Annotated in this window: 194 protein-coding genes, 1 tRNA gene, 7 pseudogenes and 1 riboswitch (2 of these 203 running past the window's edge); of the genes and pseudogenes, 75 read left to right on the top strand and 127 right to left on the bottom strand. The window is 71.4% G+C overall.

The genetic code is table 11. The features are described 5' to 3' along the window. The 4 genes in view from OG782_RS32395 to OG782_RS32380 are tightly spaced (at most 44 nt apart) and all read left to right on the top strand, a layout consistent with a single transcriptional unit that may run on beyond the window. Positions 1–744, top strand: the end of a protein-coding gene (locus OG782_RS32395) for a WD40/YVTN/BNR-like repeat-containing protein (protein ID WP_406457101.1). Its footprint begins 1,503 nt before the window's first position; only the last 744 of its 2,247 coding nucleotides appear in the window; the start codon falls outside the window, past its left edge; its stop codon occupies positions 742–744. Positions 745–759: 15 nt separating this feature from the next. Further along, positions 760–2,736 (top strand): beta-galactosidase, encoded by a 1,977-nt coding sequence (locus OG782_RS32390; RefSeq protein ID WP_406457099.1) that lies wholly within the window; start codon positions 760–762, stop codon positions 2,734–2,736. Next, positions 2,733–4,979 (top strand): glycosyl hydrolase family 95 catalytic domain-containing protein, encoded by a 2,247-nt coding sequence (locus tag OG782_RS32385; protein ID WP_406457097.1) that lies wholly within the window; start codon positions 2,733–2,735, stop codon positions 4,977–4,979. The genes OG782_RS32390 and OG782_RS32385 overlap by 4 nt, the downstream gene beginning before the upstream one ends. A 44-nt stretch (positions 4,980–5,023) precedes the next feature. Further along, positions 5,024–5,737: a GH12 family glycosyl hydrolase domain-containing protein gene (locus OG782_RS32380; RefSeq protein ID WP_406457095.1), complete on the top strand. Its 714-nt coding sequence runs from the start codon at positions 5,024–5,026 to the stop codon at positions 5,735–5,737. Positions 5,738–5,803: 66 nt separating this feature from the next. On the opposite strand, the gene OG782_RS32375 is transcribed toward OG782_RS32380, so the two are convergent. From OG782_RS32375 to OG782_RS32360, 4 genes and pseudogenes are all read right to left on the bottom strand, one after another. Further along, positions 5,804–6,811: a LacI family DNA-binding transcriptional regulator gene (locus OG782_RS32375; protein WP_406457093.1), complete on the bottom strand. Its 1,008-nt coding sequence runs from the start codon at positions 6,809–6,811 to the stop codon at positions 5,804–5,806. Between the two features lie 508 nt (positions 6,812–7,319). Further along, positions 7,320–7,715, bottom strand: coding sequence for a hypothetical protein (locus OG782_RS32370; RefSeq protein ID WP_406457091.1), 396 nt, complete (start codon positions 7,713–7,715; stop codon positions 7,320–7,322). Positions 7,716–7,762: 47 nt separating this feature from the next. After that, positions 7,763–7,872: riboswitch (SAM riboswitch) on the bottom strand. A 119-nt stretch (positions 7,873–7,991) separates the two neighbouring features. After that, positions 7,992–10,058 carry a phosphocholine-specific phospholipase C gene (locus OG782_RS32365; protein WP_406457089.1) on the bottom strand — a complete coding sequence of 689 codons (2,067 nt, stop codon included), beginning with the start codon at positions 10,056–10,058 and terminating at the stop codon, positions 7,992–7,994. Positions 10,059–10,236: 178 nt separating this feature from the next. Beyond that, a pseudogene (locus tag OG782_RS32360) lies at positions 10,237–10,980 on the bottom strand (SAM-dependent methyltransferase); the annotation flags it as partial. 40 nt (positions 10,981–11,020) lie between these two features. On the opposite strand from OG782_RS32360, the gene OG782_RS32355 reads away from it, so the two are divergent. The 3 genes from OG782_RS32355 (at position 11,021) to OG782_RS32345 (ending at position 14,969) form a co-directional block, all read left to right on the top strand. Further along, positions 11,021–11,485 (top strand): hypothetical protein, encoded by a 465-nt coding sequence (locus OG782_RS32355; protein WP_406457087.1) that lies wholly within the window; start codon positions 11,021–11,023, stop codon positions 11,483–11,485. Continuing rightward, positions 11,437–11,853 carry a hypothetical protein gene (locus OG782_RS32350; RefSeq protein ID WP_406457085.1) on the top strand — a complete coding sequence of 139 codons (417 nt, stop codon included), beginning with the start codon at positions 11,437–11,439 and terminating at the stop codon, positions 11,851–11,853. Before OG782_RS32355 ends, OG782_RS32350 begins: the two co-directional genes overlap by 49 nt. 215 nt (positions 11,854–12,068) lie before the next feature. Continuing rightward, complete coding sequence (locus OG782_RS32345; RefSeq protein ID WP_406457083.1) at positions 12,069–14,969, top strand: tetratricopeptide repeat protein; 2,901 nt, start codon at positions 12,069–12,071, stop codon at positions 14,967–14,969. 364 nt (positions 14,970–15,333) lie between these two features. On the opposite strand, the gene OG782_RS32340 is transcribed toward OG782_RS32345, so the two are convergent. Further along, entirely contained in the window at positions 15,334–16,350 is a 1,017-nt protein-coding gene (locus OG782_RS32340; RefSeq protein WP_406459390.1) for an alpha/beta fold hydrolase, read from the bottom strand. Between the two features lie 336 nt (positions 16,351–16,686). Here OG782_RS32340 and OG782_RS32335 point away from each other — a divergent pair, with 336 nt between their 5' ends. Together OG782_RS32335 and OG782_RS32330 are read left to right on the top strand one after the other, a co-directional pair. Then, positions 16,687–17,124 carry a hypothetical protein gene (locus OG782_RS32335; RefSeq protein WP_406457081.1) on the top strand — a complete coding sequence of 146 codons (438 nt, stop codon included), beginning with the start codon at positions 16,687–16,689 and terminating at the stop codon, positions 17,122–17,124. A 210-nt stretch (positions 17,125–17,334) separates the two neighbouring features. After that, entirely contained in the window at positions 17,335–19,143 is a 1,809-nt protein-coding gene (locus OG782_RS32330) for an AAA family ATPase (RefSeq protein ID WP_406457079.1), read from the top strand. A gap of 59 nt (positions 19,144–19,202) precedes the next feature. On the opposite strand, the gene OG782_RS32325 is transcribed toward OG782_RS32330, so the two are convergent. Next, positions 19,203–20,036, bottom strand: coding sequence for a maleylpyruvate isomerase family mycothiol-dependent enzyme (locus OG782_RS32325; RefSeq protein ID WP_406457077.1), 834 nt, complete (start codon positions 20,034–20,036; stop codon positions 19,203–19,205). 181 nt (positions 20,037–20,217) lie between these two features. Between OG782_RS32325 and OG782_RS32320 the strand changes: the two genes are divergently transcribed. From OG782_RS32320 to OG782_RS32295, 6 genes are all read left to right on the top strand, one after another. Further along, on the top strand, positions 20,218–20,943 hold the full coding sequence (locus tag OG782_RS32320) for a response regulator transcription factor (protein WP_406457075.1): 726 nt from the start codon (positions 20,218–20,220) through the stop codon (positions 20,941–20,943). Further along, positions 20,930–23,137 (top strand): sensor histidine kinase, encoded by a 2,208-nt coding sequence (locus tag OG782_RS32315; protein WP_406457073.1) that lies wholly within the window; start codon positions 20,930–20,932, stop codon positions 23,135–23,137. Before OG782_RS32320 ends, OG782_RS32315 begins: the two co-directional genes overlap by 14 nt. A gap of 103 nt (positions 23,138–23,240) precedes the next feature. Beyond that, positions 23,241–23,681 (top strand): LPXTG cell wall anchor domain-containing protein, encoded by a 441-nt coding sequence (locus OG782_RS32310; RefSeq protein ID WP_406457071.1) that lies wholly within the window; start codon positions 23,241–23,243, stop codon positions 23,679–23,681. A 92-nt stretch (positions 23,682–23,773) separates the two neighbouring features. Continuing rightward, positions 23,774–24,418: a class F sortase gene (locus OG782_RS32305; RefSeq protein WP_406457069.1), complete on the top strand. Its 645-nt coding sequence runs from the start codon at positions 23,774–23,776 to the stop codon at positions 24,416–24,418. A gap of 167 nt (positions 24,419–24,585) precedes the next feature. Next, positions 24,586–25,575: a sphingomyelin phosphodiesterase gene (gene sph / locus OG782_RS32300; RefSeq protein ID WP_406457067.1), complete on the top strand. Its 990-nt coding sequence runs from the start codon at positions 24,586–24,588 to the stop codon at positions 25,573–25,575. A gap of 193 nt (positions 25,576–25,768) precedes the next feature. Next, complete coding sequence (locus OG782_RS32295) at positions 25,769–27,415, top strand: FAD-dependent monooxygenase (protein WP_406457065.1); 1,647 nt, start codon at positions 25,769–25,771, stop codon at positions 27,413–27,415. Positions 27,416–27,423: 8 nt separating this feature from the next. Here the strand turns inward: OG782_RS32295 and OG782_RS32290 are convergent, their stop codons facing one another. Together OG782_RS32290 and OG782_RS32285 are read right to left on the bottom strand one after the other, a co-directional pair. Further along, positions 27,424–28,293 (bottom strand): RNA methyltransferase, encoded by an 870-nt coding sequence (locus OG782_RS32290; protein WP_406457063.1) that lies wholly within the window; start codon positions 28,291–28,293, stop codon positions 27,424–27,426. Positions 28,294–28,416: 123 nt separating this feature from the next. Next, a tRNA-Leu gene (locus OG782_RS32285) sits at positions 28,417–28,501 on the bottom strand. A gap of 246 nt (positions 28,502–28,747) precedes the next feature. On the opposite strand from OG782_RS32285, the gene OG782_RS32280 reads away from it, so the two are divergent. Continuing rightward, positions 28,748–30,052, top strand: a complete 1,305-nt coding sequence (locus OG782_RS32280; RefSeq protein ID WP_406457061.1) for a DUF2254 domain-containing protein — start codon at positions 28,748–28,750, stop codon at positions 30,050–30,052. 23 nt (positions 30,053–30,075) lie between these two features. Here the strand turns inward: OG782_RS32280 and OG782_RS32275 are convergent, their stop codons facing one another. From OG782_RS32275 to OG782_RS32195, 17 genes are all read right to left on the bottom strand, one after another. Further along, on the bottom strand, positions 30,076–31,653 hold the full coding sequence (locus OG782_RS32275; protein WP_406457059.1) for an aldehyde dehydrogenase family protein: 1,578 nt from the start codon (positions 31,651–31,653) through the stop codon (positions 30,076–30,078). Between the two features lie 398 nt (positions 31,654–32,051). Further along, positions 32,052–33,221 (bottom strand): sugar phosphate isomerase/epimerase family protein, encoded by a 1,170-nt coding sequence (locus tag OG782_RS32270; RefSeq protein WP_406457057.1) that lies wholly within the window; start codon positions 33,219–33,221, stop codon positions 32,052–32,054. Between the two features lie 49 nt (positions 33,222–33,270). Next, positions 33,271–34,668, bottom strand: coding sequence for a nucleotide pyrophosphatase/phosphodiesterase family protein (locus OG782_RS32265; protein WP_406457055.1), 1,398 nt, complete (start codon positions 34,666–34,668; stop codon positions 33,271–33,273). Then, complete coding sequence (gene eboE, locus OG782_RS32260; RefSeq protein ID WP_406457053.1) at positions 34,665–35,840, bottom strand: metabolite traffic protein EboE; 1,176 nt, start codon at positions 35,838–35,840, stop codon at positions 34,665–34,667. Before eboE ends, OG782_RS32265 begins: the two co-directional genes overlap by 4 nt. Before the next feature lie 4 nt (positions 35,841–35,844). Next, the gene (locus tag OG782_RS32255) at positions 35,845–36,693 is read right to left on the bottom strand and encodes a TatD family hydrolase (RefSeq protein WP_406457051.1); all 849 of its coding nucleotides are present in this window, start codon (positions 36,691–36,693) and stop codon (positions 35,845–35,847) included. Continuing rightward, positions 36,693–37,388: an EboA domain-containing protein gene (locus OG782_RS32250; RefSeq protein WP_406457049.1), complete on the bottom strand. Its 696-nt coding sequence runs from the start codon at positions 37,386–37,388 to the stop codon at positions 36,693–36,695. Before OG782_RS32250 ends, OG782_RS32255 begins: the two co-directional genes overlap by 1 nt. Then, positions 37,367–38,263, bottom strand: a complete 897-nt coding sequence (locus OG782_RS32245; RefSeq protein ID WP_406457047.1) for a sugar phosphate isomerase/epimerase family protein — start codon at positions 38,261–38,263, stop codon at positions 37,367–37,369. Before OG782_RS32245 ends, OG782_RS32250 begins: the two co-directional genes overlap by 22 nt. Beyond that, on the bottom strand, positions 38,260–39,159 hold the full coding sequence (locus tag OG782_RS32240) for an SCO3242 family prenyltransferase (RefSeq protein ID WP_406457045.1): 900 nt from the start codon (positions 39,157–39,159) through the stop codon (positions 38,260–38,262). Before OG782_RS32240 ends, OG782_RS32245 begins: the two co-directional genes overlap by 4 nt. Next, positions 39,156–40,274: an inositol-3-phosphate synthase gene (locus OG782_RS32235; protein ID WP_406457043.1), complete on the bottom strand. Its 1,119-nt coding sequence runs from the start codon at positions 40,272–40,274 to the stop codon at positions 39,156–39,158. The genes OG782_RS32240 and OG782_RS32235 overlap by 4 nt, the downstream gene beginning before the upstream one ends. Before the next feature lie 118 nt (positions 40,275–40,392). Beyond that, a complete protein-coding gene (locus tag OG782_RS32230; RefSeq protein WP_406457041.1) occupies positions 40,393–44,109 on the bottom strand; it encodes a ThuA domain-containing protein in 3,717 nt (1,238 codons plus the stop codon). 319 nt (positions 44,110–44,428) lie between these two features. Further along, positions 44,429–45,433 carry a sugar phosphate isomerase/epimerase family protein gene (locus OG782_RS32225; protein WP_406457039.1) on the bottom strand — a complete coding sequence of 335 codons (1,005 nt, stop codon included), beginning with the start codon at positions 45,431–45,433 and terminating at the stop codon, positions 44,429–44,431. A gap of 12 nt (positions 45,434–45,445) precedes the next feature. After that, on the bottom strand, positions 45,446–46,684 hold the full coding sequence (locus OG782_RS32220; RefSeq protein ID WP_406457037.1) for a Gfo/Idh/MocA family protein: 1,239 nt from the start codon (positions 46,682–46,684) through the stop codon (positions 45,446–45,448). 68 nt (positions 46,685–46,752) lie between these two features. Continuing rightward, positions 46,753–47,793 carry a substrate-binding domain-containing protein gene (locus OG782_RS32215; protein WP_406457035.1) on the bottom strand — a complete coding sequence of 347 codons (1,041 nt, stop codon included), beginning with the start codon at positions 47,791–47,793 and terminating at the stop codon, positions 46,753–46,755. A 74-nt stretch (positions 47,794–47,867) separates the two neighbouring features. Further along, entirely contained in the window at positions 47,868–48,917 is a 1,050-nt protein-coding gene (locus tag OG782_RS32210) for an ABC transporter permease (protein WP_406457033.1), read from the bottom strand. After that, positions 48,914–50,446, bottom strand: a complete 1,533-nt coding sequence (locus OG782_RS32205; protein ID WP_406457031.1) for a sugar ABC transporter ATP-binding protein — start codon at positions 50,444–50,446, stop codon at positions 48,914–48,916. Before OG782_RS32205 ends, OG782_RS32210 begins: the two co-directional genes overlap by 4 nt. 331 nt (positions 50,447–50,777) lie before the next feature. Next, positions 50,778–51,959: an ROK family protein gene (locus OG782_RS32200; RefSeq protein WP_406457029.1), complete on the bottom strand. Its 1,182-nt coding sequence runs from the start codon at positions 51,957–51,959 to the stop codon at positions 50,778–50,780. Between the two features lie 372 nt (positions 51,960–52,331). Then, the gene (locus tag OG782_RS32195; RefSeq protein ID WP_406457027.1) at positions 52,332–53,282 is read right to left on the bottom strand and encodes a beta-ketoacyl-ACP synthase III; all 951 of its coding nucleotides are present in this window, start codon (positions 53,280–53,282) and stop codon (positions 52,332–52,334) included. A 223-nt stretch (positions 53,283–53,505) separates the two neighbouring features. Between OG782_RS32195 and OG782_RS32190 the strand changes: the two are divergent. Beyond that, positions 53,506–53,647: pseudogene (locus OG782_RS32190) on the top strand (Fe-S-binding domain-containing protein); the annotation flags it as partial. A gap of 5 nt (positions 53,648–53,652) precedes the next feature. After that, a complete protein-coding gene (gene fdhD / locus OG782_RS32185) occupies positions 53,653–54,501 on the top strand; it encodes a formate dehydrogenase accessory sulfurtransferase FdhD (protein ID WP_406457025.1) in 849 nt (282 codons plus the stop codon). Between the two features lie 24 nt (positions 54,502–54,525). Here fdhD and OG782_RS32180 read toward each other — a convergent pair whose 3' ends face one another. Next, positions 54,526–55,554: a bile acid:sodium symporter family protein gene (locus OG782_RS32180; RefSeq protein WP_406459388.1), complete on the bottom strand. Its 1,029-nt coding sequence runs from the start codon at positions 55,552–55,554 to the stop codon at positions 54,526–54,528. 117 nt (positions 55,555–55,671) lie between these two features. On the opposite strand from OG782_RS32180, the gene OG782_RS32175 reads away from it, so the two are divergent. The 4 genes from OG782_RS32175 (at position 55,672) to OG782_RS32160 (ending at position 60,285) form a co-directional block, all read left to right on the top strand. Continuing rightward, positions 55,672–56,574: a LysR substrate-binding domain-containing protein gene (locus tag OG782_RS32175; protein ID WP_406457023.1), complete on the top strand. Its 903-nt coding sequence runs from the start codon at positions 55,672–55,674 to the stop codon at positions 56,572–56,574. Positions 56,575–56,919: 345 nt separating this feature from the next. After that, entirely contained in the window at positions 56,920–58,719 is a 1,800-nt protein-coding gene (locus tag OG782_RS32170) for an AMP-dependent synthetase/ligase (protein ID WP_406457021.1), read from the top strand. Between the two features lie 158 nt (positions 58,720–58,877). Continuing rightward, entirely contained in the window at positions 58,878–59,714 is an 837-nt protein-coding gene (locus tag OG782_RS32165) for an aldo/keto reductase (RefSeq protein WP_406457019.1), read from the top strand. Positions 59,715–59,799: 85 nt separating this feature from the next. Further along, a complete protein-coding gene (locus OG782_RS32160; RefSeq protein WP_406457017.1) occupies positions 59,800–60,285 on the top strand; it encodes an RICIN domain-containing protein in 486 nt (161 codons plus the stop codon). 3 nt (positions 60,286–60,288) lie between these two features. On the opposite strand, the gene OG782_RS32155 is transcribed toward OG782_RS32160, so the two are convergent. Then, a complete protein-coding gene (locus OG782_RS32155; RefSeq protein ID WP_406457015.1) occupies positions 60,289–61,221 on the bottom strand; it encodes a class I SAM-dependent methyltransferase in 933 nt (310 codons plus the stop codon). A 142-nt stretch (positions 61,222–61,363) separates the two neighbouring features. Next, positions 61,364–62,113, bottom strand: coding sequence for a class I SAM-dependent methyltransferase (locus tag OG782_RS32150; protein ID WP_406457013.1), 750 nt, complete (start codon positions 62,111–62,113; stop codon positions 61,364–61,366). A gap of 91 nt (positions 62,114–62,204) precedes the next feature. On the opposite strand from OG782_RS32150, the gene OG782_RS32145 reads away from it, so the two are divergent. Further along, the gene (locus OG782_RS32145; protein WP_406457011.1) at positions 62,205–63,167 is read left to right on the top strand and encodes a LysR family transcriptional regulator; all 963 of its coding nucleotides are present in this window, start codon (positions 62,205–62,207) and stop codon (positions 63,165–63,167) included. Between the two features lie 88 nt (positions 63,168–63,255). On the opposite strand, the gene OG782_RS32140 is transcribed toward OG782_RS32145, so the two are convergent. After that, a complete protein-coding gene (locus tag OG782_RS32140; RefSeq protein ID WP_406457009.1) occupies positions 63,256–63,561 on the bottom strand; it encodes a 4a-hydroxytetrahydrobiopterin dehydratase in 306 nt (101 codons plus the stop codon). Between the two features lie 60 nt (positions 63,562–63,621). On the opposite strand from OG782_RS32140, the gene OG782_RS32135 reads away from it, so the two are divergent. Continuing rightward, positions 63,622–64,431: a helix-turn-helix domain-containing protein gene (locus tag OG782_RS32135; RefSeq protein ID WP_406457007.1), complete on the top strand. Its 810-nt coding sequence runs from the start codon at positions 63,622–63,624 to the stop codon at positions 64,429–64,431. On the opposite strand, the gene OG782_RS32130 is transcribed toward OG782_RS32135, so the two are convergent. The 5 genes from OG782_RS32130 to ligA all read right to left on the bottom strand — a co-directional run bounded on the left by OG782_RS32130 (position 64,421) and on the right by ligA (position 71,532). Beyond that, positions 64,421–65,164, bottom strand: coding sequence for a YoaK family protein (locus OG782_RS32130; RefSeq protein ID WP_406459386.1), 744 nt, complete (start codon positions 65,162–65,164; stop codon positions 64,421–64,423). The two genes, OG782_RS32135 and OG782_RS32130, sit on opposite strands and share 11 nt — an antisense overlap. A gap of 121 nt (positions 65,165–65,285) precedes the next feature. Then, positions 65,286–67,583 carry a protein translocase subunit SecD gene (gene secD, locus OG782_RS32125; RefSeq protein ID WP_406457005.1) on the bottom strand — a complete coding sequence of 766 codons (2,298 nt, stop codon included), beginning with the start codon at positions 67,581–67,583 and terminating at the stop codon, positions 65,286–65,288. A 106-nt stretch (positions 67,584–67,689) separates the two neighbouring features. Further along, entirely contained in the window at positions 67,690–68,412 is a 723-nt protein-coding gene (locus tag OG782_RS32120) for a hypothetical protein (RefSeq protein WP_406457003.1), read from the bottom strand. Then, positions 68,409–69,227 carry a rod shape-determining protein gene (locus OG782_RS32115; protein WP_406457001.1) on the bottom strand — a complete coding sequence of 273 codons (819 nt, stop codon included), beginning with the start codon at positions 69,225–69,227 and terminating at the stop codon, positions 68,409–68,411. Before OG782_RS32115 ends, OG782_RS32120 begins: the two co-directional genes overlap by 4 nt. A gap of 208 nt (positions 69,228–69,435) precedes the next feature. Next, positions 69,436–71,532 carry an NAD-dependent DNA ligase LigA gene (gene ligA / locus OG782_RS32110; RefSeq protein WP_406456999.1) on the bottom strand — a complete coding sequence of 699 codons (2,097 nt, stop codon included), beginning with the start codon at positions 71,530–71,532 and terminating at the stop codon, positions 69,436–69,438. 198 nt (positions 71,533–71,730) lie between these two features. Here ligA and OG782_RS32105 point away from each other — a divergent pair, with 198 nt between their 5' ends. Next, positions 71,731–72,783, top strand: a complete 1,053-nt coding sequence (locus tag OG782_RS32105; RefSeq protein WP_406456997.1) for a LacI family DNA-binding transcriptional regulator — start codon at positions 71,731–71,733, stop codon at positions 72,781–72,783. A 21-nt stretch (positions 72,784–72,804) separates the two neighbouring features. Here OG782_RS32105 and OG782_RS32100 read toward each other — a convergent pair whose 3' ends face one another. The 5 genes from OG782_RS32100 to OG782_RS32080 form a co-directional block, all read right to left on the bottom strand. After that, positions 72,805–74,943, bottom strand: coding sequence for an alkaline phosphatase family protein (locus tag OG782_RS32100; RefSeq protein WP_406456995.1), 2,139 nt, complete (start codon positions 74,941–74,943; stop codon positions 72,805–72,807). Positions 74,944–75,047: 104 nt separating this feature from the next. Further along, the gene (locus tag OG782_RS32095; RefSeq protein ID WP_406456993.1) at positions 75,048–75,452 is read right to left on the bottom strand and encodes a hypothetical protein; all 405 of its coding nucleotides are present in this window, start codon (positions 75,450–75,452) and stop codon (positions 75,048–75,050) included. Between the two features lie 137 nt (positions 75,453–75,589). Continuing rightward, the gene (locus OG782_RS32090) at positions 75,590–77,035 is read right to left on the bottom strand and encodes a gamma-aminobutyraldehyde dehydrogenase (RefSeq protein WP_406456991.1); all 1,446 of its coding nucleotides are present in this window, start codon (positions 77,033–77,035) and stop codon (positions 75,590–75,592) included. Positions 77,036–77,117: 82 nt separating this feature from the next. Continuing rightward, positions 77,118–77,525 carry a YybH family protein gene (locus OG782_RS32085; protein WP_406456989.1) on the bottom strand — a complete coding sequence of 136 codons (408 nt, stop codon included), beginning with the start codon at positions 77,523–77,525 and terminating at the stop codon, positions 77,118–77,120. Positions 77,526–77,569: 44 nt separating this feature from the next. Next, positions 77,570–79,105 (bottom strand): purine-cytosine permease family protein, encoded by a 1,536-nt coding sequence (locus OG782_RS32080; RefSeq protein WP_406456987.1) that lies wholly within the window; start codon positions 79,103–79,105, stop codon positions 77,570–77,572. Between the two features lie 110 nt (positions 79,106–79,215). Here OG782_RS32080 and OG782_RS32075 point away from each other — a divergent pair, with 110 nt between their 5' ends. From OG782_RS32075 to OG782_RS32065, 3 genes are all read left to right on the top strand, one after another. Next, entirely contained in the window at positions 79,216–80,667 is a 1,452-nt protein-coding gene (locus tag OG782_RS32075) for a PucR family transcriptional regulator (protein WP_406456985.1), read from the top strand. Positions 80,668–80,770: 103 nt separating this feature from the next. Beyond that, entirely contained in the window at positions 80,771–81,553 is a 783-nt protein-coding gene (locus OG782_RS32070; RefSeq protein ID WP_406456983.1) for an MBL fold metallo-hydrolase, read from the top strand. Beyond that, the gene (locus tag OG782_RS32065) at positions 81,550–82,179 is read left to right on the top strand and encodes a DedA family protein (RefSeq protein WP_406456981.1); all 630 of its coding nucleotides are present in this window, start codon (positions 81,550–81,552) and stop codon (positions 82,177–82,179) included. The genes OG782_RS32070 and OG782_RS32065 overlap by 4 nt, the downstream gene beginning before the upstream one ends. 4 nt (positions 82,180–82,183) lie before the next feature. On the opposite strand, the gene OG782_RS32060 is transcribed toward OG782_RS32065, so the two are convergent. After that, a complete protein-coding gene (locus OG782_RS32060; protein ID WP_406456979.1) occupies positions 82,184–83,320 on the bottom strand; it encodes an MBL fold metallo-hydrolase in 1,137 nt (378 codons plus the stop codon). Between the two features lie 37 nt (positions 83,321–83,357). Beyond that, the gene (locus OG782_RS32055; RefSeq protein WP_406456977.1) at positions 83,358–84,608 is read right to left on the bottom strand and encodes an aminotransferase class I/II-fold pyridoxal phosphate-dependent enzyme; all 1,251 of its coding nucleotides are present in this window, start codon (positions 84,606–84,608) and stop codon (positions 83,358–83,360) included. Between the two features lie 257 nt (positions 84,609–84,865). Between OG782_RS32055 and OG782_RS32050 the strand changes: the two genes are divergently transcribed. The 3 genes from OG782_RS32050 (at position 84,866) to OG782_RS32040 (ending at position 88,164) form a co-directional block, all read left to right on the top strand. Continuing rightward, positions 84,866–86,020 (top strand): mandelate racemase/muconate lactonizing enzyme family protein, encoded by a 1,155-nt coding sequence (locus OG782_RS32050; RefSeq protein WP_406456975.1) that lies wholly within the window; start codon positions 84,866–84,868, stop codon positions 86,018–86,020. Beyond that, the gene (locus OG782_RS32045; RefSeq protein ID WP_406456973.1) at positions 86,017–87,045 is read left to right on the top strand and encodes a zinc-binding dehydrogenase; all 1,029 of its coding nucleotides are present in this window, start codon (positions 86,017–86,019) and stop codon (positions 87,043–87,045) included. The genes OG782_RS32050 and OG782_RS32045 overlap by 4 nt, the downstream gene beginning before the upstream one ends. Positions 87,046–87,180: 135 nt before the next feature. Then, on the top strand, positions 87,181–88,164 hold the full coding sequence (locus OG782_RS32040; protein WP_406456971.1) for a hypothetical protein: 984 nt from the start codon (positions 87,181–87,183) through the stop codon (positions 88,162–88,164). A 51-nt stretch (positions 88,165–88,215) separates the two neighbouring features. Here the strand turns inward: OG782_RS32040 and OG782_RS32035 are convergent, their stop codons facing one another. Both OG782_RS32035 and OG782_RS32030 read right to left on the bottom strand, forming a co-directional pair. Next, positions 88,216–89,067 carry an SMP-30/gluconolactonase/LRE family protein gene (locus tag OG782_RS32035; RefSeq protein ID WP_406456969.1) on the bottom strand — a complete coding sequence of 284 codons (852 nt, stop codon included), beginning with the start codon at positions 89,065–89,067 and terminating at the stop codon, positions 88,216–88,218. After that, on the bottom strand, positions 89,064–89,837 hold the full coding sequence (locus OG782_RS32030) for an IclR family transcriptional regulator (RefSeq protein ID WP_406456967.1): 774 nt from the start codon (positions 89,835–89,837) through the stop codon (positions 89,064–89,066). Before OG782_RS32030 ends, OG782_RS32035 begins: the two co-directional genes overlap by 4 nt. A 278-nt stretch (positions 89,838–90,115) precedes the next feature. On the opposite strand from OG782_RS32030, the gene OG782_RS32025 reads away from it, so the two are divergent. The 3 genes from OG782_RS32025 (at position 90,116) to OG782_RS32015 (ending at position 93,081) form a co-directional block, all read left to right on the top strand. Beyond that, positions 90,116–91,621, top strand: a complete 1,506-nt coding sequence (locus OG782_RS32025) for a bifunctional phosphatase PAP2/diacylglycerol kinase family protein (RefSeq protein ID WP_406456965.1) — start codon at positions 90,116–90,118, stop codon at positions 91,619–91,621. A 187-nt stretch (positions 91,622–91,808) separates the two neighbouring features. Then, positions 91,809–92,618 (top strand): methyltransferase domain-containing protein, encoded by an 810-nt coding sequence (locus OG782_RS32020; RefSeq protein WP_406456963.1) that lies wholly within the window; start codon positions 91,809–91,811, stop codon positions 92,616–92,618. A 109-nt stretch (positions 92,619–92,727) separates the two neighbouring features. Next, on the top strand, positions 92,728–93,081 hold the full coding sequence (locus tag OG782_RS32015; protein WP_406456961.1) for a VOC family protein: 354 nt from the start codon (positions 92,728–92,730) through the stop codon (positions 93,079–93,081). 88 nt (positions 93,082–93,169) lie between these two features. On the opposite strand, the gene OG782_RS32010 is transcribed toward OG782_RS32015, so the two are convergent. Beyond that, the gene (locus tag OG782_RS32010) at positions 93,170–95,140 is read right to left on the bottom strand and encodes a DUF5107 domain-containing protein (protein WP_406456959.1); all 1,971 of its coding nucleotides are present in this window, start codon (positions 95,138–95,140) and stop codon (positions 93,170–93,172) included. Positions 95,141–95,360: 220 nt separating this feature from the next. Here OG782_RS32010 and OG782_RS32005 point away from each other — a divergent pair, with 220 nt between their 5' ends. Next, on the top strand, positions 95,361–95,714 hold the full coding sequence (locus OG782_RS32005; protein WP_406456957.1) for a DUF6204 family protein: 354 nt from the start codon (positions 95,361–95,363) through the stop codon (positions 95,712–95,714). Positions 95,715–95,723: 9 nt separating this feature from the next. On the opposite strand, the gene OG782_RS32000 is transcribed toward OG782_RS32005, so the two are convergent. From OG782_RS32000 to OG782_RS31965, 8 genes are all read right to left on the bottom strand, one after another. Further along, positions 95,724–96,752, bottom strand: coding sequence for a LacI family DNA-binding transcriptional regulator (locus OG782_RS32000; protein WP_406456955.1), 1,029 nt, complete (start codon positions 96,750–96,752; stop codon positions 95,724–95,726). A 58-nt stretch (positions 96,753–96,810) separates the two neighbouring features. After that, positions 96,811–98,664 (bottom strand): glycoside hydrolase family 36 protein, encoded by a 1,854-nt coding sequence (locus OG782_RS31995; RefSeq protein ID WP_406456953.1) that lies wholly within the window; start codon positions 98,662–98,664, stop codon positions 96,811–96,813. Positions 98,665–98,669: 5 nt separating this feature from the next. Beyond that, positions 98,670–99,485, bottom strand: coding sequence for a carbohydrate ABC transporter permease (locus OG782_RS31990; RefSeq protein WP_406456951.1), 816 nt, complete (start codon positions 99,483–99,485; stop codon positions 98,670–98,672). Then, complete coding sequence (locus OG782_RS31985; RefSeq protein WP_406456949.1) at positions 99,482–100,438, bottom strand: carbohydrate ABC transporter permease; 957 nt, start codon at positions 100,436–100,438, stop codon at positions 99,482–99,484. The genes OG782_RS31990 and OG782_RS31985 overlap by 4 nt, the downstream gene beginning before the upstream one ends. Positions 100,439–100,443: 5 nt before the next feature. After that, entirely contained in the window at positions 100,444–101,772 is a 1,329-nt protein-coding gene (locus OG782_RS31980; protein WP_406456947.1) for an ABC transporter substrate-binding protein, read from the bottom strand. Beyond that, positions 101,757–102,905 carry an aminotransferase class V-fold PLP-dependent enzyme gene (locus tag OG782_RS31975; protein ID WP_406456945.1) on the bottom strand — a complete coding sequence of 383 codons (1,149 nt, stop codon included), beginning with the start codon at positions 102,903–102,905 and terminating at the stop codon, positions 101,757–101,759. Before OG782_RS31975 ends, OG782_RS31980 begins: the two co-directional genes overlap by 16 nt. Before the next feature lie 621 nt (positions 102,906–103,526). Then, positions 103,527–104,129 carry an LURP-one-related/scramblase family protein gene (locus tag OG782_RS31970; RefSeq protein WP_406456943.1) on the bottom strand — a complete coding sequence of 201 codons (603 nt, stop codon included), beginning with the start codon at positions 104,127–104,129 and terminating at the stop codon, positions 103,527–103,529. A 132-nt stretch (positions 104,130–104,261) separates the two neighbouring features. Next, a complete protein-coding gene (locus OG782_RS31965) occupies positions 104,262–105,782 on the bottom strand; it encodes an alpha/beta fold hydrolase (protein ID WP_406456941.1) in 1,521 nt (506 codons plus the stop codon). Between the two features lie 94 nt (positions 105,783–105,876). On the opposite strand from OG782_RS31965, the gene OG782_RS31960 reads away from it, so the two are divergent. Further along, positions 105,877–106,824 (top strand): MerR family transcriptional regulator, encoded by a 948-nt coding sequence (locus OG782_RS31960; protein WP_406456939.1) that lies wholly within the window; start codon positions 105,877–105,879, stop codon positions 106,822–106,824. Between the two features lie 78 nt (positions 106,825–106,902). On the opposite strand, the gene OG782_RS31955 is transcribed toward OG782_RS31960, so the two are convergent. From OG782_RS31955 to OG782_RS31915, 9 genes are all read right to left on the bottom strand, one after another. Then, positions 106,903–107,457 carry a GNAT family N-acetyltransferase gene (locus OG782_RS31955; protein WP_406456937.1) on the bottom strand — a complete coding sequence of 185 codons (555 nt, stop codon included), beginning with the start codon at positions 107,455–107,457 and terminating at the stop codon, positions 106,903–106,905. A gap of 120 nt (positions 107,458–107,577) precedes the next feature. Beyond that, positions 107,578–107,817, bottom strand: coding sequence for a DUF1049 domain-containing protein (locus OG782_RS31950; protein WP_406456935.1), 240 nt, complete (start codon positions 107,815–107,817; stop codon positions 107,578–107,580). Between the two features lie 120 nt (positions 107,818–107,937). Further along, complete coding sequence (locus OG782_RS31945; RefSeq protein ID WP_406459384.1) at positions 107,938–109,770, bottom strand: CocE/NonD family hydrolase; 1,833 nt, start codon at positions 109,768–109,770, stop codon at positions 107,938–107,940. Positions 109,771–109,938: 168 nt separating this feature from the next. Continuing rightward, positions 109,939–110,883, bottom strand: a complete 945-nt coding sequence (locus OG782_RS31940; RefSeq protein WP_406456934.1) for an LD-carboxypeptidase — start codon at positions 110,881–110,883, stop codon at positions 109,939–109,941. Beyond that, complete coding sequence (locus OG782_RS31935) at positions 110,880–112,865, bottom strand: prolyl oligopeptidase family serine peptidase (protein WP_406456932.1); 1,986 nt, start codon at positions 112,863–112,865, stop codon at positions 110,880–110,882. Before OG782_RS31935 ends, OG782_RS31940 begins: the two co-directional genes overlap by 4 nt. 21 nt (positions 112,866–112,886) lie before the next feature. Further along, positions 112,887–114,230 (bottom strand): M20/M25/M40 family metallo-hydrolase, encoded by a 1,344-nt coding sequence (locus tag OG782_RS31930; protein WP_406456930.1) that lies wholly within the window; start codon positions 114,228–114,230, stop codon positions 112,887–112,889. Continuing rightward, on the bottom strand, positions 114,223–115,056 hold the full coding sequence (locus OG782_RS31925; RefSeq protein WP_406456928.1) for a M55 family metallopeptidase: 834 nt from the start codon (positions 115,054–115,056) through the stop codon (positions 114,223–114,225). Before OG782_RS31925 ends, OG782_RS31930 begins: the two co-directional genes overlap by 8 nt. Positions 115,057–115,143: 87 nt before the next feature. After that, the gene (locus tag OG782_RS31920) at positions 115,144–115,695 is read right to left on the bottom strand and encodes a DinB family protein (RefSeq protein WP_406456926.1); all 552 of its coding nucleotides are present in this window, start codon (positions 115,693–115,695) and stop codon (positions 115,144–115,146) included. 133 nt (positions 115,696–115,828) lie between these two features. Next, complete coding sequence (locus OG782_RS31915; protein WP_406459382.1) at positions 115,829–116,830, bottom strand: aldo/keto reductase; 1,002 nt, start codon at positions 116,828–116,830, stop codon at positions 115,829–115,831. 151 nt (positions 116,831–116,981) lie between these two features. Here OG782_RS31915 and OG782_RS31910 point away from each other — a divergent pair, with 151 nt between their 5' ends. After that, positions 116,982–117,872, top strand: coding sequence for a LysR family transcriptional regulator (locus OG782_RS31910; RefSeq protein WP_406456924.1), 891 nt, complete (start codon positions 116,982–116,984; stop codon positions 117,870–117,872). An 81-nt stretch (positions 117,873–117,953) separates the two neighbouring features. Here the strand turns inward: OG782_RS31910 and OG782_RS31905 are convergent, their stop codons facing one another. From OG782_RS31905 to OG782_RS31890, 4 genes are all read right to left on the bottom strand, one after another. After that, positions 117,954–118,673: a class I SAM-dependent methyltransferase gene (locus OG782_RS31905; RefSeq protein ID WP_406456922.1), complete on the bottom strand. Its 720-nt coding sequence runs from the start codon at positions 118,671–118,673 to the stop codon at positions 117,954–117,956. Between the two features lie 112 nt (positions 118,674–118,785). Continuing rightward, positions 118,786–121,233, bottom strand: coding sequence for a SpoIIE family protein phosphatase (locus OG782_RS31900; protein WP_406456920.1), 2,448 nt, complete (start codon positions 121,231–121,233; stop codon positions 118,786–118,788). Positions 121,234–121,396: 163 nt separating this feature from the next. Continuing rightward, positions 121,397–123,844 (bottom strand): MFS transporter, encoded by a 2,448-nt coding sequence (locus tag OG782_RS31895; protein ID WP_406456918.1) that lies wholly within the window; start codon positions 123,842–123,844, stop codon positions 121,397–121,399. A gap of 187 nt (positions 123,845–124,031) precedes the next feature. Further along, positions 124,032–124,475 carry an SRPBCC family protein gene (locus tag OG782_RS31890; protein WP_406456916.1) on the bottom strand — a complete coding sequence of 148 codons (444 nt, stop codon included), beginning with the start codon at positions 124,473–124,475 and terminating at the stop codon, positions 124,032–124,034. A gap of 148 nt (positions 124,476–124,623) precedes the next feature. On the opposite strand from OG782_RS31890, the gene OG782_RS31885 reads away from it, so the two are divergent. Together OG782_RS31885 and OG782_RS31880 are read left to right on the top strand one after the other, a co-directional pair. Continuing rightward, positions 124,624–125,673 (top strand): Rv2578c family radical SAM protein, encoded by a 1,050-nt coding sequence (locus tag OG782_RS31885; protein ID WP_406456914.1) that lies wholly within the window; start codon positions 124,624–124,626, stop codon positions 125,671–125,673. A 131-nt stretch (positions 125,674–125,804) separates the two neighbouring features. After that, positions 125,805–127,400, top strand: coding sequence for an alpha/beta hydrolase (locus OG782_RS31880; RefSeq protein ID WP_406456912.1), 1,596 nt, complete (start codon positions 125,805–125,807; stop codon positions 127,398–127,400). Between the two features lie 110 nt (positions 127,401–127,510). Here OG782_RS31880 and OG782_RS31875 read toward each other — a convergent pair whose 3' ends face one another. Next, the gene (locus tag OG782_RS31875; protein ID WP_406456910.1) at positions 127,511–128,083 is read right to left on the bottom strand and encodes an adenylosuccinate lyase; all 573 of its coding nucleotides are present in this window, start codon (positions 128,081–128,083) and stop codon (positions 127,511–127,513) included. A gap of 374 nt (positions 128,084–128,457) precedes the next feature. Between OG782_RS31875 and OG782_RS31870 the strand changes: the two genes are divergently transcribed. From OG782_RS31870 to pssA, 10 genes are all read left to right on the top strand, one after another. After that, complete coding sequence (locus OG782_RS31870; RefSeq protein WP_406456908.1) at positions 128,458–130,239, top strand: 3-hydroxyacyl-CoA dehydrogenase family protein; 1,782 nt, start codon at positions 128,458–128,460, stop codon at positions 130,237–130,239. A gap of 91 nt (positions 130,240–130,330) precedes the next feature. Then, positions 130,331–131,146: a TetR family transcriptional regulator gene (locus OG782_RS31865; RefSeq protein ID WP_406456906.1), complete on the top strand. Its 816-nt coding sequence runs from the start codon at positions 130,331–130,333 to the stop codon at positions 131,144–131,146. A 57-nt stretch (positions 131,147–131,203) separates the two neighbouring features. Continuing rightward, positions 131,204–132,016 carry a GNAT family N-acetyltransferase gene (locus OG782_RS31860; protein ID WP_406456904.1) on the top strand — a complete coding sequence of 271 codons (813 nt, stop codon included), beginning with the start codon at positions 131,204–131,206 and terminating at the stop codon, positions 132,014–132,016. A gap of 382 nt (positions 132,017–132,398) precedes the next feature. Next, the gene (gene ccrA, locus OG782_RS31855) at positions 132,399–133,736 is read left to right on the top strand and encodes a crotonyl-CoA carboxylase/reductase (protein ID WP_406456902.1); all 1,338 of its coding nucleotides are present in this window, start codon (positions 132,399–132,401) and stop codon (positions 133,734–133,736) included. Position 133,737: 1 nt separating this feature from the next. Next, on the top strand, positions 133,738–135,750 hold the full coding sequence (locus tag OG782_RS31850) for a protein meaA (RefSeq protein ID WP_406456899.1): 2,013 nt from the start codon (positions 133,738–133,740) through the stop codon (positions 135,748–135,750). Beyond that, positions 135,747–136,718 (top strand): HpcH/HpaI aldolase/citrate lyase family protein, encoded by a 972-nt coding sequence (locus OG782_RS31845; RefSeq protein WP_406456897.1) that lies wholly within the window; start codon positions 135,747–135,749, stop codon positions 136,716–136,718. The genes OG782_RS31850 and OG782_RS31845 overlap by 4 nt, the downstream gene beginning before the upstream one ends. A gap of 2 nt (positions 136,719–136,720) precedes the next feature. After that, positions 136,721–137,254 (top strand): MaoC family dehydratase, encoded by a 534-nt coding sequence (locus OG782_RS31840; protein ID WP_406456895.1) that lies wholly within the window; start codon positions 136,721–136,723, stop codon positions 137,252–137,254. Then, complete coding sequence (locus OG782_RS31835; protein WP_406456893.1) at positions 137,251–138,456, top strand: acyl-CoA dehydrogenase family protein; 1,206 nt, start codon at positions 137,251–137,253, stop codon at positions 138,454–138,456. Before OG782_RS31840 ends, OG782_RS31835 begins: the two co-directional genes overlap by 4 nt. 181 nt (positions 138,457–138,637) lie before the next feature. Beyond that, positions 138,638–139,285 (top strand): phosphatidylserine decarboxylase, encoded by a 648-nt coding sequence (locus tag OG782_RS31830; protein WP_406456891.1) that lies wholly within the window; start codon positions 138,638–138,640, stop codon positions 139,283–139,285. Positions 139,286–139,307: 22 nt separating this feature from the next. Further along, positions 139,308–140,126: a CDP-diacylglycerol--serine O-phosphatidyltransferase gene (gene pssA / locus OG782_RS31825; RefSeq protein WP_406459380.1), complete on the top strand. Its 819-nt coding sequence runs from the start codon at positions 139,308–139,310 to the stop codon at positions 140,124–140,126. Between the two features lie 98 nt (positions 140,127–140,224). On the opposite strand, the gene OG782_RS31820 is transcribed toward pssA, so the two are convergent. Continuing rightward, positions 140,225–141,280 (bottom strand): PP2C family protein-serine/threonine phosphatase, encoded by a 1,056-nt coding sequence (locus OG782_RS31820; RefSeq protein WP_406456889.1) that lies wholly within the window; start codon positions 141,278–141,280, stop codon positions 140,225–140,227. Positions 141,281–141,685: 405 nt separating this feature from the next. Between OG782_RS31820 and OG782_RS31815 the strand changes: the two genes are divergently transcribed. Continuing rightward, positions 141,686–144,046: a discoidin domain-containing protein gene (locus OG782_RS31815; RefSeq protein ID WP_406456887.1), complete on the top strand. Its 2,361-nt coding sequence runs from the start codon at positions 141,686–141,688 to the stop codon at positions 144,044–144,046. Between the two features lie 72 nt (positions 144,047–144,118). Here OG782_RS31815 and OG782_RS31810 read toward each other — a convergent pair whose 3' ends face one another. From OG782_RS31810 to OG782_RS31790, 5 genes are read right to left on the bottom strand one after another with little or no spacing between them, the layout of a single operon-like run. Beyond that, on the bottom strand, positions 144,119–145,369 hold the full coding sequence (locus OG782_RS31810) for an ABC transporter substrate-binding protein (RefSeq protein ID WP_406456885.1): 1,251 nt from the start codon (positions 145,367–145,369) through the stop codon (positions 144,119–144,121). Then, complete coding sequence (locus tag OG782_RS31805; RefSeq protein WP_406456883.1) at positions 145,366–146,490, bottom strand: branched-chain amino acid ABC transporter permease; 1,125 nt, start codon at positions 146,488–146,490, stop codon at positions 145,366–145,368. Before OG782_RS31805 ends, OG782_RS31810 begins: the two co-directional genes overlap by 4 nt. Beyond that, a complete protein-coding gene (locus OG782_RS31800) occupies positions 146,483–147,373 on the bottom strand; it encodes a branched-chain amino acid ABC transporter permease (protein ID WP_406456881.1) in 891 nt (296 codons plus the stop codon). Before OG782_RS31800 ends, OG782_RS31805 begins: the two co-directional genes overlap by 8 nt. After that, positions 147,370–148,173, bottom strand: a complete 804-nt coding sequence (locus OG782_RS31795) for an ABC transporter ATP-binding protein (protein ID WP_406456879.1) — start codon at positions 148,171–148,173, stop codon at positions 147,370–147,372. The genes OG782_RS31800 and OG782_RS31795 overlap by 4 nt, the downstream gene beginning before the upstream one ends. Then, entirely contained in the window at positions 148,170–148,967 is a 798-nt protein-coding gene (locus OG782_RS31790) for an ABC transporter ATP-binding protein (RefSeq protein WP_406456877.1), read from the bottom strand. The genes OG782_RS31795 and OG782_RS31790 overlap by 4 nt, the downstream gene beginning before the upstream one ends. Before the next feature lie 368 nt (positions 148,968–149,335). Here OG782_RS31790 and OG782_RS31785 point away from each other — a divergent pair, with 368 nt between their 5' ends. After that, positions 149,336–150,073 (top strand): PucR family transcriptional regulator, encoded by a 738-nt coding sequence (locus OG782_RS31785; protein WP_406456875.1) that lies wholly within the window; start codon positions 149,336–149,338, stop codon positions 150,071–150,073. Between the two features lie 52 nt (positions 150,074–150,125). On the opposite strand, the gene OG782_RS31780 is transcribed toward OG782_RS31785, so the two are convergent. Beyond that, positions 150,126–151,241 (bottom strand): glycerate kinase, encoded by a 1,116-nt coding sequence (locus OG782_RS31780; RefSeq protein WP_406459379.1) that lies wholly within the window; start codon positions 151,239–151,241, stop codon positions 150,126–150,128. 139 nt (positions 151,242–151,380) lie between these two features. On the opposite strand from OG782_RS31780, the gene OG782_RS31775 reads away from it, so the two are divergent. Together OG782_RS31775 and OG782_RS31770 are read left to right on the top strand one after the other, a co-directional pair. Beyond that, positions 151,381–151,872, top strand: a complete 492-nt coding sequence (locus OG782_RS31775; protein WP_406456873.1) for an NUDIX domain-containing protein — start codon at positions 151,381–151,383, stop codon at positions 151,870–151,872. A gap of 21 nt (positions 151,873–151,893) precedes the next feature. Next, entirely contained in the window at positions 151,894–152,643 is a 750-nt protein-coding gene (locus OG782_RS31770; protein WP_406456871.1) for a class I SAM-dependent DNA methyltransferase, read from the top strand. Positions 152,644–152,804: 161 nt separating this feature from the next. Here the strand turns inward: OG782_RS31770 and OG782_RS31765 are convergent, their stop codons facing one another. Then, positions 152,805–153,422 (bottom strand): CGNR zinc finger domain-containing protein, encoded by a 618-nt coding sequence (locus tag OG782_RS31765; protein WP_406456869.1) that lies wholly within the window; start codon positions 153,420–153,422, stop codon positions 152,805–152,807. Positions 153,423–153,508: 86 nt separating this feature from the next. Between OG782_RS31765 and OG782_RS31760 the strand changes: the two genes are divergently transcribed. Both OG782_RS31760 and OG782_RS31755 read left to right on the top strand, forming a co-directional pair. Next, a complete protein-coding gene (locus OG782_RS31760) occupies positions 153,509–154,426 on the top strand; it encodes an alpha/beta fold hydrolase (RefSeq protein WP_406456867.1) in 918 nt (305 codons plus the stop codon). Between the two features lie 237 nt (positions 154,427–154,663). Further along, on the top strand, positions 154,664–155,248 hold the full coding sequence (locus tag OG782_RS31755; RefSeq protein WP_406456865.1) for a TMEM165/GDT1 family protein: 585 nt from the start codon (positions 154,664–154,666) through the stop codon (positions 155,246–155,248). Between the two features lie 68 nt (positions 155,249–155,316). On the opposite strand, the gene OG782_RS31750 is transcribed toward OG782_RS31755, so the two are convergent. Together OG782_RS31750 and OG782_RS31745 are read right to left on the bottom strand one after the other, a co-directional pair. Beyond that, positions 155,317–155,841, bottom strand: coding sequence for a methylated-DNA--[protein]-cysteine S-methyltransferase (locus OG782_RS31750; protein ID WP_406456863.1), 525 nt, complete (start codon positions 155,839–155,841; stop codon positions 155,317–155,319). Continuing rightward, positions 155,838–157,325, bottom strand: coding sequence for an AlkA N-terminal domain-containing protein (locus OG782_RS31745; RefSeq protein ID WP_406456862.1), 1,488 nt, complete (start codon positions 157,323–157,325; stop codon positions 155,838–155,840). The genes OG782_RS31750 and OG782_RS31745 overlap by 4 nt, the downstream gene beginning before the upstream one ends. 288 nt (positions 157,326–157,613) lie before the next feature. On the opposite strand from OG782_RS31745, the gene OG782_RS31740 reads away from it, so the two are divergent. Continuing rightward, positions 157,614–157,922 carry a UBP-type zinc finger domain-containing protein gene (locus OG782_RS31740; protein ID WP_406456860.1) on the top strand — a complete coding sequence of 103 codons (309 nt, stop codon included), beginning with the start codon at positions 157,614–157,616 and terminating at the stop codon, positions 157,920–157,922. Positions 157,923–157,957: 35 nt separating this feature from the next. Here OG782_RS31740 and OG782_RS31735 read toward each other — a convergent pair whose 3' ends face one another. Together OG782_RS31735 and OG782_RS31730 are read right to left on the bottom strand one after the other, a co-directional pair. Next, positions 157,958–158,494, bottom strand: coding sequence for an O-acetyl-ADP-ribose deacetylase (locus OG782_RS31735; RefSeq protein ID WP_406456859.1), 537 nt, complete (start codon positions 158,492–158,494; stop codon positions 157,958–157,960). A gap of 56 nt (positions 158,495–158,550) precedes the next feature. Next, positions 158,551–159,984 carry a phytoene desaturase family protein gene (locus OG782_RS31730; protein ID WP_406456857.1) on the bottom strand — a complete coding sequence of 478 codons (1,434 nt, stop codon included), beginning with the start codon at positions 159,982–159,984 and terminating at the stop codon, positions 158,551–158,553. A gap of 184 nt (positions 159,985–160,168) precedes the next feature. On the opposite strand from OG782_RS31730, the gene OG782_RS31725 reads away from it, so the two are divergent. Further along, on the top strand, positions 160,169–160,954 hold the full coding sequence (locus OG782_RS31725) for a nucleotidyltransferase domain-containing protein (RefSeq protein ID WP_406459377.1): 786 nt from the start codon (positions 160,169–160,171) through the stop codon (positions 160,952–160,954). A gap of 72 nt (positions 160,955–161,026) precedes the next feature. After that, positions 161,027–161,422, top strand: coding sequence for a VOC family protein (locus OG782_RS31720; RefSeq protein WP_406456855.1), 396 nt, complete (start codon positions 161,027–161,029; stop codon positions 161,420–161,422). A 6-nt stretch (positions 161,423–161,428) separates the two neighbouring features. Here the strand turns inward: OG782_RS31720 and OG782_RS31715 are convergent, their stop codons facing one another. Continuing rightward, the gene (locus OG782_RS31715; protein ID WP_406456853.1) at positions 161,429–161,860 is read right to left on the bottom strand and encodes a MarR family winged helix-turn-helix transcriptional regulator; all 432 of its coding nucleotides are present in this window, start codon (positions 161,858–161,860) and stop codon (positions 161,429–161,431) included. Between the two features lie 90 nt (positions 161,861–161,950). Between OG782_RS31715 and OG782_RS31710 the strand changes: the two genes are divergently transcribed. Next, positions 161,951–162,808: an SDR family NAD(P)-dependent oxidoreductase gene (locus OG782_RS31710; RefSeq protein ID WP_406456851.1), complete on the top strand. Its 858-nt coding sequence runs from the start codon at positions 161,951–161,953 to the stop codon at positions 162,806–162,808. A 12-nt stretch (positions 162,809–162,820) separates the two neighbouring features. Here the strand turns inward: OG782_RS31710 and OG782_RS31705 are convergent, their stop codons facing one another. From OG782_RS31705 to OG782_RS31660, 10 genes are all read right to left on the bottom strand, one after another. Continuing rightward, positions 162,821–163,648 carry an inositol monophosphatase family protein gene (locus tag OG782_RS31705; RefSeq protein ID WP_406456849.1) on the bottom strand — a complete coding sequence of 276 codons (828 nt, stop codon included), beginning with the start codon at positions 163,646–163,648 and terminating at the stop codon, positions 162,821–162,823. A 74-nt stretch (positions 163,649–163,722) separates the two neighbouring features. Beyond that, positions 163,723–165,570 carry a gamma-glutamyltransferase family protein gene (locus OG782_RS31700; RefSeq protein WP_406456847.1) on the bottom strand — a complete coding sequence of 616 codons (1,848 nt, stop codon included), beginning with the start codon at positions 165,568–165,570 and terminating at the stop codon, positions 163,723–163,725. 237 nt (positions 165,571–165,807) lie between these two features. Further along, entirely contained in the window at positions 165,808–167,121 is a 1,314-nt protein-coding gene (locus OG782_RS31695; RefSeq protein WP_406456845.1) for a ThuA domain-containing protein, read from the bottom strand. A gap of 91 nt (positions 167,122–167,212) precedes the next feature. Further along, entirely contained in the window at positions 167,213–169,459 is a 2,247-nt protein-coding gene (locus OG782_RS31690) for an RICIN domain-containing protein (protein ID WP_406456843.1), read from the bottom strand. 44 nt (positions 169,460–169,503) lie between these two features. Then, positions 169,504–170,901, bottom strand: a complete 1,398-nt coding sequence (locus tag OG782_RS31685) for a ricin-type beta-trefoil lectin domain protein (RefSeq protein WP_406456841.1) — start codon at positions 170,899–170,901, stop codon at positions 169,504–169,506. Further along, positions 170,901–172,178 carry a ricin-type beta-trefoil lectin domain protein gene (locus OG782_RS31680; RefSeq protein ID WP_406456839.1) on the bottom strand — a complete coding sequence of 426 codons (1,278 nt, stop codon included), beginning with the start codon at positions 172,176–172,178 and terminating at the stop codon, positions 170,901–170,903. Before OG782_RS31680 ends, OG782_RS31685 begins: the two co-directional genes overlap by 1 nt. 423 nt (positions 172,179–172,601) lie before the next feature. Then, complete coding sequence (locus tag OG782_RS31675; protein ID WP_406456837.1) at positions 172,602–174,284, bottom strand: ABC transporter family substrate-binding protein; 1,683 nt, start codon at positions 174,282–174,284, stop codon at positions 172,602–172,604. A gap of 104 nt (positions 174,285–174,388) precedes the next feature. Further along, on the bottom strand, positions 174,389–176,476 hold the full coding sequence (locus OG782_RS31670; protein WP_406456835.1) for a dipeptide ABC transporter ATP-binding protein: 2,088 nt from the start codon (positions 176,474–176,476) through the stop codon (positions 174,389–174,391). Next, positions 176,473–177,414: an ABC transporter permease gene (locus OG782_RS31665; RefSeq protein WP_406456833.1), complete on the bottom strand. Its 942-nt coding sequence runs from the start codon at positions 177,412–177,414 to the stop codon at positions 176,473–176,475. Before OG782_RS31665 ends, OG782_RS31670 begins: the two co-directional genes overlap by 4 nt. Before the next feature lies 1 nt (position 177,415). Further along, on the bottom strand, positions 177,416–178,399 hold the full coding sequence (locus tag OG782_RS31660) for an ABC transporter permease (RefSeq protein ID WP_406456831.1): 984 nt from the start codon (positions 178,397–178,399) through the stop codon (positions 177,416–177,418). Positions 178,400–178,751: 352 nt separating this feature from the next. Between OG782_RS31660 and OG782_RS31655 the strand changes: the two genes are divergently transcribed. Then, positions 178,752–179,816 (top strand): biotin/lipoate A/B protein ligase family protein, encoded by a 1,065-nt coding sequence (locus OG782_RS31655; protein WP_406459375.1) that lies wholly within the window; start codon positions 178,752–178,754, stop codon positions 179,814–179,816. A gap of 88 nt (positions 179,817–179,904) precedes the next feature. Here the strand turns inward: OG782_RS31655 and OG782_RS31650 are convergent, their stop codons facing one another. Together OG782_RS31650 and OG782_RS31645 are read right to left on the bottom strand one after the other, a co-directional pair. Continuing rightward, positions 179,905–180,588 (bottom strand): response regulator, encoded by a 684-nt coding sequence (locus OG782_RS31650; protein ID WP_406456829.1) that lies wholly within the window; start codon positions 180,586–180,588, stop codon positions 179,905–179,907. After that, complete coding sequence (locus tag OG782_RS31645) at positions 180,585–181,733, bottom strand: sensor histidine kinase (protein ID WP_406456827.1); 1,149 nt, start codon at positions 181,731–181,733, stop codon at positions 180,585–180,587. The genes OG782_RS31650 and OG782_RS31645 overlap by 4 nt, the downstream gene beginning before the upstream one ends. Before the next feature lie 169 nt (positions 181,734–181,902). Between OG782_RS31645 and OG782_RS31640 the strand changes: the two genes are divergently transcribed. Both OG782_RS31640 and OG782_RS31635 read left to right on the top strand, forming a co-directional pair. Then, the gene (locus tag OG782_RS31640; RefSeq protein ID WP_406456825.1) at positions 181,903–182,886 is read left to right on the top strand and encodes a carboxymuconolactone decarboxylase family protein; all 984 of its coding nucleotides are present in this window, start codon (positions 181,903–181,905) and stop codon (positions 182,884–182,886) included. Further along, entirely contained in the window at positions 182,883–183,872 is a 990-nt protein-coding gene (locus OG782_RS31635) for a class I SAM-dependent methyltransferase (protein ID WP_406456823.1), read from the top strand. Before OG782_RS31640 ends, OG782_RS31635 begins: the two co-directional genes overlap by 4 nt. 38 nt (positions 183,873–183,910) lie before the next feature. Here OG782_RS31635 and OG782_RS31630 read toward each other — a convergent pair whose 3' ends face one another. Together OG782_RS31630 and OG782_RS31625 are read right to left on the bottom strand one after the other, a co-directional pair. Further along, positions 183,911–185,362 (bottom strand): amidase, encoded by a 1,452-nt coding sequence (locus tag OG782_RS31630; RefSeq protein ID WP_406456821.1) that lies wholly within the window; start codon positions 185,360–185,362, stop codon positions 183,911–183,913. Between the two features lie 193 nt (positions 185,363–185,555). Continuing rightward, complete coding sequence (locus OG782_RS31625) at positions 185,556–185,927, bottom strand: hypothetical protein (protein WP_406456819.1); 372 nt, start codon at positions 185,925–185,927, stop codon at positions 185,556–185,558. 219 nt (positions 185,928–186,146) lie between these two features. Here OG782_RS31625 and OG782_RS31620 point away from each other — a divergent pair, with 219 nt between their 5' ends. Then, complete coding sequence (locus tag OG782_RS31620) at positions 186,147–186,917, top strand: hypothetical protein (RefSeq protein WP_406456817.1); 771 nt, start codon at positions 186,147–186,149, stop codon at positions 186,915–186,917. Here OG782_RS31620 and OG782_RS31615 read toward each other — a convergent pair. From OG782_RS31615 to hydA, 3 genes are all read right to left on the bottom strand, one after another. Further along, on the bottom strand, positions 186,880–188,430 hold the full coding sequence (locus OG782_RS31615) for an NCS1 family nucleobase:cation symporter-1 (RefSeq protein ID WP_406456815.1): 1,551 nt from the start codon (positions 188,428–188,430) through the stop codon (positions 186,880–186,882). The genes OG782_RS31620 and OG782_RS31615 overlap by 38 nt on opposite strands. Positions 188,431–188,516: 86 nt before the next feature. Next, positions 188,517–189,518, bottom strand: a complete 1,002-nt coding sequence (locus OG782_RS31610) for a TIGR03842 family LLM class F420-dependent oxidoreductase (protein ID WP_406456813.1) — start codon at positions 189,516–189,518, stop codon at positions 188,517–188,519. A gap of 176 nt (positions 189,519–189,694) precedes the next feature. Continuing rightward, positions 189,695–191,095: a dihydropyrimidinase gene (gene hydA / locus OG782_RS31605; RefSeq protein ID WP_406456811.1), complete on the bottom strand. Its 1,401-nt coding sequence runs from the start codon at positions 191,093–191,095 to the stop codon at positions 189,695–189,697. A gap of 371 nt (positions 191,096–191,466) precedes the next feature. Here hydA and OG782_RS31600 point away from each other — a divergent pair, with 371 nt between their 5' ends. Beyond that, positions 191,467–192,417 (top strand): hypothetical protein, encoded by a 951-nt coding sequence (locus tag OG782_RS31600; RefSeq protein ID WP_406456809.1) that lies wholly within the window; start codon positions 191,467–191,469, stop codon positions 192,415–192,417. Between the two features lie 77 nt (positions 192,418–192,494). Here the strand turns inward: OG782_RS31600 and OG782_RS31595 are convergent, their stop codons facing one another. From OG782_RS31595 to OG782_RS31575, 5 genes are all read right to left on the bottom strand, one after another. Further along, the gene (locus tag OG782_RS31595; protein ID WP_406456807.1) at positions 192,495–193,778 is read right to left on the bottom strand and encodes an aspartate aminotransferase family protein; all 1,284 of its coding nucleotides are present in this window, start codon (positions 193,776–193,778) and stop codon (positions 192,495–192,497) included. Continuing rightward, positions 193,775–194,617 (bottom strand): nitrilase-related carbon-nitrogen hydrolase, encoded by an 843-nt coding sequence (locus OG782_RS31590; RefSeq protein ID WP_406456805.1) that lies wholly within the window; start codon positions 194,615–194,617, stop codon positions 193,775–193,777. Before OG782_RS31590 ends, OG782_RS31595 begins: the two co-directional genes overlap by 4 nt. A 301-nt stretch (positions 194,618–194,918) precedes the next feature. Next, entirely contained in the window at positions 194,919–196,364 is a 1,446-nt protein-coding gene (locus OG782_RS31585) for a hypothetical protein (RefSeq protein WP_406456803.1), read from the bottom strand. Between the two features lie 154 nt (positions 196,365–196,518). Next, positions 196,519–196,899 carry a PPOX class F420-dependent oxidoreductase gene (locus OG782_RS31580; RefSeq protein WP_406456802.1) on the bottom strand — a complete coding sequence of 127 codons (381 nt, stop codon included), beginning with the start codon at positions 196,897–196,899 and terminating at the stop codon, positions 196,519–196,521. Positions 196,900–196,937: 38 nt separating this feature from the next. Continuing rightward, entirely contained in the window at positions 196,938–197,207 is a 270-nt protein-coding gene (locus tag OG782_RS31575; protein ID WP_406456800.1) for a helix-turn-helix domain-containing protein, read from the bottom strand. A 41-nt stretch (positions 197,208–197,248) separates the two neighbouring features. On the opposite strand from OG782_RS31575, the gene map reads away from it, so the two are divergent. Then, a complete protein-coding gene (gene map / locus OG782_RS31570; RefSeq protein ID WP_406456798.1) occupies positions 197,249–198,016 on the top strand; it encodes a type I methionyl aminopeptidase in 768 nt (255 codons plus the stop codon). Between the two features lie 18 nt (positions 198,017–198,034). Here the strand turns inward: map and OG782_RS31565 are convergent, their stop codons facing one another. Continuing rightward, positions 198,035–198,916 carry a glycoside hydrolase family 75 protein gene (locus tag OG782_RS31565; RefSeq protein WP_406456796.1) on the bottom strand — a complete coding sequence of 294 codons (882 nt, stop codon included), beginning with the start codon at positions 198,914–198,916 and terminating at the stop codon, positions 198,035–198,037. A 156-nt stretch (positions 198,917–199,072) separates the two neighbouring features. After that, positions 199,073–200,875, bottom strand: coding sequence for a gamma-glutamyltransferase (gene ggt, locus OG782_RS31560; RefSeq protein WP_406456794.1), 1,803 nt, complete (start codon positions 200,873–200,875; stop codon positions 199,073–199,075). 104 nt (positions 200,876–200,979) lie between these two features. On the opposite strand from ggt, the pseudogene OG782_RS31555 reads away from it, so the two are divergent. Next, positions 200,980–201,330, top strand: a pseudogene (locus OG782_RS31555) (hypothetical protein); the annotation flags it as partial. A 930-nt stretch (positions 201,331–202,260) separates the two neighbouring features. On the opposite strand, the gene OG782_RS31550 reads toward OG782_RS31555, so the two are convergent. Continuing rightward, a complete protein-coding gene (locus tag OG782_RS31550) occupies positions 202,261–202,896 on the bottom strand; it encodes a ScbR family autoregulator-binding transcription factor (protein ID WP_406456792.1) in 636 nt (211 codons plus the stop codon). Between the two features lie 572 nt (positions 202,897–203,468). Between OG782_RS31550 and OG782_RS31545 the strand changes: the two genes are divergently transcribed. Further along, positions 203,469–204,149 (top strand): HAD family hydrolase, encoded by a 681-nt coding sequence (locus OG782_RS31545; RefSeq protein ID WP_406456790.1) that lies wholly within the window; start codon positions 203,469–203,471, stop codon positions 204,147–204,149. Positions 204,150–204,185: 36 nt separating this feature from the next. On the opposite strand, the gene dhaL is transcribed toward OG782_RS31545, so the two are convergent. Together dhaL and OG782_RS31535 are read right to left on the bottom strand one after the other, a co-directional pair. Then, a complete protein-coding gene (gene dhaL / locus OG782_RS31540; RefSeq protein WP_406456788.1) occupies positions 204,186–204,854 on the bottom strand; it encodes a dihydroxyacetone kinase subunit DhaL in 669 nt (222 codons plus the stop codon). 58 nt (positions 204,855–204,912) lie between these two features. Continuing rightward, entirely contained in the window at positions 204,913–205,911 is a 999-nt protein-coding gene (locus tag OG782_RS31535) for a dihydroxyacetone kinase subunit DhaK (RefSeq protein ID WP_406456786.1), read from the bottom strand. A 1,536-nt stretch (positions 205,912–207,447) separates the two neighbouring features. On the opposite strand from OG782_RS31535, the pseudogene OG782_RS31530 reads away from it, so the two are divergent. After that, positions 207,448–207,864: pseudogene (locus tag OG782_RS31530) on the top strand (hypothetical protein); the annotation flags it as partial. 22 nt (positions 207,865–207,886) lie between these two features. Here OG782_RS31530 and OG782_RS31525 read toward each other — a convergent pair. The 5 genes from OG782_RS31525 to OG782_RS31505 are packed head-to-tail and all read right to left on the bottom strand — an operon-like array spanning position 207,887 to position 213,439. Beyond that, entirely contained in the window at positions 207,887–208,414 is a 528-nt protein-coding gene (locus tag OG782_RS31525) for a hypothetical protein (protein ID WP_406456784.1), read from the bottom strand. After that, positions 208,411–209,847, bottom strand: a complete 1,437-nt coding sequence (locus tag OG782_RS31520; protein WP_406456782.1) for an ATP-binding protein — start codon at positions 209,845–209,847, stop codon at positions 208,411–208,413. Before OG782_RS31520 ends, OG782_RS31525 begins: the two co-directional genes overlap by 4 nt. Continuing rightward, entirely contained in the window at positions 209,844–210,527 is a 684-nt protein-coding gene (locus OG782_RS31515) for a response regulator (protein WP_406456780.1), read from the bottom strand. Before OG782_RS31515 ends, OG782_RS31520 begins: the two co-directional genes overlap by 4 nt. A 60-nt stretch (positions 210,528–210,587) precedes the next feature. Further along, complete coding sequence (gene murJ / locus OG782_RS31510; RefSeq protein ID WP_406456778.1) at positions 210,588–212,279, bottom strand: murein biosynthesis integral membrane protein MurJ; 1,692 nt, start codon at positions 212,277–212,279, stop codon at positions 210,588–210,590. Then, entirely contained in the window at positions 212,276–213,439 is a 1,164-nt protein-coding gene (locus OG782_RS31505) for a lipid II:glycine glycyltransferase FemX (protein ID WP_406456776.1), read from the bottom strand. The genes murJ and OG782_RS31505 overlap by 4 nt, the downstream gene beginning before the upstream one ends. A gap of 223 nt (positions 213,440–213,662) precedes the next feature. Between OG782_RS31505 and OG782_RS31500 the strand changes: the two genes are divergently transcribed. After that, positions 213,663–214,904, top strand: a complete 1,242-nt coding sequence (locus OG782_RS31500) for an Ig-like domain-containing protein (protein ID WP_406456774.1) — start codon at positions 213,663–213,665, stop codon at positions 214,902–214,904. A 117-nt stretch (positions 214,905–215,021) separates the two neighbouring features. On the opposite strand, the gene OG782_RS31495 is transcribed toward OG782_RS31500, so the two are convergent. The 5 genes from OG782_RS31495 to OG782_RS31475 form a co-directional block, all read right to left on the bottom strand. Next, positions 215,022–215,894 (bottom strand): amino acid ABC transporter permease, encoded by an 873-nt coding sequence (locus OG782_RS31495; protein ID WP_406456772.1) that lies wholly within the window; start codon positions 215,892–215,894, stop codon positions 215,022–215,024. Beyond that, complete coding sequence (locus OG782_RS31490) at positions 215,891–216,535, bottom strand: amino acid ABC transporter permease (RefSeq protein ID WP_406456770.1); 645 nt, start codon at positions 216,533–216,535, stop codon at positions 215,891–215,893. Before OG782_RS31490 ends, OG782_RS31495 begins: the two co-directional genes overlap by 4 nt. 17 nt (positions 216,536–216,552) lie before the next feature. Further along, positions 216,553–217,464 (bottom strand): glutamate ABC transporter substrate-binding protein, encoded by a 912-nt coding sequence (locus OG782_RS31485; protein ID WP_406456768.1) that lies wholly within the window; start codon positions 217,462–217,464, stop codon positions 216,553–216,555. 14 nt (positions 217,465–217,478) lie between these two features. Next, positions 217,479–218,222 carry an amino acid ABC transporter ATP-binding protein gene (locus tag OG782_RS31480; protein WP_406456766.1) on the bottom strand — a complete coding sequence of 248 codons (744 nt, stop codon included), beginning with the start codon at positions 218,220–218,222 and terminating at the stop codon, positions 217,479–217,481. 182 nt (positions 218,223–218,404) lie between these two features. Beyond that, positions 218,405–218,845 carry a DUF6278 family protein gene (locus OG782_RS31475; protein WP_406456764.1) on the bottom strand — a complete coding sequence of 147 codons (441 nt, stop codon included), beginning with the start codon at positions 218,843–218,845 and terminating at the stop codon, positions 218,405–218,407. Between the two features lie 536 nt (positions 218,846–219,381). Between OG782_RS31475 and OG782_RS31470 the strand changes: the two genes are divergently transcribed. Continuing rightward, positions 219,382–220,578 (top strand): Cmx/CmrA family chloramphenicol efflux MFS transporter, encoded by a 1,197-nt coding sequence (locus OG782_RS31470; RefSeq protein WP_406456762.1) that lies wholly within the window; start codon positions 219,382–219,384, stop codon positions 220,576–220,578. Further along, positions 220,571–220,840, top strand: a complete 270-nt coding sequence (locus OG782_RS31465) for a glutaredoxin domain-containing protein (protein WP_406456760.1) — start codon at positions 220,571–220,573, stop codon at positions 220,838–220,840. The genes OG782_RS31470 and OG782_RS31465 overlap by 8 nt, the downstream gene beginning before the upstream one ends. Positions 220,841–220,853: 13 nt before the next feature. Here OG782_RS31465 and OG782_RS31460 read toward each other — a convergent pair whose 3' ends face one another. The 6 genes from OG782_RS31460 to OG782_RS31435 form a co-directional block, all read right to left on the bottom strand. Continuing rightward, positions 220,854–221,633 carry an exodeoxyribonuclease III gene (locus tag OG782_RS31460; protein WP_406456758.1) on the bottom strand — a complete coding sequence of 260 codons (780 nt, stop codon included), beginning with the start codon at positions 221,631–221,633 and terminating at the stop codon, positions 220,854–220,856. 49 nt (positions 221,634–221,682) lie between these two features. After that, complete coding sequence (locus tag OG782_RS31455; RefSeq protein WP_406456756.1) at positions 221,683–222,345, bottom strand: MBL fold metallo-hydrolase; 663 nt, start codon at positions 222,343–222,345, stop codon at positions 221,683–221,685. A gap of 13 nt (positions 222,346–222,358) precedes the next feature. Next, positions 222,359–223,639, bottom strand: coding sequence for an alpha/beta fold hydrolase (locus OG782_RS31450; protein ID WP_406456754.1), 1,281 nt, complete (start codon positions 223,637–223,639; stop codon positions 222,359–222,361). A 30-nt stretch (positions 223,640–223,669) separates the two neighbouring features. Then, positions 223,670–224,080 (bottom strand): tyrosine-type recombinase/integrase, encoded by a 411-nt coding sequence (locus OG782_RS31445; RefSeq protein WP_406456752.1) that lies wholly within the window; start codon positions 224,078–224,080, stop codon positions 223,670–223,672. Beyond that, entirely contained in the window at positions 224,041–224,853 is an 813-nt protein-coding gene (gene xerC / locus OG782_RS31440) for a tyrosine recombinase XerC (protein WP_406456750.1), read from the bottom strand. Before xerC ends, OG782_RS31445 begins: the two co-directional genes overlap by 40 nt. 267 nt (positions 224,854–225,120) lie before the next feature. Continuing rightward, positions 225,121–225,819 carry a winged helix-turn-helix domain-containing protein gene (locus tag OG782_RS31435; RefSeq protein WP_326694980.1) on the bottom strand — a complete coding sequence of 233 codons (699 nt, stop codon included), beginning with the start codon at positions 225,817–225,819 and terminating at the stop codon, positions 225,121–225,123. A gap of 62 nt (positions 225,820–225,881) precedes the next feature. On the opposite strand from OG782_RS31435, the gene OG782_RS31430 reads away from it, so the two are divergent. Together OG782_RS31430 and OG782_RS31425 are read left to right on the top strand one after the other, a co-directional pair. Then, a complete protein-coding gene (locus tag OG782_RS31430; protein WP_406456748.1) occupies positions 225,882–226,340 on the top strand; it encodes an OsmC family protein in 459 nt (152 codons plus the stop codon). Next, positions 226,337–226,741, top strand: a complete 405-nt coding sequence (locus OG782_RS31425) for a hypothetical protein (protein WP_326694978.1) — start codon at positions 226,337–226,339, stop codon at positions 226,739–226,741. Before OG782_RS31430 ends, OG782_RS31425 begins: the two co-directional genes overlap by 4 nt. Positions 226,742–226,912: 171 nt before the next feature. Here OG782_RS31425 and OG782_RS31420 read toward each other — a convergent pair whose 3' ends face one another. Further along, positions 226,913–227,440 (bottom strand): transposase, encoded by a 528-nt coding sequence (locus OG782_RS31420; protein WP_406459373.1) that lies wholly within the window; start codon positions 227,438–227,440, stop codon positions 226,913–226,915. A 41-nt stretch (positions 227,441–227,481) separates the two neighbouring features. Continuing rightward, positions 227,482–227,976: a winged helix-turn-helix domain-containing protein gene (locus OG782_RS31415; protein ID WP_406456745.1), complete on the bottom strand. Its 495-nt coding sequence runs from the start codon at positions 227,974–227,976 to the stop codon at positions 227,482–227,484. Positions 227,977–228,064: 88 nt separating this feature from the next. On the opposite strand from OG782_RS31415, the pseudogene OG782_RS31410 reads away from it, so the two are divergent. Then, a pseudogene (locus tag OG782_RS31410) lies at positions 228,065–228,316 on the top strand (IS5/IS1182 family transposase); the annotation flags it as partial. On the opposite strand, the pseudogene OG782_RS31405 reads toward OG782_RS31410, so the two are convergent. The 3 genes and pseudogenes from OG782_RS31405 to OG782_RS31395 all read right to left on the bottom strand — a co-directional run. Further along, positions 228,313–228,442, bottom strand: a pseudogene (locus OG782_RS31405) (barstar family protein); the annotation flags it as partial. The pseudogenes OG782_RS31410 and OG782_RS31405 overlap by 4 nt on opposite strands. A gap of 150 nt (positions 228,443–228,592) precedes the next feature. Continuing rightward, the gene (locus tag OG782_RS31400; RefSeq protein WP_124284583.1) at positions 228,593–229,000 is read right to left on the bottom strand and encodes a DUF3592 domain-containing protein; all 408 of its coding nucleotides are present in this window, start codon (positions 228,998–229,000) and stop codon (positions 228,593–228,595) included. A 225-nt stretch (positions 229,001–229,225) separates the two neighbouring features. Continuing rightward, positions 229,226–229,811: pseudogene (locus OG782_RS31395) on the bottom strand (transposase). Positions 229,812–230,255: 444 nt separating this feature from the next. On the opposite strand from OG782_RS31395, the gene OG782_RS31390 reads away from it, so the two are divergent. Continuing rightward, a protein-coding gene (locus OG782_RS31390; protein WP_406459371.1) for a PP2C family protein-serine/threonine phosphatase crosses the window boundary here: on the top strand, positions 230,256–230,686 show its 5' portion. It continues 763 nt past the right edge of the window; only the first 431 of its 1,194 coding nucleotides appear in the window; it begins with the start codon at positions 230,256–230,258; its stop codon lies off the right edge, out of view.

Raw genomic sequence — 230,686 nt, 5'->3', positions numbered from 1 at the left:
GCGTTCTCGGACGACGGCGGCCGGAGCTGGCAGCCGTTCGCCGCCCAGCCGGAGATCGCGCCCTCGGCACCCGGACCTGTCGCGGTCTCGGCGGACGGGTCGGTCCTGCTCTGGTCGTTCATCCACTGGGACGGCACCAAGTACCCCGCGCACCGTTCCACCGACGGCGGTGCGAGCTGGACCGAGGTCGCCACGTTCCCCAAGGGCGGTACCCCGGTCGCCGATCCGCTCGACCCCCGGCGCTTCTACGTCTACGACACCGACACCGGGGCGGTCTTCTGCTCGACGGACGACGGTGCGACCTTCACCCGTGGTGCGACCGGACTCCCCTCCGGTGACGTGCAGTTCAAGGTGGCGGCGGCACCCGGACGCAGCGGCGACCTGTGGCTCTCCGCGAAGGACAACGGACTGTTCCGTTCGACGGACGGCGGGACGACGTTCACCGCGGTGGCCGGCTGCCAGGCCTCGCACGCACTGGGATTCGGCCGGGCGGCCCCCGTGAAGGACCGCGGGCGGCCCGGCGCCGGCTACCCGGCCGTCTTCCAGACCGGCAGGGTCTCCGCCACGTCTCCCGGCGTGGCGGTGCTGCGTTCCGACGACGCGGGCGCCACCTGGGTCCGGATCAACGACGACTCGCACCAGTGGGGCTGGACCGGCGAAGTGATCACCGGCGACCCCCGCGTCCACGGCCTCGCCTATCTGGGCACCAATGGCCGCGGCATCCAGTACGCACAACCCCAGTAAGGAACGAGATCCGCCATGCCGTCCCTGCGCGACGCAGCCCGTGGCCGCATCCTCTTCGGAGGCGACTACAACCCCGAGCAGTGGCCCGAGGAGGTGTGGGAGGACGACGCCCGGCTGATGTGGGAGGCCGGGGTCAACTCCGTCACCCTCGGCGTCTTCTCCTGGGCGAGACTCGAACCACGCCCAGGAGCCCGGGAGTTCGGCTGGCTGGACCGGCTGATGGACCTGATGCACGCGCACGGGATCGGCGTCGTGCTCGCCACCCCGACGGCATCACCGCCGCCGTGGATGGGGGCGCGGCACCCGGAGACCCTGCCGCGCACCGAGGACGGCTCGGTCGTCTGGTACGGCTCTCGCCAGCAGTTCTGTGCCAGTTCTCCCGTCTACCGGCGCTACGCCGCCGCCCTCACCGAGGACCTCGCGGCGCGGTACGCGGACCACCCCGCGCTCACGGTGTGGCACATCAACAACGAGTACTGCACCCACTGCTGGTGCGACGAGACCGCAGCCCACTTCCGCCGGTGGCTGCGCAGCCGGTACGGCACGCTCGACGCGCTCAACGAGGCGTGGGGCACGGCGTTCTGGAGCCAGCGCTACGACTCCTGGACCGAGATCCTGCCGCCGCGCAAGGCGCAGTACATGAAGAACCCGGCGCAGGTGCTGGACTTCAAGCGGTTCACCTCGGACGCGCTGATGGAGTGCTACGTCGCCGAGCGTGACATCGTGGCCCGGCACACCCCGCACATCCCTGTGACGACGAACTTCATGCCGCTGTGGTCGGGGCAGGACGCCTGGGCCTGGTCGGCGCAGGAGGACATCGTCTCCGTCGACATCTACCCCGACCCCCGGGATCCGCAGGGCGGCCAGTACAACGCGATGCTCGCCGACATGACGCGCTCGCAGGCCGCCGGTCCGTGGATGCTGATGGAGCAGGCCGCGGGACCGGTCAACTGGCGGGGCGTCAACCACCCCAAGCCGGCCGGCCTCAACAGGCTCTGGTCGCTCCAGTCGGTGGCACGCGGCGCGGACGCCGTCTGCTACTTCCAGTGGCGCCAGTCCCGGCAGGGATCGGAGAAGTTCCACTCCGGGATGCTCACCCATGCCGGCGAACAGGGCCGCACCTTCCGCGAGGTGAAGCGGCTCGGCGCGGAACTCGCCACGATCGGCCCGGCCGTCGGCGGCAGCGACGTACCGGCCGACGTCGCGATCCTGCACGACTGGGACTCATGGTGGGCGGGTGCGCAGGAGGGCAGGCCGTCCTCGCTGCTGGACTACACCGAGGTCGTGCAGCGCTGGCACCGGGCGCTGTGGGAGAACGGCGTCGTCACGGAGTTCGCGCGCCCCGAGGCGGATCTGAGCGGGTTCAAGGCCGTCGCCGTACCGCATCTCTATCTCCTCACCGACGCGGCGATCGACAATCTCGTGGCCTATGTGCACGGGGGCGGCAGGCTGGTCTGCGGCTTCTTCAGCGGGATCGCCGATGTCGACGACCGGATCAGGCCGGGCGGGATTGACGCGCGGCTGCGCGAGCTGTTCGGGATCCGGACGCTCCACGAATGGTGGCCGCTCGACGCGGGCACGACCGTGGAGTGCGACGGCTTCCGGGGCGGTCTGTGGTCGGAGGAGCTGGAGGCGGAGGCCGGCACCGAGGTGGTGGCCTCCTACCGAGAAGGCGAACTGTCCGGGCTGCCCGCGGTGTTGCGCCGGGGCCGCGCCGTGTACGTGTCGACGCTGCCGGAACCGGCGGCGCTGCGCACCCTGCTCGGGGACGTGGTGCGGGAGGCCGGCGTGGAGCCCGTCCTGGCCGGGCTGCCCGACGGCGTGGAGGCGGTCCGCCGCGGCGAGCTGCTCTTCCTGCTCCACCACGGGCGGGAGACGGTCACCGTGACCGTGCCGGGTGTGTACGAGGACCTGCTGACCGGCCGGACGGCCGACGGCCGGGTGGAGCTGGGCCGCTACGGTGTGGCCGTGCTGCGCAGAGCCGCGCCATGACCGGCCGCACGCACATCGACGGGACGTGGGAGCCGCGTCCCGCCACCCGCTGGGAGGACGCCTTCCTCGGCGGCAACGGCCGGCACGGCGCCATGGTGTACGGGGATCCGGCCGACGACCGGGTCATCGTCAACCACCACACACTGGTCCGCCCCAACGGCAGCGAGCACGTCCGCCCGCCCGAGCTCGCGGACCGGCTGGACGGGCTGCGAAACGCCTTGCTCGCCGGGGACACCACGGCCGCCGAGCGGTTCGGCGCGGGCCGGCCGCTGGTGTGGGTGCAGCCCTTCCATCCCGCGTTCCAGACCCGTATCCGCCCCACCCCCGATGGCGGTACGCCGACGGCGGACCTCCCCGCGGGCTACCGCCGCACAGTCGACTTCGCCACGGGTGAGATCTCGGCGGTGTGCGAGGGCCGCCGCAGCCAGGTCTTCGTCTCGCGCGCGGACGACGTGATCGTCCAGTGCGTCACCGGCCCCGGGCTCGCGGTGGACCTGACGCTGGACCATGCCCTGCCGGGGGCTCCGCCGCACCTGGCCATCGGGCGCAGCACCGTACTGACGCCGGGTGGCGGACGGCTGGCGCTGCGGGTGGGCTACCCGGACAGCGAGCTCGCGTACACCGGGGTGGCCGTGGTCCGGGCGGACGGCGGCAAGGTGTCGGTCGCGGGCGAGGGCATCCGGATCGAGGGCGCGCGGAGCCTGCTGCTGCTCACCCGGGTGCGGCGCCATGCGGGGAGCCTCGACCTCGCGGCGGAGTGTGCCGCGCTGCCGCACGACGACTACCCTGCCCTCCTCGCCCGGCACCGCCCGCTGCACCGCCCGGCCTTCGAGCGGGCCTCTCTGACCCTGGACGCGGATCCGGCCGAACGCGCCCTGCCCGGCAGCGAACTGGTGCGGCGGCCAGGCAGCCCTGCCCTGCTGGAGCGGCTGTTCGCGGCGGGGCGGTACCACCTGTTCTCCTCCTCCGGCATCCTGCCGCCCCGGCTGACCGGCCTGTGGACGGGCGACTGGGACACCGCCTGGTCGGGGGCGTTCACGACCAACGCCAACCTCAACCTCCAGGTCGCCTCGGCGGCAGCCGCGGCGCTGCCCGAGGTGTCCGAGGCGCATGCCGCCCTGGTGTACGGGCAGCTGGCCGACTGGCGGGACAACGCCCGGGCGATCTTCGGGGCGCGCGGCATCGTGGCCCCGTCCCACACCGACGGCGAGTCCGGCCACACCCGCCATTTCCAGCGCGCGTATCCGCTGCACCTGTGGACGGCGGGCGCGGACTGGCTCCTGGAGCCGCTGATCGAGCATGCCGAGACGAACGGGGTGACGGACCCGCGGCTGATCGGCGCGCTGCACGAGGCCGCCCTGTTCTACGAGGACTTCCTGACGCGGACCGCCCCCGACGGGACCGTGGCCGTCGTGCCCTCGTACTCGCCGGAGAACCGTCCTGCCAACGCCGGCTGGGGAACGGTGAACGCGACGATGGACCTCGCGGCGGCCCGCCACGCGCTCACCGCATCGGCCGGCCTCTCCCCCGCCGATCCGGCCTCGGCCCGGCGGCGGGCGCTCGCGGACAGGCTCCCGGACTACCGGGTCAACGAGGACGGAGCGCTGGCCGAGTGGGCGTGGCCGGGCCTGGAGGAGAACTACGACCACCGCCATCTCAGCCACCTCTACCCGGTGTGGCCGCTGGACGCGATCAATCCGTACGACGCTCCTGATCTGTCGGCCGCCGCGCACCGCGCACTGGAACTGCGCGGATCGGAGAACGACTCCGCCCACGGCCATCTGCACCACGCGCTGGTCGCCGCACGGCTGCGGGACGCTCCCCGCGCCTCGGCCGCGCTGAACGCCGTGCTGGCGGGCGACTTCTTCCACGACTCGCTGATGAGTGCGCACTATCCGTCCCGCAACGTCTACAACGCGGACGCCGCCCATGCGCTGCCCGCGGCGGTCATCGAGTCGCTCGTCCAGTCGACACCCGGCCGACTGGTCCTGATTCCCGCACCGCTGGCCGGCTGCCCGAGCGGTGAACTGCGCGGCGTGCGGACCAGGTTCGGCGCCGGACTGGATCTGCGCTGGCGCGCCGACGGCACCGCGACCGCGGTGCTGCGCCCCACCCGTGACGCCCGGATCGATGTCCGTACGGGCGACGGGAGCACCCTCACCGAATCCTCCGCCGGAACCCCCTCGGCCCTGCTGGAGCTGACGGCCGGCGTGGACCGCGTTCTCGACCTGAGACCGCGGTAGCACTCCCCCCACCCCATCCCCCCCCCACCATGGAAGGGACAACCATGGCACGACGTACCCGCACGCTCAGCAGGTTCGCGACGGCCTCGGCGACGGCAGTGGCGGCCCTCATCGGCTTCGCCGCCGCCCCCGCTCAGGCCGCGATCTGGTCCTCCTCGGACCAGTGGGGCAACTACACCACGTCCGACGGATACACCCTCTACAACAACATCTGGGGTTCCGGCGCAGGTTCGCAGTCCATCTGGGCCAACTCCTCCAGCAACTGGGGTGTTCGGGCCGACCACCCGAACACGGGCGGCATCAAGTCGTACCCCAACGCGAAGAAGGTGGTCGGCAAGTCCATCACCTCGCTGTCGTCGCTCACCAGCAACTACAACGTCACCGTCCCGTCGTCCGGCGCGTACAACACCTCGTACGACATCTGGGACAGCGACTACGACTACGAGGTCATGCTCTGGGTCAACTACAACGGCGCCGTGGGCCCGCTCGGCACCTCGCAGGGAACGCTGACGCTCGGCGGTCACACCTGGACCGTCTACAAGGGCGACAACGGGGCCAACCAGGTCTTCTCGTTCCTGCGCACCTCGGACTCCACGTCGGGATCGGTGGACATCCTGCCGATCCTGAAGTGGATCAAGGACACCAAGGGCTGGTGGGGCAACGAGACCATCGGTGACGTCCAGTTCGGCTACGAGATCACCTCGTCGCCGGGCGGACTGGACTTCACCACGAACGGATTCGGTGTCTCCTCGAGCTGATCCGTACGCACAAGGAGCCGGCCCCCGCACGGGGGCCGGCTCGCGCGCTCGGGTGGGGCGCCAGGACTACTTCGGGGCGGGGCCGGTACTCTCCCGCACCGTCAGTTCCGGCGCCAGCAGCTCGACTTCGTCCGTGCCGCGGCCGGAGAGCTTGGCGACGACCTGCTCGACCGAGCGGCGCCCCATCTCCTGCGCGGGGATGGCCACCGAGGTGAGCCGTACCGAGGCCTGCGAGGCCACCTGCTCGGGACAGATCGCGACCACCGACACGTCCTCGGGGACGGCCCGGCCCTGCTGCCTCAGCAGGTTGAGCAGCGGCTCCACCGCCGACTCGTTCTGCACGATGAACCCGGTGGTGCCGGGACGCTCGTCGAATATCCGCGACAGGGTCTGGGCCATCGCCGGGTAGCCGCCCTCGCAGGGCCGGTGCAGCACCCGCACGCCGGTCTCCTGCGCCTTGGCACGCACTCCGTCGACGGTCCGCTCGGCGAAGCCGGTGTGCCGCTCGTATACGGCGGCCGCCTCGCCGATCACGGCGACCTCGCGATGACCGAGGCCGGCGAGGTGCTCCACGCAGAGCGCTCCGGTCGCCTCGAAGTCGAGATCCACACAGGTCAGCCCGTCGGTGTCGGCGGGCAGTCCGATGAGCACGGCCGCGCGGTCGGTCTCGCGCAGCAACGGCAGCCGCTCGTCGTGCAGTTCGACGTCCATCAGGATCATCGCGTCGGCGAGCGAGCTGCCCGCGATGCGCCGCACCGCCGCGGGGCCCTCCTCCCCGGTGAGGAGCAGGACGTCGTAGCCGTGGGTACGGGCCGTGGTGGCAACCGCGATGGCGATCTCCATCATCACGGGGACGTACATGTCGGTACGCAGGGGGACCATCAGCGCGATGATGTTCGACCGGCTGCTCGCCAGCGCCCGCGCACCGGCGTTGGGGTGGTAGCCGAGCTGCTGGATGCTCTGCTCCACGCGCTGCCTGGTGGGCACCGAGATGGAGCGTTTCCCACTGAGGACGTAGCTCACCGTGCTCGCCGAGACTCCGGCATGCTGCGCGACCTCGGCCAGGGTGACCATTCAGCTCTCCATCACGTGACGACGTCGGACACCGGCACGCATACCGGCCTGCTGCGACAGTTCGGCCAGATGAGGCGAAGCGCTTCGACTGGCCACCCTCCGCCTGCGACATGCGCAGATGATGCGAGACTAGACCCGCACACACAGCGTGTCCATAGCAGCGTCGAAGCGCTTCGACTCATCGCCTCCCGCTCGTTCCGGCCATGGCAGCAGCCATGGGGCTACCGCCACGATATGCCGGACACCCGGTTCGGAACATCAGCGGGACCGGGTGACTGCGCGCCTCGGGCCGCCGGCGGTGTCCAGTCGCCCAGTCAGTCGGCGATCTCCTGACCGGCCGCACCGGCATCGGTGAGCTGCGGCCGGTCGCCGCTGCCCGCACCGGAGCCCGGTCCGTCGTTGCGGTACTCCGCGAACCGGTCGTCCTTCCAGGAGAACCCGCTCCCCCGCTCGGTGTGCGGTGACCCGATTGCGACCCCTCGCTCTGCGGCCCGGTCCAGCCGTGGATCTACGCCTGTCCGCCGCCGCGCGCGGCGTCGCACAGGACCCCGCCCTCGAACCCGACGTTGACCAGTCCCTCCACCTTGCCGCCGGCGTCGACGAGCTTCAGCGCATGCCACAGCTCCAGCCAGTACACGCGTCCGCGGTGACCGGCGAGCCTCGTCCGCAGCACGTCCGGCGCATGGGTCCACACCTCGGGGAGGTGTCCCGCGTAGTCGAAGGCGGGCCGCAGTTCGACCCATCCGTCGTCACGGACGTCGCCCGCGGTGAGCAGGATCTCGACGGCCTGCCCGGGCTCCTGCCGGCACTTCTTGGCGTGGATCCAGTGCACATGGTGGCCCGCGGCGTACCGTGCGCAGCCGTCGTTCAGGACGGAGTCGTTCTGGGGGAGATGACGCAGCATGACGGGCTCGCCTTCCGGGTTGTGGGACCCCGAGTGCCCTGCACCGCGGTCCGCTGTTCCCCGTGCCCTGCGCACGGGGCAGGTCGTCACCCGGAGCACCCGCAGCGGAGCGGGGTGCCGTCCAGCAAGCCGGGGCTGTGCGCTGGAACTCATGACCCGAGGAAACTCTAACCCACACGAACAGCACGACCCGACGGGTGGTCAGGAACGTACGGGAGCGCCCGTACCCGGGCGCCACCCCCACGTGTCCCGTCCGGTCCGCCGGGTCCGCCGCACTCAGCCGGTGATGAGACCCGGGTCGCTCGAACCGGATTCGCCCGTCTCGACGTGCCCGGCGAAACGGCGCAGGAAGCCCGCGTCCGCGTCGGAGGTGACGGTGACGTCGTACCAGCGCTTGCTGCTTCGCAGGTCAAGGGTGTGCTTCACGGTCGCCCCGGCACCGACGGTGAAGGTCTGCGCCGCTCCCCCGTATCCGACCGCGCTGCGGACGGTGAGGTGGACGGCGCCGGAGCCTGCGTTGGACAGGGTGAGCTCAAGCTTTCCACCGACGGCTGTATGACGTGCCGTCACCTCGGGGCCGGCTGTCTTGCCGGGGGCCCGGAAGGCACGCAGGAAGCCGTTCGGGCCGTGGACGGTGAGGTCGGTCACCCCCTGCGAGTAGGCGGTGTTCCAGGCGTCCGACAGCGACTTCCCCGCCTCGGTGGTGTACGTCCAGGGCCCGTCGATCCGGTTGGCGGACGTCACCAGGAACTGCGCACCGGCGTCCGCACCGCCGCTGAAGGTGAGACGGAACTTCCCGGTGGCCGGGTCGGCGGCGCCGTCGACGAAGGGCGCGTAGCGCAGCGGCCGGGTGGGACGGGACCCCTTCTCCTGCTTGGGCACACTGCCGGTGGCGGGCGGCGCGGGTTTGTAGTCGGGGTGCCGGTCGCCGTCCGGGGGCTCGTAGGCGGCGGTCGACGGCAACGAGGGCGACGAGGTGTCGGTACGGCGGAAGTCGAAGGCGGAGGTGAGGTCGCCGCAGATGGCGCGCCGCCAGGGCGAGATGTTGGGCTCGCGCACACCGAAGCGCTCCTCCATGAACCGGATGACGGAGGTGTGGTCGAAGACCTCCGAGCACGCGTACCCGCCGGTGCTCCACGGGGACACGACCATCATGGGTACGCGCTGGCCGAGCCCGTACGGCCCTGCCACGTACCGGATGTCGCCGGGGAAGTAGTCGGCGGAGGTGTCCACGGTGGACAGGCCCTGGGAGGCGCCGGACGGCACGAACGGCGGCACCACGTGATCGAAGAAGCCGTCGTTCTCGTCGTAGGTGATGAAGAGAGCCGTCCTGCCCCAGACCTCGGGATCGGCGGTCAGTGCGTCCAGCACCTGCGCGATGTACCAGGCGCCGTAATTCGCGGGCCAGTTGGGGTGCTCACTGAAGGCCTCGGGGGCGACGATCCACGACACCTTCGGAAGCGTCCCGGCCTGGATGTCGGCCTTCAGGTCGTCGAGGAGCCCGCCGCCGTTCTTGATGTCCGTTCCCGTGCGCGCCTTGTCGTGGAGCGGATCCCCGGGTGCGGCATTGCGATAATTGTTGAAGTAGAGGAGCGAGTTGTCGCCGTACGTCCCTCGGTAGGCATCATCGATCCACCCCCAGGACCCGTCGGCGTCGAGCCCGTCGCCGATGTCCTGGTAGACCTTCCACGACACCCCGGCCTGCTCCAGGCGCTCGGGGTAGGTGGTCCAGCCGTACCCGGACTCGTCGTTGCCGAGCACGGGACCGCCACCGGTGCGGTCGTTCCCGGTGTATCCGCTCCACAGGTAGTAGCGGTTCGGGTCGGTCGACCCGATGAACGAGCAGTGGTAGGCATCGCAGACGGTGAACGCGTCGGCGAGGGCGTAGTGGAACGGGATGTCCTCACGGGTGAGGTGGGCCATCGTGGTCGCCGTCTTGGCAGGCACCCACTTGTCGTACGCGCCCTTGTTGAACGCCCAGTGACCGCCCGCCCAGTCGTGGTTCAGGTCCTGGAGGAACTGCATCCCGAGATCGTCGGCCGGCGGCCGGAAGGGCAGCACCTCCCTGCCGAGAAGATCCTTCTGGTGCCAGACCGGCTTTCCGCTGGGAAGCGTGACCGGCCGCGGGTCACCGTATCCGCGTACACCCTTCATCGTGCCGAAGTAGTGGTCGAAGGAACGGTTCTCCTGCATGAGTACGACGATGTGCTCGACGTCCTGGAGCGTTCCGGTACGCCCCCGCGCGGGAAGGGAGGCGGCGCGGGCGATGCTGGACGACAACGCGGTGAAGGCTGCGGTGCCTCCGGCGAGTTGCAGGAGCCGGCGACGGTTCAGTTCAGCCATGGGTGGGGGCCTCTGCGGGGTGAGGGGACGTGGGGCGAAAGCGACTGGAGTTTTCCAGAATCGGCACGCCTACGGAAGGCCCGTGCAGTGTGCACGCGGTGGCTTTCGGCCGAACAGACGGCAACGGACCGGAACGGAACGGATCCAATCGGAACAGCCGGCCAATGTTCCCCTGCCCCTACGGTTTCCGGGCCACAGCCCCGTAGACCGAAACGGGCTGAGTCTCCACCGGGAGCTCGCGGAGGTTGAGCTCCGGGTGCCAGTCGACCACCTGGACGACGCCCGGTTCGACCCATTCCAGCCCTTCGAAGAACCTGCGCACACGCGCGCGCGACCGGGGCACGAGTGTCACCCCGCCCGCGGCGTAGGAGGCCACGCCCTGCTCGACGTTCTCCGGGTCGAAGTCACTGGTGAGCTGGGACAGCACGAGGTAGCTGCCGGGAGCGAGCCGCGCGACGAGCCGCTCCACCAGCTCGTGCGCACCGTCGGCGCCGTCCTCACCATCGGCGACGAAGTGCATCAACGCGATCAACGACAGCGCGACGGGGCGCTCGAAGTCGAGGATCTCGCCCGCCGGCTCCAGAATCCGCTCCGGCTCCCGCACATCGGCATCGAGGTAGGCCGTCACCCCTTCCGCCGTGCCCTGCAACAGGACTTCGGCGTGGGCCCGCACGATGGGATCGTTGTCCACGTACACCACCCGCGTATCGGGGACGACGCCCTGAACGATCTGGTGCAGGTTCGGCTCGGTGGGAATCCCGGACCCGATATCGAGGAACTGCCGGACCCCCGCCTCCCCGGCGAGCCACCGCACGGCACGGTGCATGAACCACCGGCTGTGCCGGGCGATGCGCTTCGTGTCGGGCGAAAGCCCGGCGATCCGCCGGCCGAGCTCCTCGTCGACGGGGTAGTTGTTCTTCCCCCAGGTACTTCAGCAATACACGGATGCGGAGCGGATGGGAATGATCAAGAGCGTGGGTACCCCTGAGCAGGTCGAAGACGTGATCACGAAGCCGTATGACGGGTGCGGCAAGTGCATGGTCGCCGTGCGTCGTCTGTCGAGGAAGACGGAGAAGACCAACAGCCCGGCGAAGCAGGCCGTCCAGGTGGCTCAGGCTGTGGCGGCCTTTGGTGGCCACATCGTCGGTTGGGCCGATGACTGGGAGGTGTCGGGCGCTACGGACCCGTTGACTCGTCCGTGGTTCGGTCCGTGGTTGCGCGGAGAGATGGGACCGTACGACGGCATCGCAGGCGCTGCGGTTCATCGGGCGTTCTCGGTAGAGCAACTTGACTGCTGTCCCTCATTCCATGTTCGGGCGGCAGGGCAGTGGGCCACACTGAGTTCGCACAAGGCCAGAAGAAGAACGGGGACGCGGGCGTGGATGCTGAAATCGTTGCCTTGGTGGATCAAGCCGGTCCGTATCTGACGGCGGCTTTGACTGCCTACGGGGTTGGTGTGTTAGGCCGGGCAGAGGACGCCGCCGTTGATGCCACGGCGAACGTGGGGCGAAGGCTCCTGGACTCGGTCTGGCGTCGGAGGGGCGGCCCGGGGCGCGCAGAGCTGGAGGCGGCCGTAGGTGAAGCAGCGGAAGCACCGGCCGATGCGGATGCCGCGGCGGCCTTGCGTCAGCAGATCAAGCGTGCGTTGCGCGAAGACAGGGAACTCCTGGCGGAGTTGGTAGCCCTGCTGCCCGCCGGATCAGCAGTTTCGGTGACGGCATCGGGTGAGCGGGCCATCGCGGCACAGCGCATCACCACCGCGATTACCGGCGACAACGCCACCCTGAGGCCGTGACCATGCCCAGTTTAGAAGCGTCAGGTGATCGGTCGGTGGCCGCCCAGTCGATCGGGGCTGCGCTTACGGGTGACCATGCTCGCGTCGTCATCCTTCCACCTGAAGCGGTGAGGTGGGCAAAGGAGGTAGAGGCAGCGCCTGGTACGGCCAATCTTCCTGGCTCGCCTTCCGGGGTTTTCGTCGGCCGGGATGAAGCGTTGGATCAGTTGCGCAGCATGCTGACCAGCAACGGCGACGCGGCGGTGACGCAGGCAGGCGCGGTTCACGGCCTGGGAGGCATCGGCAAGAGCGCCTTGGCCCTGCACTACGCGATCCGATACCGGGACGCCTACAGGCTGACGTGGTGGATCAACGCCGAGTCTCCGGTATCGATCGAGGCGAGCCTTGCTGCGCTGACCTTCCGACTATGTCCGAACTGGTCCCACAGCGTCACACTCGAGGAGCGCGCAGCGTGGGCGATGGCCTGGTTGCAGTGGCATCCGGGCTGGCTGCTGATCTTCGACAACGTCGAACACCCCAAACATCTGCTCCCCTATCTCGGTTCCCTGCCGGACGGGCATCATCTGGCGACCAGCCGTAAGGCCACTGGCTGGCACGCGATCCGCCACACTCTGGCTCTGGATCTCCTCGACGCCGAGGCTTCTGCTGATCTGTTGTGCTCGCTTGCCTACGACCGCCAGGCGCCTACTCCGGAGCAGCGCAAGGAAGCCGAACATCTTGCTGCGGAACTCGGATACCTTCCGCTGGCGCTGGAACAAGCCGGCGCCTACCTTCACCAGACGGGAAAGGGAATCGGCGCCTACCGGCGAGCGCTGCCACGGATGCTCCCCAAGCACTCCGAGGGCATCGACCCCGAACGCACAGTGGCTCGCGTCTGGAACCAGTCCATCCAGGCCATCCGCGAACGTGGTCCCCTCGCCGTGACACTCCTCAACGCCGCAGCCTGGCTCGCCCCAGACGACATCCCCCGCGCTCTCCTGGCCCCCCTCGCGCCCACCGTGGATGAAGCTGACGACGAGATTGACGACGCTCTCGGTGTCCTGCGCGCCTACAACATGATCACGCTCTCCGGTCCGAACTTCAGCATGCACCGACTCGTCCAAGCCGTACTGCGAACACCCCCCGCAGCAGACAGTGACCACCTCTCAGCAGGGAGGGGCAACGCCGAACTAGCCCTTCACGCAGCCGTGTTCGATGGCGACGACGCCTTGCCAACCGCTACTGCATGGCAGTTGGGGGCACTGGTACCCCACATCACCGCCCTCGCCATCAACCTCCCACCTGCCAGCGCTACCGTAAGCACCTTCGATATCTTCGACAGGGCTACCGAGAATGCCCAACAGGCAGGGCAGACAGCGCGGGCGATCCCGCTCTACGAGGCCACTGTCGCCCAGCGTGAGGAGGTTCTCGGCGACACCCACCCCGACACCCTGACCAGTCGCAACGACCTCGCCGTCGCCTACGAGAGTGCCGGGCAGACAGCGCGGGCGATCCCGCTCTTCGAGGCCACTCTCGCCCAGTGCGAGGAGGTTCTCGGCGACACCCACCCCGACACCCTGACCAGTCGCAGCAACCTCGCCTACGCCTACCGGAGTGCCGGGGATCTCACGCGGGCGATCCCGCTCTTCGAGGCCACCCTCGCCCAGCGTGAGGAGGTTCTCGGCGACACCCACCCCAACACCCTGACCAGTCGCATCAACCTCGCGGGCGCCTACGAGAGTGCCGGGCAGACAGCGCAGGCGATCCCGCTCTTCGAGGCCACTCTCGCCCAGCGTGAGGAGGTTCTCGGCGACACCCACCCCAACACTCTGACCAGTCGCAGCAACCTCGCCTACGCCTACGAGAGTGCCGGGGATCTCACGCGGGCGATCCCGCTCTTCGAGGCCACTCTCGCCCAGCGTGAGGAGGTTCTCGGCGACACCCACCCCGACACCCTGACCAGTCGCAGCAACCTCGCCTACGCCTACCGGAGTGCCGGGGATCTCACGCGGGCGATCCCGCTCTTCGAGGCCACCCTCGCCCAGCGTGAGGAGGTTCTCGGCGACACCCACCCCAACACCCTGACCAGTCGCATCAACCTCGCGGGCGCCTACGAGAGTGCCGGGCAGACAGCGCAGGCGATCCCGCTCTTCGAGGCCACTCTCGCCCAGTGCGAGGAGGTTCTCGGCGACACCCACCCCAACACTCTGACCAGTCGCAGCAACCTCGCCTACGCCTACGAGAGTGCCAGGGATCTCACGCGGGCGATCCCGCTCTTCGAGGCCACCCTCGCCCAGCGTGAAGAGGTTCTCGGCGACACCCACCCCGACACCCTGACCAGTCGCAGCAACCTCGCCTACGCCTACCGGAGCGCCGGGGATCTCACACGGGCGATCCCGCTCTTCGAGGCCACCCTCGCCCAGCGTGAAGAGGTTCTCGGCGACACCCACCCCAACACCCTGACCAGTCGCAACAACCTCGCGGGCGCCTACGAGAGTGCCGGGCAGACAGCGCAGGCGATCCCGCTCTTCGAGGCCACCCTCGCCCAGTGCGAGGAGGTTCTCGGCGACACCCACCCCGACACCCTGACCAGTCGCAACGACCTCGCCTACGCCTACCGGAGCGCCGGGGATCTCACGCGGGCGATCCCGCTCTTCGAGGCCACCCTCGCCCAGCGTGAGGAGGTCCTCGGCGACACCCACCCCAACACCCTGACCAGTCGCAACAACCTCGCGGGCGCCTACGAGAGTGCCGGGGATCTCGCGCGGGCGATCCCGCTCTACGAGGCCACCCTCGCCCAGAGCGAAGAGATCCTCGGCGACACCCACCCCAACACCATGAACAGTCGCAACAACCTCGCCGTCGCCTACGAGAGTGCCGGGCAGACAGCGCAGGCGATCCCGCTCTTCGAGGCCACCCTCGCCCAGTGCGAGGAGGTTCTCGGCGACACCCACCACGACACCCTGAACAGTCGCAACAACCTCGCCTACGCCTACGAGAGTGCCGGGGATCTTACACGGGCGATCCCGCTCTACGAGGCCACCCTCGCCCAGAGCGAAGAGATCCTCGGCGACACCCACCCCATCACCCTGGCCAGTCACAACAACCTAGCTCGGGCTAAAGCGGCAGAACAGTAGTTGACCACTTCATCTGGCGCACTCAGCGGTGCAGCCAACCGCAGAGTGCCGTCTGATCACCACCGAGATCCCACCCGGGAAGACACCTCTGTGTGATGGCTCGAGTACTCTATGAATAGAGGAAGTGTCTGCCGAGAAACCAGTCGTACACCCGGGCGGGATGCGGCCTGCCGGTATCGATTCGCTCGACGGCGAAATCGCTGCGGGCTCCGGTCATGCGGCGGGCCTCCTGGCACTGGATCGGCGTGCGTCCACAAGATGCCTATCCAGTCTGCCAGTTCGGCCGCGGCGTGGCGCGAGCCCCTGAATCCCGAGGGCACCATGGGTCCCCCGGCCCGGATGATCCGCCTCCCCCGCTCCCGCCTCACGTGGCGCTGCGCTCGCTCCTCTCGCGCAGGTTGCGCTCCACCGCGCGGTGGAGGGCGGCGCCGATCACGCCGGGGGTTCTGCCGGGGCGGCCCTTGCGCAGGACCACGCGCCAGCGTTCGGGGCTCCAGTCCGCCGGGGTCGTGGTGCTGATGAAGTCGTCGATCAGGGCGCAGAAGCGGACCGGGTCGGCGTGGAAGGGGAAGTGGCCGGCGCCGTCGAAGATCTCCAGGCGGCTGCCCGGCATCGCCGCGTGGGCGCGGTAGGCGTGGCGTACCGGCAGGACGCTGTCGCGGGTCCCCCAGAGCAGCATCGTGGGCATGCCGGCGGCCAGGTAACAGCGGTCCAGCATGGTGATCAACTGGCCCCGCCAGTCGACCACCGAGCGCAGGGTGCTGATGAAGGCGGCGCGGGACGTGGCGTCGGGCAGGGCGTCCACGACGTTCAGGAGTTCCGCGGCGTCCTGGCCCAGGTCGGTGTCCAGGAGCTTCATCAGGCGGGTCAGGAGGCCGACCTGGGTACGCATTCCGGGGAGGCTCAGGGTCGAGAGCAGGAGGTCCGCGCCGGGCAGGGACACCGCGCGCAGGACCGGGGTGACCTCTCTCCCCACGCCGCCCGCGCTGACGAGGATGAGCCGGTCCGTCCGCTCGGGGAACTGGTAGGCGAACTGCATGGCGACGCCGCCGCCCAGGGAGTGGCCGATCAGCGTGGCTCGTTCGATGCCGAGGACGCCGAGGAGGTCACGGATCCCGTTCGCGTACCCGGCGACCGAGTAGTCGGCGCGCGGTTTGTCGGAGGCCCCGTGGCCGAGCAGGTCGGGGGCGATGACAGTGTGGTTGCGGGCCAGTTCGGGGATCAGGTTCTTCCAGGTGGCCGAGGAGCCGCCGATGCCGTGGATCAGGAGGATCGCCGGACCCTCGCCGGCGATCCGGTAGGCGCGGCGGTATCCGTGCACCGTGTGATACCTGAGGCGTACCGGCTCCCCGGTCACCGACTGCAGCGGGTTCGTGTGCATGGGCAGGTACGGTGCGAGTTCTGCGGAGCTGGGCACGAGATCGCCTCCCGTCTTCACTGGCTCATCGACTGAGAGAGTAGAACCTCCTCCAGCCCAGGACATTTCCGCTAGGTTCCGGACTGAGCGCGGAGTTCCGGCAGGTCGGGAGGGTGCGGCCGAGGGGCTGTGGCCATCCCCTGGGGGACAACCCCCAGGAAGGTAGGGGGAATACCGGGTCGTCCGGAGGACGCCGGGTCCGTAGGTTCTGGGGTGGAATCGATCCACCCGCTCCTCACTCCCCTACGGAGGCATCCCGTGACCGCCCCTGCACCCCGGCCGACGCGCACACTTCACCCGATGGTCGCGGCCTTCGTGCGCTTTGTGGTGTGCGGTGGCGGGGTCGGGGTCGCCTCCAGCGGAGTGCTGGTCCTGCTCCACGACCGGATGCCGCTGGCCGTGGCCAACGCGCTGGTGACCGTGGTCTCGACGGTGATCGCGACCGAGCTGCACAGCCGGGTCTCGTTCCGGAGTGAGCGCCGGGGGTGGGGTGTTCACCTTCAGTCGGGACTGACCGTCGCCGTGAGCTACGCCTTCACGACAGGGGCGCTGCTCTGTCTGTACGCGGTTCGGTCAGAGCCGTCGGCGCTCGTTCAGCAGAGCGTCTACCTGTCGGCATCGGCACTCGCCGGCATCGGGCGGTTCGCCCTGCTGCGCATGGTGGTCTTCCGCGAGCGCACGGCGGGCGGGGCTCGCGGGGCGGTGCTCGGCAAGGCGTCCGTCGCCATGGCCGCGTGACCCCGGGGCCGGCTCATCCCGTATTGCGTCCGCCGCCCGGCGACAGCCGGCCGCCCCGGCCACCCGGTACGAGCGGGGGCACGGGCCCACGCCGTCCCGTGCGCCCCGCAGGCGCCGGACCACGTTGGATATCCTGAGCACCGTTCCAGGTGAATCCGGTGGCCCGTCGGCCGCCGGCGCGGGCTGCGCGCCCGTCGAGGGGAGAGTCACGTGCAGGGTGCAGCCGCGAGCCGTGGGTCGGTCAGGAAGGCCGAGCAGGCGTGGAGCCAGGCGATGCTGCTCAGGCAGCAGGGGGACACCGCGGGTGCTGCCGCACAGTTCGCGCTCGCCGCGCACCACGACCCCTCCGCCGCCGACGCCTGGCTGGGGCTTCACGCGACCGGGGCGAATCAGCAGGAGGCTCTGGACGCCATGCTCCGGAACTCCGGGAGCTTCGGTGCGCTGCGCACGAAGTTCGGGATGCCGCTCCGGTCCACGTTCCAGATCGGCCACTACGTCACCTTCCGCCTGGAGAACGCCCGCGATCTGTGGCTGGCGGCCATGTCCTCGCTGCTGGACAAGGGGCAGCCGGACGAGGCGTGGGCGGGGCTCTCGACCGCTCAACTGGACTGCGACGAGACCCGGTTCGTCTGTACGCGGTATGCGTTCGTCAAGGAGGACTGGGCCCTCGTGCTGAGGTTCGCCACCGGAATCGGCGACGCCTTCCTGTATGACGAGTCCCAGTTGTACGTCGGTGCGGCGCTCTTCGCGCAGGGCGTCTACCACGAGGCCGTGAACGTGCTGTCGCCCCTGCCGCGGAAGCTGGGGGCCGGCAGCCGGTTCGACGCCGAGGCCAAGTACTTCATGGGCCGGTCGCTGGAGGAACTGGGGCAGCAGCAGGAGGCGTTGAAGCGCTACCAGTACGCCTTCCGGTGCGCGCCGGGGCTCTTCGACGTGGACGTCCGCGCCCAGGCCCGCCCGACATCCGCACCGGCCGCTCCGGCTGCCCCGCCCGCCCCTGCGCCGGCTCCGAAAGCTGCTCCGCCGAGGCGGCCCGACGCACCGAAGCCCACCGTCGCGGCACCGGCCGGGGGCCCGCCCCAGGGCGGAACCGGGGGCCCGGCACCCGATGCCGGCGGACCGTCCGCCGAGGAGCGGGCCCAGCTGCTCGCCGAGGCGCAGAAGTCGCTCGACGAGATGATCGGCCTCGAGCCGGTGAAGCGCCAAGTGCTCACCCTCATAGCCCAGTTGCGCATGTCCGCGCTCCGCGAGGAGCAGGGCCTTCCCGGTGGGGCGCGGCCGCGCCACTTCGTCTTCGCGGGGCCGCCCGGCACCGGGAAGACGACCGTGGCCCGCATCATCGGCAAGGTCTTCGCCGGGCTCGGGCTGCTGAGCTCGGGGCATGTCATCGAGGCCCAGCGGGTCGACCTCGTCGGACAGCACCTCGGGTCCACGGCCATCAAGACGAGCGGGGTCATCGACTCGGCGCTGAACGGGGTGCTGTTCATCGACGAGGCGTACGCCCTGTCCAACAGCGGGTACAGCGGCGGCGACGCGTTCGGGGACGAGGCCCTGCAAGTGCTGCTGAAGCGGGCCGAGGACGACCGGGACCGGCTCGTCGTCGTACTCGCCGGGTATCGCGACGAGATGGCCGGTCTGCTCGCGGCCAACCCCGGCCTGGTCTCCCGTTTCACCACACGTGTCGACTTCCCGTCGTACTCCGCGCAGGAGCTGGTCCTGATCGCCCGCTCGGTCCTCGCCTCCCAGGGTGACGAGCCGGATGCCGGGGCCGTCGAGGTCCTCGGCTCGTTCTGTACGGCGATCGTGGACGGCGGAATGGCCGACACCGTGGGCAATGCCCGGTTCGCGCGCGAGCTCTGCCAGAAGGCCGCCGCCCAGCGGGATCTGCGGCTGTACGCGCTGCACGCCACCAGTACCCCCACCCGGGAGGAGATGGTGACGGTGCTCGCAGAGGACCTGGTGGCCGCGCACGACGAACTCATGGAGTCCCACAACAACGGCGACCGGAACGGCGGCTAGGACGGGAAGCAGGGGCGAGGCCGTGCGACCGGTTCCGAACGCCCGGCCCGCCCCAGCTGTCACGGCGCCTTGAAGTACGCCGGGAAGCGCGGACCGATCCACGGCTTGCGGCCCCACGCGAGGACCCGCCCCCTGGCCATGGCGCCCACCGGGGCGCAGCGGCCGAGTGCCATCAGCAGGAACGTGACGGGCTCGATGGAGATCGTGCAGTCGGGGCGGTCCGGCAGTTCGTGCCCCACGCTCGCCGCGCCGTCCGTGAACGTCACTCCGAAGTGACCGCCGCCCCAGAGCCGGACCGCGTAGCGGGCGTTCAGCCCTGCCGTGGTGGCGGCGTCGGTCACCCGTGGCATGGCCTCGATCATGAACGGGAGCGCCAGCGCGACCCTGGCCCGGTCGACCATGTGCGGGCGCTTCAGTGCGCGGGCCAGGTCGACGCCGTGGCCCAGCATGTGCGTCAGGAGGTAGGAGCCGAGCACCGCGCGGTTCATCGGGCCCATCGGCGTCATCAGCGTCTCGTCCGCCGGGCGCCCGGCCACCGCGTCCAGGTACGCGGCGGCCTGCGTCACGATCATCTCGGCCAGGGGTTCCGCGGCGCGCTCGCCGAAAGCCGCGAGGGCCTGTTCGTTGGCGGCGGCGATGCCCTGCGGGGTGCCGTCGCCGTAGCTGTGGGTCCGCCCCGCCGCCACCTCGGCCATCAGCACGTTGGCCTGCGCCAGGTGCGCGGCCACCTCGCCCACGGTCCATTCCAGACCCGGCACGCGGGCGCCGGTGCCGGGAGCGTGGCGCAGGAGTCCGGCGATCTCCTCGGCCGTCGTACGTATGGCTTCCGCCAGCCCCTCGGGCAGGCCTTCGGGCAGCGTGCCCCGCGTGTCCTGCCCCGTCACTGGCTCCACTGCGCTACCACCCTCGTGAACGCCGCGTCCCGGTGCCCGGGCCTGTTGCCCGTGCCCGGTGTCGCGGCTGCCCGTCCTGCTTGCCGACATCCCTGTTACCTGCGGGTACACAAGAGCAGGTCGCCCCGCCTCCCGGCAAGAGGTCGGCACCCACCGTTCGAACCCCTCTACGATCGAGCACGTGTGCGCAAACGTGATCATCGCCGAAGACGACGAGAAACAGGCCGAACTCCTCCGCCGCTACCTCGAACGGGAAGGTCACCGTGTGACCGTCACCGTCGACGGTCTCGCGGCCCTCGACGCGGTCCGGCACCGGGAGCCCGACCTGCTGGTCCTCGATGTGATGATGCCCCGGGCCGACGGCCTCGACGTCGTACGGGTCCTGCGCGCCGAGCACCGGGAACTTCCGGTGCTGATGCTGACGGCCCGCACCACCGAGGACGATCTGCTGCTCGGCCTCGATCTCGGTGCCGACGACTACGTGACCAAGCCGTACAGCCCGCGTGAGCTGATGGCCCGGGTACGTACGCTGCTGCGCCGCAACCGGCGCGCCTCGGACGCCGGCCCGTCCGATCCCGCCGTGCTGACGGTGGGGGCGCTGGTGGTCGATCCCACCCGGCACGTGGTGTCGGTCGCGGGCGAGGCCGTGGAGTGCACGCCGGGTGAGTTCAGGATCCTCTCCGCGCTCGCGGCAGAGCCCGACCGGGTCTTCTCCCGGCAGCAGCTCCTCGCCGAACTCCACGGTTTCGACCGCTACATCAGCGACCGCACCGTGGACGTGCACGTCATGAACCTGCGCAAGAAGATCGAGCCCGCCCCGCGCCGGCCGGCCCGGCTGCTCACCGTGTTCGGTATCGGATACAAGCTGACGGACCCTGCGAAGGCGGCAGAACGTGCCTCTTCGTAGGGAGCGGCGTCCGCGCGGCCGGACACGCCGCACGCCCCTGGAAGCCGGGCGGCGGGTACGACTGCCGTTGCGCAGAAGCCTGTTCGCCCGGCTGCTGGCCGTCTCGGCACTTGTGGCGGCGTGTTCCGTGGCTGCCACGGCCTGGCTCGCCGTGCAGACGACATCCGGCGCGATTCTGCAGGAGCAGGGTCAGAATCTCACCGCCGATGCCCGGATCTACCAGAGCCTGCTCGGTTACGCGGCGGCTCATCCCACCTGGGACGGCGTCGAGAAGACGGTGCGCGACCTGGCCGAGCACTCCGGCCGGCGGATCACGCTGACGACGCAGCAGCGCGCTCCTCTCGCCGATTCGGCACCGCCGGAGTCGTCGGCGGCGTTGCCGGCCCAGGCGTCGGCGATCGTCGACCCGCTGTCCGTGGACACCGCGCTGGCCGCCGAGAGCGCGGGGGCGTCCGGTGCCCCTGCCGACCGGGTCGATCCGCGTGCGGTCGGGCCGTTCCGGCTGCCGGCATCGGAGCGTACCGAGTTGCAACAGGTCGCCGACCGGGGCGTGGCCTGCCTCAGCCGGTCCGGGATCGCCGCGGACGTGCTCCGCAGCGCGAGCGGGCGCCCCCTGATCCAGGTGGTGGGCAACGACCCGGAACGGGTTCAGGGCACCCGCTGCGCCATCGATGCGCTGGACAGTCCGACGCGGACCGAGAAGAAGGCCCTGAAGTCCCTCAACCAGCTGGCAGACGCCTGTCTGAAGCGCCAGGACCGTTCCGGCGTACATCTGAAGCTCGACCTGTCCTGGGGACAGGCGGCGCAGGAGCCCGGGCCCGCTGGGGAAAGCCCCACGACGGCGCCGAGCACCGCACCCAGCACCTCGCCCGGCCCCACACCGACTTCCATGCCCGCCGTCGTTCCCCGCGCGGCGCCCACGGCGACACCGACGGCCACGCCGAGTGTCGTTCCGGGTGACGGCGCCTCGTCGGCGGCCGGCACCAGCGAGGACGACCGGGCCGTCGCCTCGTGCGTGGGAACGGCACGGCGTGAACAGCTCGGCTCGTACGTCGCCTCGCCCGCACTGCTGTTCATCAGCGACACCGGCGGCGCCACGGTGCCGGGCTTCGACCTCTCCCCGGCGAACACCGCGAGGATCGCGGGCGCGGCGGCTCTCGTCCTGGCTCTCACCGTCGGCGCGTCGGTGCTCGTCGGCGCCCGGCTGGTACGCCCGCTGCGCGCCCTGACGGGTGCCGCACAGCGGATGCGGGACGGTGAGGACAACGTGCCCGTGCTGGTGACGGCGGACAACGAGATCGGGCGCCTCGCCGCCACGTTCAACGACATGTCCGCCCACCGCGCCCGGCTGGAGGCCCAGCGCAAGGCCCTGGTCAGCGATGTCGCCCATGAGCTGCGCACACCGCTCAGCAACATCCGCGGCTGGCTCGAGGCGGCGCAGGACGGGGTCGCCGAACCGGACCCCGCGTTCATCGCCTCCCTGCACGAGGAGGCGGTGCAGTTGCAGCACATCATCGACGACCTCCAGGACCTGGCCCAGGCCGATGCGGGCGCGCTGCGGCTGCACACCGGACCGGTACGCGTCGCCGAGCTGCTGGGTCAGGTCGCCGCGGCGCACCAGGCCCGCGCGGACACGGCCGGCGTCGCGCTGACCGTGCTCCCGTCGCCGCCGGACCGCCCCGTCCCGGAGCTGACGGCCGACCCGGTCCGGCTGCGCCAGGCCATCGGCAACCTGGTGTCGAACGCGGTACGCCACACTCCGCCGGGCGGAAGGGTCACGCTGCGGCCGTACGGCTCCGAGCACGGGGACGCGGTGCTGGTGGACGTCACCGACACCGGCAACGGCATCCCGCCCGAGGACCTCGGCCATGTCTTCGACCGCTTCTGGCGCGGCGAGAAGTCCCGCAGCCGTCGCACGGGAGGCAGCGGGCTCGGCCTCGCGATCGTACGGAAGCTCACGGAGGCGCACGGCGGCACGGCCACGGCGGTGAGCGTGCCGGGGCAGGGTTCGGTCTTCACACTCCGCCTCCCGGCCGACGGCCCGGACATCTCGGGGCCGGGCGCGGTGCCGGGGCCCGAGGGAGGCTCCCTCCCGGGCGCCGGGTCCGGCTCCGCAAAGGAACCCGGGGCAGGCTCCGCGGTGGGTCCGGCTGACAGTTCGGATGAGCCTGATGCGATGACCACAGCGATCTGACAGCTTCTTCACAACTTCGCGCCAGCCTGTCGGCACGCCTCGCGCCGCGGTGCGCACCAGCACCGCGGCGCCGTCGAGGCCGACCTGGAACGGAGCCATCCCCATGCCCCTGCGTACGTCTCTGCGTACCGCTGTCCTCGCCGCTGTCGCGGCCGGCGCGGTATGCGTACCGGCGGCCTCGGCCTTCGCCGACGCCTCCCCCACCCCGACATCCGCGCCGACGTCACCGCGCACCGCCCAGCCCTCCGTATCCGCCTCCTCCGCGGCGTCCGCCGCCCCCAGCGTCGTGCCGTCCGGGGCACCGCGGGGCGGTGTGGCCGCGGGCGACAGCCCCACCGCCACCCCTGCGCCTTCCTCCTCGGGCACCCCGACGGCCACCCCGTCGGCGGCGCCGTCGGTCGTTCCGCGCGGCGGAGTCGCGGCGGGTGAGCACCCGGCCGGCACGTCGGACGACAACACGGCCACCGTGGCGGGCTCCGCCCTGGCGGCTCTCCTGGTCGCCGGCGCCGGCACGTTCGTACTGCGCCGCCGCCGCAACGGCTGACCCACCCCGCAGCCGACGGGACGGAGGTGGCACCGCCCTTCAACGGGCGGTGCCACCGCCGTCTTTCGATCCCTTCTGGAGCCATTCTCCCCATGCCCCGTACACCCCAGCCCCTTCGGCGCACCGCACCGCCGGTGTACGCCTGCCTCGCCCTGGCCGCACTCATGGCGCTGACGGGCTGCTCCGGCCCCGCACCGTCGAAGTCCCCGGCCGCCGGCGCGCACGCGCCCGCCACGGCCGACACCCCCGACGCCGGCGCCCCGGCCGGTGCCACAGCCCCGGCGAAAGACGGTGCCCGGCCGCCCGTCCATGTCTCCATCCCCTCCCTCGGGGTGGACAGCGCGGTCATGCGCCTCGGCCTCAACGCCGACCGCACGGTCGAGGTACCGCCGGCCGACAAGGGCATGACCGTCGGCTGGTACACCGGCGGCTCCGTACCCGGCGATCCTGGCGCCGCCGTACTGATCGGCCACAACGACACCCGTTACGGCCGGGCCGTCTTCCACGACCTGAAGAAGATCGCCAAGGGTGCGGACATCGTCGTGCGCGACGACCGCGGCACGGAGGTCCACTTCGAGGTCACCGGCCGCGAGACGGCGAGCAAGAAGGCCTTCCCGACCGCGCGGGTCTACGGCCGCACCGACGCACGCGCCCTGCGCCTGATCACCTGCGACGGCGCGTTCGACGCGGCCGGGCATCCGGTCGACAACCTCATCGTCTACGCGACGAGGAAGTGACAGAACCGGCGCGAGCGCGGCAGGACCGGCGCACGTGACGACACCGGATGGACGGCAGCGGGCAGGACTCCCGGCACCTCACGTCTACCCACGGGTAACTCCCCCTGCTTTCATGGGCTTCAGGACTTGTCCACCCCCCAACTGCAGCAGCAGAACCAGGAGCCCCCGTGCCGCACTCCGTACTACGCCGTACCTCCGGTGTGACCCTGTCCGCCGCGCTCGCCGCCGTCACCCTGACCGCCGGCGCACCGTACGCCTCGGCCGCACCGGCCGCCACGACACCGGCGCTGCGGGTGCTCACGTACAACACGTTCCTGATGAGCACGAGCCTGTATCCGAACTGGGGTCAGGCACATCGGGCGGCGGAGATCCCGAAGGCCGCCTTCTTCCGGGGCAATGACGTCGTCGTACTGCAGGAGGCATTCGACAACTCCGCGTCGGACGCCCTGACGAGCAACGCGTCCGGCCAGTACCCGTACCACACACCGGTGGTCGGCCGGAGCAAGGACGGCTGGGACGCCACCGGCGGGGCGTACTCCGCCACCACTCCGGAGGACGGCGGGGTCACCGTGCTGAGCAAGTGGCCGATCGTCCGGCAGGAGCAGCACATCTACAAGGACGCCTGCGGTAGCGACTGGTGGTCCAACAAGGGCTTCGCCTATGCCGAGTTGAACGTGAACGGCGCACGGGTCCACATCGTGGGCACGCACACCCAGTCGACGGATCCGGGGTGTGGCGCGGGTGAGGCGGCCTCGATACGCGGCAGGCAGTTCCGGCAGATCGACGCGTTCCTCGACGCCAAGAACATCCCCGCGTCGGAGCAGGTCATCGTGGCCGGTGACCTCAACGTCGACTCCCGCTCCCCCGAGTACGCGTCGATGCTCGCGGACGGCGGACTGAGCGGGGCGGACGCCCGCACCGGGTACCCCTACTCGTTCGACACACAGGCCAACTCGATCGCCTCCGACCGCTACCCCGACGACCCCCGCGAGGACCTCGATCACGTGCTGCACCGCACCGGCCACACGCGGCCGGCGGGGTGGACGAACGAGGTGGTCAAGGAGGAGAGCACGCCCTGGACCGTGTCGAGTTGGGGCACGGACTACACGTACACGAATCTCTCCGATCACTACCCGGTCGTCGCCTCGGGAAGGTAGCCGGGCAGGCCGCCTGGGCAGGCCGCCTGGGCAGGCCGCCGGGCAGTCGCTCCGGCCCGCCCCGGCGCCGCCCGGTTCCCCGCCCTGTTTCCCCGCCCTGTTTCCCCGGCCCGGTCCCCGGCTCGCCTCCCGCGTCCCGGCGGGCGACCATGGTGTGAGGGACCGGCCGGGGGCCAGGCACCGGGAGGCGGCCGTGACGCACGCCCAGACCATCACCGACGTTCTGATCGCGGGCGCCGGTCCGGTGGGGCTGACCGCGGCCGCCGAACTGCGCCGCCGCAACGTGGCATGCCGGCTCGTCGACCGGCTGCCGGCCCGTCTCCCCTATGCCAAGGCCGTCGGCATCCAGCCACGCACACTGGAGCTCTGGGACCGGATGGGCCTGGCTCCCACCGTGCTGGAGGCCGCAGCCCCGATGCGCGGCCAGCTGATCCACGTCAACGGGAGCGAGGTGGCGCGGATCGACCTCGTGCTGCCGCCCGAGGTTCCGTACGGCTTCGCCGCGCTTCCGCAGTACGAGACCGAGCGCATCCTCGAGGAGTACGTGGCGGGCCTCGGCACAGCCATCGAGCGCGGCACCGAACTGCTGTCGTTCACCCAGGACGCGAACGGGGTCACGGCCCTGCTCACCACCGCGTCCGGCGCCGCCGAAGAGGTCCGTGCCCGCTTCCTGATCGGCTGCGACGGTGCGCACAGCGTCGTACGCAAGGGGCTGGGGCTGGCGTTCGAGGGCGGGGCGTTCGCCGAGGAGTACATGCTGGCCGATGTCGAGGCCGACTGGGACCTGCCGTACGGATACGGGGTGCGCTCCACCCACACCGCGGACGACGGCGCGACCGACGACCTGCTGGTCTGCATTCCGCTTCCCGGCACGGGCCGCTACCGGATGTCCATGCTCGTCCCGCCCGCCCTCTCCACCCGCCCGGCGGACGGCACTCCGGCCGGCGAGGTTCCGGCGCGGCGGGACCAGGTGGTGCACGGTCTGGAGGGCGGACGTACACCACAGCTCTCCGACATCCAGGCCGTCGTCGACCGCCTGGCTCCTGTACCGGCCGCACTGTCCCGGATGCGCTGGTCCTCCGTCTTCCGGATCAGCCACCGGATCGTCGACCGCTACGGCGACGGCCGGGTGTTCGTCGCGGGCGACGCCGCCCACATCCACCCGCCCACCGGGGCCCAGGGCATGAACACCGGCATCCAGGACGCCTGCAACCTGGCCTGGAAACTCGCCCTGGTCATTCACGGGAAGGCCGGTCCGGCCCTGCTCACCAGCTACGACGCGGAACGCCGCCCGGTCGGCGAGGAGGTCGTCGGCCGGACCGTCCGGCACGCCACGCAGGGCATGGGGAGCGACGCCGACGACATGCGGACCGTGATGCTCCGCGAGGCACAGTTGCTCGTCGGATACCGGGACGGCCCGCTCTCCGGCACCCCGTACGGCCCGGCCGACGCACCCCAGCCCGGCGACCGGGCCCCCGACTGCGAGGGCCTGACGACCCCGGTCGCCGTCTATCCGCTGCGCCTGCTCGACGTCCTGCGCGGCCATACGGGACACGTGCTGCTCCGGTACGCGGAGAAGAGCACCGGCCCGGCGGACGCGACCGCCGACGGCGCATTCACCGTGGGCGGCCTGCACACGGTCACCTTGGTGTCCGCCGAGGCCCCGGCGGACACCCCCGGCTACCGCGACGGGGCCGGGGAGTTCGCCCGGCTCTACCGCCCGGAGGGTCCGACCGGCTTCGTCATACGCCCGGACGGACAACTAGGCGCCCGCTTCCCGCTCTCCGGCACCGCCGAGGCCGTGTCGGACTACCTCGCGGCACTGTCAGCCGGGCGATGACGACGGTTCTACGCGGCGCGCTGCTTGGCCAGACGCTGGCGACGCGCCTCGTAGAGCACGATCGAGGCGGCGTTGGACGCGTTGAGGGAGCTCGCCGCCCCCGTCATCGGAATACTGATCACGTGGTCGCAGCTCTCACGCCAGGCCGCGCTGAGCCCCGCCGTCTCGTTCCCGATGAGCAGCAGGACCGGCTGGGTCAGGTCGAACTCCGATGCCTCGGAGTCCCCTTGCTCATCCGTGCCCACCACTGCCACCGGCCGCCCCTGGGCGCGCTCCTTCTCCAGCCATTCCAGGACCTCGTGGTGCGACTGGCTGCGGACCACCGGCAGCGCGAAGAACGAGCCCGTCGTGGCGCGTACGGCCTTGGGGTCGTACGCGTCCGCCGCGTGCCCCGTGACGATGAGCCCGTCGGCGCCGAAGGCGTCGGCCGAGCGCACGATGCTCCCGATGTTCCCGGGCTGGGTGGGCCGGTCGAAGACGAGCCCGAGGAAGTCGTCGCGGACCGCGATCCGCGACAGATCGTCCGGTGCCATCGCGACCACGGCCAGAACCTCCGGGGCGCCCTCGGTCCTCTCGCTGAGCTCCGCGAGGAGCTCCGGCTCCATCGCGATGCGCTCTGCCGTCACGCCGCGCATCAGCTCCTCGGCCCACCGTGACAGCGGACGGCTCGCGTCGTACAGCAGGGAGCGGACGGTCCAGCCGTGCTCCACGGCCATGGTGATCGGCCGCACGCCCTGTACGAGGAACTCCTTCGCACGGCCGCGCTTGGTCCGGTTGGTGAGCAGCGTCTGGAACTGCTGAAAGCGGGCATTCCGAGTCGAGATCCGCTGCACAGCCACCGGTGGTCCCCCACGTGAAGATCGTCGTTGAGAGACCATTGTCCCAGCCGAGGAGCGGTGCCGGGCACACCGGCGGTTCACCGGGAGGGCCTGGCGCGGTGACCCGCCCTGCCGACAACCAAAAATCCCCACGGCTCATAAGAGCCATGGGGACTGGATGAGTGTCCGAGGGGGGACTTGAACCCCCACGCCCGATAAAGGGCACTAGCACCTCAAGCTAGCGCGTCTGCCATTCCGCCACCCGGACCAGGTGGTCGGCCGCGGTTTCCCGTGGCGACAAAGAAAACAATACCAGGGGTTTGGGGTGCCTCTCACCTGCATTTCCGGTGGTCATCGCCCTGGCCGGTGCGGTGCGGGGGTATCCGCGAGACGTCCTGGGCACCGCGTCCGGCATTCATGTACGTTCCGTCGCGACCCGCGTACAGACAGTGCCTCCGGAGGGTCGGCGGCGGCTTCCGACGGTGGACGGGCGGGGCGGGTTACGTTCGCCGGCATGAGTGATCGCGGCTCCCGCCCGCCCCGCGCGCTGTCGCCGTTGCGTGAGCATCTGCGCGAGACCTTCTGGTTCGCCCCGACCGTGACGCTGGTGTGCGCCGTCGTGCTCTGGTTCATCGCCTCGGCGCTCGACGAGCAGCTCGTCTCCTACCTCCACGACGAGCAGGCGTACGACGAGATCCAGGACCTGGTGTCGATCGCCGAGGACACCAAGACGATCGTCGTCACGATCAGCTCGGCGATGATGACCTTCATCGGTGTCGTCTTCAGCATCTCGCTGGTGGCCGTGCAGATGGCGAGCGGCCAGCTCACGCCCCGGGTGGTGCGGATCTTCGTACGGAGCCGGATCAGCAAGCTCACGCTGTCGGTCTTCCTCGCGACGTTCGTGTTCTCGCTGCTGGTCCTGACCTCGTACGAGAGCGAGCTGAATCCGCGCCGGGTCACGACCGTGCCGTTTCTGCAAGGCATGCTGACCGGCGCACTCGTCGGACTCAGCCTGCTGCTCTTCATCGCCTATGTGAGCTCCACCCTCCGCCTCATGCAGGTCGGGCCCGTCGTCGACCGCATCACCCGGGACTCCTTCCACGTGCTGGGCCGGATGCCCGCAGGCCGGCCCCAGGAGGAACCACTCGCGGCCGAGAGCGCGGAGATCGTCCACGAGGGGCGGGCCGGGGTGCTGCGGGACGTGAATGTGTCCCGGCTCGTGCGGGCCGCGCGGCACCAGGGTGTCGTGCTGCGGCTGATCCCCCGGCTCGGGGACTTCGTGGTGCCGGGGACGGCCGTGCTGGCGGTGCACGGCGGGGCCGCACCGCCCCGGCGCGCGTTGCGGTACACCGTGTCCGTCGGGGTCGAGCGCACGCTCCACCAGGACCTGGCGTTCGGGCTGCGCCAGCTGTCGGACATCGCGCTGCGGGCGCTCTCCCCGGCGGTGAACGATCCGACCACCGCCGTCCAGTGCCTGGACCGGATCGTGCAGTTCCTCGCGGCCGTCGCGGACCTGCCCCTCGGCGCGGTGCACCACCGGGACCGCAAGGGTGTGGTGCGGCTCGTTCAGGACGTGCCGGGGTGGGCGGACCTGGTGGATCTCGGATTCGAGGAGATCCGGCGGTGCGCGACGGACAGCCCGCAGGTCACCCGGAGGCTGCTGGCCGGGATCGACGACCTGGTGCTGCTCGCAGGGCCGGAGCGGCAGAAGCCGCTGCTCCGGCACCGTGCGCTGCTGGTGCAGGCGGTGGAGCGCACGGTGCCGGACGCGGCCGAGCGGGAGTTCGCGCTGCTTCCCGACCGCCAGGGGATCGGGTGAACCGGTAAACCGGCCCCGGCCGGTTACGGCATCAGGTGGTGGTCCGGGAAGTTGCCCGGCAGGCGCTCCCCCGCCGGGCCTTCGGTCACCGCCCGGACGAGCAGTTCACCGCCCACGAACGCCCCGCGCCAGGAGGCCCCGAAGCCGCCGAACAGCTCCTCGCGGTCGCCCCGGGACCTGGGCTTGCCGTGGCCGACCTTGAACGCGCGGATCTGGGGGGCCAGCCGCTCGTACGTCGCGGGGTCGTCGGTGGAGAGGGTGGCGACCAGGGCCCCGTTCGACGCGTTCATCGCCGCCAGGAGCTCCGCCTCCGTGTCGACGAGGACGATCGTGTCGACCGGGCCGAAGGGTTCCGCGTGGTGCAGCGGCGAGGACGGGGGCGGGTTGAGGAGCGTGACCGGCTGGAGGTACGCGGAGGTGTCCTGGCCCGGGAGGAAGTGGCCCTCCGACGCGGATGCGTCGGCGCGGTGCAGCGGGACTGCGCCGCGGTCGATCGCCTCGGCCACGTGATCCGCCAGCTCCTTGGCCTTGGCCGCGTTGATCAGCGGGCCGAAGTCCAGGGTGGGGAGCGGATCGGACGGGTCCGCCACGGCCAGCGGGTGGCCCACCCGCAGGGAGCGGACCGCCGGAAGGTAGGCCGACAGGAACGCGTCGAACGCGCTGCGCTGCACGACGAAGCGGGGGTAGGCGGTGCAGCGCTGCTTGCCGTAGTCGAAGAGCTTCGGGATCACGGCGGTGAGCGCGTCCCAGTCCGTGTGGTTCCAGATGCCCCAGGTGTTGAGCCCCTCCTGCTCCAGGATGTGCCGCTTGCCGAGGTCCGCCACCGCCGTGGCGATGCGGGCACCGGTGTCGCGGCCGCCGACGAACGAGACACAGCCGATCTCCGGCGAGCGGACCAGGGCCTCGGAGAGCTCGCCCCCGCTGCCGCTCACGAGCGTGAGCGGGACGCCCTCGCGTACCGCCAGCGCGCAGGCCAGCGTCAGGCACGCCACGCCGCCGTCGGTGGGGGTCTTCGCGATCACCGCGTTGCCGGCCAACGCCTGCACGAGCATCGCGTGGACCAGCACGGACATGGGGTAGTTCCAGCTGGCGATGTTGGAGACCGGGCCGGGGAGCGGGCTGCGGTCCGTGAGCATCCGGTCGATGTTGTCGACGTACCACCGCACGCCGTCGATCGCCCGGTCGACGTCCGCCAGCGCCAGACGCCACGGCTTGCCGATCTCCCACACCAGGAGGAGGGCGAGCAGTTCCCGGTGTTCGGTCAGGGAGTCGAGGGTGGCGGCCACGCGGGCGCTGCGCTCGGGGAGAGGGATGTGGCGCCAGGCGCGGTGCTGGTCGAGGGAGGCGCGCACCGCGCGGGTGGCGGTCCGGGCGTCGAGGCGGGGCGGGCCCGCGATGGGAGTGCCGTCGACGGGGGTCGTCGCGGGGAGTGCGCGGCCGTCGCGCTGCCAGGTGGAGTCCCAGAGATTCAGGACGCGGTCGTCCTGGAATGCCTCGGGGGCGACGGTCAGGCAGCGGCGCCATGCGTCGGACCACGCGGTGCCCGGTTTGAGGGTGAGGCGGCGTGTGGTGTCCGGGGTGAGGGTTGCGTTGGGGGCCATGAGGGTCTCCGCTCTCGGTGCACGGTCGGGGCGGGGGTTGGGGTGGGGTGGGGGTGGGGTCTGGGTGGTGCCGGGGGTGGGGCGGACTCCGGTGCGGCGGTGTGGCGGCGGCGCGGGTGGTGCGGGTGTGCGGGTGGTGCGCCTGCGGCGGGCCTTGTCCCCTCCCCGCCCCTTCCCGTAACCGGGGCTCCGCCCCGGACCCCGCTCCTCAAACGCCGGAGGGGCTGAATATTGCCGCGGCGGGACTGGGATTCGCTGCAGCGAGGCTGGAACGGCAGGGCAGCCGGGAGGTCGTACAGGTCTCTCAGTGCGGCCGAACCACGACGACGGGCCGCCCCGCGCAATTGCGGGGCGGCCCGTCGTACGAGGCACACCGGGGGCCGGGGCCTCCGAGGGTTCTACTTGCGCAGGGCCGCCAGGTTGTCGTAGCCGGTTCGCGCGTGCTTCAGGGACTGCGCGAGGTCGGTCGAGCTCGGGGCGTTGTCCTGCTCGACCATCGGGTTGCGGTAGTTCGCCGCCCCGACGCGACGGAAGAACGTCCGGTAGTCGATGGCCCCGGTGCCGAAGGGGACCATGTCGTATCCGTCTCCGCTGGTCGTGTTGAGGACACCGTCCTTGGCGTGGAACAGCGGGTAGCGCTTGTTGTGGCAGCGCACCAGTGCCGCGGGGTCGAAGGTGTTCTCCTGCTGCGATCCGTCGTGCGCGGTGTAGGTGTGGAACTTGTACTGGGCGACGTGCGCCCAGAAGATGTCCATCTCCAGCCAGACGGTCTTCGGGTCGGTGACCCCGAGGAAGTACTCCAGCTTGCGGATGCCGGAGCTGCGGGTGGGCCGGCCCTGGGCGTCCAGCGGACCGCCGTCGAGCAGGAAGCCGTAGGCCGCGTCGTGGTTGTGGGTGTACAGCTTGATGCCCTCACGGCGGGCGATCTGTCCCAGCGCGTTCCACTTGTCGGCGGCCACGTCCCAGTCGGCGCGGTAGGCGCTGCCGGTGGGGTCGCCGCCGGTGCCCATGTGGTCCATGCCGAGGATGTTCGCTATTTCGAGGTGCCGCTTGAACTGGTCCAGGTCGCTCTGGCTCAGCGGCCAGGACCCCGGGATGAAGCCGTGGTTGCCCTGGGCGCGCAGACCGTACTCGTCGAGCCACGAGCGCAGCAGCTTCGCACCCTCCACCGTTTCGAGGTTGCCGCCGCCGGGTGCGTTGGCGTGCTGGCCGTACCCGGCGAACTCGACCTGCTTGTAGCCGTAGCGGGCCAGCTCCTTGAAGACCTCGCGGAAGCCCGAGGGAAGGCCGGTGCTGAGCGGGTCCCGGCCCGTGGCGTCGCGCACGGTGTACAGGATGATTCCCCGCTTCGCCGCCGGGACCAGCGCCTGACCGTTGCCATGGCCGTGGCCTTGGCCGTGCCCCTCGTGGGGGGCGGGCTGGGCGAAGGCCGGCGGTGCGGCGAGGACGGGCGCGGCGATCGCCCCTGCCGCCGCGGCGGTGCAGGTGCTGAGGAAGCTGCGGCGGCTGACGCCGAGGCTGCGGCGCAGGGCGCCGTCCGTTCCGGATGCGTCGTTGTACACGGTCACGGTCTCTCTCTTTCTCGAAGATGTTCGCAACGCTGCACACGGACCGGTCTCATGCGAGGCCGGCGAGCGTGAGGAGCAGGGACTTCACTTCGGTGGCCCGGACGGGGCCGGTGAACGCGTGGGGGGTGGAGCAGAGGATGAGCGGACCTTCTTCGTCGCTCAGGGGGAGGCGGCCATGGCTGCCGCGGATGGGTGACGGATCCAGTGGCACGACCGCCATGCGGTAGCGCATGCCGAGTTTCTTGCGGGCGACGGCCGTGACCGCCTTGACCCGTACGTACGGGTCCTCCGGGTCCATGAAGAGTTCGACGGGGTCGTAGCCGGGTTTGCGGTGGATCTCGACGAGTTGCGCGAAGTCCGGCGCCCGGTCGTCGTCGAGCCAGTAGTAGTACGTGAACCAGGCGTCCGGTTCGGCGACGGCGACCAGTTCGCCGGAGCGGGGGTGGTCCAGGCCGTGGGCCTTCTTGCCCTCGTCGTCGAGGAGCTGCTCGATGCCCGGCAGGTCCGCCAGGGCCTCGCGGGCCGCTTCGAGGTCCTCGGGGCGGCGTACGTAGATGTGGGCGATCTGGTGGTCGGCGACGGCGAAGGCCCGGGAGGCCATCGGGTCCAGGTACTCCATGCCGTCCTGGGTGTGGACCTCCAGGAGTCCGGCGCGGCGCAGGGCGCGGTTGATGTCGACGGGCCTCTCGACGCGGGTGATGCCGTACTCGGAGAGGGCGACGACGGTACGTCCCTCACGGCGGGCGTCGTCCAGGAGCGGGGCCACGGCCCGGTCGAGGTCGGCCGCGGCCTTGAAGGCGCGCGGGTCGTCGGGGCCGTAGCGCTGGAGGTCGTAGTCGAGGTGCGGGAGGTAGCACAGGGCGAGGTCGGGGTGGCGGGTGTCGAGGATGTGGCGGGTCGCGTCGATGATCCACTGCGAGGAGACGAGGTCGGCGCCCGGTCCCCAGAAGTGGAAGAGGGGGAAGGTGCCGAGCTTGTCGGTGAGTTCGTCGTGCAGGGCGGGCGGGCGGGTGTAGCAGTCGGGTTCCTTGCGGCCGTCGGCGTAGTAGACGGGGCGCGGGGTGACGGTGAAGTCGGTGTCGGCCCCCATGGCGTACCACCAGCAGATGTTGGCGACGGTGTAGCCGGGGTGGGTGCGGCGGGCGGCGTCCCAGAGCTTGTCGCCCTCGACGAGTCCGTTGTGCTGGCGCCACAGGAGGACGTCGCCGAGTTCGCGGAAGTACCAGCCGTTGGCGACGATGCCGTGCTCGGCGGGGGTGGTTCCGGTGAGGAAGGTGGACTGGGCGGCGCAGGTGACGGCGGGCAGCACGGTGCCGAGCGGGGCATGGGTGCCGGACTGTCCGAGGGCCTTGAGGTGGGGCATGTGGTCCAGGAGGCGGGGGGTGAGCCCGACGACGTCGAGGACGAGCAGGGGGGTGGGGGCGGGCGTCGTCCCGGCGGTGGTCATGGCAGCTCCTTGAGGCCGAGGTCGACCAGGAGGTCGCGGGCGAGGGTGAGTTCGGCGGCGATGCCGTCGGCGAGCTGGGCGCGGGTACGGGGGCGCAGCTCGGCCGGGAGCGCCTGCCAGGTGTACGTCTCGACCTCCAGGTGCCGGGTGAGCGGCCGGGCTCCGCCGACCAGCCGGGTCAGCGTGGCGCGGAGCACGGGGAGGGTGGAGGTCAGCGGGGGCGCGGGTGGTGCGTGCAGCGGTACGTGGAAGTGGGCGCGCCACGGGGCGCTGTCGGGCAGTGCCCGGCCGGTGACGGCTGCACCGAGGTCGTCCGTTCCGCGCAGTCCCGCGGCGGTCGCGATGCGGGTCTGGTGGAGGAATCGGGGTTCGGCGAAGGCGGCCAGCGCGGTGCGCACTTCGGGGAGGTGGGGGTGCTCGGCGTGCAGGGCGGCGGAGAGCTGTGCCTTGACGGCGGGGATACCGGCTGCGGTGAGGGCGTCGAGCGCGGTGTCCGGGTCCTCGAAGGAGGTGGCGAGGTGGCAGGTGTCGATGCAGATGCCGATGCGTTCGTGGCCGACGGCGGTGAGGGGGGCGATGGCGTCGGCGGTGGTTTCGACGGTGCATCCCGGCTCGGGTTCGAGGCCGATCCGGATGGACTTCCCCGTCAGTTCGGCGAGCGCGTCGAGGCGCTCGCCGAGGGTGGTGAGCGCGGCGAGTGCGGTGCGGGCCGCTTCGGGGTCGCCCGCGTACGGGGTGCGCCAGGCGAGGGGGAGGGTGGAGATGGTGCCGTCGGTGACATCGTCGGGCAGGAGGGTGGCGAGGAGCCGGGCGAGGTCGGTGGTGTGGGCGAGGCGTTCGGGGTCCGTCCAGTCCGGCTTGTAGACCCGGTACTTGACCTCCTCGGCGCCGAAGCCCTCGTACGGGAAGCCGTTGAGGGTGACGACCTCGAGGCCGCGGTGGTCGAGTTCGGTGCGCAGGGCGCGCAGCTGTGCGGGGTCGTTGATGAGGGTGCGGGCGGCGTCCCTGGCGAGCCAGAGGCCGATGCCGAGGCGGTCGCGGCCGAGCCGTTTGCGTACGGGTTCGCAGTGGTCACGCAGCTGGGTGCGGACGCCTTCGAGGGTTTCGGCGGGGTGGACGTTGGTGCAGTAGGCGAGGTGGACGACGGTGCCGTCGGGGTGGCGGAAGCGCATGGCCTCACTCCCCGCCGCGCAGGATGGAGTTGCCCTCGTGCAGTGGTTCGGGGGCGGTGGTGTCGAGGTGGAGGCGGCCGCTCTGTCCGTAGAAGGCGACGGGGTTGCGCCAGAGCACCTGGTCGACGTCGTCCTCGGTGAATCCGGCGGCGAGCATGGCGTCGCCGACGTGTCGGGTCTTCAGCGGGTCGCTCCTGCCCCAGTCGGCGGCTGAGTTGACGAGGATCTTCCCGGTGCCGTGGAGCTTGAGGACGGCGACCATGCGGTCCTCGTCCATCTTGGTGTCGGGGTAGATGGAGAAGCCGGCCCAGCAGCCGCTCTCCAGGGCGTCCTTCACGGTCGTCTCGTTGAGGTGGTCGAGCAGCACCAGTTCCGGTGCGAGGTCGGACTCGCGTACGACGTCGATCGTGCGGCGCAGACCCGCGAGTTTGTCGCGGTGCGGGGTGTGGACGAGCGCGGGCAGTCCGTGGTCGGCGGCGAGCTGGAGCTGGACGGCCAGCGCGTGGTCCTCGGCAGGGGTCATCGAGTCGTAGCCGATCTCGCCGACGGCGACGACGGAGTCCTTGACGAGGTAACGGGGCAGGGCGTCCAGGACGGGGGTGCAGCGGGGGTCGTTCGCCTCCTTGGGGTTGAGGGCGAGCGTGCAGTGGTGGGCGATGCCGTACTGGGCGGCGCGGAAGGGCTCCCAGCCGAGCAGGGCGTCGAAGTAGTCGAAGAAGCTGGCCGGCGAGGTGCGGGGCTGGCCGAGCCAGAAGGAGGGTTCGACGAGCGCGCGGACCCCGGCGTCGTACATCGCCTGATAGTCGTCCGTGGTGCGGGAGGTCATGTGGATGTGGGGGTCGAAGATGCGCATCAGGACTCCTCCGTGGGGACCGTGGGGGCGGCGGGACCGGTGGCGGGTGCTGCGGGGCCGGGGGCGTTCGTGCCGGGTGCGGTGAGGGCGAGTACGTGGTGCAGGTCCGCCGAGAGGGGTCTGCCTGCGGCGATCCGCTCGGCCGCGTGGTCGCCGAGCATCCGGGCGAGTTCCGCGTCGCCGCGCGCACGCCGGGCCAGCTGGTCGACGGCCGCGACGGGAACGCCGGTGAACAGGCACTTGAGGACGGCGTGGCGCCAGTTGTGCGCGTCGAGGTGGACGCCGGCGTACGGGCCGACGGCGGCGGCGACCAGCGTGGTGTCGTTGGTGCGCAGGGCGTCCTCGACGAGCGGCAGGGCGGTGGCACCGAGGTCCAGTGCGGGCAGGGTGAGCAGGACGGCGCGGCGTTCGGCGGCGGTGCCCTGTTCGTAGAGCCGGGTCAGGGCGGGCAGTGCGGCGCGGGCCTCGACGAGCAGCAGGGCGCGTACGGAGTCGGCGTGCTCGAGTCCGCAGTGCCGGCCGGCTGCGGCGTAGCGCAGCTCCCACGGTGGTACGGCGTAGCTGTCCGCGGGTGTGGTGTCCGGGTGGGCGGCGGCGTGGGCGGCCTCGGCGAGGGCTTCGTCGAGCCAGGCACGCGCGGCTCCGCCGAGCAGGGTGTCGAGTTCCTTGCGGGTCAGGAGTGGGGTGGGCGGCATGGTGTGCTCCCTTCGGCGGTCTCGGTCGACGGGCGGTTCCTGGTGAGGAAGTCGAGGGAGGTGCGGGCGAGTTCGGGGCCCGCGTGGGAGTGGCGGGGCAGCTCGACGACGGTGAGCCCGGCGTATCCGTTGTTCCCGAGCGCGTCGAGTGCGGCCAGGACGGGCGGGAAGTCGATCTCGCCGTCGCCGAAGGGGAGGTGTTCGTGGACGCCGCGGCGCATGTCCTCGATCTGGACGTGGCGCAGCCAGGGGGCGGCGTCGCGTACGCAGTCGACGGGCAGGGCGGGCTCCAGGCACTGGCAGTGCCCGATGTCGAGGGTGAGTCCGAGCGGTGCCGGGTCCCCGGACAGGACGCGCAGGTGGTGGAAGTCGGAGAGGTTGGCGAGGAGGTGTCCGGGCTCGGGCTCGATCGCGAGGGGCACCCCGGCCCGGTCCGCCGCGTCGAGGACCGGGGCGAGGGCTTCGGTGAGCCGCTGCCACGCGGTGTCGGGGTCGGTGTCGGGGGGCCTGATGCCGCTGAAGCAGTGCACGGCGTGGGCGCCCAGTTCGGCGGCGACGTCGACCGCCCGGACGAGCAGCGCGGTCCTGGCCGCGCGGGCCCCGGGGTCCGGGTCGAGGAGCGAGGGGCCGTGTTTGCGGCGCGGGTCCAGGACGTAGCGGGCCCCGGTCTCCACGGTGACGCCGAGTCCCAGTTCCTGGAGCCGGGCCGCGACCCGCCGGGTGCGGGCGGCGAGGTCCGGGGCCATCGGGTCGAGGTGCATGTGGTCGAGGGTCAGGCCGACGCCGTCGTAGCCGAGGTCGGCGAGGAGAGCGAGGGCGTCGTCCAGGCGCAGGTCGGTGAGCCCGTTGGTGCCGTAGCCGAGGCGGAGTGTCATGTGGGGCTCACCTTCCGGGAGAGGGCGCGGGCGAGCGGGACGAGGCCCATGACCGCGAGCCCCGTACCGGTGGCTCCCGCGCGCGAGGCGAGGGCCGCCTGGAGCGGGATCATCGCCCGGATGCCACTGCCGACGGCGCGCTGGGTGAGGGGCGGTGAGGGGTTGAGCGCGGCGTGCGCGAGGGGGCGGGCGGCGGTGTGCAGGTAGGCGCCGCTGAACGCGGCGAGGAGGAGCCGGGCGGAGGCGGGCCGGGCCGCGCCCCGGGAGGTCTGCCGCCCGCGCACCACGGCGCCGCCGATCCCGGCGACGGCCGCGAGAGCGGTGAGGGGTGCGGTGGTGGACCCGCCCTGGGTTTCGTGGCGCGAGACGGTGGTGACCGCGTAGGTGTGGGCGCTCAGCAGGGCGGCGGCCGTCAGGGCCCTTCCCGGCGTCGGAGCGGTCCGCGCCCCCGCCCCCGTGGCCACCGCTCCCAGCAGCAGGTCCAGGCCCCGCGCCGCCGCCATCGCGGCCGGGCCCGCCGGGGTGTGCTTCAGACGGAGGTCGTACGCCCAGACCGTGGCGGCGAGGCCGGTGGCGACGCCCAGCGCCGGGCGGCCCGCACGCGCGGCGAGGGCCAGGCCCGCCGCGGTCAGGCCGCCGGCCGCAGTGAGCGCGGCGCGGGGCGTGATCCGGCCCGAGGGGATCGGGCGGTGCGGCCGGTCGACGGCGTCCTCCTCGCGGTCGGCCCAGTCGTTGAGGGCCATGCCCGCCTCGTACAGACAGAGTGAGGCGCCCACCGCCAGCGCGGTGGAGCGGTCGGGGCGCCTGCCCACGGCCGCCGCGCCCGCGAGGGCGTCGCCCGGGACGGTGAAGAGCGCGGAGACCCTGAGCAGTTCCGCCCAGGCGCGTACCGTCACTTCTCCCCCCGCAGCCGCTCGGCGAAGGCGAGCAGCGCCAGGTACTGCTCGGACAGTGCGGCCGGTCCGCCGTCCGGGTCCTTGAAGTAGAAGCCGAGTTCGGGCCTCGGGCCGGTCAGGCCCGCCTCGTGGGCGCGGGCCAGCAGCCGGGCCAGGTCGAGCACCAGGGGTGCGGCGAGGGCGGAGTCGCAGCCCTGCCAGGTCGTCTGGAGGACCATGCGCGCCCCGAGGAACCCGTCGAAGGCGATGTGGTCCCAGGCGGTCTTCCAGTCGCCGAGCGCCGGGACGTCGTCGATGTGGACCTCGCCCTCGGGTGCGGCGCCGAGGGTGTCGGCGAGGACGCGTTCCTTGCCGGCGTTCTTCGCGGCGGCGGCGGCCGGGTCGGCGAGGGCCGCCCCGTCCCCGCCGCCCAGCAGATTGGTGCCGGACCAGGCCCGTACGGGCAGGGCGCGCTGCACGAACATCGGGGCGAGGACCGAGCGGAGCAGGGTCTGGCCCGTCTTGCCGTCGCGGCCGGCGTGAGGAAGTCCGCAGGCCGCGACGGCGTCCTGGAGGGCGGGGGCGCGCAGCCCGGTGGAGGGGGTGAAGTTGACGTACGGACAGCCGGCCCGGAGCGCGGCGGCGGCGTAGAGCGAGCTGGTGGGAAGCCGTTCGGCGCCGTCGGCGGGTGCCGGTTCGGTGGAGGAGACGTTGACGACGACGGTCCTGGCCAGAGCGTTGCGGCGGCCGAAGTCGGTGAGGTCGGCGGCGAACGCGGTGATGAGTTCCCCGTCCGTACGGGTGTCGCCCGGCAGGGGGCCGCCGGGGCGTATCTCCGCGTCGGCGGCGGCGAGTTCGGCGCGTACGGCCGACGGGAGTCCGTGCGGCAGCACTCCCCCGGCGGCCAGCGCCTCGGCCCGTTTGGGAAGCGGACAGTCCAGGATGTCGTGGCCGCCGAAGACGAGGGAGGCCACGGGTGGCAGGCCGCTGTCGGTGAACGGGGCGGTCTCGGTGACCATGCCGGCGGCCGGGTGGAGGCCTGCCGCGACCGCTGCGCACCCCGCCGTGGCGGTGGTGGCGACGGAGCCGCGTGCTCCGATGAACCAGACTCCGGTACGAACGGCGTGTGCTGACACGGGCTGCCTCCCTGGCTGGGGGTCCTGGCTGGGCAGAGCGGGTGGCGCTGTGCTGGAGGGGCCGGGGGGTGGCGGGCGGGGCGTGACGCCCCGCCCGCCGCCGGCCGGGTGGGCTGCCCTACGCCGAGGGCAGTTCCTTGAGCTGGATGTTGCGGAAGGACACCTGGTCGTCGGCCCCGTGGTTCTGGAGGCCGATGTAGCCGTCCTTGAGGCTGCGGACCGGGTCGGTGTTGGTGAAGTCGTTGATCTTCACTCCGTTGAGGAAGATCTGGAGCCGTTCACCCTGCACCTTGATCTCGTAGCTGTTCCACTGCCCCGGCGGGCGCAGCACCTGGTCGCGGGCCTTGATGTCGGCCGCCTTGAAGGTGTAGACGGAGCCGGTGGTGCGGTCGACGGCGTCGGAGGCGTCGATCTGGACCTCGTAGCCGTTGTTCACCGCGGACCAGGGGTCGTCGGACTCGGGGAAGCCGACGAAGACGCCGGAGTTGTCGTCGCCCGACAGCTTCCAGTCGAGCTTCAGGGAGTACGACTTCAGCTCCTTGGCCTGGTAGGTCAGCAGGCCCATGCCGCCCTGGGAGCGCAGTTCGCCGTCGACGACGTCGAACTTCCCGGGGCCTGCCTGCTTCCAGCCTTCGAGGGTCTTGCCGTTGAAGATCGACCGGTAGCCGGTGCCGGGCTTGCAGTCGCCCTTGACCTGGCCGGCCGCGTACCGTACCCCGCCGAGCAGGAGCTTGCGGAAGTCCGCGTCGGCGTACGACTCCTTGGTGTGGCCGAGGCCGGTGTAGAAGGAGCGGCCGCCCTGGTAGGTCTGGCACCAGGTGATGGGGTGGTCACCCTTCATGGTGCCGCCGGTGTAGGTCGTCTCGTCGAGCGTGGCGAGGACCTTCACCTTGTCGCGCGGGTTGGTGCGGTAGTTGTACAGCTCGTCGGTCCGCTCCCAGGCGTCGCCCAGGTGGGCGGTGGCCGGGTGCTTGTGGTCCTCGACGCGGACCGTGACGGGCTGGATGGCGGGGTGGCCGGAGAAGTACGCGCCGACGAGTCCGCCGTAGAAGGACCAGTCGTACTCGGTGTCGGCGGCGGCGTGGATGCCCATGTAGCCGCCACCGGAGGCGATGTAGTTCTCGAAGGCCTTCTGCTGGTCGGCGCCCAGTACGTCACCGGTCGTCGACATGAAGACGACGGCGTCGTAGCGGGCCAGGTTGGCGGTGGTGAACTGGCCGGCCTCCTCGGTGGCGTCGACCGTGATGTTGCTGTCCTTGCCGAGTTCCTTCAGTGCGGCGATGCCCTCGGGGATCGCGTCGTGGCGGAAGCCGGCGGTCTTGGAGAAGACCAGGACGCGCTTGGCGGTCTTGTCGGGCGGGGTGTTGGAGAGCTCGAAGTCGTCGATGTCGTAGAGCGCGCCTTCGCCGCCCTTGAACACCAGGAAGAGTTCGGTGGCCTTCTTCGGGACGCCGCGCAGGGGGACGTCGATGTCCTGGAAGGTCTCCCAGCCGCCGGTCACCGGTACGGGTGCGGAGCCGAGGATCGTCCCGGTCGCGGAGCCGGACCGTACTTCGAGGAAGCCGCCCGCTCCGCCGGAGGAGACCCGGGCGGTGAGCTTGGTGGAGTCCCCCAGGATGTACGGCTTGAAGGAGATCCAGTCGTCGTTGTTGATGTCACCGACGGTCTTGCCGCCCTCGGCGTTCGCCTTGTCGTACGTCTTGATGCCGGACGAGGCGTTGAAGTGCTCGGCCTGCCGGTGGCGCGGCTGGAGCTGCGACTGGTCATGGCCGGTCAGTGCGGCCTGGCCGCCGCCCCCGCCGTCGGTGTACGAGGCGTTGATGACCCCGAAGATGTTGGCGTTGGGGTCGTGCCCGCCGTCCATCTTGGTCGTGATGGTGCCGGTGCAGCCGTGCTCCGTGGTGATCGGGTGGCCGTGGCTGTCGTGGCCGAGGACGAAGCTGACCTCGATCCTGGAGCAGTCGATCGTGCCGTCCTCGGGATCGGTGACGGTCACCTTGAACGGGATCTCGTCGCCGAAGGTGAACAGCTGCCCGTCACCGGGGAGTTCCAGGTTCACCTTGGGCGCCGTGTTGCCGACGGTCACATGGACGCTGGCCGAACCGGTGCGCCCGGAGGGGTCCTTCGCGGTCACGGTCGCGGTGTAGGTGCCGTTCTTCTTGTACGTGTACGAGGGGTTCGCGGCCGTGGAGGTTCCTCCGTCGCCGAAGTCCCAGGCGTAGGTGAGGGCGTCGCCGTCACCGTCGGCCGTTCCTGCCGAGGAGAACTGCGCCTTCAGCGGCGCCGTGCCCGAGGTCTTGTTGACCGCGGCCACCGCGATCGGTGAGCGCCCCCCGGTGGCGTTCTCGATGCGGTAGAGGGCGGAGTTCTCGTCGCCGCCGAACCAGGAGAGGCCGTAGTCCAGGACGTACAGGGCACCGTCGGGGCCGAACGCCATGTCCATGATCTGGGTGCCCGACCACGGGATGTCGTTGATGGACTGCACCTTGCCGTCGGCGTCCTGCTCGATCCGCTTGATCCACTGCCGGCCGAACTCACCGGCGAAGAAGTCGCCGTCGTAGGCCTCGGGGAACTTCACGGGCGAGTCGAGGTCCGCGTCGTAGTGGTAGACCGGACCGCCCATCGGGGACTCGGAGCCGGTGCCGAACTCCGGTACGGACGCGCCGTCGTACGGGATCCAGGCGGGCTGGGCAGGCGGCAGGTCGACGAGACCGGTGTTGTGGGGCGAGGTGTTCTTCGGGGCCGCGCAGTCGAAGGCGGCGCCGGAGGTCTTGGTGGCGAAGTCGTAGTCGACGAACGGGTCGTTGTTGCCGGTGCAGTACGGCCAGCCGAAGTTCCCGGCCTTGGTGACCCGGGCGAACTCGACCTGTCCGGCCGGTCCGCGCTTGGGGTCGGCCGCGCCGGCGTCCGGCCCGTAGTCACCGACGTAGACGATGCCGGTGGGCTTGTCGACGGTGAAGCGGAACGGGTTGCGGAAGCCCATCGCGTAGATCTCGGGGCGGGTCTTGTCCGTCCCCGGCGCGAAGAGGTTGCCGTCCGGGACGGTGTACGTGCCGTCGTCGGCGACCTTGATCCGCAGGATCTTGCCGCGCAGGTCGTTGGTGCTGCCCGCGGAGCGGCGGGCGTCGAACGCCGGGTTGCGGTCGGGGCGCTCGTCGATGGGGGTGAAGCCGTCGGAGGCGAAGGGGTTGGAGTCGTCGCCGGTCGACAGGTACAGATTGCCCTCGGCGTCGAAGTCGATGTCGCCGCCGACGTGGCAGCACATGCCCCGGGACGTCTGGACGTCGAGGACCTTCTTCTCGCTGCCGAGGTCGAGGGTGCCGTCTTCGTTGAGGACGAAGCGGGAGAGCCGGTTGACTCCGTCGAACTTGGCGAAGTCGGCGGCGGTGCCGGTCTCGGGGGCGTCGCCGGCGGGGGTGTCCAGCGGGGGTGCGTAGTAGAGGTAGATCGCCCGGTTCTCGCTGAACTCCGGGTCGACCCCGATCCCCTGGAGGCCTTCCTCGTCGTGCGAGTAGACGGGGATGACACCGGAGATGCGGGTGTTGCCCGCGCTGTCGGTGATGCGCAGCTCGCCGCTGCGCGAGGTGTGCAGGACGCTGCGGTCGGGGAGCACGGCCAGCGACATGGGTTCGCCGGTCTCGGCGGCGCCCTTGGCGAGGGTGACCTGCTGGAAGTCCTCGGCCGCGGATGGCGGCGCGGGTTCCGTGTGGGCGGCGGCCGTGCCCGAGGTGGCACTCAGGCTGAGGGTGGCGGCGGCGAGGAGGCCGCCGGTGAACAGGGCGAGGGATTTACGGACGCGGAGCCTGGTTCTGCTCCTGCTGCGGGTTCTGTGCACGAGTGTCCTCCGGAGAGTGCCGGTGGTACGGGCGGGTGCTGCCGAGCCGTGAAGCGCGGGGACTGCCGCGCAGGTCAGCCGGGGCCTGTGCGGCTCCGGTGACGGGGGTCATGTCATGTACACGATTTGGACGGTAGACCTGTTCGTCCTGGACGGAAAGCCCTTGTGCGGCGGTGGTGTTGAACTTTTTCCCCGGCCAGGACAAAGGGGGTTCTGGGCAGGGGGGACCGGCCCGGCGGCGTCTGCGGGTGCCGCCGGGCACGTCCATGCCCCTCCGGCGCTTGAGGAGCGGGGGTCCGGGGGCGGAGCCCCCGGTGCCTCAGTCCTTGCCGCCGAACGCCGCGTCGAACGACGCGCTCGGCGGGTCGAAATCGAACCGCTTCAGCGACGTCAGCGCCTCCGGCGCGCCCTCCAGCCGGTCCATGCCGGCGTCCTCCCACTCCACGGAGACCGGCCCGTCGTACCCGATGGACCGCAGCATCCGGAACACGTCCTCCCAGGGCACGTCCCCGTGCCCCGCCGAGACGAAGTCCCAGCCGCGGCGCGGATCGCCCCAGGGCAGGTGGGAGCCGAGCCGGCCGTTGCGGCCGTCCAGGCGCTTGCGGGCCTCCTTGCAGTCCACGTGGTAGATCCGGTCCCGGAAGTCGTACAGGAAGCCGACCGGGTCGAGGTCCTGCCAGACGAAGTGGCTCGGGTCGAAGTTCAGCCCGAACGCCGGCCGGTGGTCCACCGCCTCCAGCGCGCGGTGCGTGGTCCAGTAGTCGTACGCGATCTCACTGGGATGGACTTCGTGGGCGAACCGCACCCCCTGCGCGTCGAAGACGTCCAGGATCGGGTTCCAGCGCTCCGCGAAGTCCTCGTACCCCCGCTCGATCATGTGCGGCGGGACGGGCGGGAACATCGCGACCAGGTGCCAGATCGACGAGCCGGTGAAGCCGATGACCGTGTCCACGCCGAAGGCCGCCGCGGCCCGTGCGGTGTCCTTGATCTCTTCGGCGGCCCGCCGGCGTACCCCCTCGGGCTCCCCGTCGCCCCAGATCCGGGCGGGCAGGATGCCCTGGTGGCGCTCGTCGATCGGGTTGTCGCAGACGGCCTGGCCGACCAGGTGGTTGGAGACCGCCCAGCATTTGAGCCCGTACTTGTCGAGCAGCTGGTGACGGCCCTCCAGGTAGCCGGGGTCGGCCAGGGCCTTGTCCACCTCGAAGTGGTCGCCCCAGCAGGCCAGTTCGAGGCCGTCGTAGCCGAAGTCACGGGCGTACCGGCAGACCTCCTCCAGCGGCAGATCGGCCCACTGGCCGGTGAAGAGGGTGAAGGGACGGGGCATGCGCAGGACCTCCTAGGACTGTACGGGCGTGAGTACGGAGTTCATCTCGGCGCTCTCCTCCACCGCCGCCAGCACCCGCTGCACCTGGAGCCCGTCGGCGAACGACGGTACGGGCGGCGCCCCTTCGGCGATCGTCCGCACCACGTCCCGGGCCTGGTGGATGAACGTGTGCTCGTAGCCGAGCGCGTGCCCCGGCGGCCACCAGGCCTCCAGGTACGGATGCTCGGGCTCGGTGACCAGGATGCGCCGGAAGCCGGCCGTGGTGGCGGGCTCGGTGTGGTCGTGGAAGGACAGTTCGTTGAGCCGCTCGAGGTCGAAGGCGAGCGAGCCGCGCTCACCGTTGATCTCCAGCCGCAGCGCGTTCTTGCGTCCGGCCGCCATCCGGGTCGCCTCGAAGGAGGCCAGGGCCCCGGAGGCGAGCCGGCCGGTGAACAGCGCCGCGTCGTCCACCGTCACCGCGCCGTACTCCCCGGCGGCCGCGACGCCGCCGAGGCCCCCCGAAGGGCCGGCGAGCAGCGGGCGTTCGCGCACGAAGGTCTCGCTCACCGCCGAGACCCCCACCAGCAGCTCCCCCGCCAGGTACTGGGCGAGGTCCACGATGTGCGCCCCGAGGTCGCCGAGCGCGCCGGAGCCCGCGTGCTCCTTCTTCAGCCGCCAGGTGAGCGGCGAGACGGGGTCGACCAGCCAGTCCTGGAGATAGGTGGCCCGGACGTGCCGCAGGGTGCCGAGCCGGCCCTCGGCGATGAGCTTGCGGGCGTAGGTGATGGCGGGCACCTTGCGGTAGTTGAACCCGACCATCGCGATCTGACCGCGGGCGGCGGCGCGCGCCGCCGCCTCGGTCATGGCCTCCGCCTCCGCGACCGTGTTGGCGAGCGGCTTCTCGCACAGCACGTGCTTGCCCGCCTCCAGCGCCGCGATGGCGATCTCCGCATGGCTGTCGCCGGGGGTACAGATGTCGACGAGCTGGACGTCGTCCCGGGCGATCAGGGCGCGCCAGTCGGTCTCGGCCGCCGCCCAGCCGAGCCGGCCGGCGGCGGCGTCGACCGCCGCTCGATCGCGTCCGCAGATCGCGGCGAGAGCCGGCCTCATCGGCAGCTCGAAGACGTGGCCCGCGGTGCGCCACCCCTGCGAGTGGGCGGCGCCCATGAACGCGTATCCGACCATGCCGACCCCGAGCGTCGGTGCGCTCGCCATCGGCCGGTACGTCGGCGGCGCGGCCGCCTCCTGCTCCGTCTCTTCCCTACGGGCCATCCGGGCTTCCTCCTCATCGGTGGTTCGGTGGGTGCGGCGGGAGGGTCAGCACCCTCCCGCGGGGCGGCTCAGTTGAAGCCCGTCGGCAGGTACTGGTCGATGTTCTCCTTGGTGACCACGGCCGAGTACAGGGTGAGGTTGGTCGGGATCTCCAGTTCGGCGAGCCCGGACACCCCCTTGGCCTGGCCGAGCGCGCGGGCCAGGTCGATGGCCGTCGCCGCCATGGTCGGCGGGTAGAGAACGGTGGCCTTGAGCACGCTGTTGCCGGCCTTGATGGCGTCCATCGCGGACTTGGCCCCGGCGCCGCCGACCATCAGGAACTCGTCCCGGCCGGCCTGCTGGATCGCGCGGAGCGCGCCCACACCCTGGTCGTCGTCGTGGTTCCACAGGGCGTCGAACTGCTTCTGGGCCTGGAGCAGCTGGGCCATCTTCGCCTGGCCGGACTCCACGGTGAAGTCGGCTGCCTGACGGGCCACCAGCTTGATGTTGGAGTAGTTCTTCAGCGCGTCGGCGAAGCCCTGGCTGCGCTGCTTGGTGAGCTCCAGGTTGTCGATGCCGGCGAGCTCGACGACCTTGGCGTTCGGCTTGTCCTTGAGCTGTTCGCCGATGTAAGTGCCGGCGTTGAGGCCCATGCCGTAGTTGTCGCCGCCGACCCAGCAGCGGTAGGCCTGCGGGGAGGCGAAGATGCGGTCCAGGTTGATGACGGGGATGCCCGCCCGCATGGCCTCCAGGCCGACCTGGGTGAGCGCCTTGCCGTCGGCCGGGAGGATGACGAGGACGTCGACCTTCTTGTTGATGAGGGTCTTGACCTGGCCGATCTGGGCGGCGGTGTCGTTGGAGCCCTCGGTGGTCTCCAGGGTCACCTCCGAGTACTTCTTCGCCCGCGACCTGGCGTTCTCGTTGATGGCGTTGAGCCAGCCGTGGTCGGCCTGCGGGCCCGCGAAGCCGATGGTGACGGGCTTGCCCGGCTTGTCGTCGGCCGCGGGGGCGTTGCTCTGCGCGGCGGTGTCCTTCTCCTTGGGCTCGTTACTGGTGCAGGCGGTCAGGAAGGCACCTGCGGAGACTGCTGCGGTACCGAGGAGCAGTCCTCTGCGGCTGGTTTCTGGCATGGCTGTCAAACCCTTCATCCGGTGCGGCGTGAGGAGGCGGAACAGACGGGTGTTCAGGGGGAGAAGACGGAGTGTCAGGTCTCTCCGTGGGCCGACGTCCGGCGCTGGACGAGGACGGCGACGACGATGATCGCTCCCTTGGCGATCTGCTGGACATCGCTCTGCAGGTTGTTGAGCGCGAAGATGTTGGTGATCGTGGTGAAGACGAGGACGCCCAGGACGGAGCCGACGATGGTGCCGCGGCCGCCGGTGAGCAGGGTGCCGCCGATGATCGCGGCGGCGATGGCGTCGAGCTCGTACAGGTTGCCGTTGGTGTTCTGGCCCGAGCCGGACAGGATGATCAGCATGAAGGCGGCGATGCCGCAGCACAGTCCGGACAGCAGGTAGAGGTAGAGCCGCTGGCGGCGTACGTCGATGCCGGCCAGCCGGGCCGCTTCGGCGTTGCCGCCGACGGCGACCGTGCGGCGGCCGAAGGTCGTACGGTTCAGCACCAGCCAGCCGACGACGGTGACCGCGGCGAACATCATCACCAGCGGCGGGACGCCGAGGACGTAGGCGTCCGGCAGGCCCAGGTCCAGGACCGACTTCACGGTGACCATCTGGGTCTTGCCGTCGGTGAGATGGAGCGCCAGCCCGCGGGCGGAGGCGAGCATCGCCAGCGTCGCGATGAACGGCACCAGCCGGCCGTACGCGATGAGCACACCGTTGACGAGCCCGGCGCCGAGCCCGACCAGGACGGCGGTGAAGAGGATGCCCGCGAAGCCGAAGTCCTGGGTGGCGAGCGTCGTCGCCCAGACGGAGGCCAGGGCGACCATCGCGCCGACGGAGAGATCGATGCCGCCGCTGATGATGACGAAGGTCATGCCGACGGTGACGACACCGATGACGGACGACTGCGTCAGGACCAGCTGGAGGTTCCCGGTGTCCAGGAAGGCGTCGGGCTCGGTGATCCCGCCGACGACTATGAGCGCGGCCAGAACGCCGAGCAGAGACAGGTTGCGGACATCCGCGCGCAGCCCGAAGGCGCGCGGGGATCCGTCCTTCTTCGGGGACACGGGGACGGACACGGGCGCGGCGCCCTTGTCCGGCCCGCTCTGCTGCGCCGATGAGACGGGCTGTGTCATGACGTCGGGCTCCCTTCCATCACGAGGTCGAGTACGCGGTGCTCGTCGAGCTCCCTGGCGTCCGCCGTATGGACGACGCGCCCTTCGCGGAGGACCAGCACCCGGTCGGCGAGGCCCAGGACTTCGGGCACTTCGCTGGAGACGAGCAGAACGGCGAGGCCTTCGTCGGCCAGCCGGCGGATCACGGCATAGAGCTCGGCGCGGGCGCCGACGTCCACCCCGCGGGTCGGTTCGTCGAGCAGCAGCACCCGGCAGCCGCGCAGCAGCCAGCGGGCGAGGACCGCCTTCTGCTGGTTGCCGCCGGAGAGGGTGCGGACGGGGGTGTCCGGGTTGTCGGGCCGCAGGGAGAGTTCGCGGGTGGCGCCGCGGGCCGCCTTCCGCTCGGCGCCCCGGTCGAGCCAACCGGCCCTGGAGAAGCGGGACATGGAGGAGACGGAGACGTTGCGGGTGACGGATTCGAGCATCAGCAGGGCCTGCGCCTTGCGTTCCTCGGGAGCGAGGCCGATACCGGCGGCGACGGCGGCGCGCACGCTGCCGGGCCGCAGCGGGCTGCCCGCGACCGTGACCCGGCCGGCGGTGGCCTTGCGGGCACCGTAGATCGTCTCCAGGATCTCGGATCGCCCGGAGCCGACGAGTCCGGCGAGACCGACGATCTCGCCGGGCCTGAGCTCCAGGTCGACCGGGTCGAACTCGCCCTTCCTGGTGAGGCCTTGGACCGTGAGGACCGGAGCAGTGGCGGGCCGGGCGTCCTCGGGAGCTGCTTCGGGCCGGGGCGGGAAGACGTACTCGACGTTGCGGCCGGTCATCATGGCAACGATGTCGCGCGTCGGCGTGGACTCGGCGGGAAGCCCGACCGCGACGGCCCGTCCGTCCTTGAGCACGGTCACCCGGTCGCCGATCCGGCGGATCTCCTCCAGGCGGTGCGAGATGTAGACGACGGCTACGCCGTCGGCGGTCAGGGAGGCGACGATCCGGAAGAGGTTGTCGACCTCGTCGGGGTCGAGGGCGGCGGACGGCTCGTCCATCACGATCAGGCGCACGTCGTGGGAGAGCGCCCGCGCCATCGAGACGATCTGCTGCTGGGCCGCGGAGAGTTCACCGACCGCGCGGGCGGGATCGATCTCAGGGTGGCCGAGCCGCTTCAGCAGCGCGGCGGCCGCACTGCGGCCCTCGCGGATGCGGACCACGAAGCCGGCACTGGTGGGTTCATGACCCAGGAACACGTTCTCGGCGACCGACAGGCCCTCCACCAGGTCGAGTTCCTGGTAGATGGTGGCGATCCCGAGCCGCATCGCGGTGATCGGCGACTTGAGCACGGCCGGTGCGCCGCGCCAGGTGATCTCGCCGTCGTCGGGCTGGTGGGCCCCGGCGAGCACCTTGATGAGGGTGGACTTGCCGGCGCCGTTCTGACCGAGGAGGCAGTGGACCTCTCCGGCCTGGACCTCCAGGTCCACGCCGTCGAGGGCGCGCACACCGGGGAAGGACTTGGTGATGCCGGACATGGTGAGCAGCGGTGGTTCTGGAGCCATGACAAATCCCCTCGGCGGATGGGGTCTTCCCTGCCCGGACGGTGCCGGGAGCGCGGGAAGGGCCGGTGAGCGGGCAGGGCGGAGTACGGTCCCGGGGCGGTGCCCCGGACCCCGGCCCGGGGCGCGGGGGCGGTGCCTGTGGTGCGGGCCGGTGGGAGGCCTTCGGTGCGGGCCGGTGGGTGGGCGAGGGTGCGGGTGACCTTCGGTGCGCGTGCGGCCCGGTGCGCTGTCCGCCGGGCGTGATCGGGTCGGCTCAGGCGTGATCGGTTCGGCTCAGGCGGGTGGGACGAGCTCAGGCGTGATCGGTTCGGCTCAGGCGGGTGGGACGAGCTCAGGCGGGTGAGAAGAGGTGGTCGCTGATGAGCCTGGCCGCGCCGATGACTCCGGCGGCGGGTCCGAGCTCGCCCAGCACGATCGGGAGGTTGCCGGTGGCCAGCGGCAGGGACTGCCGGTAGACCTGGGTCCGGATGCTGGCCAGCAGCGTGTGGCCCAGTCCGGTCACCCCGCCGCCGATCACCACCAGACCGGGGTTGAAGAAGCTGACGAGTCCCGCGATGACCTGTCCGACCCGGTTGCCGCCTTCGCGGATCAGGTCGAGCGAGACGGGGTCGCCGGCGGCCGCGGCGGCGGCCACGTCGACGGCGGTGAGTTTCCCGGACGCCTCCAGCCGGGCCGCGAGCTCCGGGGACCGGCCGGCGCGTGCCGCGTCCTCGGCGTCGCGGGCCAGTGCGGCGCCGCTGAAGTGTGCTTCCAGGCAGCCCCGGTTGCCACAGGCGCAGGGGCGGCCGTCGGGTTCGACCTGGATGTGGCCGATGTCGCCGGCGCTGCCCGTCGTACCGCGGTGGACCTCTCCGCCGACGACGATGCCGCAGCCGATACCCGTACCGATCTTGACGCACAGGAAGTCGCCCACGGAACGGGCCACGCCCGCGTGCTGCTCCCCCATCGCCATCAGGTTCACGTCGTTGTCGACCATGACGGGGCAGCCCAGTTCCTGGCTGAGTGCCTCGCGGACCGGGAAGCCGTCCCAGCCGGGCATGATCGGCGGCGCGACGGGGATGCCCTCGGGGAAGCGGACGGGTCCCGGTACACCGATACCCGCGCCGTCGAACCCTTCGGCGAGCCCGGAGGCCCGGAGCTTGGCCGCCATGGACAGCACCTGCTCGAAGATGGCGACGGGGCCTTCGCGTACGTCCATGGGGTGGTTGAGGTGGCCCAGGACCTCCAGCTCCGCGTTGATGACCGCCACATCGACCGAGGTGGCGCCGATGTCGACGCCGAGGAAGCGCAGTGCCGGGGCGAGCCGGATGTTGTGCGAGCGACGCCCGCCGCGGGATGCGGCGAGTCCGTCGGCCACGACAAGGCCGGTCTCCAGCAGTCTGTCCACCTCGACGGCGAGCTTGGAGCGGGAGAGATCGACCTGATCCCCCAGCTGTGCCCGTGAGTTGGGCCCGCCGTCGCGCAACAGCCGAAGCAGTCGCGCCTGATGCGCATTCGCGGGTCGTGCCGTCATTCGTCTCACGCGCCCCTCCCCGCCACATCGGCCTGTCCGTCGGGCTTTGGAGGGGAACGTAGCAGCGCTTGCCGGGAGTGGGAAGAAGTTGAGCAGGAATCCGCCGCAACTTTCTCCACCCTGAGGACAAAGGGCCTCTCCGTCGCGAGCGCGGAGGGGTTACCGAGAGCCTCCCGGCCGGGCCGGAACGCGGAAACGCCCCCGGTCGCCGGCGCTGCTGCGCCGGCCGGTGGCCGAGGGCGTGGGCGGCGAAGGGTTATGCCCCTTCGCGCCGGAGGCAGGTCTGCCGGGCGTGCCCCGTGTGGGTCTGCATGATCGCCGTCGCCTGCGAGCACACCCCCCTCAGGCACGGCGGCCCCAGGGAACGCGGCCTCAGGGACAGCGGATCACCTGACCCGCGTAACTGAGATTCCCGCCGAAGCCGAACAGCAGCGCCGGAGCACCGGTGGCGACCTCGCCGCGCTCCACCAGCTTGGACAGGGCCATCGGGATCGAGGCCGCGGACGTATTGCCGGAATCCACCACATCCCTGGCGATGACCGCGTTGACCGCGCCGATCTTCCTGGCGACCGGTTCGATGATCCTCAGGTTGGCCTGATGCAGCACCACCGCGGCGAGATCCTCGGGGGCGATGCCCGCCTTCTCGCACACCTTGCGCGCGATGGGCGGCAGCTGGGTGGTGGCCCAGCGGTAGACGGACTGCCCCTCCTGGGCGAAGCGCGGCGGTGTTCCCTCGATCCGGACCGCGTCACCCATCCCCGGCACGGAACCCCACAGCACCGGCCCGATTCCGGGCGCCTCGCTCACGCCCGAGTCGGCGACCACGACCGCCGCACCGGCGCCGTCCCCCATCAGCACACAGTTCGAGCGGTCGGTCCAGTCGACGATGTCGCCCATCTTGTCGGCGCCGATCACGAGGGCGCGGGTGGCGGCTCCCGCACGGACGGCGTGGTCGGCGGTGGCGAGGGCGTGGGTGAAACCGGAACAGACCACGTTGATGTCCATCACCGCGGGCGAGGTCATGCCGAGGCGGGCGGCCACGCGGGCCGACATGCTCGGCGACCGGTCGATCGCGGTGGAGGTGGCGACCAGCACCAGGTCGATGTCGGCCGGCTGCAGTCCGGCGGCGGCGAGCGCCTTGGCCGCCGCATGCGCGGCCAGCTCGTCCACCGGCTCGTCGGGGCCGCCGAGGTGGCGGGTCTTGATGCCGACACGGCTGGTGATCCACTCGTCGCTGGTGTCGACCATGGCCGCCAGATCATGGTTGGTGAGCACCTTGGCGGGCTGATAGTGGCCGAGCGCCACGACACGTGAGCCGGTCATATTCAGGTTCCCCTCGCTACATATGGCAGGAACCATCCAGTCTTGGTCGCTACCGACCGGTACAGGGGCACGTGATCCCACAGGATTACCGCCCGAGGCTTGGAGGCTTGACAACAGCCTTGATCACCTGAACCCGACATTACGGACAATTTTCAGTCGACCTGACGGTGCCCGTCGCTCCTCCCGCACGTCCCGGGCCGCTCCCCCGCACCCACCTCACGGCGGAGCCGGCTGCACCATCACGCCCCATGTGCAGGACAATGAGACCGTCCAGGTCACCTCGACGCACGACAGCCCCGGTGACCCACGGCAACCTCCGCACCAAGGGCCGTTTCGGCTTCCAACACGTACAGAATCGGGTCTGACTGGCATGGGACGGGTCACCGAGCGCCGCCGCACCATCCGCATCCGCGACGGGGTCGTCTCCACCCGCCCCGACACCCTCGTGGCCGAGGAGCCCCTGGAGATCCGGCTGAACGGGAAGCCGCTCGCCATCACGATGCGCACCCCGGGCGACGACTTCGCGCTGGCGGCCGGCTTCCTGGTGAGCGAGGGCGTCCTCGGCGAGGGCTGCGAGGTGCAGTCGATCGTGTACTGCGCCGGGGCGGGCGCCGACGGCGTCAACACGTACAACGTGGTGGACGTGAGGCTCGCACCCGGTGTCGTGGTCCCGGACATCACGCTGGAACGCAACGTCTACACGACGTCCTCGTGCGGCCTGTGCGGCAAGGCGAGCCTGGACGCGGTGCGCACCACGACCCGGCACCCCATCGCCGACGCTCCCCCGGTCCGGGTCGGGCCCGGACTGCTGGCCGCCCTCCCCGACCGGCTGCGCGCCTCGCAGCAGGTCTTCGACCGGACGGGGGGTCTGCACGCGGCGGCCCTGTTCTCCGAGACGGGCGAGCTGATCGACATCCGGGAGGACGTCGGCCGGCACAACGCGGTCGACAAGCTCGTCGGACGGGCCCTGACCGACAACCGGCTGCCGCTGTCCCGGTCGATCCTGCTGGTCTCGGGGCGGGCCTCGTTCGAGCTGGCGCAGAAGGCGGTGATGGCCGGAATCCCGATGCTGGCCGCCGTCTCGGCGCCGTCGTCCCTCGCGGTCGACCTGGCGGCGGAGACCGGCCTGACCCTGGTCGGCTTCCTGCGCGGACCTTCCATGAACGTGTACGCGGGCGAGCACCGCATCGCCCTGGAGGCGCCGGCCGTCCAGAACTGAGGCGCCCCCTGAGGGCAGCCGGCCTCAGCCCACCGTGACGGGCTCCCGCGCCGCGCCGGCGCCGTCCGTGCCGGTGTCCTGCGGGTCGCGGGCGCGTCGCTTCGCGATCACCGCGCACACCATGAGCTGCATCTGGTGGAACAGCATCAGCGGGAGCACCGCGAGGCTCGCCTGCGCGCCGAAGAGCACCGTCGCCATCGGCAGCCCCGAGGCCAGGCTCTTCTTGGAGCCCGCGAACTGGATGGCGATGCGGTCCTCGCGGCCGAACCCGAGCCGCTTCGCCCCGTACCAGCTCAGCGCGAGCATGAGGGCGAGCAGGACCGCCTCGGCGCCGAGCAGCGCCCCGAGCCGGCCCGGGGTGATCCGGTGCCAGATGCCGTTGACCATGCCCTCACTGAACGCGGTGTAGACGACGAGCAGGATCGAGCCACGGTCGACATGGCCCAGTACCTTCCTGTGCCGGGCGATGAAGCCGCCGATCCAGCGGCGCAGGAGCTGTCCCGCGATGAACGGCAGCAGCAGTTGTACGCCGATCCTGAGCAGTGCACCGGCGGAGAAGCCGCCGCCGCTGTTGCCGAGGAGCGCCGCAGCGAGGAGCGGGGTGATGAAGATGCCGGCGATCGAGGAGAAGGAGCCCGCGCAGATCGCGGCGGGCACGTTGCCGCGGGCGATCGAGGTGAAGGCGATCGACGACTGGATGGTCGAGGGGACGAGGCAGAGGAAGAGGAAGCCGCTCTGCAGCTCGGGCGTCAGGACGTACGGCACCAGCCCCCTGCTCGCCAGGCCCAGCAGCGGGAAGGCGATGAACGTGCAGGCCAGGACGGTGAGGTGGAGCCGCCAGTGCTTGAGTCCGCCGAGGGCTTCGGCGGTGGAGAGCCGTGCGCCGTAGAGGAAGAAGAGGAACGCGACCGCCCCCGTCGAGGCTCCGCCCGCCACATCGGCGGCCGCCCCGGAGGCAGGCAGCAGCGCCGCCAGTACGACGGTGCCAATCAGGGCCAGTATGTACGCGTCGATCGGCAGCCAGGACGGCAACTGCGGGGTGCGGCGGTTCATGTGCTCCACGTGTCTCTCGTTCGGGGTCGCGCCCTGTTCATCCTGCTCCTGATCAGCTACATCGGGAATCCGGTATACCGCTCTGACTGTGATCACGGTTCGCGATAACGTGTCGCCATGTACGACCCCGTGCAGCTGCGCACCTTCCTGGCCGTCGCCCAGACGCTGAGCTTCACCGCGGCCGCCCGCCGGCTCGGCGTGCGGCAGTCCACGGTGAGCCAGCACGTGCGCCGGCTGGAGGACGCGACCGGGCGCCGGCTGTTCGTCCGGGACACGCACCGGGTCGGTCTCACCGTGGACGGCGAGGCGATGCTCGGTTTCGCCCGGACGATCCTGGAGGCCCACGAACGGGCGTCGGCGTTCTTCACCGGGACCCGGCTGCGCGGGCGGCTGCGGTTCGGGGCGTCGGAGGACTTCGTGCTGACCCGGCTGCCCGAGATCCTCCAGTCCTTCCGCCGCGACCATCCGGAGGTCGAACTGGAGCTGACCGTGGAGCTGTCGGGGACGCTGCACCAGCGGCTGGCCGCGGGCCGGCTCGATCTGGTGCTCGCCAAGCGGCGCGCCGGGGACACCCACGGGGAGCTGGTCCGGCAGGACGCGCTGACCTGGATCGGTGCGCCGGGGCTGCGGATCGACCCGGACCGCCCGGTGCCGCTGATCCTCTTCCCGCCGCCGGGCATCACCCGGGCCCGCGCGCTGGAGGTCCTGGAGGAACAGGGCCGGTCCTGGCGGGTGGCGTGTACGAGCGGCAGCCTCAGCGGGCTGATCGCGGCCGCCCGTGCGGGGCTCGGCGTGATGGCGCACAGCCGCGGCCTGATCCCGCCCGGGCTGGCCCCGGTCGCGGCCAGGGCGGGGCTGCCGGACCTCGGTGACGTGGACTTCGTCCTGCTGCACGGCCGCCGCCGGGACGGCGCGCAGCAGGCGGCGGACGCGCTGGCGGCGGCGATCCTGGCGGGCGGGGACCGGCTGATCCGGCCGCCCGGCGGGGTCGGTACGGTCCGCGGGCAGGGCGATGCATGACCTGGGACGCGGAGGGGGAGAATGGCCGGTACGCGACGGTCCGGTGCCGGGCGGACAACCCTCGACGGCCCGGCGGATGGGGATCATCCACCCGTACCCGCCCACAACGGCAGTGATCGCGACGTACAGATTCGGTGGAGATTCCCGCGCGAGCCACTTACTCCTTGGTCGGATGAGCGCCCGAGCCTTGCCCATCTGGCCGGATTTCGGCCCCTGACCAGTGCAGATGCCACGTTGTACGGACAGTTCCCTGCTCTCCCGCCGCAGCGCCCGGTGGGGTAGCGTCACGGCGCTGTGCGGAGCGCCACAAGGAGCAGGTCATTGCGCGAGTTCACTGTCCCACCCATGGCGGCCGCGCCCTGCGCAGGCGGGCTCGCGGATGTCGTGTTCGACTACGCCGAGGAGGATCCGCACCGGATCGCGCTCGGCCGAAAAGATGCGGGCGGCCGCTGGCGGGACGTCACCTCGGCGACGTTCCGCGACGAGGTGCTGGCGCTGGCCAAGGGGCTGATCGCGCACGGGGTGCGGTTCGGCGACCGGGTCGCCCTCATGTCCCGCACCCGCTACGAGTGGACGCTCTTCGACTTCGCCCTGTGGGCGGTCGGCGCGCAGTCCGTACCGGTCTATCCGACGTCCTCCGCCGAGCAGGTCCTGTGGATGCTGCACGACGCGGAGGTGTCGGCGGTGCTGGTCGAGCACGAGGACCACGCGATGACGATCGCCTCGGTGATCGACCGGCTGCCGCAGCTGAAGCGGCTCTGGCAGCTGGACGCCGACGCGGTGGCGGAACTGGTCGAGGCCGGCGCGCACGTCGAGGACGAGGTGGTGCACCGGCACCGGCGTGCGGTGACGCCCGAGTCCGTGGCGACCATCATCTACACCTCGGGCACGACGGGACGCCCCAAGGGCTGTGTGATCACGCACGCCAACTTCATGTTCGAGACGGACACCATGGTCTCGCGCTGGGAGTCGGTGTTCCACTCCAAGCCGGGCGACGAGGCGGCGACGCTGCTCTTCCTGCCGCTGGCGCATGTCTTCGGGCGGATGGTGGAGATCGCCGCGATCCGCGGCCGGGTGAAGCTGGGCCATCAGCCGGAGCTGTCGGCGAGGGCGCTGATGCCCGATCTGGTCTCGTTCCGTCCCACGTTCATCCTGGCGGTGCCGTACATCTTCGAGAAGGTCTTCAACGGTGCCCGCCGCAAGGCCGAGGCGGAGGGCCGGGCCGGGCCGTTCGACAAGGCCGTCGACATCGCGGTGAAGTACGCGGAGGCGATGGAGGCACGGGCCTTCGGCACGGGCCCCGGTCCGTCCGCCGGGCTGCGGATGCAGCACCAGTTCTTCGAGAAGGTCGTGTACAGGAAGGTGCGCGAGGCGATGGGCGGCCGGATCCGGCACGCCATGTCGGGCGGCTCCGGGATGGAGCGCCAGCTCGGGCTGTTCTTCGCGGGCGCGGGTGTCACGGTGTACGAGGGGTACGGACTGACCGAGTCGACGGCCGCGGCCACCGCCAACCCCCCGGAGCGCACCCGCTACGGCACGGTCGGGCAGCCGATCCCCGGCACCACCGTGCACATCGCCGACGACGGCGAGGTGTGGGTGTACGGCGCCAATGTGTTCGGCGGATACCTCGGCGACCCGAAGTCCACCGACGCGGTGCTCAACGACGGCTGGCTGGCCACCGGCGACCTCGGTGCGCTGGACGAGGACGGCTATCTCACGATCACCGGGCGGAAGAAGGAGATCCTGGTGACGTCCGGCGGCAAGAGCGTCGCGCCCACCGGCCTGGAGGAACGGGTGCGGGCGCATCCGCTGGTGGCCCAGTGCATCGTGGTGGGCAACGACCGGCCGTACATCGCGGCCCTGGTCACCGTGGACCAGGAGTCCGTCGAGCACTGGCTGGCCATGCAGGGCCGCCGGCCGCTCTCCCCCGGCGAGCTGGTGCGGGACCCGGACCTGGAGATGGAGGTCCGCCGGGCCGTGGTGGCCGCGAACACGGCGGTCTCGCAGGCCGAGTCCATCCGTACGTTCAGGATCCTGGCGCACCAGTTCAGCGAGGAGCACGGTCTGCTGACGCCGTCGCTGAAGCTCAAGCGCAAGGCGATCGAGACGGCGTACGCGGCCGAGGTGGACGCGCTGTACCGCTGATCGGAGCCGCCCGGTGCGCGCCCCGGCCGGAGTACCGCTCCGGCGGGACGCGCCGGAGGTAGCGTTCCTTCGGAATCCGGCGCGCGGACGGGAATGTGCGGGCCGTTCCGTTCGTTCACCCTGGGAGTCCCACCCCACAACGTTAGGATCGACCGCTCGTGAGCCAGGTCCCCTCCCTCACCCTCAACAACGGCGTCGAGATGCCCCAGCTCGGTTTCGGAGTCTGGCAGGTGCCGGACGACGAGGCCGCGCAGGCGGTCACCACAGCCATCGAGTCCGGTTACCGGAGCATCGACACCGCCGCGATCTACCAGAACGAGGTGGGCACCGGAAAGGCCATCGCCGCCTCGGACGTCGCCCGCGACGAGCTCTTCGTGACCACGAAGCTGTGGAACACCGAGCAGGGTTACGACGCGACGCTGCGCGCCTTCGACGCCTCGCTCGACAAGCTGGGTCTCGACTACGTCGACCTGTACCTGATCCACTGGCCGGTGCCGGCGAAGGACGCGTACGTCGACACCTACCGGGCGTTCGAGAAGATCTACGCCGACGGCCGTGCGAAGGCCATCGGGGTGTCGAACTTCCTCCCCGAGCACCTGGAGCGCCTCCTGGGCGAGACCTCCGTGGTGCCGGCGCTCAACCAGATCGAGCTGCACCCGCAGCTCCAGCAGGCCGAGTTGCGTGCCCTGCACGCCGAGCACGGCATCGCGACCGAGGCGTGGTCGCCGCTGGGCTCGGGCAAGGGCCTCCTGGAGGTCCCGACGGTCGTCGCGGTCGCCCAGAAGCACGGCCGCACCCCGGCCCAGGCGGTGCTCCGCTGGCACCTTCAGACGGGCAACGTGGTGATCCCCAAGTCCGTGACGCCGTCGCGGATCGCGGAGAACATCGATGTGTTCGGCTTCGAGCTGGACGCCGACGACCTCGCCGCGTTCGCGGCGCTGGACGAGGGCAAGCGGCTCGGCCCGAACCCGGGCGAGTTCAACCTCGGCGCCTGAGGCCTGCCGTAACGCCGCAGCTCCACCCGTGACCGCCGCCCGGCCGAGAGCCGGGCGGCGGTTTCGCCGTACGAAGGGACCGGACATGACCGGGGACACCGCGCCCGTCGTCGGGGCGGGTCTTTACCGGCTGCGCAATGTGGGCAGCGGCCTGGTGCTCGAGGTGCGGGACGCCGCGAAGGGCGGCGGCGCACCGGTGCAGCAGAACGAGCAGGACGGGACGGCGACCCAGCACTGGGAGTTCGTCCCCGTCCACGAGGGTGCGGCCCTCCACCACGTGGTCAACGCGCACAGCGGCAAGCGTCTGGACGTGCGCGGCGCGTCCACGGAGAACGGCGCCCTGATCCAGCAGTGGCGGGCCAACAACTTCGGTGCCCAGGAGTGGCTGATCGAACGGCATCTGGAGGCGCCGGGCACGGTGACACTGGTCAGCTTCGTCAGCGGACTGGTCCTGGAGGTCGCCGACGGCAGCAAGGAGAAGGGCGCCGGCGTCCAGCAGTGGGAGGACACCGACTCCCCCGGCCAGTGGTGGCGGCTGGAGCCGGTGTCCGGCACGCCCCGGCGCGACTGAGGTTCAGGCGCGGCGGCCCAGATGGACCGTGCGGGCCATCAGCAGATACGTGTCGGGGCGCCGGTGCAGTCCGGCCGGGTCCTCGGGGTCGAGCAGCCGGTCGAGCACCGCGGTGTCCTCGGCGTCCAGGCGGTCTCCCAGCCCGTCGCGGCGGCGGGTGAACTCGGCGATGACGTGGTCGCGCGCCACGTCGGTGAGCGGCGCGGGCAGGTCGAGCAGGAAGCTGCGGGTGCCCTGCGGGGCGAGGCCCACGGCGGTGAACAGGGCGGCCCAGTCCTCGTTCTCGCGCCGGGCGTCGGGCAGGTCCGCGCGCATCTCCTCGAAGAGCTCGGCCTGCACCGCCTCCATCCTGGCCTCCAGGCCGGGCCGGCCGAAGCCGAGGTCGCGCGGGAGCTGACGCGGCTGGAGTCCGCCCTCGACCAGCGCGACGGTGCCGCCGGGGTGCAGCAGCCCGGCGAATCCGGCCAGGACGGCGCGCTGGTCGCCCATGTGGTGCAGGGCGTTGCCGGCCCAGATCAGGTCCGCCTGTCCCAGGGCCGCGAGGTCGCCGGGGATGTCGGCGTGCAGGGTCGTGACCCGGTCGCCGAGCCCCAGGCGCGCGGCGCGGTCGCGGGTGCGCTCCAGCAGGGCGGGGGTGCCGTCCACCGCGACGACCTCAGCCTCCGGGAACGTCTCGGCGAGCAGGCAGGAGATCACGCCCGGTCCGCTGCCGATGTCCAGGACGCGCCGGACCTTCGGTGCGGTGGGCAGGCCGCCGATCCAGCGGGCGGCCTCGGTGTACTGCTCGCTGCTGAGTTCGGCGTTCTGCTCCAGCAGCGGTCCCATGACGTCCCAGTCGAAGTCCCCGGCATCGTGGTGGTTGCCGTGCGTGCTCTCGTGCCGGTGTCCGTGGCTGCCCTCGTGATGACCGTGCCCGTGTCCGGTGTGGTTGCTCATGGGAACAGCGTCGATGTGCGTCCGGCGGACAGGCAAACATTCTTGCCGGATCGGCAAGTCGCCGGTGGCCGGGTACGGCAGCCCGGCCGGGCTGGGCAGGGGAACCGGGACCGCGGTGCTGCGGGCTGGGGGCCGCCGCGCCTCACGCCTCCGGCCGGCGGCGGAACGCCAGCAGCCGGTACTCCGGATCGGGGCGCCGGCGGTCGGGCCCGGGCAGCGCGGCCAGGACCTGGGCGAGCTGGTCGGCGGCCGTCCCGGGCAGGGCCAGGCGGGAGGCGAAATAGCCGCGCCGCACCGCGTGTGCCGCGCTCAGCGGGGTCCGCCCCTGCCCGTGCCCGCGAAAGACGGCGCTGCCCACCGCGTCGAGGCCGCACGCGGCGCCGTACTCGATGATCCGCTCCGTCGCGTCGGACGGACTGGGCGCCAGATACGGTGCGAAGGCCTCGTCGATGTCGCTGCCCACGTCGTGCGCCGCGTCCTTGTCGACGGTGGTCACGAACACGCCGCCCGGCCTCAGCACCCGCGCCGCCTGTGCCACCACCGCGCGCACGGCCCCCTCCTCGCGCAGCAGGTGCAGCAGCCAGACCGCGGTCACCGCATCGACCGCCGCCTCGCGCAGGGGCAGCCGGCGTGCGTCGGCGAGCGCAACGGCTGCGATGCGCCGGCGGGCCACACGGGCCATGCCGTCGGCGGCGTCGGAGCCGAACACCCGCATACCGGGTCGGCCGCCGGCGATCCGCTCAGTGACGAGTCCCGTGCCGCAGCCGATGTCCAGCAGCGTGCGGGCGGTGGGCGGAATCAGGCCGAGCACCGCGGCCGCAGCCGCCTCGGCGCGGGGCACGCCGCCGCGCGTGGCGTCGTAGGCGGCCGCTTCTTCGTTGTAGTCCAGCATCCGGCCGACTGTAGGACACGGTTGCGGCATCGGACGACGCAACGGCAACGCCCGTATTGCCGCTGGGCCACGGGGGCCATAACTTGCCGTTATGGAGCTGGAGTTGCGCCATCTGCGAACCGTACGTGCCATCGCCGACACCGGAAGCCTCACCAAGGCGGCCGCCGCTCTCGGGCTTGCCCAGCCCGCTCTGAGCGCGCAGCTGCGACGGATCGAGAAGGCGCTGGGCGGCCCCTTGTTCGAACGGGACCACACGGGTGCCCGGCCGACGCTCCTGGGCGAGCTGGTGCTGGAGCGGGCGCGAGTGGTGCTGCCGGCCGTCAGCGAGCTCCAGGAGGAGGCGGTGCGGTTCGCCAACGCGTGGGGGACGATGGAGCGGTTCCGGCTGGGCGGTACGCACGGCCCGTTGCTGGGCGGCCTCGTCGACCGGCTGGCAGCGGCGCACCCGACCGCACCGGTGTCCACGTACACCTCCTGGTCGGTGACGGAGATCGCCGCCCAACTGGTGGACGGACGGCTTGACTTCGCGCTGATCGGGGCCTGCGGCGAGAGCCCGCCGCCGGCTGCGGACCGGCTGGAGTGGGAGGTCGTCGGGATCGATCCGGTCTTCGTGATGCTGCCGGAGAGCCATGCGCTGGCCGGGGAGACCGAGCTGGAGCTCTCCGCGCTGGCGGACGAATGCTGGGCCGATGTGCCCGGCGACGGCTGTTTCGCGGACTGCTTCGTGGCCGCCTGCGCACGGGCCGGCTTCAGTCCGGTGTCGGTGTACGAGACCGACACCGCTTCCGTCGTCCATCTGGTGCAGGTGGGGCGTGCGGTCGGGCTGTGCCGGGCGACCTTCCCGCCGACGCCGGGCATCGTGACGCGGCCGGTCACCGGTTCGCCGCTCAGCTGGCGCCATCTGCTGGGCCGCAACCCCCGGTCGGCGGCCGCTTCGGCGGCGGCCAAAGCGGTGAGCGGGCACACCCGGGCCGCGTACACCCAGGCGGTGGAGCGCAGCGACAGCTACACGCGCTGGCTCGCCGCGCATCCCCGCTTCGGCGCCGCGCCCTGACGGACCGTCGGGGCCGTCCCTCGGCCACCCCGCTCCGCGTCCGGGGGCATGGTCGCGACCCCGGCGGACCGCCTGGGCCGCCCCTCGGCTACTCCGCTCCGTGTCCGGGGGCCACGGCCGCGATCCTGGCGGCCAGGCCCAGGTCCTTCTCGGTGACCTTTCCGCCCGCGTCGTGGGAGTTCACGGAGATCGCGACGGTGTTGTAGCCGAGCGTCAGGTCGGAGTGGTGGTTGAGCTCGTCCTGGATCCGGGCGATGTGCACGGTGAGACCGGCGGCGGCGAAATGTGTCGGGAGCCGGTAGGTGCGGGTGATCCGGTCCCCCTCCAGCGTCCAGCCGGGCAGATCGCGCAGCCGGTCCTCGATCTCGTTCTGCGGCAGCGGTGCGGCGGGCATGCGGTGACTCCCTCGGTAGGGACTGCTGGTCGGCGGTTCCCGTGACGTTACGGTCTCGGTATGACAACTGTCGCGCATGACACGGGGGTAGGGCCGCTGCTGCGCAGCTGGCGGGAGCGGCGCCGGATCAGTCAGCTGGAACTGGCGCTGCGGGCCGACTCCTCGGCCCGGCACATCTCCTTCATCGAGACGGGCCGCTCCCGCCCCAGCGAGGAGATGGTCCTGCGGCTCGCCGAGCGGCTGGACGTACCCGTACGGGAGCGCAACGCCCTTCTGGTGGTGGCCGGTTACGCACCGCGCTACACGGAGACCGCGCTCGACGACCCCGCGATGGGTGCGCTGCGCGAGGGCATGGACCGGCTGCTCCGGGGATACGACCCGTATCCGGCGTTCGTCGTCGACGGCCTCTACACGGTGGTGGCCGCCAATCAGGGGATGGCCCGGCTGCTGGACGGAGTGTCGGAGCACCTGCTCGTCCCGCCGCTGAACGCGATGCGGCTCACCCTGCACCCGGAGGGAATGGCCCCGCGGATCCGCAATCTGCGGGAGTGGCGGGCCGATCTGCTGGCGCAGATGGAGCGTCAGATCGCTCTGGTCCGCTCGGCGGAGCTGCGTGAGCTGTACGAGGAGGTCGCCGGCTATCCGGTGGCGTCGGAGCACGGCGGGGACCAGGAGTGGGCCGGGCCCTCGGCCTCCGTACCGTTCGCCCTGCCCCTGCTGGTCGAGCACGACGGGCGGCTGCTCTCCTTCGTGGCGTCCATCGCGACGTTCAACACCCCGATGGATGTGACGGTGGCTGAGCTGGCCATCGAGACGCTGTTGCCGGCCGATCAGGCCACCGCCGCATATCTGCGGTCGCTCAGTTCTTGACGACCGGCCGGGCCCACGGGGCGTCCGCGCGGGCCAGGACATGGGCGGCCAGACACACCGCCCCGAGGATCACCACGGCCAGGAGCAGCGGCAGGGTCGCATGCCCGTGCAGCACGGCCACGGCGCCCACGAGGGCGCCGGCCAGCATGGCGGCGGCCGAGAGGATCCGGCGGCCCGCCCTGCTGCCGCCTCCCCCGGCGAGCCTGCCGTCGGAGGCGATGCCGGTGATGGTCAGGGTCAGGACGGTGGTGGTGAGGTCGGGGACGGCGAGCGCGCGCGAGACGGCGTTCTGTACGCCGAGCCCCAGGGCGAGCAGCACGATGAGGGCGAAGCGGACGCCGCCGTCGTACGGGCTGCCCGAGACGAGGGTGACGACGAGGGCGGCCAGGACGCACAGCGTCTCCACCCCTACGGCGTGCAGCAGCATGCGGCCCCGGTGGGCGTGGGAGTGATGGATGATCAGCCCGCCGGACAGCGCCCCGGCCGCGAACGCGCCGAGCGCGACCAGGGAGGCGGCCAGGGAGAATCCGGGGGCTCCGGCGAACGCGAAGCCGGCGAAGACCACATTGCCCGTCATGTTGGCGACGAAGACCCGGCCCAGTTCCAGATAGCTGACGGCGTCGACCAGTCCGGTGACGACGGTCAGGGCGAGCATGAGCGGCGGCAGCGGCCCGTGCCGGTCGTTCATGTCCGGTACGAGGGTGCTCCATGCCTCACGCAGGACGACGGGCACGGGCACGCTCCGATCACGGGGTGGGGTGCTCCGGATTGTGCCGCTGTGCCCGGGCCGAATGACAGACCGACGCGCGTCGCCCCTGTGCCGCCCGAACGGCGCAGGGGCGAGCGCGTCCTCGCTACACGCGCGCCCCGTTGTCGGCCGGGTCGCGGTGCCCGGCCCCGGACCTGCCGCGCGGGACGCGGGTGCGGGCGGGCGGCGGGGCCTTGCTGCTGCGTTCCAGCAGGACCGCGGCCGGTACGGCCGTCATGACCGAGGAGTACGTACCGACGACGATGCCGATCAGCAGGGCGAGGGCGAAGTCCGCGAGGGAGTCGCCGCCCAGCACGGCCAGTGCGGTGAGGATGAACAGGGCGCCCATCCCGGTGTTGACCGTTCTGGGGACGGTCTGCAGGACGGCCCGGTTCGCCACGTCCGCCAGTGGCTGCCTGCGGGCCTTCGCCCAGAGTTCCCTGACCCGGTCGAAGACCACGACGGAGTCGTTGACGGAGTATCCGATGACGGTGAGGAGCGCCGCCAGGAAGATGCCGTCGACGGTGCGTCCCAGCCAGGCGAAGGCCCCGACGAGAATGATCACGTCATGGACGAGCGCCCCGACCGAGGCCACGGCGAAGGTCCAGCGGAACCGGATCGCCAGATAGGCCAGCTGGACGAGGACGGCGATGGCCAGGGCGATCAGGGCGTTGCGCCGCAGTTCGTCACCCAGGCTGGGGCCGATGAGTTCGTCGCGGACCTTGGTGGTCTCGCCGCCCTCCTCGGCGAGGGCGGTGCGCAGCGCGTGTTCGCCGTCGTTGTCGAGGTTGCCGGTCCGCACCGAGATGTCACCGGCACCCGCCGTGGTGACCTCGGCGTCGGCGAAGCCCGCACCGGCCAGCGCGGTGCGCGCGGTCTCCACGTCGACGGGCCGGCTGGTCGCGTACTCCACGAGCCGGCCGCCGGTGAACTCGACGCCCAGGTTGACGCCGCGCACCACGATGCCCGCCACCGCCACCGCGATCAGGGCCGTGGAGATCAGCAGCCAGCGGCGGGGCGAGCGCATCAGCTGCGGGTCGCGGCGGGCGATCCAGGTCCGGACCCGGCCGGGGCTCGCGATGCCGTTGACGCCCCGGTAGTCGCTGACGAACCGGGAGCGGGCGGCCGTCTCGGTGAGCGCGCGGGCGATGACGAGCGCGGAGAACATCGACGCCAGAACACCGATGCCGAGCGTGACACCGAAGCCCTTGACCGGCCCGGAGCCGAGGAAGAAGAGCAGTCCCGCCGCGATGAGCGTCGTCACGTTGGAGTCGGCGACGGCGCTCCAGGCGTGCCGGAACCCGGCGGTGAGCGAGGTGCGCAGGGGCTGGCCCGGGCGCAGGGCGTGTTCCTCCCTGGCCCGTTCGAAGACGAGCACGTTCGCGTCGACGGCCATTCCGATGGCCAGGACGAACCCGGCGAGTCCCGGCAGGGTGAGGGTGACACCGAGCGCGACGAGTGCCGCGTACGAGATCACTCCGTAGGCGGCGAGGGCCACGGCGGCGAGGGCGCCGAAGAGGCGGTAGACGACGGTGATGAACAGGGCCGTGGCCGCCGCGCCGATGAGGGCGGCGCGGGCGCTGGCGTCGATGGCGTCGGCGCCGAGCGTCGGGCCGACCGTCCGCTGCTCGACGATCTCGACGGGCACGGGCAGCGCGCCGCCCTGGATCAGCAGGGCGAGTTCGCGTGCCTCGTCCGCGCTGAACGATCCGGTGATCTGGGTGGAGCCGGAGGGCAGGCCGGTGCCGCAGGCGACACCCGGGGAGACCTGCGGCGAGGAGATCACCTGCTTGTCGAGGACGATGGCGACCCGGCGCCGCTCGTCCTGGACCGGGTGGCAGGCCGCTTCCCCGGTCAGCCGGGTCCAGTCCCGGCCGGCGTCCTTGTGGAAGTCGAGTGAGACGGTCCAGCCGGCGCCCTGCTGGGCGTCGAACGCGGCGGAGGCCTCCTTGACGCCCGCGCCGGAGAGTGCGGCGGGGCCGAGTGCGAGGGCGGCGCCCTGTTCGTCGGGCAGCGTCAGCCCGTCACCTTCGTTCCCGGCGTCCGGTGTGCCGGGACCCTGTACGGCGTGGAAGGTGAGCTGTGCGGTTCTGCCGATGACATCGGCGGCCTTGCGGGGGTCCTGGACGTCCGGCAGTTCGACGATGATCCGGTCCTCACCGGAACGGGTCAGGGTCGGCTCCGTGACACCGAGCGAGTCGATGCGCAGGCGCAGTACCTCCAGCGTGCGGTCGGTGCTCTCCCGGTCGGCCTTCGCGGTCTCGGAATCCTTGGCCTGCAGCACCATTCTGGTGCCGCCCTTGAGGTCGAGGCCGAGTCTGGGGGACATGGTCAGCGTGATGAACACGGAGACGAGCAGTACGGCCGCAGCCAGAACCGCCCGCACCGTGGTGGCACGGGTCATGGGTGTTTCCTCCGAGGGGGCGCCGGACGGCCCTCGCCCCGGTTGCCCGAAGGGCACGGCGCCGTGCCGTCGGACCGCGCGGCGGGCGGCGGTTCGACGGCTCGGCTCAGGACGGCGGGAGCGGTCCGGCAGTGGTGTGGGTCGGGACCGGTGACAGGTCCCCCGGCCGGTGTGCGGCGGCCCTCGGAGGCCCGCGCACGCCGGGAAGCGCGGCACGGAAGCGGTCGGCGGCGGCCGATGGTGCGGCGGGTGCGGACCCGGGGACGGGGGGCGGGAGCGGGATGCCGGGCGCGCGCGGCGGCAGGGTGCCGGGGCCGGGCGGCGGCAGGTGCTGAGGGGTACGGGGATGCTCGGCCGCCGCCCATGGCTGGGGTGCGGCCGCCGGTCCCGAGCGGTGGGTTCCGACGGCGGTGACGGAGCCGGTACTTCGGGGGGTCCGGCTGTCGCGGACCGCCGGGGTGCGCTCGGCCCGGTGGGTCCGCACGGACCGGTCCGTGCGCGGGGAGCGGAGGCAACGGTCGGTGTGCTGGGACCGGACTGTCTGCTGGGCGGAGCGGTCCGTGCGCAGGGAACGGCCCGCGTCCGGGGAACGGTCGGTGTGCTGGGCGGCCGGCCGGGTTCCGGCCGGGGCGGCTGCGAAGGGTGCCGGGGCGGCCGCGGCGGGGAGTCCGGCCCCCGCGGCTGCGGGTGCACCGCCGGCGACGGCGAGGACGGCAAGGATCAGCGCGGCCAGGAACTGCCGGGCGGCCGCCCGGCGCCCGTGGAGCGCCGGGCCGTCCGGCCGGCGGGAAGGCGCGTTCCCCCGGGGCGCCCCCGGGAGGGGGGTCACCCGGACCGGCCGGGCAGGTCCGGTGCGACCGTGGCGTGGCGGAGCACCGAGCTGAGGAGCAGCCCGGCACCGCGCACCACCGTGGTCGCGGGGTCGTCCGACAGCCGGACCGGGACGCCGAGGCGGACCGCGATGCGGTTGGTGACGTCCGGGCGCAGCGCGCCGCCTCCGGCGAGCAACGGGCCCCTGCGCAGGGCTCCGAGGAGCGCACCGTGCCGGTCCTGCTGCCACATCGCCATGATCATGTCCAGGACGGTACGGACGACGGCCGTGGGCGGTTCACCGGGGGCCAGGTCGCTGAGGCCGGTCTCGGCCAGACGGGCGTCACGGACCATGCCGTCGACGAGGAGGGTGACCTCGGTCAGTTCGGCACCGATGTCGACGACGATCAGCGGGCCGCCGTCCTGCGGTCCGGCGCAGGCGGCCGCGGCCCTGGCACTGTCCAGGACGATGACGCTCGACGGGCCGAGTGCGCGGAGGATGTCCCGTGCGGCCGTACGGTGTTCGGCCCCGGCCAGGACGGGGTGGCTGAGCACGATCACCGTGTCGCTGCGGTCGGCGCCCAGGGCCGTATCGGCGATACGGGCCAGCATCCGGCCGCACGACTCGGTGTCGACGATGCGTCCGCGCCGCACCGGACGGCCGTGCCCGTCCGCACCGCCCGTCTCGGTTCCGGTGTCGGCGACGACGCCCTGCCCGGGGATCCAGGCGCGGGTCCGGGAGCTGCCGAGGTCGAGCGCGAGCCCGCGGGTGGCGCCCCGGTGCTGCCGGTGGGCCGGCCGCCCGGATCGCTGTCCGTCGCGCAGAGAACGCATCGCCCCTCACCCCCGGCCTGCTTCCGCCGCCGTTCACACACCCGTTGACCCGCTGATAGCGAGGCAAGACCGAACCATCACTATGCAATAGGGAGGCAAAGAAAGCCACTCCCGTGCAAAATCAAAGGGGTGCGACGCTTCGCGCCGAACGGGCTCCGCGCCGCCGGACGCCCGGGGCCGTTGCGCCCGTACGTCCGGCGGCCGCCGGTCACACCCCGGACGGCAGGAACTCCGCGATCAGTTCCGCGAACTCCTCGGGGGCGGCGATCCGGACCCCCAGGTCCTCCGCCTTCGTCCGCTTGGACCCGGCCTTCTCACCGGCCACCAGCAACGTGGTGCGCTTGGAGACGCTGGAGGAGGACTTTCCGCCGGCCCGCTCGATCAGCTCGTTCATCTGGTTGCGCGAGAGCTTCTCCAGCGCGCCCGTCATGGCCCCGGTCACCACCACGGTCATCCCGTCGAGCGGCCGGCCGTCCGCAGCCCCCTCGGTGTCCGCCGCCGCGGCGCCCTCCTCGCCCGGCTCCGGCGGCGGGGTCGCACCCGGTTCCGTCATCGTGAGCCCGGCGGCGACCAGCTTCTCGATCAGCGGGGCGAGCTCCACCAGCTCCGCGACGACCCCCGCCGCCTTCTCCTTGCCGATGCCGTCGACGAGCTGGAGCGTCTCCACGTCGGCGGCTCTGATCCGGTCCATGTCCGCGAAGTACCGGGCGATCCGCCGCGACATCGAGCGCCCGGTGCCCCGCACACCCAGGGCGCAGAAGACCCGGGAGAGCGGCTGGGCGCGTGCCGCGTCGATCGCGGCGAGCAGATTGTCGGTGCTCGTCTCGCCCATCCGTTCCAGCCCGAGCAGCTGCTCGCGCTCCAGGGTGAACAGGTCGGCGAAGTCAGCGACCAGGCCGGCGTCGACGAGCTGGACGACCCGCGTCGCGCCGAGGCCCTCGATGTCGAGCTGGTCGCGCCCCGCCGCGTACGAGATGGAGGCCACGAGGCGGCAGTCGCGGCCGCGGACACAGCGCCAGCGCTGCTCGCTGGTGTCGATCTCGGAACCGCACTGGGGGCAGGACTCGGGGAAGACGACCGGCTGCTCGTCACCGGTCCGCAGGTGGGCGACGGGGGCCTCGATGCGGGGAATGATGTCGCCGGCCTTGTAGACCATCACGTGGTCGCCGATCCGCAGGTCGCGGCGGGTGATGTCGGCGGGGTTGTGCAGGGTGGCGTAGCTGACGGTCGATCCGTCGATCTCCACCGGCTCCAGCACGGCGCGCGGCGCGATGATGCCGGTCCGCCCCACATTCCACTCGACGCCGAGGAGCCGGGTGACCTTCTCGACGGCCGGCAGCTTGTACGCGATGGCCCAGCGCGGCGCCCGGGTGCCGGAGCCGGCGTCGCGCTGGTCGGCGGCGAGGTCCGCCTTGATGACGATGCCGTCGATACCGAAGGGCAACGAGGCGCGCAGCGAGGCGACTTCCTCCACCCGTGACTGGACGTCCTCGACAGTGGTGACGGTGCGCGGCGCCACCGCCGTGTCCGCCGCGGTGTGCACACCGAGCCCCGCCGCGTACGCGAGGGTCTCGCTGTGGGGCAGCCCGGCCAGCGTGTCGGTGAGCTCCCCCGAGTCGGGCAGCGCGAGGACGCCGTACGCGAAGAACGTCATCTCCACCGTGTACGGGCGGTCCTTGGCACGCAGGGTGCCCGCCGCGCCGTTGCGCGCGTTGGCGAAGGGTGCGCCGCCGTGTTCGGTGCGGACCGTGTTGGCCTGCTCGAACTGCTCGGCCGTCATGAGGATCTCGCCGCGCATCTCGATCGTGACCGGTTCGGCGAGCTGCCCGGGCAGGCCCACCACGGTGCCGATCGCATGCGAGACGTCCTCGCCCGCGGTGCCGTCGCCGCGGGTGATCAGCTGTTCCAGCCGGCCCGCGCGGTAGCGGGCGGCGACGGCGAGGCCGTCGAGCTTCGGCTCGACGCTCCAGGCGGTGACCGGCCGGCCGATCCGGCGCTCCAGCGAGGCGGTCCAGGTGACGAACTGCTCGGCCGAGAACACATTGTCCAGGGAGAGCATCGGCACGGTGTGCGGCACGTCCCCGACCGCCGCACCGCCGGCCACCTTGCCGGTCGGCGATCCGGCCAGCACGTCCTGCGGGTGGTCCTGTTCGTATGCGGCGATCCCGCGCGCCAGCCGGTCGTAGGCATCGTCGTCGAGCGTGCTCTCGCCCGTGGCGTAGTACGCGGCGGCGGCCTGCGACGCCTCTTCGACCGCGGCGGCGTAGGCGGCGGCATCGGCGAGCACAACAGCTGAGTTCGTCATGCCCCCATCCTGCCGCCCACCACTGACAACGCCCCGGACGCGAGCGGCGGAGTCCGCCGCACCGGTGCCGGCCCGCCGGGCCGGACTGGACCGGCTTCCCGGCTTGTCCGGGAACACCGGCTGATGCCCCGTTCCACGTGTTCCCCGGGCCTGATCAACCGTTTCCGCGCCGGTCGTACCACCCGGTATAAAGACTGCATGACTGCCGATGTGCCGCTGCCCGCCCGTCCCGCCACCCTGGAGGACGTCGCCGGGGTGGCCGGGGTGTCACGGGCGACGGTGTCCCGGGTGATCAACGGGGCGACCACCGTGGACCCGGCGCTGCGGCGGATGGTCGAGGAGGCCGTGGACGCCACCGGCTACGTGCCCAACCGGGCGGCCCGCTCGCTGGTGACCCGGCGCACCGACTCGATCGCGCTCGTCGTCTCGGAGCGGGAGCGGCGCACCGTGTCCGAGCCCTTCGTCGGCCGGATGTTCTCCGATCCGTACTTCGGACGGGTGGTCAGCGGACTGCTCGAGGTCCTGCGTCCGGCGGGCATCCAACTGGTGCTGATGCTGGCCGACGACCAGGAGTCCCGCGACCAGTTGCTGTCCTATCTGCGCCACGGGCATGTCGACGGCGTGGTGCTGATCTCGTCGCACGCGGACGATCCGCTCCCGGGGCAGCTGCACGACACCCGGCTGCCCGCCGTGCTCGCGGGACAGCCCCGCAGGCCGGCCCCGATCACGTACGTCGAGGCGGACCAGATGGCCGGTGCCCAGCTGGCCGCCGACCATCTGGTCTCACTGGGCCGCCGCCGGATCGGCACCGTGACGGGCCCGCAGGACATGCCGGCCGGTCAGGCGCGGCTCACGGGCTTCGTGGACGCGCTCGCCCTGCACGGCATCGTGGATGTGGCGGCCGCCGAGGGCGACTTCACCCATGCGGGCGGCGCGACGGCCATGAGGCGGCTGCTCGCCGAGCGTCCGGACCTGGACGCGGTGTTCATCGCGTCGGACCTGATGGCTCTGGGCGCCATTCCGGTGCTGCTGCGGGCCGGCAGGGACGTCCCCGGGGACGTGGCCCTCGTCGGGTTCGACGACAGCAGTGCGGCCCTGGCCTGTGATCCGCCGCTGACGACGGTCCGGCAGCCGGTCGAGGAGATGTCCGCGGAGATGGCCCGGCTGCTGCTGAGGCAGATCGGTGAGCCCGGCGTGCGGGCGCCCTCTGTGATCTTCCATCCGACCCTGGTACGGCGGCAGTCGGCCTGACCGGAGCTCCCGGGGCAGCCCTCAGCCCAGTGCGCCGGTGCCGGCGTCCTTCTCCCCGCCGGGGAGGCCTTCGGCAGCGGGACGCACGGTTCCCCCCATCGGCACCTGCGGTCCCGAGACCTCGCCCAGCCAGCGTCTCAGGACCCGGTGCACCGCCTCCGCTCCGACGAGTTCGCCGACCCGCTCCCCGCCCTCGCCGGTGGCCGCTTCCAGTGGGTCCGTCATCCCGCGCGGCCACAGCAGGAACGGGCGCGACTGCTCGCCGCCCAGACCGCCGTGCGAGCCGATCTGCTCCTCGAAGGCGTGCACGGTGCCGGTCCCGGGGTCGTGCATCGAGTTGACCATCACGTCGGCGACGTGCGGGAAGGTGTCCGTGCGCCGGACCGCGTCGGCCGCGCCCGGACCGAAGGGGGCCAGCGGCCCCTGTCCGTCCGCCAGTTCCGCAACGGGAATCTGCGTGCCGTCGCGTCCCAGCACCACCGAGCCGTGGCGCTCGCTGCGGACGAGCAGGAAGCCGATGCCGGGGTGGCTGGCGAGCGTGCCGAGCAGGGCGGGGTGGCGGCGCCCGATCTGCTCCAGCGAGGCGCGTCCCGCGATGTCGGGGAAGGAGATCAGCCCGAGGTTGCCGGAGGCGAGGACGACCGGGTCGGAGGGCTTGGCGACGCGTTCCTCCTGTCCCTCGGCCACCGGCCGGTGGAGGGCGATCCGGACCGCGTCACGCGCCTCGGAGCCGCTGCGGGTGCGCTGGGCCCGGCGGGGCACCGGCAGTCCGCTGCCCGCCCGCACCAGGTCCTTGAGCGTCAGCCCGTACACCCCGGCGAAGGTCTCCCCCGGGCTCTGGCCGTGGTCGGACAGGAGCACGATGCGGTAGGTGCGCGGGGTGTGCTCGGCGACCTTGACGATCAGGGCGAGCGAGCGGTCCAGCCGGGCGAGGACCTTCTCGGCGTCCCGGCTGTGCGGCCCCGAGTGGTGGGCCACCTCGTCGTAGGCCACCAGGTCGGCGTAGACGGCGGTCCGTCCGGCGAACATGTCGCCCATGACGGCGGCGACCACCACATCGCGTTCCACGACGGTCGCGAAGGCCCGGATGAAGGGGTAGAGCCCGCCGCGTTTGATCCGGGGCGTCTCCTTGCGGATCCGGGCCCTGGTCGACTGTCCGATCTCACGGCCGACCTCGGCGACGAACGAGAGGGCGGTACGGACCGCGTTGGCCGGATCGGAGAAGTAGGCGAAGTACCCGGCCCGGGAGCGCCGTCCCTTGCCCCGCCGGGCGGCCATCGACAGTACGAGTGCGAGCTGGTCGGCGCCGCCGCTGAAGAGGTTGCCGCGGCTGGCTCCGTCGAGGGTGAGCAGTCCGCCGTCCTTGGTGCGCACGATGGCGCGGCGCTGCAGTTCGAGAGCGCTCGCCGGTCTGCTGGAGACCATGATGTCGCCGGTCTCCTTCTCGTACCAGCGGAAGGCCGGGACGTCGTGGTTGCTGCCGTGCAGGATGCCGAGCTGGCTGGCGCCGGTCTGGCTGGACCAGTCGGTGCGCCACGGGGTGAGGCGGTGGCCCTCCGCGTCGGCCAGCCAGTGCGCGACGGTCGGCATGAGTCCGTCGGCCGCCGCCTGTGCGAGGACGTCGTGGCCGACGCCGTCGAGCTGGATGAAGACGGTGCCGGGCGCTCCCTCATCGCCCGCGCCGGCCGTACCGCTGCGGCGGCGGCGCAGTTCGGCCAGGCGCGAGAGTCTTCGGCGGTAGGCGTTGTCGTCCCGGACGGCCAGAGCGGTGGAGGTCGCGGAGGCGACGGCGGACATCACGGCCGCGACGACGACAGCCGTCTCCGGGGCGGCGGCGCCGCGCCCGTCCGGGATGAGGCGCAGCGCGATCAGCAGCAGCGAGCCGTTGAGGAAGAAGACGAGCATGCCGAGGACCAGGGCCGGCACGATGAGCAGCGCCCGTACGAGCACCGGCCAGACCAGCGCCGAGAGCAGACCGAACGCGCCCGCGCCCCACGCCGCGGTGAACGCGGTCTTGGTGACGCTGTCGCCGTCGTCCGACTGGAGCTGGAAGTCCGGCAGAATCCCGGCGAGCACCAGCATGGTGAGCGTCGAGACCGCCCACACCGCGATCACTCGCATCAGGGCGCTGCCGGCTGCTCGCCATCGCCCGTCACCCACGCCGCTGCCACCTCACGTCCGGGCCCCGCCGTTCCGGGCCCTGCCCAAGCCTTTCACAACAGGGGCGTCGCGCCGCGGAACCGGGAGCCGGGCGGCCGCAGTGGTCAGCAGCCGTCGTAGCCGGCGGTCGGCATGGAGAGCCTGCGGTGCACGCTGGCCTTCGTACGGGCGCTGTACTGCGGTTCGTCGAGACCGGCGATCTCCAGGCGTACGCCGCGCCGCTCGCACTCCGCCGCGAACTGCGGCACCGAGGCGACGGCCCGTGCGAGCACCCGGTCGTGGGCCGCGACGAAGACCTCGACCTCGCCCCCCTCGACATCGGCCCAGAGCGCGTGGTGGTCGGCGCGCAGTCCGTAGAGGCGCAGCTGCCGGGTGACCACGTAGCCCCGGTCGGCGGCCCAGCGGGCGCACATGGCGTGCTGGCTCCGGGTGTCCACGAGGAACGGATCGCTGTCGAGTTCCTCGAGCGGCGTGAGACTGGCGATGGCCGCCACCCGTACGTCCCCCATGGCCGTCCCCCCGTGCTAGGCGTGCCCCGACCCTACCCGCCTGATTCCCGCGCAAGAAGGCGCGCGGCGGGGCGGGACGGGGGCGTACGGGGAGCGGGCGCGGGTCACGGGGACCGGCGCCCGCTCCCGCACACGGGTCAGCCGTCGAGCGAGGTCATGACGTGCTTGATGCGGGTGTAGTCCTCGAAGCCGTAGGCGGAGAGGTCCTTGCCGTAGCCGGACTTCTTGAATCCGCCGTGCGGCATCTCCGCGACGAGCGCCATGTGGGTGTTGATCCACACACAGCCGAAGTCGAGGTTCCTGGACATCCGCATGGCGCGGGCGTGGTCCTTGGTCCACACCGAGGAGGCCAGCGCGTAGTCGACGCCGTTGGCGTAGGCGACGGCCTGGGCCTCGTCGGTGAACGACTGGACGGTGATGACCGGGCCGAAGACCTCGTTCTGGATGATCTCGTCGTCCTGCTTGAGCCCGGAGACGACGGTCGGGGCGTAGAAGTAGCCCTGGTCGCCGACCCGGTGGCCGCCGGCCTCGACCCTGGCGTGCTCGGGGAGCCTCGCGATGAAGCCGCTGACCTGGGCGAGCTGTCCGGCGTTGTTGAGCGGGCCGTAGAGCACGTCCTCGTCGTCCGCCGGGCCGGTCTTCGTGTCGGCGGCGGCCTCGGCGAGCGCGGTGACGAACTCGTCGTGGACGGACTCGTGGACCAGGACGCGGGTCGCGGCCGTGCAGTCCTGTCCGGCGTTGAAGAAGCCGCCGACGATCAGGTCGTCGACCGCCTTCGACAGGTCCGCGTCCTCGAAGATCACCGCGGGCGCCTTGCCGCCGAGCTCCAGGTGGACGCGCTTGACGTCGATGGCCGCGCTCTGGGCGACCTGGATGCCGGCCCGGACCGAACCGGTGATGGAGGCCATCGCCGGGGTCCGGTGCTCGACCATCAGCCGGCCGGTCTCCCGGTCGCCGCAGACGACGTTGAAGATTCCGCGGGGCAGCTCCAGCGACTCCAGCACCCCGCCGATGATCTCGGCGAGCAGGACGGTGGACGCGGGGGTGGTGTCCGAGGGCTTGAGGACCACGGCGTTGCCCGCGGCGAGTGCCGGGGCGAACTTCCAGACGGCCATCATCAGCGGGTAGTTCCACGGCGCGACCTGCGCGCAGACACCGACCGGCTCACGGCGGATGATCGAGGTCATGCCGTCCATGTACTCGCCGGCCGAGCGGCCCTCCAGCAGCCGGGCGGCGCCCGCGAAGAAGCGGACCTGGTCGATGGCGGGGGCCAGCTCCTCGCTGCGGGTCAGGTGCAGCGGCTTGCCGGTGTCGCGGCTCTCGGCCGCCACCAGCTCGTCGGCCCGGGCCTCCATCGCGTCCGCGATCCGCAGCAGGGCCAGCTGGCGGACGGACGGCGTGCTGTCGCGCCAGACGGGGAACGCGGCAGCGGCGGCCGCCATGGCCGCGTCGACGTCGGCCTCGCCGGAGAGCGGGGAGGTCGCGTAGACCTCGCCGGTGGCCGGGTCCACGACGTCGAGGGTGCGGCCGTCCGAGGCGTCCGCGGGGACACCGTCGATGAAGTTGCGGAACGTGAGGGGCATACGGGGAGAACCGGTTTCTCTCGTGATCGGTCGGCGGTACGGGCCGGGCGGGCGGTGCGGCGGAGGCGGCCGCCCGCGCGGGTCAGGCGGCCGTGCGGGCGGACAGGTGCTCGTGGACGGCGGGCCAGCTGCCGTCCTCGGCGCGTGCGAAGACGATCGTCTCGCGCTCGTGGACCGTCTCCTGCCCGGCCCGGGTGGAGACGGTCGTCTCCACGTCGTGGCTGAAGACGGCGGTGGAACCGAAGTGCTGGATCAGCTGCCCGGTCGAGGTGCAGCCGAGGACGCGGAAGCCGTCCTGGTCCACCCACTCCTGCCACAGGGCGCGGTACTCGGCGGTGGAGCCGAGCCGCTGCGGGGTGGAGTGGAAGACGAAGGTCGCGTCGGGGGCGAAGGCGCCGAAGTAGTCGTCGAGGCGACCCTCGGCGAAGGCGGCGACGAGCGCCGCGGCAGCGGCCCGGATCGCTTCGGTGTCCCGGTCGGGCGTGCTCATGGACGGCTCCTGGATGAACGGGGGTGGAGGCGGGGAAGGGGGGGTCAGAGGGCCGCGGCCGGCTGGGCGGCGGGCTCGTCGTCGGCGCCGGTGATCGGCGGGACGGGGGTGTCCGAGGCCCGGACGAAGCGCGGCCCGTCCGGCCCGTACACGCCGCGGGGCTCGGGGAAGAGCGTCAGCAGGACGAGGTAGAGGACGGCGGCGAGGCCGAGACCGACCGGCAGCGAGATGTCCGTGCCGTTGGCGAGGTCGCCGAGCGGGCCGACGAACTGGCCGGGCAGGTTGGTGAACAGGAGCGCCACCCCGGCGGAGACCAGCCAGGTAGCCAGGCCGCGCCAGTTCCAGCCGTGGTTGAACCAGTAGCGGCCACCGGTCTGCCGGCGGTTGAAGACCTGGAGCGCCTCGGCGTCGTACCAGCCGCGCCGGGTCACGTAGCCCAGCGCCATGACGATCATCCACGGCGCGGTGCAGGTGATGATCAGGGTGGCGAAGGTGGAGATGGACTGCGCGAGGTTGAGCGCGAAGCGGCCGACGAAGATGAAGGCGATCGACAGGGCGCCGATGAAGAACGTCGACTGCACGCGGCTGAAGCGGGTGAAGACGCTGGAGACGTCGAGCCCGGTGCCGTACAGCGCGGTCGTGCCGGTGGAGAGTCCGCCGATGAGGGCGATCAGGCAGAGCGGCAGGAAGTACCAGCCGGGCGAGATGGCGAGCAGTCCGCCGACGTAGTTGGGGGCGGCCGGATCGACGTACTTCGCGGCCTTGGTGGCGATGATCGACGCGGTGGCGAGGCCGAAGACGAAGGGCAGCAGCGTGGCGATCTGGGCGAGGAAGGCGGCGCCCATGACCCGGCGGCGCGGGGTGTCGGCCGGGATGTAGCGGGACCAGTCGCCGAGGAAGGCTCCGAACGAGACCGGGTTGGACAGCACGATCAGCGCGGCGCCGACGAAGGACGGCCAGAACAGCGGGTCGGAGGTCGAGGCGAAGGAGCCCGCGTATCCGGCGTCGAAGTCTCCGGCGAAGGCGAAGGCGCCGAGGACGAACAGGGCCGAGGCCGCCACCACCGCGATCTTGTTGACGAGCAGCATGAAGCGGAAGCCGTAGACGCAGACCACGAGGACGAGCCCGGCGAAGATCGCGTAGGCGATGGCGTACGAGAGATCGGACTCGGGAACGTCCACGAGCCGGTGGGCGCCGCCGACCAGGGCGTCGCCGGAGGACCACACCGAGATCGAGAAGAACGCGACCGCGGTGAGCAGCGAGAGGAACGAGCCGACGACCCGGCCGTGCACACCGAGGTGGGCGGAGGAGGAGACGGCGTTGTTGGTGCCGTTGCGCGGGCCGAACAGCGACATGGGCGCGAGCAGCAGCGCCCCGGCGACGAGGCCGAGGACGGTCGCGGCGAGGCCCTGCCAGAAGGAGAGGCCGAACAGGATCGGGAAGGCGCCCAGCACACAGGTCGCGAAGGTGTTGGCGCCGCCGAATGCGAGCCGGAAGAGGTCGACGGGACGGGCGGTGCGGTCCGCGTCGGGGATCCGCTCCACACCGTTGGTCTCGACTTCGGTGATCGAGGTCGTCACGGGCGTTCCACCTACTGTTCGTGCAGTTCATCCAGGGGCTGGCCCCTCAGTGTGTGCGGCGCGGACACCGTGGGCAATTGTGAAAGTCACAGACGGATACCCTCATATATGTGGCCACCAACAAACTCACTGTCGAGGACCTGCTCTCCTTCCCCGCGCTCCAGCTCACCGTGCGGGCGGGCAGCGGCGGCCTGGGGCGGTCCGTCTCCTGGGCGCACGCGAGCGAGCTGGCCGATCCGACGCCGTGGCTGCTCGGCGCCGAGGTGATCATGACGGCGGGCCTGGCGGTGCCGCGCACGGCCGCCGGGCAGCGCGCGTATCTGGAGCGGCTGGACGACGCCGGGGTCTCCGCCCTGGCGCTCTCGGCGCAGCTGCACATGCCGCCGCTGCACGACGCGTTCTTCCGGGCGGCCGAGGAGCGGGGCTTCCCGGTGCTGGAGGTGCCGCTCGCCGTGCCCTTCATCGCGGTGTCCCAGGAGGTGGCCGCCTCGGTTCAGGAGGACGCCCGGTACCGGCTGGGCGCCCAGCTCCAGGTCTTCGGTTCGCTTCGGTGGCTGGTGGCCGAGGATCTGGACACGCCGACGCTGCTGCGCCGCCTGGAGCGCCTGTCGGGGTACGACGTGTATCTCTGCACCCCGCAGGGGCGCCCGCTGCTGCCCGGGGTGCCGGTACCCGAACCGGGGGTGCTGCCCGCCTCCGCGGACGCGCCGCCGACCATTCCGGGCGGTTTCGTGCTGCCGGTACCGGCGCCGGGCGGTCCGGCGGGATTCCTGGTGGCGTACGAGCGCGAGGGCGCCCAGCCCGCGGGGCTCGCCGTCGTCCAGCACATCGCCACGGTGGCGGCGCTGCGCGTCGCGATGGTGCGCAACGAGCGCGAGACGCTGCGCCGCGAGGGTGCGGAGACCCTGGCCGAACTGCTCCAGGAGGTCCTCGACCCGGAGACGGCGCGGCGCAGGCTCGCGCGGCACGCGATCGAGGGCGACACCGTGCTGATCGTGATCCGCCGTGCGACGGAGGAGGCGCTGCTGCGCTGCCTCCAGGACCACCCGCATCTGCTGCTGACGTGGGGTGAGGACCGCTATGTGCTGGGCTCCCCCGAGCTGGCCGGGGAGATCGGCGGCCTGCCCGACGTGGCTGCGGGGATGAGCCGCCCGTTCCTGCCGGGCGACGCGCTGCGGGTGGCGCAGCGGGAGGCGCTCTGGGCGGTGTCGAAGGCCGTCGAGTCGGGCCGGCCGGTGGTCCGCTACGGCGACGACTCGACGGGCCGCTGGCTGCCCGAGGACCCGGCGGTGCTGACGGCGCTGGTCGAGCATGTGCTCGGTGAGGTGCTGCGCTACGACGCGGCCCATGACTCGCAGCTGCTGGTCTCGGTCCGCACCTGGATGGAGCGCGACCGCCGTACGGAGACGGCCGCGGCCGCCCTGCACATCCATCCCAACACCCTCGCCTACCGGCTGCGGCGCTTCGGTGCGCTGACCGGCCGGGACCTGGGGGCGACGGGCGCCCTGGCGGAGGTCTGGCTGGCCATTCAGGCGGCGGGCACGCTGGGGCTCACCGACTGAAGGGACCGGCTGCCCCCAGGACCGGAAGGACCGCCCGCCCGTAGGACTGGAGGACCGGCTGCCCGTAGGCTCGTCGGCAGGCCCGGTGAACAGGAGGCGGCGCGTGCCGGTGGAGATCACCTGGTGGGGACATGCCACCTGCACGATCGAGGACTCCGGGGTCCGGGTCCTGACCGACCCCCTTTTCGTACGGCGCTTCGCGCATCTGCGGCGGCGCCGCGGGGCACTGCCCGGTCCGGCGGCCGCACTCGCCGATGTGGTCCTCATCTCGCATCTGCACTCCGACCATCTGCATCTGCCGTCGCTTGCCCGGGTCGCCCCGGGCGCACGGCTGGTCGTTCCGCTGGGCGCGGTCCGGGCCGTGCCGGCGCTGCGGCTGCTGCGCAAGGTGCGCGGGCTGCGGATCACCGAGGTGGCGGCGGGCGACGAGGTACGCGTGGGCGGGGTCCGCATCCGGGCCGTGCCGGCGCTGCACGACGGCCGGCGGCTTCCGATGGGCCCGCACCGCTCCCCCGCCCTGGGGTACGTGGTGGAGGGCGGGGCGCGCACCTACTTCGCCGGGGACACCGGGCTCTTCGACGGCATGGCGCAGGCGGTCGGCCCGGTGGATGTGGCCCTGCTGCCGGTCGGCGGCTGGGGGCCGTTCCTCGGCCACAGCCACCTCGACGCGGAGCGCGCCGCACAGGCGCTGGTCCGGCTGGCACCGCGCTCGGCCGTGCCGGTGCACTACGGCACGTACTGGCCGGTCGGGATGGACGCGATCCGGCCCCACGAGTTCCATTCGCCGGGCGACGAGTTCGTCCGCCGGGCGGCGCTGCTGGCACCCCGGGTGAGCGTGCACCGGCTGGAGCACGGCGAGCACGTGCGGCCGGAGGCCGACGGGTGATCCAGGAGTTCCTGCGGCAGTCCACGCAGCTGCCCCCGGAGTCGACGCAGCAGGCGGTCGGCTATCCGTCCCTGTTCCTGCTGGTGGCGCTGGGCGCCCTGGTACCGGTGGTGCCGACGGGTGCGCTGGTGAGCTCGGCGGCCGTGGTGGCGTTCCACCAGTCGGCGCCGTTCGCGCTGCTGGTGGTCTTCGCGGTGGCGTCGTCCGCGGCGTTCCTCGGCGACATCTGCCTGTACTGGCTGGGGCAGCGCGGGATGCGGTCGAAGAACGGTTCCAAGTGGCTGCGGGCGATCACCGACCGGGCCGCGCCGGAGCGGCTGGCGCAGGCGCAGCGGAAGCTGGACGAGCACGGGGCGATGGTTCTGGTGCTGTCCCGGCTGGTGCCGGCGGGACGGATCCCGGTGATGCTGGCGTGTCTGCTGGGCAGGATGGAGCTGCGGCGCTTCGCCCGGGGCGATGTGCCGGCCTGCCTGGCGTGGGCCGCCACGTATCAGCTGATCGGGATCCTCGGCGGTTCGCTGTTCCCGGAGCCGTGGCAGGGTGTGGTGGCGGCGGTGGGCCTGACGCTGCTGATCAGCGCGGCCCCGGCGGTGTGGCGCCGGCTGCGGAGGGCGTTCGGCGGGTGACGGCTCAGGGCTCCGGTGCGGTTCGGCCGGTGCCGGTATCGGCGCGCGGCGGCTCAGGACTCCGGCACGGCCCGGCCCGGCCGGTGACGGTACGCGGTTCGCTCACGGTGCCGAGCATCCGCGAGCCGCCGATCGGAAGGTCCCAGAGCCGCTCGCGCGGGTGACCCGCGCGTTGCCAGGCGGTGCGCAGCCGGGTGAGCGGCTCGAGTACGGGCTCCGCGGAGAGCAGGAACGTCGCCCAGTGCATCGGGGCCATCGCGCGGGCGCCGAGATCCTCGTACGCCTGCACGGCCTCCTCCGGGTCGGTGTGCACGTCGGCGAGCCACCAGCGTGGTTCGTACGCGCCGATCGGCAGCAGGGCGAGATCGATGCCGGGGTGGCGGCGGCCGATCTCGGTGAACCAGTGGCCGTATCCGGTGTCCCCTGCGAAGTAGATCCGCTGTCCGGGGCCGGAGCCGGCGGTGTCCCGGATCACCCAGCCGCCCCACAGCGAGCGGCAGGTGTCGGTGAGGGTGCGCCTGGACCAGTGGTGCGAGGGCACGAAGTCGAAGCGGACGCCGTTCAGCTGCGCCGACTCCCACCAGTCGAGTTCCGTGACGCAGCCGAAGCCCCGGCGGCGGCACCAGTGGCCCATCCCGGCGGGGACGAACAGCGGGGTGTGCCGGGGCAGTCTGCGCAGGGTGGGGGCGTCGAGGTGGTCGTAGTGGTTGTGGCTGATGACGACGGCGTCGACGACCGGCAGGTCCTCCCAGCGGACGCCGACGGGGGTGATCCTGGCCGGGGTGCCGAGGATGCGGCGGGACCAGACGGGGTCGGCGAGCACGGTCAGTCCCCCCGTGCGGATGATCCAGCTGGCGTGCCCCACCCAGGTGACGGAGGTGGTGCCGGCCGGGGTGGCGGGCAGCGGTTCGGGGGCGTACGGCAGCCGGTGGATGCCACGCAGCCCCTCCGCGTTGGGCCGGATGGCGTGCTCGCGGGCCAGCCGGGACACGCCCATGACTCCGGGCAGCGGCGCGGTGAGCCGGTCGGCGAAGCTGCTGGGCCACGACCGCACCTCTCCCAGGGGGCGCTGTTCGACGACCTCACCGCAGGACACCCGGTGTGTGTCCTGGGCGAGGGAGCGCTCGGTCTGGTCCGTCATCGAGGGGCTCCCGTCCCGGGTGTGCCGGCGCGGCGCGTCAGCGGAGTTCGTCGAGGGCTGCTCGGAGAATGCTCAGGGCTGCCGCGACGTGCGGCAATTCGAGGGGCTCCGCGGCGGTGAGGGACTCCGTCTGCTGCTCCGGGGTCGACCCGAGCAGCGATCCGGTGCCCAGCCGCACCCGCAGCGCCCCGAGTTCGTCGCCGAACCGGTGGCCGCCGGGGACCGGCGCCCCGAGTCGCTGTGTGAGGTACTCCTCCAGCTCCAGCGAGTCCGTGACCCCCCGGGCACCGAGCCGGGAGCGGAGGGGGCCGAGGTCCGCGTAGAGGTGGCGGCCCGCCTGCGGGGGCCGGGCCAGCGCACCGGAGGCGAGCACCGCCCGGTGGGCCGCGGCGGCGACCTGTGCCTGCATCGCGGCCGCCCGGCGGACGCGTTCGGTGACGGCGGCCGGTTCGCGCAGGGCGTGGGCGGCGGCGGCCGCCACCGGGCCGGCGACGAAGGCGCCGAGCGCGGTGAGGATGTCGAGCGTACGGGCGTGACGCACCGCCGCCCGCGCGGTGTCCGGGAACCGGGCGACCGCGACCGGCCAGGCCGACGGGGTCAGCGCACCGGACAGATCGGAGACGACCGTGACGTCGTCGGGGCACATCTCCGCCGGGCTGAGCAGCACGGTGTCGTGCGGCCGGTGCAGGGTGTCGCGCCAGGTATCGTCGCTGACGATGTGCAGCCCCTCGGCGACGGCGGCCTCGCAGGCCTCGCGCACGAGCTCGGGCGGGGCGACGGTGGCGGTGGGGTCGTCGACCACCGAGATCAGCAGCAGGCGCGGTCTGCCGCCCTCGGCGCGCACCCTGCGTACGGTCTCCAGCAGGGCGTACGGGTCGGGCACGCCGCCGCACTCGGCGGGCGTGGGCACGTGGTAGGCGGGTCTGCCGAGCAGCCGGGCCTGCGGGATCCAGGAGGCGGGGCAGGGGCGCGGCATCAGTACGTCGCCGCCGTGCGCGGCGATCAGGGCGAGCAGGAGCGCGGAGGTGCCGGGCGCGGCGGCGACGTGCTCGGGGCCGCCGCGCAGTCCGCGCCGCTCCCAGTAGGCGCAGGCGGCCTCGCGCAGGGCCGCCGACCCGCCGGCCGGTTCGGGTGCGCCGTCGCCGGCGGCGGCCGCGAGCACTTCGGCCAGTTCGGGCAGAACCGGCAGCCCGGGTCCGGGCGCGGGGGGTCCGTACCGTACGGGCCCGCGGTCCTCCCGGATCCTGTCCGCGCCGTGCTCCTGACGCCCGGTCCGCTCCCGGCCCATCCGGGCCTCCTTCGCCGCCGCTCGGTCACCTGACCCCGCCGTCTCGCCCTGGGGCCCTTTATACGAGGGAACGGGCCCGGGCGCCTGCTCTACCGCGAAGCCGCCCGGGGGCCTTAGCACGGCCCGGCCAGGTGTGCGCGGCGTCCGCGATCCCGCCCGCGGTGCGCCCCATTGACACTCGCCCCGCCGCGTCACTACGGTCACGCCAAGATTTCGAACGAGTGACGAAATATCGAACAAACCGAGGGGCAACTCCCGTGCGCATCACCGGAATCAGCACCCATGTGGTCGGAACACCCTGGCGCAACCTCACCTATGTGCAGGTCCACACCGACGAGGGGCTCACCGGTGTGGGCGAGACCCGGATGCTCGGCCGCACCGACGCCCTGATCGGCTATCTGCGCGAGGCGGAGGCCAACCACATCGCCGGTTCGGACCCGTTCGCCGTCGAGGACCTGGTACGCCGGATGAAGTACGGCGACTACGGGCGGGCCGGTGAGATCGTGATGTCCGGCATCGCGGTCGTCGAGACGGCCTGCTGGGACATCAAGGGCAAGGCGCTGGGCGTGCCGGTCTGGCAGCTGCTCGGCGGGAAGGTCACCGACCGCGTCAAGGCGTACGCCAATGGCTGGTACACCACCGAGCGCACCCCGGAGGCGTACCACAAGGCCGCCTCCGCGGTCGTCGCGCGCGGCTACCGGGCACTGAAGATCGACCCGTTCGGGACGGGCCACTTCGAGCTGGGCCAGGAGGAGACCCGGTACGCGGTGTCGCTGATCGAGGCGGTCCGGGACGCGATCGGCCCTGACACCGAGTTGATGCTGGAGATGCACGGCAGGTTCAGTCCCTCGGCCGCGGTGCGGATCGCGCACGAGATGGCGCCCTTCCGGCCCGCCTGGCTGGAGGAGCCGGTGCCGCCGGAGAACCTCAAGGCGCTCGCCAAGGTGGCGGGCAGGGTCGATGTGCCGATCGCCACCGGTGAGCGCATCCACGACCGGATCGAGTTCCGCGAGCTGTTCGAGTCGCAGGCCGCCGACATCATCCAGCCGGACGTCGGACACATCGGCGGCATCCTGGAGACGCGCAAGCTGGCCGCGACCGCCGAGACCCACTACACGCTGATCGCTCCGCACAACGTGGGCGGCTCGGTGCTGACCGCGGCAAGCCTCCAGGTGGCAGGCTGCACACCCAACTTCAAGATCCTGGAGCACTTCAACGACTTCGCGGACGCCGGAATCAAGAAGGTCGTACGGGGCGCCCCCGAGGTCGACCCCGCGACCGGCTGCTTCGAGCTCTCGGACGCCCCCGGTCTGGGCGTGGAGCTCGATGTGGACGCCGCGGCCGAATTCCCGCAGCAGCAGGCCCGGTTCGATCTGTGGGCCGAGGGCTGGGAGAAGAGGCAGCCCGAGTGAGCGCCGCACCCGCCCGCTCGCGGGCGATCACGATCGACCGGCCGGGCGGGCACCGGCTGACGGACGGACCGGTTCCGGAGCCGGGCCCGGGCGAGGTCCGGGTACGGGTGGCGGCCGCCGGGATCTGCATGAGCGACCGGGAGGTGTACGACGGCCATCGCGATCCGGCCTATGTGCGCTACCCGGTGGTGCCCGGTCACGAGTGGTCCGGCACGGTCGAGGCCGTCGGCACGGGCGTCGATCCGGCCCTGACCGGCCGGCGCACGGTCGCCGAGGGGTTCCGCTCCTGCGGCAGCTGCGAGCGCTGCCGCAGTGGTGAGACCTCGCTCTGCACCACGGGGTACGACGAGACGGGGTTCACCCGGCCGGGCGCCTTCGCCGACCATGTCGTGGTGCCCGCACGGCTGTTGCACCCGCTGGCCGACGACGCGGACCTGCGCGCCGCCGCGCTGCTGGAGCCCGCCTCCGTGGTCGCGGGGGCGGTGCGCGCCGGGATGCCGGAACCGGGCGAGCGGATCGCGGTCGTGGGCGCGGGAACGCTCGGACTCCTCGCGGTCCAGCTGCTGGCCGCGGTGTCGCCCGGGGAGCTGACGGTGATCGACCCGCGGGACCAACGGGCGTTCCAGGCCCTTTCGTTCGGGGCCGGCGAGGCGCTGACACCTCAGGAGGCCGCGGAGGTGCGCGGCCGGTACGACCTGGTCGTGGAGACCGCGGGGGCGCCGAGCACCGCCGCCGATGCCTGCCTGCTGGCGCGGCGCGGCGGCCGGGTGGTGCTCACGGGGATGTTCGCCCCCGGGGCCACCGGCATCGATCCCGTGCATCTGTCACTGAGCCAGCTCACCGTGCGCAGCGTGTTCGGGGCGTCCTCGGCGTCCTGGTCGTACGCGGTACGGGCGTTCGGCGCCGGGCTGCTCGATCCGGCGGCGCTGATCACGCACGAGTTCCCGCTGGAGAGGTTCGCGGACGCGGTGGCCCTGGTCGGGGGCGGCGGCGCGGGGACGGGCAAGGTGCTGATGCGTCCCTGAGGGCAGCCCGTGGGCGGGCCGAAGGCCCGGCGCCCATCCGTCCCTGAGGGCAGCCCGCGGGCGGGCAGCCGACCCGGCGCCCGCGCCCCCATTTGCCCGAACCCCGTCCGACCCACCGAACAAGAAAGGCCGCTCATGACCGCCACCTCCCCGGCCCCGTCCGGCTCCCCCTCCACCGTCCGGCGCCCCGGTGAGCCCGCGCTCGGCGTGCTCGGGCTCGGCGCACCCGCGGCCGATCCGGCCGACGCCTCCCCGCACACCTTCCCCGACGGCGGCACCTGGCGGACCGAGATCCCGTCCGTCGAGGGGCCGGAGGCGCTCCGTGTCGTACTGGAGGAGAGTGCCCGGCTGGACGTACCCGTCCACCGGATCAGCCAGGGCAGCGGCATCTGGATGCTCAGCGACTCCGAGATCACCGACATGGCCGAGGGCTGCGCCGAACGCGGCGTCGAGCTCTGCCTGTTCACCGGTCCGCGCGGCAGCTGGGACACCGGGGCCTCGTTCCGCAGCGGCTCCGGCGGGGCCGGACTGCGCGCCCGGGGCCATGACGCCCTGGCCGGCTGCGTCGAGGACGCCCTGCGCGCATCGGAACTGGGTGTCGGATGCCTGCTCGTGGCGGACGAGGGGGTGCTCTGGACGCTGCACCGGCTGCGCGCCCGGGGCGTGCTGCCCGCCGGCACGACGTTCAAGGTGTCGGCGCTGATCGGCCCGGTGAACCCCGCTTCCTACTCCGTCTTCGAACAGCTCGGCGCGGACTCGGTGAACGTTCCGTCCGATCTGACGCTCACTCACCTCACCGAGATCCGAAGGGTGTCGGCCGCTCCGATGGACCTCTACATCGAGGCTCCGGACGACCTCGGCGGATATGTGCGGATGTACGAGGCAGCCGAGCTGATCCGGCGCGGCGCCCCGCTCTATCTCAAGTTCGGCCTGTCCAGGGCCCCGGGCATCTACCCGTACGGCGCCCATCTGCGCGACGTCGCCCTGGAGACGGCGCGCGAGCGGGTGCGGCGCGGCCGGCTCGTCCTGGACCTGCTGGCCCGGCACGGCGCAGCCGGGAACATGTCACCCCTTGGCTCCCGGCTGCCGGGCACGCTGCGCCGCTTCCCGGCCCAGTGACCGCCGCCGGGCGGGTCCGTTCACGCGGACCCGCCCGGCACCCCGGGCCCTTCAGCCCGCGAAGGGCGTGCCGGGCATTCCCCGGCCTGCGTCCGGCAGGACCAGCAGCGACCCGGAGAGCGGGTGCGGGGCCCCGAGGCCGGTGCGGGCCGTGGAGATGTACAGGTCGCGCAGGTCCGGGCCGCCGAAGGCGCACGCCGTCGGACGCCGTACGGGCAGTTCGACCGTGCGCTCCAGCGTCCCGTCGGGGGTGTAGCGGTGCAGGGCGGCCCCGTCCCAGAGGGCGACCCAGACGGCCCCCTCCGCGTCGACGGTCAGCCCGTCGGGGTAGCCGGCACCCTCCGGAACGAAGGCGAACGGGCGCCGTCCCACGACCTGTTCGCCGTCGACGTCGAAGACATCGATCCGGCGGGTCGGTGTGTCGATGTAGTACATGAGCCTGCCGTCCGGGCTCCACCCGGTGCCGTTGCTGCACGCGACCAGCGGCAGCACCCGGGAGGCCGTGCCGTCGGGCGCGATCCGGGTGAGGCTGCCGCCGGTCTCCGAATCGTCGTAGCGCATGGTCCCGGCCCACAGCGCGCCGTCCGGTGCCACCGCCGCGTCGTTGCCGCGCCGGCCCGGCTCGGGGTCGTGGACCAGCCAGCGGAAGGCTCCGTCGGCGTCGTACAGGCCGATGCCGTCGCGCAGATTGACGACCAGCCCGCCGCCCGCCCGCGGCTTGGCCGCTCCGACGTGCTGTTCGGTGGCCATGACGGTCCGCCGGCCGGTCGCCGGGTCGTAGGTGTGGATGCGTGCGGAGAGGATGTCGACCCAGATCAGCCGCCCGGTGGCGGGGTCCCAGGTCGGCCCCTCGCCGAGCTCGGCGTGCTCGCGTACGGCGATGTCGACGTGCCGGCGGCTCACTTCCGACCCCCGTGGTGTCCGAGCCGGCCGGAGAGCGCGTCGGCGCCCTCGACCGCGAGGGAGGCCAGCTCCTCCTCGCGCTCCTCGCTCCAGCGGATCATGGGCACGGAGATGGAGAGCGCGGCGACGACATGTCCGGAGCGGTCGCGCACAGGCGCGGCGACACAGCTCACATCGGGGTTGGACTCCCGGTGCTCCACCGCGACGCCCCGCTCCCGCGCCGAGGCGAGCACGGCGCGCAGCTCCCCTTCGCCGGTGATGCTGTGAGGGGTCATGCCGGTCAGTTCGAGCCCTTCGAGGCGGGCATCGAGCTCCCGGGCGGGCAGCGAGGCGAGCAGCATCTTGCCGACGGAGGTGCAGTGGGCGGGCAGCTTCCGGCCGGCCGCCGACACCATCCGGACCGCGTGGGTGGAGTCCACCTTGGCGATGTAGATGACGTCGGCCTCCTCCAGGATCGCCACGTGAACGGTCTCCCCGCAGGTCTCGGCCACCTGCCGGGCCACCTGCCGGCCCTCGGCGGCGAGGTCGAGCTGCTCGGCGTACCGGCTGCCCAGCTGGTAGGTGCGGACACCGAGGCGGTACCGGCCGGGCTGGTCCGGGAGCGTGACCAGGTACGAGCGGGCGGCGAGCGTGGTGAGCAGCTCGTGCACGGTGGTGCGCGGGAGCTGAAGCCTGCGGGTGACCTCGGGCGCGGAGAGCGTCCCGTCGCCCTGGAGGAAGAGTTCGAGTACGTCCAGCGCCCGGGTCACCGCGGGGACGAGTCGCCCCATGGTCGTGCACCACCCTCTCGTGTTCGACATTCCGGCGTGTTCGACATTCCGGTCAGTGACCGGCATCACGAACGCAGGCTAAGCGTGGGGCACATGCCGGTGCAATGACGAAGTGACGTCGGGCACTCGACACCCGTACCGAATGATCGTGTTTCGGCGAGTATGCGACTGAATATCCAGTGAGTGGGGCAGCCCGATGGCTCCGGTCGGCGGTCCCGGCCGCGCCGTCGGGGCGCGCCTGCCGGTTCGGGGCGGCCGGGCAGGGTATTCGCTGTTCCATGTCGTCACCGAGCACCTCTTCACCTCTGCCGCGGTCCACCGGACTGCCGAGCCTGCTGCACCGCGGCGATCTGGCCGTGTTCCACCACCTGGCCCAGCGGCACTGGCCGGCGGCCGGTCCCGTACTGCCGCGGCTCAGCCGCAGCGCCAACCACGGGCTGCTCTGGCTCGGCGCCGCGGCGGGTATGGCCGCCTTCGGCGGCAGCGCCAGGGCCCGGCGGGCGGCGCTGCGCGGGATCGCCTCCCTGGCGGTGGCCTCGGCCGCGATCAACACGGTCGGCAAGGGCGCGGTCCGCCGGGAGCGGCCGCTCCTGGAGGCCGTACCGGTGATCCGGCGGCTGAAGCGCCAGCCGGTGACGACGTCGTTCCCATCCGGGCACGCCGCGTCGGCTGCCGCCTTCGCCACCGGGGTGGCGCTCGAGTCGAAGGGCTGGGGAGCGGTCGTCGCGCCCGTCGCCCTGTCCGTGGCCGCGTCCCGCATCTACACCGGGGTGCACTACCCGAGCGATGTGCTGGCCGGGGCGGCACTGGGCATAGGGGCGGCGTTCGCCCTGCGCGGGGTCGTACCGACCAGGGGGCAGCTGCCCGCACCGGGCAGACCGCCCGCCCACGCCCCGGCCCTGCCGGGCGGCCGGGAGCTGGTCGTCGTCGTCAACCGGGAGTCGGGAACCGCGACCGCCACCGCCGCCCTGGTGCGCGAGGCACTCCCCGACGCCGAAGTGGTCGAGTGTCCGCCCGAGGAGCTGTCCGCCGAGCTGGAGAAGGCGGCGGGCCGCGGCCGGGCGCTGGGCGTCTGCGGCGGCGACGGCACCGTCAACCGCGCGGCGGCGGTGGCCGCCGTGCACGGCCTGCCGCTCGCCGTGTTCCCCGGCGGGACGCTGAACCACTTCGCGTACGACCTGGGGATCGAGACCGTGGCCGACGCCTGCGCCGCGCTCACCGGGGGAAACGCGGTCCGGGTGGACCTGGGCCGCTTCCGGCCCGGACCGGACGGGCCCGGCGGCGCCCCCGGCTACTTCCTCAACGCCTTCAGCCTGGGCGCCTACCCGGAACTGGTACGGACACGCGAGCGATGGTCCCCGCGCATCGGCGGCTGGCCGGCCGGCGTCCTCGCGGCCTTCCAGGTGCTGCGCGGCCAGCGTCCGCTGGAGGCCGAACTGCAGGGCCGGCGGCGGCCGCTGTGGCTGCTGTTCGTCGGCAACGGCCTGTTCCAGCGGGTCGGTCCCGCGCCGGGCCGGCGGCACAATCTCGCGGACGGCCTGCTGGACGTACGGGTCGTGCACGGCGGCCGGACGCCCGGACTGAGGCTGCTGGCGACCGCCGTGGCGGGCCCTCTGACCCGCTCCCCCATGCACGCCGCCGTCCGCAGGCAGCGGGTGCGCGTCGCCGGGCTGAAGCCCGGGACTCCGTACGCGTACGACGGTGAAGTGGCACACAGCGAAAGCGAGTTGATGATCGACAAGCTGCCGGAGGCGCTGACGGTCTACTGCCCGATGCCGGTGTGAGACCGCCCCGGGCGGGCGCATGCGAAGGGGCGGCCGACGCCAAGCCGGCCGCCCCTTCGCATGCGCCCGCCCCCTCTCACGGATGTCCACATCGCAAGATACCCATCTCATCATTCGGCATGAGGGCATACGGTGGCCGTACCGATCAGCGCTTCGCGGTTCGCGTTTCGAGAGAGGAAGCACGGTCATGTCCAAGGAGACCGCCGTCTACACCCACGGCCATCACGAGTCGGTACTGCGCTCGCACCGCTGGCGCACCGCCGCAAATTCCGCGGCCTACCTCATCGGCGAACTCCGTTCCGGCATGAGCGTGCTGGACGTCGGCTGCGGTCCCGGCACCATCACCGCGGACCTGGCCCGACTGGTCGCACCCGGCCGGGTGACCGCCGTCGACACCACGCAGGAGATCCTGGACCAGGCAGCCGGAGCGGCCGCCGAACACGGCCTGGGAAACGTCGGGTTCGCCATCGCCGACGTGCACGCCCTGGACTTCCCCGACGACTCCTTCGACGTGGTCCACGCGCACCAGGTACTCCAGCACGTCGGCGACCCGGTACAGGCGCTGCGCGAGATGCGACGGGTCTGCCGCCCCGGCGGCATCGTCGCCGCCCGCGACAGCGACTACGCGGCGATGACCTGGTTCCCCGAGTCGCCGGTCATGAACGACTGGCAGCAGTTGTACGGCCGGGTGGCACGCGCCAACGGCGGTGAGCCGGACGCGGGCCGCCGGCTGCTCTCCTGGGCCCGGCAGGCGGGCTTCACCGACATCACACCGACGGCCGCCTCCTGGTGTTTCGCCACCCCCGAGAGCCGGGACTGGTGGAGCGGCCTGTGGGCGGACCGGACGACCGGCTCGGTCTACGCGAAGCTGGCGGTCGAGGGCGGCCACGCGACGCCCGAAGAGCTGACGGCGATCTCGGAGGCCTGGCGCACCTGGGGCGAGCAGGGTGACGGCTGGTTCATGGTCCCGCACGGCGAGGTGCTCTGCCGCGCCTGAGCGCGCCGCCCCGGGCCCGGCGAAACCCGGAGGCCCGGGGCGTTACGACCCCGCTCGCCCTCACCCGAATCGATCACACGCCGATGACCGGCCAACTACGCTGTTCCGCATGGAAATCCTGGGAACCACGCTGCGCATCTGCGTCGACGACCTGGAGGCCGCGGCGGCCTTCTACGAGGACCTCACGGGCAGCCCGGCACAGCGCTTCGAGCGCGGCGGGGTCTCGGTCGCCGCGATCAGCTGCTTCCTGCTGATGAGCGGACCCGAGTCCGAACTGGAGATCCTGCGCAGGGTGACGGCGACGGTCGCGGTCAAGGACGTCGAAGAGGCGCACGCCTCCCTGACCCGGGCCGGCGCGCGCGTCCTCGTGGGCCCGGTGCCGACTCCGGTCGGCCGCAACCTGATCGCCGTACACCCGGACGGATCGGTCTTCGAGTACGTCGACCGCAACCCCGCAGCCTGAGCCCGGGCCGCCCCGTCCGTCCGGGCGGCGCTGCGGGAAGTCGTAGGGCCGCCCACCGGAACCGGCGGCGCCACAACTTCCCGCACCGTCAATTCCTCGGACGCATCCGGTAGTTGTACGCATCGGGCAGCGGTTCGTCCGTGAGCTCGGCCCACACCTCGTCCAGGACCTCCGCCCCCTCACGCAGGTCGGAGACCTCGAAGCCCTCGTCGAACAGGGCGCGGGCCGCGGCGCGGTCGCCCTCCGCGATCAGCAGGCGGGCCTCCAGGAGGCGGAAGCGGCCGCGGTGGCGGATCTCCGGGAGCAGACCGGTCCAGACCGTGCGCGCCGCAGCGGCCCGGCCCGCCGTCAGCAGGGCCTCGATCGCCTCCCGGCCGAGTGCCGCGGTGGCTGCCGCCCAGCTCTCGCCCTCGTCGCGGCGCTCCGCGCACAGGTCGCCGAACGCCTCCGTGTAGTGGTCGGCCGCCCGGCCGGGCTGCCCGCTCTCCTGGGCTGCGACGGCCAGGCAGCGCAGCAGTGGCCAGCGTGACGGGGCAAGGGCCAGTCCGCGCTCCCAGCTGCGGACGGCCTGGGCGCGGTCGTCCGCGTGCCACTGTGCGATGCCCAGGTGGTACTCGGTGAGCGGTTCGGCGGACGCCGTCTCCAGCATGTCGCGCCAGTGCGGGGAGACCAGCGAAGGACCGGGCGGGGCCACCCCGCCCGGTTCCGGGAAGGCGCCCTGCTCCAGCAACTCCAGCCAGGGGGCCTGCTGTTCGCCCAGAGTGGACGCGGCGAACGGGGTGCCGGGCAACTTGTACCCCGCGCGCCGTACCTCCAGGGCGCCCCAGCCCGAGCCGGTGGCCAGCACCTCGCCCGGCTCGGTGTCGGCGCAGCCGCGCCATGCCTCGTACGCGGCGTCCACATCGGCGCGCGGCAGCGCCTCGGCGAGCCGCTGCTCGGTCTCGGCGCGGGCCGCCGCCCAGTCGTCGCCGTGCACGGCGGCCGGGTCCGCGGCCAGGGGTCCGTACGACTCCAGCCAGCTGAACTCGCCGCCGGGCTCCAGCGGTACGTGTTCCAGCTGGGTGCGGGCGAGACCGGCCTGGATCTCGGCATATCCCACCGTGCCGGGCTCGGTGAGCCACTCCTGCCAGCGCCGGCCACCGGGCCCGCTGCCCCAGAGGAAGAGCTTGCGGCCGCGCAGCTGGTCGGTGGAGGTCTGGACGAGTCCGCGGCCGTCCCCGTCGAGGGAGGCGATCCAGCGGCGGGCGCCGTCGGGCACGTCGTAGAAGTAGTCGGCGGGGAAGTCGCTGCGCAGCGGGTACGTACGGTCGGCCCCGCCCGTCTCGGGGACCGGGACCCGGGTCAGCGTCCGCTCGTAGCCGAAGTGCCAGGCCTCCTCGGCGGGGGCCAGCACCCGGGTGCGCTCGCCCTCCGGCACGGCGATGTTGGACCACCAGTAGACGGGTGCGGGGTGTTCGTGCGGATTGCGGATCCGTACGCCGACGTGGAGGAAGTCGGAGTCCTCGGGCAGCCAGAGATCCACCTGGAAGGGCAGGTCGCGCAGCCGCTCCCACTCCCAGAGCCGGACCATCTCGCCGCCGTCGGGCGCCGGGACGAGGGCGGCGTGCACGGGGGCGCAGGACAGGGTGGTGTGGCCGGTCGCGCCGATGTTCCATTCGATCCCGCCGGAGAACCAGGCCCCGTTGAGCGCGAAGTCGGCGGGTTGCAGCACGGGGTTGGTGTAGACGAGATCGCGACCGGTCGGCTTGTGGAAGAGGGAGTGGATGCGGCCGCCGAGTCCGGGCAGCACCGTGGCCCGCAGCCGGTCGTTCTCGATGATGACGGCGTCGAGGTCCGTGGGGGTGCGCTCGCGTCCGTAACCGTCGAGGATGCGCACGGGCAGGACGGTGGCGAGCGGCTCGTGGCCGATCTGACGGGCCATGTCGCGGGGCAGGCCGGCCCGGTCCCGGTCGTCGACGACATGCATCTCGTCCAGGGGCCGCAGCGCGGGCAGCGGATTCTCCGGCCCCGTCGCCGCAGCGGGCAGGGTCAGTACGGCACGTCGTACGGTGGTGGCCAAGGCAACCTCGCTCCCTCACGCGGGCCGCCGCAGGTCCGGGCGCCCCCCGATGACCATGGAACACGCTGGACGCCGCCCGGACCAGGGGCCCAGCCGTCAGACTTCGGCAAAAGCCGCAATCGCCCTGACGTACCCGATATTCCGTTTGCGCCCCGCTCCGGGCGCCGTAGGCTCCCTGCGCACGCGGTGTGCAGGACGCGACAGAGAACGGCGGAACACGATGAGCACGCAGCACACGTACCGAGTGATCGTGCGCGGCACGTGGGAGGGGCTGACGGACGAGGCGCGCGAACGGCTGCTGGCCGGGGTGGAGCAGCACGGTCTGGCCGCGATGCAGTTCAGCGAGGAGGGCTCGCTGACCTACGACCGTGTGCTCAAGCACTTCAGTTTCAGGTACGTGGTCGTGTCGGACGCCGAGGACGGCCCCGAGATGGCGTCCGCGATCGCCGAGGACCGGGCGGAGACGGAACTGCGGAAGTCGGGTTACGGACACGGCGCGCTGCGGTCCACCGCGACGGACATGGACACGATGAAGATCAATTACAAGGGACGGCGGGGGCCCGGGGCGGGCTGACGGACCCCGCTACCGTCCCGGCGTGCTGCCGCGCACGACCGGTTCCGCGGGAAGAAGCAGTCCGCTCGCCGGGACGGCGGCGGGGTCCTCGACTGCGCTGATCAGCCGGCCGACGAGGACGTGGGCGATGGCGGCCAGAGGCAGGCGCGCGCTGGTGAGGGCGGGCTGGAGCAGTGTGCAGAGCGGGATGTCGTTGAAGCCGGTGACGGCGACGTCGTCGCCGACGGCGAGGCCTGCGGCGCGGACGGCCTCGTAGGCGGTCAGGGCGAGCCAGTCGTTCGCGCAGACCAGCGCGGTCGGGCGGTCGGGTCCGGTGAGCAGGCGCTGCACGGCGTGGGACAGTGCGGCCGGGTCGTCGTCGGGGACGCTGACCTCGAAGGCACCGTCGGGGGCGGCGGCCGCGGCTTGCAGGAAGCCGGCCCTTCGGTCCACGAGCCAGGGCATGGACGCTGCGGAGTTGAGGTAGCAGATGCGGCGGTGGCCCTGCTCGAGCAGGAGGCCGGCCAGGGCGGCGGTGGCGGCGGTGGAGTCGATGTCCACCCAGTTCTGCGGGCGGCCGGGGGCGGTGCGGCCGAAGGCGGCGAACGGGAAGCCGGCCTCGGCGAGCACATCGACGCGGGGGTCGTCGTGGACGACGTCGGAGAGGATGAATCCATCGACCTGGCGTGCCGCGATCAGGCCGCTGAAGGCCCTGGCGACCGCCTCGGCGCCCTGCTGGGGATCGGAGCGGAACACCAGGATTCGGTGGCCCACGGCGTCGGCCGCGGTCACCAGGGCCTGGAGGAAGCCGCCCATGAGGGGGTTGGGGTCGGCGGGATTGTCGGCGGGGGCGGGATAGCCGATGACCTTGCGGGTGCCGGTGCGCAGGCTGCGGGCGGACTGGTCGGGCTGGTATCCGAGTTCGTCGATGGCGGCGGTGACCCGGGCCAGGGTGGTGGCGCGCAGCCGGTGGGGCGCGTTGAGGGCGTTCGAGACGGTCTGGCGGGAGACTCCTGCCGCCTGCGCGACGTCCTCGATGGTCACCTGTCGAGCGGTCATCGTTCCTCTGTGGTCGGCGGGCTGGGAGCGGCAGGCGGCCGCCCCCGGCCCCCGGACGTCAGTGCTCGAGGGTCAGGGTGAGCAGGCCACCTGTCGGCACGGTCACCGCGTTCACGCCGGCGACGAGGTCGAGCACGGTCTCGGACAGGATCTCACCCCGGCAGTCCTGGACGCGGGCCAGGGCCTGTTCCGGCCGGGTGGCGGTCAGGAGCACCACGGGGTCGCCGTCCGCGTTGGCGACGAGCAGCGTCCGCGGGCCGTCCGCGGCGTTCCGGTCCGGGAGGGCGACAGGCAGCGGCGCGTAGCGTGCGACCACGGTGGTGTGCTGGTCGTGGGCGCGGACCAAGGGGTAGCCGAGCTCCGGTCGCGCGGGTCGCAGGACGCCGAGTTGCAGGACATCGGCGTGGTCGCGGAAGACGCCGAGCCAGAAGCGCAGGGTGGCGAGCTGGTCGGGGCTCTGGGCGCCCAGGTCGACGGAGACCTGCGGCACGGAGAACAGGGCGTTGATGAGATGGACCGCGACGGACTCGGGCCCCTCGGCGGAGTGCCAGGTGATCATGTCGGCGTGGACGGCGAGCGGGCCCGCGGTGAGCCGGCAGTCGACGGTGCGCTGTCGGTTCTCGGCGGGGCTGAGCGGGCAGTCCGTGGCGCGGACCATGGTGGCGTACGGCCACAGCCCCGGGCTGACGTAGGGCTGGCGGTGCTCGACGATGACGTCGGGGCGGGTTCGGCGCAGCCGCGCGTCGAGGTCGGCGAGCAGGTGGTGCACGCCCTCGTGGACGGTGGTGTGGTCCGCGCCGGCCGGGGCCGGCGGCGGGTCGGCGACGGCGAAGCGGTCGATGAAGTCGAGCTTCACCCCGTCCATGCCCCACTCCTCGACGGCGCGGGAGATCTTCTCGGTCAGGTACGCGCGTACGTCGGGGTGGCGGGGGTCGAGCACGGCCGCGTCCAGGTGGGGCTCCTCACGCAGGATCATGCCCTTGAAGCGGTCCCAGGCGTCGTTGTGCCGGCCGATGAACGGCACCGCGTACCAGAGGAGGTAGGCGACGCCGAGCCGGTGGACCTCGGCGACATGGGCCGCCGGGTCGGGGAAGGCCGCCGCGTTGGGCTCCCAGTCGCCGCAGTGGCCGTAGCCACGGGCGCGGTCGGTGGTCTGCCAGCCGTCGTCGACGATGATGCTCTCGCAGCCGATGGCCGCGGCGAGGGCGGCCTGGCGCTCGACGACGGCGGCGTCGACGTTCTGGTGGAGGCTGTACCAGGTCGAGTAGGCGGGCATCCGGGCGGCGGGCGCGATGCCGGGGTGGTCCAGGCCCTCGGCCCACCAGTCGGTGACGGCCTTCAGGGTGGCGGCGAAGTGGCGGCCGCCGATGTCGATCCGCAGCCGCAGCGGCGGCCCGTCCGGGGTGAGGTCCTGCTCCACGGTGAAGGCGAACTCGCCGCTCTCCTCCACCACACCGGCGCCGAAGCGCACGGGGGCGGAGGTCTCGCCGACGGCGGCGGTGCACAGGGCGCGGTCACCGGCGCCGACCAGGCTGGCGACGGGTGCGCCCAGGGCGAGCGAGACGGTCCGGGGGGCGACCCAGGACGGCGGAAGCCAGCGGGAGGCGTTGGTGTCCGGGGTCCAGTAGGCGGTGGCCCCGACGCAGGGGATCCGCCATTCGGCGCGGACGGTGGCCGCGATCGGCGCCGTGACCTCGATCAGGGCCACGCCGTCGCCGTCCGGGGTGACGGCGGCCTGGAGGCGGTCGCAGCCGAGGCCGGTGAGATGGACGGTCAGCGGGGCGTCGGCGCCGTGGCGCAGCCCGGTGGCGATCTGCTGGTGGACGACGGTGTCGGGAATCGCGTCGGCCGGCGTGTTGGGGCGCCAGACGGCAACGGGCGCCTGCGGAACCTCTTGCGCTTCGGTGGTCACGGTGGTCACTCCTTGGTGGCGCCGGCCAGCAGGCCGGAGATGAACTGGCGTTGCAGGACGAGGAAGAGGGCCATGACGGGGATGGCGGCGATGGCGGCGGCGAGCAGGATCTGCGCGTAGTTGGTGGTCGCGAGGCCCTGCAGGGTGGCGGTGGCCACGGGCAGTGTGTACATGTCGGGGCTGCGGAGCGCGATGAGCGGCCAGACGAACTGGTTCCAGCCGCCGAGGAAGACGAACAGTGCGAGCGCCGCGATGACCGGACGGTTGACCGGGATGACGATCCGCCACAGCACCCGCAGTTCGCCCGCGCCGTCGACCCGGGCCGCGTCCAGGAGTTCGTCGGGCATGGACCGCAGCGCCTGGCGCATGAGGAAGATGCCGAACGGGGTGACCAGGCCGGGCAGGATGACGGACTGGTAGGAGTCGATCAGGCCCAGCTTCATCATCATCTCGAAGATCGGGATGAGCATCACCGTGTCGGGCAGCACGAGCGTGCTGAGCAGCAGGACGAAGAACAGATTGCGCCCGCGGAACTCGAACTTGGCGAAGGCGTAGCCCGCGAGGACCGAGACGACGACCGCGCCGGCCGTCTGAACGCCCGCCACCACCACGGTGTTGAACAGGACGCGGGTGAGCCCGATGGAATCCTGGAGGCCCTGGAGGTTCTCCATGAGGTGGCCGCCGGGCAGCAGCTTCGGCGGCCAGGAGAACACATCGCTGTTCTCCTGCGTGGCGGCCATGGCGAGCCAGTAGAAGGGACCGACGCAGAGCCCGAAGGCGCCCGCGAGGAGCAGGGTGAGGACGAGGCTGCGGCGCTTCACTTGCGCTCCCCCATCAGGCGGAACTGCAGGAGTCCGAGCACCGCCACGATCAGCGCGAGCGCGTAGGCGAGGGCCGAGGCGTACCCGAAGTCGAAGTATTTGAAGCCGTTGTTGTAGAGGTACATGGTGACCGTCAGGGTGGAGTTGTCGGGGCCGCCGCCGGTGAGGACGTACGGCTCGTCGAAGAGCTGGAGGGTGCCGATGGTGGAGAGCACCACGGTGAGGAGCAGGATCGGGCGCAGCTGGGGAAGGGTGATGGAGACGAAGCGGCGGATCGGTCCCGCGCCGTCGACCTTCGCGGCCTCGTACAGCTCCTGGGGAATGCCTTGCAGGCCGGCGAGGTAGATCACCGCGTTGTAGCCGGTGTAGTGCCAGGTGATGACGAGGACGACGCCGACGCGGGCCCAGAAGGGGCTGCCGAGCCAGTTCACCCGGTCGACTCCGAACCAGGAGAGGACCCAGTTCAGCAGTCCGGCGTCGCGGTTGAGGATCACGGAGAACATCACGCCCGCGGCGACCAGACCGGTCAGCGAGGGCACGAAGACGCCGAGCCGCCAGAGCGGGCGCAGCCAGACCTTCGTGGAGTTGAGGCCGAGGGCGACGAGCAGGGCGAGGCCGAGCATCAGCGGCACCTGGACGACCAGGATCAGCGCGGTGTTCTTCAACGCGGTCCAGAACAGCGGGTCGTGCAGCAGGCGCCGGTAGTTGTCGAGCCCGGTGAAGTGCCGTCCGGTGCCGTTGCCGGTGGTGAGGCTGATCCAGAGCGAGGCGACGATGGGGTACGCCTTGAAGATCGCGAAGCCCAGGACGGCGGGCATGATCAGCAGGTACGGGAAGGTGGCGGGGGTCAGCAGCCGGCGGCGCCCCGTGCGGGCGCGTCCTGGTCGCTTGAGGGGGCCGCGGACGGCCGCGGCGGCGGTGTCGGGAGCCCGTTCGGGCGAGGCGAGGGACATGGTGGTCAGGCCGCCTGCTGCCGACCGGTCTGCTGGGCCAGCTGTTCGGCGGCGTCCTTGAGGGCTTCGGCCGGGTCGGCGCCCTTGATCAGCACCTTGGTCTGGGCGTCGCTGGCGAACTTGAGGGCGCGGGCGTAGTCACCGGTGAAGTTCGTGGCCCGGGCGTCGGCGGCGAGCGATTCGACGAAGGGCTTCAGCACCTTCTGGCCGCCGTAGAAGGGGGCCGGCGCGCTGAACTTCGGGTCGTCGTACGCCGCCGTGAGGGCGGGGAAGACGCCGCCGGTGCTGAACATCCGGTTGACCTGTGCGGGCTTGGTGAGCGCGTACTCGATGAACCGCCAGGCGGCCTTGCGACGCGTGCTGGAGCCGGAGACGGCCAGGTAGGTGGAGTTGACGATGGCGTTGCGCTTGCCCCCGGCCACGGCCGCGGGCGGCTGCATGGTCCGCCACATCCCCTTTTGCTCGGGGTACGTCGAGGCCAGGTACTCCACGGCCCAGGCGGCCTCCGCGTAGGTGGCGAGCTTCCCCTGGCTGAGCAGGCGCTTCTCGGTGCCCTGGCCCGCGGTGTCGGCGAGCAGCCCGGCGTCGTCGAGCCGCTTGATGATGGTGAGGGCCTCGACGGCGGCCGGGGACGCCAGCGTGATCTTCCCGTCCTGGTCGAAGTAGAAGGCGTCCTGGAGCAGCAGCAGGTTCTGGAAGAAGTCCATGTCCTGGGTGGCGCCGGTCTTGTCGATCCCGAGCAGCCGGACACCGGTGGCGTCGAGGATCTTCGACCCGGCGGCGGTCATGTCGTTCCAGTCGCTGATGCCGGCGGGGTCGACACCGGCCTTCTCGAAGTGGTCGTGGCGGTAGAAGAGACCGAGCGGATTGACCTCCCACGGGAGGGCGTGGGCGGCCTTGTCCTTGCCTATGACGGTCGGCCACAGACCCTTGGCGAAGGCGTCCTTGTGCTGGTCGGCGCCGAGCCTGGACAGGTCGGCGAGACCGTCGGGGAACTTGTCCAGGTAGCCGGGCAGGTAGTCGACGCCGATGTGCAGGACGTCCGCGAGGCCCTTTCCGCCCGAGGCGAGGCCGACGGTGATCTTGTCCCAGATGGCCGGGTTGCCGACGTCCTGGACGTCGACCTTGATTCCGGGGTTGTCCCGCTCGAAGGAAGGAACGACGCTGCGCAGGCCCTTGGCCGCGGTGGTCCAGCTCCAGACGGTGATCGTGCCGCTGTCGCCGTCACCTCCGGCGCTGCCCGATCCGTTGTCGCCGCAGGCCGTGAGGCCGAGCCCGACGGCGGATGCGGTGGCGAGCTGAAGCAGGCGGCGGCGGCTCAGTTGGTGGGACATGCGGGCTCCTGGGAGTGGGATGTGGAGTGGGTTGCTGGGTGGGACGTGGGGTGGGCGAAGGGACGCAGCGCTTCGGCGAGCAGGTCCGCCGCGTCGTCGGGGGTCGAAGCGTGGGGAGACAGACGGATCCACTCGTCACGGCGGGTGGTGATGACTCCCCCTGTCTCAAGGGCGCGGTGGACGGCGGCGGGATCATGACCGGGCAGCCGGAAGGCGCCGATACCGCCACGCTCCTGGGCCCCGAGCCCGTCCAGCAGGACCTCGGCACCGGCCCGGCGTGCACGGTCGAGCAGTTCGCCGAGGACGGCGCGGATCCGACCGCCGACGACGGCCGGTCCGCCCTGGCCGGCCAGGTCGTCGATCGCCGCGCCGAGGGCCGCGGCGGCGGAGAAGTCCGGGTTGGTGGCGAGGTGGGCGGCCGCCCCGGCCAGCGACGGCGCCGGATGGCGCGGTGCGAAGGGGTCCGTGACACCGGCCCAGCCGCCGAGCCCGGGAACCAGGCGCTCGGCGCACCGGTCGCGGATCAGCAGCAGCGCGGCTCCCCAGCCGGCCCGCAGCCACTTCTGGCCGCCGCTGACGAGGACATCGGCGGCATCCGCTTCGAGCGGGACCGAGCCCAGGCCCTGGATGGCGTCGACGATCAGGAGCCGCCCGGGCCCGAGAACCTCCTTGAGGGCGGCGAGCGGTGCCAGGTGTCCGGTGAGCGAGTCGACGGCGCTGACAGCGAGGGCGGTGACGTCGGGAGTGAGGTGGCGGCGCAGCAGATCGGGCGTGATGTGCCGCTCCCCTGCCGGATCGACGAGCCGGACGGCGGGGCCGCCGCGCCCGGCGAAGCGGAGCCAGGGGTAGAGGTTGGCGGGGAACTCGCCGCGGGGCACCAGGACGGTCCCGGAGCCGGGGAGCGCGGCGGCCACGGTGAACAGGCCGTTGCTGGTGGACGGGGCGAGGGTGATTTCGTGCGGACGGGCGTCGAGCAGCGCCGCCGCCGAGTTCAGGGCGGCGTCGCTGAGGGCGAACAGCCGGGCCAGGTCGGCGGGGTCCAGGCGCCCCGCGAGCGCGCTCACTTCGGCGAGCGCTGCGGCGGCCGGGCGGGAGAGCGGGCCGATCCTGGCGTAGTCGAGGTAGCCCGGCATCGGGCCGCGGGCGGGAACCGGACCCGGGTGCGTGGAGGTGACGGCTTCCGGGTTCGCAGAGATGGCGACCTCAGGGTCCTCAGAGGTAGCGGCCGTGATCTCTCGATTAATTTGATCGTTCAAAAAATTGCCTAACAAGAGCGTGCTGCGTGTGCGTTTCCGGAATTTGAAGGTTCATATTAGGGAGCTCGACTCGGCCCGGCAAGAGGTTGGGCGCAACTGTCTTCCGACGAGCCGGCAAGCCGCGTTCGGGCGTCAGGCGGGACGGCGGGCGGGCGGGCGGCAGGAGAGCGGCAGGAGGTTCGCCGGCCCGGGCACGAGAGACGCCCCTTTGGCGACGCAGCCGTGTGCGCACCGCTCGCGTCCGGCCGCCCACACCTTCAAGGGCGCTGCGCGGCTCCGCCTGATCGCGCGTACGCCAAAAGGTGGCCTGCCACGCGGTCAGGCCACCGGGCGTGAGGGGATGGCTCCAGATCCGCCGGTCCGCTCACTCCCCCGGTCCGCTCACTCCCCCGGCCGGCTCATGTGCCTGGCCTGCTCACACCCCCGGCCCTGCTCATGTGCCTGGCCGGCTCACACCCCCGGGCGGTACCTGCCCTGCCCCGCCCCGCCCCGCCGCCCTCAGTCCCCGGGGTGGGCCATCGCGTCGATGGCAACGGCCGCGGCAAGAACGGTGGCGGGGTCGGCGCCCGGCCCGACGTCGAGTCCGTAGGTGTCCCGGAGACGGAACCACTTCTTCGACACCTCGGCCACTTTGTACCCGTCCCGCTCGATCGTGTACTCGTGGTCGACGATGTTGCCTTGCACCGTCAGGTCGTCGCCGTTCTCCTGCTTGATCCGCCACCGGTCGCGCAGCGGTCCGATGACGGCCTTCTTGACGATGGCCACGCGCTGTCCGTCGGCGTCCTCGATCGCCATCGAGTCCTTGATCCGCAGCGGCCTGCTCTGCACCGTCGCGACACAGCGGCCGTCGCGGTCCTCGATGTGGTAGGTCCGGCGTGCCCGGAGCACCTTGCCGTTGACCTTGTACCGGTGGTCGCCGGACTCGTCGTCGATCCAGTAGTCGTCGCCGATGGAGAGCGCCTTCTGCCGCATCCGAAAGCGCGTCACGCCCTCGCCGTGGTCGAACGCGCGATTGGCGTGACGTCGGTCCTTGCGCTCCTGGAACATCGCGCGTCCTTCCCGCCGTCCGTCGAGGGGATCGGACTCCGTGCTCGAGGGCATCGGACTCCGCGACGGCAGTCCACCTTTCCTATCCCGCTCACGGCGGGCACGCACCTTTTGGCGGTACTCAGCGACCCGTGGCGCCCCGGGGAACCGCCCCAGAGGCGCCACCCCGGCCCCTCGGATCCCGGCTCAGACCGACAGGTGCCCCAGCACCGAGCGCATCGCGCGGCGCACGGCCTCGCGGGACTCCTCCGTCGGGTCGACGGTCTCGAAGGAGTGGTGACCGTTCGGTACGTCGACCACCTCGACGTCCACCCCGTGCTTCGTGGACGCGTCCAGGAACTCCTCGACGGTGGCGGCGATCCCGGGCGTCTCGCGTCCCACCCGCGTGAGCACCACGGGCAGGGTGCCCGCGCCGGCCACCGCGTCCACCGGGCGGAACCGGCTGTCGACCGGCCCCCAGGCGGGAATCGGCGCCATGACCGGATAGGAGCCCGCGAGGCAGCGCAGCCAGGCCGGCGGCCGGCCGAGCCAGTCCGCCGCCATCAGGCCGCCACCCGAGAAGAACCACAGCGCGATCCGGTCCGCGTCCACCCGGGGGTCGGCCCTGACCTGCTCCACCGCGGCCGCCACGTCCGCCGCCGCACGCGGGTAGCCGGCCGTGTCGTGCAGCCGGTGATCGAAGGTCACACCGACCGCCCCTTCCGCGGCCGCGTACCGCGCGTACCCCTGGAGGACCGGCCAGTCCCGCGGGGTCGGCAGGACTCCGGCGGGCACCGGGCCGCCGTGCACGAACAGGACCGCCGGCCGGGGACCCTCGGCGTCCGGAAGGTACAGATCGACGTTGCCGGTCCGCTCGCCCCGGAGCTCCGGCACGTCCAGCGGAAACGGCCGCAGATGCGTGGGCGGCTCCGCGGAGCCGGGTGCGGACAGACGGTGTCCTTCGCCTGCCGCGGCCCGCAGCAGGACCTCGGCCAGCCCGTCCGGGAGGGACAGCATCGGCCAGTGCCCGGTGGGGAGTTCGAAGAACGAGATACGGGGATCGGCCAGGGGCAGGAGGGCGGGGTTGCCGAAGTCCACCTGCTGCTGGACCAGCTCGATGCTGGAGCCGTTCGCGTTGCACAGCACCCCGGTGACGGGCAGCGAGCCCGCCTCGCCGGTCAGCCGCAAGGGCTGGAGCAGGGTGCGCAGCGGCTGCGGAGAGGCAAGGGCGGTGAGCCGGTCGAGCGCGGCTTCGGGGATGCCCGCGGTGCTGCCCCAGCGCTGCCACGCGTCGCGGGCCGGGGCGGCGAGGTCTGGGCCGTTGCCTTCCGCTGCGGCGCGTGTGGCCAGTTCCTCGCGCAGCGCCGGGTCCGTAACGGTGGCCAGGGCCGGCATTCCGTCCTGGCCGGGCGCTGTGTCCAGGCTGATGATCCGGGCGATGCGCTCCGCGCGCCGGCCGGCCGCGCCCAGCACGGGGTAGGTGCCGTAGCCGTGGCCGACCAGGACGATCTCGCGATCCCGGCCGGTTCCGGCCGAGTCGATCAGTGCGAGCACATCCGCGATGTGCGTCTCAAGGTCGATGGTGTCCGTCGCCGCGCCGGGGGCCCCGTCGAGACCGGTGAGGGCCGCCGTGTGCACGCCGGCGCCCGCCGACGCCAGGTGCGCGGCGGTGTCCTCCCAGACGTGTGCGCCGGTGAACATGCCTGGCACCAGGATGAATTCGGTCATGGTCGTCTCCTCCGCGATCCGTTGCCGGCGGACCGGCCACGGTCTCCGGCCGCCCTCGCCGGTACGGTAGAAGCTCCCTCTGGGGGAGGTTCAAGTGTTCATGTCGCACGACGGTCTGTGCAGCATCGGCGAGCTCGCCGAGAGCGCCGGCGTCACGGTGAAGGCCGTCCGCTTCTACTCCGACAACGGCTTGCTGCCGGAGGCCGCACGCAGCGCGGGCGGGCACCGCCGGTACGGCCCCGACGCGCTCGGCCGGCTGCGCCTGCTCCGCTCCCTGCGCGCCCTGGGCCTGCCGGTGCGCGAGGTGCGCCGCGTCCTCGACGAGGAGGACGCGGCGGACAGTGTGCTGGAGGACGCCGTCGCGGGGCACTTGAGCGAACTCGGCTCGCAGCTCACGGCCCTGCGCTGGCGGGAGGCGGGGCTGCGACTGGTGCTGGAGTGCCCGCCCGGGGAACGGGCCGACCGGCTGCGCCTGATCGGGGCGGTGACCGCCCCGCCGAGCACCGCCCCGCTGGCCCGGTTCTGGCGTGCCTGGCTGCCGCCGCGGATGCCGGCCCGGGCGACGGCCGCGTTCCTGGAGGCGGCGGTGCCTCAGCCGCCCGCCGACCCGGAGCCGGAACAGGTCCTCGCCTTCGCCCGGCTGTACGCCATGGTGACCCGCCCGTGCACGGACGCCGAGCAGGGCCGGCCCGAGGCGCACAAGGCCTCGGGGGCGCACGGCCCCGATGTGCTGTACGCGGGCCTCGCCCGGGCGTACGACCTGGCAGGCACCCAGTTGCGCCGGGGCCGGGACCCGTACGCGGGCGAGGAGCTGGACAGTTTCGTGGACGCGTACGCGAGCGTGTACGGCAGCCGGGACACCCCGGCCTTCCGCCGCGTGCTCGCCGGTCATCTCGCCACCGACCCGCGGATCGACCGGTACTGGGAGCTGGTGGCCGAGGTGATCACCCCGCCCGGCGCCGCGCCGGAGCCGACCCCCGGGTCCGCCCACGACTGGCTGTTCGCGGCCCTGGACGCGCAGACGGCCGCTGAGGCGGCCTGAGGCACGTCCTCGGACCTGGACGCGCAGACGGGCGCCGCGGCCTGACGCAGGCCCTCCGACCTCGACGCGTGCCGGGAGTCAGTACATGTCCGCCGTGATCGCCCACCGCTCGTGATCCCGCCAGGCCCCGTCGACGAGGAGGAAGTCCGGCGAGAAGCCCTCCAGCCGGAATCCAGCCCGGCGTACCAGGCCGACCGAGCCCTCGTTGGCCGGCTGGATGTTGGCCTCGAGCCGGTGCAGGCCGAGCGGTCCGAAGGCGTGCGCCAGGACGAGGCCGAGCCCCTCGCTCATCAGTCCGCGCCCCGCCGCGTGGGCGAAGGCCCCGTATCCGAGCGCGCCGCTGCAGAATCCGCCGAGCACGATGTTGTTGATGTTGATGAAGCCGGCGATCGCTCCGTCGGCCTGCCGACCGTCGCCGTGCCGCTCGCACACGAGGAAGCCCGCCCTGGCGGGATCCTTGATGAGCACACCCGCGTATGCGGCGTAGGCGTCGAGGTCGGCGGGCGGGAACAGCCAGGGCCGGTGCAGTTCCCGGCTCTCCCGGGCCCTGGTGGTGAACTCCTCGCCGTCCGCGTACGTAAAAGGGCGGATCGCCGCGCGCGGGCCCTCGGCCAGGTAGGTGGTGTCGGACATCGGACCAGCGTAGATCGTCGCCGCCCGGTCCACGGGGGCCGGGCGGCGCCAGGGGTCTTCCGTTTGGATCATGCCGGGCTCGCGGGGTCCGGCCTGATCCGAACGAGAGACCCCAGGCGTCTACCTGGGCCGCCTGCGGAAGAAGTACGCACCGCACGCCATCCCGGCGGCGAACATCACGATCAGCCACACGTAGAGCGGCATGGTCACCAGCGGGATGATGAGGCGGACCTCGACGTCCTTGGTGTTCTCCGCGATGAACACGATCGACAGGACCGCGATGACGAGGACCACGATGCGCGCCGGTGTGAACGCAGCCGACTTGCCCTTACTGCCGCTCGACACATCCTTCGGGCTCATGATGCGGCCCCTTCCCTGCCTGTGGTGTGCCACCGCCCCCGGAAACCCAGCATGACTCCGTCCGGATGCCGGGGGGCGGCGCTGTACGGCCATTCGGGTGACGGCCGCAGGCTCGGCGCTTCAGTTCACGGTGCCGCCGACCACCGGCAGCTCCAGCACCCCGGTGTCCCCCGGCGCGCTGACGACCGTGACCGGCTTGATGCCGCGGTTGCCGAAGTACGCGGAGTCGCTGGCCGCGATCACGAATTCCAGCCGGTGCCCGGCCTCGTACCGGTGGACGATGCCGGGCAGCCGCACGGTGAAGGAACGGGTCACGTCCGGCACCCGCACCGGTGAGACGAGCCGGTTGACCAGGGTCTTGGAGCCGTCGGGCGCCACGTCGTACACCTTGGCGAACAGGACGAGTTTGTCGGCGGCGTCACCGCTGTTCTGCACGCGCTCCGTCTTCGGCGAGACGACCTTCAGCGTCGCCTTCGGGGCGCCGACCACATCGACGGCGGAGCTCAGCGGGGCGCTGGTCCAGCCGAGGTAGGTGCCCTTGGTGTCGTACGGGGCCGGGTCCGGCAGACCGATGACGCCGGCGAGAGAGCTCTCCGAATGGCTGGTGGGAATCAGCCAGTTGCTGTACTGGCGGCTTCCGCGCGCGACCTTCGTGCGGTTGTCGACGAGCTTGCCGTCGCCGGAGAGGTACATCTTCCGGGTCGCGCCCGGGACGGCGGCCGCGGTGCCGTAACCGCTCTGCCAGTCGCGGTAGTAGGCGAACTCGGGTCCGGTGCCGGTCTGCGCCTCGTGCCGGAGGTAGCGGTCGAACCAGGCGAGGATGCGTCCGCCGACGTAACTGGTCTCCAGATTGCCCTGGCCGAGGTCGAGTTCGCCGGCCGTCTGGCCGCCGCTGTGTCCCCAGGCCTGCCAGATCATCTTGGCCGTGGTGCCCTGCGCCTTGAGCGCCTTGTACGTGGCGGTGGCCTCGTTGAGGTTGAACAGGCTGTCCTTCTGACCCTGGATCAGGAGTGTGGGCGCCTTGACGCGGTTCAGGTAGGAGACCGGTGAGACGCTGCGCGCGTAGTCGAGCATGGCGGCCGACCGGTCGGCCGGGTAGCGGCCGGAGTTGAGCAGCCGGATGGTGTCGCAGGCCCGGGCCGCGAAGTGGAGGCAGTCGAGGCTGCCGAAGCGGGACGGGTCGAGACTGGCGTTGAGAATCGTCTGCCCCTCCCCGATCAGGTAGAAGCCGTTGGTCCACTGCCATTTGAAGACCCCGGGGGTGTCGGACGAAACGCCCTTGGCCGCACCGGTGTTGTTGGGGGCGAGGGAGTACGCGAGGTCGTTCCAGGTGATGAGCGGGACCAGGGCGTCGACGCGGCGGTCGACGGCCGCGGCAGCCAGCTGGATGGCTCCGCCGTACGATCCGCCGATCATGCCGACCCGGGGGTCGCCCGGACCGTCCTGGGTGACGAAGCCGGCCTCGGTGCCGTCGTCCGCCGCGCGCCTGCCGCCGAGGAAGTCGATGAGTGCGGCGGCCGCCGCACCGTCGGCATCCGGGGCGTCGAGGGTGATGAGGCAGCCCGACTTGCCGAAGCCGAGGCCGGAGTAGACGAGTCCGGCGTAGCCGCGTGCGGCGAAGGCCTTCCCGATGCCGTCGGTCGAGCCGTCCGACTTGCTGCCGCCGAAGCCGTTGGTGGCGAGCACGGCCGGCACCGGATGCTGTGCGTCGGCCCCGTCGGGGCGGTAGAGGTCGGCATCCACGGTGCAGGTGCGGCCGCCCGCGGACACGGTGAACTTCAGCGGGGTGACGGTGTAGGCGGAGCCTGCGGCCGCCGTCCCCGCGTGTGCGGTGCCGGCGAGCGCGAGGGGCACGGCGAGCGCGGCCCCGGCGGCGAGGGCGAGCGGTTTGCGGGACAGCGACTTCGACCGGGAACGGGAACCGGAAACAGCACGCGACACGAGGACCTCCACGCCGAGGAACACCTTACCGACCGGTAAGTACTGGGCCGCGCTCATGCTGTGACACAGGTCATCACGGTGTCAACGTTCAAGACCGCGTTTCCTGAAGGATGCTCACTTTCCCCACATCGAGGCCGTGTTCGGCCGCCCCGCTCCTCATTCCCGCCCCTCGCCCCCCGGTCAGACCAGCGCCGGCACCTCGACCGTGAGCGTGGCGGGGCCGCCGTCGGCGGGCGCGTCCAGCACGGCCGGCACGCCGAGGGGAATCGTCAGCGAAGTGGAGCAGTGCCCGAACCCGAGCTCCTCGACGACGGGGACGCCCAGCGGCCCGAGCCGGTCGGCGAGCACGGCCCGCACCTCCTCGTACGGCTCGCAGCCGGCCCAGGACCCGCACGCCACACCGGCGACGCCGTCCAGCGCCCCGGCCCGCAGCAACTGGGTGAGGATGCGGTCGAGCCGGTACGGATCCTCGGCGGTGTCCTCGATGACCAGCAGCCCGCCGCGGGCGTGCGTACGGGCATGCGGCGTGGCGAGGTCGGCGGCCAGCAGACTCACACAGCCGCCGTACGTGACACCCCGCGCCCTCCCCGGCACCATCGCCCGCGCCGTGTCGAGCCCCAGCGTCATCACGGTCTCCGGCTCGAACAGGGTGGACCGCAGGGACTCCTGGGTCGCCGCGTCCTTCAGGAACGCCTCTGTGCCGGCCATGGGGCCGTGCAGGGTGGCGGTCCCGGTCCGCAGCGCGAACGCCTCGTGGAGCACGGTGATGTCGCTGTAGCCGACGAAGACCTTGGGCCCGGCGGCCCGCATCGCCGCCCAGTCGACCAGATCGACCATGCGGTGCGCACCGTATCCGCCGCGGGCGCAGATCACCGCGTCGACGGACGGATCGCACCAGGCGTCCTGGAGATCGCGGGCCCGCATCCCGTCCGCGCCGGCCAGGTAGTCCAGTCGCTGATGCACGTCCAGGACATGCGGCATCGTCACGGGGTCGAGGCCCCAGCCGCGCAGGATGTCCAGGCCGGGCTCCAGGCGTTCGGCGGGCACGGGTCCGCTCGGGGACACGACGGCGATCCTGGCACCCGGGCGCAGCCGGGCGGGACGGTTCAGCGGGGCAAGGGTCACTTCTTGAGCTCCAGCCGCGGCACGTCGGTGCGGTCGATCCCGAACGTCTGGGCGTACAGGGAGAGTTCGGCCTCCAGCGCACTGATCATGGTGTCGGCGCGCCGGAACCCGTGCCCTTCGCCCGGGTAGGTGAGGTACGCGTGCGGGATACCGCGTCCCTCGACAGCGGCCAGGAACCGCTCGCACTGCACGGGCGGGCAGATCGGGTCGTCCTCCCCCTGGAGCAGCAGGAAGGGGGTGGCGAGCCGGCCGGTGCGGCTGACCGGCGAACGTTCGCGGTAGCGCTCGGGGACCTCGGCGAGCGGGCCGACCAGTGACTCCAGGTACCGCGACTCGAAGTCGTGGGTCTCGTCGGTGCCCCAGCCGGTCAGGTCGAGGATGGGGTAGATGATCGTGCCGCAGGCGTAGAGGTCGGTGCCGGTGAGCGAGGCGGCCGTGGTCCAGCCCCCGGCGCTGCCGCCGCGGATGGCGAGCCGCCTGCCGTCGGCCGTGCCTTCGTCGGCGAGCGCCCGGGCGACGGCCTCGCAGTCCTCCACGTCGACGACGCCCCACTGTTCGCGCAGCCGGTTGCGGTAGGCGCGGCCGTATCCGGTGGAGCCGCCGTAGTTGACCTCGGCGACGCCGATGCCGCGCGAGGTGAAGTAGGCGATCTCCAGGTCGAGCACGAGCGAGGCGTGGCCGGTGGGGCCGCCGTGGGCCCACACCACGAAGGGCGGCAGTTCGCCGTCCGGGCCGGTCCGGTCGGGGCTGCGCGGCGGGTAGACCTGGGCATGGATCTCGCGGCCGCCGGGCCCGGTGAAGGTGCGGACGGCGGGCTCGGGGTAGTACGCGGGGTCGACCGCGTCCTTGTGCGGTGCGCCGATGACACGGGTGTGCCCGGTCGCCGTGTCCAGCTCCACGATCTCGTACGCGCTGTGCGGGCTCGCGGCGATGCCGATGACCCGGCTGCCCTGCACGGCGAGCGTCTCGGCCCATTCGGTCCAGGGTCCGGCGATGTCGACGAGGTCACCCGTCTCCGGGTCGAGGATGCCGAGCGTGGTGGAGCCCTTGCCGTGCAGGGTGGCGATCAGCCCGTTCTCCAGCGGGCGGAACCAGTTGAGGCCGATCTTCCACAGCGGTCCGGCGAACTCCTCCTCACCGGGGCGCAGGCCGACGGCGTCCCCGTGCGCATCGGCGCGGTACAGGTTCCACCATCCGCTGCGGTCACTGGCGAACAGCAGCCGCCCGTCGGCGCTCCACCGGACCTGCGGTACGGACTCCTCCGGGCCGCCCGCCACGCTCCGGGCGTCGTGGAACGTGCCGTCCGCGCCGATGTCCGCGAGCATCACCTCGGTGCCGTCCCACGGCATGCGGGGATGGTCCCAGGCGATCCAGGCCGCCTGGCGCCCGTCCGGCGAGACCTCCGGGCCGGTGACGAACCGGTGCCGGTCGTCGGAGAGTTCGCGTACCGCGCGGCGGTCACCGGCCGCCGAACCGTCCAGCGGCACGGCGGCGATCACCCGGCGCAGGTCGGTGGGGCCCGCGCCGGTGAACTCCTCCAGAACGCACCAGACCTCGCCCGCCGCGCCCCGGTCCGGGTGCAGCCGGGGGTCCACCCAGCGCAGTCCGCCGCCGACGGCGGAGACGGGGGTGAGCGGCCATGGTTCGCGGGGCCCGTCCGGCGCGTAGGCGTACAGCCGCTGGTCGTCGAAGTGGACGAAGACGATCAGCGGGCCGCCCTCGGCGCGTTCGGTGCCGTCCCAGGGCCGTCCGCCGTACTCGATGACGCGGCTGCGGGCGTTCCACGGGGCGGGCAGTTCCGCGGTGGTGCCGTCCGCCGACCGCCGGACCAGGGCGCGCCGGCCGGCCTGGGCCGGGCGCGGCTCCGTCCACCACAGCTCGTCGCCGACCGCTCCGACGTACTCCGGGCGGCCGTCGCGGGAGGCGGCCAGCGCGGCGTCGATCGGTGACGGCCAGCTTCCGTAGGCCCCTGTCGATACCATGATCAATTTCCCCCGAACGGTTCAGGCGGTGCGCAGATAGTGGTCCAGGACCCGGACACCGAAGTGCAGTGCCTCGACGGGGACGCGCTCGTCCACGCCGTGGAAGAGGGCCTGGTAGTCGAAGCCGACGGGCAGTTTCAGCGGCGAGAAGCCGTAGCCGGTGATGCCGAGCCGGGAGAACTGCTTGGCATCGGTGCCCCCCGACATGCTGTACGGCACGGCGTGGCCGTCCGGGTCGAAGTGCTCGACGGCGGCGCGGAGCTTGGCGAACGTGGGTGAGTCGACCGGTGCCTGGAGGGGCACCTCGCGGTGGTGGAACTCCCAGTCGACCGACGGGCCGGTCAGCCGGTCCATGGTCGCCCGGAATTCGTCCTCGCCGCCGGGCACCATGCGGCCGTCGATGTACGCGATGGCGTGGCCCGGGATCACGTTGACCTTGTAACCGGCTTCCAGCATCGTCGGGTTGGAGCTGTTGCGGACGGTCGGTGCGACGAGGTCGGCGGCCGGTCCGATCTTGCCGAGGAGTTCGTCCACGTCGAAGCCCGGGGCGTCGAGGTCGGGGTGGATGCCGTGCAGTGCGGCGATCTCGGTGAGCGCGGCGCGGACCGTCGGGGTGAGGCGTACCGGCCATTCGTGCTCGCCGATCCGGGCGACGGCCGCGGCCAGCGCACTGACCGCGTTCGCGTGGTTGACCTTGGAGCCGTGCCCCGCCTTGCCGTGGGCGGTGAGCTTGAGCCATCCGGTGCCGCGCTCGCCCGCCGCGATGGGGTAGAGCGGCAGGTTCGGTCCGGCGTGGAAGGTGAAGGCGCCCGACTCGCTGATGCCTTCCGTGCACCCTTCGAAGAGTGCGGCGTGCCGGTCGGCGAGGAATCCTGAGCCGTCGTCGGCGCTGGCCTCCTCGTCGGCGGTGTACGCGATCACGATGTCGCGGCGGGGCCGGATGCCGGCCCTGGCCCAGAACCGGACGACGGCGAGGACCATCGCGTCCATGTTCTTCATGTCGATGGCGCCGCGGCCCCAGACGACTCCGTCGCGCACCTCGCCGGAGAAGGGGTGCACGGTCCAGTCGTCGGCCTCGGCCGGCACCACGTCCAGGTGGCCGTGGACCAGGAGCGCGTCGGCGGACGGGTCGGTGCCCGCGATCCTGGCCACCACATTGGTACGCCCGGGGGTGCGCTCCAGCAGCGTGGGTTCGAGCCCGGCGGCGGCCAGCCGTTCGGCGACGTACTCGGCGGCGGGGCGTTCGCGGCAGTCGCCGCCACCGCGGTTGGTGGTGTCGATGCGGATCAGTTCGGAGGTGAACGTCACCGATTCGTCGAGCGCGAGGCGGTCGACGCTGTCCTTCGGGGTGGTCGCCTCAGCCATACTGTTCCTCCACGGCGGACGACACGATGGTCGTCACCGCCTTGAACGTGCGGATACCTTCGTACATCGTCGCGCTGGTGTAGGAGACACGCCTCTCGCCGCTGGGCGCCACCCCGGGCACGACGGTGGCCGCGGCGGCCAGGTGCTCGGCGTCGAACTCCAGCTCCACGGTGAACGGGCCGCCGTCGACGGGCGTGTACCGGCCGGCCAGGCCGGCCGCGTCCTTGGCCGCCGCACGGATGTCGGCGGCGGTACGGGCCGGAGTGCGGCAGACCGCGGCGTAGCGCGACACGTAGTCCTTGACGGCGACCTTCCGGGCCTCGGGGGCGTACCCCTGGGCGTCCACACAGGTGAGATCGTCCCCGGTGACGAGGACGACGGGCACGCCGTACTCCGCGGCCACATGGGCGTTGAGCAGTCCCTCACTGGCCCGTACCCCGTTCAGCCAGACCCCGGTGATGGAGTTGGCCAGATACGTATGGGCGAGTACACCCTCTGTACCGGCGCCCGTGTGGTAACCGACGAAGGCGATGGCGTCGACGTCTCCGTGCTGGATGCCCTCGACCATGCTGAGCGACTTGTGCTTGCCGGTGAGCATCTGGACGCGGTCGTCCAGCTGCTCGAGGAGCAGGTTGCGCATGGTCCAGTGGGCCTCGTTGATGAGCACCTCGTCGGCGCCCCCGTCGTAGAAGCCGAGGGCGGCGGCGTTGACGTCGGAGGTGAACAGGGAGCGGCACCGCTCCCATTGCGGTGTACCGGGCAGCACATCGGCCGGCCAGGTCACACCGGTGGCGCCTTCCATGTCGGCGCTGACGAGGATCTTCATGCGGCCACACGGTACGCGTCGCAGAACGCGCAGGCCAGAGCTGCCGGGACCTCCAGAGGTCCAATCCAATGAAGGCCCCCGTACGGGTCAGCCACCGATGTGGTCGCCCGTCTCGCCGTCGGTGCGCTCGCGCAGCAGGTCCGCGTGTCCGTTGTGCCGGGCGTACTCCTGGATCATGGCCAGGTAGACCCAGCGCAGGCTGCAGACCCTGCCCCCTCGCGCCGTCGTGAAGGTCTCGTCGAGGGTGCGTCCCACGACGGCCGCGTCCGCCGCCGCGACCTCGGCCCGGTAGGCGGCGAAGTCGTGTGCGGCACGGGCCGGGTCGGCGCCCTCGAGCCCCTCGTCCCCGTCGTTCGGCCCCGTGAACACGTCGCCGAGGGGCTCGCCCGCGAAGCTCCGCCGGAACCACCAGCGCTCGATTTCCGCCATGTGGCGGACCAGGCCGAGCAGGCTGAGCCCGGAGGGTTCGGCAGCGGTGCGGGCCAGCTGCTCCTGGCCGAGTCCGGCGCACTTGATCAGGAGCGTCTCGCGGTGCCACTGCAACCAGCCCGCCAGCATGGTCCGCTCGTCCGCGGTGCCGAGTGCGAGTTGCAGGTCTCCGGCGGTCGTACGGGTGAGGGCAGGCGCTGTCCATGTCATGGAGGCCATCCTCACAGGAGCCACTTGCTCCGCATCAGCGAGCCATGGGCCCCGGCCCTCTGGGAATGGGGGATTCGCGCCCACGGAAAGGCCGGCGCCCCCGTCGTTCGCGGGGGCGCCGGCCGTTCATCGTTCAGCGGCGCCTGGCGCCCTTCAACAGCTTCTCGATCCTGGCGAGTTCCTTGTCGCTGAACTCCAGGTTGCGGACCGCCTCGACGCTGTTCTCCAGCTGGGCGACGCTGCTCGCGCCGACCACGGCGGAGGTGACCCGGCCGCCTCGCAGCACCCAGGCCAGCGCCAGCTGGGCCAGTGACTGGCCGCGCCCGGAGGCCAGCTTGTCCAGTTCCCGCAGGCTCGCGACCAGCTCGGGGGTGACCGCCTCGGCCGACAGGAAGGGGCTGCTTCCGGCGGCGCGGGAGCCCTCCGGGATGCCGTGCAGGTAGCGGTCCGAGAGGATGCCCTGCTCCAGCGGTGAGTAGGCGATGGAGCCGGCACCCAGCTCGTCCAGGGCCGTGAGCAGGCCGTCCTCGACCCAGCGGTCCAGCATCGAATACCGCGGCTGGTGGATGAGCAGCGGGGTGCCGAGGTCCTTCAGGATCCGGGCGGCCTCCCGGGTCTGCTCGGCCGAGTAGTTGGAGATGCCGACGTAGAGCGCCTTGCCCTGCTGCACCGCTGAGTGGAGCGCGCCCATCGTCTCCTCGAGCGGGGTCTCCGGGTCCGGGCGGTGGGAGTAGAAGATGTCGACGTAGTCGAGGCCGAGGCGGGTCAGGCTCCGGTCCAGCGAGGAGAGCAGGTTCTTGCGCGATCCCCACTCCCCGTACGGGCCGTCCCACATCAGATATCCGGCCTTGGTGGAGACGATGATCTCGTCGCGGTGCCGGGCGAAGTCCGTCCCCAGCGCGCGGCCCATCGCCGTCTCGGCGGACCCGGGCGGCGGGCCATAGTTGTTGGCCAGGTCGAAGTGGGTGATGCCGAGGTCGAACGCCCGGCGGAGGATCTGTCCCTGGGCCTCCGGTGTCCGGTCACCGCCGAAGTTGTGCCACAGACCGAGCGAGAGGGCCGGAAGCTTCAGGCCGCTGCGTCCGGTGCGCCGGTAGGGCATGTCCTGGTAGCGGTCGGCGGACGGGATGTACATGCGGGGCTCCACGGGAGAGATCGTTCCGGTTCACGGGGGCGGGCGGTGTGTGCGCTGTCGCCCGGGCGAGGTGCGGGTCCAGGCTCGCTCACAACGATCCAGCAGTCCAACAGGAGATTCCGCTGGGATTCAGCACCTATATTTCTCAATCATGGAGTTGCGCCAGCTGGAACATTTCGTCGCGGTCGCCCACGAGCAGCATTTCACCCGGGCCGCCGAGCGCGTCGCCGTGTCGCAGTCCGGTCTCTCGGCCTCCGTCCGGGCGCTGGAGCAGGAACTGCGGACCCCCCTGTTCAGCCGGACCACCCGCAGTGTGCGGCTGACCGAGGCCGGGCGCGCCCTGCTGGTGGAGGCCGAACGCACCCTGGCCGGCGCCCGGGCGGCGAAGGACGCCGTCGATGCCGTACGGGGGCTGCTGCGCGGCACCCTGTCGGTGGGCGTCGAGCAGTGCGTGGCCGGGGTGAGCCCGCCGCGGCTGCTCGCCGCCTTCCACCGCGCGCACCCGCAGATGGAGATCCGGCTCCGCCAGGAGGGCACGACGAACCTGCTGGACGGAGTGGCCGGGGGACGGCTCGACATCGCCTTCGCCGCCACGGTCAGCCCGGTGGAGTGGCGCGGCGAGCTGGTCCCGCTGGCCCGTGAACCGATGGTCCTGCTGTGCGCCCCGGGCCACCGGCTGGCCGCCGCGGAGCGGGCCGGCTGGGACGAGCTGCGCGGCGAGCCGTTCATCGACTTCCATCCGGACTTCGGTCCGCGCCGCGCGGCTGACGAGGCGTTCACGGCCGCTCGGGTGCGCCGCACGGTGGCTCTGGAGGTCAATGACGTACACAGCCTGCTGGAGCTGGTGCACGAGGGGCTCGGCATCGCGGTCGTACCGCACCACTTCTCCCGCAAGCCCGAGGCCCGCGGTCTGGTGGCCGTACGGCTCGAAGGAGCGGACCAGCCGTACTACGAGAGCGTCATGGTGCTGCCGGACGCCCGGGCCATGAGTCCGGGAGCGCGGGCGCTCATGGCCCTGGTACGGGAGGGGACAGGGCACTAGGGCGCCTCGTCGCGGCCGCTGCTCTTGCCCCTCCCCCGGCCCCGGACGGGTCTCCCCGTCCGGGGCCGGGGTGCGCCGGGGTCAGCGGGCGGCCAGCACGAACCACCTGGCCGGCAGATCGATCCGCGTTCCGTCGGGCAGCGTCTCGGTCTGCGGGAGCGCCGTGTCACCGCTGTCCAGGATGGCCAGCCCGGCCGCCCGGAGCAGATCGGGCACCTCCTCGTCGGTGGCGCCCGCCGGTTTCAGCCCGTGGTCGTAGACCCGGCGCAGCTTCACCGGCGGCCCGTCCGGCCCCTGCGACGCCTGTTGCAGCACGGCCTTGGAGGCAGGGGTCAGTTCGGCGACGAATCCCCGTCCCCGCTCCCCCAGCAGCGTCGCCACGGCCTCGGCCACCGCCGGCCTGGCCTCGGGCTCGCTCTGGTGGATCACCGCCCGCATATAGACGTTGGCGTCGCCGACCCGTTCGTGCAGGGCGCGCACCGCGTCCCCATCCACCAGGTCGAGCTGGGCGTACTCGGCGATACCCTCGGGGTCCGCCCGCCGGGCGTGGCCGATCGCGGAGGGCGAGAGGTCCACGCCGATCGCGCGGGCGAACCGGGTGGCGAGGTAGCGGGTCTGCGTGCCGTTCCCGCAGCCGAGGTCGACGACGGGCAGCGAGGCGTCGGCGTACGGCAGGAGCAGCTCGCTGTGCGGTACGGCGCTCAGCGACGGCTCGGCGTCCCAGATCGCCTCGCCGGGCGCGTCCGAGGTGGCCGACCAGAACCCTTCCCACGCCTCACGGTACTGCTGTGACACCGCCATGTGTACTCCCAAGTCCCGTTGTGCAGGCTGCCTGTTCACAGCAAGGGCTACTGCCTCCGGTGGTCCGGGGCAAGGGGGCGCACGACGTGGGCCGCTGTGGGGGGCGGCCGGGTCACCAGCCGTTCGGCCGGGAGCGCGGGGTGCGGGAGAGCGCGAGCTCGAACCACACGGTCTTGCCGCGTGCCGTGGTGCTCGTGCCCCACTCCCGGGCCAGGCTGCTCACCACCACGAGCCCGCGGCCGAACTCGTCGTGGGCGGTGACACCCAGGAGCGCGGCGGGGGCGGGCTCGTCGTCGCTGACCTCGCAGAGCAGGGCGTCGGTGCGGACCAGCCGGAACCCGATGTGATGGGTGCGTCCGTGCTTCACCGCGTTGGTGACGAGCTCGCTGACCATCAGCTCGGCCGCCTCCACCGCGTGCGGAAGGTCCCAGTCGAGCAGCCTTCCCCGGACCAGCCGACGGGCCCGGGAGACCTCGCGCGGATCCAGGGCGAGCTGCCACTCGGCGACGTCACCGTCCGGAATCCCGTTGAGCCTGGCCATCAGCAGGGCGACGTCGTCCTTGCGGCCGTCGCTGGGGTTCAGTGCGCGGATGATCGTGTCGCAGGCGTCGTCCATCGACGCGGCGGGATGGGCCGCGGAGGCGCAGAGCGCGGCGAGACCCGCCCCGATGTCCTGGCCGCGCACCTCGACCAGACCGTCGGTGCACAGCACCAGGCGGTCACCGGTGCGCACCCGCACGGTCGCGGTCTCGAAGGCGACCCCGCCGACACCGATCGGCGCACCGGTCGGCAGTTCGAGCAGCTCGGCCCGGCCGTCCTCGGCCCGGACCAGCACCGGTGGGATGTGCCCGGCGTTGGCGATCTGGAGCTCGGAGCGGATCGGGTCGTAGACCGCGTACAGGCAGGTCGCCAGGTACTGCTCGCCCAGGCGCTGGGCGAGGTCGTCGAGGTTGCGCAGCAACTGGGCGGGCGGCATCTCCATGGTGGCCATCGTCAGCACGGCGGTACGTAACTGGCCCATCATCGCCGCCGAGTTGAGCCCGTGGCCCATCACGTCGCCGACGACGAGAGCGGTCCGGGAGCCGGGGAGCTTCACCGAGTCGAACCAGTCGCCGCCGACCCTGCCGAGCCGGGCGCCGGGCAGATAGCGGGTGGCGATGTCGCAGCCCGCCATGCGGGGTTCGATCTGGGGCAGCATGCTGTCCTGGAGCGTCTCGGCGACGTTCTCCTGGTACGTGTACATGCGGGCGTTGTCCAGGACGAGCCCGGCACGGGCGGCGAGTTCGGCGCCGGTGGTGCGGTCCATGTCGTCGAAGGGCTCGCGGCCGGGGCGGCGCATCAGGACCATGAAGCCGAGCACCACGTCGCGGGCCTTGAGCGGCACGATGAGCAGCGAGCGGTGGGTGATCAGGGGGCGCAGGTCGCGCTTCTCGAACTCGCCCGAGATCCGGTTGCTCAACTCCTCAGTGACGTAAGGGACGATGACGGGTTCGCCGGTGACCATGCACTGGAAGAACGGGGTGTGCTCGGGGAAGGCGATGGACTCGCCGACGGGCACGGTGTCGTCCCAGCGGCCGGGTTCGTCGTTGTGCTCGACCCAGACGCGGTGCCAGATCGTGGTGACGTCGGGCGGTCCGTCCGGGAATCCCTCACCGGCCAGGACCGCGGCGCGCAGATGCGTTCCCGCGAAGTCGCTGAACCGGGGTACTGCGGCGCTGGTGACCTCGCGGATGGTGCGTTCCAGGTCGAGGGAGGTGCCGATACGGCCGCTGACCTCGTTGAGGAACTCCAGCCGTTCGCGGACGGCCGCGTACTCGAGGTCGAGTTCGGGGCGGGGCACGGTGCGCGGGGCCGGTACGCCCTGCACGGTGTGCCGCGGACCCTTGGACGTACGGTGCCCGGTGCACCTGGGCACGCCCCAGTCCGGGGTCACCGGGATCCGGTCGTGGTGGCTGAACTCCAGTACGGGATAGCCGAGTTCAAGGACCTGGGAGACGATCCCGGTGGCTTCCCGGACGCTCATGCTGGGCAGGATCTCGGGCAGCCGCCCGGCCAGTTCGCGGTAGCCGGGGAAGTCGGTGTGCAGGGCGAATCCGGGTGCGATCGTCTCGGTGTCCGGGGACTCGCCCGGCCCGCCGCCCCGCAGTTGCGCGCAGTCCGCGGCGAGCACGAGCAGCCGCTCCGGGCCGGGACCCACCAGCGGGTAGGCCCACCACAGCACATCGATCCGGCCGCGGCCGGGTTCGTCCATCCGGGCCCGGCCCGCCGCCGGATAGGCGACGGCCCCGCTGAGGGAGCTGTCGAGCCCGGGGCCGGACTCGGCGTACGCCCCGTCCGGCATTTGGTCACCGGATTCCCGTAACGCCCCGGCGACGGGCAGGAGTTCACCGGCGGGGCAGCCGACAGCGTCCTGCCGCGAGACACCGAAGAGCTTTCTCGCCCCGGACGACCAGTGCGAGACGAGTCCGTCCGCGTCGACGACGACCACGGCGAGCGGCACGCGGCCCGCCCCGGTGTCACGTGGCTGTGGTGTCCTGTGCGGCGGCACACCGAGATCCATGGGTGGAAGGCTCCTTCCCCACCGCAAGGTTCAGCGGTGCGTGACTTCACGGTACGGCTCCGCGTCCGTCGCCCGCCGGTCATCGGCCCAATCACCCCCGTGGGTGGTGCGCCCCGCGCACTCCGGGGCGCACCACCGGGCCGGAAGGGGCCTGCCGGGCCGCTCAGTCCTCGTGGCCCAGCTGGAGGTCCCGTTCTGTGCGGCCACCGCCCGCGACCTGCAAGACGGTGGCCACCGGCGGGTATCCGGCGGCGATCACGGTGTACTCGCCGGTGGACAGGTCGACGAACCGGAAGGCCCCGTCGGGGCCGGTGGTCAGCGTGTCGACCACATTGCCTGCCGCGTCCAGGAGCGTGACCCGGGCGTCCTCGACGGGCCGGCCGCCGCTCGCCCGGACGATGCCGCGCAGCACGGCGCCGCCGGCCAGTTCGATGTCCTGCCGGGTCTCCCTGGCCGCCTGCACGCTGACCGGCAGGGCGGCGGGCCGGAAAGCGGGGGCGGAGGCGGCGAGGGTGTACTCCCCCGCGACCAGTTCCGCGATCACGTACCCGCCCTCGCGGCCGCTGCGGGTGGAGGCGACGACCTCTCCGCGTACGTCGGTCAGGGTGACGGCCGCGTCCCGCACGGGTAGCCCGTCCGCCGTCACGACGGTCCCGGCCAGCCGGCCCGCGCCGCCGAGCACCACGTCGAGTTCCACGGGCCGTTCGCCCACGGTGACGCTGACGGCCTGCGGCTGATGGCCCCCGGCGGCGGCGATGAGGACGTACGAGCCGGCGCCGGGCACGCTGAGCGCGTACCGCCCCTCGTCCCCACTGGCACCCCGGCCCACCTGCTGCCCCTGGACGTCGATGAGGGTGAGGGCGGCACGCGGGACCTTCGTGCCGTCGGGGTGCTGGACGCTGCCGCTGACCGGCACGCCGGAGAGGTACCCGGCGGAATGGCCGCCCGCAACGGTACGGGCGGAGGGGATCGACGCGGGATCGGCCGCGGTCTCGGGGCTGTTGTGGGACACCAGTGGTTTCTCCTTGAGGAAGAAGGCGAGGAACAGGCCGAGCACGAGGACCGGCACGAGGTAGAGGAAGATCCGGGGCATCGCGTCGGCGTACGCCTGGATGTAGGCGTCGCGCAGCGCGGGCTCCATCGCATGGACCAGCTGCGGTGTGATCGATTCGGGGTCGGGCAGACCGGCTCCGGACGGCAGCCGTACGGCGAGCGCGTCGGCCAGCCGTCCGGCGAAGAGCGTGCCGAACACGGCGGCGCCGACGCTGCCGCCGATCTGCCGGAAGTAGTTGTTGGCACTGGTCGCGGTGCCCAGGTCGGCGGGGCGCACGGAGTTCTGCACGGCGAGCACCAGCACCGGCATGATCAGCCCGATCCCGAGGCCGAGAACCGCCTGCGCGATGCTGTACTCGATGCGCGGTGTGTCGGTCTCCAGCCGGGACAGCAGCCACATGCCCACCGCCGAGACCGCGCTGCCGGCGATCGGGTAGACGCGGTAGCGCCCGGTGCGGGAGATCAGCTGCCCGGAGACGACGGACGCGCCGACGATGCCGCCCATCATGGGAAGCATCAGCAGCCCGGACTCGGTCGCGGTGGCCCCGTCGACCATCTGCAGAAAGGTCGGCAGATAGCTGGCGGCGCCGAACAGCGCGACGCCGACGACGGCGCCGACGAGCGCGGTGACGTTGAAGATCGAGTCGCGGAACAGCCGCAGCGGAATGATCGGTTCGGGCGCGCGGTGCTCGACGGCGACGAACAGCAGAGTCGTTCCGGCAGCTCCGGCGGCCAGCCCCAGAATCGTGCGCGAGCCCCAGGCGTACTCCGTGCCGCCCCAACTGGTCAGCAGCACCAGACAGGTGGAGGCGGCGGCCAGCAGCACGGCGCCCAGGATGTCGAGCCTGGGCCGGACCGTGGGCTTGGGGAGCTTCAGCACGACGGTGATGACGGCGAGGGTGACCAGGCCGAACGGAATGTTGATGTAGAAGCACCACCGCCACGAGGCGTGATCGGTGAAGAATCCGCCGAGCAGCGGGCCCGCGACGGAGGCGAGTCCGAAGGCCGCTCCGATGAGCCCCATGTACCGGCCGCGCTCCCGGGGCGGTACGACGTCCGCGATGATCGCCTGGACACCGATCATCAGCCCGCCGCCGCCGACGCCCTGGATGGCCCGGAAGGCGATCAGCTGGTCCATCGTGCGCGACCAGCCGGCCAGGGCGGATCCGATGACGAAGACGACGATCGCGAACTGGAAGACGCCCTTGCGCCCGAAGAGGTCACCGAGCTTGCCGTAGACGGGCAGTCCGATGGTCGAGGCGAGCAGATAGGCGGTGACCGCCCAGGACATCTTCTCCAGGCCGTGCAGCTCACCGACGATCTTCGGGAGCGCGGTGGCGACGATCATCTGATCGAGCGCCGCGAGCAGGAGCGTGAGCATCAGCCCGACGAAGACCAGCCGGATCCGGTGGGGATCCGTCGCCCCGTCGGCGGGCGGGGCCCCGGCGGCGGATTCCGTCGCGGCCGGCGGCGACGGGGGCGCGGCGGCCGCGGTCACCGCTTCGGCGCTCCCCGCACCGCCCGGCTCGTCCTCCACCAGAGTGATCCCACCCACCACGTGCCGCTCCCCTCGTCGCACTGCCGCCGCCCATTTCTCGCATTGCGCGATAAGTGAGGGCAAACGCGACGGGGGGCGCTGACGGCGCACTCAGGGGGCTTATCCCCCGGTGGGAGCCACTACGGCGCACAACCGACCGACCGGAAAGACCACCCGAACCGGTGAGGCCGGGAAGGGGGTCCGGGAGCTACTTCTCCACCTCGGTGGCGAGGTTCTGCAGCAGTTCGTCGTAGATGCGCCCAAGTCCCTTGGGGGCGAAGGTCCTCTCGAAGAATCCGCCGATGCCGCCGGCGCCGTTCCACACGGTCGAGACGACGGCCTTGGACTTCCCCTCACCGGCCGGGGTGACGGTCCAGGTCGTGACCATCGTGGAGTTGCGGTCCTTCTCCACGAGCTGCCCGTCGGTCGGCTCGGCGACCTCCAGCAGGCAGTCGCGTACGCGCTTGCTGGTGGCCTGCAGCTTCCAGTGGACGAGGGTGCCCTCGCCGTCGCCGCCCTCCCGCACCTCGTACTCGCTGAACTGACCGGGCAGCACCTTGCCCCGGACGTCCTTGTAGTCGGCCAGCGCGTCGAACACCGCCTCCGCGTCCGCCGCGATGATCCGCTCTGTCGTGGCCTCGACCTGCGCCATGGCTGTTCCTCCAGCACTCGGTTGTTCGGGGTGTGCTGAGCCAATCACCTCGGCAGCCCGGCTCAAAATCCGGTCGGGGACGAAGGGGAGAAAACGATCAAGGGAACAAGTGTTCTATTCTCGGTGCAGTGCTACCGAGGAGGCGTCCATGCGCTGGGACAATCTGGCCGACAACCCCACCAAGACCACCGAACCAGGGCCGAGCGCGCTCTTCGCCGCGGAGGCGGTGACGATTCGCACCTTCGACACTCCCGAATTCCGGGGCATCACCTTCCACGAGATCCGGGCCCGCTCGATCGTGAACCGGGTGCCCGGGGCGTCCCGGATGCCGTTCGAATGGACCGTCAATCCGTACCGCGGCTGTTCGCATGCCTGCGTCTACTGCTTCGCCCGCAAGACCCACAGCTATCTGGACCTCGACACCGGTCTCGGCTTCGACTCGCAGATCGTCGTCAAGGTCAACGCCCCGGAACTGGTGCGCCGCGAGATCTCCTCGCCGCGCTGGCACGGCGCGCACATCGCGATGGGCACCAACGTCGACTGCTACCAGAGGGCGGAGGGCCGCTACCGCCTGATGCCCGGCATCCTCGCGGCCCTGCGAGATCACGCGAACCCCTTCTCGATCCTCACCAAGGGCACCCTGATCCTGCGCGACCTGGAGCTGCTGCGGCAGGCCGCCGAGGTCACCGAGGTCGGCGTCTCGGTCTCCGTGGGCTTCACCGACCCCGAACTGTGGCGGACCGTGGAGCCCGGCACCCCCTCCCCCGAGCGGCGCCTCGACGTCGTGCGCACCCTCGGCGAGCACGGCATCGGCTGCGGGGTGCTGATGGCGCCCGTCATCCCGTACCTCGGCGACCGGCCGGAGCAACTGCGGGACACGGTCCGCGCGGTCGCCGCCGCCGGCGCGACCTCGGTGACCCCGCTCGTCCTCCATCTGCGCCCCGGCGCCCGCGAGTGGTTCATGGAGTGGCTCGGCCGGCACCACCCGCATCTGGTGCGGCGTTACGAGCGGCTGTACGCGGACGGCGCGTACGCCCCCACCTGGTACCAGCGCCGCATCACCCGGTACGTGCACGAACTGGCGGCCGAGTACGGCATCGGCCCCTCGCACCACGGAGCACCCCGCGGATTCCCCGAGCGCGGCAAGGAGCGGACCCCGCCGCCCGGTTCCGGTCCCACTCAGCTGACCCTGCTCTGACCCAGGCAGCGCCACCCCGGGGGCAAACGGGTCATCTCTCACCAGAACAGGTCCTTCCGGCTCCGAATGCGGGGAGCATGCGGCGGGGGCCGCCTCACGCGCGGCCGTGTTCCCCCACCACGGGAGGCCATATGACGAACCGTTCAGGAATCCTGTTCGCCGTCGGGGCGACGGTCGCCGGTCTGGTGACCGCCGCGCCGTCCCCGGCGAGCGCAGACAGCGGAGCACCGCGCGCCGCGTCGCTCAAGTGGACCGACTGCGGCACCCAGTCGTCCCCGACGCTCCAGTGCGCGACAGTGCGCTCCCCCCTCGACCACGACGACCCGTCGGGCCGCAAGATCACCCTCGCCCTGACCCGGGTCCCGCACACGGCGAAGACCTTTCAGGGGCCGCTGCTGGTCAATCCGGGCGGCCCCGGCGGCAGCGGTCTGTCGATGGCCGGTTTCGTCGCCGCCTCACTGCCGAAGGCGGTGGCCGCCCAGTACGACGTGATCGGGTTCGACCCGCGGGGCGTCGGAAGGAGCCGGCCCGCGCTGGACTGCGTACCGAAGTACTTCGATCCGGTACGGCCGGACCCGGTGCCGCACTCCGTCCAGGACGAACAGGCCAACCGCAACCGCGCCCGCGACTTCGCGGCCGCCTGCGGCAACAAGTACCCCGACCTGCTCCCGTTCATGGACACGGTCAGCGCGGCCGAGGACCTCGACGTGATCCGGAACGCGACCGGCTCACGGCAGCTCAACTACTTCGGGTACTCCTACGGCACCTACCTGGGCGCGGTGTACGCGAAGCTCTTCCCGGACCGCGTCCGGCGCCTGGTCCTCGACTCGAACGTCGACCCGAACGGCGTCTGGTACGACGACAACCTCGACCAGGACTACGCCTTCGACGCGCGTCAGAAGGCGTTCGCCGCCTGGGTGGCGAAGTACGACAGCACGTACAAGCTGGGCAGCGACCCGGCGAAGGTCGAGGCGGCCTGGTACCGGATGCGGGACGCGGTCAAGAAGCATCCCGCGGGCATGAAGGTCGGCGCGGGCGAGCTCGACGACACGTTCCTGCCCGGCGGCTACTACAACGGCTACTGGCCCACGCTGGCCGGGGCGTTCTCCGCCTATGTGAACGACAAGAACGACGCCGCCCTGGTCAAGGCGTACGAGCGCTTCGGCGCGGTCGACGCGGAGGGCGACAACGGGTACTCGGTCTACTCGGCCGTGCAGTGCCGCGACGCCCAGTGGCCGCGCGACTGGAACGTCTGGCGCAATGACAGCTGGCGGGTCTACGACAAGGCACCCTTCCTGACCTGGGGCAACACCTGGTACAACGCGCCGTGCGCCGACTGGCCGGTGGAGCCGTTGAACCCGGTACGGGTCTCCAACCACGACCTGCCGCCGGTGCTGCTCTTCCAGGCCACCGACGACGCGGCCACGCCGTACGAGGGCGGGCTCGCCCTGCACCGCGCGCTCGACGACTCGAGCCTGGTCGTCGAGGAGGGCGGCGGCAACCACGGCGTCACCCTGAGCGGCAACGCCTGCCTGGACCGGTATCTGGCGGACTACCTGGCCAAGGGCACGGTGCCGCGCGCGAAGGGCGGCGACGTGGACGCGGTCTGCGCGAAGACCCCCGACCCGAAGCCGGTCGCGGCCAAGTCCGCACGGCCCATGTCCCGCACGGAGGAGACGAACGGCCAGGGCGGCACGCTGCACGGCCTGCTCGGCTTCCGGGGCTGACGGGGCGGCGTTCCCGTACGCACAAACAGCACGTACAGACCCTACGTACGAACCCCACGTACGAACCCCACGTACGAACCCCACGTACGAATCCCACGTACGGACCGCGCTCAGCCCGCCGGCAGCCGGCTGAGCGCGGTCTGTGCCGCGTCGCCCAGTCTCGGGTGCGGCAGTGCGGCCTCCAGGACCGGGCGGGCCTGCGCGTCGCCGAGCTGCCCCAGGCCCTCGACGCAGGCCAGCGCGACCCGCCAGTGCGGTTCCTCCGGTCCCAGCAGCCGGGACAGGGTGCTCACGAGGGCGGGTACGGACTCCGGGGCCCGCAGTTCGGTGAGCAGGCGGACCGGGTGCAGGGCGTAGGCGGTGCGCAGGGAGTTGGTGGCGAGTGCCGCCGCCGCGCGGGGTGTGCGCGGGTCGCCGAGGCGGGCCAGGGCGTGGGCGGCGCCGACGCAGCGTTCGGGGTCGCGGTGGTTGAGCAGCAGCACCAGGGGTTCGAAGGCGCGGCGGTCGCCGCCGCAGCCCAGCCGGAACGCGGCGATCTCGCGCGCCCACAGCGGGCGTTCGCGCTCGATGAGCACCTGGGCCAGTTCCTCGTCGTCATCGGTGGCGATCAGTCTGCGGTACGCCGCCGACTCCCCCGCCTCGTCCGCCAGCCGGTGCGTCAGCGACCGGTACTCCTCATCCATGACCGTCAGCGTATCGGTGGCCACACAGCGTGCCGGCGGGGGTGCCGGATGTGAGGGGGGCCACAACAATCGGGGGCTGGCGCGCTCATTACCCGTCGGTTAACCTCATGTGAGCGGGACACTCCCCCCGCCGGCTCCGGTGGCCTGGTGACGCAGCCACCCGGAGTGTTTGTCGGTTCGGCAGCTTTGCGAGACGTGACTCCGGGACAGAGTCCGTCGCCCTTTCCCGGTCCCGGCGTGCGCTTCGCTCCCGGGGCCCGAGCACCACGACAGGCAATTCCCGCACGCCGTGCGCCGGCCGGGCCCTTCGCCCCTCTCATCGGCCGCGCGCCAGGTTGCGTCCCTCAGTCGTCACTCATCCCTGGAGTCCCGTGATGGACACCCATTTCAGCACCATTGCCGTCGTCGGCCTCGGCACGATGGGCACCGGCATCGCCGAGGTCCTGACCCGTGCCGGCCGCGAGGTCATAGGAATCGATGTCAGCGAGGCCGCCGCACGCCAGGCCGTCGCCTCCCTCGAGGCCTCCACCGCCCGCGCCGTGGAGCGCGAGCGGATCACCGAGGAGGAGCGGCGTGACGTCCTCGCCCGTTTCCGTACCTTCTCCGACCTCCAGGCCGCGGCCGACGCGGAACTGGTCATCGAGGTCGTGCCCGAGACGTACGAGATCAAGCAGCAGGTCTTCCGCGAGCTCGACGCCGTCGTCTCCCCCACCACGGTCCTCGCGACGGGCACCAACGCCCTGTCGGTGACCCGGCTCGCCGCGGAGTCGCGGCACCCGGAGCGCGTCCTCGGCCTGCACTTCTTCAACCCGGCACCGGCGATGAAGCTGGTCGAGGTGGTCTCCTCGGTGCTGACCGCGCCGCCGGCCGTCGAGGCCGTCACCGCGCTCGCCCGGCAGCTGGGCAAGGAGCCGGTCGCGGTCGGCGACCGGCCGGGCTTCGTCGCCGACGGCCTGCTGTTCGGCTACCTCAACCAGGCCGCCGCCATGTACGAGGCGAACTACGCCTCCCGCGAGGACATCGACGCGGCGATGAAGCTGGGCTGCGGGCTGCCGATGGGCCCGCTCGCCCTGCTGGACCTGATCGGCATCGACACCGCCCGCACCGTCCTGGAAGCGATGTACTCCGCCTCGCACGACCGGCTGCACGCCCCGGCGCCCGTTCTCGGCCAGCTGAGCGCGGCCGGGCTGACCGGCCGCAAGACGGGCCGCGGCTTCTACACGTACGCGGAGCCGGGCAGCCAGACCGTGGTGCCGGACGCGCTGACGCCGGCGCAGGACTCCGGGTCCGGTGCCGGGCGCACCGTGCGGTCGGTCGGGGTCGCGGGCTCCGGGACGATGGCTTCGGGGATCGCCGAGGTCTTCGCGAAGGCCGGCTACGACGTGGTGCTGGCCGGGCGCGGCCAGGAGAAGGCGGACACCGCCAAGGGCCGGATCGCGAAGTCGCTGGAGCGGTCGGTCACCAAGGGGCGGCTGACGGCCGAGGCGCGGGACGAGACCCTGGGCCGGATCACCGCCGCTGGGTCGCTGGACGCGTTCGCCGAGGTGGACCTGGCCGTGGAGGCGGTCGCCGAGGACCTGGCGGTCAAGCAGCAGCTGTTCGCGACCCTGGACAAGGTGTGCAGGCCGGGCGCGGTGCTCGCCACCACCACCTCCTCGCTGCCCGTCGTGTCGATCGCCCGCGCCACCGCGCGGCCCGAGGACGTCATCGGGATGCACTTCTTCAATCCGGCGCCGGCGATGAAGCTGGTCGAGGTCGTCCGCACCGTGCTCACCGCCGACGATGTGCACGCCACCGTCCGCGAGGTCTGCGCGAAGGTGCGCAAGCACCCGGTGGACTGCGGGGACCGGGCCGGCTTCATCGTGAACGCGCTGCTGTTCCCGTACCTGAACAACGCGATCAAGATGGTCGAGGAGCACTACGCGACGCTCGACGACATCGACGCCGCGATGAAGCTGGGCGGCGGCTACCCGATGGGCCCCTTCGAGCTCCTGGACGTCGTCGGCCTCGATGTCTCGCTCGCCATCGAGAAGGTGCTGCACAGCGAGTTCCGTGACCCGGGTCTCGCCCCCGCGCCGCTCCTCGAGCACCTGGTGGCCGCCGGCTGCCTCGGCCGCAAGACGGGGCGCGGCTTCCGCGAATATGCCCGCCGCTGAGCCGGGAGCCGGGTGGGGCGGGCTGCTCGGTCCTCCGGGCGGCCCGCCCCCACAGGCGCGCTCTCCTGCACCGATGCAGTACGTTCACACCATGTCCCAGCCCGCCAGGTCCCCCCGTGTGTCCGCCGCGCCCGACGTCCCGGAAACAGCCGCAGGCACGCGTGCCGCCGCCCAGCGGCTGAAAATGCGCCGCGAACTGGCGGCCGCGGCGATGGAGCTCTTCGCCACGAAGGGGTACGAGGCCACGACGGTCGACGAGATCGCGGGCGCCGCGGGCGTCGCCCGGCGGACCTTCTTCCGGCACTTCCGGTCCAAGGAAGAGGCCATCTTCCCGGACCACGACGACACGCTCGTACGGGCCGAGGCGGTCCTCAACGCCGCCCCCGCGCACGAGCACCCGCTCGACACCGTCTGCCGGGGCATCAAGGAAGTCATGCGGATGTACGCGGCGAAGCCCGCGGTCTCCGTGGCCCGCTACAAGCTGACCCGTGAGGTGCCCACCCTGCGGGAGGCCGAGATCGCCTCGGTGGCCCGCTACGAGCGGCTGTTCACGCGCTATCTGCTGGGCCACTTCGACGAGCGCGACCACCATGTCGGCAATGACGACCCGCTACTGGCGGAGGTGGCGGCGTCCGCCGTCGTCACCGCGCACAACCATGTGCTGCGCCGCTGGCTGCGGGCGGACGGCCAGGGCGATGTGGAGGCGCAGCTCGACCACGCGTTCGCCATCGTCCGCGACACCTTCGGGACGGGGATCGGCGCCGGCCGCACCGCCGGGACCGAGCCGGCGAAGCCACCGGCCGCCTCGGTGAGCGCCGAGGGCGAGGTGCTGGTGGCCGTGGCGCGTACGGACGCCCCGCTGGACGAAGTGATGCGAACGATCCAGCAGGCGCTCAAGGAGCGCTGAGCGGGGCCGCACGGAAACCTGGTTGCCGGGGCCGCGCCCCGGTGCTGTGGTGTGCGGATGAATGACCGATCGAGTTCGCAGCGCGCATCGCTCCTGGCCGTCTTCGACCGGGAGATGCGCGAGCATGCCCGCCCCGACGGCCCCGGGGTCCGCGTCGAACGCACCGGGGACGTCGTACGTCAGGTGGGCGCGGCCCATGACTGGAACGCGGTCGTCTGGTCGTCCCCGGACCTCGACGCCGTTCGGGCGGACGCGGCGATCGCCGCGCAGGTGGCCCACTGCGCGGCGTCCGGGTACCACGAGTTCGAGTGGAAGCTGTACGCGCACGACCGGCCCGCCGACCTCGGGGCGAGGCTGCTGGCGGCCGGGTTCGAGGCGCAGGACCCGGAGACCCTGCTGGTCGCGCCGGTCGCGGAGCTGCCCACGGCGGTCGAGCTCCCCGCGGGCGTCCGGCTGCGCACCGTGCGTGACGAGGCCGATGTGGAGCTGATGGCGCGGGCCCATGAGCAGGCGTTCGGCTCGGACTGGTCCCGGCTGCGGCATCAGGTGCTGGCCCGGCTGAACGAGGATCCGGACCACTTCGTGGGCGTGCTGGCCATGGCGGGCGACGAGCCGGTGAGCTCGGCCCGGATGGAGCTGTACCCCGGTACGGGCTTCGCCGGGCTGTGGGGCGGTGGCACGGTGGAGGCCTGGCGGGGCAGGGGCGTCTACCGGGCGCTGATCGCCTTCCGGGCGGGGATCGCCGCCGAGCGCGGCTACCGGTATCTCCACGTCGACGCCACCGAGGACAGCCGCCCGATCCTCCAGCGGCTGGGGTTCACGGCTCTGGGCACGACGACCCCGTACGTCTACCGCCCCACGACTTCCTGACCCCGGCAGACACCGAGGACAGGACACAAGACAGGACAGGACACACAGCACCAAAACGACCGCCGTGTTGCTCATGCGTGGCACTCGACTGACAATTGAGGGAAATTGCTGGCACCGAGTGCCTTGTCAGCTGTCACAGCGTGCCATACGTTGAAGTCGTCCGGGCGGCCGGCGTGCAGAGACCTCACGTACGCCGGCTGTCCCCGCAAGCCAGGTGCCTGCGCGCCCGGACGCCTGCGTCACAGGCAACCCCTTCTGCTCCACAGAGCAAGCAGCCGAAGCACCACCGCCGAACCGACGGCACACCTCCACATCCCGTCACCCCTGTTCTCAGGGACCCCTTGAGCGTTCCCTCAAACGCCCGCACCGCCGGAGGCACACCGTGAAGGAAATCCTGGACGCGATCCAGTCGCAGGACAGTACGGCCGCAGACTTCGCGGCCCTGTCCATTCCCGAGTCGTACCGCGCGGTGACCGTGCACAAGGACGAGGCCGAGATGTTCGCCGGCGTCGCCAGCCGCGACAAGGACCCCCGCAAGTCCCTCCACGTCGAGGACGTGCCGGTGCCCGAGCTCGGGCCGGGCGAGGCCCTGGTGGCGGTCATGGCCAGCTCCGTCAACTACAACTCCGTGTGGACGTCGATCTTCGAGCCCGTCTCGACCTTCGGCTTCCTGGAGCGCTACGGAAAGCTCAGCGACCTCAGCAAGCGCCACGACCTGCCGTACCACGTCATCGGCTCCGACCTGGCGGGCGTCGTCCTGCGCACCGGCCCCGGCGTCAACGCCTGGCACCCCGGCGACGAGGTCGTCGCGCACTGCCTCTCGGTCGAACTGGAGTCCTCGGACGGCCACAACGACACGATGCTCGACCCCGAGCAGCGCATCTGGGGCTTCGAGACCAACTTCGGCGGGCTCGCGGAGATCGCACTCGTCAAGTCCAACCAGCTGATGCCCAAGCCGGACCACCTCAGCTGGGAGGAGGCCGCGGCACCCGGGCTGGTCAACTCCACCGCGTACCGCCAGCTCGTCTCCCGCAACGGCGCCGGCATGAAGCAGGGCGACAACGTCCTGATCTGGGGCGCGAGCGGCGGACTCGGTTCCTACGCCACGCAGTTCGCCCTGGCCGGCGGCGCCAACCCGATCTGTGTCGTCTCCAGCGACCAGAAGGCGGAGATCTGCCGGAAGATGGGCGCCGAGGCGATCATCGACCGCAACGCCGAGGGCTACAAGTTCTGGAAGGACGAGCACAACCAGGACCCGCGCGAGTGGAAGCGGTTCGGCAAGCGCATCCGTGAACTGACCGGCGGCGAGGACGTGGACATCGTCTTCGAGCACCCGGGCCGTGAGACCTTCGGCGCGAGCGTGTACGTGACCCGCAAGGGCGGCACGATCGTCACCTGCGCCTCGACCTCGGGCTACAACCACGAGTACGACAACCGCTACCTGTGGATGTCGCTGAAGAAGATCGTGGGCTCGCACTTCGCCAACTACCGCGAGGCGTGGGAGGCCAACCGGCTGGTCGCCAAGGGCAAGATCCACCCGACGCTGTCGAAGGTCTACTCCCTGGAGGAGACCGGCCAGGCCGCGCACGACGTGCACCGCAACCTCCACCAGGGCAAGGTCGGCGTCCTGGCGCTGGCCCCGCGCGAGGGCCTGGGCGTGCGCAACGAGGAACTGCGCGAGCAGCACATCGACGCCATCAACCGATTCCGGGACGTCTGACATGACCGGCCGTCACAAGGACCGCCCCTGGCTCATGCGGACGTACGCCGGGCATTCGACCGCCGAGGCGTCCAACGAGCTGTACCGGCGCAACCTCGCCAAGGGCCAGACAGGTCTGTCCGTCGCCTTCGACCTGCCGACCCAGACCGGCTACGACCCCGACCACATCCTCGCCCGCGGCGAGGTCGGCCGGGTCGGCGTGCCCGTCTCGCACATCGGCGACATGCGCCGGCTGTTCCAGGACATCCCCCTGGAGCAGATGAACACCTCGATGACGATCAACGCCACCGCGATGTGGCTGCTTGCGCTCTACCAGGTGGTCGCCGAGGAGCAGGGCGCGGACGCGGACAAGCTCCAGGGCACGACGCAGAACGACATCGTCAAGGAGTACCTCTCGCGCGGGACGCACGTGTTCCCGCCCGGCCCCTCGCTGCGGCTGACCACCGACATGATCACGTACACGGTCAACCGCATCCCGAAGTGGAACCCGATCAACATCTGCAGCTACCACCTCCAGGAGGCGGGGGCCACCCCGGTCCAGGAGATCGCGTACGCCATGTCCACGGCGATCGCCGTGCTCGACGCGGTGCGCGACTCGGGGCAGGTGCCCGAGGAGAAGTTCGGCGACGTGGTCGCGCGGATCTCCTTCTTCGTGAACGCGGGAGTCCGCTTCATCGAGGAGATGTGCAAGATGCGCGCCTTCGGACGCATCTGGGACCGGGTCACCCGGGAGCGCTACGGCATCACCGACGCCAAGCAGCGCCGGTTCCGCTACGGCGTACAGGTCAACTCGCTCGGGCTGACCGAGGCGCAGCCGGAGAACAACGTCCAGCGCATCGTGCTGGAGATGCTGGCCGTCACCCTCTCCAAGGACGCCCGCGCCCGCGCCGTGCAGCTGCCGGCCTGGAACGAGGCGCTGGGGCTGCCGCGCCCCTGGGACCAGCAGTGGTCGCTCCGTATCCAGCAGGTGCTCGCCCATGAGAGCGATCTGCTGGAGTACGAGGACATCTTCGCCGGCTCCCACGTCATCGAGGCCAAGGTGGAGGAGCTGGTCGCCGACTCGCTCGCCGAGATGGACCGGATCGAGCAGATGGGCGGCGCCATGGCGGCCGTCGAGTCCGGCTATCTGAAGTCCGAGCTGGTCTCCTCGCACGCCGCCCGGCGGGCCCGGATCGAGGCCGGCGAGGAGAAGATCGTCGGCGTCAACATCTACGGGACGACCGAGCCCAGCCCGCTCACCGCCGACCTCGACGGCGCGATCATGACGGTCGACCCGGCGAACGAGGCCAAGGTCGTCGCCGCCCTCCACGAGTGGCGCGACAACCGCGACGAGGCCCGCGCGACCGAGGCGCTCGCGGCCCTGAAGAAGGCCGCCGCGGGCACCGAGAACATGATGGCGGCGACCGTCGAGTGCGCCCGCGCGGGCGTCACCACCGGCGAGTGGTCCTGGGCGCTGCGCGATGTCTTCGGCGAGTTCCGCGCACCGACCGGTGTGTCGTCGGCCCCGGTCGCGGTGACGGCGGAGGCGGGCACCCCGCTGGCGCTCGTACGCGAGAAGGTCGCCAGGACCGCCGAGGACCTGGGCGCCGGCCGGCTGCGGCTGCTGGTCGGCAAGCCCGGCCTGGACGGGCACTCCAACGGCGCCGAGCAGATCGCCGTGCGCGCCCGTGACGCCGGTTTCGAGGTCGTGTACCAGGGCATCCGCCTCACGCCCGAACAGATCGTGTCGGCAGCCGTCGCCGAGGACGTGCACTGCGTCGGTCTGTCGATCCTGTCCGGCTCGCACGCCGAGCTGGTGCCGGACGTACTGACCCGGCTGCGCCGGGCCGGCGCCGGTGACATCCCGGTGATCGCGGGCGGGATCATTCCTCCCGCCGACGCCGAGGCCCTGATCGAGGCCGGTGTCGCCGCCGTATTCACCCCTAAGGACTTCGGTATCACGGAGATCATCGGCCGTATCGTCGACGAGATCCGGAAAGCGAACAAGCTCGACCCTCTGGAGGTCCCCGCATGACCACGCCCACGCCCGTGAACCGGCTGCGCCCCCGTCGCTCCTGCCTGGCAGTCCCGGGCTCGAACCCCCGCTTCCTGGAGAAGGCCCAGGGCCTCCCCGCGGACCAGGTCTTCCTGGACCTGGAGGACGCCTGCGCGCCGCTCGCCAAGGAGGGCGCCCGTCACCACATCGTCGACGCGCTGAACAACGGTGACTGGACGGGCAAGACCCGGGTCGTGCGGGTCAACGACTGGACGACGCACTGGACGTACCGCGACGTCATCACGGTCGTCGAGGGCGCGGGCCCGAACCTCGACTGCATCATGCTGCCGAAGGTCCAGGACGCCCAGCAGGTCGTCGCACTGGACCTGCTGCTCACCCAGATCGAGAAGACGATGGGCTTCGAGGTCGGCAAGATCGGCATCGAGGCGCAGATCGAGAACGCCAAGGGCCTCGTCAACATCGACGACATCGCCGGCGCCTCGCCCCGGCTGGAGACGCTGATCTTCGGCCCGGCCGACTTCATGGCGTCGATCAACATGAAGACCCTGGTCGTCGGCCAGCAGCCGCCCGGCTACGGCGCGGACGCGTACCACTACATCCTGATGCGCATCCTGATGGCGGCCCGTACGCACGACCTCCAGGCGATCGACGGCCCGTTCCTCCAGATCCGCGACGTGGACGCCTACCGCGAGGTCGCCGGCCGTGCCGCGGCGCTCGGTTTCGACGGCAAGTGGGTGCTGCACCCCGGTCAGGTCGACGCGGCCAACGAGGTGTTCTCGCCCTCGCAGGAGGACTACGACCACGCCGAGCTGATCCTCGACGCCTACGACTGGTGCACCTCCGAGGAGGGCGGCAAGAAGGGCTCCGCGATGCTCGGTGACGAGATGATCGACGAGGCCAGCCGCAAGATGGCCCTGGTCATCGCCGGCAAGGGCCGCGCGGCCGGCATGGAGCGCACCTCCAAGTTCGAAGCTCCGGAGGCCTGATCATGCAGTTCGGACGCACATACGAGGAATTCGAGGTCGGTGCGGTCTACAAGCACTGGCCCGGAAAGACGGTCACCGAATACGACGACCACCTCTTCTGTCTGCTGACCATGAATCATCACCCGCTGCACATGGACAGCAACTATGCGGAGAGTACGACCGACTTCGGAAAGAACGTTGTCGTCGGCAACTACATCTACTCCCTGCTGCTCGGCATGTCGGTCCCGGACGTCTCCGGAAAGGCGATCGCCAACCTGGAGGTCGAGTCGCTGAAGCATGTCGCGCCGACCTTCCACGGCGACACGATCTACGGCGAGACGACGGTTCTCGGCAAGACTCCGTCAAAGTCCAGGAGCGACCGCGGAATCGTCTACGTGGAAACCAGGGGGCACAAGCAGGACGGCACGCTCGTCTGTGTGTTCCGCCGCAAGGTGATGGTCCCCACCGAGACGTACATCAAGGAGCGCGGCGGCGAGCAGCCCGGCCGCCCGGAGCCGAAGCAGTCTTCGCAGAAGAACGTGGAGAAGCAGCCATGACGCGACTCGCCCAGACGGCCGGTCTCAATGACGTCCAGCAGGAAATCCTCTCCACGGTCCGGGATTTCGTCGACAAGGAGATCATTCCAGTCGCGACCCAGCTGGAGCACCGCGACGAGTATCCGGCCGAGATCGTCGAGGGGCTCAAGGAACTCGGCCTGTTCGGCCTGATGATTCCCGAGGAGTACGGGGGTCTGGGCGAGTCGCTTCTCACCTACGCGCTGTGTGTGGAGGAAATCGCCCGCGGCTGGATGAGCGTGTCGGGGATCATCAACACGCATTTCATCGTGGCGTACATGCTCAAGCAGCACGGCACGCAGGAGCAGAAGGACACCTTCCTGCCGCGGATGGCGCTGGGCGAGGTCCGGGGCGCGTTCTCGATGTCCGAGCCGGCCCTGGGGTCCGATGTCGCGGCGATCAGCTCCAAGGGCGTCAGGGACGGCGACGAGTACGTCCTGAACGGCCAGAAGATGTGGCTGACGAACGGCGGCACGTCCTCGCTCGTCGCCGTCCTGTGCCGGAGTGACGAAGGCCACCCCGAGGGGACGCCCCCGCACAAGTCGATGACGACCTTCCTGGTGGAGAAGGAGCCCGGTTTCGGCGAGGTCCGGCCCGGCCTCACGATCCCCGGGAAGATCGACAAGATGGGCTACAAGGGTGTCGACACCACCGAGCTCATCATGGACGGACTACGAATTCCGGCCAATCGTGTCCTGGGCGGCACCACCGGCCGAGGGTTTTACCAAATGATGGACGGCGTGGAGGTCGGCCGGGTAAATGTCGCAGCGCGTGGCTGCGGTGTCGCACAGCGTGCATTCGAACTGGGCGTTTCCTACGCACAGCAGCGCCACACCTTCGGAAAGCCGATCGCCGAGCACCAGGCGATCCAGTTCAAGCTGGCCGAAATGGCCACCAAGGTCGAGGCCGCCCATGCGATGATGGTAAATGCAGCGCGCAAAAAGGACTCCGGGGAACGAAACGACCTGGAGGCAGGGATGGCGAAGTACCTCGCCTCCGAGTACTGCAAGGAAGTCGTCGAGGACGCCTTCCGTATCCACGGCGGTTACGGCTTCTCCAAGGAGTACGAGATCGAGCGCCTCTACCGTGAGGCCCCGATGCTGCTGATCGGTGAAGGTACCGCCGAGATCCAGAAAATGATCATCGGGCGCCGACTCCTCGAGGAGTACCGTTTCCAGGGTTGATTGTCCCATTCGCGGTGATTTAACCGCGAAGAAGATCACACCCAGTCATCCTCATCCGGTGCCTTCCAGACGTCCGACTCGGCTGCTGGCTTGCCCAGTTGCGGCCCGCAACCGATAACATCGCCGGAAAAGCCGCCGTCCCCCGTTGCCAGCGCGGCCTCATCCGCTACGAAGGTCATCCATGCCCGACAGCCATACCTCTGCACCACGCGGCGGAGTCCGCCTCGCACGCGGAGCTTCGCCGTGGCTCCTGCCGACCGTCGCCACCGCCGCACTCAGCCTGACCCGGGCCCGCAGGTCCGGGCGCTGGGCGGCGGTCGCCGTGCCCACCACCGCGCTCGCGGCGGGCATGCTGTGGTTCTTCCGTGACCCCGAGCGCGAGATCACCCAGGGGCGCGTCATCTCACCGGCCGACGGCGTGGTGCAGAGCATCATGCCGTGGAAGGACGGGCGCACCCGCGTCGCGATCTTCATGAGCCCGCTGAACGTCCACGTCAACCGCGCGCCCCTGGCCGGCACGGTGACATCGGTCGAGCACATCCCCGGTGGCTTCGTCCCGGCGTTCAACAAGGAGAGCGAGAACAACGAGCGCGTTGTCTGGCACTTCGACACCGAGCTCGGTGACATCGAGATGGTGCAGATCGCGGGTGCTGTCGCCCGCCGCATCGTCCCGTACGTCCCGCAGGGCACGAAGGTCGAGCAGGGCGAGCGCATCGGTCTGATCCGCTTCGGGTCGCGCGTCGACATCTACCTTCCGGAAGGTGTGGACGTCGCGGTCGAGGTCGGCCAGGCCACCACCGCGGGGGTGACTCGAATTGACCGTGATTGATCCCGACACACAGACCGGCTGGGTGCCCGAGGCCGACGAGGAGGACGACGCCGAGGACATGCCGCTCTCCATGCGGCTGTCGATAGCGGACACCCTCACGCTCGGTAACGCCACGTGCGGATTCATGGCGGTGTACTTCACCACCACGGGGATCCTCATCCCGCACCTCACGGGCAGCGACGAGAGCGGAATGGCCCGGCACTCCGCGGCCACCGCCGTGATCCTCATGCTCATGGCCGCCATCTTCGACCTGTTCGACGGGCTCGTGGCCCGCAAGCTGCGTTCCTCGCCTATGGGCGCCGAGCTGGACAACCTCTCGGACCTGGTCAGCTTCGGGCTCGCGCCTGCGTACTTCGTCCTCGTGTACGGCATGGTCGCGGACGACGCCCACCAGCGGGTCTCGGCGCTCGCGGCGATCGTGGTGCTGCTGGCGGTGGTGCTCAGGCTTGCGAGATTCTCCTGCGTGACCTTGAAGGACGGCATGTTCCAGGGCATGCCGAGCCCCTTCGGAGCGCTCACGGTCATCTCGATCGTGCTCCTGGAGCTGCCCTTCGTACCGACGCTGCTCGCGATCGTCGGAGTGGCGTGGCTGATGGTCAGCCGGGTCGAGTACCCGAAGCCGCGAGGTGTCCTCGCGGTGGCGATGCTCGGCTGGATCGTGGCCGCGATGGGGCTGCTGGCCGCGTGGGCGTTCGACGCCCCCGGCGGTCAGCTGCTGCTCCAGACCGGCTGCGCGCTCCAGGTGGTGCTGGGAGCGGTCATCCCGCTCTTCGCGACAGCCCGCCGGGTGAACACCTTCCGCGACAACCGGCGCGAGGCACGGGCGGCACAGCTGCCGTAGCCCGGCCGTACGACGGACACGAGGGCCCGGATGCTCCCCGGCATCCGGGCCCTCGTGCGTGCCGGGCCGTTTCACCCGGCCGTACGGCACTCTCCCGGTCACCCGGTCGCGGGCAGCCTTTCGATGGCGACCAGGGCCGCGTCGTCCCCGAGATGCCCGCCCGCGTGGCGCAGCAGGTCGGCGCGCAGATGCCTCAGCAGCGCCTCGGGGTTCTCCCCGCTCAGCGCGGCGACCCGGTCGGCCAGTGGATAGAAGGCACCCGCCCCGTCACGGGCCTCGGTGACACCGTCCGTGTACAGGAGCAGCAGGTCCCCCGCGTCGAAACGGAACTCGTCCTGCGCCACATGGCCAACCGCCAGCTGCCCGATCCCCAGCGGAGGAACCGGCTCCGTGACGTCCAGCGAGTACACCTGTCCCCCGCGCAGGATCAGGGGCGGCGGGTGCCCGCAGCTGACGAGACGGAGCACCGGCGCGGCATCGGGGATGTCGAGCACGGCCGCCGTGACGAAGCCCTCCGCGATGTTCTCGTCGGCCTCCTCCTGGAGGGAGTCGATCTGGTGCGCCGCCACGCTGGTCTCCAGGCGGGCCACCAGAGCGGGCAGGCCTTCCTCCTGGCGGGCCAGGGCACGGAAGGCCCCCAGCACACCTGCGGCGCTGCTGATGGCGTCGAGCCCCTTGCCCCGGACATCCCCGATGATCAGGCGGGTGCCGTCGGCGGTGCGGGCGGCCGCGTAGAGGTCACCGCCGAGCTGGGCCCCCTCCTGCGCGGCCATGTAGACCGTTGCCAGGCGCAGTGGACCGCTGCGCGCCGGCAGGGGCCGCAGCACGCCGAGCTGAGCCGCCTCGGCCACGGACCGCAGCTGCACCATCTCTGCCGTGTGGCGCTTGCGCCGGTGGGCGAAGAGTGTGGCGATCGCGGAGATCAGGCACAGCGCGATGATCTGGGACATGTGGTTGAGATCGGTGACGGTGGTGCGTGCCGCGGCCACGGCGACCTGGGCCACTACCGCGGCGACGCCGACGACCGAGGTGAGCCACGGACCCGCGAACGAGGCGGTGATCGCCGGCGCGGCCACGAGAAAGGGACCGAGATGGACGTCCGGCGGGGCCACGATGTCCCCCACGGTGACGGCGGCGATCAGGGCACACGGCAAGGCGACAAGTGCTCCGTTCTGCCGCGTCCTGTCCCGGAGTGACAGTGCCCATTGCCGGAAGGCCATGGTTACGGAATACCTCACTCCGCCGCGCGGCGCCCCCGGGAGCACGGCACCCCTTTTTTCCGGGCACGTGCCAGACTTTTGCACAGCGATACGCGGGGGTTCGCGCGACACCGCACCCCACTCCCGAGCTGCCCGGCCGACACCGGCCGGGAGTGCGCAGCCGATCCCGCCCGCCCGACCTCATCAACCACCCCACACCACTCATTTCTCACACGATCAAGTCATTAATTTGAGCAGTCAGAGCAGAAAATTGCGCAGCAGCGTGGACTTCCTTGCGGTACTGCTCCTAGCCTGTGGGGCGTCCGAAGAGCCCCCACGAGCCGCAAGGACTACTTCTACGTGACCCCACCATCCAGACGCCCCTTGCTCAGACGGTCCATGTCCGCCTCCCTCTCCATGGCGCTCGCCGCCTTCGGCACCGCTGCCGCCGTGGTCCTCTCCAGTGCCCCGTCCGCCGGCGCGGCGGGGGTCCCCGCCCCCTCCCCCATGGCGGTTCCCGGTCGCGGTGCGACCGTTCCGTTCAAGGAACAGGAAGCCGAGTACGCGGCCACCAACGGCACGCTCATCGGCCCGGACCGGCTCTACGGCACGCTGCCCTCCGAGGCATCGGGCCGGCAGGCCGTGACGCTGGACGCGGTCGGCGAGTACGTGGAGTTCACGCTCACCGCACCCGCGAACGCCATGTCCTTCCGGTACTCGCTGCCGGACAACGCCGCGGGATCGGGCCGGGACGCCTCGATCGACGTGACGGTCGACGGCGCTTCCCCCAAGGCGGTGCCGGTCACCTCGAAGTACGGCTGGTACTACGGCGGGTACCCGTTCAACAACAACCCGGGCGACACCAACCCCCACCACTTCTACGACGAGGCCCGGACCATGTTCGGCTCGACCCTCGCGGCCGGTACGAAGGTCCGGCTGCAGGTCTCGTCCACCGCCTCCTCACCGTCGTTCACCATCGACCTGGCGGACTTCGAGCAGGTGGCCGCACCGGTCGCCAAGCCCTCGGGCGCGCTCGACGTCGTCGCCGACTTCGGTGCCGACCCGACCGGGACCGCCGACTCGACCGCCAGGATCCAGGCGGCCGTCGACGCGGGCAAGGCGCAGGGCAAGGAGGTGTACATCCCGCAGGGCACCTTCCAGGTCCGCGACCACATCGTCGTCGACAAGGTGACGCTGCGCGGCGCCGGACCGTGGTACTCCGTACTGACCGGGCGCGACCCCTCCAACCGGAGCAAGGCCGTCGGCGTGTACGGCAAGTACGCCGCGCAGGGCGGCAGCAGCAACGTCACGCTCAAGGACTTCGCCATCATCGGCGACATCCGGGAGCGCGAGGACAACGACCAGGTCAACGCCATCGGCGGCGCCCTGTCGAACTCGACCGTCGACAACGTCTGGATGCAGCACACCAAGTGCGGCGCCTGGATGGACGGCCCGATGGACAACTTCACCATCAGGAACAGCCGCATCCTGGACCAGACCGCGGACGGCGTGAACTTCCACTACGGCGTGACGAACTCCACGGTCACCAACACCTTCGTCCGCAACACCGGTGACGACGGGCTCGCGATGTGGGCGGAGAACGTCCCGAACGTGAAGAACAGGTTCACGTTCAACACCGTGATCCTGCCGATCCTGGCCAACAACATCGTCACGTACGGCGGCAAGGACATCACGATCTCCGACAACGTCATGTCGGACACCATCTCCAACGGCGGCGGGCTGCACATCGCCAACCGCTACCCGGGGGTCAACTCCGGGCAGGGCACGGCCGTCTCCGGTGTCATCACGGCGGCGCGCAACACCCTGATCCGGACCGGGAACAACGACTACAACTGGCGGTTCGGCGTCGGGGCGATCTGGTTCAGCGGGCTCAACGAACCGATCAACGCCACGGTCAACATCTCCGACAGCGAGATCCTGGACAGCTCCTACGCCGCGATCCACCTCATCGAGGGTGCGAGCAACGGGCTGCACTTCGACAACATCAGGATCGACGGCGCCGGCACCTACGCGCTCCAGATCCAGTCACCGGGCACGGCCACCTTCAACAATGTCGTGGCCACTCACATCGCGCAGTCCAACCCGATCCACAACTGCGTCGGCAGCGGTTTCCAGATCACCCGGGGCAGCGGCAACTCCGGCTGGTACGCCGATCCGCCGGCCTGCACCGGCAACTGGCCGGACCCGGTGTGGACCAACGGCGGGGTGCCCGGCGGCGGCAGCGGTCCGACGGACCCGCCCACGGACCCGCCGACCGACCCGACGGATCCGCCCGCCGAGACGGGCAACCTCGCCAAGGGCCGTACGGTCACCGAATCCGGTCACGCGGACGTGTACAGCGCGTCCAGGGCCGTGGACGGTGACGCGAACAGCTACTGGGAGAGCACCAACAACGCCTTCCCGCAGACCATCACCGTGGATCTCGGTGGGTCGAAGGCGGTCAAGCGGCTGGTCCTGAAGCTGCCGCCGGCGGCTGCCTGGTCCACCCGTACACAGACCCTGAGCGTTTCGGGGAGCACCGACAACAACACATTCAACTCCCTTAAGGCGTCGGCGGGTTACACCTTCGATCCGTCGAGCGGAAACCAGGCGACCGTCACCCTGCCCGGTACTCCGGCCCGCTATCTGCGGCTGACGTTCACCGGCAACACCGGATGGCCGGCGGCCCAGCTCTCCGAACTGGAGGCCTACACCAGCTGACCGAGGACGGATACGACCGCGGGGCGGCACGCGTGATGCGTGCCGCCCCGCGGCCCCTGTGCCGGTGCCCGGCTACTTCAGCGTGTAGGACTTCGCCGCCGGCGCCGCCTGCGCGGGCCTGACGACCTTGAGCCCGCCAGGGGTCTTGGCGTCCGGCTTCATGATCACGCTCTCCCGGGTGGAGGGCGCCGCCGGGTCGGAGAAGTTGTGCGCCATCCCGAAGTCGCTGCCGAAGTCCGTGATGGTCAGCAGGGCCTTGTCGATGCCCTCACGGGTGAGGTCCTTGGCGGCACACGCCTTCTTCAGCGCCTCGCCGAACAGGCTCGCCGCGTTGTAGCCCGCGACGACGCCGTTGTCGAGGCCGTCCTTCGGGTACTCGGCGCCGTACTCCTTGGCGAGCTTCGCCGGGCCGGCGCCCGGGTCGCCGATCGGCAGGGTGGACGCGGCGACGTAGTAGTCCTTGGTCAGGGCCGGTCCTGCCTGGGTCTTCAGCAGCTGGGGCGCGAACGCCGAGTTGTTGCCGACGACCGGGACGTCGAAGCCGGTGGCGGCGGCGACGCCGACCAGCGAGGCCGCCTGGCGCGGACCCGCGCTGATGACGACGGCCTTGACGCCCGCCTGCTTGAGCGCGGCGACCTGAGCGGTCATGTCGTTGTCGGTGGGCTTGATCTTCTGCTCGACGACGGTCAGACCGGCCTCCTTCGCCGCGTACTTGGAGCCGGCCAGGGCGTTCTCGCCGTAGTCGCCCTCGAAGTACACATGACCGATCTTGTCGCCCTTGGCGATGCGCTTCCCGTCGAGCAGGTAGTCGATCGCGTTGATCGTCTCGACGTCGTACGTGGCGCCGATGACCCGCACGTACTTGCTGCCGAGCAGATTCGCCGACCAGGCCTGCGGCAGGACGAGTCCCTTGTCCTGGCCGTCGATCCGCTGCTCGACCGCCGCGACGAACGGGGACCCGATGAACTGGACGAAGCCCAGCACCTTCGGCTCCAGCTCGGTGTACCCGGCGATGGCCTTCTGCGGGTCGTAGCCGTGGTCGCGCACGGTCAGTTCGACCTTGCGCTTGCAGATGCCGCCGGCGGCATTGGTCTGCTTGACCCAGAGCTGCTGGGCCTGGGTGACGCTCTTGCCGAGCGAGGCGTAGACCCCGGTCATGTCGGTGAGCGCGCCGAGCGAGATCGTGGAGTCGGTGACTCCCTCGCCGGTCTTCACACCGCCCTTGTCCTGGGCGCCCCCGTCGGAGGACTTGGCCTTCTCGCTGCAGCCCACGAGGGTGAGGGCGAGGGCCGCGCACACGGCCCCGAGCACACGCAGTTTCATTTCTTCTCCCCTGAGTTCTTCATCAGACGTGTCAGGCCGCCGGGCAGGAACAGAACAGCCGCGACCACCGCGGCGCCGTACAGGTAGCGCGACGCCTCGCCCGGTGCCAGACCGCCCGTACCGGGGGCGGAGACCAGGGGCAGGGAATCGCTGTAGTGGGTGAGCAGCTGCGGCAGCAGCGAGACGAACGCGGCCCCGACGACCGCTCCCGCCACGGTGCCGAGCCCGCCGATGACGATCATGGCGAGGTATTCGAGGGACAGGACCATGCCGAAGTACTCGGGCACGGTCCGCTGGAAGACCAGCGCGAGCAGGACGCCCGCCAGTCCGGCGTACATCGAGGACAGGACGAAGACACCCGCCCGGTAGCGCGCCACCGGCACGCCCATCACACCGGCCGCGATCCGGTGGTCCCGGATGGCGTTCAGCGCCCTGCCCGGCCGGCCGCGCAGTACCCCGCGGGCGAACAGACCGCTCAGGAGCAGCGCGAGCAGGGCCGCGTACCAGAGCTTCTCGGAGGACTGGAACGGCACCGCGGCCACCATGACCTCGGTGTCGTCGAAGTCGATGCCGAACAGCGAAAGGGGCGGCACGGAGCGGCCGTTGAAGCCGCCGGTGAGCGAGCCCGCGTTGAACAGCACATGCTGGCCGATGAAGATCAGCGCCAGGGTGGCGATGCCGAGGTAGGCGCCGCGCAGCCGGCTCGCGATGGGGCTGAACAGTCCGCCGGCAGCTCCGGCGAGCAGCACGGCGAGGACGGCGGCGAGCCAGCTGGGCAGGCCGAGTCCGGAGAGCTCGTGCCCGTTCTCCGTACTGCTCTCCCCCGCCAGGACGCAGTAGCCGTACGCGCCCACCGCGAGGAAGAAGGCGTGCCCCATGGAGAGCTGGCCGGTGGCGCCGGTGAGGAGGTTGAGGCCGATGGCCCCGATGGCGGCGGCCATCGCGAAGAGTCCGGCCTGGAGCCAGAAGCGGTCCAGGTAGAACGGGAACGCGAGCAGGAGAACCGAGCCGATGGCCCAGAGGTGGGTACGGGGACGGCGCAGCCGGGCGGTGATCGCGGAGCCGCCCTGGGTGGTGGGCCGGGGCGCCGCGGCGGTCTCGGTGGTCGTGGTCTCAGACACGGGCGAGCTCCTTCGTACCGAAGAGTCCCGCGGGCCGCAGGAGCAGCACGATCACCATCACCAGGTAGGGGGCGAGGTCGCCGATGCCGCGGCCCAGGAAGGTGAGGTCGCTCTGGTAGCCGGTGGCGAGCGATTCGGTGACGCCGACGATGAGTCCCCCGGCCAGGGCTCCGGTCGTCGAGTCGAGTCCGCCGAGGATGGCGGCGGGGAAGGCCTTGAGCGCGGCCAGTGAGGTGGCCCGTTCCAGGCCGGGTGTGGGGAAGACGGTGAGGAAGAGCGCGGCGACGGCGGCGAGCGCTCCGGCCACCGCCCAGGCGGCGAGCGAGACCCGGCCGAGTTTGATCCCCATCAGGGCGGCGGTCTGCGGGTTCTCGGCGGCGGCCCGCATCGAAACGCCCCAGGAGGTGAAGCGGAAGGCGAGCAGGAACACGGTGATGAGCAGGGCGGCGGCGACGAACGCCGCGACGCGGGTCTGGGCGAGGGTGACGTCGCCGATGGTGATGACGCGGTCGCCCCAGGGGTCGCCGAGCGAGAGGACCTCCGTGCCCATGCGCCGGGTGAGTTCGGTGGTGAGGAGGATGTCGACGCCGATGGTGACGATGGCCAGGACGCTGTGGTCGCTGCCCCGGTAGCGGCGCATCACCAGGAACTCGATGGCCGCTCCGACGACGGCGGCGCCCGCGATGCCGACGGCGAGCGCGGGCCAGAAGCCGATGTCGTCGTGGAGCACGGCGGTGACGTAACCGCCGGCGAGCAGCAGGGAGGCGTGGGCGAAGTTGACGACCTCGGTCGCCTTGAAGATGACGACGAAGCCGAGCGCGATCAGTGCGTAGACCGATCCGATGGACAGGCCACCGAGGAGGAGTTCTATGAAGGTGGTCATTCCTGTGCCCCCAAGTAGGCCTGGACGACGGCCGGATCGTTCTGGACCTCGGAGGGGGTGCCGCCGGAGATCCTGCGTCCGAAGTCGAGTACGGTCACGGCGTCCGCGAGCTTCATCACGACGCCCATGTCGTGTTCGACGAGCACGATCGAGATGCCGAGGCTGTCGCGGACCCCGGCCACGACCGCTGCGGTGCGCCGCCGTTCGTCGGCGGTCATGCCGGCGACGGGTTCGTCCAGGAGGAGGACCTGCGGCTCCATGCAGAGCGCGCGGCCGAGTTCGACGAGCTTCTGCTGTCCGTACGGGAGCGCTGCGGCGGGCCGGTCCAACTCCTGTTCCAGCCCGATGAATTCGGCGATCTCACGGACCCGGTCCAGATGGCGGCGGGCCTCGCGGGCGGCGGACGGCAGCCGCAGCCCGCTGGCGAGGAAGCCGGCGCGGGTCAGCCGGTGCCGGCCGAGCAGCAGGGTCTCGGCGACGGTGGCGTGCGGGGGCAGCGCGAGGTTCTGGAAGGTGCGGGCGACACCGAGTGCGGCGATCCGGTGCGGGGCCAGTCCGGTGAGCTCCGCCGTGCCGAGGTGGACGGTGCCGGACGCTGCCCGGTAGACCCCGGACAGCACGTTGAAACAGGTGGACTTCCCCGCCCCGTTGGGGCCGATGACCGCGTGCACGCTGCCCGGCTCCACGGTGAAGGAGACGGAGTCGAGTGCGGTGAGCCCGGCGAAGCGGACGGTGACGTCACGGACGGCGAGTGCGGCCGGGGCGGTGATGACCGGGGCGGCTTCCCGGACGGTCGTCATGCGGACCACCTGCTCAGGGTGCGTACGGATGCGGAGGCCCGGTCCGCGTCCGCGGCGGCCGTCTCGTCGACGACGCCCAGGTAGCGGCGGCGCACCTCGTCGGAGGCGGCGAGTTCACCGGCCGGCCCCTCCAAGGTGACCTCGCCGACCTCCAGCACGTACGCCGTGGAGGCGAGCCGCAGGGCGATCGCCGCGTTCTGCTCGACGAGCAGGACGGAGGTGCCCGACGCGTTGATCTCCTGCACCGTCTCGGCGATGCGCTGCGCCATCAGCGGGGCGAGTCCGAGCGAGGGTTCGTCGAGCAGCAGCAGCCGGGGCCGGGCCATCAGGGCGCGCCCCATGGCCAGCATCTGCTGCTCGCCGCCCGACAGCAGCCCGGCGCGCTGGTGGGCGCGCTGGGCCAGTACGGGGAACAGTTCGTGTACGCGGGCCAGGGCGGCGGCCGACGCCTTGCGGCCGCCGCGGGCCCCGAGGGCGCCCGCCCGCAGGTTGTCGGCCACCGTCATCCGGGCGAACACCTGTCGCCCTTCGGGTACCTGGACCACTCCGGCGGCCACCACCTGTGCGGGGCGCAGCCCGTCCAGGGGGCGTCCGTCGAAGCGGATGGTGCCGGTGCCCGTCCCGCGGTGGAAGCCGAGGGTCCGCGAGACGGCCCGCAGCAGCGTGGTCTTCCCGGCCCCGTTGCCGCCGAGTACGGCGGTGATCGCGCCGGCCGGCACTTCGAGGGAGACGTCGCGCAGGGACCGTACGGGGCCGTAGCCCACGGACAGTGCGCGGATCTCGAGCGTTGCCATGCGTCCTCCTCCTTCCGCCTTGTCGTGGAAACCGGCGTCGTCGTGGAATCGACGCGCCGATTCGTGGTGCACAGGGGTCCAGGTACGGCCGTGGCCGGCGGTGTCCTGCTGTGCCCGCCTGTGCCTGCCCTGTGCGGTGTGGGGGCCACAGACCAGCAGCGGGCGCGCCGTGCGTCCACGGTCACCGGCCGAAACGCTGCGGGTGACCAGTGCGGCAGCCCGCCGGTTGTGCACGTGCACAGAGGCGGGACGTGCCCGGTCGCTCCGTGCCGCGACCGGTGCCATCCTCACGACGGCGGTCCGGCGGACCGGGCCGTGGCCCGGGGCACGGAAGCGGCCCCCAGGGGTGTGCGGAGAACGGAGCGGGCATGCGGCAGCGCGGGGACGAGCGGGAGTGGGCGCTGCTCGACGCGCTGCTGGACGAGCGGGGGCGGCCGGATCTCGTCACGTCGGCGGGCGCGGTGCTGGGGCTGCCGGAGCGGGGCCGGTACGCGGTGGCGGTGCTGCCGCCGCACGGGCGTCCCGGGTCTCGGACACCGGATGCGCAAGGGATGCGGTTCCTCTGGCGGCCGCGGCCGGAGCGGGAGATCGCGGTGGTGGCGCTGGGCGAGGCCGATCCGGCGGCGGTCGCCGCGCTCCTGTCGGCCGGGGGGCTCGGCCCCGGAGGTGTCAGCCCGGTGGTGGACCGTCTGGCGGCCCTGGGCACGGCCCGGCGGCTGGCCGATGCGGCGCTGCTGACGTGCGGGCCCGGCGGGGAGGAGGTCGTCTGCCTGGCCGGCCGGGTCCCCGCGGCCCTGGTGGCTGGCCAGCCGGCCCTCGCGGCCTACCTGGCCACGGACGTGTTCGGCCCGCTGCTGGCCCGCGACCCGGCGGACCGGGCGCTGCTGGTGTCGACGCTGGACGCGTGGCTGGAGTGCGAGGGGTCGCCGGGGCGGACGGCGCTGCGGCTGTGCTGCCACCGCAACACGGTGCTGAACCGGTTGCGGCGGCTGGAGGAGCTGACGTCACGGTCGCTGTCGCGTCCGCGCGAGCTGGTGGAGCTGGTGCTGGCGCTGGACGCGGTACGGCTGCTGCCGCGGGGTGTTTCGAGCCCCTCCGGCGATTGAGGAGGGCGGGGAACGGGGGCGGAGCCCCCGAAGGGCCCGCGCCCCCGTCGCCTCAGCGCAGGAAGTCCCGCGCGATGGACTCCGCGGCCCGCTCGAGCAGCGGTCCCGCCTCGGCCATGCAGACCGCCGGATCCGGCTCCAGCTCCGTGAGCGCGTAGGCGCGGCGGATGCCCGCGCGCCCCAGCGCCTCCGGTGCCAGCGCCAGGCGGCCGCAGACCGCGACGACCTCGATGCCCTTGGCGCGGGCCGCCGCGGCGACCCCGGCCGGCGCCTTGCCGTGCAGGGTCTGTTCGTCGAGGGAGCCCTCACCGGTGATGACCAGCGTCGCGCGGGCCAGCGCGGGCGCGAACCCGAGCACGTCGAGCATCACCTCGATCCCGGGCCGGAACCGCGCACCGAGAGCGACCAGGGCCCCGTACCCGATCCCGCCCGCCGCACCCGCGCCCGGCAGCTGCGCGTGGTCCGGTCCCAGCACCGAGGCGTAGCGGGCGAGCGCCGCGTCGAGCACCGCGATGTCCTCCTCGGTCGCGCCCTTCTGGCGTCCGTACACCTCGGGTGCGCCCTTGGGCCCGGTCAGCGGGTTGTCGACGTCGCTCGCGAGGATCAGGTCGACCCCGCCGAGCCGTGCGTCGAGCCCCGACAGGTCGGCCGTGGCGAGGTCGGCGAGTCCGCCGCCGCCTGGGCCGACGGGCTTGCCGTCGGCGTCCAGGAACCGTGCGCCGAGCGCGGCCAGCATGCCCGCGCCGCCGTCCGTGGTCGCACTGCCGCCGACGCCGAACACGATGGTCCGCGCACCCGCTTCGAGTGCGGCGAGCAGCAGCTCGCCGGAGCCGTACGTGGTGGCCGTGAGCGGGGCGAACACGCCGGCGGGCAGGTGCTGGAGGCCGGAGGCCTCGGCCATCTCGACCACGGCCGTGGTGTCGCGCACCGCGTACGCCGCGGTCACGGGGTCGCCCAGCGGCCCGGTCACCCGCGCCTCGCGGCGCTCGAATCCGGCGGCCACCGCGGCCGCCACCGTGCCGTCGCCGCCGTCCGCCACGGGCAGGGTCTCGACCTGCACCTCGGGGGCGACGCGCCGCAGCCCGGCCGTCACCCGCTCCGCGACCTGTACGGCCGTGAGCGAGCCCTTGAACTTGTCCGCCGCGACGAGCACGCGTGCGGTCTCCATCACTGCTCCGTCCGTCACCTTGTATCCCTTTGCTTTCGAACAGGCAGTCGCGCCGCCCCGACCCTATCCGCAGCACCCCCTCCCTGCCCATGGGTGTCCGTGCCCTGGACCTGCGACGCCCCGCAACTACGCTGCTCCTGTGACTACCAATGACTACGCCACATACATCGCCGGACTCCCCAAGGTCCTGGCCGGCGCGGCCTGTATCTTCCGTGACGCGCAGGGCCGGGTGCTGATCGTCGAGCCGAACTACCGGGAGGGCTGGACGCTGCCCGGCGGCACGATCGAGTCGTCGGACGGCGAGACCCCGCGGCAGGCGGCGCGGCGCGAGTCGGCGGAGGAGATCGGTCTCGATCTGGAGCCGGGCCGGCTGCTCGCGGTCGACTGGACGCGTGGCAGTGCCCGGCCGCCGATCGTGGCCTACGTGTACGACGGCGGAGTCCTCGACGAGGAGCAGTTGAAGGCGGTCCGGCTCCAGGAGGAGGAGCTGCTGTCGTGGAAGCTCGTCGCGCCCCCGGAGCTCGGGACCTATCTGCCCGGCGGGCTCGGCCGGCGGGTGGGTGCGGCCCTGGGGGTGCTGGAATCCGGGGCGGGCGCCGCCGAGTTGGAGGACGGCAGCCCCGTCGCCTGAGGCACCGGTACGGTCCCGGGCATGACTGCCACATCGCCGCTCCACACCACCCGGGCCTCGTACGACACCGTCGCCGTCGACTACGCGTCCCTGCTCGCCGACGAGCTCGCGGCCAAGCCGCTGGACCGCGCGATGCTCGGTGCCTTCGCCGAGTGCGTGAGGGCCGACGGCGGCGGTCCGGTCGCCGATCTCGGCTGCGGACCGGGCCGGGTGACGGCTTATCTGCGGGACATCGGGCTGCCCGCGTTCGGCATCGATCTGTCGCCCGGCATGGTGGCGGAGGCCCGTCGGCGCCATCCGGACCTGCGGTTCGACGAGGGGACGATGAGCGCCCTGGATCTGGCGGACGGATCGCTGCGGGGAGCACTCGCCTGGTACTCGCTCGTCCACACCCCGCCGGAGGAACTGGAGCCGTACGCGGCCGAGTTCCACCGGGTGCTGGCCCCGGGCGGCCATCTGCTGCTGGCCTTCAAGGTGGGCGACGAGCGGGTCCGCCTGGAGCACGCGTACGGACATCCCGTGGACCTCGACGTGTACCGGTTCTCCCCTGAGCGGGTGGCCGGGCTGCTCGTGCGGACCGGATTCGAGGTGCAGGCCCGGCTGATCCGGGCGGCGGACCCGTGGGAGGCCACCCCCCAGGCCTTTCTGCTCGCGCGGAAGGCCGGGCGGAAGGCCGATCGGAAGCCGGGGCAGGAGGCCGGGCAGGACACCCGCCGGAAGACCGGGGAGCAGACCGGGGAGGGGGCCGGAAACGAGGCCGGGGAGCACTGACCAAGGGCTGTCCCATCCCCGGCGGATCAGCGCGCGGCGTCAGATGCGGTGCATCGCAAGGCGGAGGGACGTCCGCATACTGGACGTATTCGGGCGTTCCGACAACGCGGCGAGGCGCCGTAGCTGTCGTCGTGCGCCCGTCTGGGATTACGGGACGGCCCTCAGGCGTCCTGCCCGGGTCCGTCCGGCCGATGCCCCTGCGGCCCGTCGTCCTTGTGCCGCCGGTAGTAACGGGCCACCCGGGCGCGGTTGCCGCAGCGGGCGGCCGAACACCAGCGGCGGCGCGGGTGGGCCGGCAGAAACAGGAGCGTGCAGTCGTCCGCCTCGCACTCGCGGACCTTTCCCAGCTCCGGATCCACCAGCAGGCCGACGACCTCCTCGGCCAGCGCCGCCGCCACCCGCACCCCGAGCGGACCGGTGCGGCGGACCGTCGCCACGACGGCGTCCCCCTGCCACTGCGCGTACCGGACGGCGGGGGCGGCGAGCTGCGCCTCGTTGAGGCCGCGCAGGGCGGATGCCGGCGGGCGCTCGCCACGGCGGGCCGCCGCAACGGCCAGGGCCGCATGCGTACGGACGGCGCGCACCGCCGCCGCATCGTCCGGGCTCACCTCCCGGGCTGCCGTGTCCGCGGGCAGCCGTTCCGCCTCCAGGTCCAGCCAGGCCCGCAGCCCGGCCGCGTCGGCCAGATGATCGACCGGGGGGCCCTGCGCCGCGTACGGAAGCGTGTTGAGCAGGTCCAGGGCGAGCGGCTCGCCGGTCAGGGGCTCAAGACCATTCATGACGCTAATGCTAACTCACTCGCTTGACGCATTAGGTCGCGCTCGCGTAGAACTAATGCATCAGGCCATCAAGGAGGCATGTGAACATGGCGATTCAGGCTGTTCCTCAGATCCGTCACCGGCACATCGAGGTCGACGGCGTGCGTGTCTTCTACCGCGAGTCGCTCCCCGCCGGTCCGGGCGACGACGCCCCCGTGCTTCTCCTGCTGCACGGCTTCCCGTCCGCCTCGCACCAGTTCCGCCGGCTGATGGACGCCCTCGGCGCCCACTACCGGATCATCGCCCCGGACTACCCGGGCTTCGGGCACAGCGACGCCCCCGCCTCCTCGACCGCCGGCGGCCCGTTCACGTACACCTTCGACCGGCTCGCCGACATCACCGAGGGCTTCGTCCAGCGGCTGGGCCTGTCCCGTTTCGTGATGTACGTGTTCGACTTCGGCGCCCCCGTCGGCTTCCGGATCGCCGCCCGCCACCCGGAGTGGATCGCCGGTCTCGTCGTCCAGAACGGCAACGCCTATGCCGAGGGGCTGTCGCAGCAGGCCCGCGACTTCATCGCCCTCCGCCCGGAGAACCCCGATGCGGCCGGGATCGTGCGGTCGCTGCTCACGCTGCCGGCGACCCGGGGCCAGTACGAGGGCGGCACCGCCGACCCGGAACTGGTCGCACCGGACGGCTGGACCCTGGACCAGCACTTCCTCGACCTGCCGGGCCGCACCCAGCCGCAGCTGGACCTGGCCTTCGACTACCACTCCAATGTGGCGCTCTACCCGCAGTGGCAGGAGTGGCTGCGCAAGCACACCCCGCCGGCGCTCATCGTCTGGGGAACGGGCGACATGTTCTTTCCCGAGCCCGGCGCCCGCGCGTATCTGCGCGACCTCCCGGACGCCGAGCTGCACCTCTTCGACACCGGGCACTTCGCCCTGGAGGACCACCTGCCGCAGATCGCGCCGCTGCTCGCGGACTTCCTGGACCGCACGTGGGCGGCACAGGGCCCTGTGCGGTAATGTTGACGGCTGCGAAGGGGAGTAGCCCTGCAAACCGGTCGTCGACACACTGGAACCTCCGGGTTCCCGGTGGCCGGGCTCGTGGATCATTGCGGGCGGGCGAGACCTTCGGTCAGGTATGACACGCCCACGCCCTGTGGGCGGTGCCGTCATGCCGGGCCGAGTGGTCCTCCGAGACAGCCCGAGTGGCGCTTCGCGGAAGATCCGGGGCCCGGCTCCAAAAGAAAGCCACCCGGAATGCATCTCGACCCCCTGGCGATCCTCACCGCTTTCGGGCTGATCTTCCTCGCGGAGCTCCCCGACAAGACGATGTTCGCGTCGCTGGCCATGGGCACGCGCATGCGCCCGCTCTACGTCTGGTTCGGCACGTCGTCCGCGTTCATCGTCCATGTCGCCATCGCGGTCGGGGCGGGCGGCCTGCTCGGCCTGCTGCCCGGCTGGATCGTCAAGCTCGTCTCCGCCTCCCTCTTCGCCTTCGGCGCCTTCATGCTGCTCCGGGCCGACGCGGGCGACGACGAGGACGAGGACGGCCCGAAGACGGTGACCGGCTTCTGGCCGGTGTACTCGACCGCCTTCATGGCGGTGTTCATCAGCGAGTGGGGTGACCTCACCCAGATCACCACGGCCAACCTGGCCGCGAGCAACGGCGCCTGGTCCACCGCCATCGGGTCCGCCGCCGCCCTGATGTCCGTATCGGCGCTGGCGCTGCTCGCGGGCCGGTTCATCGCCAAGCGCGTACCGCTCAAGACGGTTCAGCGCATCGGCGGGCTGTGCATGCTGGGCCTGGCGATCTGGACGGTCACCGAGATCTTCACCGGCTGACCGGACCTGAACGGCGAAGGGCTCCGCGTGTCTGCGCGGAGCCCTTCTGCGTACAGCCCCGTACCGCCCTAGAACAGCGCAGGGGCGCTGTCCTGCGTGCCGTTCTCGAAGGCCAGCAGCCGCTGCTTGCGGTCGAGGCCGCCGCCGTATCCGGTGAGGCCTCCCGAGGCCCCGATCACCCGGTGACAGGGCACGATGATGCCGATGGGGTTCTTGCCGTTGGCCAGCCCGACCGCGCGTGAGGCACCGGGCTTGCCGAGGTTCTCGGCCAGTTCCCCGTACGAACGGGTCTCGCCGTACGGGATCCGCCGGAGCCCGGCCCAGACGCTGCGCTGGAACGGGGTGCCGTCGAGGTGCAGCGGGAGGTCGAACTCCCTCAGTTCACCGGCGAAGTAGGCGTCCAATTGCTCGATGACCTCGTCGAAGGGACCCGGATCGGGCACCCCGAACGTCTCCTCGGGCGGCCTGTGTCGCTGACCTGTCATATAGAGGCCGGACAGGACCCCGTCGGTGGCGACGAGGGTCAGCGGGCCGTAGGGGCTGTCGGTCACGGTGTGCTGCCGGGGCGCGGGGGTGGTGCGTACTGCGGTCACGAGGAACTTCCTTGTGCGGGAAGGTGGTTGATGGGGTGGTCGTCGACGGTCCACAGATACTGGACGGCGTAGGCCCGCCAGGGCCGCCAGCCCGCCGCACGCGCGGTGAGCGCGGCGGGTGTCGAGGGCAGGCCGAGCTGTTGCGCGGCCCGCCTGATGCCGAGGTCCGTCGGCAGGAAGGCGTCCGGGTCGCCCAGGGCCCGCATGGCGATGACCTCGACCGTCCAGGGCCCGAACCCGGGCAGTGCGGTCAGTTCGGTCCGTGCCCGCTCCCAGTCGCTGTCCGTGCCCAGCCGCAGCGACCCGTCGGCCAGCGCCCCGACGAGCGTGGTGAGCGTCCTGCGACGGCTGCGGGGCAGGGCCAGCTGCTCGGGGTCGAGTCCGGCCAGGGCCGCGGGTGCCGGAAAGAGATGGGTGAGGCCGCCCTCCTGGTCGTCGACGGGCGTGCCGTGCGCGGTGACCAGCCGGGCCGCATGGGTGCGGGCGGCGGCGGTGGACACCTGCTGGCCGAGCACGGCCCGTACGGCGAACTCCGGCCCGTCGACGGTCCGCGGCACCCGGCGTCCCGGCGCCTTGTCGACCAGCGGGGCGAGCAGCGGATCGGAGCGCAGCTGCTCGTCGACGGCGACCGGGTCGGCGTCCAGGTCCAGCAGCCAGCGGCACCGGCTGATGGCGAGGGTGAGGTCGCGCGGGTCGGTGAGCGAGAGCCGGCACGCGATGTGGTCGGGGTGCGGGGTGAGGGCGACGATGCCGTGTCCGTTCGGCAGGTCGAGCGTGCGGCGGTAGGCGCCGTCGCGCCACTCCTCGACCCCCGGGACGGCTGTCGCCGCGAGGTGCCCGAAGAGGTTGCTGGGGTTGAGCGGGGCACGGTACGGGAGCCGCAGCGCTATCACGCCGGGTGTGGCCGGCGGGTTCGCCGACCGGGACGCACGGCTGCGCAGCTCCCCCGGCGCGAGGGCGAAGACCTCGCGGACGGTGTCGTTGAAGGTGCGGATCGAGGAGAACCCCGCCGCGAAGGCGACCTCGGCCATGGGCAGCCCGGTCGTCTCGATGAGCACCCGCGCGGTCTGCGCCCGCTGCGCACGGGCCAGCGCCAGGGGCCCGGCGCCCAGCTCCGCGAGCAGCTGCCGCTCGATCTGCCGCGCCGAGTACCCGAGCCGGCCGGCCAGCCCCGGTACGCCTTCCCGGTCGACGACCCCGTCCCGGATGAGGCGCATCGCGCGGGCCACGGAGTCGGCGCGGGCGTTCCACTCGGGCGATCCGGGGCTGGTGTCGGGCCGGCACCGCTTGCAGGCCCGGAACCCGGCCTGCTGGCAGGCGGCGGCACTCGGGTAGAAGGTCATGTTCTCGACCTTGGGCGGCACGACGGGGCAGCTCGGCCGGCAGTAGATCCGGGTGGTCAGGACCGCCGTGAAGAACCAGCCGTCGAACCGGGAGTCCTTGGACTGGACGGCCCGCACGCAGCGCTCGGTGTCGGTGTGCATGGTTCAAGCATGGGGCACTCCCCGACCCCGGGGCTGGCGGAAATCCGACATCAGCGTCGAGCTGCCAGGGCCTGTGCGCTCTCCGGTCATGAGTTGACAGGGGAGGGCGCGGTGAGACGCTTGAGGGAGCCCCGGTGCCCCCGGGCGGGCCCGAGGCCCGTTGCCGCCGAGCGGTGCCCCGGCCGCGCACCCGCGCCGGTACGGACACATGGCCGCGCGCCCCGCGCCGGTACGGACAGGTGGCCGCACATCCCGCACAGGTACGAAGAACGCAAGGGAGAGCCCGCCATGACGGACGCGTCGTCCGCGCCGATCTGTTCGCATCTGGACCAGGTGCGGCGCGTCACTCCGGACAGTCCCGATTCCTGTACGCAGTGCGTGGCGCAGGGTGACACCTGGGTGCATCTGCGCGAGTGCCAGAGCTGCGGTCACATCGGCTGCTGCGACTCCTCCCGCAACAAGCACGCCACCGCCCATCGCTCCGCCACGGGACATCCCCTCATCCGCTCCTACGAGCCGGGCGAGACGTGGTGGTGGTGTTACGAGGACCAGGTGACCTTCGACGTGGACGGTGTCGGCCCGGCCCGGCCGGCCTGAACGCGGGCACGCCGCAGTGCGGTTGGCGGAGCCTGTCAGGTCTGCGCCGCCAGGGCCTCCTCGAACTCCACGTACGCGTGCGCGTCGAACAGCACGAACCGCACCTCCTCGACGGGTGCGGCGGCCTCCGCCAGCACGGTGCGGACGGCGATGCGGGCTCCGTCGTCCATCGGCCAGCCGAAGATGCCCGTGGAGATCGCGGGGAAGGCGACGGTACGGGCGCCCAACTCCATGGCCACCCGCAGGGCTTCGCGGTAGCAGGACTCCAGCAGGGCCGAGCGGTCCTGCGCGCTGCTCCAGACCGGGCCGACGGTGTGCACGACCCAGCGGGCGTCCAGTTTCCCCGCGGTGGTGGCGACGGCCTGGCCCGTGCGCAGCCCCTTGCCGTACTTCGACGCGCGCAACTCCCGGCAGGCGGCCAGGATCTCCGGGCCGCCGCGCCGGTGGATCGCGCCGTCGACCCCGCCGCCGCCGAGCAGGGAGGAGTTCGCGGCGTTGACGACGGCGTCGACGGACTGCCGGGTGATGTCGCCCCGGACGAGGGTGACGGTGACGGCGGAAGGGGTGCGCATGCCGCCATCATGCCGGTTCGGGCGGGTGTGCGCAGGGCTCCTGCGCAGGTGCCGGGTCAACGGCCGCCGGAAGGCCCCGATTCCCGCAGGCGCCGCCATACGGCCTTCGCCGCGTGGTGTCCGGACATGCCGTGCACGCCGGGGCCCGGCGGGGTCGCCGACGAGCAGATGTACACCGAGGGGTGTGCGGTGGCGTACGGCACCCGGGCCAGCTTGGGACGGATGACGGTCTGAAGCCCGGCGAAGGCCCCGCAGGCGATGTCGCCGTCGACGTAGTTCGCGTTGCGCGCGGCGAGCTGGGGCGGGCCCGTCAGCGCGCGGGCGAGCACGATGTCGCGGAAGCCGGGGGCGAAGCGCTCCAGTTGGCGTTCGATGACCTCGGTGGCGTCGCCCTCCCAGCCTGCCGGGACGTGTCCGTACACCCAGAAGACCTGCTTGCCCTCGGGCGCCCGGGACGGATCGCTGATGCTGGGCTGGGCGGTGATCAGGAACGGCACGCTCGGGTCGCGGCCGTTCACGGCGGACTGCAGCGCGGCGTTGATCTCGCCCGCCGTGGGACCGATGTGGACGGTACCGGCCCGGCGGGCCTCCGGCGCGGTCCAGGGGACGGGGCCCGACAGCGCATAGTCGATCTTGAAGCAGGAGGCGCCGTAGCGGTAGCCCCGGTAGGCGTGGCCCAGTCCGGCGATCCTGGCCAGCGCGGTCGGCGAGGTGTCGAAGATGTAGGCGCGGGCGGGCGGCAGTTCGTCCAGGCGCTTGACCTCCGTGCCGGTACGGATGACGCCGCCCTGCTCCCGCAGGTACGAGGCGAGGGCATCGGAGATCGCCTGGGAGCCGCCGCGCGGCACCGGCCAGCCCTTCTCGTGCGCGGCCAGCGCGAAGAGCAGGGCGACACCGCCCGTCGCGAGACCGCTGCCTGGGGCTATGGCGTGGGCGGCCAGTCCGGCGAACAGGCCGCGCGCCTTCTCGCCGCGGAAGCGGCGGGACAGGAGCGTGGCGGGCTGGATCGCGTCCAGGCCGAACCGCACCCAGCGGTACGGGTCGCGGGGCAGCCCGTCCCAAGGGGTGCGCAGGAAATCCTGGGCAAGGGTGTCCCAGTGGCCGGTGAACGGCGCGACGAGCCTGCGGTACGCGCCCGCGTCCTGCGGTCCGAACGACATGGCCGTCTCCGCCACCGAAGCGGCCAGCACGGCGGCGGAGCCGTCCGGGAAGGGGTGGGCCAGGGCGAGCGGCGGCTGCAGCCACTCCAGGCCGTGCCGGGCGAGCGGCATCGCGTCGAAGGCGGGTGAGCCGATGCCCAGCGGGTGGACCGCCGAGCAGGGGTCGTGGCGGAAGCCGGGGAGCGTGAGCTCCTCGGTACGGGCTCCGCCACCGACGGCCGGCCCGGCTTCGAAGACCTCCACGGCGAAGCCGCGACGGGCCAGTTCGACTGCGGCGGTCAGTCCGTTGGGGCCTGCCCCAACGACGACGGCATCGAGCATCGACGGCACCTTCGGACTCCTTCGTCAGCCGACGGGCGGAGCTCCAGGATATTCACAGGCACCGACAGTCCGGGCGCGGGTAGGGTCGCCGACGATGACTACACCGAACCCCGCACCGCTTCCCCACCCCGTCCCGCTTCCCGCCGCTCCCCCGCAACCGGAGGATTCCGGGCTGCGCCGCCGGATCGGCGAAATGGCCGAACAGCTGACCGCTCTTCCCGGCATCCGGGCCGTCGTCCTCGGCGGCAGCCGGGCACGGGGCACCCACCGGCCGGACTCCGACTGGGATCTGGGCCTCTACTACCGAGGGACACCGGACCTCGCCGCGCTGACCGCCCTGGCCGGCGAGTTCCAGGGGTCCCCGGTCGAGGTGGCCGGGCCGGGCGGCTGGGGGCCGTGGGTCAACGGCGGGGCCTGGCTGCGGGTGGACGGCGCTCCGGTCGACTGGATCCTGCGTGACCTGGACCGGGTCGAGACGGTCTGGTCCGACTGCCGGCAGGGCCGCTACGAAGTGGGGGTCCAGCCGGGGCATCCACTCGGCTTCTGGTCCCCCGCCTATCCGGGGGAGGTCGCCCTCTCGCGCGTACTCGCCGATCCCTACGGAGAGTTGACGGCCCTTCGCAACGAGACGCTCGACTACCCCGAGCCGCTGCGCAAGGCGCTGGCAGATGCGGCCTGGGAGGCGGAGTTCTCGGTCGAGGCGGCCCGCAAGTCGGCTCCGGCCGGTGACCGGCTCCATGTCTCGCTCTGCCTCTCCCGGGCGTTCGGCATCCTCGCCCAGTCGCTGCACGCCCACCACCGCACCTGGTGTCTCAACGAGAAGGGCGCGCTGGCCGCCGCGGCCGCTCTGCCGGAGACTCCCGCGGAGTTCGCCGAGCGGGCCGGTGAGGCGCTGGCGGGGCTGGACGCCGGAGCGGTGGAGAGGGCCGCGGACCTCGTCCGGGACGTGCGGGCGGTGCTGGGCCGTGGCCACGTCTAGGGCCTCTCGTTCGGATCACGCCGGGCTCGCGGGATCCGGCCTGGTCCAAACGAAAGCCCCTAGGATTCGGTCATGATCGCCGAACTGCAGTGCGTGGTGCTGGACTGCCCCGATCCCCTGCGCCTCGCCGAGTTCTACCACTCGCTGCTCGGCGGGCGGGTGAACCGGGTGGACCGCCGGTGGGCGCTCGATGACGACTGGGCGACGCTGCACACCGACGCCGGACTCGTGCTCGCGTTCCAGCGCGTGGCCGGACACCGGCCGCCGCAGTGGCCCGATCCGGAGCGCCCCCAGCAGTTCCACCTCGACTTCGGGGTCCCCGACCTGGACGCCGCCGAGCCGGAAGTGATCGCGGCCGGCGCGACCGTACTCGACGACGGGGCGGGGAGCGACCGCCCGTGGCGCATCTACGCCGACCCGGCCGGGCATCCGTTCTGTCTGGTCAAGCACGGAGCCGGCCCGTCCTGAGCGGGCTCAGTCCCGCTGGATGGCCGTGACGCAGCGGGCGAGCAGCTCGCGCAGGGTGTCGCGTTCCTGCGGGGTGAACTCGTCCGCGATGCGGCGTTCGATCCGTACCGCCTGCTCGTCCGCCAGCCGCAACGCCTCGGCGCCGGCTTCCGTCAGCCGCGTCTCCAGCATCTTCTGGTGCCACGGATGCACGGACCTGACGATCAGCCCACGCTCCTCCAGATGCTTGAGCACCGCCGCCATCGCCTGCGGTGTCACGAGACAGACGCGGGCCAGCGCCGCGCCCGACATGCCCGGGTGGTCGGCGAGGGCGAACAGCGCCGCGTACTGCGCGACGGTCAGATCGGCGCCCTTCAGCGCGGCGCTCTTGGCTGCCATGAGGGCCTGCTCTGCACGTTTGATGTCCGCGCCGAGGCGGTCTCCGGCGGTCATTCCCATGCTCGCGAGCGTACAGCCACGGGTACGCAACAAAGGACAGACACCTAACAGGCATGGAACACGAATCAAGGTCTTGATATAACTCAATACATGGATACCCGAGCCGCGCACAGCCCCGCACCCGCCACCTTCGACCGGACCGTCCTCATCACCGGTGCCACCCAGGGGCTCGGCCTCCATGTCGCCCGCGATCTGGCCGGGCGCGGCGCGACACTGCTCCTGCACGGGCGGAACCGGGATCGGCTCGAACGGACCGCGGCCGAGGCGCGGGAGATCTCGGACGGCCGCGCCGGGGTGCGCACCTACCTCGCCGATCTGTCCGACCTGGACCAGGTCCGGTCGCTCGCCGCGGCCGTCCGGGCGGCCGAGCCCCGGCTCGACGTCCTGGTCAACAACGCGGTGGCCGGCGGGGGCGCGCAGCCGCGGCTGCGCGAGCTGAGCGCCCAGGGTCATGAACTCCGCTTCGCCGTCAACTATCTGACGCCATATCTGCTGATCAGGGAGCTGCTTCCGCTACTGACCGCTTCCGCCCCGGCGCGGGTGGTCCAGGTGGCGTCGGTGGGGCAGTCGCCCGTCGACTTCGACGACGTCATGATGGAGCGCGGCTACGAGGGGCTCGAGGCCTACTGCCGGAGCAAGCTCGCGATGATCATGTCGACGTTCGACCTGGCCGCCTCGGAGACGCCCGGCAGCGGGGTCACGTTCAACGCTCTGCACCCGGCCCATCTGATGGACACCGAGGGGGTGCGGGCGTACGGGCTGACTCCGGCGACCTCCGTCGAGGAGGGGGTGCGTCCCACGGTCCGGCTGATCACCGACCCGGCGCTCGCGGAGGTCAGCGGCCGCTACTTCGACCGGTTCACGGACACGGCCGCCCATCAGCAGGCATACGATCCGCGGGCCCGCGAGCGCCTCGCCGCGCTGACCCGTGCGCTGCTGGGCGGCTGAGCGGGCGCCCCGTCAGGCGCCCGCGCGCAGGGCTGCCAGGACGCGGTCGGCCGTCGCGCGGTCGCGGGCGGCGGTGAACGGCAGGTCGTTGCCCCCGGCGATACGGAACGGAGCACCGGACAGCGTGGACTGGACGCCGCCCGCCTCGGTGACCAGGAGGAGACCCGCCGCGTGGTCCCAGGCGTACTCCCAGTTGAAGGCGAGCGCGTCCACGTCGCCGCGGGCGACAGCGAGGTACTCGAGGCCGGCCGAGCCGCAGGGACGGGCGTCGATTCCTTCGGTCTTCAGGCCGAGCAGGGCCCGCTTCTGCTCGTCCGTGGTGTAGTCGGGGTGCGACATCGCCACGTGCAGCACGGCTCCGGGCGCCGGCGAGCCGGAGCGTATCGGGTCGCCGTTGAGCGTGGCGCCCCGCCCGCGGACGGCGACGGCCATCTCGTCCAGGGCGGCGGCGTACGTCCATGAGGCCAACAGCTCGCCGTGGTGGGCCAGGGCGACCAGGGTGCAGAACGCCGGTTCGCCGCGGACGAACTGGCGGGTGCCGTCGACCGGGTCGACGATCCACACCGGTGCCTCGCCGCCCAGCGCCTCGTACACCTTCGCATCCGCGTGGACCGCCTCCTCGCCGACGACCACGGAGCCGGGCAGCAGGCGGCTCAGGGAGGCGGTGAGGTGTTCCTCCGCGAGCCGGTCCGCGGTGGTCACGAGGTCGTGCGGACCGTTCTTCTCGAGGATCTCGTGTGCGGCGAGCTGCCGGTAGCGCGGCATGATCTCGGCGGCGGCCGCTGCGCGGACCGCCGCCTCGACCTCGGTCAGGTCCCCGGCAAGGAAGTCATCGATCATGTCCCCAGCTAAGCACGGGCTGTCCGGACGCCGACGACCTGGTCATGACGGGAGCGTGGCCGGCCGGTGGCCGGTCAGCGGCCGACCGCGTAGCCCTGCATTCCGCGCGGGTTGGCCGCGGCGGACAGCACCCCTGTCTCCGGGTCGCGGGCCACCGCGCACATCCGGCCCTCGGACCAGGGGTCGCCGACAGTGACGTCATGGCCCCGGCGGCGCAGCTCCGCGATCACCTCCGGGTCCATGCCCTCCTCGACGGTGACGATGCCGGGGCGCATCCCGCGCGGGAAGAAGGAGCCCGGGAAGCTGTCGTTGTGCCAGTTCGGGGCGTCGATGGCGCCCTGGAGGTCGAGGCCGCCGCGGACCTCGGCGCGCAGCGCGACCGCGAGGAAGAAGTGCAGCTGCCACTGGTCCTGCTGGTCGCCGCCCGGGGTGCCGAACGCCATCACCGGGACGCCGTCGCGCAGGGCGAGGGACGGGGTGAGGGTGGTGCGGGGGCGCCGTCCGGGGGTGAGGGAGTTCGGCAGGCCCTCGTCCAGCCAGGCCATCTGGAGGCGGGTGCCGAGCGGGAAGCCGAGCTCGGGAACGACCGGGTTGGACTGGAGCCAGCCGCCGCTGGGGGTCGCGGAGACCATGTTGCCCCAGCGGTCGACGACATCCACATGGCAGGTGTCGCCACGGGTGGCACCGTCCGCGGCGACCGTCGCCTCCCCCGCGGCGGAGGTGACGACGTCCTTGGCGACCGTCGGCTCGCCGACGCCGGCGACCGGTATGCCCATGGCGTCGAAGCCGGATTCTCCGGAGGCGGCGGCGTGGGCGTGCTCGCTGAGGACCGGGGTGCGGCCGTCGGGGCTGCCCGGACGCAGTTCGTGCGAGGCCTCGTCGGTGATCAGGGCGCGGCGGGCGGCGTTGTACGGCTCGGAGAGCAGCGCGGCGAGCGGGACCTCTGCGGCGTCTCCGTACCAGGCCTCGCGGTCGGCCATGGCGAGCTTGCAGCCCTCGATGAGCAGGTGCACGTAGTCGGCCGAGCCGTACTGCGGCAGCTCGGCGGGGAGCAGCGCGAGCTGCTGGAGGAAGGCGGGGCCCTGGCTCCAGGCGCCGGCCTTGGCGAGCGTCCAGCCGTTCCAGTCGTACGTGGCGGGGGCCTCGTACGACGCGGACCAGCCGGCCAGGTCGGCGGCGATGAGGGTGCCGGTGTGACGGGTGCCGCTGGTGTCCATGGTGGGCACGGCCGCCTGGCGGACCAGGGCCTCGGCGATGAAGCCTTCTCGCCAGATCGCGCGGGCGGCCTCGATCTGCGCGGTGCGGTCGTCGCCGCCGGTCTCCTCGGCCTCGGTGATCAGCCGGCGCCAGGTCGCGGCGAGGGCGGGGTTGCGGAACAGCTCGCCGGACTTCGGGGACTTGCCGCCGGGGAGGTAGACGTCGGCGGAGGACTGCCACTCGGTCTCGAAGAGCCCGCGGACGGTTTCGACGGTCCGGCCGATGCGTTCGACGGGTGCGTGGCCGTCCTCGGCGTAGCCGATGGCGTACCGCAGCACCTGGGCGACCGTCTTGGTGCCGTGGTCGCGCAGGAGCAGCATCCAGGCGTCGAAGGCGCCCGGTACGGCGGCGGCGAGCGGGCCGGTGCCGGGGACCAGGTCGAGGCCGAGAGCGCGGTAGTGGGCGATGGTGGCGCCGGCCGGGGCGGGTCCCTGGCCGCAGAGGACCTGGACGTCCCCGTCGCTGGGCGCCAGGATCATCGGCACCTCGCCGGCCGGGCCGTTGAGGTGCGGTTCGACGACGTGCAGGACGAATCCGGCGGCGACGGCGGCGTCGTAGGCGTTGCCGCCGTCCTCCAGGACCGCCATCGCGGACTGCGAGGCGAGCCAGTGGGTGGAGGACACCATGCCGTAGGTGCCCTGGAGGGTGGGCCGGGTGGTGAACACGGATGCGGCTCCTTGCTACGACGTTCTGTGGTTCGTTGCGGATCGTACGTACAGGAGCCGGGCCCCCGGAACGGGGCCCGGCTCCGGCCGAGGTACATCACGGCGATCCGGTCGGCGAGGGACTCGACGGCTGCCAGGTCGTGGGTGTTGAACAGGCAGCCGAAGCCGCGGCCGCGCCGGCGGCCGGCGAGCGGTTCCCTGACGCGCCGTGATGACGCCTCTCCGCACCCGCCGCGATCAGCTCTGGATGACGAGCCGGAAACTCTGCGCCGCCGATCCGTCGCAGGAGCGCTGGACCAGTTGGACGCCCGCCGACGCGGACGCCGGCACGCTGAGGCACTTGCCGCTGTGCCGGGCGATGAAGTGGTACCGGCCGGAGGCCTCCCGTACCGGTTTCCACTGCTGGTTCGCGCCGCCGCCGTAGGTCCACAGCTGGAGTGGGGCCTGATCGGCCACGGACACGTTCGCCACATCGACGACCTGCCGGCCGTCCCCGTCCGCGGTGATCCGCACATGGCCGCCGTCCGTGGCCGGGAACGTGAACCGCTGGGCGGCTGTGCCGTTGCAGGTGTACTGCTGGATCACCGTGCCGTTGGCGGTGGCCGCGGCCCGCGCGTCCACGCAGTTCCCGTTGGCCTCGGCGATCAGGGTGTACGCCGACGTCTCGGAGATCGGGTCCCCGGGGGCCGGGTCTCCCCCGCCGCCCAGCCACTTCAGCCCGTCCACCACGAACCGGTTCTGGGTCTCACTGGCGAAGGTCGAGGACAGGGTCGTCCCCGAGCCGTAGTCCATGGCGTTGTGGCCGAAGTTCGCGTACAGCATCCGGTAGCCGGTGTTCGTCCACAGGACGGGGTAGTCGCCGCTGTACCAGGACTGGTTCGGATCCGTCCCCAGCGGGAAGCTCACCGGGTCCACGGAGGCCAGGACCTTGATGTCGGGACGGTCGCGGAGGTTGTTCTCCCAGGCGTACCACTCACTGACCGACGAGGTGAACGTGGCGGGCAGACCCGCGGTCGAGGGGTGCGTCCGGTCCTCGGTACGCAGCACCGCGGTGGTCGGGCCCCAGGTGTTCGACCTGAAGTTGCCGCTGCCGAGGAACTGGTCGTAGTACCAGGGCCATTCCTGCGCCCCGGTGGTGAACGCCGAGACGTGGAATCCCATCCAGGCGCCGCCGGAGCGCATGTACCGCTCGAATCCGGTGCGCTGGGAGGCGGTCTGCGGGGCGTCGTCGAGGAACAGCACCACCTGGTACTGGTCCGGGGTGATGCTGCTCAGCCGCTCCCAGTCGTTGGTGGAGGTGTAGGAGAAGTTGTTGGCGGCGGCGGTGGCGGGGAACCACCGGTTGGCCTCCTGGACGAAGCTGATGTGCGCCGCGTCCCATGTCCCGTTGTAGAAGGCGATCACCTTGAACGCGGGTGCCTGCTCGGCGCTCGGCGCGGCGTGTGCGGGGGCCGTGGTGAGCCCCAGCAACAACGCCGGCAGCAGGAGCAGCCATCGGCACAGCCGGCCGACGCCTCCTCGGACTCCGGCGGTGACCCTGCGGGTGTTCATGCGCATCCGTCCTTTCCGGACCGGGTGGGGGCCGGGCCGGATCCGGTGGAAGCCGGATCCGGCCCGGGGTGTCCTGGGGATGCCGCGGTGCTCAGGGGTAACTGACGAGGTTGGCCACGTTCGAGGAGGAGTTGGAGGGGCCGCCCCGCCCGTTGATGACGTGGCGGATGGTTCCGGTGCCGCCGAGCGAGACGGTCACCATGCTCTGGAACCGCACGTTCGGGTTGTCCGGGACCTCGAAGGCGTGCTCGGCACTCACGCCCGGGTCGGAACTGAAGAAGCAGTAGCTGCCGAGCCCGTACGCCTGATGACTGGTGACCGAGTCCGCGACCTTGTAGGCGGCGTAGCCCTGGGTGGAGCCGTTCATCCAGGACGCCTGGTCGGGTACGTCGTACGGCATCTCGTTCTGGTAGAAGTACGTGCGCCCGCCGTTGCCGTTCCAGACCGTCTGATGCTTCTGGTAGTGCTCGACGAACAGTCCGTACATGGTGACGTCGTCGCCGTTCACGACGAGCCCGGTATCGGCCCGGTTGCTGTTCCAGCCGATGCCGCTGCCGTGGTCGCCGCGCCAGATCCACATGTGGTCGCCGATGACGTGGTCGCTGTTGACCACCAGACTGGTGGTCGCCCGTCCCACGGCGGCGCCGCCGACCCGGAAGAAGACGTCGTGCAGCGAGGTCGGGTTGGTCGCGTGCGAGGCCGAGGAGCCTGCCGGGCCGACCTCCATCAGGGTCGGCGAGTTCGTCGTACCGGCGTCGAAGAGGATGCCCGCGACCTTGACCCCGTCGACGTCCGCGACCGTCATCGCGGTGACCCCGTTGTCAGGGATGAAGGTGGCGAGGCCGAGGCCGAGGACGACGGTGTCCGGCCTGGTCACCTTCAGGGTCTGGTCGAGGTGGTAGACACCCGGGGTGACCAGGAGGTTCTTCCCCTCGGCCAGTGCGGCGTTGATCTGCGCGGCCGTGGCTCCCGCCTTCACGACGAAGAACTTGTCCATGCCGATCGAGGTGCCCGCCGCGTTGCCGCCCGCCCAGGTGGTGCCCGAGGCGTTGCTGCGCAGGGCGGGCACGAACACCTGGTAGGCGCCGTTGCCGTCCACGTACAGGAAGGGCTTCTCGCGGACCACGGGGGCCTGGTTCACCGTGGTGTAGGGCGGGTTGGGGAAGCTGGTGGCCGGTACGCCCTGGCTGCCGACGAAGACCATGTTCCAGTTGGAGCCGGTCCAGCTGCCGAGCGTGGAGTTACGGGTGATCCACTGCTGCTGCGTGCCGGAGCGGACCTGGCCGTCGATCTTGGTGTCGGCCATGAATCCGCCGCTGGCCCAGCCCCCGTCGTCCAGGGCCAGATTGCCGCGTACGTGCATGCGCCGGTACGGGGCCGCCTGGGAGACGGCCCAGCGGTCGGTCCCGCCGGCCGGGTTCACCGAGAGGTTCTCGGCTCCGCGCCAGAAGTTCTGGGTGGCGTTCTGCGGCGGGAACCAGTCCGCCTCGGCGTGGACGGCGCCGTTGATCGTCACCGAGTCGGGGGACTGGCCGAGCCCGAGGACCTGGGTGTAGAAGCCCACGTTGACGTCGTTGCTGTACGTGCCCGGCTTGAACATCACCGCGTACCGCTGGTTGCCGAACTGGTTCGTCTCCTGCTGGCGGAAGACCGAGTCCAGCCGGCTCTGGATGGTGGCCGAGGGCATCGACGGGTCGAAGACCACCACGTTCGGCCCGAGGTCCACATCGCCCGGCGCGGTGCTCACCGGGGTGACCTGGAAGCGCTGGGCGGCGGAGTTGTTGCAGGTGTACTGGACGAGCTGGACGCTGTCGGCCGTGGAGGCGGCGGGCACGTCCAGGCACTTGCCGCTGTTGCGGTTGACGAAGTGGTAGGCGCCGCCGCCCTCGTCGACGGGCTGCCACTGCTGGTTGGTGCCGCCGCCGTACGCCCACAGGTGCACGGCGGCGTTGTCGGCGGTGGACACATCGCTCACGTCCACGACCTGGCCCGCGTCGTTGCGGTTGTTGATGCGTACGTAGCCGCCGTCGGTCGCGGTCAGGCTCCACTGCTGGGCGGTGGAGCTGTTGCAGGTGTACTGCTGGACGGCGGTGCCGTTGACGGTCGCGGCGGCGCGCGCGTCCAGGCACTTGCCGCTGCCGCTGTTGACGACGGTGGCCCAGCCGGCCGGGAGCGCGGCCGCGGCGGCGCGCGGGGCGGCTCCGGCCGGGGCCGGGGTGGCGGCCAGGACCGAACCGGCCAGGGCGCCGGCCGCGAACACCGCGGTCAGCGCCCGCCGTCGGCGGGTCGGCGAGGGACCGGATCGGCCCTCGGTGGGTCCGGGAAGGGATCTGAGCACGGTTACTCCTGTGCGGGTGAGACGGCTCGGTGGGGGGCGGTCGGTCAGCCGGCGTACTGGGCGAACACCTTCGTGAAGTCCCAGGGCTGCTGGGAGACGCCCGAGCAGGTGTCGGCGCCCCCGCCGGTGCACGGGCGGTCCCGGTTGACCGACCAGAACGTCAGCCGGGCGAGGTGGCGCTGCTGCGCGTACGCGAGGATGGTGCGGAAGTCGGCGACCGTGACGGTCTCGTTGTCGTCCGTGACGCCGTTCATCGAGGAGATACCGGTGTGCCGGTACGCCTGGTCGTCCGAGTAGCCGTAGGCGCTCTTGACGGTGTTCTTCAGCCCCTCGGCGGCGCTCACGGTGAGGCTGCCCATGTTCTGGCCGGCCCCGCCGAAGTCGAACGGCATGATGGTCCAGCTGTCCACGGTCAGACCGGATGCGGAGGCCTTGCGGATCAGGCTGTCGTCGGGGCCGCTCTGCCCGGTGCCGAAGGTGACGTACAGCTTGATCCCGGGGTTGTTGGCCCTGACGGTCTTCAGCGCGTCGACCGTGCGCTGCTGGACCGTGGCGCTGCTGTACGCCTCGGCCTCGATGTCGATGTCGATGGCCTTCAGCCCGTAGGCGTTGATGACCTTCTGGTACGCGGCGGCCAGTTCACCCGCGCTGGAGCAGGAACTCTCCAGCTTGTTGCCGCTCCAGCCGCCGAAGGACGGGATGACGTCGCCGCCCGCGGCCCGGACGGTGTTCACCGTCTGCTGGTCGATGCCCCCGGTCAGCGGCCTGCCGCCGTCCCACTGCGGGTTGCAGTAGCCGTTGCTGAGGACGAAGGCGAGGGTGAACCACTTGACCCCGGTGGCGTTCATGACGGTCGTCGGGCTGGGCGGGCTGCCCCAGCCGTTGTAGAGGTACGGGGCGACGGCCATCGCTCCGGCCGGCGTGGTCGGGTCTCCCCCGCCGCCCGCGGGCGCCGTCCACTTCTGGTTGGCGGCCCCGGTACAGGTCCAGATCTGCAGCCGGGTCGAATTGGCCGAACTGTTCCCGGCGACGTCCAGGCACTTGTCCGCCTGCGGGTTGACGATGTCGTGCGCCGCCGTGACGGTCCAGCGCTGGGCCGCGGAACCGTTGCAGTCCCACAGCTGGACGGTGGTGCCGTCCGCCGTTCCGCCCGACGTCACGTCGAGACACTTGCCCAGGGCCTTGAGCGTGCCGTCCGAACCGACGTCCCACTGCTGGGCGTTGCTGCCGTTGCAGTCGTAGAGCTGGACCGCGGTGCCGTTGGCGGTGCCCGCCGCGGCGACGTCGACGCACTTGCCGGCCAGGCCCGTGATCTGTCCGGTGGCGGCCGCCGCGCCCATGGCGGGTGCGCCGGTCAGTCCGGCCAGCAGCAGCGCGGCCGCCCCGGCGCCGAGTGCGCTGCGGATGCCGGGCGCGTGTGCGCGTACGGAGTGAGTGCCCATCAGCTGTTCACCGTCCACTTCTGGTTGGCCGCCCCGGTGCAGGTCCAGATCTGCAGCCGGGCCGAGTTGGCGGAGCTGCTCCCCGTGACGTCCAGGCACTTGTCCGCCTGCGGATTGACGATGTCGCGCGCCCCGCTGACCGCCCAGCGCTGGGCAGCCGACCCGTTGCAGTCCCACAGCTGGACCACGGTGCCGTCCGCCGTGCCGCCCGAGGCCACGTCGAGGCACTTGCCGCGGGCCCGGATCGTCCCGTCCGCACCCACGGTCCACTTCTGGGCACTGCTGCCGTTGCAGTCGTAGAGCTGCACCGGGGTGCCGTTGGCGGTGCCGGCGGCGGCGACGTCCACGCATTTTCCGGCCAGTCCGGTGATACTGCCGCCGGCCGCCGGGGGCTGGGTGTCACTGGTGGTGACGCGGACGTGGTCGACGACGAGTTGCTGGGGGAAGGTGGTGTTGCCGTCGGGGTCGCCGGGCCAGTAGCCGCCGACGGCGAGGTTGAGGATGAGGAAGAAGGGCTTGTTGAAGGCCCAGGTGTTGGAGCCGGTGTCGGCGGGGGTGCGGCGCTGGTAGACGTTGCCGTCGACGGACCAGGTGACGGAGTCGGGGGCCCAGTCGATGGCGAAGGTGTGGAAGGCGTCGGCGAAGGCCTGCCCGCCGGGGAGGGAGTATCCGGCGCCGATACCGGCGGATCCGGAGTAGCCGGGGCCGTGGAGGGTGCCGTGGACGGTGGAGGGTTCGTAGCCGACGTTCTCCATGATGTCGATCTCGCCGGAGTTGGGCCAGCCGACCTGTCCGATGTCGTCGCCGAGCATCCAGAAGGCGGGCCACATGCCCTGGCCACGCGGGATCTTCATCCTGGCCTCGACGTGGCCGTAGGTCTGGGTGAACTTCCCCGAGGTGTTCAGACGGGCCGAGGTGTACTGGCAACTGCCGTACCAGCACTGGTAGTTGTTCGGGTTCTCCTTGCGTGCGGTGATGACCAGGTGACCCTGGCCGTCCAGCGCGGCGTTGCTGTTGCCGGCCGTGTAGTACTGCCGCTCGTGGTTGTTGACGTTGTCGCCGGTCTCGATCTGCCACTTGCCGCCGTTCACGGCAGAACCGGCAGCGCCGTCGAACTCGTCCGAGAACGTCGTCACGGCGGCGGCCGCCGCCGTCTGCGGCGCCGGGGCGGCGGACGCGGGACCACTGCCGCCCGCGAGGGCGGTCGTGACCAGAGCGAGGGTGAGAACCGAGAGTACGGAGTGCAGCAGGCGCCGCGTACGGCGTGGGGAGTCCATGACTCTCCCTTCCGGTACATGAGGGGAGGAAGGGGAACCTGTCATGCATATGACATACATACGCATGACAGGTACAGGGCGCGGGGGACGTGCGAGAGCTGCGCCGACCGGGGTGGGGGTGCCGTGTGGAGCGTTCCGTGCGGGGTGTGACGGTGAAGCCGCTTAGTTCACTACGTGATTTAAGAAGTGAACTAAGCGGGTGTCAAGACCTTGGTACATACCACTGGCCGGCCCACCCGGAATGCGCCTCCGGAGTGCGAAAACGCCCCCGGCCCCGCTCCGGCGGTCCGTCACCCGGCAGGCATCCCGGCCAAGAGTCGAAGCGACAGTGCCGACAACGGCGGCGCCGGCCCGCAGACATTCACTGAATGCCTGCGGGCCGACGCCGCCGCTACGCCCCCCGGTGCGCCACCGGGCCGCGCCTCACTTCTGCCAGCCGACCGTCTCCGGGAGCGGGGTGTGGAAGATGGTCGCGCCGACGTTGGCCAGGCCCTTCTTCACGCCGTAGGTCGAGGGCCCGCTGAACAGCGGCAGGAAGGCGTACTGCCGGAGCGCCTTCTTCTCGACCTTGTTGACCGCCGCGACCTGCTCGTCCAGGTCCGCGATCTCGGTGGTGGCGCGGATCTCCTTGTCCAGCGCCGGCGTACCCGAACCGGTGATGTTGGAATCGCGGTCCGAGCAGTAGAAGTCGCACAGGTAGCGGGCGCCGAACGGGTCCATGGAGCGGTTGCCCGAGAGGAAGATGTCGAAGCTGCGGTCGCTGAGAACCTTGGAGAAGTCCGCGTCGTCGCCCTTCTTGATGACGAGGTGGATGCCGGCCGGCTTCAGCATCGCGGCGAGGGCACCCGCGGTGGCCTTGCCGAGCGGGTCGTCACCGAGGAGGGTGTAGCCGACCTCGAGCTTCTTGCCGTTCTTGACGCGGATCCCGTCGTCCCCGGCCTTCCAGCCCGCCGCCTCGAGGGTCTTCTTCGCCTCGTCCGGCGCGTACTTCAGGACCGCCGACAGATTGTCCTCGTAGCCCTTCTGGAAGCTGTAGAGCACCGCGGAACCGGGCAGCGGCTCCTTGTAGTCGAGCCCCTGGAACTGGATCTTCGCGATCTGTGCCCGGTCGACGCTCTCCTGAACGGCCTTGCGCACGGCCGTCTCCGAGAGGACCGCCGACTTCGTGTTGAAGTAGAGGGAGTACTCGAAGGGGCTGCCGCCGCTGCGGATCTCCGTACCCTTGAGCCCCTTGACCTGCTTGAGGCTCTCCGCGTCCACGGCGGAGGTGTAGTCGAGCTGGCCGTTCTTGAAGGCGTTGACGCCCGCGGTCGACTCCAGGTTGACGTACACGCGCTTGTCGAGCTTGCCCTTCTTGCCCCACCACTTCGGGTTGCGGACGAAGGTGATGTTGCCCGAGTGGGTGTCCCACTTGCCGACGGTGTACGGCCCCGCGCCCCACTCCGGGTGGGCCTTCTTCACGTACGCCTTGTTGAAGTTCTCGACCGTGGCGGCCTCGGGATGCAGGAAGGTGGTGAACAGCGTGGACCAGGAGGCGTTGGCGCCCTTGAAGGTGATGACGGCCTGCTTGGCGTCCTTGCCCTTTTCGACCGAGGTGATCTGGTCGTAGCCGTCCGTGGAGGACGCGGCGAAGTCCTTGTCCGAGCCGTTGTTGGCCTTCCAGGTGGCGTCGATCGCCGTCCAGTCGACCGGGGTGCCGTCATTGAAGGCGGCCTTCGGGTTGATCGTCAGCGTGACCTTCTGGTTGCCGCCCTCGACCGCGACCTTCACATCGCTGTAGTAGTCCGGGTTGTACTGCACCTCACCGGTGGGCGAGTAGGTGATCGCGTCCGCGTTGTACCAGCCCCAGACCCGGGACGCGGTCAGCGTGGCATTGACGTTGAACGGGTTTCCCTGGTCGTCGAAGGTGCCGACCGTCGTGTACGTGCCCCCGTCCTTGATGTTCTCGTACGGCTGGGGGTTGTAGTCGACCGCGGCCGACGCGGCCCTGGGGGCGTCCTTCTTGTCCGTGTCCGCCCCGTCCTTCCCCGAGGAGGACTGGCACGCGGTGGCGGCGACGGAGACGGCGGCGATCAGGGCGACGGGCAGGGCCAGTCTTGCGCGCATGGCGGAGTGTTCCTTCTGGTCGGTGGGGCGGGGGAAGAAAAGGAAGGCCGGCCGGCCTCCGGGGCACGGACACCTGCGGGTGCGGCCCCGGGGGCGGGACGGTCTCAGACGGCGTGGCAGGCGTACTGGTGGCCGGGCTGCCCGGCCACCGGGGCCGGAAAGGGGCGTTCCGTACGACAGCGCTCGCGCACCGCCTCGTCGGCGACGCGGTGCAGGGGGCAGCGGTCGACGAAGACGCAGCCCGCCGGCAGCCGGGCGGCGCTCGGCTGCTCGCCCTCCAGCACGACGCGTTCGCGGGTGCGTTCCCGCTGCGGGTCGGGGACCGGAATGGCCGACAGCAGCGCCCGGGTGTAGGGGTGCTTCGGATCGGAGAAGATCGTCTCGGTGTCGCCGGTCTCGACGATGTGTCCCAGGTACATCACCGCGATGCGGTCGGAGATGTAGCGGACCACGGCCAGGTCGTGGGCGACCACGAGGTAGGCGAGGCCGAGTTCGCGCTTGAGCCGGGCCAGCAGGTTGATCACGCCCGCCTGCACCGATACGTCCAGGGCCGAGAGCGGCTCGTCGAGCACGAGCAGTTTCGGCTCGGTCGCCAGGGCGCGGGCGATACCGATCCGCTGGCGCTGACCGCCGGACAGGGCGGCCGGGAACCGGTCGCTCACCGCGTCGTCCAGGCCGACCAGCCCGAGCAGTTCATGGATGCGGGCACGGATCGACGCGCGGTCCCGCCCGATGGCCCGCAGGGGTTCGGCGAGCAGCTGGAAGACCGGCAGCCGCGGGTCCAGGGCTCCCAGCGGGTCCTGCATCACGATCTGCACGTCCCGTCGCAGCTCCCGCACGCGCGCACCGGATCCCAGGGCTCCGACATCGGTGCCGGCGATCTCGATCCGCCCGCCCTCGGGCTGCCTGAGCCGGAGGATCTCCAGCAGCGTCGTGGTCTTTCCGCTGCCCGACTCGCCCACCAGGCCGAGGGTCTCCCCGGCCCGCAGTTCGAAACTGACCCGGTTGACGGCCCGCAGCGTGCCGACCCGGCGTTTGAGGACGGCCCCCTTGGTGACGGGGAAGGTCTTGACCAGGTCCTCGACGCGCAGGACCACGTCACCGGCGGCGCGGGCGTCCTCCTCCGGCACGGCCTCGGCCGGCCCGGCGGTCCCCGCGGGGTCCAGCGCCCCGCCGGCGATCTCGTCGGCGCGCAGGCAGGCGACGTCCCCGTGCCCGGTGATCTCGCGCAGCCCGGGTTCACCGGTGCGGCACGCGTCGATGACGACGGCGCAGCGGCTCGCGAACGGGCAGCCGGCCGGGAGGCCCACGAGGGCGGGCGGCTCCCCGCCGATCGGCAGGAGGGGCCGGCGGACCCCGCTGTCCACGGTCGGCACGGCCGCGAGGAGCCTCGCGGTGTACGGCATGACGGGCCGGGCGAAGAGTTCCCCGGCGCCGGCCCGCTCGACGATCCGGCCCGCGTACATGACGGCGATGTCGTCCGCGTGGCCGGCGACGACCCCGAGATCGTGCGTGATGAGGACGAGTCCGGCGCCGGTCTCCTTCTGCGCCAGCCGCAGCACGTCGAGGATCTGGGCCTGCACGGTGACGTCGAGGGCGGTGGTGGGTTCGTCGGCGACGAGGACGGACGGCCTGTTGGCGATCGCCAGGGCGATGACGACGCGCTGGCGCATGCCGCCGGAGAACTCGTGGGGGAAGGACCTGGCCCGGCCCCGCGGATCGGGGATGCCGACGAGGTCGAGCAGCTCGACGGCCTGTTCCCAGGCTGCCGGCTTCGTCAGGTCCTGGTGGATGCGCAGGGCGTCGGAGAGCAGCCGGCCCACGGTGAAGATGGGGGTGAGGGCGGACAGCGGGTCCTGGAAGACCATGCCGATGGCGTTGCCGCGTATCCCGGAGAGCGCCTTGTCACCGAGGCCGATCAGGTCCCGTCCGCCGAGCAGTACCTGGCCGCTCAGGTCCGCGGAGGGCGGCAGCAGGCCCATGATGCCCATGGCGGTGGCCGATTTGCCCGAGCCTGACTCGCCGACGATGCCGAGGGTGCGGCCCGGCAGGAGGTCGAAGCCGACGCCGCGCACCGCCTCGACGGGTCCGGCCTCGGAGGGGAAGGAGACCCGCAGGTCGCGCACCGAGAGCACGGGGGCGGGGGTGCCGGCGGGCCGGGGGGACGTGGGCGTGGTCGTCGTGAGGGTCATCGTCGGCCTCCTGCCGCACCGGTCACGGATGTGGGGTCCAGGGCGTCGCGCAGTCCGTCGCCGACGAAGGTCATCGACACGGTGAGCAGGACGACCAGGCCCGCGGGGAAGGCGAAGAGCCAGGGCGCGCTCGTGACGGTGCTCGCGCCGTCAGCGAGCATCGTGCCGAGGGAGACGTCCGGGGTCTGGACGCCGAACCCGAGGAACGACAGGGCGGTTTCGCTGAGGACGGTCGCGACGACGCCGAGCGTCAGGTTGACGATCAGCAGGGAGCCGAGGTTGGGGATGATGTGGCGCACGATGATGCGCAGCGGGCCGACTCCCATGAACTCGGCCGCCGTCACGTAGTCCCGTTCCCGCAAGGAGGTCGAGACGGACCAGATCACCCGCGCCGTGGACATCCAGCCGAACAGCGTCAGTACGACGATGAGGACCCGCCAGTCGCCGGCGAGGCGGTTGGAGACCAGGGCGAGGATGAGGAAGGAGGGGACGATCAGCAGGAAGTGGATGACGGCGAGCGTCGCCTTCTCCACCCGGCCGCCGAAGTACGCGGCGCCCGAGCCGATGACCGCGGCAACGACGACGGTCAGGACGGAGACGCTCACGGCGATCGCCAGGGAGCGCCTCAGTCCGTGCACCGCACTGGCGTAGATGTCGTTGCCGCCCTGGTTGGTGCCGAACCAGTGGGCACTGCCCGGCGGCTGGGTGAGTGCGGCGAAGTCGGCGTCGGAGTACGTGTACGGGGTGAACAGGGAGCCGAACGCGCTGAACAGCACCAGAGCCACGAAGATCGCCACACCGACGACGGCGAGGCGGTTGCGCAGGAAGCGCCTCAGATAGAGCCGGGCGAGGCCGAGGTGGCGCCCGTCCTTGCGCGTGGCCGGGGGTGCTTGCGGCAGCCGGCCGGCCGGCACGCCGGAGGTCAGGTCCGTGGCCATGTCAGCTCACCCTCACGCGCGGGTCGAGGAAGACCGTGGCGATGTCGGCGAGGACGGCTCCGATCGCGGTCAGCGCGGCGGCGAAGGCGGCCGTGGCGACCGTGCCGTGCACATCGTTCTTGCTGATGGTCTGGATGAAGTAGCGGCCCATGCCGTTCCAGCCGAAGATCGTCTCGGTGATGATGGCGCCGGTGAAGACGGCCGGGACGCTGAAGGCCACGGAGGCCGCGGTCGGGATGAGCGCGGTGCGCAGGGCGTGCCTGCGGATCGCCTGGGCGCGGGTGAGCCCGGTGGCCTGTGCGGTACGCACGAAGTCGGCGTTGATGGTGTCGAGCAGGAGCGACCGCTGCGTCAGGTGGTAGCCGACGTACCCCATCAGGGTCAGGGTCAGCGTCGGCAGGATCAGGTGCAGCAGACGGTCGCCGATGGTCGGGAGCAGCCCCTCGACGTTCGGGGAGTTCTCCCCGGCGACGTAGAGGAAGTGCAGCCCGGCGTGCTGGTTCAGCCAGATGGCGACGAAGACCACGGCGAGCGCGGCGACGGACGTGGGGACGTTGAACACCGCGATGGAGACGGCCTGCGACACCCGGTCGGCCCAGCCGTACTGGCGCGACGCCGTGTACACACCCAGGGCGACGCCGATGACGACGGAGAGGACCGTCGCGACGACGACCAGCTCGGCGCTGACGAGGGACCGGTAGCCGATCTCCCCGTTGACGGAGACGCCGGTGGGTGACTTCCCCCAGTCGAAGTGGACGACCACCGAGGTGAGCCAGTCCCACCACCGCTGCACGACCGGCACCCGCGGGTCCAGGTTGTAGGGCGCGAGCGCCCGGTCGATCTGGTCCTCACTGCGGACGGGCCGCAGCTCCTTGAAGTTCGACCGCGGGTCCAGGAACCAACTGGCGAGGAAGTACGTGGCGTTGGTCGCGACCACGATCATCAGGAGCCAGCCCGTCGCCTTGCGCGTCACATAGCGCAGCACGGGCGGCACCTCCTCACCGCGCACAGGAGGTGCGCATCGGGGGCGCCGGGTCTGAGGGACGTATGCATGAGCGGTGGAGCCTTCTGGGGGGACGGAACGTAAGCACAGACGTGCGAGCGCCAGTCTGTTCCGCCCTTCGGCGGCCGCACCAGGTCCTGGCCCATCCCGCCACGACCTCGAAATACCGCCGTAGCAAACGGCCCGGACAGATCATGATTTGTGCGCGGACACGCGCTCCGAGGCACGGGTCCATTGCTGTGCGATCGGTGGATTAAACGCCGTCGCGGTGGCGTTATGCCTGGTCGGAGCCGATTCGTACGCATGAGTACCCGGCGGAAGTGGAGGCATGGCTGTGCACGGTGAGTACAAGGTCCCCGGCGGCAAGCTGGTGGTGGTGGACCTGGACGTACGGGGCGGGGCGCTGCGCGACGTACGGGTCGCGGGCGACTTCTTCCTGGAGCCGGACGAGGCGATCCTGGCGATCGACGCGGCGCTGGAGGGCGCACCGGCCCATACCGACACCGCCGGCCTGGCCGCCCGGATCGATGCGGCGCTCCCGCCGTCGACGGTCATGTTCGGCCTGACGTCGGAAGGGGTGGCCGTCGCCGTGCGCCGGGCCCTGGCGCACGCCACGGAGTGGAGCGACTACGACTGGCAGCTCATCCATGACGCCCCGCAGTCGCCCGCGCTCCATATGGCTCTCGACGAGGTCATCACGGCCGAGGTCGCCGCGGGCCGGCGCCCGCCGACGCTCCGGGTGTGGGAGTGGGACTCCCCCGCGGTGATCATCGGCAGCTTCCAGTCCCTGCGCAACGAGGTCGACCCGGCCGGCACCGACCGCCACGGTGTCACGGTCGTGCGGCGCATCTCCGGGGGCGGGGCGATGTTCGCGGAACCGAGCAGCACCATCACCTACTCGCTCGCCGTGCCCCAGTCCCTCGTCTCCGGCCTCTCCTTCGCCGACAGTTACGCGTACCTCGACGACTGGGTACTGGAAGCGCTCGGCGACATGGGGATCAAGGCCTGGTACCAGCCGCTCAACGACATCGCGACGGAGGTCGGGAAGATCGCGGGGGCCGCGCAGAAGCGCATGGTGGGGCCGGACGGAGGCCCCGGCGCGGTGCTGCATCACGTGACGATGTCGTACGACATCGATGCCGACAAGATGCTCGACGTCCTGCGCATCGGCAAGGAGAAGATGTCCGACAAGGGCACGAAGAGCGCCAAGAAGCGCGTCGACCCCTTGCGTCGTCAGACCGGTCTGCCCCGGCAGGCCGTCATCGAGCGGATGATCGAGTCGTTCCGCAACCGGCACGGCCTCAGCGAGGGCGAAGTGACCCCGCAGGAGCTGGCCCGCGCCGAGGAGCTCGTCCGCACCAAGTTCGGCACAGCGGAGTGGACCGCCCGGGTGCCGTAGGGCATGGGGCCTCCCGTTCGGATCATGCCGGGCTCGCCGGGCCCGGCCTGGTCCAGACGCAGGACCCTGGCGCCGGCACCCCGCCCGGTCACCGCTCCCGCGGGGTGACGAGCCCCGACTCATAGGCGAAGACGACGAGTTGGGCCCGGTCGCGGGCGCCGAGCTTGGTCATGGCGCGGCTGATGTGGGTCTTGGCCGTGAACGGGCTGACGACCATGTGCGCGGCGATCTCCTCGTTCGTCAGGCCCCGGGCGGCGAGGGCGCTGACCTCCCGTTCGCGCCGGGTGAGGGTCTCGAAGCCGGGTGCGGTGGTCCGGTCGGGGGGCCGGGCGACGAACTCGCCGATCAGCCGGCGGGTGATGGCGGGTGAGAGCAGCGCGTCGCCGCGGGCCGCGACGCGGACGGCCTGGAGCAGTTCGGCGGGTTCGGTGTCCTTGAGCAGGAAGCCCGCCGCCCCGGCACGCAGCGCGTCGAACACGTACTCGTCCAGGCCGTAGTTGGTCAGGATCACGACGTGGACGCCGCTCAGCTGCGGGTCGGCGGCGATCGCCCGGGTGGCCTCGATCCCCGTCATCACCGGCATCTGTACGTCGACGAGGGCGATGTCGGGCGTGTGCAGCCGGGCCAGCTCCAGGGCCTCCCGGCCGTTCGCGGCCTCCCCGACGACCTCGATGCCGTCCTCCGCGTCGAGCAGCGCCCGGAAGCCTGCCCGCATGAGGGCCTGGTCGTCGACGATGAGGACACGGATCGGGGCGTCCGCTTCGCCGTTCATCCGGTGGACTCCGCACAGTGCAGGGGCAGTTCGGCGTGCACGGAGAAGCCGCCGGCCCGGCGCGGTGCGGCCTCCAGGGTGCCGCCGAGCGCCGTGACGCGCTCCCGCATGCCGGTGAGGCCGGTTCCCGCGGTCACGGTGTCGCCCGGTCCGCACGGGCCCTGATCGTCGACGTGCACGGTCAGCGCGCTCGGCCCGTAGGCGAGCCGGACAGCGGTCGGGGCCCGGTCGGCGTGCCGGGCCACATTGGTGAGGGCCTCCTGCACGATGCGGTAGGCGGCGTGGTCCACGGCCCGGGGAAGCGTTCGCTCCGTGCCGCTGACGGTGACCGCGAGCTCGATGCCCGCGCTGCGTGCCCGTTCGGCGAGTTCACCGATCCGGTCGAGTCCGGTGCCGGGTTCGACCACGTCCGTGCGCAACACCTCGAGCGTGGCGCGCAGTTCGCGCATGGCCTCACCGCTCGCCTCCTGGATGGCGAGCAGCGCGGGCTCCACCTCGGTGCCGCGCTTGCGGGCCAGGTGGACGGCGACTCCCGCCTGGAGCTTGACGATCGAGATGGAGTGGGTGAGCGAGTCGTGCAGTTCGCGGGCTATCCGCAGCCGCTCCTCCCCCGCCCGGCGCAACGCCGCCTCGTCCCGGTTGCGTTCGGCGTCGAGCGCCCGCTGTTCGGTCTGGCGCAGATAGGCCTGCCAGTTCTTGTCGATGAGTCCGGTGACCCCGGCGCACAGGAACCAGCCGAGCAGCAGCAGGGTCCGCTCCACGACTCCCTCGGCGGCCGGTGAGGCGGTGATCAGGACGGTGAAGTAGCCGCCCAGGAAGAGGGCGCCCGCCGCGACGCCCCAGAGGCGGTGCCCGCTGCGGGCGGCGGTGTGCACGGCGGCCAGCACGGGGAACGCCGCCCAGGTGCCCGGGTGTGCGTGGAGCACGTATCCGGACATGGCGAGCGTGGTGACGGCGAGCACCGTGCGCGGGGCCCGGCGGTGCCCCGCGAGGGCCAGTGAGCCGGTCGCGACGAGCACCAGGTCGAGCGCGCCGGGAGCCGAGGCCGCGCAGGCCGCGACCGTGACCGCCGCACCGATCGCGACCGCGAGCACCGCGTCCAGCAGCCCGGTGCGGCGGCCGATGTCCCCCGTGTCCCCCGTCATGTGCCGCACCCTAACTCCCGTACGCCGGACGGGGCATCAGCCGTGGGGACCGGCCGGGCACTACTCCCCGGGCAGTACTGCCCGGCCGGTCCGGGTCGGCCGGGATCAGCGCGGACTGTCTCCGGCGGTACGACGACCCGGCCCCGGTCCGCGGGCGAGCATCGTCGCCATGACCGGACCTTTCCGCTACACCTCACCCGCACCCGTCAGGTCGGCGACCGGGGTGGTCGCCGATGTGTACGCCCAGATGGCCACCGACTTCGGGATCGAGCGTGCCCCGACCTTCGTCGTCCTGTCCGCCTCGCCTCCTCTTCTCACCTCGGCCTGGGCGCTGCTGCGCGAGTCCCTGCTGGCCGGGCAGGTGTCCCGTACGGACAAGGAGGTGGTGGCGGCCGGGGTCTCGCTCGCCAACCGCTGCCCGTTCTGTGTGGACGCGCACTCCATGCTGCTGCACGCCACCGGTGACCACCGGCTGGCGGAGACGATCGCCGGCGACGGGCAGCCGGCGGACCCCGCCCATCGCCGGCTGCTGGCCTGGGGAAAGGACATGAGTACGGCGCAGCCGTTCCCGCGGGCGACCGCACCCGAGCACATCGGGACCGCGCTCGCCTTCCACTTCATCAACCGGATCGTCTCCTGCCTCCTGACCGAGAACCTGCTGCCCTGCGGCCTGCAGAAGCTGCGCGCCGTACGCAGCGCGGCGGGCCGCACCATGGCCAGGACCGTGCGCCGTGAGCTGGTGCCGGGTCTGAGTCTGCCCCTGCTCGAAACGGAGGGTGAGGCGCCCGCCTGGGCGGCCGGGACCGCCGTCGGGACCGCGTTCGGTGCGCTGCGCACCGCGGCGGAGCTGGGTGCCGGGCTGCTGAGCGAACAGGACGCGGCGCTCGTACGGGCGTCGGTGGCGGCCTGGGACGGTGTCACCCCGCTCCCGCTGCACGGCGCGGATCTGCCCGACCGGGCGGAGCGGCCGGGCGCCCGGCTGGCGCTGCTCGCGGCGCGCGCCCCGTACCGGATCACGGACGAGGACGTGGCCGCCTGGCTTGCGCCACCGTTCACCGATCACTGCCTCGTCCATCTGATCGGGTTCGGTGCGATCTGCGCCGTGGGGCGCGTCGAGGTCACCCTCACCCTGGAGACGAAGGAGCGCGCATGACAGTCGCAGAAGCCTGGAACGGACCGCTCGGACAGCACTGGGCCGCCCATCCCGACCGCTACAACGCGATGCTGGACGGCTTCGACGCCGCACTGTTCGACGCGGCGGCGATCGGCGGCGGGGACCGGGTGGTGGACATCGGCTGCGGCAGCGGGCGCACGACCCGGACGGCCGCGCAGCGGGCGCCGCGCGGCCGGGTCACCGGTGTCGACATCTCGGAGCCGCTGCTCGGACGGGCCCGCGAGCTCACCGACGCCGATCGGTTCCCCCATGTCACCTACCGGCTGGACGATGCGCAGACCTGCGTGTTCGAGCCCGGCGGGTACGACCTGGCGATCAGCCGGGGCGGGGTGATGTTCTTCGCCGACCCCGTCGCCGCCTTCACCAACATCGCGGGAGCGCTGCGGCCGGGCGGCCGGCTGGTGTTCCTGTGCCCGCAGCCCGCGCAGCCCGACGGCGAGGAGCGCAAGGCGCTGGGCCTGCTGGCCTCGTTGCTGGGACGGGACCACACCCCGGAGAACGCGGTGGCCACGGCGATGGCCTCGCTCTCGGAGCCGGAGCGCGTCCATGAGGTCCTGGGCGCGGCGGGCTTCACGGAGGTCGTGGTGACCGGCGTGAGCGCCGACACCTGCTGGGGCGAGGACGCGGCGGACGCGGTGGAGTTCTTCGTCTCCCGCACCCCCGGTCTCGCCGTCTCCGACACCACCCGGGCCGCGATGACCAGCACCCTGCTGCCGCACGAGACACCGCGCGGGGTGCTGCTGCGGGCGGGGGTGTGGGTGGTGACCGCGCACACTTCCTGGCAGTCCTCTGTTCGGATCGGGCCGGATCGAGCCCGGCATGATCCGGACGGTGGATCCCTAAGGGCTGTCCCGTCATCCCTGGCGGATCAGCGCGCGGCGTCAGATGCGGTGCATCGCAAGGCGGAGGGACGTCCGCATACTGGACGTATTCGGGCGTTCCGACAACGCGGCGAGGCGCCGTAGCTGTCGTCGTGCGCCCGTCAGGGATTACGGGACAGCCCTTAGGGTGCGGCCGGCGGGCGGTGCTCGTACCACCGCCGGTCGGCCTCCAGCTGGGCGGCCAGCGAGATGAGCCGTTCCTCGCTGCGGGAGGGGCCCAGCAGCTGGGCCCCGACGGGGAGTCCCTCCGGGGTGAAGCCCGCGGGAACGTTGATTCCGGGCCAGCCCAGGACGTTCCACGGCCAGGCGTACGGGCACGCCTCGGCGATCGCCACATCGGTGCGCCAGGAGCTCAGCCCGTCGAACCTGCCGATACGGGGAGGCGGCAGGGCGGTCGTCGGGGTGAGCAGCACGTCGAATCCCGATCCGGCCCGGCCGCGGGCCGGGTGGAAGAGCGCGCCGATCCGCCGGTGCTGGCGCACCTCCCGCTCCCGCGCCGCCCGCACCACCCTGCCGCCGAGCCGGGTCCCGGTGCGCAGGGCGCTGCGGGTGCGGGCGTCCAGGAGCGCGGGTTCGGGGTGCAGTGCGGCGAGTTCGGCGATTCCGGCGGTGGCGCGGGGCACGAAGCCGAGGCCGATCAGCCCGTAGCGGGGCCGGGCCTCCTCGACGTGATGGCCGAGCCGGGCCAGTGCTTCGGCGAGTTCGGTGACGGCCCTGCGGACATCCGGGTGGGGCGCCGCGCCGGTGAGGGTGAGCGGGGGACGCCAGGCGAGGGCGATGCGCAGCCGGCCCGGGTCGCGGCGGGCGGCGGCCGAGGCATCGACGCGTGGCGGGCGGTGCCGGTCGTCGGGGTGGGCGCCCGCGACGGCGTCCAGGAGCAGCGCGGCGTCGGCGACGGTCCTTGCCAGCGGCCCGTTGACGGTGAGGCCCTGGAAGGCGTCGCTGTGGGGGTGGACGGAGATCCGGCCCCGCTGCGGTTTGATGCCGACGAGATGGGTCCAGGCGGCGGGGATGCGCACGGACCCGGCGCCGTCGGAGCCGAGCGCGGCGGGCACCAGACCGGCGGCGACGGCGGCCGCCGAACCTCCGGACGAGCCGCCCGGGGTGTGATCGGTGTTCCACGGATTACGGGTGGCGCCGAAGGCGGGGCCTTCGGTGAACGGCCACTGGCCCAGTTCGCAGGAGTTGGTCTTCCCGACGATCACCGCCCCGGCCGCGCGCAGCCGGCGTACGGACTCGCTGTCGGCGGTCGCGTCGGGCAGCTCCCCGGCGCAGCCGAAGTGGGTGGGCATCCCGGCGACATCGGTGTCGTCCTTGACCGCGACGGGCACTCCGAGCAACGGCAGCCGCTCCCCCGCGGCGAGCCGGCGGTCGGCCTCGGCGGCCTCGGCGAGTGCGGCTTCGGCGCGCAGGTGACGGAAGGCGTTGAGGGTGCCCTGGCTGGCCTCGATCCGGGCGAGCGCGTCGGAGACCAGCCGGGTGGCGGTGGTGCGGCCGTCCGCGAGGGCCCGGACGCTGTCGGCCAGCCCGGCCGGGGCCGCGACGTCCGTCCCGGTGGATTCTGCTGAGGACATGGGCTGCCCGCCTCCTCGTACCGTCAGGTGCGTACACCTGTCCGCCCAAACGGACTTACTGGAGGGTAACGAGTCGGGGACACTCCCTCAACCGTTCGGCGGGGGATGCCGCTGCCGCTTGCCGCCGGCGCCCGCACCGGCACACCGCCCGCGCGGTGCCGCCCCGGGGCGGCACCGCGCGGGCGCCCCGGCCCTACGGCTGGACCGTGATCTCACCGATTCCGGTACCGAGGCCGGCGCAGTGCGCGGTCGACTGGCCGGACTGGCCCGGGTTGAGGGTGACGTGTTCGCCGTCGACGTCCGGGGACCAGCCGCAGACCAGGTGCACCCAGAAGGTCTCCGTCGTGCCGCCGTTGTTCCGGCACAGCGCATAGCCGGTGTAGTCGTCGATGGCGTGCTTGCCCGTCTCGCAGGACAGTCCGGGCGGCGTGGCCGTCGGTGCGGCGGCCGAGGCCGCCGCGGCCAGGCCGCTGGACACGGCGAGCGCCGCGGTCAGGCCCGCGACGGCGGCGCCCCGCAGCACAGCGCCGGACAGACTCCCCTTGGCCCCCATGGACTTCTTCATGTTTCCCTCTCGGTCGTACTCGGTCGTGACAGGTCGTGGCGGATTCGGTGCCGTGGCAGCCGTCCCCCGGCACCCTTAACCAAAAACACCACAGAACGTCACGCTGTGTACGCGCCCGGGAGGCGCCGCTCCGCCGGGCGACCGCCCCGGGCGCGGCGTACGCTCGAATGACCGATCGCAGACCCGAACAGTCCCGCCACGACCTTTCGAGGAGGCGACGTGACCGGTCCACACCTCGGCACACGCCCGGCCGCATGGACGGCGGCCCTCGTCATCGGCGTCACCGCAAGCGGCGTCGTCGGCGGCGTGGCGCACGCGGAGAACATCGACGCCCTCACCGCCCAGCAGATCGCCGACCGCTCCCGCGACGCGCTGCTCAGCGCCGAATCCGTGCATCTGAACACCAGCGGGGACCTCGGCAGGGGCAGTACGCCCATGTCCCTGGACCTCACTCTGGACCGGGACGGCAACTGCGCCGGTTCGGTGGATCTGGGCAGCAGCCAGGGCTCGGTCCAGATCGTCAAACGCGGCAACGACGTCTGGGTCAAGCCGGACGCGGACTTCTGGAAGAACCAGGTTCCCAACGGCGGTTCCGCCTTCGCCGCGATCCTCGGCGGCCGCTATCTGAAGGGATCGGCCGACGACCCGCGGTTGGAGGGCCTGACGAAGACCTGTGACCTCAACACGTTCCAGAAGCTGGTCAGCGACAACGCGAACAACGACACCGGCACCCTCAACAAGGGTGCGAAGACCAAGCTCGGTGCGACGCCCGTGATACCGCTGACCCGGATGCGGGACAACACGACCCTGGTACTGGACGTGGCCGCCACCGGCAAGCCGTACCCCCTGCGGCTCACGCTGAAGGGGAACGGCGCGAACGCGGTCGTGAACCTGTCGGGCTTCGACACGCCGGTGCCCAGGACCACGCCCTCGCCGGACGAATCCTTCGACGTCAGCGCACTGCTGGGCCGCACGTCGAGCCCGGTGTGACGCTTGCGCGCCCGGTCAGCACGACGTACAGGACCAGCGAGGAGGCCAGCCCGACCGCCCAGCCGTAGTCGGCCAGGGGTTTCAGGAACGGGATCAGGCCGTCCGCCGGGAACGGCCCCTTGCCGGGCGCCGAGTGCGAGCCGCCGATCGCCAGGACGCCGCCGACGGCGAAGGCCGCGACGGCCCGCCAGTTCCACCCGTTGGTGTACCAGTAGCGGCCGCCGGGCCGGTAGAGGTCGGCGAGGTCGAGCACGGTGCGCCGGACGATCCAGTAGTCGGCGATCAGGATGCCGGCGACCGTACCCAGCAGTCCGCCGACGAGACCGAGCCAGGTGAAGATGTACAGCTCGGGCGTCTCGGTGAGCTTCCACGGCATGATCAGCACTCCGACGACACCCGTGATCAGGGCGCCCGTACGGAAGTTGACGAGCTTCGGCGCGAGGTTCGCCAGGTCGTACGCGGGTGAGACCACGTTCGCCGCGATGTTGACGGAGATCGTCGCGACCAGCACCGTCACCAGCGCGTACAGCAGCCCGAAGACATTGTCGGTCCGGGCGACCAGCTGCACCGGGTCCCAGATCGCCTCGCCGTACACGGCCTGCGAGCCGGAGGTGACGAGGACCGAGAGCAGCGCGAAGAGGGTCATGGTGGTGGGCAGGCCGAGCGACTGGCCCCGGATCTGGGCACGTTGGCCGGCCCCGAAGCGGGTGAAGTCGGGGATGTTCAGGGAGAGCGTGGCCCAGAACGCGATCATGCCCATCAGGGACGGGAAGAAGACGGGCCAGAACTCCTTGCCCCAGCCGAGCTTCGAGGGCTGGTCGAGCAGCGGGCCGAAACCGCCGGCCTTGACCGCGACCCAGATCAGCAGCACCAGCGCGCCGACGATGACGAACGGCGCGGCCCAGTTCTCGAACCGCCGCAGGGTGTCCATTCCCCGGTAGATGATGGCGAGTTCGAGCGCCCAGAACAGGACGAAGCAGAGCCAGAGCGTCCAGGGCTGCCCGCCGACCTCGGACGCGTTGGCCCAGCCGCCGAAGATCTTCCCCAGCAGGGTGAAGATGCCGACGCCGCCGATCCAGGTCTGGATGCCGAACCAGGCACACGCCACCGCGGCCCGGATCAGGGCGGGCAGATTGGCCCCGCGCAGCCCGAACGAGGCGCGGGCCAGCACCGGGAACGGGATTCCGTACTTGGGTCCGGCGTGCCCGGTGAGCAGCATCGGCCCGAGCACGATCAGGTTGGCGAGCGCGATGGTGAAGACGGCCTGTTTCCAGTCCATGCCGAGGGCGACGAGACCGGAGGCGAGGAGCCAGGACGGAATGTTGTGGGCCATGCCGACCCAGAGGGCGGCGAAGTTGTACGTGGTCCAGTTGCGCCGCTCCAGGGGAACGGGCAGCAGGTCCTCGTTGACGAACCGGCTGTCGTCGGGCGCGGCGCCGGCGGCGAGTTCGACACGGTCCGCAGCCGTGGATATCCGGTCCTGCGGTGGTGGCGGTGGGACGGTCGATGTCATGGCGGCTGGACCCTTCGCTCGGGGACGGTGCCGTGCGGGGCGGGGCGCGGGGGGGGGGGGTGCGTACGACAGGACCTACGGGGTGGTCAGTCGTTGAGTGCGGGGATGATCTCGGCGCCGTAGGCGTCGATGGTCGCCTCGCGGGCGTCGTGCATGTTGTAGACGGCGAACTGGTCGACGCCGAGATCGCGCAGGGCCCGGAGCTTCTCGATGTGCGCCTCGGCCGGGCCCAGCAGGCAGAACCGGTCCACGATCTCGTCCGGTACGAAGGTGGTGTCGGGGTTCCCGGCGCGGCCGTGGTGGCTGTAGTCGTATCCGGAACGGCCGGCGATGTACGCGGTGAGGGCCTCGGGGACGAGCCCGGAGTGTTCGCCGTAGCGGGAGACCAGATCCGCGACGTGGTTGCCGACCATGCCGCCGAACCAGCGGCACTGCTCGCGCGCGTGGTCGAGGTCCTCGCCCACGTAGGCGGGCGCGGCGACGCAGATGGTGACGGAGTCCGGGTCGCGCCCGGCCTCGGCCGCCGCGTCCCGTACCGCCTTGATCATCCATTCGGTGAGGAAGGGGTCGGCGAGCTGGAGGATGAAGCCGTCGGCCTTCTGCCCGGCGAGCGCGAGGGCCTTGGGTCCGTACGCGCCCATCCAGACGGGCAGCCGGCCGTCCTTGACCCAGGGGATCTGGACCGGCTGCCCGTCGACGACCGCCTCGCGCCCCTCGGCGAGGTCGCGGATGACGTCGATGGCCTCGCCGAGCCGGGCCAGGGTGTTGGGCTTGCGTCCGGCGACGCGCATCGCCGAGTCGCCGCGGCCGATGCCGCAGACCGTCCGGTTGCCGTACATGTCGTTGAGGGTGGCGAAGGTGGAGGCCGTCACCTCCCAGGTGCGGGTTCCCGGGTTGGTCACCATGGGGCCGACCACGAGGTGTTCGGTGTGTTCGAGGATGCGGCTGTAGATGACGAAGGGCTCCTGCCAGAGCACCGCCGAGTCGAAGGTCCAGCCGTAGCGGAAGCCGTTGCGTTCGGCGCGGCGCATCAGGCCGACGACGGCCGATGCGGGCGGGTCGGTCTGCAGGACGAGTCCGAAGTCCATGCCAGGTGCTCCTAGGGGGTGTCTCGTCGGTCAGGGCCGGATAGGCCGCGGCGTCTGGTGCGGTGCATCGCAAGGCGCTGGAGCGTCTTGATAGCGGAGCTACTAGGGCGTTTCGGCAACGCGGCGAGGTGCCGTGCCAGGCGTCGCGGACCCGGTCATGACCGGCGAGACACCCCCTAGTTGAGGTACTGACAGGTGGCGCGGGGGGTGTACATGCCGTGGCCGGCGCGGCCGGTGAAGGTGCGGCGGTCGATGACGACCTCGCCGCGCGAGAGCACGGTCTCCACCTGGCCGGTGAGCCGCTTGCCCTCGTAGGCGGAGTAGTCGACGTTCATGTGGTGGGTCTCGGCGGAGAGGGTCTGCTCGGCCGCCGGGTCGTAGATGACGATGTCGGCGTCGGCCCCGGGGGCGACGGTGCCCTTCCTCGGGTAGAGGCCGAACATCCGGGCCGGGGAGGCGCAGGCGATCTCGATCCAGCGGCGGCGCGAGATGTGGCCGTCGACGACGGCCTGGTGCAGGAGGTCCATCCGGTTCTCGACCCCCGGCATGCCGTTGGGGATCTTCGAGAAGTCGCCGCGGCCCATCTCCTTCTGGCCGGAGAAGCAGAACGGGCAGTGGTCGGTGGAGACGACCTGGAGCTCGTTGTTCCGCAGGCCCCGCCACAGGGCTTCCTGATGCTCCTTGGGCCGCAGCGGCGTGGAGCAGACGTACTTGGCCCCCTCGAAATCCGGCTCCGCGAGGTTGTCGGTGGACAGGAAGAGGTACTGCGGGCAGGTCTCACCGAAGACCGGCAGCCCCTTGTGACGGGCGGCGGCGATCTCGTCGAGGGCCTCGTCGGCGGAGACGTGCACGACGTACAGCGGGGAGCCGGCGACGCGTGCGAGCTGGATGGCGCGGTGGGTGGCCTCGGCCTCCAGCGCCACCTTCCGTACGTCTCCGTGGTAGCGGGGATCGGTGCGGCCGGCGGCGAGGGCCTGCTCGACGAGAACGTCGATGGCGATGCCGTTCTCCGCGTGCATCATGATCAGGCCGCCGTTGGACTCGGCCCGCTGCATGGCGCGCAGGATCTGCCCGTCGTCGCTGTAGAAGACGCCGGGGTAGGCCATGAACAGTTTGAAGGACGTGACCCCCTCCGCGACCAGCAGGTCCATCTCCTTGAGCGACGACTCGTTCACGTCGGCGAGGATCATGTGGAACGCGTAGTCGATGGCGCAGTTGCCGTCGGCCTTGGCGTACCAGGCGTCGAGCCCCTCGCGCAGGGAGCGCCCCACCGACTGGATGGCGAAGTCCACGATGGTGGTGGTGCCGCCCCAGGCGGCGGCCCGGGTGCCGGTCTCGAAGGTGTCCGCCGCGAAGGTGCCGCCGAACGGCATCTCCATGTGGGTGTGCGCGTCGACACCGCCCGGGATGACGTATTTCCCGGTGGCGTCGATGGTCCGGTCGGCGGTCCAGCTCGCTGCGGCGTCGGTGCCGTGCGCGGCGAGTGCGGCGATGCGGCCGCCGTCGATGAGTACGTCGGCGTGGATCTCGTCGGACGCGGTGACGACGAGGCCGCCGTGAATGACGGTGCGGCTCATGTACCCCTCCTCACTGTGGCGGAATGGGTCTACGCACGTAGACAAGGTGCGTGAAGAAGAACGTAGAAGTGGGTTACCCACTGTGGCAATACCGCTGCCGCTAACCGATGAAGACGTTTCTGTTTCCGCCGTCCGGCACCCGACCGGCCCAGTGCGCGGCGCGGTTCGGCCATTCGGGCGGGCGCCGGCGTGTGTCGTATACGCGGTGGGCGCGCGGGCCCCGGCCCGGATACGCATGTTCCGGCCGGGGACAAGGCGCGCGCCCCGCCCGGCGCCGGACGGGCGAGTGCGGCGGGTCCGTGCGGGGGAACCCGCCGGACGGGCAGCGGCGGTTCGGCCGGGACGCGGAAGACGCCCCCTAGCTTCGTTCCATGATCAGGAACGGAATCGTCGTCGCCGCCACCCTCTGCGCCTCCCTCGCCGCCGCACCCCTGAGCGCCGGTGCCACCGCCGCCCCCGCCGACGGCTGGCAGCGGACCGGCTCGGGCATCCTGGGCGGGGTGAGCGGCATCGCGCTCGTCGAAGGGGCGCCCACGGGCCGCGGTCTGGCCGACGCCGTCGTCGTACGGGACAACAAGGGTGACGGTGAGAACAGGGTGGCGACCGTGCGCCTGCGGCCCGGCCGGGCGCCCGTCGTCCGGGAACTCCCCTGGCTCGGCATGCTCCCCGCCGACCTGGAGGCACTCGACGCGGTGCCGGGCCGTCCCGGCCACTACGTCGCCGTGGCCAGCCGGGGCAACGCGTACCACGTCGTCGTGGCGGACGGCCGGGCGACGGCCGAGCAGGAACCCGCCGCTCTGCCGGGCAGGCGCGACGGCGACAACTACGAGAGCTTCGCGCTGCACCGCGACCGGTCGGGGAGGACCTTCGCCGTGTGGGCGACGCGCGGCAGCGGCGACGAGAAAGCCGTCGTGCGCGCCGCCTCGGTACGCATCGGCGCGCACGGCCCGGAGTTCGGCGCTGTCTCGGCGCGGCAGGAGTTCTCCGTGCCGTACCCGGACGAGGACGAGGTGCGCCACATCAGCGATCTGAAGGTCCTCGACGACGGCACCGTCATGGTGTCGGCGGCCTCGGATCCCAACGTGGACGACGGTCCGTTCTCCTCCGCGGTCTACGACGCCGGCCGGCTCACCGTGAACGGGGCCCACGACGCGGTGCTGCGCCTCAAGCCCGAGCGCGCCCTCAGCCCGCTGAGCCGCTTCACCAAGCAGGACAACCGGAAGATCGAGGCCATCGCCTTCCTCCCCGGACGGCTGGGCCTCTGGGGCACCGACGACGAGAACTTCGGCGGATCCGTGCGATTCGAGCGCGTCGGCCGGTAGCCGCCGGATCGTCGGTGCACCGCGGCGGCGGCCGGGCGCGGGGATGCGGTGGCCGGCGGGCCGCCGCACCCCCGTCCTCACCCCACGGTCCGCAGCGCGTCCGCGAGGATCGCCGCGCCCTCCTCGGCCTCCGGGATGGAGAGCGAGAGCGGCGGAGCGATGCGCAGCACACTGGTGCTGTGACCGCCCCCCTTGCCGAGGAGCAGGCCACCCTCCCGGGCCGCTTCCAGCACGGCGGCGGCCGCTTCGGGGTTCGCCTCGTCCGTGCCCGGCTTCACCAGCTCGATGCCGATCATCAGGCCGCGCCCGCGCACCTCCCGTACGCACTCCGAGGCGGCGCCGATCGCGCGCAGCCGCTCGATGAGCAGGCCCCCGACGCGGCGGGCGTTGCCCTGGAGATCGTGTTCGAGGAGGTACGTGAGGTTGGCGAGGCCGGCCGCCATGGTGACCGGGGAGCCGCCGAACGTCGAAATGGAGTTGGCGTCCAGGCAGTTCATGACGTCGGCGCGGGCGACGACGCCCCCGATCGACATGCCGTTGCCGATGCCCTTGGCGAAGGTGAGGATGTCCGGCGGGCCGCTGCGGCCATGCGCCTGCCAGCCCCAGAAGTGTTCGCCGGAGCGTCCCCAGCCGGTCTGGACCTCGTCGGAGATCCACAGGATCCCGTGCCGGTTCAGGACTTCGCGGAACGCCGCGTACAGGCCGTCGGGCGGCGAGGTGAACCCGCCCACGCCCTGGATGGGTTCGGCGATCAGCGCGGCGGGCGCGCGGGTGTGGCCGAGCAGATCCTCCAGGTCCGCGACACAGGCGGCGATGAACTCCCCGTCGCCCAGGTGCGCGTACGGTCCCCGGGTGCGGACGCCGCCGTGCACGTACAGCGTCTGGAGCGGCGACAGACTGGTGGGCGACCAGGCGTTGTTGCCGGTGATGGAGACCGCTGAGAAGGATCTGCCGTGGTAGCTGTTGCGCATCGCGAGGATCTGGTTCGACCTGCGGTACGTCGTGGCGAGCAGCAGCGCCGTGTCGTTGGCCTCGGTGCCGGAGGTCGTGAAGAAGACCCGGGCGTCCGGGATGCCGGAGAGCGTGGCGACGCGCTCGGCCAGTTCCACCATCGGCCGGTTCAGATAGAGCGTGGAGGAGTGGATGATCCTCCCGGCCTGCTCGCTGACCGCCTTGGTGACCTCGGGCAGGGCGTGGGCGGTCATCGTCGTGAGGATGCCGCCGAAGAAGTCGAGGTAGCGGTTGCCGTCCGCGTCCCAGACATGGCGGCCCTCGCCATGGGTGATCTCCAGCGGGTGCCGGTAGTAGAGCGCCAGCCAGTCCGGGCTGACGGCGAGGTGGCGGTGGTGCAGGCTGCTCACGGCTCCACCAGCCCCTCGTACGCGTCGGGACGGCGGTCCCGGTAGAAGGCCCACTGCTGACGGACCTCCTCGATGAGCCCGAAGTCCAGGTCCCGGACGAGGAGTTCCTCGGCCTTGTCGCTGGCGACCTCGCCGACGAACTGGCCCCGGGGGTCGACGAAGTAGCTGGTGCCGTAGAAGTCGTTGTCGCCGTACTCCTCCTGGCCGACGCGGTTGATCGCGGCGATGAAGTACTCGTTGGCGACGGCGGACGCCGGCTGTTCCAGCTGCCAGAGGTAGCTGGAGAGTCCGCGCGAGGTGGCCGACGGGTTGTAGACCAACTGCGCTCCGTTGAGGCCGAGCTGCCGCCAGCCCTCGGGGAAGTGCCGGTCGTAGCAGATGTAGACGCCGACCTTGCCGACGGCCGTGTCGAAGACCGGCCAGCCGGCGTTTCCGGGCTTGAAGTAGTACTTCTCCCAGAACCCCTTGACCTGCGGGATGTGGTGCTTGCGGTACTTGCCGAGATACGAGCCGTCGGCATCGATCACGGCGGCGGTGTTGTAGTAGAAGCCGGACTGCTCGACCTCGAAGACCGGGACGACGATCACCATGCCGGTCTCGCGGGCCAGTTCCCGCATCCGCTGCACGGTCGGACCTTCGGGTACGGCCTCGGCCCAGCGGTAGTGCTCGGGCTCCTGCACCTGGCAGAAGTAGGGGGCGTTGAACACCTCCTGGAAGCCGATGATCTGCGCCCCCTGCCGGGCGGCCTCGCGCGCGTGTTCCTCGTGCTTGGCGATCATGGATTCGGTGTCGCCGGTCCAGGTCGCCTGGACGAGTGCGGCGCGTACGACTTGAGACATGAGCTGCTCCTTCGACGCGGCGTCAGAGGGCCTCTTCGCGTTTCTACGCCCGTAGATACGTGCGTAGGGGAGAACGTAAGCCCCGTCACACAGCGGGGCAAGACCATCGCCGTGAACCAGCGGAGTCGATCATGTTTCACACCCGTGCGGTCCATTGCCGCGGCTCGGCCGGATGGCCCCCTGACCATCCGTCCGGTCGTGCGGACTCGCGGGGTCCCGGCGGCCGTGTCCCGGTGCGAGGCCATCCGTTCCGGACATGCGGACTCGCGGGGTCCCGGCGGCCGTGTCCCGGTGCGAGGTCCTAACCGATGCCCGCCACCCGCAGTGCGTGCTCCACGTCCCGCTCCCGTTCCTCGGACACCGTGCGGGCCGCCGCCAGCAGGTGCGGTACGAGGTGGCGCGGATCGCTCACCGCGATACTGGCCGCGTCCTGCGGTGTCCGGACGCGGACGAAGGCACCGAGCAGCGCCTGCGCCTGGGGCCCCCGGCCTGCCCGGCCGAGAGCCAGCACCGCGTCGGCGATCTCCTCGGCCGGCCGCGCCACTCCCTGGCGCAGCAGCAGCCCGCAGTCCTCCGGGCGCCCCGCCGCGGCCAGCACGTCCGCCGCCGCCGCGAGCTCGGCCGGGGGCAGCGACGACACCTCCCACAGCAGGGTCGCCCAGTCGGCCCCGAGACCCGCGCGGTGGAGTTCGACGGCGAGCAGCGGCAGCCGGTCGGCGGGGCGCGCGGCCGCCTCGCAGAGCACCACGTGCGCCTCCCCGCTGCGGCCCGCGGCCCGTAGCCGGAGCAGCAGCGCGACGGTCTCCCGGGCCGCACGGACCGCGGCGGGATCCGGCGCGGCGGCCTCGGTGCGCCCGGCCGGGCCGTCGTCCGTGCCCGGGGCGCCGCCGAAACGTGCCCCGCGGGGCACGGCTGCCGCCACCGGTGGGACGGGCAGGACGGGCGCCGGGGCCACGGGGCCCTCGTCGTCGAGCTCGAGCCCGGCGAAGCGCGCACCTCGCGGCTTCTTGCGGGCCCTGGCCCCGGAGGACGGGCGGGCGGGGTCCGGTCCGGCGGGAGGCTCCACGGGCGCGGGGTCCGGTCCGGCAGCTCGTCTCACTGGCACGGGATCCGGTCCGGCAGCTCGTTTCACTGGCACGGGATCCGGTCCGGCAGCTCGTCTCACTGGCGCGGGGTCCGGTCCGGCAGGCCGGGCCAAGGGCGCGGGGTCCGGCGCCGCTCCGGCACCGGGCTGCGGCTCGGTGCGGTACCAGCCCGGCGGCGCCGCCACCGCCGCCAGGCGTCTGCGCAGCTCCGTGCAGCGGGCCGAGGCGCGCTCGTGGTCGTCACGGGCCCAGGCGACCGCCTCGGGGTCCACCGCGCCCGCTTCGCCCCCCGCCCCGACGGCCCGCAGCCGCTGGGCGGCGTGCGCCTGCTCGTGCAGCATCAGTTCCAGCCGCTCCGCAAGCTGCTCACGCCCGCCGGGGCGGCGGTCGTGGGCGATGGCGGAGGCGGCGTAGAGCTCGGCCGCACGCACCGACTCGCGCTCGGCGTACCCGGCACCGCGCACGGCGGCCAGGTCGGTGAAGAGGGACTCCATCACGTCCCACGGCGGCAGCTCGACCCCGTCCAGGCAGGCCCGCATCCCTGCCGGGTCGCGTCGGCAGAAGACTCCGTACCAGCCCCGCGCGGGATCGAGCAGTGCCGCCAGATTCCGCAGGTGGCGCGCGAACTCACCTATGGACACAGCATGCTGATGCACCGTCATCGTCGCCCTCGGCCGCCGTCGACTGGAGCCTTCCAGTCGCAGGCATTTGACCGCAGGTGTGTTACGGGACGGCTACGGGCACTTTTCGGTCCGGGTGCGGCAGGCGCGCGGCCGCAGCCGCGAGCGCCCCCGCGGGGCACTCCGGCCGGTGGTGTCAGAAGGTGACGGCGATTCCGGTGTGCGGCCGCTTGCCGAGCCGGACGATCATCGCCGGGTAGTCGAGCAGCCAGTACTTCCAGGTGTACTTGCGGCCGATGACGCGGCGCACAGCCGCCGTACCCCGCTCGTCGAGCAGCCTGCCGGTCCCCTCGGCCGTCGGGGCACCCTCCGCGATCCGCCCGCGCACATCACAGACGGTGACGCGGACACGGCTGTCGTTGCGCAGCCGCTTGACCTTCCACGAATCGCTCTTGGTCCAGATGAACAGCTCGTCCCCGTCGGCCGCCGCCCAGACGGGGGTGGCGACGGGCGTGCCGTCCTTCCGGTACGTCGTGAGACTGACGTACTCGCTGCGGGCGAAGTCCTGAAGGCTCATGGCGTCACCCTACGCGTGCGGCGTCACGCCCCCCGCCCTCAGCCGGCCAGGGCGACGACGTCCGGCTCCGGGGCGCAGCGCAGGAGCAGTTCGTCCATGGAGAGGCCGAGCGCCCCAGCCAGAGCCGCGACGGTGAAGAACGCGGGTGTCGGGGCGCGGCCGGTCTCGATCTTGCGGAGCGTCTCGGCCGAGATTCCGGCGCTCCTGGCGATGTCGGGCATGCTGCGGCCGCCGCGCGCCTCGCGGAGCAGCCGGCCGAGCCGTTCGCCGCGCAGGCGCTCTTCGGGGGTCAGGGGTGTACGTACCATGCAGTCATTCTAATACCGCATAGACCGGTATAGTAATTGGCATGGTGCAGATCAAGACAGACACATCCATCGATGCCATGCGCGAGACCGGCCGGGTCGTGGCGCAGTTGCTGGCGGCCGTACGGGACGCGGCGGCCGTCGGTGTCTCCCTGCGTGAACTCGACGAGGTGGCGCGCGAGGTCCTGCGCGGCGCGGGCGCCCGTTCGCCGTTCCTGAACTACCGGCCGCACTTCGCCCCCACCCCGTTCCCCGCCGTGATCTGCGCGTCCGTCAACGACGCGATCGTGCACGGCATCCCGACGGACTACCGGCTGCGCGACGGCGACCTGGTCAGCATCGACGCGGGCGCTCTCCTCGACGGCTGGGCCGGCGACTCGGCGATCAGCTTCACCGTCGGCCGCGCCCGTCCCGCGGACACCCGGCTGATCGCGACGGCCTTCGAGGCCCTGGACGCGGGCATCGCGGCGGCGGTCGTCGGGAACCGGATCGGCGACATCGCGCACGCGATCGGCACGGTCTGCCGCACGGCCGGCTACGGCATCCCCGAGGGTTTCGGCGGCCACGGCATCGGCCGGGCCATGCACGAGGACCCGGGCGTCCCCAACGAGGGACGTCCGGGCCGCGGAATGCCGTTGCGGCACGGCATGGTGCTGGCCATCGAACCGATGCTGATCGCCGGCGGCCGGGACGAGTTCCACCCGGACCGGGACGGCTGGACGCTGCGCACGTCCGACGGCAGCCGCGCCGCGCACGCCGAACACACGGTGGCCATCACGAACGACGGCCCCCGGATCCTGACCGCCCTCTGAACGGGCCTGCCACCCGCGTCAGTTGTCTCGGACGAACTGCCGGGCGAGGGCTTCCCCGGCGGTCACCGCCGCGCTGTGGCTCTCGATCGGTGACACCACGGAGTCCTTGAACAGGATGTACGTGACACCGGCGCCGGCTCCTCCGGTCCTCGGGTCCGGGTCGATGCCGAGCGCCCGCGCCGTGGCGTACGAGGCCTCACCGATGATGCCGGCGGGTCCGGTGTCACCGACGACGGCGTACTCCACCTTGCCCGCGTACACGACGGCGACGACACTTCCGCCCTTGATCCCGGCACCGGAGAAGTCCCACACGGAGCTGCGGCTCGGCACCACGACGTACGGGAGTTCCTCCGCGTTCAGCGGCCGGTCGCCGGAGGTGTGGAAGGCGGTGTCGCCCTGGAACCACGGGTCGGTGTCCGTGTTGCAGGCCTTGGTCAACTGGCCGTCGCAGTCGATGTCCAGGTCGGCCTGCCAGAAGACGGCGCCCTTCGCCCCGCACACCGGGACGGAGGGCGTGGCCCCCTCGTCCGTGCGGTAGGTGCCGTTCGAGATCCGCGTGCAGGAGGTGGCCACGGCGAGCAGTTCGGCCGCGGTGACGGCGCCCTCCCCGGCCTCGACAGGTGCGGGTTCGGGGGTCGGAGTGGAGGTCGGAGTGGGGGTCTGCGTCGGGGTCGGGGTCGGGGTCGGCGTACCGGCCGGGCCATTGTCGGGCGCCGGGGCGTCGTCGGGCGCCGGGTGGGCGTAGGCGGCCGGTGCGAGGCGGACCGCGCCCCGGTCCGCCTTCCGCACCGGGGCCGACGCGTCCGGCCGGAGGGCGGTGCCGCCGTGGGCGGCGGGCGTGAGGGATCCGGCCGCGAGCAGGGCGGCGCCGGAGACCGTGGCGAGGGCAAGCGTTCGCATGCGCACCGTGGGGTGCCCTTCTGTGAGGAGTCTTTCCCTTGCTGACATCAGCCAAGACGCCCCCCGCATGCCCCCGTCGAGGCCGCGGGTCCGGCCCGCCACACCCTTGCGCGGCCGACCGAACCCGCCCGTACGGTTATTGATGGTCCGTCAGTGTCACCTGGACGGCCTCACCACCATCGCGGAACCGCCGCCCCGCCGCTCCTTCTCGGCGGCCGCGAGCCAGCGCCCGTCCGGCAGCCGCTGCACACCCGTCGCCGCCCCGATCTCCGGATTCGCCTTGAACACGTGGCCCAGGGCTTCGAGTTGTGCCCGCACCGGGCTGTTCCACAGCCCCGGTTCGAGCTCCGTCGCCGCCGCGTTGCGCTGGCTGGCACGGGGCGCCGCGATGGCGTCCACCAGGGGAAGGCCGCGGTCGACCGTACCGATCAGCGACTGGAGCACGGTCGTGATGATCGTGGCACCGCCCGGCGACCCCAGGGCCAGCACGGGCTGCCCGTGCTTCAGCACGATGGTCGGGGAGATCGACGACCGCGGCCGCTTGCCCGGACCCGGCAGGTTCGGGTCGTGGACGGCGGGGTTGGCCGGCGCGAACGAGAAGTCCGTCAGTTCGTTGTTGAGCAGGAAGCCGCGCCCAGGCACGGTGATCCCGCTGCCGCCGGTCTGCTCGATCGTCAGGGTGTACGCGACGACGTTGCCCCACTTGTCGGCGGTCGTCAGATGGGTGGTGTTCTCACCCTCGTACGTGGTCGGGGCGGCCGTCCCGCGGCTGGAGCAGTCACCGGGGCGGCGCGGGTCCCCCGGGGCCAGCGGGCTGGTCAGCACCGCGTCGTCCTTGATCAGGCACTCGCGCGCGTCGGCGAACCGCTGCCCGAGCAGTTCCTTCGTCGGCACGTCCTCGAACGCCGGGTCGCCGACCCAGCGGCCCCGGTCCGCGAACGCGATCCGGCTCGCCTCGATGTAGCGGTGCAGATACTGCGCCTCGCTCGCCTTCGAAAGATCCGTGGACTCAAGGATGTTGAGGGCCTCGCCCACCGTCGTCCCGCCGGACGAGGACGGTGCCATGCCGTACACGTCGAGGCCGCGGTAGCCCACCTTCGTGGGTGCCTGGCGCAGCGCACGGTAGCCGCGCAGGTCCTTCGCCGTGAGGTCGCCGGGACGCACGACCCGGGCCGACGCGGGGTCGACGGGCGGATTGCGCACGGTCCGCACGATGTCCTCGGCCAGCTCACCCCGGTAGAGCTCGTCGACGCCCTTGCGGCCGACCTCCTCGTACGTGCGCGCCAGGTCCGGGTTCTTGAAGACCGAGCCGACCACGGGGAGCTCGCCGCCCGGCAGGAAGAGGTTCCGGGTGGCCGGGAAGTCAGTGAACCTGGCCCGGTTGCCCTCCGTCTGGGAACGGAAGGTGCCGTCGACGACGAACCCCTCCCTGGCGATCCGCTCGGCGGGTTTCAGGACCTGCCGGAGCGATGTGCTGCCCCAGGCGTCGAGCGCGGCCTGCCAGGTGGCGGGGGTGCCGGGCGTGCCGACGCCGAGGCCGCTGGTGACGGCGTCCTCGAAGGCGAGCGGCTTGCCGTTCTCCAGGAAGAGCGAGGAGTCCGCGCTGCGCGGCGCGGTCTCGCGCCCGTCGATGGTCTGCACGGTGCGGCTGCGGGCGTCGTAGTGGACGAAGTAGCCGCCTCCGCCCAGCCCCGCCGAGTACGGCTCGGTCACCCCGAGGGCCGCAGCGGTCGCCACCGCGGCGTCCACCGCGTTGCCCCCCTTGCGCAGTACCTCTATACCGGCGGCCGTCGCGTCGGCGTCGACACTGGAGACCGCTCCCCCGTATCCCACCGCGACGGGTGACTTGGGCGGTGGCGCGGTCGGTGGGGCGGACGAGGACGGGGCGGCGGCCCCGACCGACACCACAGCGGCGAGAACGACCGACAACGACACATTCCGCCCAACGGAACGTCGCATGCGCACCTCCAGTGAAGGATCGTCCGCGCAGGGTAGCGCCGCCCCGGCAGCCCCGTCAGGACCGCCTCGAACTTGAGGCCGAATGCCCGCTAACGTGCCCGCCGATGACTGACGACGTACGCAACATCGTGCTGGGCGTGATAGCCGCAGGCATCAGCGCCGCCCTCGGCCGGCTCGCGCGCACCTATCTCTGGCGCCGCAAGCTCCGCCGCAAGCAGGCGTTCTTCGGCCTGCCGGGGAACTCCGAGTGCCTGCTCGTCGTCAACCGCGACGCGGGCGGTGACGGCGCCGTCCACCGGCACGACGTCTTCGCCCTGCTGGAACTCTCCGCGCTGATCAAGGACTGCTCGGCGCACGCCCAGATCCTGTCCCACGACATCGCGCAGCAGGGATTCGGCGAGCGGACCGAGTTCTGCGTCGGCGGCCCGGTCTCCAAGGTGCCGAGTTCGCCACATCGTGCCGCGTCAAGATGTTTCATTCGCCGTGACCTTGAATTCGGTCCAGCGGGTCATCTTCTCGAACACGTCCAGGGCCCTGGGGTCGTGGGGCCGTAGCGCCTCCGGCAGTCGCGGCCCAGCCCTTCACGAAGCTCCACCGCGCCCCGCCCATCGCCGGATTCACCGGTCAACTCGGCACATTCGGCACGGGCCGCGACGGTCCCTTCGTGCGCCGGCCCGAACTGTGGCAGAAGCGTCTCGGCCTCCCTCGTGCGCTCCGTGATGCCCACGTGGGCCCGGGACGTGCCGTGTACCGGTGCCGGTGCCCGGCGTCGCACCGCCGCCCCCATTCGCGAACCCGTTCGACCTCCTGGACCGCCCGGCTCACCGCACGTGCGTTGCGGTGGGGGCGGCCTGACCCGTGACCGACCCGATGCTCCCGCATGAACACGCCGAGGATCCGATGATGCGCAGGTGCGGTGTGGGCCTGCCGGTCCCGCCCCGGTGTCCGAGGTCGCCGTGCCTCTCACCGCCCACGCGGGTACGACTGGACGAACACGGGAGGGAGGGCGCACTCCTCGAACGGCACAGGGAGAAGGGAGTCACACTCCTCCCATAGGCCGCGGGCCGTCCGTCGTTGCCACGACGCTGTGGTGGGCCCACTGGCGGCAGCCGCTTTCAGGGCGGGCGCGAATGGCCGGACGGGTGGAAACGGAAAGCCCGGTACGCCCTTGGGGATCAGGGTCGTGCAACTCCCGTTCGTCGTCGCTGCCGCGGTGGTCGCACAGGTCTGCCGCATCGGCGACCGAGGGCCAAGGCGACCTGGAAGGCCCTCGTGCCCACCGAGCCCGCCGGCCGAAGCAGCAGAGCTTGAAGTCGCGCACCTGGGCCGTCCCGTGCTCAGCGGCCTCGGTCAGGAGCCCGGTCCGCCTTTTCCCGCATCCTGTCCTACGGCTGTACGGGGATCCGTACCCGGGCACGGGCGAGCAGGCCGGCCGGGTCTGGTGTCGCCTGCAGGGACTTGAGCGTCAGCAGCCACCACTGATCGATCTGCTCCCCCCTGGCCCGCCCGCCCGGCAGGTCGTCGGTCAGCGTGCAGAGCCCGAAGAACGCGCACACGAGCGTCACAGCCGCGGCCGACGGCTTCACGTCGGCCGCGAGCTCACCCCGGGTGCGGGCTTGGGCAAGAAGCCGGGTGACAGCCTGGGCCCAGGCACCGAACGGTGCGGGCACCGCCGCCTCGATGCCCCGCCGCTCCGCCCAGAGCCGGGCGCCGGCGCGCGCCACAATGTCCTCGGTGAGAGAGCGCGCGACACTGAGGCTGAGGGCGACCAGCTTCTCCAGCGGGGGGATTCCGGGCGCGGCATAGGGGGCGGCGAGCTTCGGCCACGTGGCGAACTGCTCTCGGGCCACCGCGAGCGCTAGCTTCTCCTTGCTCGAGTAATGGAAGTAGATCGCGCCGCTGGTTTTTCCGGAGTGATCACTTATGTCATTGACACTCGTTCCCGCATATCCCCGTTCGAAAAATAGATGTGCGGCTGATTCCAGCAATGCTTTGCGGGTTTCTCGGGCCCTGTCCTGCACGTATGCTCCATCTTCGCTTGAATGTTCTATTCCTGCGCCGCGAGGGAATGGAACTCCCCATAGGGGCGCAGTCGCATCGCGCGAAGATCCTATTATTCTTCGGTCCTGAGCGGATGCATTTTCACGCAATCCGCCGCCCCGCCAGAAGAAACGTTCCACGCGGGTGTCCCGACGACGCTCCGCGCGACATAGCGGGCCGCCAAACGCGCCTCTCACCAGGCTCATTGATCGCATCGCGGACGCCGTGGCATCTACTTCCGGCCCGTTCCCGCACCCCGGCAGTTGGGGGCCGACGGCATTCCCATGCACTCGAATTGGTGATTGCGGAACGCGGCGAGAGCTAAATAACGTAACGACTACGATGTTTTAGGCTCACGCCGAAAGCGCCGATCCATGTCCGCCATGACGCGTTCAGCAACGTGCCCGCGGTCGCCGCGTCCGTGCCGGGTTGTGCGGTTCTCTCGCTGCCGCACATTTCCCATCCACACTCCGGCACTTCTCTGCCACCCGCGCACTGCGCACCGTGCACCGGAACGGTCAGCGCAGTCTCCTAATTCGAGAAGGGCAGTTACATGACAGCTCGTAACATCCTTGCCTGGTCCCCGTCAGCCATCGTCTTCGATTGCGACGGGACGCTGATGGACACGGAACGACATTGGCAGGAGGCCAGGAACGTCACCTTCGGGCTCTTCGGTCTCAGGCCGCCTTCCGGATTCGCCGACCGGGCCAAGGGCGTGCACTACACCGAGTGCGGCGCGCTCATGGCCGAGGAGACCGGGAAGCCGGACCTCGCGGAGGACCTGGCGGCCACTCTCCTCACCACCTTCACGGCGCTGGTCGACAAGGATCCCGTCACCATGCCGGGCGCTGCCGCACTGGTCCGGCTCGCCGCTCGGCACCTCCCCCTCGCAGTGGCGAGCAACTGCCCTCGGGAGACAGTGGAAACGTGCCTCGAACGGGCCGGACTCCTTGTCTCGTTCAGCCACGTCGTTGTCGCCGGCGAGGGAGTACGGCCGAAGCCGGAGCCCGATCTCTACAGCGTGGCCGTCCGTCTGTGCGGCGTACCGCCCGAGGAGGCTCTGGCCGTGGAGGACTCGCTCACGGGCATGGAATCCGCCCGCCGGGCGGGCCTCCGCGTCATCGGCCTCGGGCCCTGCCCGCCGGGTCCCGAGGCCGAGCAGGCCGACCTGTGGGTCGAGAGCCTCGCCGACCGGGAGCTGGTGGGCTGGGCCCGCAGCCGAATCGGGGAGTAGAGCACCCTGGTGCCGTGCCCCTCGGAGCGGGCGCGGTCAACCGGTGGGGCGCAGATGAGGCCCAAGAGCGGGTACGACGCCGGCCGCGGAGGCGAAGAGCAGGGCGATGCCCACGGCGCCGGGATCGGGTATGCCCGTCGCCCGTTCACCGAGATAGCTGGCCCTGCCCATGCGCGCCGACAGGGACGCGGTGTCCCGTACCCCGCGCCAGGCGCCGTCCGCCGCCGCGCCCAGGGCGGTCGCGAGCGGCGCGGTCCTTGTCGCCCGCAGTGCGGCCGCGGCCGGGTCCAGTGCGTCGATCAGCGTCTTGTCGCCGGGAGACGCATCGCCCACACGGCGGATGGCGGCGAGGCCCTGAGCGGTGCCCTCGGCGAGTGCGGCCGTCGTCAGATGCGGACCGGAGTCCGCGGCCGCCCTGCCCAGTGCCTGGAAAAGCAGACCGAAAAGGGGGCCGCTGGTCCCGCCGATCTCATCGAGAAAGGCGGTGCCCATGGCGCTGAAGATCCCCGCAGGGCCGGCCGACTCATCCGTACGGTCGAGCCGTAGCCCGGCGGTCCGGACCCCGGTCGCGAGGTTGGTCCCGAAGTCGCCGTCCCCCGCCCGCTGGTCGAGCGCGGTCAACTCGGCCTCGGTCGCGTACACCGAGTCGGCGAAGCGACGCATCCACGCGCGAGTCCGTGGCGCGTCGAAAGCGGCAGTCGTCATGGGGTTGTCCTCCTGCTCCTGTCATGGGCGGCAGCCTGAGCGGCGGTCCGCGGGCCGCCTACCAGCGCAACGCCGGGGTATGGACCGGCGCATCGTAGAAGCCCAGGGTGTCGCGGTCGGCGACCATGAGAGTCAAGGAGAAGCCCCGCATGTCGAGCGCTGTCACGTAGTCGCCGACGAGGTGTCGGGCAAGCCGCACATGCCGGGCGTCGAGGACCCGGCCCAGTTCACCGAAGATGCCGTACAACTCGAGCGAGGTGACCGACCCCAGACCGTTGACCAGGGCCACGACCGGATCGTCCGGCCCGGGGCACAGAGCGTCCAGCAGCGCGTCGGCCATGTCCTCCACCAGCGCCCCCATACTGCCCCGTTTCCTGGTGCGGTCGGCGCGCTCGCCGTGGATCCCGACGCCGTACTCCAGTTCCCCGGCCAGCAGCTCGAACGCCGGTTCGCCGGTGATCGGTGAGTGGTGGGCGGCGGAAGCGGCGGCGAGCGTCCGACACCGGCTCGCGACGGCGGTGCCGAGTTTCATCAGCCCTTCGAGCCCCATCCCGGTGTCCGCGGCGCCGCCCAGCACCTTTTCGAGCAGCATCGTGGCACCCGTGCCCCGGCGCCCTGCGGAGATCTCGTCGGAGTCGGAGGCCAGGTCGTCGTCGACGAGGACCCGTGCGCAGAGGATGCCCTCGTCGGCGAGCCGTTCGGCCGCGATACCGAAGTTGATCCGGTCACCGGTGTAGTTCTTGACGATGTGCAGGACCCCGTCCGGCCCCGCCACTGCCTGGGACGCCCGGAAGATCTGCCGGTTGTGCGGAGAGGCGAAGACCCTCCCGGGGCAGGCGCCGTCAAGCATGCCCGTGCCTACGTATCCGATGTGCAGGGGTTCGTGCCCCGAGCCGCCACCTGACAAGAGCCCCACCTTGCGGGCCGGTGAGGAGTGCCGGGCGGTGAAGAACCCGTCGCGGGGGTCGTACGCCACAAGGTCCGCGTGTGCACGGGCGAAGCCGGACAGCGCGTCGGGGACGAGTTCGCCGGTTTCGTTCTCGAAGTACCTGGCCATATGCCGAACCCTTCTGTCCGCGGCCGGCCAGACGCACTGGCATCCGGACGAGACCTCCATGGTGGGGGTGACCGAGCGCGTATGGCAACTCGCGGAACGTATTGGCGACTGTCGCGTGATTGCGAGGCGGAAGGGTCGTCAGGCCGCAGTACAGCGAGTACGCCCACGGCAAGAGCCACGTGTACGACGAGGTGACGCACAGCGCGAGAGGAATCGGCCGGGAACGGTGCGGCCCGGGATCACGAACCTCTTCACCAGGCGTCGCGATCCGGGCGTAACCGGCGAAGTTGAGGAACAGCAGGCCGGCAGCCTGGAGCGTCCCCCGACGGTCACGACCGCGCCCGTGTCCAGACGCGCAGAACGCCCCCGCCGACCATGAGCGGAGCGGCCAACGGCACCCCGGCGCCGCCCCTGCACAACCGATTCCGCGGACCCCCTCCGGCCCCGGTCATCCCGGGAGCGGCCGCTCGCCGCCGAAGGGCGACACCCGAGAGCGATGTCTTCACTCACGACGGGCCGGGCTCACTCCGACGCATCGGAACGATGAATCCGTTTTATGCAGCAATTGGGGGAATGAATATCAAACGGGATGCTGCATACAAGCATGCACCCGAACGGACGGGAGACCGTGCCGCTTCCGAGTATCGGTGCCGCCGGCGGGAGGAGGTCCCGCGGATCCTTGGCTGTACTGGCTGGTCACCGCGGGCGTTCTTGGGGTCGTGGAGATCTATACTCTGACCGCTGCGCTGGGAATCCTGGGGGTGGCTGCACTGGTCACCGCGGGGGGCTGCGGCGCCCGGGTTGCCGGTCCCTCTGCAGTTCGTGGTGTTCACCGCCACCGCGACCGCCAGCCTGCTGTTCGTGCGCCCTTTCGTGGTGCGTCACGTGCTGGCCCCTCCCTGTGGACGGCCCGTTCCCACGACGAGACGCAGACCATCCCACCCGGTACAGCCGTCGACGTCATGGAGATCAGTGGCGCCACCGCGTTCGTCTACCCCCGGGAGTAAACCCATGGCCGACATCTACGACGCACTGAACTTCGCCGACGGGGACAAATTCCGCAGCGACGAAGTCGGTATCACTTGGAGCCCAGCCGCTCTTCGCGCTGAGACGAGCCCGTAACCCGGCGCCTCGCCGACGAGGCGCGGGCGCTGAGACGGGCACTCGGAGGAGCCGTCGGCAGCGGACGCGGCTCGGACTCCTCCGGCTGAAGGCACCTCCCCCGAGATCCGCCGGCAGCTCATAGTCGACGACCTCGTACATGGTTGCGTTGAGGTCGGAGCGACCCCTGCCCGATCGTGCGGCGTTTCGCGGCAGCGGGGCGGCCTCCGAGACACAGTTGGTGATGGTGGGGCGGGCGGCCTCGTAATGGATCAGGCACGCGCCGAAGGGAGGTCGACGCCGGCAGGCAGATGATGCGGAGGTTTCACGCCTCCATGCTCATGGCGAGGCTCCCGCCAGCACGGGAGCCTCGCGTTTTCGCGGGTCAGGAGGCTGTCACGAAACTGAGTTCAAGGATGGACCCTCGGAACGCGTCTGAACCGCCGGATGGCCGCCCACCTGCACTCGCTGCTGCCCGGCGTGAGGGTGAACACGGATGCCGAGCCGGGTCCGGACCGCAACGCCTTCCAGATCGGCTCCGAGCGCTACCGGGTGGAGAAGGGCGTCGCCGAGTATGCGCTGCTGGCATGGCTGACGGCGGGTCAGGATGCCTGCCCGGTCGCCCTGTTCTGCGGCCAGCAGGCCATCACCAGCCAGGCGGCGTCCCGGTACCTGGCCCGCAACTACGGGCGGCTGGCGCGCAAGCACGGGAACAGCACTTTCCGCCTGCCGCTGAAGGTGGTCAGCTCCCAGGCGTACGGCCCCGATGTGGTGGAGATGGTGTCGGACGTGACCCGGGCCGCTCAGGCCCCCGCGCCCGCGCCGCGGACCTCGCACCGCGCCGGAGGCTGAGACCGGCGGAGCCGGGGCGCCGTCAGACCGAGCAGTGGGCCGGCCCGATGACGCCGTCGGTGCCGGTCACGGTCACCGCCTCGCCCCGGTCTGCGGTACGGGCCTGGGCGGCGGTGCAGAAGAGCTGCTGGCGCGCGGGTTCGGAGAGTCCGGTGACCTCGGCGTCCAGGGTGACCTGCACTCCCTGGGCGCTCAGTTCGACCGTCAGAGCGATGCGTCTGGTGGGCAGTTCGGAGCGCAGGCCCGCGTCCTGCTCCGCCTTCGAGGGGCCGGCCATGAGCATGTCGAGGGCTCTCTCCGCCCCGCCGGCCGGCGTCGCCCCGCCGTACACACCGCTGCCCTCCTGCGACCGGTCGAGCCGTACGACCGGCAGCACCCGGGCCGCCGACGACGAGGACACGAAGTAGAGGACCGTGCCCTGCTGACCGGCCGGCCCCACCTGCACGATCGCGGGTTCGCCCGCCTCGACGACATCGGTCGCCCGGATACCGCATCCGGCCGCCAGCACCACCGCGGGCAGCAGCGCGCCGAGGGCGCGCCAGGCCCTCACCGCCCCTCCAGCGGCAGCTCGACGGTGAACAGCGCGCCGCCGTCCGGCCCGTTCGCCGCCCGGACGGTACCGCCGTGCAGCCGGACGTTCTCCTGGGTGATCGCGAGCCCCAGCCCGCTGCCCGTCGACCGGGCGCGCGCCGCGTCGGCCTTGTAGAACCGGTCGAAGATGTGCGGGAGCACGGCGGCTTCGATGCCGGGGCCGCTGTCCTGAACCTCCGTCACCAGCAGGGAGCTCCCCTCCCGTTGCCCGGTCCGCACCCTGACCGTGACGGGTTCGGCCCCGTGCCGCAGGGCATTGCCGACCAGGTTGGCGACGATCACATCGAAGCGGCGCGGGTCGAGCACCGCCCTGACCCCGTCCGGGAGTTCGGTGTGGACCCGGTCGTCCCAGTGCCGTGCCTGGAGGGTCTTGCGCATGGTCTCGGCGACGTCGACCTCGTCGCTGTGCAGGTCCGCCGCCCGGGCGTCGAACCTCGATATCTCCATCAGGTCCTCGACGAGCGTGGCGAGTTTGCCGGTCTCCGCACTGATCAGCCGGACGGCCGCCGCCGTGTCGGGACGCAGCCCGTCGGCGTCCTCGTCGAGCACCTCGGTGACGGCGAGCATTCCGGCGAGCGGAGTGCGCAGCTCGTGCGAGACGTCCGAGGCGAAGCGCCTGGCACGTTCCTCCGCCCGGCGGAGCTCCTCGACGGATTCCTGGAGCTTGGTCGACGACTCGTTGAACGTCCAGGCCAGTTCGGCGAGTTCGTCGGAGCCGCGCACCGCGATCCGGGTGTGGAGCTCTCCCCGGCCGATGCCGGCGGCGGCGCGGCGCAGATCGCGTACCGGGCGCAGGACACTGCGCGCGGCGAGCAGCGCGGGGACCAGCGCGATGAGCAGGGCGGGCAGGGCGCCGTCGCGGGCCGCGGTCACCATGGCACCGACGTTCGCCTCCTCGGTGGTGAGCGGCATCACGGCGTAGAGGACGAGTCCGGTGGGCTGGCGGCCGTCACCGCGGTCGAAAAGGGTCGGCATGCCGACGGTCAGCCAGGGCTTGCCGTCCTTGACGACCCGCTGGAACGAGCCGTGGCTGTTGCCCCGGGCGGCCGCCCGCAGCACGGGCGTGATCACGGTGGAGGACGGCCGGTCCGAGGAGGAGGCCCGTAGGTTCCCGTACTCGGCGAAGACGGTCCAGGTGTGCGACTTTCCCTCGCGGGCCAGCGAGAGGCACATTTCCCGCAGCCAGGTGCGGTCCAGCGGAAGGCTTATGCCCTTGGCGCTGACCCGGTCGCGGAACTGGTCGACCGCGGTGTCCTGCGCCTGCTGGAGTATCGCCGAACGGGCCTCGCGGTAGGTCAGGGTCGCGGTGGTGGCGGCGCTGACGGCCGCGACGAACAGGAACGCGGCGATGAGCCGGGTGCGCAGGCCGAACCGCGCGGCGAAGAGTTTCATCCGAGCGGTCCGAAGCGGTAGCCGAAACCGCGCACGGTCTGGATGTAGCGGGGGCTGCCCGCCACATCCTCGATCTTCTGCCGCAGCCTGCGCACACACGCGTCGACCAGCCGGGCGTCACCGTGGTAGCTGTGCTCCCACACGTACTCGAGGAGCTGCTGGCGGCTGAAGACCTGTTCGGGTGAGGCCGACAGGTGCAGCAGCAGCTTGAGTTCGGACGGGGCGAGCAGTACGCGTTCGCCCGCCTTGGCGACGGTGAGCCCGCCGCGGTCGACGGTCAGCGCGCCGTGGCACTCGATGCCGCTGCGCCCGGCCGGTTCGGCCAGCCGGCGCAGCACCGCACGGATCCTGGCCTCTATCACTTCGGTACGTGCGGGCTTGACGATGTAGTCGTCCGCACCGGCCTCCAGGCCCACGACCACGTCGAAGTCGTCGCCGCGTGCGGTGAGCATGATGATCGGCAGTTGGCTGGACTCCCGGATGCGGCGGCAGACCTGGACACCGTTCATCCCGGGCAGCATCAGGTCCAGGAGGACCAGATCGGGCCGGAACTCCGCCAGCGCGGCCAGCCCCGCCTCACCCGTCCCGACCGCCCGCAGCTCGTGCCCGCGCCTGCGCAGACCCAGTTCGACTCCTTCCCGTACGGAGGGGTCGTCTTCGATCAGCAGCACGCGAGGCATGGCGTCAGTATCCCAGCGGTCAAGGAGTGGATTCGAAAGGGTGCGCGGACCGGTTCCGTGTCAGGTGCGCCGCAGCCGGCCGCGGACGGCGCTCAGCGCGGTGCTGACCTCGGTCAGCCCCATCGGGCGGGCCAGCAGCGCCACCACCAGGGCGAGGACCACCGTCCCGGCCCCCGCCGCGGCGAAGTCCCCGAGCCCGGTGCCGTCCGTGTCGACGGCGCGAGCCGCCCCGTACGCCAGCAGTCCGGCCGGCACGCACGCGGCCACCAGCCGCACGTGCCCCCGCACCGCGGGCGAGCGGACCGGCGAGGGCCGCCGCGCATCGCCCGCGGAGACCTTGCGGTGCAGTACGTACGCGGTGACGGCGAAGCCGGCGAAGAGGGACACGGAGTACGCCCCCGCCATCCCCGTCACCGCCCAGCGCGCGGGCAGCAGCAGATAGGCGGCGACCGCGAGCCCGGCGTTCAGCGCCGCGATCACCAGGTTCAGGAGGAACGGCGTACGGGTGTCGCTCATCGCGTAGAAGCCGCGGGAGAGCACGTACTGGCCGGAGAAGGCGATGAGCCCCGGTGCGAAGGCCGCCATCATGCCCGCCATCACCGTCACGTCCGCCTGGCCGCTGCTTCCGTACCCGAAGACCGCGCCCATCACCCATGGGGCGAGTGCCAGCAGGGCTGCGGCGGCCGGGATCACCACGGCGGCCGAGGTGCGCAGCGCGTACGAGATGTCCCGCCGCACCCCGGTCAGATCGCCCTCGGCCGCGGCCCGGCTCATGCGCGGCATCAGCGCGGTGACCAGACTGACGGTCACGATGCCCTGCGGCACCACCCACAGCTGATAGGCGTAGCTGTACGCGGTGTAGCCCGCGCCTCCCGCGATGTTCTGGTCCGCCGCGTGCTGGCCGGTCGCGGTGGCGAGCCGGGTCACCACCCAGTAGGCGGCCTGGTTGGTCAGCACCAGCATGACGAGCCAGCCGGCAGCGCGCAGCGGCCGGGTGAGTCCGCTGCCGCGCCAGTCGAACCGCGGCCGCCAGCGGAACTTCGCGGCGCGCAGGGCGGGCAGGAGCGCGAGGCTCTGCACGGCGATCCCCGCCGTGGTCCCCCAGCCGAGCCACTGGGCCTGCGAGGCGCTCAGGCTGCCTTCCGAGCCCGCCGCGGTCCAGAGGTAGAGCCCGAACACCGCGATGATCACGAGGTTGTTGAGAACCGGGGTCCACATCATCGCCCCGAACCGGTTGCGGGCGTTGAGTACTTGGCCCAGGAGGGTGAAGAGCCCGTAGAAGAGGATCTGGGGCAGGCAGTAGCGGGCCAGGGCGATGGTGAGTTCGGCCTGGTGGCCTTCGTAGGTGGGGGCGTACACGGAGATGATCAGCGGTGCGCCGAGGACCGCGAGTGCGGTGAGGGCGAGCAGCCCGGCCGTGCAGAGGGTGAGGAGCCGGTCGGTGTAGGCGGCGCCGCCGTCGGCGTGTTCCCGGGCGGCCCGGACGAGTTCGGGGACGAAGACGGCGTTGAGGGCGCCGCCGATCAGGAGCATGTAGAGGATGTTGGGGAGGGTGTTGGCGACGGTGTAGCCGTCCGCCCTCAGTCCGGTGCCGAGCGCGGCGACGACGACCGCCGAGCGTATGAAACCCGTCGCCCGCGAGACGATGGAGCCTGCGGCCATGACGGCGCCGCTGCGCAGCACCGAGCCGGAGCCCCGCTGCTCGCGCTCCTGGGCGGCGACCGTGCCGGTGGTCGCGTCCGCGGCCGTCACCGGTGCGCCAGGTAGGCCTGGAACGCCCGGTACAGCGTGTTGTTGGCGGCTCCGCCCACCGATGTCTCCCACTCTCCGAGGGTTTCCACGACCTGCCCGCCGGTGCCGAACTTCCAGCGCAGCAGCCCGAACGGGCGGTCGTCGGGATCGAGGGTGGAGGATACCCCGCGCATGTCGTACACCTGTGCGCCCTGCTCCCGGGCGTCGAGCATCATCTGCCACTGCAGGGCGTTGCTGGGGCGGACCTCGCGGCGGTGGTCGGCGGAGGCGCCGGTCTGGTACCAGACCCGGTCGCCGGTGCTGATCATGGTGTGGGCGGCCAGGATCTCGCCGTCGTGCACGGCGAGGCAGAGCTTCATCCGGCCGGGGTGCTCGGCGTTGAGGACGGCGTACTGGCGCTGGTAGTAGGCGAGGGAGCGGCCGAGCCGGAAGCCGTCGCGTTCCTCGGTGATCCGCAGCAGCCGGTGGAACTCGGGCAGTTCGGCGGCGCTGCCGGTGATGACGCGCACCCCGGCCTTCCCGGCTCTGCGCACGTTGCGGCGCCATTCCTGGTTGAGTCCCGCCCACAGGTCGTCGGGGGTGCGTCCGGCGAGCGGCACCCGGAAGACGTAGCGGGGCTGGGCGTCCGCGTCCCCGCTGTCCCCGCCGCAGCGCCGCCAGCCGCGGGCCCGCAGCCGGTCGGCCACGGCCGCGCCGAGCGGGTCGACCTCGTTCGCCAGTACGTCGCCCATCGTGCGGCCGGGACCGGTGGCGGCCTTGAGGCGGGCGCTGTCCCAGCGGCGGTAGGCGGGGGTCGGCCCGATGCGTACGGCGAACGCCCCGGCCCCGCGCAGATGGGCCATGAGCGGCCTCAGCCACCGGTCGATTCGGGGATCGGCCCAGTCGGCCACCGGCCCTTCCGGAAGGTAGGCGAAGTATTTGCGGGTGCCGGGGAATTGCCGGTAGAGCACCAGGGCGCTGCCGGCCGGTTCACCGTGATCGCCGTGCCACCCGATCATTTCCGAGGCCCATTGATCCTTCACTCCGGCCCAGGACGGGTACTGCAGAAAGCTCGCGTCCGGGTGTGCGGCCAGCTGTGCCGCGTGCTCGGCCGCCGTGAGGCTGCGTATCCGTAGTTCCTGGTCACGGCTGCGGTCTCCGGTCGCGAGCAGCGCTGACATGTCCGTGGCCCTCCCTCGTGGGCCCCGCGGTCGGTTCTGCGGGGCTGCACAGGATGCTCACAGCGGACCATGACCGGTCCGCGCGCCGGATGTGACCGGACGATGACCGTCGCGCTGCGTTTCTTGTCACACAGTCAATTCCCGCTTTTCCGGGGATTTGCGGAACTTACGCTCGGGTGAATTCCTCTCCACCGATGAACTGCAATGCCTGGAGGTTTTTCCGTTGATCCCCGCGACCCCGGTCTCCGTCCGCCGGCGCATACGCCGTACCGGTCCGCCCGCCCGCCCGGCCCGGCTCACTCTGATCGCCGGCACCGCGGTGCTCGGCGCCGCGCTCACGGCCTGCTCCGGCGGGGCCGCCGCCTCGGGCCGGGCTGCCGGCGCGGGGCACACCGCCGCTTCCTCGCCGGCTCCGGACACCAGGATCTCGGTGAACCTGCGGGGCACCGCGGCCACCGCGGGCAAGCCGGTGACGGTGACCCTGGCTGCCGGGAAGCTGCGCAGGGTCACGGTCTCGGCGGACGGGGGCGACGCCCTCACCGGCCGGATATCCACCGACGGCAGGACGTGGACATCGGCCCGGGTCGCGGCGCCCGGTACGGCGTACCGCGTCGAGGCGCAGGACACCAGGGGCGGCAGTGACAGTGCCGGGTTCACCACCGCAGCAGCGGACAGGGTGAACAAGCTGACGCTCGCACCCGGCAAGAACACCACGGTCGGCATCGCCCAGCCACTGTCGATCGTGTTCGACAACCCGGTGAAGGACAGGGCCGCGGTGGAGAAGGCGCTCAAGGTCTCCACCTCGAACGACACCGAGGGTTCCTGGGGCTGGCTGCGCGACCACTCGGGCCGCGACCGCGTCGACTGGCGGCCCAGGGAGTACTGGAAGTCCGGTACGCGCATCACGCTGGACGCCGATCTCAACGGCATCGACTCGGGCCCGTCGGGCGGCTGGTTCGTACGCGACTACGCGACCACGTTCACGATCGGCAGCAGCCAGGTGGTCAAGGTCGACCTGGACCGCCACCGGCTGGCGCTGAAGCGGGACGGCAGGACGGTGATGGACGTGCCCATGTCCGCCGGTACACCCGGGGGTGACAAGGCGTCCTGGCGGGGCACCGCCGTACTGATGGCGAAGGAGGGCACGATCAACATGCGCTCCGAGACGGTGGGCCTCGGCCACACCTACGACAAGATGGTCGACTACTCGATGCGGCTGACCTGGTCGGGCATGTACGCCCACGCCGCGCCCTGGAACGCCGCGTACTTCGGGGTGGCCAACCACAGTTCGGGCTGCGTGGGCATGAGCGACGCCGACGCCGCTTCCCTCTACCGGCAGGCCCACGTCGGCGACCCGTTCGAGATCACCGGCGCGGACGCCAAGGGCACGGTCGCGGAGGGCAACGGCTACGGGGCGTGGAACGTCTCCTGGACGGACTGGAAGTCCAGGAGCGCTCTCGGCTGACGTCCCGGCCGGCCCGCAGCTGACCTTCTCCCCGCGCACTGCCCGGACCCGGCGTACGTGTCCGGGCAGTCGTACGAGGAGTGATCACCGGCTGCTGCCGGACGGAGATCACTCCGGCTACCCTGCCCCCGGCATCAGCGTGCCCGGTTCGGCCGGCGCGACGCCCGCCGCCTCCGTCTTCGGGTTGCGCCGCTGCCGCTTCGCCACCCAGGTGGCGAACCAGGAGAGCAGCATGCACATCCCGATGTAGATCGGCGAGATCACCATCACCACAGGGATGAAGGGAAGGTCGTAGTCGAGGTTGGAGGCGATGAGCTTGCCCGCGTGGAGGAATTCCTCGTAGGTGATCAGATAGCCGAGCGAGGTGTCCTTCAGCGCCACCACGAGCTGGCTGATGATGGTGGGCAGCATCGCGCGGACCGCCTGCGGGGCCAGTACGAAGGTCGTGACCTGCGTCTTGCGCATGCCCAGGGCGAACGCTGCCTCGTGCTGGCCCCGTTCCACCGAGTTGATGCCGGTGCGGAACACCTCGGCGAGCACCGAGCCGTTGTACAGCGTCAGTCCGGCGACCAGGGCCGGCAGCGGCTGCACCTTCAGCGCGACGAAGATGAAGAAGATCATCACCAGGACGGGCATGGCGCGGAAGAACTCGACGAGGATCGTCGCGATCCAGCGCACCGGCCGGTGGTCGGAGAGCCGCCCCACCGCGAGGACGGCCCCGAGCGCCAGCGAGAGCACCGCGGCGTACGCGAACGCCTTGAGGGTGTTGCCGAGACCGCGCAGCAGCAGTTCCTGGATGCCCTTGTACTCGAAGGGCGACCACTTGGCGCTGGTGAACTGGTCGGTGTCGAACAGCAGGTAGATGACCCAGCCGACCAGGGCGAGGATCAGGATCGTGGAGACGATCCCGTACATGAGGTGCCGTTTGCGGGTCAGCGGCCCCGGAATGTCGTAGAGCGCGGTCGCGGACGGGGCGGTGTGGGTGGTCATCGGGCGACTCCCCAGCGCTTCTCCATCAGGTTGAAGACCGCGCTGATGCTCAAGGTGATGATGAGGTACCCGACGGCGATCCAGACGAAGGTCCAGATGATGCTGTAGCCCAGCTCGTTGAGGGTCTTGTAGGTACCGAGCAGCTCGGTGACGCTGAACGCCCCCGCGATCGCCGAGTTCTTGGCGAGCGCGATGAGGGTCGAGCCGATCGGCGGGATCACCGAGCGGAACGCCTGCGGCAGCACCACATTGCCGAGGGTCTGGCCGAATGTCATGCCCAGGCTGCGGGCGGCCTCGCCCTGACCGGTCGGCACGGTGTTGATCCCGGAGCGCAGCACCTCGCAGATGAACGCGGAGGTGTAGCAGCCGAGCGCGAGGATCGCGAAGACGTTGAACGGCAGCACCAGGCCGAAGCGCGGCAGACCGAGCAGTACGGCGAAGAAGAGCAGGGTCAGCGGGGTGTTGCGCAGCACCGTCACCCAGACCGTGCCGAGCACCCGGAACGAACCGACGGGCGCCACCCGGCAGGAGGCCATCACGAATCCGAGGACCATCGCCAGGATCGAGGCGTAGACGGTGAGTTCGACGGTTCCGAGGAAGCCCTTGCCGTAGAGCGAGAAGTTGTCGGTGAGTACGTCCATCGTTCTGGTCCGTCCTCTCAGTTCGCCGGGTAGCGGTCGATGGGCGGCGGCTTCGGCGCGGGCACTCCGGAGAGGCCGAGTGTCGCCTCGAACGCCTTCTTCCAGTTGCCGTTCTTCTCGTTGGCCTCCAGCGCGTCGTCGAGTGCGAACCGCAGGGCGTTGTCGGAGCGCGGCACGCCGATGCCGTACGGCTCCTCGGAGAACGGCTTGCCGACGACCTTCATCTCGTCGGGCGCCTTGGCGGCGAAGCCCAGCAGGATCGCGTCGTCGGTGGTGACGACGTCGACCTGGTACGTCAGCAGGTTGTCGACGCAGATCGAGTACGTGTCGTAGGCGACCAGGTCGGCCTTGGGATAGTCGGCTGCGATCCGCTGGTACGGGGTCGAACCGGCCGCCGAGCAGACCGTCTTGCCGGCCAGGTCCTGCGGGCCGTGGATGTCGTTCTCGTCCGTGCGGACCAGCAGCCCCTGCCCGGCCATGTAGTAGGGGCCGGCGAAGCCGACGAGCTTCTTGCGCATGTCGTTGATCGTGTAGGTGCCGACGTAGTAGTCGATCTGCCCGTTCTGCAACGCCGTCTCGCGGTTGGCCGAGGCGATCGTCTTGAACCGGATCGTCTTCGGGTCGAAGCCCAGCGAGGCGGACATCATCCGGGCGATCTCGATGTCGAAGCCGGAGTAGATCCCGGTGGCGGGGTCCTTCTCGCCCAGGTAGGGCTGGTCCTCCTTGGCACCCACCCGCAGATATCCGCGCTTCTTCGCCTTCGTCCAGGTCTTGGAGTCCGGCAGCCGGAAGGAGGTGTCGACCTTGTAGACCGGCAGCGCCTCGGGCTGCGGCCCCTTCACCGGCGGGCTGCCGTCCTTGCCGCAGCCCGCGGCGAGGACGGCCAGCAGGAGGCCGGCACACGCGGCCAGTACTTTCCTCGTACGCAACACAGGGCCTCCCGTCAGTGCTTGAGGATCTTGGACAGGAAGTCCTTGGCCCGGTCGCTCTCCGGGGCGGTGAAGAAGGCCTCCGGGGTCCGGTCCTCGACGATGCGGCCGTCGGCCATGAACACGACGCGGTTGGCCGCGGAACGGGCGAAGCCCATCTCGTGGGTGACGACGACCATGGTCATGCCCTCCTGGGCGAGCTGCTGCATCACCTCCAGCACCTCGTTGATCATCTCCGGGTCGAGGGCCGAAGTGGGCTCGTCGAAGAGAAGGGCCTTGGGATCCATGGCGAGGGCGCGGGCGATGGCCACGCGCTGCTGCTGACCGCCGGAGAGCTGGGCGGGGAACTTGTCGGCCTGCGAGGCGAGCCCCACCCGCTCCAGGAGTTCCCGGGACCGCCGGTCGGCTTCGTCCTTCTTCCGTTTGCGGACCTTGAGCTGGGCGAGGGAGACGTTGGCCAGCACGGTCTTGTGCGCGAACAGGTTGAACGACTGGAAGACCATGCCGACTTCGGCCCTCAGCTGGGCCAGGCCCTTGCCCTCCTCGGGCAGGGGTCTGCCGTCGATGGCGATGTGTCCCGACTCGATCGTCTCGAGGCGGTTGATGGTCCGGCACAGCGTTGACTTGCCGGAGCCGGATGGGCCGATGACCACCACCACCTCCCCGCGGCCGACGGTGAGATTGATGTCCTGCAGTACGTGCAACTTCCCGTAGAACTTGTTGACGTCCCGCAGCTCGATCAACGGATCGACGGCCATACGCTGCCCTACCCACTTATCGCTTTGTCGAGGTCAGCGCAAACTATCCATCCCGGCAAGGGACTTCTCACTCGACACGCGCCAATGGGGCATAAGGCGTTTTATCTCGCCGCACCGCTCACGGGGCAGTTCACCGGTCCGCTCACCGGTCCGCTCACGGAGCCGCTGCCCTAGCCCGGAGGTCAGCCCTCGGCCGACTCCGAGTACACCTGGGACAGCTCGGGACTGCCCGACATCGCCCAGTCCAGACCGGCCTCGACCACATCGATCTCGCGTCCGGAGGCGAGCCGCACGACGGGCTGGCCGCTCGGCCAGATGTGCCAGTGCGCGCCGGGGACGTTGCGCACCAGGACCGTGCCCAGATAGAGCCCCGCGTCATTGCCCAGCCAGGGCAGCTCCTCCGGGTCGTCGCGCCAGCGCGGCGGCAACTGGTCCAGTGCCGCCAACGAGGCCGGGGTGTCGTCCAGTTCGATCCCGCGCTCCCCGACCCGGACGCGGAGCAGCTCACATTCGGCGAGCAGTTCGGCCACGCCTTCCGGATCGACGTCGACGGCGGCCGCGAGCCCCGTCTCCGGCGTCCCGCCGTGACGCTTACGCCAGTTGTCCAAGAAAGGGATGTTCATACCGCTCAGGGTCGCATCCCGGTCCGGATCCGCACCACAGGGCGCGCGGCCTGTCGTTCGAGTGCTGAACACCACAGGTACGCCTCTCGTTCACCCGGAAACACTCCCGGCCACCGAACACACGACCTTTGGACACGCGCTCGATCCGCTCGGAGGGCGGGCGCGGCCGGCCCGCCGGAAAGGGGTGGAGGCACCCGGTCGTGGGCTGGTAGATTCGCGGCCATGCCCAGCCCCGAGTCCGACAGAAGCTAGCCACCGGTCCCCGGTGGCTTCCCGCGCCTGAGCCGGACTCCGTCTCTCCCGGCTGCGCGCGCCGCCGTCGCAGGACTCATGCGATGCGGGCTGCGGACTGTGGGACGCGCCTCACCCTGTGGGCAGGGGCGAAGTTCCCCAGCACTCCCTCACGGCCCTGCCGGACGTGCCGTCTCACGGCCACGTTCCTGCTGCCGTTCCGCCGCGTTGCCGCTCGTGCTCACGAGCGGGTGCGGCCCGCATCCCCGACCGGTTCTGTCCATCAGCCGTCCATGGGGTTCTTCATGCCGTTTTCTGTCTACGCGCTCGGGCTCGCGGTCTTCGCCCAGGGCACTTCCGAGTTCATGCTGTCCGGTCTGCTCTCCGGCATCGCCGCCGACCTGCACGTCTCCGTTCCCGCCGCAGCCCTGTTGACCTCGGCCTTCGCCGTGGGAATGGTGATCGGGGCGCCGCTCATGGCGCTCCTGGGGCGGAACTGGCCGCGGCGCCGCGCGCTGTTGTTCTTCCTCTGCGTCTTCGCGGCCGTCCATGTCGTCGGCGCGCTCACCTCCAGCTACGGCGTGCTCCTCGTGACGCGCGTCGTCGGTGCGCTGGCCAATGCCGGATTCTGGGCCGTCGCCCTGGTGACCGCGGTCGCCCTGGCCGGACCCGAAGCGCGGGCGCGGGCCACGTCCGTGGTGGTCGGGGGTGTCACCGTCGCCTGTGTGGCGGGGGTGCCTGCCGGGGCGTGGCTGGGCGGGCAGTGGGGGTGGCGGGCTGCGTTCTGGGCCGTGGCTCTCGTGTCCCTGCCGGCGATCGCCGTGATCGCCGCGACGATTCCGGCTGGGCGGTCCGGGGCCGCGCTGCCGAGCGCCCGCGCCGAGCTGCGGACCCTGGCCGGGCCCCGGCTGCTGCTGACCCTTCTGACGAGCGCGCTCGTCCAGGGTGCGACGTTCTGCGCGTTCTCCTACTTCGAACCGATCGCCCGGCACATCACCGGACTGGGGTCAGCCTGGGTTCCGGCGCTGCTGGCACTGTTCGGTACGGGCTCGTTCATCGGGGTCACCGTCTGCGGACGGATCATCGACCGCCGGCCGGTCGCGGTGACCGCGGCCGGACTGGTGGCGCTCACCGCCGGCTGGGTTCTGTTCGCATCGGCCGCAGGCAGCGCGGTGGCCGTGGTCGCGCTCGTCCTCGTACAGGGGATGCTGGCGTTCGGTACCGGGACCGCGTTGATCTCGCACGTGTTCCGGCTGGCGGACGGCGCTCCGACCCTGGCCGGTTCGTTCGCCACGGCCGCGTTCAATGTGGGCGGCGCGCTCGGCCCCTGGCTCGGCGGGCTGGCGATCGGCGCGGGATCCGGATTCCGGTCGCCGCTGTGGGTGAGCGCCGCGCTGATGGTGGTGGCGCTCGGCACCGCAGGAGCTGCCTGGACCCGGCGCAGCGCCCCGGCACTACGATCTGACGTACACGCGTACGAGCAGGGGAGTTCGGATGGCTGAGGACCGTAGCGGGGTGGTCGTCTACTGGCGCCCCGGCTGCCCGTACTGCATGAAGCTCCGCCTGCAGCTGCGGTTCACGAAGGTGCGCCGCACCGAGGTCAACATCTGGCGGGACCCCGAAGCCGCCGCGTTCGTCCGCTCCGTGGCGGACGGGAACGAGACCGTGCCGACGGTCACCGTGGCCGGGAAGGCCATGGTGAATCCGTCGAGGCGTCAGGTGCTGGAGGCCGTGCAGGCCCTGGCGCCGCACGCGGGCGCCTGAGCCCGGCCCTCGCTCAGAGGTCGAGGTCGACGACCACCGGGGCGTGGTCGGAGGCCCCCTTGCCCTTGCGCTCCTCGCGGTCCACGTAGCTGTCCTTGACCGCGGCGGTGAAGGAGGCGTTTCCGTACGTGAGGTCGATGCGCATGCCCTTGTTCTTCGGGAAGCGCAGCTCCCGGTAGTCCCAGAAGGTGTACGGGCGGTCGTACTTCAGGGGGCGCGGCATCACGTCGGAAAGGCCCTCCTCGCGCAGTGCGGCGAGGGCCGCCCGCTCGGCGGGGGTGACATGCGTGGCGCCCTCGAAGAGGGCCGGGTCCCAGACGTCCTCGTCGGTCGGGGCGACATTGAAGTCGCCGAGGACGGCGAACGGCCGCGCCCCCGCCGCGTCCCCGGCCACGGCCTTCTGCAGCGCCTCGAACCAGCGCAGCTTGTACGCGTAGTGCTCGTGCTCGACCTCGCGGCCGTTGGGCACGTACACCGACCAGAGGCGGACCGGGCCGCAGGTCGCGCTGATCGCCCGGGGCTCCTGAACGCCGTCGTACTCGGGACCGCCCGGCAGCCCCGTCACGACGTCGGCAAGCCCGGCGCGCGAGACGATCGCCACCCCGTTCCACCGGCCCGTGGCGTTGACCGCGGACTCGTAGCCGAGCTCGCGGAGCGCGTCCGCCGGGAACTGCTCGGCGGTGCACTTGGTCTCCTGGATGCACAGCACGTCCGTGCCGGTGCTCTCCAGCCAGGCCTGCAGCCTCGGCAGACGGGCGGTGATCGAATTGACGTTCCAGGTGGCGATGCGCATGTACGCAAACCTAGCCGCTCCCACTGACAGCCGGGCCTGGCGGCACCCGTCACACCTCCGTCGAGTCCCCCGGTGCCAGCCGTCCGTGGTCGCTGCCGCCGAGGCTGCCGATCTGCCGGTCGTAGATCGGCCGGGCGAGATCGGTGAGCAGCGCGTCGTGGATGTCGATGGCACGCCGCGGCCCGACCTCGCGGACGTAGTCGATGACCTCGGAGATCTTGTTCCAGGGGGCCATCACGGGGAGCATCAGGGTGTCGACCGGCCGGTCGGGCACCGTGAGGGCGTCGCCCGGGTGGAAGACCGAGCCGTCGACCAGGAAGCCGATGTTGGTGACCCTCGGAATGTCCGGGTGGATCACCGCGTGAAGTTCGCCGTGCACCTGGATGTCGAAGCCCGCGGCCGAGAAGGTGTCGCCGTGACCGACGGTGTGCACGCGCCCGGGGAACGCCGCGGCGAGCTGGTCGGCGACACTGCGCAGGGTCCAGATCTCGGCGGCCGGGTCGGCCTCCAGACCCGCCCGCAGCCGCTCCTCGTCGAAGTGGTCGGGGTGCTCGTGCGTCACCAGGATCGCCTCGGCGCCGATCGCGGCGTCCCGCTCCGAGAAGCCGCCCGGGTCGATGACGAGCGTGCGCCCGCCCTTCTCCAGACGGATGCAGGAGTGGGACTTCTTGGTCAGCGTGAGCGCGATCGGCTCGGGGTTCACGGCGTTCATGCGCTCCATCCTGCTACGCGGGCGGAGTCGTTTCGGCCTGAATCACCGACTGGGCGATCGTGAAGGCGGCGCCCGCGGCCGGAATCCCGCAGTACACGGCCGTCTGCAGCAGGACCTCCCTGATCTCGGCCGGCGTGAGGCCGTTGCGCAGGGCGGCGCTGACGTGTGCGGCCAGGCCCTCCAGATGCCCGGAGGCGACCAGGGCGGTGAGCGTGACCGTGCTGCGGGTACGCCGGTCCAGCCCGTCCCGGCTCCACACCTCACCCCAGGCGTACCGGGTGACGAGCTCCTGGAAGTCGCCGGTGAAGTCGTCGGAGGCGGCCATGACACCGTCCACGTGGGCGTTCCCGAGGACCTCACGGCGGATCCTCATGCCCTGCGCGTACGGGTCGGCGCGGCCGCCGGATGCCGGCTCGGGCTGCGGGACGGCCGCGGTGATCTCCGCGACGGGCAGCACGGGGGCGGAGGCGGGCCGGGGGGCGAAGGCGGGCACGGGGATGGCCGCCAGGGTGTCCTGCCACGCCGTGGAGAAGTGGGTGAGCAGCAGGTCGGTGACGGCTCCGGGCTGTTCGACCGGGGCCAGATGGGAGGCGCCCGGAACAACGGCCAGCCGGGCGTCCGGTATGCCCGCGACCAGGGTGCGCGCGTCCCCGGGACCGGTGACCCGGTCCTCGGCACCGACCAGGACGAGCGTGGGGACCCCGATGCGGCCCAGTTCCGTACGGATGTCGAAGGCGGCCAGGGCCTCGCAGGCGGCTATGTAGCACCCGGGGTCGGTGGTGCGGACCATCTGGACGGCCCACTCGACGATGGCGGGCTGTGCGGCGGCGAATCCCGTGGTGAACCACCGCTCCGGGGCGGTGCGCGCCATCGGCTCGAGTCCGTTCGTGCGGACGATCACCCCGCGCTGGCGGAACTCGTCGGCGCTGCCGAACCGCGCCGAGGAGGCCACCAGCGCCAGCGAGGCGACCCGCTGGGGGTGGCGCAGCGCGAGCTCGGCGCCGATCGCACCGCCGATGGAACAGCCCGCATAGCCGAACCGCTGGACGCCGAGGCCGTCGAGGGTGGCCAGCAGCCGGTCGGCGAGTTCACCGACGGCGGTGGCGGGGTGAGCAGGCGCGCCGCCGTGACCCGGAAGGTCGTAGCGGAAGACTCTCCAGTGCTGGGTGAGCTCGGATATCTGCCGGTCCCACATGTGCCAGGTGGTGCCGAGGCTTGGTCCGAGCACCAGCACGGGTGCGTCCTCTGGCCCGTCTACCTGGTACTTCAACGTCTTGTTGTCTGTCTGGCTCACAGTCCTACGCTCCCACGTCTCACAGCCATCTCACACACCCCCCTCCTGAGCCCTGTGAAGACCGCCCCATGTCGTAGCGGCTCCACGAAGATCCTCTACGTCCGGCTTCACGTACCAACGCTTGGTGGTCTTGACGTTGGTGTGCCCCGCCCATCGTGCCAGCAAGTGATCCGGCACCCCATGGTCAGCCAGGTAGGTGAAGCACGACGCACGAGCGTCGTAAAGGCGCACACGACGCAATTCCGCCTCTTCCATGAGCTCGTACGCACGGGTGCGGAGTTGCTTGATTTTGTGGACCTCTCCGGCCTCATTCACGCACATGTAGACGGAGTCCCAGTAGCCCTCCCCCAGAGCCAATCCCTCAGCCGCCTGGAGCGCTTTGAACCTCTTCAAGACTTCCTTTACCGGGAGAGGCACAGGGAGCGCGCGTTCCCCTGCCATTGACTTGGTGTCCTTCTCCACCAGTGTTTCGTTCCCATCATGGTCCGGGTGTTGGCCACGGTGAGCGTGTCAGTGGTCAGGTCGATATCAGACCAACGGATTCCAACGACTTCTGCCGGACGGAGACCCATGAGCGACAAGAGGAGTGGAGCGTAAAGCCTGTCGCTCTTCATGTGACCTACCAATGCGTGGGCTTCCGTGACGTTCCACGGGACTATTTGAGCCTTAGTCCTCCTCCCAGCCTTTCGAGCCTTACGCGGGATGCCCAGTTCCGATGCCACATTCATTGTCACGAGCCGCTCAGTCACGGCGCGATTCTGAACGTCCTTGAGCCGAGCAAGGCTCATGTCCACACTGGTTACTCCGAGACCCGATCCGGCTTTTGGACCACGAAGGCGACCAGCCTTGAGAGACCAGAGCATCCATGCTTCTACATCTTCCTCGGTCAGCTCTTGGAGCTTGATGCTTCCGAGCTGTCCTCGGCACCTATCCAGAGTGATTCGGTAATTGCAGATGGCGGTCTCTTCGAGGTCCTCCGCCTTCTTGTCCAGCCACTGATCAATCCACTGATTGACCGTAAGCAGGTGAGGCGGAACGAAGGTTCTCGTGTTCTGTTCGTTCTCGATGCGGGAGATCTCCGCCGTCACCTCCTTCGCCGTGTCCTTGGTGATGGTGAGTTGCCCACGCTTACCGCTCTCGTGCCTTCCGATTCCGATAACCGCGCGATAGCGAACCTTGCCAGACGCTAGGACGATCTTTTTCGGTTCGGACATCACCCCCACCTCTCAGAGTGTCGGCACTACAACCTAATGACGTTGCTGCATCGCATCCACAACGAGCATCCAGTTGAATGCGTGTCGGGCAAGGGACCACCTCACGCTACTGAACTTGAACTTGTGATGTCGCCCTTGCAGAGGTCAGAGTCGCGCGGTGGGATTTGGTTGCGCTGGCACCCGCCTTCCGCTGTCCCGTCCGAGGTGTTGGGCTTGTTCAACGCGGCTTCGAAAGCGCGGTGTCGCGACGATCATGGTTGTGTCGGTTCACCGGGCCGGGACGGCCAGGTCGATCCCCCAGGCTTCTTGCACGAGGTCGTGACCGCTTTGGGTGACGTTCAGGCCTCGCCCGGAGCGGTGCCTTACCACCCATCCGGCTTCAAGGAACTGTCTGCCGACTGCGGCACCCAGGGACCCGGCCAGGTGCGCGCGGCGTTCTGTCCAGTCCAGGCACCCGCGGGTGGTGGGGCGGCGGGCGTGGATCGCGCCGTCGACGTCCACCCCGACCCCGCGCAGTCCGTCAGCGCCGGCGCCGGTGAGGGAGAGCGACTCGCCGTCGGCCAGCCATCCCTGGCGGGTCCAGGCGTCCGTCAGCGCGATGCCGAGCTGCCCGGCGAGGTGGTCGTAGCAGAACCGTGCTGCAGCCAAGTTCTGCATCTCGCGGCTGCGTCGGTACCCCGAGACAGGTGTCGGCTCGGCGAGGACGCCGAGGGCCTCCAGGGCGGTGGCGACGCGCGGGCCGGCGAGCGCGTAGTAGCGGTGCCGCCCGCGCGACTCGCACGTCACCAGACCGGCGCCGACGAGGACGGCCAGGTGCTCGGAGGCCGTGGACGCGCTCACCCCCGCCCCCTGGGCCAGTTCCCCCGCCGGTCGGCTGGTGCCGTCCATCAACAGGTTCAGGAACGCCGAGCGCGCGGGTGCGGCGAGCGCTCTGCCCACGCTCGTGAAGTCACGGTCTCTGGTCATGGAGGAGAGGATACGACGACGCTTCGGCCGGTGCCGAAGCGTTCCATGCCTACGGTTTGGTCATGAGCACACACGCCTACCATGCCCGTCTGCACTGGGACGGTTCCACCGGCGCCGGGGTCCGCGGCTACTCGCGCGACCACACCGCTGTCGCCGCGCCCGCCACCACACAGGTGGGCCTGAGCGCCGACCCGGCCTTCCGCGGCAACCCCGACCGGTTCAACCCCGAACAACTCGTGGTCATGGCCGCCTCCTCCTGCCAGATGCTGTCCTTCCTGGGCGCCGCTGCCCGCGCCCGGGTGGACGTCCTCGCCTACGACGACGAGGCCACCAGCCACCTCGACCTCACCTCCGAACCCGGCCGCCTGGCCGCGATCCACCTGCATGCGACCGTCAGGGTTGCCGCCGGGACCGACGAGACCAGGGTCCAAGAACTCGCCGTGCAAGCCCACCACGACTGCTACATCGCCAACAGCCTGGCCGTCCCCGTCCAGGTCACCACCACCGTGGTGACCCCGTGAACGCCCGCCTGCAGGACATCGAGGTCCACTTGCCGAACCGGTCCGGAGCGCTGGCCGACCTAGGCCAGGCGCTCGGCAGCTGCGGGGTGAGCCTGGAAGGCGGCGGCGTCTTCACTCACAACGGGCACGCCGTCGCGCACTACCTCGTCGACGACGGCCCCGCCGCCCTGGCCGCCGTCAACGCCGCAGAGCTGGGCACCGCCGTCGTACGCGATGTCGCCATGACCAGGCTGGACCAGGACAAGCCCGGACAACTCGGCGCGCTCGCCCGCATGCTCGGCGACGCTGGCGTCAACGTCCTCGTCCAGTACAGCGACCACGCCGGCAACCTCGTCCTGCTTGTCTCAGACGAGCACACCACCGCGTGCCGCGACACGATCGAACGCTGGGAGCAGGGCTGACCCGGCATCCCGCTGGACACCTCCCGCCGCCGCGCACCCGGCCGTCCACGCCCCGGGCAAACCGCGCTACACCGTCGAGCAGACCTGCGCCCGGCCCCACCCGTTCAAGCGCCTCACCGCCGGACAAGGGCAGCATCCAGGCAGCCGAGATGGCCGCATCCGCGATGTCGATCACTTGTCGAAGGTCAGTCCGGTGCCCGCCAGGCAGCCGTTGATCACCACGGGGCGGTACTGGAGCATCTTGAGCTTGCGTTTCACCGCGCGGGTGACCTGGCTGAGGTCGGCGGCGGCCAGGTTGCCGATGTCGCGTTTGACCAGGGACCAGATGCCCTCCTGAGGGTTGAGGTCCGGCGCATATGTCGGTAGCTGGAAGACTGTGAGCCATGCGGTGTTGGCCTCGAAGAACTCCCGCAGCGGCGCGACCAGGTGCATGCGCAGGTTGTCCCACACCAGGACGATCGGGCCGCCGAGCTGGGTGTGGGCGCGGATGACCAGGTCGCGGTAGTCCTTCCACCCGAAGCCCTTCGGTTCGTCCTTGCGGCCCCGGTACTCGCGGATCGCGTAGATCAGATGGGACCGCTCGCCGGGCTTGTAGCAGGTCATGCCCGCCATGGAGACGCGGCCCGATCCCCGTCCGCGCACCCGGACGACCGGGGTGGAGCCCCGGCGCCCCCAGGTTCTGGCACGCGGCGGTGTCATCGACTGGCCGGCCTCGTCCTCGAAGACCACCCAGGCGTTGTTCACCGCCGCGGTGCTCTTACCCGCGGCCAGACCTCCCGCCGCCACAGCTCCACCGCATCGTCGTCGCGCTCGATCGCGCGCCGGGCGGGCTGCTGCCACGACCAGCCGTGCCGCCGCAGCAGCCGCCACGTGCCCTCCACGGTGTATGAGACGTGGAACAGCCGGCCGATCATCGTCTTCACCCGGGCCAGCGTCCACCGTTGATCAGCCCACCCATGCGCCAGCGGGCCGCGCTCCAACTCCCGCTCCAGCCTCGCTATCTGCGTGTCCGACAGTCGAGGCCGACCGGGCGAGCCTTTCGACGCCAGCCCGGCCAGGCCCTCCTCGCGCCACTGGCGCCGCCAGCGTTCAACCGACCGCTCCGAGACACGTAACGCGGCAGCGATCTCCCGGCTCTTCTCCCCGGCCCCGAAGCACGCCACGGCCTGGAGCCGGACCTGCTCTCGCCCGGCCCTCTCGGCGTCGGTCAAGCCACCACCCTGCGGATATCTCACCCCGCCAGGACTACCGAAGCCACCCGCTCGCTGTCCGGAATACAGCCCGACATCACCCGATCAAGTTCAGTAGGCCGGAGTCCGAATCCTGCGAAGCGGACTCGGCAGGCCACGAACCCGCCCTGCGGTCGTCCTTCCGGATCGCGCCCAATCCTCCCGCGCGATCCGTGGGTACCCCCGTCGACGCGGCATCCGTGCGGTCATCCCGCAGCCCGCCGACCAGGTCGGCCACCGCCCGCGGCGAGGCCGCGCCGGAGGCTGGCCCCCCGGCTTCAACGTCGAGGCATACAAGGAGTGCAATGCCGTCGAGCGATGTATCGCCCGACTCAAGCAGTGGCGACCACGCGTCCAGATTCCGGCCGAACCACTCCGGCAGCCCGCATGGCTCACTCACCGCGTCCCAGAAGTCGTTGAGTGTCTCGATCAGTCGACCACACAGGTCAACGACCAGCTCGCTATCCGTCATCACAGCAGACCAACCAGCCCGCCCCACGAGGCACTCACCGGTCAAAGAGACAGGCTCTAGCCTCGATCTTTCGTGACGGTCCGCCGGCTCCGTCGGTCACGAAAGATCGAGGTTAGGCCCGTGTCGGCGGCCAGGTGGTGCGGAAGATCGTCAGGTGAAGAGGTCCATGAACAGCCCCACAGCGAGGAAGGCCCCTCCGACCCCGCCCACCAGGCATGCGAACAGGCCAGGTTCGCCGTAGCCCTGCAGACGGGCCCGTCGGGGCTTGGCTGGGTCGTACCGGACGCGTATCCGAGTTGGGTAGTCGATCGGATACAGCCGGCCGACCTTGGATTCGACCCTGACCTCATCGCTGTCCGGAGGGGTGTAGGCGACCTCGGGATAGAAACGGGGGTCGCCGTCGCCGTTTGTGTCCTCCCGGACGTAGACGATCTCCGCCTCGATCCACTGCCCTCGGGTAAGGAGGCGGAAGTTGGTCCACGCCTTCACGAAGGCCCAACCCGAGAGCCCCGCCGACACAGGGATGAAGGACGCCATGACGATCTGGTCCAAGTTCACGCGGGCAGGCTATAGCGCCCCTCGGACGCGACAGGCCGTACGGTCAGTACCGACCGCCGGGCATAACCTCGAAGTTTCGTGACGGTCCGCCGACGGAGTCGGTGGACCGTTTCGTGTCGTGGGCTGAGGCTGGGCGAAACGAAGACCCGAGTGTCACCTCGGGATGGCGCCGGGTCCACTGCTCCGGCTGTTGAGGTGCTGTCGCAGGGACGGGAAAGCCTCTGGTCATCCAGGGTTCGGCAGGCGCCCGAGCCGGTCGAGGGCTGCGGTGATGTGACCGGTCCAGGGCCAGTGCAGGGCCAGGCGGAGGATCCGGCGGCGGCCGGTGGTGACGAGTTGTCCGGCCGCGGTGAACAGGCGCAGCCGTAGGCGGCGGGGTTCCCAGAGTCTGGCCTTGCCGGTCAGGGATAGCATCGGCATCCAGGCCAGCAGGTCGAGAGCGATCTGCACGATCTCCAGCCAGATCCGGTTCTGGGCCGTGCGGTGCAGAGGCAGGTTGCGCAGGCCGGTGGCCCGGGCGGCGCGGATGCGGTCCTCGGCCCGGGCCCGCAGCCGGCTCGGCCCGCAGCATCCCCACGTCGGCCAGGCAGTCCCCACCCAACGCGACCGCCAAGGCCACGTCCAGCAGGACCTTGCCCGGATCATGCACCGCCCGAGCCTTCCGCCACGGCGCCAGCGCCGCCGATATCGCGGTGTCCAAGCCGGCCTTGCGGACCGTCTCGACCAGCAGCACACCCCCGGCCTGCGAGACCACCGCCCGGCCACCGCCCTCGACGCGGACACGCGGGTACGACCCGATACGCTTCTTCACCTGGAGAGTGCTTCTTCCGTGCAGCCAACAGGACCCTAGACAAGTCCCATCGTTGCAGTTCAGGAGCACTCTCCGCTTATTTGATCAAGCCTCGGACAACCCACCTCATGAAAGCCCGCGGCTAGGGCGACGCGCACGGCCAGCGGAGCTACGCCTCATCCGTCTGGTGACTCACGCGGTCCTGCGATGGGCTTGGGCAGCTGGTCGAGGGCCTGCCAGGCGGTGTGCAGGACTGCGGTGCGGTCCTTGGCGGCGTTGATGCGGGCCACCGGTCCCAAGGCCGGAAAAGCCCCGGGCTCTCGGCCGCCGCCACGTCCCCGTCAGGCAGCACATTCTCATCACCCGGGATGGTGATGACGGACAGTGCCCGAGTACTGATTCCTCGGCTGAGGCGCTGCGGGGCGGGTGAGCGGGCAGAAGCCCTCTTAACTTTTGGAGGCTGTGGTGGTGTTTGATCGGCTTGGACTGGCTGAAGTGCTGGCTGCAGCAGAGGATGCCGCGCCGGTGGACTCGCTTGATGTCGTGGCCCGCAATCTGCGTGCCCGGTTCGGTGCGCGGTACGTGTCGTTCCTGTTCGTCGACGTGGTCGGCAGACGTCTGTTGCGGGTGAACGACACAGCAGGCGCCCCGCAGGGTCACCGAGCTGAGAGAGTCCCCCTCGCCGGCAGTGGCATCTACGACAAGGTCCTGCGCGCCCAGAGGCTTGTGCGGGTGGAGGAGGACGGGCAGGGGCAGCGGATTCTTGCCCCGGTGACCAACCGGGGTGACACCATCGGCGTGCTGGAGCTGTTCCTCGACGTCGTGACCGAGGACGTGCTGGAGCAGGTCGAGGAGGCCGCGCACGCGCTGGCGTACATCATCGTCACCGACCGTCG

The organism is Streptomyces sp. NBC_00876 (genome assembly GCF_045207435.1).
GTDB lineage: Bacteria > Actinomycetota > Actinomycetes > Streptomycetales > Streptomycetaceae > Streptomyces.
Note: the sequence above shows the minus strand (reverse complement) of the source record. Positions and strands in the feature narration are given on the sequence as shown.

Coding starts and splice junctions, on each gene's coding strand:
- OG782_RS32390 (WP_406457099.1), top strand. CDS start 760: ATGCCGTCCCTGCGCGACGCAGCCCGTGGCCGCATCCTCTTCGGAGGC.
- OG782_RS32385 (WP_406457097.1), top strand. CDS start 2,733: ATGACCGGCCGCACGCACATCGACGGGACGTGGGAGCCGCGTCCCGCC.
- OG782_RS32380 (WP_406457095.1), top strand. CDS start 5,024: ATGGCACGACGTACCCGCACGCTCAGCAGGTTCGCGACGGCCTCGGCG.
- OG782_RS32375 (WP_406457093.1), bottom strand. CDS start 6,811: ATGGTCACCCTGGCCGAGGTCGCGCAGCATGCCGGAGTCTCGGCGAGC.
- OG782_RS32370 (WP_406457091.1), bottom strand. CDS start 7,715: ATGCTGCGTCATCTCCCCCAGAACGACTCCGTCCTGAACGACGGCTGC.
- OG782_RS32365 (WP_406457089.1), bottom strand. CDS start 10,058: ATGGCTGAACTGAACCGTCGCCGGCTCCTGCAACTCGCCGGAGGCACC.
- OG782_RS32355 (WP_406457087.1), top strand. CDS start 11,021: ATGATCAAGAGCGTGGGTACCCCTGAGCAGGTCGAAGACGTGATCACG.
- OG782_RS32345 (WP_406457083.1), top strand. CDS start 12,069: ATGCTGACCAGCAACGGCGACGCGGCGGTGACGCAGGCAGGCGCGGTT.
- OG782_RS32340 (WP_406459390.1), bottom strand. CDS start 16,350: ATGCACACGAACCCGCTGCAGTCGGTGACCGGGGAGCCGGTACGCCTC.
- OG782_RS32335 (WP_406457081.1), top strand. CDS start 16,687: ATGGTCGCGGCCTTCGTGCGCTTTGTGGTGTGCGGTGGCGGGGTCGGG.
- OG782_RS32310 (WP_406457071.1), top strand. CDS start 23,241: ATGCCCCTGCGTACGTCTCTGCGTACCGCTGTCCTCGCCGCTGTCGCG.
- OG782_RS32305 (WP_406457069.1), top strand. CDS start 23,774: ATGCCCCGTACACCCCAGCCCCTTCGGCGCACCGCACCGCCGGTGTAC.
- OG782_RS32290 (WP_406457063.1), bottom strand. CDS start 28,293: ATGGTCTCTCAACGACGATCTTCACGTGGGGGACCACCGGTGGCTGTG.
- OG782_RS32280 (WP_406457061.1), top strand. CDS start 28,748: ATGAGTGATCGCGGCTCCCGCCCGCCCCGCGCGCTGTCGCCGTTGCGT.
- OG782_RS32275 (WP_406457059.1), bottom strand. CDS start 31,653: ATGGCCCCCAACGCAACCCTCACCCCGGACACCACACGCCGCCTCACC.
- OG782_RS32265 (WP_406457055.1), bottom strand. CDS start 34,668: ATGACCACCGCCGGGACGACGCCCGCCCCCACCCCCCTGCTCGTCCTC.
- eboE (WP_406457053.1), bottom strand. CDS start 35,840: ATGCGCTTCCGCCACCCCGACGGCACCGTCGTCCACCTCGCCTACTGC.
- OG782_RS32255 (WP_406457051.1), bottom strand. CDS start 36,693: ATGCGCATCTTCGACCCCCACATCCACATGACCTCCCGCACCACGGAC.
- OG782_RS32250 (WP_406457049.1), bottom strand. CDS start 37,388: ATGCCGCCCACCCCACTCCTGACCCGCAAGGAACTCGACACCCTGCTC.
- OG782_RS32245 (WP_406457047.1), bottom strand. CDS start 38,263: ATGACACTCCGCCTCGGCTACGGCACCAACGGGCTCACCGACCTGCGC.
- OG782_RS32225 (WP_406457039.1), bottom strand. CDS start 45,433: ATGCCCCGTCCCTTCACCCTCTTCACCGGCCAGTGGGCCGATCTGCCG.
- OG782_RS32220 (WP_406457037.1), bottom strand. CDS start 46,684: ATGGCCCGTAGGGAAGAGACGGAGCAGGAGGCGGCCGCGCCGCCGACG.
- OG782_RS32215 (WP_406457035.1), bottom strand. CDS start 47,793: ATGCCAGAAACCAGCCGCAGAGGACTGCTCCTCGGTACCGCAGCAGTC.
- OG782_RS32210 (WP_406457033.1), bottom strand. CDS start 48,917: ATGACACAGCCCGTCTCATCGGCGCAGCAGAGCGGGCCGGACAAGGGC.
- OG782_RS32205 (WP_406457031.1), bottom strand. CDS start 50,446: ATGGCTCCAGAACCACCGCTGCTCACCATGTCCGGCATCACCAAGTCC.
- OG782_RS32200 (WP_406457029.1), bottom strand. CDS start 51,959: ATGACGGCACGACCCGCGAATGCGCATCAGGCGCGACTGCTTCGGCTG.
- OG782_RS32195 (WP_406457027.1), bottom strand. CDS start 53,282: ATGACCGGCTCACGTGTCGTGGCGCTCGGCCACTATCAGCCCGCCAAG.
- fdhD (WP_406457025.1), top strand. CDS start 53,653: ATGGGACGGGTCACCGAGCGCCGCCGCACCATCCGCATCCGCGACGGG.
- OG782_RS32180 (WP_406459388.1), bottom strand. CDS start 55,554: ATGAACCGCCGCACCCCGCAGTTGCCGTCCTGGCTGCCGATCGACGCG.
- OG782_RS32175 (WP_406457023.1), top strand. CDS start 55,672: ATGTACGACCCCGTGCAGCTGCGCACCTTCCTGGCCGTCGCCCAGACG.
- OG782_RS32170 (WP_406457021.1), top strand. CDS start 56,920: ATGGCGGCCGCGCCCTGCGCAGGCGGGCTCGCGGATGTCGTGTTCGAC.
- OG782_RS32160 (WP_406457017.1), top strand. CDS start 59,800: ATGACCGGGGACACCGCGCCCGTCGTCGGGGCGGGTCTTTACCGGCTG.
- OG782_RS32155 (WP_406457015.1), bottom strand. CDS start 61,221: ATGAGCAACCACACCGGACACGGGCACGGTCATCACGAGGGCAGCCAC.
- OG782_RS32150 (WP_406457013.1), bottom strand. CDS start 62,113: ATGCTGGACTACAACGAAGAAGCGGCCGCCTACGACGCCACGCGCGGC.
- OG782_RS32145 (WP_406457011.1), top strand. CDS start 62,205: ATGGAGCTGGAGTTGCGCCATCTGCGAACCGTACGTGCCATCGCCGAC.
- OG782_RS32140 (WP_406457009.1), bottom strand. CDS start 63,561: ATGCCCGCCGCACCGCTGCCGCAGAACGAGATCGAGGACCGGCTGCGC.
- OG782_RS32135 (WP_406457007.1), top strand. CDS start 63,622: ATGACAACTGTCGCGCATGACACGGGGGTAGGGCCGCTGCTGCGCAGC.
- secD (WP_406457005.1), bottom strand. CDS start 67,583: ATGACCCGTGCCACCACGGTGCGGGCGGTTCTGGCTGCGGCCGTACTG.
- OG782_RS32115 (WP_406457001.1), bottom strand. CDS start 69,227: ATGCGTTCTCTGCGCGACGGACAGCGATCCGGGCGGCCGGCCCACCGG.
- ligA (WP_406456999.1), bottom strand. CDS start 71,532: ATGACGAACTCAGCTGTTGTGCTCGCCGATGCCGCCGCCTACGCCGCC.
- OG782_RS32105 (WP_406456997.1), top strand. CDS start 71,731: ATGACTGCCGATGTGCCGCTGCCCGCCCGTCCCGCCACCCTGGAGGAC.
- OG782_RS32095 (WP_406456993.1), bottom strand. CDS start 75,452: ATGGGGGACGTACGGGTGGCGGCCATCGCCAGTCTCACGCCGCTCGAG.
- OG782_RS32090 (WP_406456991.1), bottom strand. CDS start 77,035: ATGCCCCTCACGTTCCGCAACTTCATCGACGGTGTCCCCGCGGACGCC.
- OG782_RS32085 (WP_406456989.1), bottom strand. CDS start 77,525: ATGAGCACGCCCGACCGGGACACCGAAGCGATCCGGGCCGCTGCCGCG.
- OG782_RS32060 (WP_406456979.1), bottom strand. CDS start 83,320: ATGACGGACCAGACCGAGCGCTCCCTCGCCCAGGACACACACCGGGTG.
- OG782_RS32055 (WP_406456977.1), bottom strand. CDS start 84,608: ATGGGCCGGGAGCGGACCGGGCGTCAGGAGCACGGCGCGGACAGGATC.
- OG782_RS32040 (WP_406456971.1), top strand. CDS start 87,181: ATGACCGCCACCTCCCCGGCCCCGTCCGGCTCCCCCTCCACCGTCCGG.
- OG782_RS32030 (WP_406456967.1), bottom strand. CDS start 89,837: ATGGGGCGACTCGTCCCCGCGGTGACCCGGGCGCTGGACGTACTCGAA.
- OG782_RS32025 (WP_406456965.1), top strand. CDS start 90,116: ATGTCGTCACCGAGCACCTCTTCACCTCTGCCGCGGTCCACCGGACTG.
- OG782_RS32020 (WP_406456963.1), top strand. CDS start 91,809: ATGTCCAAGGAGACCGCCGTCTACACCCACGGCCATCACGAGTCGGTA.
- OG782_RS32015 (WP_406456961.1), top strand. CDS start 92,728: ATGGAAATCCTGGGAACCACGCTGCGCATCTGCGTCGACGACCTGGAG.
- OG782_RS32005 (WP_406456957.1), top strand. CDS start 95,361: ATGAGCACGCAGCACACGTACCGAGTGATCGTGCGCGGCACGTGGGAG.
- OG782_RS32000 (WP_406456955.1), bottom strand. CDS start 96,752: ATGACCGCTCGACAGGTGACCATCGAGGACGTCGCGCAGGCGGCAGGA.
- OG782_RS31985 (WP_406456949.1), bottom strand. CDS start 100,438: ATGTCCCTCGCCTCGCCCGAACGGGCTCCCGACACCGCCGCCGCGGCC.
- OG782_RS31980 (WP_406456947.1), bottom strand. CDS start 101,772: ATGTCCCACCAACTGAGCCGCCGCCGCCTGCTTCAGCTCGCCACCGCA.
- OG782_RS31975 (WP_406456945.1), bottom strand. CDS start 102,905: ATGCCGGGCTACCTCGACTACGCCAGGATCGGCCCGCTCTCCCGCCCG.
- OG782_RS31970 (WP_406456943.1), bottom strand. CDS start 104,129: ATGCCCTCGAGCACGGAGTCCGATCCCCTCGACGGACGGCGGGAAGGA.
- OG782_RS31965 (WP_406456941.1), bottom strand. CDS start 105,782: ATGACCGAATTCATCCTGGTGCCAGGCATGTTCACCGGCGCACACGTC.
- OG782_RS31955 (WP_406456937.1), bottom strand. CDS start 107,457: ATGTCCGACACCACCTACCTGGCCGAGGGCCCGCGCGCGGCGATCCGC.
- OG782_RS31950 (WP_406456935.1), bottom strand. CDS start 107,817: ATGAGCCCGAAGGATGTGTCGAGCGGCAGTAAGGGCAAGTCGGCTGCG.
- OG782_RS31935 (WP_406456932.1), bottom strand. CDS start 112,865: ATGGTATCGACAGGGGCCTACGGAAGCTGGCCGTCACCGATCGACGCC.
- OG782_RS31930 (WP_406456930.1), bottom strand. CDS start 114,230: ATGGCTGAGGCGACCACCCCGAAGGACAGCGTCGACCGCCTCGCGCTC.
- OG782_RS31925 (WP_406456928.1), bottom strand. CDS start 115,056: ATGAAGATCCTCGTCAGCGCCGACATGGAAGGCGCCACCGGTGTGACC.
- OG782_RS31920 (WP_406456926.1), bottom strand. CDS start 115,695: ATGACATGGACAGCGCCTGCCCTCACCCGTACGACCGCCGGAGACCTG.
- OG782_RS31915 (WP_406459382.1), bottom strand. CDS start 116,830: ATGTACATCCCGTCCGCCGACCGCTACCAGGACATGCCCTACCGGCGC.
- OG782_RS31910 (WP_406456924.1), top strand. CDS start 116,982: ATGGAGTTGCGCCAGCTGGAACATTTCGTCGCGGTCGCCCACGAGCAG.
- OG782_RS31905 (WP_406456922.1), bottom strand. CDS start 118,673: ATGGCGGTGTCACAGCAGTACCGTGAGGCGTGGGAAGGGTTCTGGTCG.
- OG782_RS31900 (WP_406456920.1), bottom strand. CDS start 121,233: ATGGATCTCGGTGTGCCGCCGCACAGGACACCACAGCCACGTGACACC.
- OG782_RS31890 (WP_406456916.1), bottom strand. CDS start 124,475: ATGGCGCAGGTCGAGGCCACGACAGAGCGGATCATCGCGGCGGACGCG.
- OG782_RS31885 (WP_406456914.1), top strand. CDS start 124,624: ATGCGCTGGGACAATCTGGCCGACAACCCCACCAAGACCACCGAACCA.
- OG782_RS31880 (WP_406456912.1), top strand. CDS start 125,805: ATGACGAACCGTTCAGGAATCCTGTTCGCCGTCGGGGCGACGGTCGCC.
- OG782_RS31875 (WP_406456910.1), bottom strand. CDS start 128,083: ATGGATGAGGAGTACCGGTCGCTGACGCACCGGCTGGCGGACGAGGCG.
- OG782_RS31870 (WP_406456908.1), top strand. CDS start 128,458: ATGGACACCCATTTCAGCACCATTGCCGTCGTCGGCCTCGGCACGATG.
- OG782_RS31865 (WP_406456906.1), top strand. CDS start 130,331: ATGTCCCAGCCCGCCAGGTCCCCCCGTGTGTCCGCCGCGCCCGACGTC.
- OG782_RS31860 (WP_406456904.1), top strand. CDS start 131,204: ATGAATGACCGATCGAGTTCGCAGCGCGCATCGCTCCTGGCCGTCTTC.
- OG782_RS31850 (WP_406456899.1), top strand. CDS start 133,738: ATGACCGGCCGTCACAAGGACCGCCCCTGGCTCATGCGGACGTACGCC.
- OG782_RS31845 (WP_406456897.1), top strand. CDS start 135,747: ATGACCACGCCCACGCCCGTGAACCGGCTGCGCCCCCGTCGCTCCTGC.
- OG782_RS31840 (WP_406456895.1), top strand. CDS start 136,721: ATGCAGTTCGGACGCACATACGAGGAATTCGAGGTCGGTGCGGTCTAC.
- OG782_RS31835 (WP_406456893.1), top strand. CDS start 137,251: ATGACGCGACTCGCCCAGACGGCCGGTCTCAATGACGTCCAGCAGGAA.
- OG782_RS31830 (WP_406456891.1), top strand. CDS start 138,638: ATGCCCGACAGCCATACCTCTGCACCACGCGGCGGAGTCCGCCTCGCA.
- OG782_RS31810 (WP_406456885.1), bottom strand. CDS start 145,369: ATGAAACTGCGTGTGCTCGGGGCCGTGTGCGCGGCCCTCGCCCTCACC.
- OG782_RS31800 (WP_406456881.1), bottom strand. CDS start 147,373: ATGACCACCTTCATAGAACTCCTCCTCGGTGGCCTGTCCATCGGATCG.
- OG782_RS31795 (WP_406456879.1), bottom strand. CDS start 148,173: ATGACGACCGTCCGGGAAGCCGCCCCGGTCATCACCGCCCCGGCCGCA.
- OG782_RS31790 (WP_406456877.1), bottom strand. CDS start 148,967: ATGGCAACGCTCGAGATCCGCGCACTGTCCGTGGGCTACGGCCCCGTA.
- OG782_RS31785 (WP_406456875.1), top strand. CDS start 149,336: ATGCGGCAGCGCGGGGACGAGCGGGAGTGGGCGCTGCTCGACGCGCTG.
- OG782_RS31780 (WP_406459379.1), bottom strand. CDS start 151,241: ATGGAGACCGCACGCGTGCTCGTCGCGGCGGACAAGTTCAAGGGCTCG.
- OG782_RS31770 (WP_406456871.1), top strand. CDS start 151,894: ATGACTGCCACATCGCCGCTCCACACCACCCGGGCCTCGTACGACACC.
- OG782_RS31765 (WP_406456869.1), bottom strand. CDS start 153,422: ATGAATGGTCTTGAGCCCCTGACCGGCGAGCCGCTCGCCCTGGACCTG.
- OG782_RS31760 (WP_406456867.1), top strand. CDS start 153,509: ATGGCGATTCAGGCTGTTCCTCAGATCCGTCACCGGCACATCGAGGTC.
- OG782_RS31755 (WP_406456865.1), top strand. CDS start 154,664: ATGCATCTCGACCCCCTGGCGATCCTCACCGCTTTCGGGCTGATCTTC.
- OG782_RS31745 (WP_406456862.1), bottom strand. CDS start 157,325: ATGCACACCGACACCGAGCGCTGCGTGCGGGCCGTCCAGTCCAAGGAC.
- OG782_RS31740 (WP_406456860.1), top strand. CDS start 157,614: ATGACGGACGCGTCGTCCGCGCCGATCTGTTCGCATCTGGACCAGGTG.
- OG782_RS31735 (WP_406456859.1), bottom strand. CDS start 158,494: ATGCGCACCCCTTCCGCCGTCACCGTCACCCTCGTCCGGGGCGACATC.
- OG782_RS31725 (WP_406459377.1), top strand. CDS start 160,169: ATGGCCGAACAGCTGACCGCTCTTCCCGGCATCCGGGCCGTCGTCCTC.
- OG782_RS31720 (WP_406456855.1), top strand. CDS start 161,027: ATGATCGCCGAACTGCAGTGCGTGGTGCTGGACTGCCCCGATCCCCTG.
- OG782_RS31715 (WP_406456853.1), bottom strand. CDS start 161,860: ATGGGAATGACCGCCGGAGACCGCCTCGGCGCGGACATCAAACGTGCA.
- OG782_RS31710 (WP_406456851.1), top strand. CDS start 161,951: ATGGATACCCGAGCCGCGCACAGCCCCGCACCCGCCACCTTCGACCGG.
- OG782_RS31705 (WP_406456849.1), bottom strand. CDS start 163,648: ATGATCGATGACTTCCTTGCCGGGGACCTGACCGAGGTCGAGGCGGCG.
- OG782_RS31695 (WP_406456845.1), bottom strand. CDS start 167,121: ATGAACACCCGCAGGGTCACCGCCGGAGTCCGAGGAGGCGTCGGCCGG.
- OG782_RS31685 (WP_406456841.1), bottom strand. CDS start 170,901: ATGGGCACTCACTCCGTACGCGCACACGCGCCCGGCATCCGCAGCGCA.
- OG782_RS31680 (WP_406456839.1), bottom strand. CDS start 172,178: ATGGACTCCCCACGCCGTACGCGGCGCCTGCTGCACTCCGTACTCTCG.
- OG782_RS31675 (WP_406456837.1), bottom strand. CDS start 174,284: ATGCGCGCAAGACTGGCCCTGCCCGTCGCCCTGATCGCCGCCGTCTCC.
- OG782_RS31670 (WP_406456835.1), bottom strand. CDS start 176,476: ATGACCCTCACGACGACCACGCCCACGTCCCCCCGGCCCGCCGGCACC.
- OG782_RS31665 (WP_406456833.1), bottom strand. CDS start 177,414: ATGGCCACGGACCTGACCTCCGGCGTGCCGGCCGGCCGGCTGCCGCAA.
- OG782_RS31650 (WP_406456829.1), bottom strand. CDS start 180,588: ATGAACGGCGAAGCGGACGCCCCGATCCGTGTCCTCATCGTCGACGAC.
- OG782_RS31645 (WP_406456827.1), bottom strand. CDS start 181,733: ATGACGGGGGACACGGGGGACATCGGCCGCCGCACCGGGCTGCTGGAC.
- OG782_RS31640 (WP_406456825.1), top strand. CDS start 181,903: ATGACCGGACCTTTCCGCTACACCTCACCCGCACCCGTCAGGTCGGCG.
- OG782_RS31635 (WP_406456823.1), top strand. CDS start 182,883: ATGACAGTCGCAGAAGCCTGGAACGGACCGCTCGGACAGCACTGGGCC.
- OG782_RS31630 (WP_406456821.1), bottom strand. CDS start 185,362: ATGTCCTCAGCAGAATCCACCGGGACGGACGTCGCGGCCCCGGCCGGG.
- OG782_RS31625 (WP_406456819.1), bottom strand. CDS start 185,927: ATGAAGAAGTCCATGGGGGCCAAGGGGAGTCTGTCCGGCGCTGTGCTG.
- OG782_RS31615 (WP_406456815.1), bottom strand. CDS start 188,430: ATGACATCGACCGTCCCACCGCCACCACCGCAGGACCGGATATCCACG.
- OG782_RS31610 (WP_406456813.1), bottom strand. CDS start 189,518: ATGGACTTCGGACTCGTCCTGCAGACCGACCCGCCCGCATCGGCCGTC.
- hydA (WP_406456811.1), bottom strand. CDS start 191,095: ATGAGCCGCACCGTCATTCACGGCGGCCTCGTCGTCACCGCGTCCGAC.
- OG782_RS31600 (WP_406456809.1), top strand. CDS start 191,467: ATGATCAGGAACGGAATCGTCGTCGCCGCCACCCTCTGCGCCTCCCTC.
- OG782_RS31590 (WP_406456805.1), bottom strand. CDS start 194,617: ATGTCTCAAGTCGTACGCGCCGCACTCGTCCAGGCGACCTGGACCGGC.
- OG782_RS31585 (WP_406456803.1), bottom strand. CDS start 196,364: ATGACGGTGCATCAGCATGCTGTGTCCATAGGTGAGTTCGCGCGCCAC.
- OG782_RS31580 (WP_406456802.1), bottom strand. CDS start 196,899: ATGAGCCTTCAGGACTTCGCCCGCAGCGAGTACGTCAGTCTCACGACG.
- OG782_RS31575 (WP_406456800.1), bottom strand. CDS start 197,207: ATGGTACGTACACCCCTGACCCCCGAAGAGCGCCTGCGCGGCGAACGG.
- map (WP_406456798.1), top strand. CDS start 197,249: ATGGTGCAGATCAAGACAGACACATCCATCGATGCCATGCGCGAGACC.
- OG782_RS31565 (WP_406456796.1), bottom strand. CDS start 198,916: ATGCGAACGCTTGCCCTCGCCACGGTCTCCGGCGCCGCCCTGCTCGCG.
- ggt (WP_406456794.1), bottom strand. CDS start 200,875: ATGCGACGTTCCGTTGGGCGGAATGTGTCGTTGTCGGTCGTTCTCGCC.
- OG782_RS31545 (WP_406456790.1), top strand. CDS start 203,469: ATGACAGCTCGTAACATCCTTGCCTGGTCCCCGTCAGCCATCGTCTTC.
- dhaL (WP_406456788.1), bottom strand. CDS start 204,854: ATGACGACTGCCGCTTTCGACGCGCCACGGACTCGCGCGTGGATGCGT.
- OG782_RS31535 (WP_406456786.1), bottom strand. CDS start 205,911: ATGGCCAGGTACTTCGAGAACGAAACCGGCGAACTCGTCCCCGACGCG.
- OG782_RS31520 (WP_406456782.1), bottom strand. CDS start 209,847: ATGAAACTCTTCGCCGCGCGGTTCGGCCTGCGCACCCGGCTCATCGCC.
- OG782_RS31515 (WP_406456780.1), bottom strand. CDS start 210,527: ATGCCTCGCGTGCTGCTGATCGAAGACGACCCCTCCGTACGGGAAGGA.
- OG782_RS31505 (WP_406456776.1), bottom strand. CDS start 213,439: ATGTCAGCGCTGCTCGCGACCGGAGACCGCAGCCGTGACCAGGAACTA.
- OG782_RS31495 (WP_406456772.1), bottom strand. CDS start 215,894: ATGACCACCCACACCGCCCCGTCCGCGACCGCGCTCTACGACATTCCG.
- OG782_RS31490 (WP_406456770.1), bottom strand. CDS start 216,535: ATGGACGTACTCACCGACAACTTCTCGCTCTACGGCAAGGGCTTCCTC.
- OG782_RS31480 (WP_406456766.1), bottom strand. CDS start 218,222: ATGGCCGTCGATCCGTTGATCGAGCTGCGGGACGTCAACAAGTTCTAC.
- OG782_RS31475 (WP_406456764.1), bottom strand. CDS start 218,845: ATGAACATCCCTTTCTTGGACAACTGGCGTAAGCGTCACGGCGGGACG.
- OG782_RS31470 (WP_406456762.1), top strand. CDS start 219,382: ATGCCGTTTTCTGTCTACGCGCTCGGGCTCGCGGTCTTCGCCCAGGGC.
- OG782_RS31465 (WP_406456760.1), top strand. CDS start 220,571: ATGGCTGAGGACCGTAGCGGGGTGGTCGTCTACTGGCGCCCCGGCTGC.
- OG782_RS31460 (WP_406456758.1), bottom strand. CDS start 221,633: ATGCGCATCGCCACCTGGAACGTCAATTCGATCACCGCCCGTCTGCCG.
- OG782_RS31455 (WP_406456756.1), bottom strand. CDS start 222,345: ATGAACGCCGTGAACCCCGAGCCGATCGCGCTCACGCTGACCAAGAAG.
- OG782_RS31445 (WP_406456752.1), bottom strand. CDS start 224,080: ATGGCAGGGGAACGCGCGCTCCCTGTGCCTCTCCCGGTAAAGGAAGTC.
- xerC (WP_406456750.1), bottom strand. CDS start 224,853: ATGTCCGAACCGAAAAAGATCGTCCTAGCGTCTGGCAAGGTTCGCTAT.
- OG782_RS31435 (WP_326694980.1), bottom strand. CDS start 225,819: ATGACCAGAGACCGTGACTTCACGAGCGTGGGCAGAGCGCTCGCCGCA.
- OG782_RS31430 (WP_406456748.1), top strand. CDS start 225,882: ATGAGCACACACGCCTACCATGCCCGTCTGCACTGGGACGGTTCCACC.
- OG782_RS31420 (WP_406459373.1), bottom strand. CDS start 227,440: ATGACACCGCCGCGTGCCAGAACCTGGGGGCGCCGGGGCTCCACCCCG.